At 29.4% G+C, this 230,686-nt stretch carries 212 protein-coding genes, 3 tRNA genes, 3 rRNA genes, 4 pseudogenes and 3 CRISPR repeat arrays (2 of these 225 cut by a window edge); of the genes and pseudogenes, 115 read left to right on the top strand and 107 right to left on the bottom strand.

Annotated features, from left to right (window positions below):
- The 5 genes from rpoB to trpB form a co-directional block, all read right to left on the bottom strand.
- On the bottom strand, positions 1-1,776 hold the 5' portion of the coding sequence (gene rpoB, locus KMP69_RS07495) for a DNA-directed RNA polymerase subunit B (protein WP_394357596.1). 129 nt of this gene lie to the left of the window's left edge; the window shows 1,776 of its 1,905 coding nt (coding positions 1-1,776); the start codon lies at positions 1,774-1,776; its stop codon lies off the left edge, out of view.
- A 101-nt stretch (positions 1,777-1,877) separates the two neighbouring features.
- On the bottom strand, positions 1,878-3,374 hold the full coding sequence (locus tag KMP69_RS07490; RefSeq protein ID WP_214399838.1) for a DNA-directed RNA polymerase subunit B'': 1,497 nt from the start codon (positions 3,372-3,374) through the stop codon (positions 1,878-1,880).
- Between the two features lie 13 nt (positions 3,375-3,387).
- Positions 3,388-3,624 (bottom strand): DNA-directed RNA polymerase subunit H, encoded by a 237-nt coding sequence (locus KMP69_RS07485; RefSeq protein ID WP_214400802.1) that lies wholly within the window; start codon positions 3,622-3,624, stop codon positions 3,388-3,390.
- A 159-nt stretch (positions 3,625-3,783) separates the two neighbouring features.
- The gene (gene trpA / locus KMP69_RS07480) at positions 3,784-4,638 is read right to left on the bottom strand and encodes a tryptophan synthase subunit alpha (protein WP_214399837.1); all 855 of its coding nucleotides are present in this window, start codon (positions 4,636-4,638) and stop codon (positions 3,784-3,786) included.
- A 21-nt stretch (positions 4,639-4,659) separates the two neighbouring features.
- Positions 4,660-5,865: a tryptophan synthase subunit beta gene (gene trpB, locus KMP69_RS07475; protein WP_214399836.1), complete on the bottom strand. Its 1,206-nt coding sequence runs from the start codon at positions 5,863-5,865 to the stop codon at positions 4,660-4,662.
- A 520-nt stretch (positions 5,866-6,385) separates the two neighbouring features.
- Here trpB and KMP69_RS07470 point away from each other — a divergent pair.
- The 4 genes and pseudogenes from KMP69_RS07470 to KMP69_RS08170 form a co-directional block, all read left to right on the top strand.
- Positions 6,386-7,402 (top strand): H(2)-dependent methylenetetrahydromethanopterin dehydrogenase-related protein, encoded by a 1,017-nt coding sequence (locus KMP69_RS07470; RefSeq protein WP_214399835.1) that lies wholly within the window; start codon positions 6,386-6,388, stop codon positions 7,400-7,402.
- Positions 7,403-7,494: 92 nt separating this feature from the next.
- Positions 7,495-7,941, top strand: coding sequence for a V4R domain-containing protein (locus tag KMP69_RS07465; protein WP_214399834.1), 447 nt, complete (start codon positions 7,495-7,497; stop codon positions 7,939-7,941).
- 139 nt (positions 7,942-8,080) lie between these two features.
- Entirely contained in the window at positions 8,081-8,566 is a 486-nt protein-coding gene (locus KMP69_RS07460; protein ID WP_214399833.1) for a hypothetical protein, read from the top strand.
- 76 nt (positions 8,567-8,642) lie between these two features.
- Positions 8,643-8,906 (top strand): annotated as a pseudogene (locus KMP69_RS08170) (RNA-guided endonuclease TnpB family protein); the annotation flags it as partial.
- Positions 8,907-9,275: 369 nt separating this feature from the next.
- Here the strand turns inward: KMP69_RS08170 and cobN are convergent.
- The 9 genes and pseudogenes from cobN to KMP69_RS07415 all read right to left on the bottom strand — a co-directional run bounded on the left by cobN (position 9,276) and on the right by KMP69_RS07415 (position 19,048).
- A pseudogene (gene cobN, locus KMP69_RS07455) lies at positions 9,276-12,842 on the bottom strand (cobaltochelatase subunit CobN).
- A gap of 124 nt (positions 12,843-12,966) precedes the next feature.
- Positions 12,967-13,815, bottom strand: coding sequence for a shikimate kinase (locus KMP69_RS07450; RefSeq protein ID WP_214400801.1), 849 nt, complete (start codon positions 13,813-13,815; stop codon positions 12,967-12,969).
- Between the two features lie 10 nt (positions 13,816-13,825).
- Entirely contained in the window at positions 13,826-14,410 is a 585-nt protein-coding gene (gene ecnA / locus KMP69_RS07445) for a calcium-activated nuclease EcnA (RefSeq protein ID WP_214399832.1), read from the bottom strand.
- A gap of 18 nt (positions 14,411-14,428) precedes the next feature.
- Entirely contained in the window at positions 14,429-15,292 is an 864-nt protein-coding gene (gene aroE, locus KMP69_RS07440; protein WP_214399831.1) for a shikimate dehydrogenase, read from the bottom strand.
- A gap of 58 nt (positions 15,293-15,350) precedes the next feature.
- A complete protein-coding gene (locus KMP69_RS07435) occupies positions 15,351-15,932 on the bottom strand; it encodes a flavodoxin family protein (protein WP_214399830.1) in 582 nt (193 codons plus the stop codon).
- Between the two features lie 17 nt (positions 15,933-15,949).
- Entirely contained in the window at positions 15,950-16,396 is a 447-nt protein-coding gene (locus KMP69_RS07430) for an EVE domain-containing protein (protein ID WP_214399829.1), read from the bottom strand.
- Between the two features lie 14 nt (positions 16,397-16,410).
- Positions 16,411-17,493, bottom strand: a complete 1,083-nt coding sequence (locus KMP69_RS07425; RefSeq protein WP_214399828.1) for an EVE domain-containing protein — start codon at positions 17,491-17,493, stop codon at positions 16,411-16,413.
- A complete protein-coding gene (locus KMP69_RS07420) occupies positions 17,490-18,545 on the bottom strand; it encodes a DNA methyltransferase (protein ID WP_214399827.1) in 1,056 nt (351 codons plus the stop codon). Before KMP69_RS07420 ends, KMP69_RS07425 begins: the two co-directional genes overlap by 4 nt.
- Positions 18,546-18,643: 98 nt before the next feature.
- Positions 18,644-19,048 (bottom strand): secondary thiamine-phosphate synthase enzyme YjbQ, encoded by a 405-nt coding sequence (locus KMP69_RS07415; RefSeq protein ID WP_214399826.1) that lies wholly within the window; start codon positions 19,046-19,048, stop codon positions 18,644-18,646.
- A gap of 246 nt (positions 19,049-19,294) precedes the next feature.
- On the opposite strand from KMP69_RS07415, the gene KMP69_RS07410 reads away from it, so the two are divergent.
- The 6 genes from KMP69_RS07410 (at position 19,295) to KMP69_RS07385 (ending at position 26,760) form a co-directional block, all read left to right on the top strand.
- The gene (locus KMP69_RS07410; RefSeq protein WP_214399825.1) at positions 19,295-20,491 is read left to right on the top strand and encodes a tripartite tricarboxylate transporter permease; all 1,197 of its coding nucleotides are present in this window, start codon (positions 19,295-19,297) and stop codon (positions 20,489-20,491) included.
- A 23-nt stretch (positions 20,492-20,514) separates the two neighbouring features.
- Positions 20,515-22,068, top strand: a complete 1,554-nt coding sequence (serS, locus tag KMP69_RS07405) for a serine--tRNA ligase (RefSeq protein WP_214399824.1) — start codon at positions 20,515-20,517, stop codon at positions 22,066-22,068.
- 187 nt (positions 22,069-22,255) lie between these two features.
- The gene (locus KMP69_RS07400) at positions 22,256-23,470 is read left to right on the top strand and encodes an RNA-guided endonuclease InsQ/TnpB family protein (protein ID WP_214399823.1); all 1,215 of its coding nucleotides are present in this window, start codon (positions 22,256-22,258) and stop codon (positions 23,468-23,470) included.
- A gap of 105 nt (positions 23,471-23,575) precedes the next feature.
- A complete protein-coding gene (locus KMP69_RS07395; RefSeq protein WP_214399822.1) occupies positions 23,576-24,640 on the top strand; it encodes an ATP-binding protein in 1,065 nt (354 codons plus the stop codon).
- An 8-nt stretch (positions 24,641-24,648) separates the two neighbouring features.
- Positions 24,649-26,076 carry an anthranilate synthase component I gene (gene trpE / locus KMP69_RS07390; protein ID WP_214399821.1) on the top strand — a complete coding sequence of 476 codons (1,428 nt, stop codon included), beginning with the start codon at positions 24,649-24,651 and terminating at the stop codon, positions 26,074-26,076.
- A 24-nt stretch (positions 26,077-26,100) separates the two neighbouring features.
- The gene (locus KMP69_RS07385; RefSeq protein WP_214399820.1) at positions 26,101-26,760 is read left to right on the top strand and encodes a thymidylate synthase; all 660 of its coding nucleotides are present in this window, start codon (positions 26,101-26,103) and stop codon (positions 26,758-26,760) included.
- Here the strand turns inward: KMP69_RS07385 and KMP69_RS07380 are convergent.
- From KMP69_RS07380 to KMP69_RS07365, 4 genes are all read right to left on the bottom strand, one after another.
- Positions 26,757-27,629 (bottom strand): Mrp/NBP35 family ATP-binding protein, encoded by an 873-nt coding sequence (locus KMP69_RS07380; protein WP_214399819.1) that lies wholly within the window; start codon positions 27,627-27,629, stop codon positions 26,757-26,759. The genes KMP69_RS07385 and KMP69_RS07380 overlap by 4 nt on opposite strands.
- A gap of 183 nt (positions 27,630-27,812) precedes the next feature.
- Positions 27,813-28,226: a pyridoxamine 5'-phosphate oxidase family protein gene (locus KMP69_RS07375; RefSeq protein WP_214399818.1), complete on the bottom strand. Its 414-nt coding sequence runs from the start codon at positions 28,224-28,226 to the stop codon at positions 27,813-27,815.
- 28 nt (positions 28,227-28,254) lie between these two features.
- Entirely contained in the window at positions 28,255-28,635 is a 381-nt protein-coding gene (locus KMP69_RS07370; protein ID WP_214399817.1) for a nascent polypeptide-associated complex protein, read from the bottom strand.
- A gap of 54 nt (positions 28,636-28,689) precedes the next feature.
- Positions 28,690-29,529, bottom strand: a complete 840-nt coding sequence (locus KMP69_RS07365) for a UbiA family prenyltransferase (RefSeq protein ID WP_214399816.1) — start codon at positions 29,527-29,529, stop codon at positions 28,690-28,692.
- A gap of 103 nt (positions 29,530-29,632) precedes the next feature.
- On the opposite strand from KMP69_RS07365, the gene KMP69_RS07360 reads away from it, so the two are divergent.
- The 4 genes from KMP69_RS07360 (at position 29,633) to KMP69_RS07345 (ending at position 33,854) form a co-directional block, all read left to right on the top strand.
- Positions 29,633-30,094: an FKBP-type peptidyl-prolyl cis-trans isomerase gene (locus KMP69_RS07360; RefSeq protein ID WP_214400800.1), complete on the top strand. Its 462-nt coding sequence runs from the start codon at positions 29,633-29,635 to the stop codon at positions 30,092-30,094.
- Positions 30,095-30,288: 194 nt separating this feature from the next.
- Positions 30,289-32,064: an acetolactate synthase large subunit gene (locus KMP69_RS07355; protein WP_214399815.1), complete on the top strand. Its 1,776-nt coding sequence runs from the start codon at positions 30,289-30,291 to the stop codon at positions 32,062-32,064.
- A 31-nt stretch (positions 32,065-32,095) separates the two neighbouring features.
- Positions 32,096-33,196, top strand: coding sequence for a 2-oxoacid:acceptor oxidoreductase subunit alpha (locus KMP69_RS07350; RefSeq protein WP_214399814.1), 1,101 nt, complete (start codon positions 32,096-32,098; stop codon positions 33,194-33,196).
- Between the two features lie 31 nt (positions 33,197-33,227).
- Positions 33,228-33,854 carry a hypothetical protein gene (locus tag KMP69_RS07345; RefSeq protein WP_214399813.1) on the top strand — a complete coding sequence of 209 codons (627 nt, stop codon included), beginning with the start codon at positions 33,228-33,230 and terminating at the stop codon, positions 33,852-33,854.
- Here KMP69_RS07345 and KMP69_RS07340 read toward each other — a convergent pair.
- The 3 genes from KMP69_RS07340 to KMP69_RS07330 form a co-directional block, all read right to left on the bottom strand.
- A complete protein-coding gene (locus tag KMP69_RS07340) occupies positions 33,851-34,033 on the bottom strand; it encodes a hypothetical protein (RefSeq protein ID WP_214399812.1) in 183 nt (60 codons plus the stop codon). The two genes, KMP69_RS07345 and KMP69_RS07340, sit on opposite strands and share 4 nt — an antisense overlap.
- Before the next feature lie 22 nt (positions 34,034-34,055).
- On the bottom strand, positions 34,056-34,235 hold the full coding sequence (locus tag KMP69_RS07335; protein ID WP_214399811.1) for a hypothetical protein: 180 nt from the start codon (positions 34,233-34,235) through the stop codon (positions 34,056-34,058).
- Between the two features lie 189 nt (positions 34,236-34,424).
- Positions 34,425-34,916, bottom strand: a complete 492-nt coding sequence (locus KMP69_RS07330) for an acylphosphatase (RefSeq protein WP_214399810.1) — start codon at positions 34,914-34,916, stop codon at positions 34,425-34,427.
- Positions 34,917-35,186: 270 nt separating this feature from the next.
- On the opposite strand from KMP69_RS07330, the gene KMP69_RS07325 reads away from it, so the two are divergent.
- From KMP69_RS07325 to KMP69_RS07295, 7 genes are all read left to right on the top strand, one after another.
- Positions 35,187-36,731 carry a radical SAM protein gene (locus tag KMP69_RS07325; RefSeq protein ID WP_214399809.1) on the top strand — a complete coding sequence of 515 codons (1,545 nt, stop codon included), beginning with the start codon at positions 35,187-35,189 and terminating at the stop codon, positions 36,729-36,731.
- A gap of 88 nt (positions 36,732-36,819) precedes the next feature.
- Positions 36,820-38,298: a 2-isopropylmalate synthase gene (locus KMP69_RS07320; protein WP_214399808.1), complete on the top strand. Its 1,479-nt coding sequence runs from the start codon at positions 36,820-36,822 to the stop codon at positions 38,296-38,298.
- A 347-nt stretch (positions 38,299-38,645) separates the two neighbouring features.
- Positions 38,646-40,502, top strand: coding sequence for a hypothetical protein (locus KMP69_RS07315; protein ID WP_214399807.1), 1,857 nt, complete (start codon positions 38,646-38,648; stop codon positions 40,500-40,502).
- A gap of 139 nt (positions 40,503-40,641) precedes the next feature.
- Entirely contained in the window at positions 40,642-41,367 is a 726-nt protein-coding gene (locus KMP69_RS07310; RefSeq protein ID WP_214399806.1) for a dolichyl-diphosphooligosaccharide--protein glycosyltransferase subunit 1, read from the top strand.
- A 44-nt stretch (positions 41,368-41,411) separates the two neighbouring features.
- Positions 41,412-46,043 carry a choice-of-anchor U domain-containing protein gene (locus KMP69_RS07305; RefSeq protein ID WP_214399805.1) on the top strand — a complete coding sequence of 1,544 codons (4,632 nt, stop codon included), beginning with the start codon at positions 41,412-41,414 and terminating at the stop codon, positions 46,041-46,043.
- A 64-nt stretch (positions 46,044-46,107) separates the two neighbouring features.
- Complete coding sequence (locus tag KMP69_RS07300; RefSeq protein WP_214399804.1) at positions 46,108-47,574, top strand: hypothetical protein; 1,467 nt, start codon at positions 46,108-46,110, stop codon at positions 47,572-47,574.
- Positions 47,574-47,822, top strand: coding sequence for a hypothetical protein (locus KMP69_RS07295; protein WP_214399803.1), 249 nt, complete (start codon positions 47,574-47,576; stop codon positions 47,820-47,822). The genes KMP69_RS07300 and KMP69_RS07295 overlap by 1 nt, the downstream gene beginning before the upstream one ends.
- A 17-nt stretch (positions 47,823-47,839) precedes the next feature.
- Here KMP69_RS07295 and KMP69_RS07290 read toward each other — a convergent pair whose 3' ends face one another.
- Positions 47,840-48,433, bottom strand: coding sequence for an AAA family ATPase (locus KMP69_RS07290; protein ID WP_214399802.1), 594 nt, complete (start codon positions 48,431-48,433; stop codon positions 47,840-47,842).
- A gap of 34 nt (positions 48,434-48,467) precedes the next feature.
- Entirely contained in the window at positions 48,468-48,668 is a 201-nt protein-coding gene (locus KMP69_RS07285; protein WP_214399801.1) for a class III signal peptide-containing protein, read from the bottom strand.
- Positions 48,669-48,788: 120 nt separating this feature from the next.
- Here KMP69_RS07285 and KMP69_RS07280 point away from each other — a divergent pair, with 120 nt between their 5' ends.
- The 4 genes from KMP69_RS07280 to KMP69_RS07265 all read left to right on the top strand — a co-directional run bounded on the left by KMP69_RS07280 (position 48,789) and on the right by KMP69_RS07265 (position 54,301).
- A complete protein-coding gene (locus tag KMP69_RS07280; protein WP_214399800.1) occupies positions 48,789-51,224 on the top strand; it encodes a DEAD/DEAH box helicase in 2,436 nt (811 codons plus the stop codon).
- A gap of 12 nt (positions 51,225-51,236) precedes the next feature.
- Entirely contained in the window at positions 51,237-52,286 is a 1,050-nt protein-coding gene (locus tag KMP69_RS07275) for a potassium channel family protein (RefSeq protein ID WP_214399799.1), read from the top strand.
- Positions 52,279-53,049: an NAD+ synthase gene (locus KMP69_RS07270; protein WP_214399798.1), complete on the top strand. Its 771-nt coding sequence runs from the start codon at positions 52,279-52,281 to the stop codon at positions 53,047-53,049. The genes KMP69_RS07275 and KMP69_RS07270 overlap by 8 nt, the downstream gene beginning before the upstream one ends.
- 127 nt (positions 53,050-53,176) lie before the next feature.
- On the top strand, positions 53,177-54,301 hold the full coding sequence (locus tag KMP69_RS07265; RefSeq protein ID WP_214399797.1) for an ATP-binding protein: 1,125 nt from the start codon (positions 53,177-53,179) through the stop codon (positions 54,299-54,301).
- A gap of 9 nt (positions 54,302-54,310) precedes the next feature.
- Here KMP69_RS07265 and KMP69_RS07260 read toward each other — a convergent pair whose 3' ends face one another.
- Positions 54,311-54,613, bottom strand: a complete 303-nt coding sequence (locus tag KMP69_RS07260; protein WP_214399796.1) for an FUN14 domain-containing protein — start codon at positions 54,611-54,613, stop codon at positions 54,311-54,313.
- A gap of 76 nt (positions 54,614-54,689) precedes the next feature.
- Between KMP69_RS07260 and KMP69_RS07255 the strand changes: the two genes are divergently transcribed.
- From KMP69_RS07255 to KMP69_RS07240, 5 genes and pseudogenes are all read left to right on the top strand, one after another.
- Entirely contained in the window at positions 54,690-56,126 is a 1,437-nt protein-coding gene (locus KMP69_RS07255; protein WP_214399795.1) for a phosphoadenosine phosphosulfate reductase domain-containing protein, read from the top strand.
- Positions 56,127-57,239: a DUF2117 family protein gene (locus KMP69_RS07250; RefSeq protein WP_214399794.1), complete on the top strand. Its 1,113-nt coding sequence runs from the start codon at positions 56,127-56,129 to the stop codon at positions 57,237-57,239. It begins immediately after the preceding gene.
- Positions 57,240-57,245: 6 nt separating this feature from the next.
- Positions 57,246-57,685, top strand: a pseudogene (locus KMP69_RS08165) (RNA-guided endonuclease TnpB family protein); the annotation flags it as partial.
- Between the two features lie 543 nt (positions 57,686-58,228).
- A complete protein-coding gene (locus KMP69_RS07245; RefSeq protein ID WP_214399793.1) occupies positions 58,229-58,873 on the top strand; it encodes a metallophosphoesterase in 645 nt (214 codons plus the stop codon).
- A gap of 127 nt (positions 58,874-59,000) precedes the next feature.
- Entirely contained in the window at positions 59,001-59,891 is an 891-nt protein-coding gene (locus tag KMP69_RS07240) for a selenium metabolism-associated LysR family transcriptional regulator (protein ID WP_214399792.1), read from the top strand.
- A gap of 106 nt (positions 59,892-59,997) precedes the next feature.
- On the opposite strand, the gene hisE is transcribed toward KMP69_RS07240, so the two are convergent.
- The 3 genes from hisE to KMP69_RS07225 all read right to left on the bottom strand — a co-directional run bounded on the left by hisE (position 59,998) and on the right by KMP69_RS07225 (position 61,266).
- A complete protein-coding gene (hisE, locus tag KMP69_RS07235) occupies positions 59,998-60,288 on the bottom strand; it encodes a phosphoribosyl-ATP diphosphatase (protein ID WP_214399791.1) in 291 nt (96 codons plus the stop codon).
- A 16-nt stretch (positions 60,289-60,304) separates the two neighbouring features.
- Positions 60,305-60,721 (bottom strand): 6,7-dimethyl-8-ribityllumazine synthase, encoded by a 417-nt coding sequence (ribH, locus tag KMP69_RS07230; protein WP_214399790.1) that lies wholly within the window; start codon positions 60,719-60,721, stop codon positions 60,305-60,307.
- A 74-nt stretch (positions 60,722-60,795) separates the two neighbouring features.
- Positions 60,796-61,266 carry a gamma carbonic anhydrase family protein gene (locus KMP69_RS07225; protein ID WP_214399789.1) on the bottom strand — a complete coding sequence of 157 codons (471 nt, stop codon included), beginning with the start codon at positions 61,264-61,266 and terminating at the stop codon, positions 60,796-60,798.
- Between the two features lie 88 nt (positions 61,267-61,354).
- Here KMP69_RS07225 and KMP69_RS07220 point away from each other — a divergent pair, with 88 nt between their 5' ends.
- Positions 61,355-62,545: a chloride channel protein gene (locus KMP69_RS07220; RefSeq protein WP_250543598.1), complete on the top strand. Its 1,191-nt coding sequence runs from the start codon at positions 61,355-61,357 to the stop codon at positions 62,543-62,545.
- A gap of 29 nt (positions 62,546-62,574) precedes the next feature.
- Here KMP69_RS07220 and KMP69_RS07215 read toward each other — a convergent pair whose 3' ends face one another.
- The 3 genes from KMP69_RS07215 to KMP69_RS07205 are packed head-to-tail and all read right to left on the bottom strand — an operon-like array spanning position 62,575 to position 63,771.
- The gene (locus KMP69_RS07215; RefSeq protein WP_214399788.1) at positions 62,575-62,766 is read right to left on the bottom strand and encodes a hypothetical protein; all 192 of its coding nucleotides are present in this window, start codon (positions 62,764-62,766) and stop codon (positions 62,575-62,577) included.
- A 13-nt stretch (positions 62,767-62,779) separates the two neighbouring features.
- On the bottom strand, positions 62,780-63,037 hold the full coding sequence (locus KMP69_RS07210) for an MJ0307 family thioredoxin (protein WP_214399787.1): 258 nt from the start codon (positions 63,035-63,037) through the stop codon (positions 62,780-62,782).
- Positions 63,038-63,069: 32 nt separating this feature from the next.
- Positions 63,070-63,771 carry a DUF169 domain-containing protein gene (locus KMP69_RS07205; protein WP_214399786.1) on the bottom strand — a complete coding sequence of 234 codons (702 nt, stop codon included), beginning with the start codon at positions 63,769-63,771 and terminating at the stop codon, positions 63,070-63,072.
- Between the two features lie 201 nt (positions 63,772-63,972).
- Here KMP69_RS07205 and trm14 point away from each other — a divergent pair, with 201 nt between their 5' ends.
- The 3 genes from trm14 to KMP69_RS07190 are packed head-to-tail and all read left to right on the top strand — an operon-like array spanning position 63,973 to position 66,770.
- The gene (gene trm14, locus KMP69_RS07200) at positions 63,973-65,118 is read left to right on the top strand and encodes a tRNA (guanine(6)-N2)-methyltransferase (protein WP_214399785.1); all 1,146 of its coding nucleotides are present in this window, start codon (positions 63,973-63,975) and stop codon (positions 65,116-65,118) included.
- Positions 65,119-65,149: 31 nt separating this feature from the next.
- Positions 65,150-65,953, top strand: a complete 804-nt coding sequence (locus KMP69_RS07195; protein ID WP_214399784.1) for a DUF63 family protein — start codon at positions 65,150-65,152, stop codon at positions 65,951-65,953.
- A gap of 16 nt (positions 65,954-65,969) precedes the next feature.
- Positions 65,970-66,770 (top strand): sulfite exporter TauE/SafE family protein, encoded by an 801-nt coding sequence (locus KMP69_RS07190; RefSeq protein WP_250543597.1) that lies wholly within the window; start codon positions 65,970-65,972, stop codon positions 66,768-66,770.
- On the opposite strand, the gene hypB is transcribed toward KMP69_RS07190, so the two are convergent.
- Positions 66,757-67,437: a hydrogenase nickel incorporation protein HypB gene (gene hypB / locus KMP69_RS07185; protein WP_214399783.1), complete on the bottom strand. Its 681-nt coding sequence runs from the start codon at positions 67,435-67,437 to the stop codon at positions 66,757-66,759. The genes KMP69_RS07190 and hypB overlap by 14 nt on opposite strands.
- Here hypB and KMP69_RS07180 point away from each other — a divergent pair.
- Positions 67,432-67,572, top strand: coding sequence for a hypothetical protein (locus KMP69_RS07180; protein ID WP_214399782.1), 141 nt, complete (start codon positions 67,432-67,434; stop codon positions 67,570-67,572). The two genes, hypB and KMP69_RS07180, sit on opposite strands and share 6 nt — an antisense overlap.
- 84 nt (positions 67,573-67,656) lie before the next feature.
- On the opposite strand, the gene KMP69_RS07175 is transcribed toward KMP69_RS07180, so the two are convergent.
- The 15 genes from KMP69_RS07175 to topA form a co-directional block, all read right to left on the bottom strand.
- Positions 67,657-68,124, bottom strand: a complete 468-nt coding sequence (locus KMP69_RS07175; RefSeq protein ID WP_214399781.1) for a UPF0179 family protein — start codon at positions 68,122-68,124, stop codon at positions 67,657-67,659.
- Between the two features lie 15 nt (positions 68,125-68,139).
- A complete protein-coding gene (locus tag KMP69_RS07170) occupies positions 68,140-69,489 on the bottom strand; it encodes a P-loop domain-containing protein (protein WP_214399780.1) in 1,350 nt (449 codons plus the stop codon).
- Between the two features lie 180 nt (positions 69,490-69,669).
- Entirely contained in the window at positions 69,670-70,794 is a 1,125-nt protein-coding gene (locus KMP69_RS07165; protein WP_214399779.1) for a hypothetical protein, read from the bottom strand.
- 300 nt (positions 70,795-71,094) lie between these two features.
- A complete protein-coding gene (locus tag KMP69_RS07160) occupies positions 71,095-72,126 on the bottom strand; it encodes a hypothetical protein (protein ID WP_214399778.1) in 1,032 nt (343 codons plus the stop codon).
- Positions 72,127-72,242: 116 nt separating this feature from the next.
- Positions 72,243-73,121: an MBL fold metallo-hydrolase gene (locus KMP69_RS07155; RefSeq protein WP_214399777.1), complete on the bottom strand. Its 879-nt coding sequence runs from the start codon at positions 73,119-73,121 to the stop codon at positions 72,243-72,245.
- A 36-nt stretch (positions 73,122-73,157) separates the two neighbouring features.
- Complete coding sequence (locus KMP69_RS07150) at positions 73,158-78,026, bottom strand: DNA-directed DNA polymerase II large subunit (protein ID WP_214399776.1); 4,869 nt, start codon at positions 78,024-78,026, stop codon at positions 73,158-73,160.
- 199 nt (positions 78,027-78,225) lie between these two features.
- Positions 78,226-79,683, bottom strand: a complete 1,458-nt coding sequence (locus tag KMP69_RS07145) for a methanogenesis marker 14 protein (RefSeq protein WP_214399775.1) — start codon at positions 79,681-79,683, stop codon at positions 78,226-78,228.
- 70 nt (positions 79,684-79,753) lie between these two features.
- Complete coding sequence (locus KMP69_RS07140; RefSeq protein WP_214399774.1) at positions 79,754-80,875, bottom strand: NAD(P)-binding protein; 1,122 nt, start codon at positions 80,873-80,875, stop codon at positions 79,754-79,756.
- A gap of 17 nt (positions 80,876-80,892) precedes the next feature.
- Positions 80,893-82,032 (bottom strand): bifunctional 5,6,7,8-tetrahydromethanopterin hydro-lyase/3-hexulose-6-phosphate synthase, encoded by a 1,140-nt coding sequence (locus KMP69_RS07135; RefSeq protein ID WP_214399773.1) that lies wholly within the window; start codon positions 82,030-82,032, stop codon positions 80,893-80,895.
- A gap of 83 nt (positions 82,033-82,115) precedes the next feature.
- Complete coding sequence (locus KMP69_RS07130; RefSeq protein ID WP_214399772.1) at positions 82,116-82,889, bottom strand: dihydroorotate dehydrogenase electron transfer subunit; 774 nt, start codon at positions 82,887-82,889, stop codon at positions 82,116-82,118.
- Between the two features lie 102 nt (positions 82,890-82,991).
- A complete protein-coding gene (locus tag KMP69_RS07125; protein WP_214399771.1) occupies positions 82,992-83,618 on the bottom strand; it encodes a fumarylacetoacetate hydrolase family protein in 627 nt (208 codons plus the stop codon).
- Between the two features lie 21 nt (positions 83,619-83,639).
- The gene (hpt, locus tag KMP69_RS07120; protein WP_214399770.1) at positions 83,640-84,197 is read right to left on the bottom strand and encodes a hypoxanthine/guanine phosphoribosyltransferase; all 558 of its coding nucleotides are present in this window, start codon (positions 84,195-84,197) and stop codon (positions 83,640-83,642) included.
- Between the two features lie 15 nt (positions 84,198-84,212).
- Positions 84,213-84,812, bottom strand: coding sequence for a PCI domain-containing protein (locus KMP69_RS07115; RefSeq protein ID WP_214399769.1), 600 nt, complete (start codon positions 84,810-84,812; stop codon positions 84,213-84,215).
- Positions 84,813-84,831: 19 nt separating this feature from the next.
- Positions 84,832-85,992, bottom strand: a complete 1,161-nt coding sequence (locus KMP69_RS07110) for a class I SAM-dependent rRNA methyltransferase (RefSeq protein ID WP_214399768.1) — start codon at positions 85,990-85,992, stop codon at positions 84,832-84,834.
- A complete protein-coding gene (gene topA / locus KMP69_RS07105) occupies positions 85,989-88,457 on the bottom strand; it encodes a DNA topoisomerase I (protein WP_214399767.1) in 2,469 nt (822 codons plus the stop codon). The genes KMP69_RS07110 and topA overlap by 4 nt, the downstream gene beginning before the upstream one ends.
- Positions 88,458-88,979: 522 nt before the next feature.
- Positions 88,980-89,807: direct repeats of the CRISPR family, unit length 32 nt; unit sequence ATTTCCATCCCCTTAGGGGTCTGATTTTAGAC.
- A gap of 148 nt (positions 89,808-89,955) precedes the next feature.
- Positions 89,956-90,414: direct repeats of the CRISPR family, unit length 32 nt; unit sequence ATTTCCATCCCCTTAGGGGTCTGATTTTAGAC.
- 453 nt (positions 90,415-90,867) lie between these two features.
- Here topA and asnB point away from each other — a divergent pair.
- The 4 genes from asnB to KMP69_RS07085 are packed head-to-tail and all read left to right on the top strand — an operon-like array spanning position 90,868 to position 96,141.
- The gene (gene asnB, locus KMP69_RS07100) at positions 90,868-92,418 is read left to right on the top strand and encodes an asparagine synthase (glutamine-hydrolyzing) (protein ID WP_214399766.1); all 1,551 of its coding nucleotides are present in this window, start codon (positions 90,868-90,870) and stop codon (positions 92,416-92,418) included.
- A gap of 22 nt (positions 92,419-92,440) precedes the next feature.
- Positions 92,441-93,328, top strand: a complete 888-nt coding sequence (locus KMP69_RS07095) for an MraY family glycosyltransferase (RefSeq protein WP_214399765.1) — start codon at positions 92,441-92,443, stop codon at positions 93,326-93,328.
- Between the two features lie 25 nt (positions 93,329-93,353).
- Positions 93,354-94,688, top strand: a complete 1,335-nt coding sequence (cca, locus tag KMP69_RS07090) for a CCA tRNA nucleotidyltransferase (protein WP_214399764.1) — start codon at positions 93,354-93,356, stop codon at positions 94,686-94,688.
- Positions 94,681-96,141 (top strand): DUF530 family protein, encoded by a 1,461-nt coding sequence (locus tag KMP69_RS07085; RefSeq protein ID WP_214399763.1) that lies wholly within the window; start codon positions 94,681-94,683, stop codon positions 96,139-96,141. The genes cca and KMP69_RS07085 overlap by 8 nt, the downstream gene beginning before the upstream one ends.
- Here the strand turns inward: KMP69_RS07085 and pyrE are convergent.
- The 6 genes from pyrE to KMP69_RS07055 all read right to left on the bottom strand — a co-directional run bounded on the left by pyrE (position 96,124) and on the right by KMP69_RS07055 (position 100,456).
- Positions 96,124-96,654: an orotate phosphoribosyltransferase gene (pyrE, locus tag KMP69_RS07080; RefSeq protein ID WP_214399762.1), complete on the bottom strand. Its 531-nt coding sequence runs from the start codon at positions 96,652-96,654 to the stop codon at positions 96,124-96,126. The genes KMP69_RS07085 and pyrE overlap by 18 nt on opposite strands.
- A gap of 65 nt (positions 96,655-96,719) precedes the next feature.
- The gene (gene purS, locus KMP69_RS07075) at positions 96,720-96,968 is read right to left on the bottom strand and encodes a phosphoribosylformylglycinamidine synthase subunit PurS (protein ID WP_214399761.1); all 249 of its coding nucleotides are present in this window, start codon (positions 96,966-96,968) and stop codon (positions 96,720-96,722) included.
- 23 nt (positions 96,969-96,991) lie between these two features.
- Positions 96,992-97,717, bottom strand: coding sequence for a phosphoribosylaminoimidazolesuccinocarboxamide synthase (gene purC / locus KMP69_RS07070; RefSeq protein WP_214399760.1), 726 nt, complete (start codon positions 97,715-97,717; stop codon positions 96,992-96,994).
- Positions 97,718-97,844: 127 nt separating this feature from the next.
- Positions 97,845-98,900: a selenide, water dikinase SelD gene (gene selD, locus KMP69_RS07065; RefSeq protein ID WP_214399759.1), complete on the bottom strand. Its 1,056-nt coding sequence runs from the start codon at positions 98,898-98,900 to the stop codon at positions 97,845-97,847.
- Positions 98,901-99,087: 187 nt separating this feature from the next.
- Positions 99,088-100,014, bottom strand: a complete 927-nt coding sequence (mmp11, locus tag KMP69_RS07060) for a methanogenesis marker protein 11 (RefSeq protein WP_214399758.1) — start codon at positions 100,012-100,014, stop codon at positions 99,088-99,090.
- Between the two features lie 16 nt (positions 100,015-100,030).
- Positions 100,031-100,456: a CBS domain-containing protein gene (locus KMP69_RS07055; RefSeq protein ID WP_214399757.1), complete on the bottom strand. Its 426-nt coding sequence runs from the start codon at positions 100,454-100,456 to the stop codon at positions 100,031-100,033.
- A 387-nt stretch (positions 100,457-100,843) separates the two neighbouring features.
- Between KMP69_RS07055 and KMP69_RS07050 the strand changes: the two genes are divergently transcribed.
- The gene (locus KMP69_RS07050; RefSeq protein ID WP_214399756.1) at positions 100,844-101,734 is read left to right on the top strand and encodes a hypothetical protein; all 891 of its coding nucleotides are present in this window, start codon (positions 100,844-100,846) and stop codon (positions 101,732-101,734) included.
- Here the strand turns inward: KMP69_RS07050 and KMP69_RS07045 are convergent, their stop codons facing one another.
- The 6 genes from KMP69_RS07045 to KMP69_RS07020 all read right to left on the bottom strand — a co-directional run bounded on the left by KMP69_RS07045 (position 101,735) and on the right by KMP69_RS07020 (position 107,980).
- The gene (locus tag KMP69_RS07045; RefSeq protein ID WP_214399755.1) at positions 101,735-102,505 is read right to left on the bottom strand and encodes a ParA family protein; all 771 of its coding nucleotides are present in this window, start codon (positions 102,503-102,505) and stop codon (positions 101,735-101,737) included.
- Between the two features lie 14 nt (positions 102,506-102,519).
- Positions 102,520-102,840, bottom strand: a complete 321-nt coding sequence (locus KMP69_RS07040) for a winged helix-turn-helix transcriptional regulator (protein WP_214399754.1) — start codon at positions 102,838-102,840, stop codon at positions 102,520-102,522.
- A 292-nt stretch (positions 102,841-103,132) separates the two neighbouring features.
- Positions 103,133-103,867, bottom strand: coding sequence for a Nif3-like dinuclear metal center hexameric protein (locus KMP69_RS07035; protein ID WP_214399753.1), 735 nt, complete (start codon positions 103,865-103,867; stop codon positions 103,133-103,135).
- Between the two features lie 67 nt (positions 103,868-103,934).
- On the bottom strand, positions 103,935-105,035 hold the full coding sequence (locus tag KMP69_RS07030) for a class I SAM-dependent methyltransferase (RefSeq protein WP_214399752.1): 1,101 nt from the start codon (positions 105,033-105,035) through the stop codon (positions 103,935-103,937).
- 3 nt (positions 105,036-105,038) lie between these two features.
- Entirely contained in the window at positions 105,039-105,374 is a 336-nt protein-coding gene (locus tag KMP69_RS07025; RefSeq protein ID WP_214399751.1) for a helix-turn-helix domain-containing protein, read from the bottom strand.
- Positions 105,375-105,415: 41 nt separating this feature from the next.
- On the bottom strand, positions 105,416-107,980 hold the full coding sequence (locus KMP69_RS07020; protein WP_214399750.1) for a hypothetical protein: 2,565 nt from the start codon (positions 107,978-107,980) through the stop codon (positions 105,416-105,418).
- Positions 107,981-108,170: 190 nt separating this feature from the next.
- On the opposite strand from KMP69_RS07020, the gene flaK reads away from it, so the two are divergent.
- A complete protein-coding gene (gene flaK, locus KMP69_RS07015) occupies positions 108,171-108,878 on the top strand; it encodes a preflagellin peptidase FlaK (protein WP_214399749.1) in 708 nt (235 codons plus the stop codon).
- A gap of 13 nt (positions 108,879-108,891) precedes the next feature.
- On the opposite strand, the gene flaJ is transcribed toward flaK, so the two are convergent.
- The 12 genes from flaJ to KMP69_RS06955 all read right to left on the bottom strand — a co-directional run bounded on the left by flaJ (position 108,892) and on the right by KMP69_RS06955 (position 118,803).
- Complete coding sequence (gene flaJ / locus KMP69_RS07010) at positions 108,892-110,571, bottom strand: archaellar assembly protein FlaJ (protein ID WP_214399748.1); 1,680 nt, start codon at positions 110,569-110,571, stop codon at positions 108,892-108,894.
- Between the two features lie 10 nt (positions 110,572-110,581).
- Positions 110,582-112,225 (bottom strand): type II/IV secretion system ATPase subunit, encoded by a 1,644-nt coding sequence (locus KMP69_RS07005; protein ID WP_214399747.1) that lies wholly within the window; start codon positions 112,223-112,225, stop codon positions 110,582-110,584.
- A 34-nt stretch (positions 112,226-112,259) separates the two neighbouring features.
- Positions 112,260-112,952 carry an ATPase domain-containing protein gene (locus tag KMP69_RS07000; protein ID WP_214399746.1) on the bottom strand — a complete coding sequence of 231 codons (693 nt, stop codon included), beginning with the start codon at positions 112,950-112,952 and terminating at the stop codon, positions 112,260-112,262.
- Positions 112,953-112,971: 19 nt separating this feature from the next.
- Complete coding sequence (locus tag KMP69_RS06995; protein WP_214399745.1) at positions 112,972-113,427, bottom strand: flagellar protein G; 456 nt, start codon at positions 113,425-113,427, stop codon at positions 112,972-112,974.
- A gap of 87 nt (positions 113,428-113,514) precedes the next feature.
- On the bottom strand, positions 113,515-113,703 hold the full coding sequence (locus KMP69_RS08160; protein ID WP_250543596.1) for a hypothetical protein: 189 nt from the start codon (positions 113,701-113,703) through the stop codon (positions 113,515-113,517).
- A gap of 214 nt (positions 113,704-113,917) precedes the next feature.
- A complete protein-coding gene (locus KMP69_RS06985; RefSeq protein ID WP_214399742.1) occupies positions 113,918-114,319 on the bottom strand; it encodes a FlaD/FlaE family flagellar protein in 402 nt (133 codons plus the stop codon).
- 18 nt (positions 114,320-114,337) lie between these two features.
- Positions 114,338-115,324: a FlaD/FlaE family flagellar protein gene (locus KMP69_RS06980; protein WP_214399740.1), complete on the bottom strand. Its 987-nt coding sequence runs from the start codon at positions 115,322-115,324 to the stop codon at positions 114,338-114,340.
- Positions 115,302-115,739, bottom strand: coding sequence for a flagella accessory protein C (locus KMP69_RS06975; protein ID WP_250543595.1), 438 nt, complete (start codon positions 115,737-115,739; stop codon positions 115,302-115,304). The genes KMP69_RS06980 and KMP69_RS06975 overlap by 23 nt, the downstream gene beginning before the upstream one ends.
- Positions 115,740-115,922: 183 nt before the next feature.
- Positions 115,923-116,609 (bottom strand): flagellin, encoded by a 687-nt coding sequence (locus KMP69_RS06970; RefSeq protein WP_214399739.1) that lies wholly within the window; start codon positions 116,607-116,609, stop codon positions 115,923-115,925.
- A gap of 75 nt (positions 116,610-116,684) precedes the next feature.
- Positions 116,685-117,341 carry a flagellin gene (locus KMP69_RS06965; RefSeq protein ID WP_214399738.1) on the bottom strand — a complete coding sequence of 219 codons (657 nt, stop codon included), beginning with the start codon at positions 117,339-117,341 and terminating at the stop codon, positions 116,685-116,687.
- A gap of 75 nt (positions 117,342-117,416) precedes the next feature.
- Positions 117,417-118,136 carry a flagellin gene (locus KMP69_RS06960; protein ID WP_214399737.1) on the bottom strand — a complete coding sequence of 240 codons (720 nt, stop codon included), beginning with the start codon at positions 118,134-118,136 and terminating at the stop codon, positions 117,417-117,419.
- Positions 118,137-118,164: 28 nt separating this feature from the next.
- Positions 118,165-118,803, bottom strand: a complete 639-nt coding sequence (locus tag KMP69_RS06955; protein ID WP_214399735.1) for a flagellin — start codon at positions 118,801-118,803, stop codon at positions 118,165-118,167.
- A gap of 235 nt (positions 118,804-119,038) precedes the next feature.
- Here KMP69_RS06955 and KMP69_RS06950 point away from each other — a divergent pair, with 235 nt between their 5' ends.
- The 8 genes from KMP69_RS06950 (at position 119,039) to KMP69_RS06920 (ending at position 129,847) form a co-directional block, all read left to right on the top strand.
- Complete coding sequence (locus KMP69_RS06950) at positions 119,039-119,899, top strand: radical SAM protein (protein WP_214399733.1); 861 nt, start codon at positions 119,039-119,041, stop codon at positions 119,897-119,899.
- Positions 119,886-120,242, top strand: coding sequence for an Sjogren's syndrome/scleroderma autoantigen 1 family protein (locus tag KMP69_RS06945; protein ID WP_214399731.1), 357 nt, complete (start codon positions 119,886-119,888; stop codon positions 120,240-120,242). Before KMP69_RS06950 ends, KMP69_RS06945 begins: the two co-directional genes overlap by 14 nt.
- A 14-nt stretch (positions 120,243-120,256) precedes the next feature.
- Complete coding sequence (locus KMP69_RS06940; protein WP_214399729.1) at positions 120,257-120,880, top strand: MBL fold metallo-hydrolase; 624 nt, start codon at positions 120,257-120,259, stop codon at positions 120,878-120,880.
- Positions 120,881-120,893: 13 nt separating this feature from the next.
- Positions 120,894-121,550, top strand: a complete 657-nt coding sequence (gene cofC / locus KMP69_RS06935) for a 2-phospho-L-lactate guanylyltransferase (protein WP_214399725.1) — start codon at positions 120,894-120,896, stop codon at positions 121,548-121,550.
- 1 nt (position 121,551) lies between these two features.
- Positions 121,552-123,417 carry a molybdopterin biosynthesis protein gene (locus KMP69_RS06930; protein ID WP_214399723.1) on the top strand — a complete coding sequence of 622 codons (1,866 nt, stop codon included), beginning with the start codon at positions 121,552-121,554 and terminating at the stop codon, positions 123,415-123,417.
- A gap of 99 nt (positions 123,418-123,516) precedes the next feature.
- Positions 123,517-128,472: a DNA polymerase domain-containing protein gene (locus tag KMP69_RS06925; RefSeq protein WP_394357595.1), complete on the top strand. Its 4,956-nt coding sequence runs from the start codon at positions 123,517-123,519 to the stop codon at positions 128,470-128,472.
- A gap of 104 nt (positions 128,473-128,576) precedes the next feature.
- Positions 128,577-128,768 (top strand): hypothetical protein, encoded by a 192-nt coding sequence (locus tag KMP69_RS08155; protein WP_250543594.1) that lies wholly within the window; start codon positions 128,577-128,579, stop codon positions 128,766-128,768.
- Positions 128,753-129,847: an ATP-binding protein gene (locus KMP69_RS06920; RefSeq protein WP_250543654.1), complete on the top strand. Its 1,095-nt coding sequence runs from the start codon at positions 128,753-128,755 to the stop codon at positions 129,845-129,847. Before KMP69_RS08155 ends, KMP69_RS06920 begins: the two co-directional genes overlap by 16 nt.
- Positions 129,848-129,921: 74 nt before the next feature.
- Here KMP69_RS06920 and KMP69_RS06915 read toward each other — a convergent pair whose 3' ends face one another.
- Both KMP69_RS06915 and trm5b read right to left on the bottom strand, forming a co-directional pair.
- Positions 129,922-131,433, bottom strand: a complete 1,512-nt coding sequence (locus KMP69_RS06915; protein WP_214399722.1) for a replication factor C large subunit — start codon at positions 131,431-131,433, stop codon at positions 129,922-129,924.
- 23 nt (positions 131,434-131,456) lie between these two features.
- Positions 131,457-132,470 (bottom strand): tRNA (guanine(37)-N1)-methyltransferase Trm5b, encoded by a 1,014-nt coding sequence (trm5b, locus tag KMP69_RS06910; RefSeq protein ID WP_214399721.1) that lies wholly within the window; start codon positions 132,468-132,470, stop codon positions 131,457-131,459.
- Between the two features lie 133 nt (positions 132,471-132,603).
- Between trm5b and KMP69_RS06905 the strand changes: the two genes are divergently transcribed.
- The 3 genes from KMP69_RS06905 to KMP69_RS06895 are packed head-to-tail and all read left to right on the top strand — an operon-like array spanning position 132,604 to position 134,183.
- Positions 132,604-133,110 (top strand): type II toxin-antitoxin system VapC family toxin, encoded by a 507-nt coding sequence (locus tag KMP69_RS06905; protein WP_214399719.1) that lies wholly within the window; start codon positions 132,604-132,606, stop codon positions 133,108-133,110.
- 8 nt (positions 133,111-133,118) lie between these two features.
- A complete protein-coding gene (locus KMP69_RS06900; RefSeq protein ID WP_214399718.1) occupies positions 133,119-133,493 on the top strand; it encodes a hypothetical protein in 375 nt (124 codons plus the stop codon).
- Positions 133,494-133,499: 6 nt separating this feature from the next.
- Positions 133,500-134,183 (top strand): TrmJ/YjtD family RNA methyltransferase, encoded by a 684-nt coding sequence (locus KMP69_RS06895; RefSeq protein WP_214399717.1) that lies wholly within the window; start codon positions 133,500-133,502, stop codon positions 134,181-134,183.
- On the opposite strand, the gene ttuA is transcribed toward KMP69_RS06895, so the two are convergent.
- A complete protein-coding gene (gene ttuA / locus KMP69_RS06890) occupies positions 134,184-135,092 on the bottom strand; it encodes a tRNA-5-methyluridine(54) 2-sulfurtransferase (protein ID WP_214399715.1) in 909 nt (302 codons plus the stop codon).
- 181 nt (positions 135,093-135,273) lie between these two features.
- Here ttuA and KMP69_RS06885 point away from each other — a divergent pair, with 181 nt between their 5' ends.
- The 4 genes from KMP69_RS06885 (at position 135,274) to KMP69_RS06870 (ending at position 139,602) form a co-directional block, all read left to right on the top strand.
- The gene (locus tag KMP69_RS06885; RefSeq protein WP_214399714.1) at positions 135,274-136,569 is read left to right on the top strand and encodes a pyridoxal phosphate-dependent aminotransferase; all 1,296 of its coding nucleotides are present in this window, start codon (positions 135,274-135,276) and stop codon (positions 136,567-136,569) included.
- A gap of 151 nt (positions 136,570-136,720) precedes the next feature.
- Positions 136,721-137,992 (top strand): ornithine cyclodeaminase, encoded by a 1,272-nt coding sequence (locus KMP69_RS06880; protein WP_214399713.1) that lies wholly within the window; start codon positions 136,721-136,723, stop codon positions 137,990-137,992.
- Positions 137,989-138,648 carry a DUF2100 domain-containing protein gene (locus KMP69_RS06875; protein ID WP_214399712.1) on the top strand — a complete coding sequence of 220 codons (660 nt, stop codon included), beginning with the start codon at positions 137,989-137,991 and terminating at the stop codon, positions 138,646-138,648. Before KMP69_RS06880 ends, KMP69_RS06875 begins: the two co-directional genes overlap by 4 nt.
- Positions 138,649-138,663: 15 nt before the next feature.
- The gene (locus KMP69_RS06870; protein ID WP_214399710.1) at positions 138,664-139,602 is read left to right on the top strand and encodes a 2-phosphoglycerate kinase; all 939 of its coding nucleotides are present in this window, start codon (positions 138,664-138,666) and stop codon (positions 139,600-139,602) included.
- Here KMP69_RS06870 and KMP69_RS06865 read toward each other — a convergent pair whose 3' ends face one another.
- Complete coding sequence (locus tag KMP69_RS06865) at positions 139,603-139,992, bottom strand: toprim domain-containing protein (RefSeq protein WP_214399709.1); 390 nt, start codon at positions 139,990-139,992, stop codon at positions 139,603-139,605.
- Between the two features lie 12 nt (positions 139,993-140,004).
- A complete protein-coding gene (locus KMP69_RS06860; RefSeq protein ID WP_214399708.1) occupies positions 140,005-142,083 on the bottom strand; it encodes a hypothetical protein in 2,079 nt (692 codons plus the stop codon).
- 111 nt (positions 142,084-142,194) lie between these two features.
- On the opposite strand from KMP69_RS06860, the gene KMP69_RS06855 reads away from it, so the two are divergent.
- The 4 genes from KMP69_RS06855 (at position 142,195) to KMP69_RS06840 (ending at position 146,824) form a co-directional block, all read left to right on the top strand.
- Entirely contained in the window at positions 142,195-143,283 is a 1,089-nt protein-coding gene (locus KMP69_RS06855; protein WP_214399706.1) for a mechanosensitive ion channel family protein, read from the top strand.
- A gap of 97 nt (positions 143,284-143,380) precedes the next feature.
- Positions 143,381-145,396, top strand: coding sequence for a ribosome rescue protein RqcH (rqcH, locus tag KMP69_RS06850; RefSeq protein WP_214399705.1), 2,016 nt, complete (start codon positions 143,381-143,383; stop codon positions 145,394-145,396).
- 82 nt (positions 145,397-145,478) lie between these two features.
- On the top strand, positions 145,479-146,135 hold the full coding sequence (locus tag KMP69_RS06845) for a selenouridine synthase SelU-like subunit (RefSeq protein WP_214399704.1): 657 nt from the start codon (positions 145,479-145,481) through the stop codon (positions 146,133-146,135).
- Positions 146,136-146,143: 8 nt separating this feature from the next.
- Positions 146,144-146,824, top strand: coding sequence for a selenouridine synthase SelU-like subunit (locus KMP69_RS06840; RefSeq protein WP_214399703.1), 681 nt, complete (start codon positions 146,144-146,146; stop codon positions 146,822-146,824).
- Positions 146,825-146,841: 17 nt separating this feature from the next.
- On the opposite strand, the gene pth2 is transcribed toward KMP69_RS06840, so the two are convergent.
- Positions 146,842-147,189: an aminoacyl-tRNA hydrolase gene (pth2, locus tag KMP69_RS06835; RefSeq protein ID WP_214399702.1), complete on the bottom strand. Its 348-nt coding sequence runs from the start codon at positions 147,187-147,189 to the stop codon at positions 146,842-146,844.
- A 304-nt stretch (positions 147,190-147,493) separates the two neighbouring features.
- Between pth2 and KMP69_RS06830 the strand changes: the two genes are divergently transcribed.
- The 9 genes from KMP69_RS06830 to KMP69_RS06790 all read left to right on the top strand — a co-directional run bounded on the left by KMP69_RS06830 (position 147,494) and on the right by KMP69_RS06790 (position 152,158).
- The gene (locus KMP69_RS06830; protein ID WP_214399700.1) at positions 147,494-148,201 is read left to right on the top strand and encodes a ribosome assembly factor SBDS; all 708 of its coding nucleotides are present in this window, start codon (positions 147,494-147,496) and stop codon (positions 148,199-148,201) included.
- Positions 148,202-148,218: 17 nt separating this feature from the next.
- Entirely contained in the window at positions 148,219-148,497 is a 279-nt protein-coding gene (gene rpl37A, locus KMP69_RS06825; RefSeq protein ID WP_214399699.1) for a 50S ribosomal protein L37Ae, read from the top strand.
- Positions 148,498-148,564: 67 nt separating this feature from the next.
- Complete coding sequence (locus KMP69_RS06820; protein WP_015791919.1) at positions 148,565-148,705, top strand: DNA-directed RNA polymerase subunit P; 141 nt, start codon at positions 148,565-148,567, stop codon at positions 148,703-148,705.
- 1 nt (position 148,706) lies between these two features.
- Positions 148,707-149,222 carry an rRNA maturation protein gene (locus tag KMP69_RS06815; RefSeq protein ID WP_214399697.1) on the top strand — a complete coding sequence of 172 codons (516 nt, stop codon included), beginning with the start codon at positions 148,707-148,709 and terminating at the stop codon, positions 149,220-149,222.
- Between the two features lie 12 nt (positions 149,223-149,234).
- Positions 149,235-149,477: a KEOPS complex subunit Pcc1 gene (locus KMP69_RS06810; RefSeq protein WP_214399696.1), complete on the top strand. Its 243-nt coding sequence runs from the start codon at positions 149,235-149,237 to the stop codon at positions 149,475-149,477.
- A 30-nt stretch (positions 149,478-149,507) separates the two neighbouring features.
- On the top strand, positions 149,508-149,738 hold the full coding sequence (gene rpl18a, locus KMP69_RS06805; RefSeq protein ID WP_214399695.1) for a 50S ribosomal protein L18Ae: 231 nt from the start codon (positions 149,508-149,510) through the stop codon (positions 149,736-149,738).
- A gap of 73 nt (positions 149,739-149,811) precedes the next feature.
- Complete coding sequence (locus KMP69_RS06800; protein ID WP_214399694.1) at positions 149,812-150,240, top strand: DUF2666 domain-containing protein; 429 nt, start codon at positions 149,812-149,814, stop codon at positions 150,238-150,240.
- A gap of 83 nt (positions 150,241-150,323) precedes the next feature.
- Entirely contained in the window at positions 150,324-151,373 is a 1,050-nt protein-coding gene (locus tag KMP69_RS06795; protein WP_214399693.1) for a radical SAM protein, read from the top strand.
- Positions 151,370-152,158, top strand: coding sequence for a sulfide-dependent adenosine diphosphate thiazole synthase (locus tag KMP69_RS06790; RefSeq protein ID WP_214399692.1), 789 nt, complete (start codon positions 151,370-151,372; stop codon positions 152,156-152,158). Before KMP69_RS06795 ends, KMP69_RS06790 begins: the two co-directional genes overlap by 4 nt.
- A 3-nt stretch (positions 152,159-152,161) precedes the next feature.
- Here KMP69_RS06790 and KMP69_RS06785 read toward each other — a convergent pair whose 3' ends face one another.
- Both KMP69_RS06785 and KMP69_RS06780 read right to left on the bottom strand, forming a co-directional pair.
- Positions 152,162-152,947, bottom strand: a complete 786-nt coding sequence (locus KMP69_RS06785; RefSeq protein ID WP_214399690.1) for a hypothetical protein — start codon at positions 152,945-152,947, stop codon at positions 152,162-152,164.
- Positions 152,948-153,100: 153 nt separating this feature from the next.
- Entirely contained in the window at positions 153,101-154,291 is a 1,191-nt protein-coding gene (locus KMP69_RS06780) for a COG1361 S-layer family protein (RefSeq protein ID WP_214399689.1), read from the bottom strand.
- Positions 154,292-154,387: 96 nt separating this feature from the next.
- Between KMP69_RS06780 and KMP69_RS06775 the strand changes: the two genes are divergently transcribed.
- Genes KMP69_RS06775 through pyk form a run of 3 tightly spaced genes read left to right on the top strand, consistent with a single transcriptional unit; the run spans position 154,388 to position 157,622 of the window.
- Positions 154,388-155,575 carry an ABC transporter permease gene (locus tag KMP69_RS06775; protein ID WP_214399687.1) on the top strand — a complete coding sequence of 396 codons (1,188 nt, stop codon included), beginning with the start codon at positions 154,388-154,390 and terminating at the stop codon, positions 155,573-155,575.
- On the top strand, positions 155,575-156,249 hold the full coding sequence (locus KMP69_RS06770) for an ABC transporter ATP-binding protein (RefSeq protein ID WP_214399686.1): 675 nt from the start codon (positions 155,575-155,577) through the stop codon (positions 156,247-156,249). Before KMP69_RS06775 ends, KMP69_RS06770 begins: the two co-directional genes overlap by 1 nt.
- Positions 156,250-156,308: 59 nt before the next feature.
- Positions 156,309-157,622: a pyruvate kinase gene (pyk, locus tag KMP69_RS06765; RefSeq protein WP_250543653.1), complete on the top strand. Its 1,314-nt coding sequence runs from the start codon at positions 156,309-156,311 to the stop codon at positions 157,620-157,622.
- A 6-nt stretch (positions 157,623-157,628) separates the two neighbouring features.
- Here pyk and KMP69_RS06760 read toward each other — a convergent pair whose 3' ends face one another.
- Together KMP69_RS06760 and KMP69_RS06755 are read right to left on the bottom strand one after the other, a co-directional pair.
- Positions 157,629-158,393, bottom strand: coding sequence for a bifunctional fructose-bisphosphatase/inositol-phosphate phosphatase (locus tag KMP69_RS06760; RefSeq protein ID WP_214400793.1), 765 nt, complete (start codon positions 158,391-158,393; stop codon positions 157,629-157,631).
- A 104-nt stretch (positions 158,394-158,497) separates the two neighbouring features.
- The gene (locus KMP69_RS06755) at positions 158,498-158,794 is read right to left on the bottom strand and encodes a SemiSWEET transporter (RefSeq protein ID WP_214400792.1); all 297 of its coding nucleotides are present in this window, start codon (positions 158,792-158,794) and stop codon (positions 158,498-158,500) included.
- 62 nt (positions 158,795-158,856) lie between these two features.
- On the opposite strand from KMP69_RS06755, the gene KMP69_RS06750 reads away from it, so the two are divergent.
- Together KMP69_RS06750 and recJ are read left to right on the top strand one after the other, a co-directional pair.
- Entirely contained in the window at positions 158,857-160,041 is a 1,185-nt protein-coding gene (locus tag KMP69_RS06750) for a preprotein translocase subunit SecD (RefSeq protein ID WP_214399684.1), read from the top strand.
- Positions 160,042-160,120: 79 nt separating this feature from the next.
- Positions 160,121-161,527, top strand: coding sequence for a single-stranded-DNA-specific exonuclease RecJ (recJ, locus tag KMP69_RS06745; RefSeq protein ID WP_214399683.1), 1,407 nt, complete (start codon positions 160,121-160,123; stop codon positions 161,525-161,527).
- Positions 161,528-161,539: 12 nt separating this feature from the next.
- Here the strand turns inward: recJ and KMP69_RS06740 are convergent, their stop codons facing one another.
- Positions 161,540-162,139 carry a class I SAM-dependent methyltransferase gene (locus KMP69_RS06740; RefSeq protein ID WP_214399682.1) on the bottom strand — a complete coding sequence of 200 codons (600 nt, stop codon included), beginning with the start codon at positions 162,137-162,139 and terminating at the stop codon, positions 161,540-161,542.
- Between the two features lie 171 nt (positions 162,140-162,310).
- On the opposite strand from KMP69_RS06740, the gene argF reads away from it, so the two are divergent.
- A complete protein-coding gene (gene argF / locus KMP69_RS06735; protein ID WP_214399681.1) occupies positions 162,311-163,225 on the top strand; it encodes an ornithine carbamoyltransferase in 915 nt (304 codons plus the stop codon).
- Positions 163,226-163,766: 541 nt separating this feature from the next.
- Positions 163,767-164,568: direct repeats of the CRISPR family, unit length 32 nt; unit sequence GTCTAAAATCAGACCCCTAAGGGGATGGAAAT.
- Positions 164,569-164,985: 417 nt separating this feature from the next.
- Positions 164,986-165,276 carry a metal-sulfur cluster assembly factor gene (locus KMP69_RS06730; RefSeq protein WP_214399680.1) on the top strand — a complete coding sequence of 97 codons (291 nt, stop codon included), beginning with the start codon at positions 164,986-164,988 and terminating at the stop codon, positions 165,274-165,276.
- Positions 165,277-165,972: 696 nt separating this feature from the next.
- On the opposite strand, the pseudogene KMP69_RS08240 reads toward KMP69_RS06730, so the two are convergent.
- Both KMP69_RS08240 and KMP69_RS06725 read right to left on the bottom strand, forming a co-directional pair.
- Positions 165,973-166,059 (bottom strand): annotated as a pseudogene (locus KMP69_RS08240) (hypothetical protein); the annotation flags it as partial.
- Positions 166,060-166,165: 106 nt separating this feature from the next.
- Positions 166,166-166,277: transfer RNA gene (locus KMP69_RS06725), tRNA-Met, on the bottom strand.
- Positions 166,278-166,377: 100 nt separating this feature from the next.
- Here KMP69_RS06725 and KMP69_RS06720 point away from each other — a divergent pair.
- From KMP69_RS06720 to KMP69_RS06710, 3 genes are all read left to right on the top strand, one after another.
- A tRNA-Leu gene (locus KMP69_RS06720) sits at positions 166,378-166,465 on the top strand.
- Positions 166,466-166,625: 160 nt separating this feature from the next.
- Positions 166,626-167,927: a radical SAM protein gene (locus KMP69_RS06715; RefSeq protein ID WP_214399679.1), complete on the top strand. Its 1,302-nt coding sequence runs from the start codon at positions 166,626-166,628 to the stop codon at positions 167,925-167,927.
- Between the two features lie 32 nt (positions 167,928-167,959).
- Positions 167,960-169,900 (top strand): IGHMBP2 family helicase, encoded by a 1,941-nt coding sequence (locus KMP69_RS06710; RefSeq protein WP_214399678.1) that lies wholly within the window; start codon positions 167,960-167,962, stop codon positions 169,898-169,900.
- A gap of 4 nt (positions 169,901-169,904) precedes the next feature.
- On the opposite strand, the gene KMP69_RS06705 is transcribed toward KMP69_RS06710, so the two are convergent.
- From KMP69_RS06705 to KMP69_RS06695, 3 genes are all read right to left on the bottom strand, one after another.
- Positions 169,905-171,209, bottom strand: a complete 1,305-nt coding sequence (locus tag KMP69_RS06705) for an IS200/IS605 family accessory protein TnpB-related protein (protein WP_214399677.1) — start codon at positions 171,207-171,209, stop codon at positions 169,905-169,907.
- 196 nt (positions 171,210-171,405) lie between these two features.
- Positions 171,406-171,750 (bottom strand): DUF473 family protein, encoded by a 345-nt coding sequence (locus tag KMP69_RS06700; protein ID WP_214399676.1) that lies wholly within the window; start codon positions 171,748-171,750, stop codon positions 171,406-171,408.
- Between the two features lie 294 nt (positions 171,751-172,044).
- Positions 172,045-172,746: a proteasome assembly chaperone family protein gene (locus KMP69_RS06695; protein ID WP_214399675.1), complete on the bottom strand. Its 702-nt coding sequence runs from the start codon at positions 172,744-172,746 to the stop codon at positions 172,045-172,047.
- A gap of 109 nt (positions 172,747-172,855) precedes the next feature.
- Here KMP69_RS06695 and KMP69_RS06690 point away from each other — a divergent pair, with 109 nt between their 5' ends.
- Both KMP69_RS06690 and KMP69_RS06685 read left to right on the top strand, forming a co-directional pair.
- Entirely contained in the window at positions 172,856-174,439 is a 1,584-nt protein-coding gene (locus KMP69_RS06690; protein WP_214399674.1) for a dihydropteroate synthase-like protein, read from the top strand.
- Positions 174,440-174,527: 88 nt separating this feature from the next.
- Positions 174,528-175,247, top strand: coding sequence for a biotin--[acetyl-CoA-carboxylase] ligase (locus KMP69_RS06685; protein ID WP_214399673.1), 720 nt, complete (start codon positions 174,528-174,530; stop codon positions 175,245-175,247).
- An 11-nt stretch (positions 175,248-175,258) separates the two neighbouring features.
- Here KMP69_RS06685 and KMP69_RS06680 read toward each other — a convergent pair whose 3' ends face one another.
- Together KMP69_RS06680 and guaB are read right to left on the bottom strand one after the other, a co-directional pair.
- Positions 175,259-175,546 carry a TIGR00304 family membrane protein gene (locus KMP69_RS06680; RefSeq protein WP_214399672.1) on the bottom strand — a complete coding sequence of 96 codons (288 nt, stop codon included), beginning with the start codon at positions 175,544-175,546 and terminating at the stop codon, positions 175,259-175,261.
- A gap of 86 nt (positions 175,547-175,632) precedes the next feature.
- Complete coding sequence (guaB, locus tag KMP69_RS06675; RefSeq protein ID WP_214399671.1) at positions 175,633-177,120, bottom strand: IMP dehydrogenase; 1,488 nt, start codon at positions 177,118-177,120, stop codon at positions 175,633-175,635.
- Positions 177,121-177,379: 259 nt separating this feature from the next.
- Between guaB and KMP69_RS06670 the strand changes: the two genes are divergently transcribed.
- Together KMP69_RS06670 and KMP69_RS06665 are read left to right on the top strand one after the other, a co-directional pair.
- Entirely contained in the window at positions 177,380-178,165 is a 786-nt protein-coding gene (locus KMP69_RS06670; protein WP_250543593.1) for a CheF family chemotaxis protein, read from the top strand.
- Position 178,166: 1 nt separating this feature from the next.
- Complete coding sequence (locus KMP69_RS06665; RefSeq protein WP_250543652.1) at positions 178,167-179,600, top strand: TrkH family potassium uptake protein; 1,434 nt, start codon at positions 178,167-178,169, stop codon at positions 179,598-179,600.
- Positions 179,601-179,652: 52 nt separating this feature from the next.
- On the opposite strand, the gene KMP69_RS06660 is transcribed toward KMP69_RS06665, so the two are convergent.
- From KMP69_RS06660 to mfnA, 3 genes are all read right to left on the bottom strand, one after another.
- A complete protein-coding gene (locus KMP69_RS06660; protein WP_214399669.1) occupies positions 179,653-180,333 on the bottom strand; it encodes a translation initiation factor IF-6 in 681 nt (226 codons plus the stop codon).
- Positions 180,334-180,363: 30 nt separating this feature from the next.
- Positions 180,364-180,615 (bottom strand): 50S ribosomal protein L31e, encoded by a 252-nt coding sequence (locus KMP69_RS06655; protein ID WP_214400790.1) that lies wholly within the window; start codon positions 180,613-180,615, stop codon positions 180,364-180,366.
- 164 nt (positions 180,616-180,779) lie between these two features.
- Positions 180,780-181,961, bottom strand: a complete 1,182-nt coding sequence (gene mfnA, locus KMP69_RS06650; protein WP_214399668.1) for a tyrosine decarboxylase MfnA — start codon at positions 181,959-181,961, stop codon at positions 180,780-180,782.
- A gap of 194 nt (positions 181,962-182,155) precedes the next feature.
- On the opposite strand from mfnA, the gene KMP69_RS06645 reads away from it, so the two are divergent.
- The 5 genes from KMP69_RS06645 to KMP69_RS06625 all read left to right on the top strand — a co-directional run bounded on the left by KMP69_RS06645 (position 182,156) and on the right by KMP69_RS06625 (position 186,313).
- On the top strand, positions 182,156-182,674 hold the full coding sequence (locus KMP69_RS06645; RefSeq protein WP_250543592.1) for a CBS domain-containing protein: 519 nt from the start codon (positions 182,156-182,158) through the stop codon (positions 182,672-182,674).
- Positions 182,675-182,886: 212 nt separating this feature from the next.
- Positions 182,887-184,143, top strand: coding sequence for an LL-diaminopimelate aminotransferase (locus KMP69_RS06640; RefSeq protein ID WP_214399667.1), 1,257 nt, complete (start codon positions 182,887-182,889; stop codon positions 184,141-184,143).
- Between the two features lie 78 nt (positions 184,144-184,221).
- A complete protein-coding gene (locus KMP69_RS06635; RefSeq protein ID WP_214399666.1) occupies positions 184,222-184,551 on the top strand; it encodes a DUF4870 domain-containing protein in 330 nt (109 codons plus the stop codon).
- Positions 184,552-184,569: 18 nt separating this feature from the next.
- Positions 184,570-185,577, top strand: a complete 1,008-nt coding sequence (gene bioB / locus KMP69_RS06630) for a biotin synthase BioB (protein WP_214399665.1) — start codon at positions 184,570-184,572, stop codon at positions 185,575-185,577.
- Position 185,578: 1 nt separating this feature from the next.
- Entirely contained in the window at positions 185,579-186,313 is a 735-nt protein-coding gene (locus KMP69_RS06625; protein WP_214399664.1) for a UPF0280 family protein, read from the top strand.
- Between the two features lie 3 nt (positions 186,314-186,316).
- Here the strand turns inward: KMP69_RS06625 and KMP69_RS06620 are convergent, their stop codons facing one another.
- Positions 186,317-186,667, bottom strand: coding sequence for a hypothetical protein (locus KMP69_RS06620; RefSeq protein ID WP_214399663.1), 351 nt, complete (start codon positions 186,665-186,667; stop codon positions 186,317-186,319).
- Positions 186,668-186,774: 107 nt separating this feature from the next.
- Between KMP69_RS06620 and ahcY the strand changes: the two genes are divergently transcribed.
- Positions 186,775-188,022, top strand: a complete 1,248-nt coding sequence (gene ahcY / locus KMP69_RS06615; RefSeq protein ID WP_214399662.1) for an adenosylhomocysteinase — start codon at positions 186,775-186,777, stop codon at positions 188,020-188,022.
- A 1-nt stretch (position 188,023) separates the two neighbouring features.
- On the opposite strand, the gene tpiA is transcribed toward ahcY, so the two are convergent.
- Entirely contained in the window at positions 188,024-188,683 is a 660-nt protein-coding gene (gene tpiA / locus KMP69_RS06610) for a triose-phosphate isomerase (protein ID WP_214399661.1), read from the bottom strand.
- Positions 188,684-188,708: 25 nt separating this feature from the next.
- Between tpiA and KMP69_RS06605 the strand changes: the two genes are divergently transcribed.
- Genes KMP69_RS06605 through hisA form a run of 3 tightly spaced genes read left to right on the top strand, consistent with a single transcriptional unit; the run spans position 188,709 to position 190,433 of the window.
- A complete protein-coding gene (locus KMP69_RS06605) occupies positions 188,709-189,206 on the top strand; it encodes a methylated-DNA--[protein]-cysteine S-methyltransferase (RefSeq protein ID WP_214399660.1) in 498 nt (165 codons plus the stop codon).
- A gap of 18 nt (positions 189,207-189,224) precedes the next feature.
- Positions 189,225-189,695 carry a ribosomal protein S18-alanine N-acetyltransferase gene (rimI, locus tag KMP69_RS06600; protein ID WP_214399659.1) on the top strand — a complete coding sequence of 157 codons (471 nt, stop codon included), beginning with the start codon at positions 189,225-189,227 and terminating at the stop codon, positions 189,693-189,695.
- A 6-nt stretch (positions 189,696-189,701) separates the two neighbouring features.
- Positions 189,702-190,433 (top strand): 1-(5-phosphoribosyl)-5-[(5-phosphoribosylamino)methylideneamino]imidazole-4-carboxamide isomerase, encoded by a 732-nt coding sequence (hisA, locus tag KMP69_RS06595; protein WP_214399658.1) that lies wholly within the window; start codon positions 189,702-189,704, stop codon positions 190,431-190,433.
- A gap of 7 nt (positions 190,434-190,440) precedes the next feature.
- On the opposite strand, the gene guaA is transcribed toward hisA, so the two are convergent.
- From guaA to KMP69_RS06580, 3 genes are all read right to left on the bottom strand, one after another.
- Positions 190,441-191,373, bottom strand: coding sequence for a glutamine-hydrolyzing GMP synthase (gene guaA, locus KMP69_RS06590; protein ID WP_214399657.1), 933 nt, complete (start codon positions 191,371-191,373; stop codon positions 190,441-190,443).
- A gap of 13 nt (positions 191,374-191,386) precedes the next feature.
- Positions 191,387-191,761, bottom strand: a complete 375-nt coding sequence (locus tag KMP69_RS06585; RefSeq protein ID WP_214399656.1) for a UPF0058 family protein — start codon at positions 191,759-191,761, stop codon at positions 191,387-191,389.
- A gap of 101 nt (positions 191,762-191,862) precedes the next feature.
- On the bottom strand, positions 191,863-193,200 hold the full coding sequence (locus KMP69_RS06580; RefSeq protein ID WP_214399655.1) for a phosphomannomutase/phosphoglucomutase: 1,338 nt from the start codon (positions 193,198-193,200) through the stop codon (positions 191,863-191,865).
- A 125-nt stretch (positions 193,201-193,325) separates the two neighbouring features.
- Here KMP69_RS06580 and KMP69_RS06575 point away from each other — a divergent pair, with 125 nt between their 5' ends.
- Positions 193,326-194,147, top strand: a complete 822-nt coding sequence (locus KMP69_RS06575; RefSeq protein WP_214399654.1) for a 2-amino-3,7-dideoxy-D-threo-hept-6-ulosonate synthase — start codon at positions 193,326-193,328, stop codon at positions 194,145-194,147.
- A gap of 85 nt (positions 194,148-194,232) precedes the next feature.
- Complete coding sequence (gene amrB, locus KMP69_RS06570) at positions 194,233-195,096, top strand: AmmeMemoRadiSam system protein B (protein ID WP_214399653.1); 864 nt, start codon at positions 194,233-194,235, stop codon at positions 195,094-195,096.
- A gap of 402 nt (positions 195,097-195,498) precedes the next feature.
- Here amrB and KMP69_RS06565 read toward each other — a convergent pair whose 3' ends face one another.
- Positions 195,499-196,677 carry a TIGR00375 family protein gene (locus KMP69_RS06565; RefSeq protein WP_214399652.1) on the bottom strand — a complete coding sequence of 393 codons (1,179 nt, stop codon included), beginning with the start codon at positions 196,675-196,677 and terminating at the stop codon, positions 195,499-195,501.
- A gap of 88 nt (positions 196,678-196,765) precedes the next feature.
- Here KMP69_RS06565 and KMP69_RS06560 point away from each other — a divergent pair, with 88 nt between their 5' ends.
- The 13 genes from KMP69_RS06560 to KMP69_RS06500 all read left to right on the top strand — a co-directional run bounded on the left by KMP69_RS06560 (position 196,766) and on the right by KMP69_RS06500 (position 207,805).
- Positions 196,766-198,133 carry a tRNA pseudouridine(54/55) synthase Pus10 gene (locus tag KMP69_RS06560; protein WP_214399651.1) on the top strand — a complete coding sequence of 456 codons (1,368 nt, stop codon included), beginning with the start codon at positions 196,766-196,768 and terminating at the stop codon, positions 198,131-198,133.
- Positions 198,117-198,413 (top strand): 50S ribosomal protein L21e, encoded by a 297-nt coding sequence (locus tag KMP69_RS06555; protein WP_214399650.1) that lies wholly within the window; start codon positions 198,117-198,119, stop codon positions 198,411-198,413. The genes KMP69_RS06560 and KMP69_RS06555 overlap by 17 nt, the downstream gene beginning before the upstream one ends.
- Before the next feature lie 127 nt (positions 198,414-198,540).
- Positions 198,541-198,864: an RNA polymerase Rpb4 family protein gene (locus tag KMP69_RS06550; RefSeq protein WP_214399649.1), complete on the top strand. Its 324-nt coding sequence runs from the start codon at positions 198,541-198,543 to the stop codon at positions 198,862-198,864.
- A 51-nt stretch (positions 198,865-198,915) separates the two neighbouring features.
- Positions 198,916-199,557 (top strand): DUF655 domain-containing protein, encoded by a 642-nt coding sequence (locus KMP69_RS06545; RefSeq protein WP_214399648.1) that lies wholly within the window; start codon positions 198,916-198,918, stop codon positions 199,555-199,557.
- Positions 199,558-200,183: 626 nt separating this feature from the next.
- Positions 200,184-201,536: an adenylosuccinate lyase gene (purB, locus tag KMP69_RS06540; RefSeq protein WP_214399647.1), complete on the top strand. Its 1,353-nt coding sequence runs from the start codon at positions 200,184-200,186 to the stop codon at positions 201,534-201,536.
- A 67-nt stretch (positions 201,537-201,603) separates the two neighbouring features.
- Complete coding sequence (locus tag KMP69_RS06535) at positions 201,604-202,236, top strand: cobalt-precorrin-8 methylmutase (protein WP_214400788.1); 633 nt, start codon at positions 201,604-201,606, stop codon at positions 202,234-202,236.
- A gap of 14 nt (positions 202,237-202,250) precedes the next feature.
- On the top strand, positions 202,251-203,372 hold the full coding sequence (thiI, locus tag KMP69_RS06530; RefSeq protein WP_214399646.1) for a tRNA uracil 4-sulfurtransferase ThiI: 1,122 nt from the start codon (positions 202,251-202,253) through the stop codon (positions 203,370-203,372).
- 158 nt (positions 203,373-203,530) lie between these two features.
- On the top strand, positions 203,531-203,734 hold the full coding sequence (locus KMP69_RS06525) for a histone family protein (RefSeq protein ID WP_214399645.1): 204 nt from the start codon (positions 203,531-203,533) through the stop codon (positions 203,732-203,734).
- A gap of 131 nt (positions 203,735-203,865) precedes the next feature.
- Entirely contained in the window at positions 203,866-204,357 is a 492-nt protein-coding gene (locus tag KMP69_RS06520; RefSeq protein WP_214399644.1) for a MogA/MoaB family molybdenum cofactor biosynthesis protein, read from the top strand.
- A gap of 2 nt (positions 204,358-204,359) precedes the next feature.
- Positions 204,360-205,130, top strand: coding sequence for a D-aminoacyl-tRNA deacylase (locus KMP69_RS06515; protein WP_214399643.1), 771 nt, complete (start codon positions 204,360-204,362; stop codon positions 205,128-205,130).
- Positions 205,131-205,146: 16 nt separating this feature from the next.
- Entirely contained in the window at positions 205,147-205,929 is a 783-nt protein-coding gene (larB, locus tag KMP69_RS06510) for a nickel pincer cofactor biosynthesis protein LarB (RefSeq protein ID WP_214399642.1), read from the top strand.
- A 51-nt stretch (positions 205,930-205,980) separates the two neighbouring features.
- Positions 205,981-207,132: a DUF2226 domain-containing protein gene (locus tag KMP69_RS06505; RefSeq protein WP_214399641.1), complete on the top strand. Its 1,152-nt coding sequence runs from the start codon at positions 205,981-205,983 to the stop codon at positions 207,130-207,132.
- A gap of 136 nt (positions 207,133-207,268) precedes the next feature.
- Complete coding sequence (locus KMP69_RS06500) at positions 207,269-207,805, top strand: roadblock/LC7 domain-containing protein (RefSeq protein ID WP_250543591.1); 537 nt, start codon at positions 207,269-207,271, stop codon at positions 207,803-207,805.
- A gap of 4 nt (positions 207,806-207,809) precedes the next feature.
- Here the strand turns inward: KMP69_RS06500 and KMP69_RS06495 are convergent, their stop codons facing one another.
- Positions 207,810-209,078 (bottom strand): MBL fold metallo-hydrolase, encoded by a 1,269-nt coding sequence (locus KMP69_RS06495; RefSeq protein WP_214399639.1) that lies wholly within the window; start codon positions 209,076-209,078, stop codon positions 207,810-207,812.
- 208 nt (positions 209,079-209,286) lie between these two features.
- On the opposite strand from KMP69_RS06495, the gene ilvN reads away from it, so the two are divergent.
- The 3 genes from ilvN (at position 209,287) to KMP69_RS06480 (ending at position 212,954) form a co-directional block, all read left to right on the top strand.
- Complete coding sequence (gene ilvN / locus KMP69_RS06490; RefSeq protein WP_214399638.1) at positions 209,287-209,793, top strand: acetolactate synthase small subunit; 507 nt, start codon at positions 209,287-209,289, stop codon at positions 209,791-209,793.
- Between the two features lie 72 nt (positions 209,794-209,865).
- Positions 209,866-211,278 (top strand): Asp-tRNA(Asn)/Glu-tRNA(Gln) amidotransferase subunit GatB, encoded by a 1,413-nt coding sequence (gatB, locus tag KMP69_RS06485; RefSeq protein ID WP_214399637.1) that lies wholly within the window; start codon positions 209,866-209,868, stop codon positions 211,276-211,278.
- A 56-nt stretch (positions 211,279-211,334) separates the two neighbouring features.
- A complete protein-coding gene (locus KMP69_RS06480; RefSeq protein ID WP_214399636.1) occupies positions 211,335-212,954 on the top strand; it encodes a DUF128 domain-containing protein in 1,620 nt (539 codons plus the stop codon).
- Here KMP69_RS06480 and KMP69_RS06475 read toward each other — a convergent pair.
- Both KMP69_RS06475 and KMP69_RS06470 read right to left on the bottom strand, forming a co-directional pair.
- On the bottom strand, positions 212,939-214,072 hold the full coding sequence (locus KMP69_RS06475) for a TIGR03576 family pyridoxal phosphate-dependent enzyme (RefSeq protein WP_214399635.1): 1,134 nt from the start codon (positions 214,070-214,072) through the stop codon (positions 212,939-212,941). The genes KMP69_RS06480 and KMP69_RS06475 overlap by 16 nt on opposite strands.
- 43 nt (positions 214,073-214,115) lie before the next feature.
- Positions 214,116-214,421: a DUF2098 domain-containing protein gene (locus KMP69_RS06470; protein WP_214399634.1), complete on the bottom strand. Its 306-nt coding sequence runs from the start codon at positions 214,419-214,421 to the stop codon at positions 214,116-214,118.
- 242 nt (positions 214,422-214,663) lie between these two features.
- Here KMP69_RS06470 and KMP69_RS06465 point away from each other — a divergent pair.
- The 4 genes from KMP69_RS06465 (at position 214,664) to rrf (ending at position 219,577) form a co-directional block, all read left to right on the top strand.
- Positions 214,664-216,144 (top strand): 16S ribosomal RNA (locus tag KMP69_RS06465).
- A gap of 70 nt (positions 216,145-216,214) precedes the next feature.
- Positions 216,215-216,287 (top strand) — tRNA-Ala (locus KMP69_RS06460).
- Positions 216,288-216,389: 102 nt separating this feature from the next.
- A 23S ribosomal RNA gene (locus tag KMP69_RS06455) occupies positions 216,390-219,392 on the top strand.
- 70 nt (positions 219,393-219,462) lie between these two features.
- Positions 219,463-219,577: ribosomal RNA gene (rrf, locus tag KMP69_RS06450) — 5S ribosomal RNA — on the top strand.
- The 16S, 23S and 5S rRNA genes sit together here with 1 tRNA gene alongside, the layout of an rRNA operon.
- Positions 219,578-219,658: 81 nt before the next feature.
- Here rrf and cdhC read toward each other — a convergent pair.
- The 4 genes from cdhC to cdhA all read right to left on the bottom strand — a co-directional run bounded on the left by cdhC (position 219,659) and on the right by cdhA (position 224,355).
- A complete protein-coding gene (cdhC, locus tag KMP69_RS06445; RefSeq protein ID WP_214399633.1) occupies positions 219,659-221,080 on the bottom strand; it encodes a CO dehydrogenase/CO-methylating acetyl-CoA synthase complex subunit beta in 1,422 nt (473 codons plus the stop codon).
- 20 nt (positions 221,081-221,100) lie between these two features.
- Positions 221,101-221,556: a 4Fe-4S dicluster domain-containing protein gene (locus tag KMP69_RS06440; protein WP_214399632.1), complete on the bottom strand. Its 456-nt coding sequence runs from the start codon at positions 221,554-221,556 to the stop codon at positions 221,101-221,103.
- Position 221,557: 1 nt separating this feature from the next.
- Positions 221,558-221,998, bottom strand: a complete 441-nt coding sequence (cdhB, locus tag KMP69_RS06435) for a CO dehydrogenase/acetyl-CoA synthase complex subunit epsilon (RefSeq protein ID WP_214399631.1) — start codon at positions 221,996-221,998, stop codon at positions 221,558-221,560.
- 68 nt (positions 221,999-222,066) lie between these two features.
- Positions 222,067-224,355 (bottom strand): CO dehydrogenase/acetyl-CoA synthase complex subunit alpha, encoded by a 2,289-nt coding sequence (gene cdhA, locus KMP69_RS06430; RefSeq protein ID WP_394357605.1) that lies wholly within the window; start codon positions 224,353-224,355, stop codon positions 222,067-222,069.
- A gap of 729 nt (positions 224,356-225,084) precedes the next feature.
- Here cdhA and KMP69_RS06425 point away from each other — a divergent pair.
- Positions 225,085-226,032 carry a nucleoside recognition domain-containing protein gene (locus KMP69_RS06425; RefSeq protein ID WP_214399630.1) on the top strand — a complete coding sequence of 316 codons (948 nt, stop codon included), beginning with the start codon at positions 225,085-225,087 and terminating at the stop codon, positions 226,030-226,032.
- 876 nt (positions 226,033-226,908) lie between these two features.
- Here the strand turns inward: KMP69_RS06425 and KMP69_RS06420 are convergent.
- The 3 genes from KMP69_RS06420 to proS all read right to left on the bottom strand — a co-directional run.
- Positions 226,909-228,813, bottom strand: coding sequence for a beta-CASP ribonuclease aCPSF1 (locus KMP69_RS06420; protein WP_214399629.1), 1,905 nt, complete (start codon positions 228,811-228,813; stop codon positions 226,909-226,911).
- A 285-nt stretch (positions 228,814-229,098) separates the two neighbouring features.
- Positions 229,099-229,773 (bottom strand): archaeal proteasome endopeptidase complex subunit beta, encoded by a 675-nt coding sequence (psmB, locus tag KMP69_RS06415; RefSeq protein WP_214399628.1) that lies wholly within the window; start codon positions 229,771-229,773, stop codon positions 229,099-229,101.
- A 170-nt stretch (positions 229,774-229,943) separates the two neighbouring features.
- Positions 229,944-230,686, bottom strand: partial view of a proline--tRNA ligase gene (proS, locus tag KMP69_RS06410; RefSeq protein WP_214399627.1) — the 3' portion only. Its footprint extends 625 nt past the window's final position; the window shows 743 of its 1,368 coding nt (coding positions 626-1,368); its start codon lies off the right edge, out of view; the stop codon is at positions 229,944-229,946.

Raw genomic sequence — 230,686 nt, 5'->3', positions numbered from 1 at the left:
TGCATAAGGAATTCTAACAAATGGAATTTTCTTAGAGTGATATAGATCTTCAATTTCACCACATATTGGACAGTATTTTATTCCTCTTCTATAGTCCAATATTGCAAAATCTCCACATTTTGAACATACACAAACATCGTAAGGATCTGATTCATCCATAAGTCTCTCTTTAAGTAACATAGCAGTTCCATGCCCTATTAAAACATCTCTTTCCATCTCTCCAAATCTTAAACCTCCCTCTCTTGCTCTACCTTCTGTTGGCTGTCTTGTTAATACTTGAACAGGTCCTCTACTTCTTGCGTGTATTTTTCCAGCTACTAAGTGGTGTAATTTTTGATAGTATGCTATTCCAATGTAAATTTCTACTTCAAATTTTTTTCCAGTTTTTCCATCATACATTACTTCTCTCCCATGATTTTTAAATCCTAAAGCCTCTAAAGCCTTTCTTAAATCCCACTCTTCCTCTCCACTGAATATTGTACCATCTATCCTTCTTCCCTCTAAAGCCCCTACTTTACCTCCAAGCATCTCTAATAACTGCCCAACAGTCATTCTTGAAGGAATTGCGTGCGGATTAATTATAATGTCTGGAACTATCCCACTTTCTGTAAATGGTAAATCTTCCTGTGGAACTGTCAAACCCATAACTCCTTTCTGTCCATGTCTTGAAGCAAACTTATCTCCAAGTTCAGGAATTCTTAAATCTCTAACTTTAACTTTAACAAGTCTATTTCCTTCTTTAGTTTCAGTTAATATTACTTTATCAACATAACCCTCTTCTCCATGTCTTACAACTACTGAAGAATCTCTTCTCTGTGGTTTTACTTGAATGGAAATTTCATGCTCTTCTAAGAATCTTGGTGGTGAAGTTTTTCCAACAATTACTTCTCCACTTTTTACATGAGATTCTACAGCGGCAATACCATCCTCTTCTAAGTTTTTATAAGCTTCCTCTGATCTGTAACCTCTAACATTTGAGTCAGGAATTTCGATTTTATCCATCTGCCCTCCTGGATACCTCCTTTCACATGCATCATAAGTTCTGAAAAATGTACTTCTTCCTAACCCTCTGTCAATCGCTGACTTATTAAATACTATAGCATCCTCCATGTTGTATCCTTCGTAACTCATAATAGCTACAACGAAATTTTGCCCTGCTGGTCTTTTGTCAAATCCTAAAATCTCCTGATGTTTTGTTCTAACAATTGGCACCTGTGGATAGTGAAGATAATGCCCTCTTGTATCTAATCTCCATTTTATATTACTCATTGGAATACCTAATGACTGCTTACCCATTGCTGCAGCCATTGTAATTCTTGGAGCGGCATTATGCTCAGGATATGGAGCAACTCCTGCCCCAATTCCCAATATTGTCAGAGGATCGATCTCTAAGTGAGTGTGTTTTTCAGTTAATTCATCTTCAGACATTGCTATATATGCATTTTCTTCTTCTTCAGCATCTAAATATTCAATAACTCCTTCTTTAACCAAATCTGAAAATGTAATTTCTCCTTTTCTTAATTTTTCAATATGTTCCTTTGTTAATTTTGGTTTTCCATTTTCTACAACTATTAGAGGTCTTACAATTCTTCCAGCATCCGTGTTTATATAGATATCATTATTTTCTTCATAATAAACAACAGTAGTATATTGTGGAACTAACCCCTTTCTTCGAGCCTCTCTAATACTATTAACCAACTCTTCTGGCTTGTCAGTAGTTCCTACCAACTTTCCATTAACATAAATATTAACATCTCTGGAAGCCAAGTTTTTCACCTAAGTTATATTATTATTTGCTTAAATTTTAATTCTAAGTAATAACTCCAAATTTAATAAAATATTTGAATGGAAAAATTAAAGAGATAAAAAGAACTGATTTATTCACTGTATTGACACTTAATTCCGAAGGATTTTAACAGTTCTATAATTTTGCTGTCATCTTCTTCTCTTGTTACTTTACACATTATAGCAAAGTTTTTAACTAAACCACAGTTTGGCCCTTCTGGAGTTTCTGATGGACAAATTTTACCCCAGTGAGTTCCATGTAATTCCCTTGCCTCAAAGTGAGGTTGTGATCTTGACAGTGGAGAGACAATTCTTCTTAATTGAGAATTTGTTGCTAAGTAACTTGTCCTATCTAAGAGTTGGCTAACCCCAGTTTTTCCTCCAACCCAGGTTCCAGTAGCCATGGCATGGACAATTCTTTCAGTTAATATATCACTTCTTACAGCAGCTTGAATTGAAGGCTTCTTGTTTCTCAATGTTTGTCTCTCTAATTGATACTTTATATCCTTAACAAGTTGATTAAAGGCATATCTAAACAGATCTTCCATTAAATCTCCTGCTAACTTTGCTCTTTTATATGCATAATGGTCTTTATCATCCTCTACTCTATATCCAAAGTATAATTCTAAAGCTGATCTTGCCATAATTCCTAAGAATCTAATTTTCTTTGGAAAATCTTCCTTGGAAACTCCTAAATGAGGGAGTAAATAATTACATAAAACAGTTTCTGCTCTTTTTAATCTATACTCTTTTAACTGTCCAGGAGCAACCTTTTTTCCAATAAACTCTAAAGCATCTTTAGAGGTATTTATATTATACTCTTCTCTAATTTCTTGAATATTTAGAACGAGTTCCATGAAAAATCTTTCATCACCAACTGCCTCAATAATATCCCTATCAGACTCTGCTCCTAATGCTTTCATCAATATAACTAATGGTATCTGCCCTGGCAAACCTGGAAATGTAGCGTATAATAAACCATCTGGATGTCTCTCGACAGTACATAATGCCCTAAAACCATGTCTTGTTGAGAAAACTTTAGCAACATCAATAAGTTTTCCACTTTTCTCTGATTTTTCACATAATATTCTATTTGGAATTAAATCTTCCTGAGTAATTAAAACTTTTTCAGTACCGTTAATAATAAAGTATCCAAAAGGGTCCTCTGGATCTTCTCCTAACTCTATAAGCTCCTCTCGAGATTTTCCATATAAATGACATATTTTAGATCCAAGCATTACTGGAAGTTCTCCAATATAAACCTCAACAGTCTCTTCCTCTTTCTCATTTTCTCCTTCTCCAATAATTGGAGTCATTTCTAAGTATAGTGGAACTGAGTATGTCAAATCTCTAGTCCTGGCTTCCATTGGGGTTGTAGGTCTTATAGAACCATCTGCCTCTTTAATTACTGGTTTTCCAATCCTAATTTTACCTAATTTAACCTTATACCCTCCAGGAATTTCAGTTTCTATATAACCAACTTCATTAATAATCTTTTGTAATCTATTTTCTACAAAATCGTTATAGGATTCTATTTGATGCTCAATTAAACTATGTTCTTTAAAATAGGCATCTACTAATTCTCTCATAATTGCCACCTATTTAAACAATCCTTTTAATAACCAATCTATATGCTATAGAGACCCCAGCAGTAGGACTTTTTCTAATTATTCTAACTACATCTCCTTCTTTAGCACCAATTTCTTGAATAACAGGATCGTCCTCATAAATTTTAGGTAATTGTTGAATTTTAATATTATATCTCTTTAAAATCTCTTCAACTTCTTCTTTTGGAACTATTTCATGCTTTGGAACTAATACATGCTCTGTTACTCTCAAGGTCATTCCTCCCTTAAAGTTTTATATATGAAATCTATAAAAGTAATTAATAATAGAATAAAATAGCGACTTAATAAAATAATTATGATGCATCTTTGAAAATATTCCCTTCTAATATTTATTTTTTACTTTCATTAGAAAATGCAGATATTTTTTTACTTAAATATTTTTAATAACTGTTTTTTCCTTTGCTTTAGATTTTATTTTAGTTCCCTTCTTTAAATGTTTAACGAACTCTTCTAACTCTTTTAAAAATTCATTCTCATCCTTAATTTTTCCATTTTCATCCACATACTTCTCTACAATTTTAACGATCGCACTTCCAACAATTGCTCCATCAGCTATTTTACAGATCTCTTCAACATGCTCTCTCTTTGAAATACCAAATCCTACACAAACTGGAATTTTTGAATACTTTTTAACTCTTTTAATTAATTCTTTAGTTTCTTCAGATATTTTTTCTCTTGCTCCAGTAGTTCCAGTTACTGAAACAACATATACAAATCCACTGCACTTCTCTAAGATTTTCTTTAATCTATCATCTGGAGTTGTTGGTGCAACCAAAAATATTAAATCAACCTCATACTTTTTACAGTAATTGTATAAGCTATCTGCCTCTTCAATAGGTAAATCTGGCACTATAATTCCTGAAATTTCAGATTCTTTACATCTTTTAACAAAATTTTCCTCACCCATTTTAAATATAATGTTATAGTAAGTTAAAAATACCTTTGGAACATTTGGAAACTTCTCATTCAATTTTTTAGCTAATTCAAATGCTTTTAAAGGATTCATCCCACTGTTTAAAGCTCTAACATCTGCTTTTTGTATTGTAATTCCATCTGCAACAGGATCAGAAAATGGTATTCCTATCTCAACAATATCTGCATGCTTACATATAACACTTAAAGCCTTTTCTGAAATCTCTAAGTTTGGATCTCCTCCAACATAAAACGCTATAAATGCTTTCTCTCCTTTATTTTTTAATTCCTCAAATTTCTCTGATATTTTCATAATATTTCCCTCAAAAATTTTTTAGATTTCTTTACCTAATGCCTTAGCAACTGTTTGAACATCTTTATCTCCTCTACCAGATAAGTTTATAACCATAATATCATCTTTATCCAATTTATCTGCCAACTTCATAGCATATGCCAATGCATGAGAACTCTCTAATGCTGGTAAAATTCCCTCTAATCTACAAAGTATTTGAAATGCCTCCAATGCTTCATCATCTGTTACATACACTGGTTTAATTCTACCTTCATCTTTTAAAAATGAAAGTTCTGGACCAACTCCTGGATAATCTAAACCAGCAGAAATACTATAACTTTCTTCTATCTGCCCAAACTCATCCTCTTTAACATAAATCTTAGAGCCATGCAAAACTCCTACTTCTCCAGCACACAATGAAGCTCCATGCATTCCTGTCTCAATCCCCTTACCTCCAGCCTCAACAGCATATAACTCAATATCATCATCTAAAAATTCATAAAATGCTCCTATGGCATTACTTCCTCCTCCAACACAGGCAACAATAACATCTGGAAGTCTTCCCTCTTTCTTTAATATTTGTTCTTTAATCTCTTTTCCAATAACTCTCTGAAACTCTCTAACCATCATTGGATATGGATGAGGACCTAAGGCTGAGCCAAGTAAATAATAGGTTGTTCTAACATTTGTAGTCCAATCTCTCAATGCCTCATTTACGGCATCTTTTAATGTTTGAGAACCTCCAAATACCGGAATTACTTTTGCTCCCATTAGTTCCATTCTAAAAACATTTAACTTTTGCCTTTCCACATCTTTAGCTCCCATATATATAACACATTCTAATCCAAGTTTAGCACATGCCGCCGCTGTAGCAACTCCATGCTGTCCAGCACCAGTTTCAGCGATAACCCTCTTTTTACCCATTTTTTTAGCCAATAATGCTTGACCTAATGCATTGTTTATTTTATGTGCTCCTAAATGAGCTAAATCCTCTCTCTTTAAATAAACTTTACAGCCAAGCTCTTCACTAAATCTTTCAGCATAATATAATGGAGTAGGTCTTCCCACATAGTCCCTCAATAAAGCATAATACTCCTCTCTAAAGTTTCCTTCATTGTTTATCCAAAATCTTTTAAATGCTTTTTCTAATTCAGTTATAGCTGGAACTAATGTTTCTGGAACGAATTTACCACCATAGATTCCAAATTTTCCATTTTCATCTGGATATATGTCTTTATATTTCTTCAAGATTGTCACCTCGGAAATTACATAAATCTTAATAGCTATAAAAATAAAGCGGGTTTAAACTTTAACGTTAAACTTAACATATATTTACTTTTTTATTTAGGTTTGCTTAGTAAAGTGTAAGAAAATCAATGAGTATATTTCAACAACCAATATATAGCAAAAATTGATTTTTATTGTATTTTTGATACATCTATTTCTTTAAAATTCATTGCTTAATAAATTCTATATTTATATTCAATGTAATAATTAATATTTTTAATATATAATTTTAAAAATTTAATAGGTATTTATTAATTTTTAAAATATAGCTATCAAAATTTACAATAAGATTTATATAATATTTTAATAATATACTTTTAGAATTTTGAAAATAAAATTTTTTACCATATACCCAAATATCTATATAATTTTTTACAAAATATAGCAAAATTTATATATTAGTTTAGTTTAGTAAAGTTTAAATTAAAAATTATTTAATTTAATTAAGTAATTTAATTAAGAATGTTGGGAGGGAAATTAAATGAAAATATCAATCTACGGGGCAGGAAATCAAAAACTCTATTTAGAAATATTAAATGTTTTAGAAAAATTTGGTGGAGAACCTCCCTATGGTGGAGCAAGAATGGCTATAGAGTTTGCTGAAGCTGGGCATGATGTTATCTTAGCGGAACCAAATAAAGATGTAATGAGTGAAGATTTATGGAAGACTGTTGAAGATGCAGGAGTTAGAGTTGTTAGTGATGATATAGAAGCAGCTAAGCATGGAGAAGTCCATATTTTATTTACACCGTTTGGAAAAATAACAATAAACATTGCAAAGAAGATTATTGAACATGTCCCTGAAAATGCTGTTATTTGTAATACTTGTACTCTCCCAACTCCTGTTTTATATAGAACATTGGAAGGAATTTTAAGATTAAAGAGAAAAGATGTAGGAATTTCATCAATGCACCCAACAGGAGTTCCAGGAACTCCAGGACAGAAATATTATACAATTGCTGGAAAAGCTTTGGAAGGTAGAGAGTATGCAACAGAAGAGCAAATAAATAAATTAGTTGAATTAGTTGAGAGTATAGGAAAAATCCCTTATGTAGCTCCTGCAGATGTAGTTCCAGCAGTCGCAGATATGGGCGCTTTAGTTACTGCAATTACCTTAGTTGGTGTTTTAGACTATTATAGAGTTGGAAAAACAATAATAAATGCTCCAAAGGATATGATAGAAAAGCAAATATTGGTTTCTCTTCAAACTATTGCCTCAATTATTGAAACTTCAGGAATTGAAGGTTTGATGAAGGTTTTAGATAAAGATGCTCTAATTACATCTGCAAAAAATATGCTAATTGATGAAAAGCAGGAAGATTTAAAGTTAGCTTTGAAGATTATCGAAGAGTTTGATAAATCAACTATTGGAGAGAAAGATGTTAATCAAACATATTTAGTAGCTCCTCAAGCTTTAATAAAAGAAGCCACATCATTAGTTGGAAAGAATGTAGTTGAGGGAATGATTAGAAGAAGCTCAAATAAGTTATTTGAATAGAATTTTAAATATCTATGAACAATGAACAATTTTATTATATTTATTTTTACAAAAACAAAAAATATAATGAATAAATGAATTGGGGGTATATTGTGTCTCTAAAATTTTCAATAGATGTACTTTCAAAATCCAATAGAAATTCCTTAGGTAGAGACATAGATATTACGGTTTTTAGATTAATGAGGTTTATGGACTTAGAGAGGTATTTAGGTAGAGGGGCTCATGGAGTAATTTATGATTGTGGAAAAGAACTGGGAGAAAGTTTGAATCCTTCAACTATTGATGATGTAGTAAATTTTTGTGAAAAATATAAAATTGGAAAAGTTGAAATTATAAATAAAAGTCCTTTACAAATTAGAGTTTATGAGTGTATCTCTTGCTCTGGACTTCCAGAAGTTGGAGAACCATTATGTTGGTTTGAAGGAGGATTTATTGCAGGATGTTTAGAAAAAATATTAAACAAAAAGGTTAGAGCAAAAGAAACACATTGTGCAGGTTTAGGCGATGATTTTTGTCAATTTGAGATAAAAGTTTTATAAAATTATTTTCTAATTAAAGAAAATTTTAATAATTTTATAGTAAATTTTAAATATTGGTTATTAAACATAACTTTTTTACATATAGTTAAATTCTCAAAATTTAGTAGTTTGTTTTTTTAAAATTAATGGGTGGATAGTTATGACAATAAACTCATATAAGAAACTTATGGAGAATAGAAATTTACATCCACTTCATATAATATTAACATCATTTTTGGGAGAATTAGCTAACTTAAGATTATTAAATCAAGGAACAACAAATATTATTGGTTCAAATGTTGGAAAAAAGGTTGGACAATGTGTTATAGATTTAGGATATAAGATTCCAAATAATGATGAAGAACTTATAAAGTTTTTCATTGATATCTTCCAAATATGTGATGAAGTCTTTATAAAAAGTGAAAATAATACTATAACTATTGGTATTAAAATAGATAAATGTAAATACTGTCCAAAACAGATTGGAGAAGCAGAAATACCTGGAAGTGCATGCCCAATACCATCATTAATATCAAGTTTCTTAGAAAAAGTTAAAAATAAAAAGTATAAAATAAAATTTTGGAATAATACCAATCAACTAATAAAAAAAGAGGATGGTCATTGTTGGTTTATTATTTTTTGTTAAATCTGCTTAAGGTTATTTACTCCTATTTTGCCGTTTGAAACTGTTTAACTAAATATAGAAATATATAAGGAGTTATATTATCTGGAATAATATCCAATGGAAAGAAAAAGTAGTTAAACATCGGTATAAAGTTTTATAAATACTACTCTACCGTTCGGTTAATTCCAGAAATCCCTAAAGATAGAGAATTTAAAAGGGAGTTAAGAAGATTATTAAACGGTTGGAATTATGCTCTCCATTATGTCGATGCGACTATTAAAGTCGCTTATTCAACAATAGATAGTAGGAATCGAATTATTTAAAAAGTAAAAGAAAAAGAACTAAGCCGATATTTAAAAGATCCGTTCCCCATTTCCATAGCATATCATATAACAACTTAATTATACAAACCGATCTAAGGAAATGGGTTATCCTCAGCCCATAGCTTCATCGGGAATACCAATCTCTCTGCCATAGGTTCATTGGACTTTGGGCTGAACGGATACAGCCCCTAAAATCTTTTTATCAAAGGTATAACAACCTCGAAGGCAGAGCCATCTTATCGGTTAGTTAGTAATATAATTAAATTAAGTATTGTGGTGCGTTACAGAAATTAAGAAACTGTTTCGAACCCTTATTAAATTAAAAAATGATAACGCTCAGATGTCCCAGGTGTCATCATCAATCAGTGAAGTCAGCATTCATCATCGCGTTTAATTTTATTTATATTTTATTTTTGTATATAAAATATATGGTGTTTCCAAGAAGTATCTATGGTAATAATTCCACCTTGATACTCGCCATAATCGTCATTATAAGATTCTTCAATATTTCCTTCTATAGCCAAATAAATTTTTTTAAGTTCATTAATATTTTCTCTCTTAGTTTTCCATAAACCTCTTTGATAAGCCTCAAACAATCTTCTTGAAATCTCTTCTAATGCATATATATTATGTTTTTCAAAAAACTTTCTATTTTTCTCATCTTTTACAAATGTGTTAAATATCTCATCAAATACCCAACTATCTACTTCCTTAGTTGTAGCACTCCAACCATAAACTCTTCCTATTCTTTAGCAATGTCTCCAGCCCCTTTGTATCCATGCTTTTTCATCCCTTCAATCCACTTTGGATTTAGTAACTTTGTTAAAATAACTCTCTCAAGTTCTTCTTTTAAAGTTCTTATAGCAACATTTTTTGAATTTCTTGTATCTCCATAATACGCCTTAATTTTTTTATTCCTCAAAACTCTTGCAGCGTTAGTTAAACCTCCATGAGTTCCAAAGTAGCAACAACATCCAAGTAAGTCATATTCATCAGTAACAACTTTATTAAATGTTAAATCAACTGTTTTTAATAAACTTTCAAAAATTTCTGTAGATTTTTTACCATACACATTCTTTCCATAGGCATAAGAATTCCAATGCACAAATACATCCTTTAAATCCTCAACATCTTCCCAAGCACTTGCATATACAGCATATTTAACTCCATTTCCATAAGTTCCTGGAGATGAGCAAAAAATTCTAAATGTTGCCTCTCTAAAAGATAACTTGTTATTTAATCCTTCAATGACATGTTTCTTTACAAAATTCATATTTAGCGGTTCATCTAACTTAGCTACTCTCATTATTGCTTCATCAATAAGTTCTATACAATTTGGAAACATATCTCTTATTATTCCACTAACTCTTATAGTAACATCAATCCTTGGTCTTTTTAATTCTTCTAAGGGGATTATTTCTAAATCAACAACTTTTCCTCCTTTATAAACTGGTTTAACTCCTAATAAATGTAATATCATTCCCATACATTCTCCATCTGCCCACATTATGTCAGAAGCCATCCAATATAAAGCAATATTTTCAGGATATTTTCCTTCATCCTCTAAATATCTTTCAATTAATTTTTCAGCTAATAAAATCCCAACTCTATAGGCAGATTTTGTAGGAACTCTATATGGATCCAATGTGTAAAAATTCCTTCCTGTTGGTAGTATATCATAGTTACCTCTTGAAATTAATCCAGAAGCTCCAGGCTCTATATATCCTGCGTCAATTCCTCTTAGTAAGGATTTTATTTCGTCAGTTTTCTCAATTCTTTCATTTATCTCTTTAATTATTCCCTCCAATTTTTTATTTTCAATACTTTTTCCATTTAATACATTTTCAATTTTTTTCTTTAAATCTTTCTCTTTATATTCATATTCCAATATACTTTTTATGAATTCCACTCTTCTATCTCCTTCAGGTAGTTCTCCAAAGATGTGCATTCCATCATTGCATTTTGAGTTCTTTATCATTTCTAAAGTATCTCTTATTTCATCAAACAATTCTTTAAAGTTTTCATGAATTTTTCCTTCTTTTTCTATTTTTTTAATTTTTTCTTTTATTTTTACTAAGTTAGTTTTTTTCACTTCTTCAATAATTAAATGTTCTAATTGATGTTTTCTTGAAGTATCCATTTCCTTTAAATATTCCTCTATGTAGCTGTTTAAAGTTTCTAACTCTTCACTAAAGGCATCTACCATAACTGTTTGTAAATGATCTACAATAGTAGCATAACTTCTTCTTTTTGCTATAGCCCCTTCTGGTGGATTATCTGAATTATAAATATAAAGGTGAGGAATATCCCCTATACAGATATCTGGGAAACATTCGTTAGATAAACCTACATTTTTTCCTGGTAGAAATTCTAATGTTCCATGAGTTCCTACGTGGATTATAATATCTCCAATGTCATTAAAGTATTTGTATGTAGCAATGTATTGGTGAGTTGGTGGGCAATATGGGTCGTGCAAAATTTTACAAACTCTACCATCACACCTTGCCCCTGCACAACCTCTCTTTGGTTGGACACAAACATAGACATTTCCAAACTTTAAGCCAGTTATAACTATCTTGTTTTTGCCATCCACTTTGTATATCATTCCTGCTGGAATATCTTTTCCATTTAAATCTCCCCAAGTCTCTAAAATCTTGTTTTTCACATTTTTAGGGAGTTTATTAAAGTCTTCATAATATTCTTCTTCATCCATTAAATATAAGTATCCTCCTTTTGAGATAATTTCCTCAACAGTAGTCCATCTAAACTCTGAAATTGCCTTCTTTTGTAAGATTAATTTAGATAAATCCTCTCCACTTTCAGGGATATTTTCTACATTATATCCTTCTTCTTTTAATTTTTTCATTATATTCACAACACTTTGAAGACTGTCCAAATGTGCGGCACTTCCTATTGTTGCCTCTACGGAGGCACAGGCATTGTTATGTAAAACAAATATAACTTTTCGATCTTTTTTAGGTTTATATTTCAATTTAATCCATCTTTTTATTCTCTTAACAACTTTTTCTATTCTTTCTTCAATTCCAAATTTTTTTTTCACAACCATTTTCATTTTCTGTAGTTCCAATTATAATTGGTTCTATAACTCCTTCAAATTCTGGTAATGCAACAGTCCAACCAATATCTGCAGATAATCCTTGACTGTCATTTTTCCAATCCTCATAGCTTTTATAGTAACTCATTATTGGATGAAATACTGGAATATCTAATTTTTTAAGTATATCAACTCCAGAGATTTTATTTAAATTTCCTCCATCTTTTACAGTTCCCAATGGAAATGATAATAAGTTAATTAACGCATCTATTAAAGGTTTATCATCCTTAAAGAAGTATTTTAAAATGCTCTCTCCCCCACCTAAGGCATTTAACTCTTCACACTTAGCCCCATAAGAAAATACTGGAATTACATTAAATTCCTCTTCTAATTTATCTAAAAGTTTGTTAATTGCATCCATATCGTCATTAACTAAGTAATGTCTTGAAAATAAAACTCCTACTGTATATTTTTTATCAAAATTAACATCATCTAAAAATTCATCTAATTCTTCATAGATTTTTCCTTTATAGTAAATTCCTTGGAATGGTTTCTTTATAACCTCTTTATCTTCGCCCATCAAATATAAAATCATGTTTTTAAAATTATCAATTCCTCCATAAGTTGTAAATAGATAACACTTAGCAGATTTTTCAGAATTCCAAAAACTTGGATCTTGTGAAACAATTATAATGTTTTCGTTGAATATCTTTATCTTCTCTAAATCAATATCATCTGATGATGTTTTATATATAAAAACTAAATCAGAGTTTTTAACATCTTCTAAAAAGCTATTATCGATTGGATTTCTATTAGAATATATTTTATATTCAACATTATAACCCTCTTTTTTTAACTCATCAAGAGCTTTTTTTAAGATTGAGCAATAAGATCCCCACATATAGAATGTGATTTTCATAATACCACCATAATAATAAGAGTTTATAATCACTACTATAGTGTTAATTTTTTATAGATTTTATTACTATTTATAATTTATCATTAAAAATCATGATAGATCTTATTAAAATAAAAAATAGAACTTAGTAAATAGAAGCCCCATCATTGTTTGGTTTTGTTAAAATAACCTTTCCATACTTGTTTAATGTTTCTTTTACTCTATTCAGATTTTCATCTTCAACTATAGCTATATAACTCGGCCCAGTTCCAGATAAGCCAGATGTTAATGCCCCTGCTTCTAAGGCGTCTATTGCTATTTTTGTAGGAAAGTTTAACGCTGAAGCATATAAAATTCCATTTAAAAATAATGCCTTAAAGTAATTTCCATTCATAGCCTCTTTAAAGGCTATTTCAACATAATCTTTAATTAGTTTCATCCTATTGACATCCACATTCTTTTCAAAGTTTGGAATTAAAACTACAACATTTAAATCTTCTGTCATCTTATCTCTTTTTAATATCTCTCTCTTTAAATTGTCAGTTATAGTTATTCCTCCATAGTATGAGGCAGTAGCATCATCATAAGCCCCAGTAACAGTTAATTTTTCATCAAAACTTGATTTTATTCCTAAGTTTATTATTAACTCATCATCAATCTTTTCTCCCAATGCATCAAATGTCGCTAAAACAACAGCGTTAGATGTGGCTGAACTACTACTCAAACCTGATTTTATTGGAATTTCTGTCTTTGTCTCTACATATGCTGAATAATTTAAACCAAAATAGTCCAATGTATTTTTTACACATCTTATTATTAAGTTTGGCTTAATGTTGGGATTATCTAAAACCTTTCCTTCAATTTTATTTTTACCATCGTCTATTAACTTAACTCTTGCATAAACCTTTAAATTTAAACCAAAAGCTGAACCTTTGCCCGTTGCTATTGCATTTATTATTGTCCCAGAAGCTAATGCATATGCTCTTCCTTCCATAAATCTCTCCTCAGTTGTTACTCCAATTCCATAAGCCAACTCTATTTATCTTTGCATCCCTCTCAATTTTTAAAAATTCTTTTTCTAATTCAAACTTACTTATATAAACTCTCGCATAGCCGTATTTTAAAAGTTCTTCATTAAAGTTAATATAATTACTACCATTTTTTATAAAAATATATGCCAAGTATCTTCCATACTTATCCTTTTTTGGAGCCTCATTATCAAAAACTACAATAACAGTTTTATTATCTAACATTTTCTTTGCAAAATCTGTTGCTTTATAGCCCCAAATTTTTAAGTATGTTGTATTAGATATAGGAGTTCCATTCAATAAAAAATATTCATATGGATTATTCTTTTTATGTGTCTCTGGAGTATCAACTCCCAATAATCTTATTTTATACAATCTTCCATTGGACTCTACATAAACAGTATCTCCATCAACTACTTTAACAACCTTTCCATAAAAATGTTCATGGCTATTTATAAAATCCTCAATGCTATTATAACTATTATGATGACTGAAACATCCAGAAACTATAACAAAAAATATTAAAAATGGGATTAAAAAAGGGTATAATTTGGATTTCATAATATTCTACCAACTAATTTATAATTTATTTTTATTTCCAAAAAGAGTGTTAATTATTGCATTTTTCATAACATCTATATTGGGCTCAATTCCTGTCCATATTTTAAATGCAACAGCTCCTTGATAAATTAACATTCCTAAACCATTTATTGTTTTAGCCCCAACTTTCTTAGCTTCTTTTAATAGAGTAGTTTCTAAGGGATTGTAAATTAAGTCCATAACTACCATATCTGGCTTTATCTGATCAGCTTTAATTAGGGGTTCAACATCAACATTTGGATACATCCCTACTGGAGTGGCGTTAATTATAATATCAACATCACTAAAGTCATTATTTAAACTACTAAATTTAACTTCCTCACCAAATTTTTTATTTAATTTCTCAGCAATCTCTTTTGCCAATTTTTCTGCCTTTTCTACCGTTCTATTTGCTATTATTATATTATTATCTTTTGCTAATTCAAATGCCACAGCCCTTGCCGCCCCTCCTGCTCCTAATATTAATATTGTCTTATCTTTAACTTTACCAATTTCTTCCTCTAAAGATAATCTTGCTCCAATGCCATCAGTATTATATCCAACTGCCTTATTATTCTCTATTTTTATTGTATTAACCGCCCCAATTAATTTAGCACTTTCATCTAATTCATCTAAATATTTAATAATTTCGACCTTATGAGGTATAGTTACATTAAATCCAACAATTCCTAAAGCCTTAGCCCCATCTATTACATACTTTAATTTTTCTGGAAGAACATCAAATGCCAAATATACATAGTTCAATCCTTTATCTTTAAATGCGGCATTATGCATTATTGGAGAAAAAGAATGTTCTACTGGATGTCCTATTAATCCAACAACTTTGGTTTTTGCATCTATCATAAATATCACTTAATATTTTTGTAAAATAAAAAGAATAATTATAGAAATTTTAAAATATCTATTTTTTGATTAACTTAATGACCTCTGCTACTTTTTTACCTAAGTTTCTTGCAGTTTCTAATCCTATTTCATCTTTTTCACAATCTCCAGGGCTTTTTCCTACTCCTGTCCCTCCATAATGTGCTGTTGGGTCATTATCTCCAACGACAATCATTGAGTGAATTAAGAAGAAATTATGGATTTGTTGAATTGTTGTTTCTTGCCCTCCATTTCTACTTGCTCCTACAGCAATAGCTCCTCCAACTTTATTTCTTAATTGAAAACCAATTCTTAAAGGTCTTGACCTATCCATTAACATTTTTAATTGAGCAGAAACTCCCCCAAAATAAACTGGTGAGCCGAGAATAATTCCATCAGCCTCTTTCATCTTTTCTAAGATTGGTTCAATGTCATCAATTATTTGACAATATCCTGTCTCCTTACAAATGTTACAACCCAAACATGGATTTAATTCCTTTCCAGCCAATGATATAAACTCTGTTTCAATTCCTTCCTCAGCAATAGCATTTAAAGATTCTCTAACTAATAAACTTGTATTTCCGTCAGGTCTTGGACTTCCACTAATTCCTATAACTTTCATATTTTCACCTTATATTGTTATTTTTTTAGTTTTTTATTTAAAATTAAATTATAGTCCTCCTCAGGAATTTGCCTCATAGCCTTACCCATTAAATGCCCACTCCATTTCTTTTTATTAGTAATGAACTTTAACTTTGGAATTAATTCTTTAAAATTAATTGGTGGCTCAAAAATCTTAATTTCTTTTAATTTAACTCTATATGGAAATTTCTCATTAGGATTTCTTGGAGTTGGTTTAAAAATTTTTGTAGAATCTTTATAAACCTCTGAAACTACTTCATAAATGCCTCTAATGTATGGAGGTTTATAATCTTTACCACTCCTCTGAATCTCATAAATAATTAACTTATCTCCAACTTTTACCTTATTTATTGTATTTTTATGCCTCTCTGCTACCCCCCATATCTTTTTCTCCTTTATTACCTTCCAGTTATCTTCATTCGTTATACATAGCCAGTATGCCATAATTTCTCCCTATTTTAAAGTATTTTTTCAATATTATTATTAAAATCCATCACCCAAATTTCAGGTTCATAAGATATTTTGTTTAAATCTTTAATTTCAGATAATACATCTTTTGGGAAATTCTCTGGATTAGATAATATATTATTAGTTTTATCTAATATTAAAAGTATTGGTTTAGTATTATAACTCTTAGCATTTCTTAAATGTCCTCCTATATCATCTCTTGCCCATTTTATATAATACTCTAATTGCTTTGGTGCTCTTTTTATATCATCTAAGTTGTTATTCTTAACATATTTTAACTCAATTATTCTATATAAAATATCATCACAATCTGCCTTTTCAATAGTTAAAATATCTATTTTTTGCATTCCTGCACCCGCAAAAACTTCGTTACCTATCCAAGCTATATTTTTTCCAAATATTTCCGGATAATACTTATTATTCTCTATCTTCAATTCCTGCATAATATATGCTTGAAAAGCTGTTTCACTATTAATATCTCTTTTATTAAAGTTTAACCTAAAACTCTCTCCATGATTATAATATTTTTTATCTCCACATATTATTCTAAAGTTTTGATTATCAAAATCATATCCATCCTTACAGGTTATTATATTTCCATTATTTTCATCTTTAATCATATTTAACAATCTCTCAACTTCCCAAGGAAATAACATTGTATTTCCTCTTTTTCCTTTCATTTTTCTGTAAATAAGCATCCATAACAGTTCCCTTGAATATATTGGTAATTTATCTAATGCAATAAATTCCAAAACTCCCTCAGAATAAACTTTATATGGCTCAATATCTTTTCTATATATTAATTTTTTTGGTAAATTTGGTTTTTTTGCATCTTCCCCTTTTAAATGATAAACCTTATTATCCTTAGATTTAAAGATACCAAAAAATCTCCCTTTTTTATTTTCACTCCCCTCAATATAAAAAAATATATAATCTCCCTCTTTAACTCTAAGCATGTCTGCTAACAATGAAATATTACTATCTCTATCTCCCGCTCCTGTCCCAACAAATTGATATTTCAAATGAATAGGAAGAGTATTCTCATTAACTACAAATACATGTCCTCTAATCATTTTTCCACCTTTTGAAAAATAAATATGTATTCATGTTTAAATACATAAAATCCTCCAACTAATGCCCTATATCGCCAAAGTTCTTTTTGATTCCTTTTCCCTTTCGTCTCTTCAAAGTTTTTAACGACTATACTCTTTAACTTATATCCTCTTTTTAACACTGCATCCATGCAATAAAATCCTAAAGGTATCCACGCTCCATTTGAATATTTATCTCCAATAACCAACACTAAAAATCTACCATCATCTAATATATTGTAAGTATTATCAACAACTTCTTCAAACATCTTTAAAAAGTCTTTAACAGTTTTAGCATTTGACAAATCTCTTTCATCATCACTAAACTTAATAATATCATGATATGGAGGATGCATAATCAATAATTGGCAGGATTTAAAGCCAAATTTTTTTAATATTTCTTCAAAATCTATTTCTCTACTATCTCCAACAACTACTTCTGTAATTACATTGTATGGATTCGCCTCCTTATTTATTAATTCCTTAGCTTTTTCTGCCACTTCTTTATTTAATTCTATCCCAATCCCATGCCTTCCTAATCTTCTACACTCTATTAGCGTTGTTCCACTCCCTAAAAAAGTATCTACAACTAAATCGTATTTCTTTGTATATCTAAGCATCATTTGTCTTGGAATTTGTGGAATAAAATTCCCATGATACCATGCTTTATGAACTCCTGAATTATCTCTTCTATCTATAATCCACAAACTATCCGTTATTATTTCCGTATATTCTTCCCATCTGTTTAAGTTAATCTCATTTATTCCAGTTGTTTTTATTTCTGTTAGCCCTTTTATTATCTTTTTTAAATAATGTTTTACCCTCTCAACTGATTTTGATTTTTCTGCATGTGTAATATTTTTTATAAGCCACTCTCTACTAACTTCATAAACCCCATTTTTAAAAAATTCTTCAGAATTCGTTAATTTGTATTTTATCTCCTTAATTCTATTTTTTAATATGTTTATATTATTTTCTTTAAGTAAATTATCAATTTCTGAAATAAAATTTTCATTTAGTTTAATAATATTCATAAATTTCACCATATAAATTTTAAAAAGATTTTATATCATTTTAAATTTGTAAAATTAAGAAAAATTAAGAAGAATAATTATTTTTTATTGTTTATTATTTATTTACTATTTTCAATTATCTTTACATAAAATTTTCTCAATCTTGGTCCGTCAAATTCAGCAAAAAATATTCCCTGCCAAGTGCCAAGTAAAGGTTTTCCATCTTTAATAATAACAGTTTGAGAACATCCAATTAAAGAGCTTTTTATATGTGCATCTGAATTACCTTCTAAGTGTGTAAAATTCCAATTTTTAGGAATAAGATGAGAGAGAAAGTTTATTATATCATGCTTCACTGATGGGTCGGCATTTTCATTTATAGTTATTCCAGCAGTTGTGTGTGGAACATAAATAACTGCTATCCCATCTTTAACCTTTGATTCAGATACTGCTGAAACTATTTGAGGAGTTATATCTACCAACTCTTCCCTTTTATTTGTTTTTATTTGGAATTTAAATAACATTCTCTCACCAAGTTTTATACTTTTAAAGTTTTATACATTTTTTAACCAACAATTTTAAATATTTATTGTGATTTTGAATATTAAATTTGAATAGTTATAAAAACAACATTGGGGGAAGGTTAGGGATATCAAACATAGAATACCAATTTTACTATTGATTTTGTATATTATTCTTGGAGTATTTATACTCAAGACTAAGAATACCACGAAGAGATAGAAATAATATAAAATAATATAAGTGAAACAATGTTAAATCTTCCATATTTAATTTTAGGAGTACTATGTGGAATTATTACAGGATTATTTCCAGGGATTCATCCAAATAACATTGCAATTTTATCATCCTTACTTATTCCATATTTTGGTGTTAATAACTATATTCCATTTTTAATTGGTTTAGTTATTACACACTATTTCATGAACTTTATACCATCTGCATTTTTAGGAGTTCCTGATGATGAGACAGCAGTTTCAGTTTTACCAATGCATAGATTGACATTATCAGGAAATGGATATGAAGGAGTTATATTGGCAGGATTTGGTAGTTATTTGGGAGTAATTTTTTCAATTATTATATGTTTATTTTTAATTTTATTAAATTTTGATGTTTTATCCTTTTATTCTTCAATAAAATTCTTTATTCCAATTATGTTAATCATCTTTGTTATTTATCAAATATTAACAGCTAAATCTATATGGGAAATCTTAGTTATATTTTTATCAGGCATTTTTGGAATTGCAGTTTTATATTGCAGTCCAGCATATTACATAACTCTAAATGCAATATTTACAGGAATGTTTGGGATTCCATTACTTATAAACAATTTAAGATTAAAAAAATGCAACATTAAAAGTCAAATAATAACTTTTCCAGAATTTAAACTTAAATATTTAAAATCATCATTTTTTGCATCAACTGTTGGATTTTTTAGAATATTTCTGCCAGGAGTTAGCGGAGCACAGATAAACTATATTTTAAGTAAAATTTTAAAGGAAGAAAAAGATTTAAAAAACTTTATTGTATCTCAGGGAAGTATTATATTGGCAAATGAGGCTTTTTCCTTACTGGCTATAACCTTTATAGGAATAGGAAGGAGTGGTGTAGCGAGGATTATCCAACAGATAAAGCCAGATGTTGATATAAACCTATTGTTATTTTCTATTTTAATTAGTTCTACGATGGCGTTGATTATCTTAGTGATTTTATCAAAATATGTCCTTATCTTTATCAAAAAGGTTAGTTTAAAATATCTATCATTATTTTTTATTGTATTTTGTTCATTAATTATTGTCGTTGGAAGCTATAACCTTTATTTATTCTATCACATTATTATATATATAACAGCAATATGCATAGGATTAATAACATTTAATAGTAAATCAAAACCCTCGTATATGATGAATGTTTTAATATTCCCCACAGTATTATATTTCCTTCATTAAGTAATAAATAGGGTGATTAGATTATGAAACTTACATTTAATTTAAAGGGAAAATTAATTTTTAGTAAAGAGTTGGATGAAGAGGCAAAAAAAGCAGTGGAAGAGATTTTAAAAAATGCTGACCAAATATTTTTAAAAGGAGTTCCTAAGGGAAAAGAGGATGAGGCGTCAAAAATTATAAACTATGAATTTGAGGGGAATACTTTAAAGTTAAATATTGTCTCTGGAAGATATACAAGGGCACACGAGGGATTAATTAGGTTAAAAAAACCTATTGCAGAAAAATTAGGAAGAAACTTTAAAATTGGAGTTAGAAAAATTGAAATAGATAATTATGTAATAACAATAGAGACAGAAAATGATATGTCTAAAAAATTAGAGGGAGTTAAAGTTCCAGAGTGTGAGGCAAAGGTTGAAGGGAATAAAATTATATTGACATTTAAAAATATTGGAGAGAGTGAATTAAAGAGAAATATTATTGACAGAGCAATAAAATTTGTAAAATCTGAGTTGGAAAAGGAGGAGGATTTAACATTTAAAGTTTGTAAAATACCACCGGGAACTATAGTTAAAGAATACAAAGCAAAGAGAAAAATAACTTTTGATAAAGATCCAACAGAAGTTGCTGAAAAATTAGGTTGGGTTAAAAAATTCCCTGGAAGAGGTCAGTGGTTTTATACTCCACCAATAACAGCATTGTTTAGGGCATTTGAAGATTTAATAGTCAATGAAATTGTGAAAAAAATAGGATTTGAAGAATGTCTATTCCCTAAATTAATTCCTTTGGAAATTATGTATAAGATGAGATACTTAGAAGGATTACCAGAGGGAATGTATTATGTTTGTCCTCCAAAGAGAGAACCAGAGCTTTTCAACGAATTTGTAAATGAGATGATAATTAAAAAGGAAATTCCAAAAGAAAAATTAAAATCACTACTTAGAGACCCAGGCTATGTTTTAGCCCCTGCTCAGTGTGAGCCATTTTATCAATTCTTTGAGGGAGAGATTATAGATGTAGATAAGCCAATAATGTTCTTTGATAGAAGTGGATGGACATATAGATGGGAAGGAGGAGGAGCAAAGGGATTAGATAGGGTTAATGAATTTTTAAGGATAGAATGTGTTTGGATTGGAAGTCCTGAATTTGTTGAGGAAATTAGAGACAAAACATTGAGATATGCTGAGAAATTGGCAGAAAAACTTGATTTAGAGTATTGGACTGAGGTTGGAGATGACCCATTTTACTTAGAAGGTAGAAAAAAGGAAGAGAGAGGAATTGAATTCCCAGATGTGCCAAAGTATGAGATGAGATTACTCTTACCTCATATAAAAGATGAGAGAAAAGGAGTAGCTGTAACATCAGCAAATGTTCATGGAACGCACTTCGTTGAAGGATTTAGGATTAAAGATTATAAGGGGAGGAAGGTTTGGACAGGTTGTACTGGATATGGAATAACAAGGTGGGTTGTTGGTTATATAGCTCAATATGGGTTTGATTTTGATGATTGGCATCCAATAATAAAGAAAAAGATAAAAAAATTGCCTAAAGTTCCACAATTAATAACTTGGCCAAAGTAAGATGAATAAACTTTTTTACCATAAATTGGTGCTAAGAAAGCACCGCCCTTTAGGGCGGTGATGACTTAGGGAAGGTGAGTGGGGACTTATTTTATGTATATTGTATATAAGATTGTCCTATATAATATTATTATGGAATTAAATCTCCACCAAAGAAATACACCACATCATACGGACTGCTAAAAAGGTGTCTAAGTTGGAAGTAACGAGAGTTTTAACGATAAATCTAACGAGAAAATTAACTGACGAACAATGGATTATCTTAAACCATTTAACTTATTCCTCATCAAAATTATGGAATGTAGCTAACTATCAAGTTATGCAAGGCAATATAAAGATTAATGAATTAGAAAAGAAACTAAAAACTAACTTTTGGTATAAAAACCTTCATTCACAGTCAGCACAAGCAGTTTTGCAGAAATTAAAAATCGCATGGCTAAACTACTTTAAACAACATACGAAGAGACCAAGATTCCAACCTAAAAATGGACATTATCCAGTGAAATGGAAAAAAGATGGATTTAAAATTATCGGTAATAAGTTAAGATTGTCCTTATCAAAGCAAACAAGACAGTATCTCAAAGAAAAGCATGGCATCGAGTCCAAGTTCCTATGGGTAGAGTTATCGAAAACTCTACCGCTTGATGCCATGCAGGTTAAAGAGGTTGAGATAGTTCCTCACGATATTTATGGGCAGAGGTTTTATGTTCTACATTTGATTTATAAAAAGGAAGTTAATCCAAAGAAACCTAAGGAAGAAAAAGTAATGGGAATAGATTTAGGAGTGAAGAACTTAGCAACCACAGTGATACAAGGAGAAAAACAACCACTAATATTCGATGGAAAAATTTTGTTGTCTAAATTAAGGTGGTTTGCTAAAGAGATAGCGAGAGTTAAATCTCAAATTGCAGAACAAGGTTTAAAGACTTGCAAGCGATTATCGAAGTTAGCGGTGAAGGAAAGGAATTATGTTAATGACTATATCCATAAGATTAGCAGATGGATTGTAAATTTAGCGAAAGAAAAGGGAGTTTCAAAGATTGTTATAGGAAATTTAACTAATAATTTTTCAAATATAGACATAGGTAGAAAAAATAACGAAAAATTTCATAAAATTCCGTTCAGAAAACTAATACATAGAATAACTTATAAATCTGAAGAAGAAGGAATTTCAGTGGAATTGGTGGATGAAAGTTATACATCTCAAAAATGCAGTGTTTGTGGAGTAATAAAGAAATCAAATAGGAAATACAGAGGTTTATATGTTTGTTCTGAGTGTGGAGCTGTTATTAATGCTGATGTTAATGGTGCAAGAAATATCTTATTCAGCGTAGTCCCGAATCCCGAATGGGGATTAAACGAAATCCTTGCGGATTTCGTAGCCCTCGCTTCGCTACGGTAAGGATAGTGGGCTTGGCAACCCATGGAGGGTGAGGGTTTTTAAACCTCTGCTCTCCTAAAGAGACCTCTGCTTTAGGCGGAGAGCCGTCATTATATAGGTGAAACTATGAGATTTTTCGATAGAGAAAAAGAACTCAACTATCTAAAAACCTACTGTCAATTAGAGCCGAATTCCATATTATTCGTTTATGGACCAAAATCATCAGGTAAAACTAGAGTAATGCTCAAAGTTATAGAAGAACTAAACAAAAAGGATGATATAGTATTTTTCTATTATGACTTAAGAAGGTATGCCACTCCTACAAAGGAAGAGTTTTTAAAAATATTTTTTGAAAAAGGAGATAAGAAATATCTTTTAAATAAATTTGAAATTGACTTAAAAATATTTAAGTTTGGTATAGAAGAGAATTTTGACTTTAATAATTTATCTTTAAATGATGTTTTTGACAAAATCTATGAAAGTATTGAAGCAGTTATAAAAGAGGGTAAAAAACCTGTTTTAATTATTGATGAATTACAGAAGTTGAAAAATATCTATTTTAACACTGAAAATCAAAGATTTTCAGCGTCTCCTTTGCTTCGCTTCGGAGATGGAGGAAAGTCCCTACTAAATGAGCTATTCAATTTATTTGTTCATTTAACAAAAGTTAGGCATTTATGTCATGTTATCTGCCTAACTTCTGATACTTTATTTATTGAAGAGATTTATAAGAACTCTACATTAGAAAACGCTGCAAAATATTATCTAATCGATTGGCTAAATAAAAAAAATATTAAGAAGATTTTAAAAGAAGAAGGCTTTAGTGAAGAAGAGATTAATTATGCATCTAAATTTATATCTTTACCTTATGAAATAGTTGATTTAATCGAAAACAAAAAATTGGGCTTGTCAGTTGAAGAAACAATAAATCAGTGGATTAATATAGATGTGGATAAGATAAAATATTTAATAGATACTTCCGATTTAAATGAAGAAGAGATTTATAGTGTTCTTTCTAAGTTTAAGGATAAAATAAAAATTAACTATAAAACAGATGTAAAAAAAGATGAAATGAAATATATAAAATTTTTAATTGAGAATGAGATTTTGTTTTATGATGTTATTAATGGGATAATTAAGCCGACATCAATAAAAAAATGGTATGCCATAAAAGAAATTTTAAAGAAGTAGGTGATTTAATGATAATTAAAAAAATAAAAATGGATATTTCACCATTGGATGTTTATGAACAAATTAGTGGAGAGAATACTTTTTTATTAGAATCTGCCGAAGGAGTTCCAAAGGTTGCGAGATATTCTATATTAGGAAAAACCGAAGGAAAAGTAATATTCAAAAAAAATAAGTTAAAGGTTGAGAGTTTTACAGAATTTGGTGACAAGGTTAAAGATTTAGAGGGAAAATATGAATGTCCATTATACGCTTTAAGAGTTGTTAGAAATGAGTGTCTTAAATATTTAGATATTGGCAATATTGAGCCAGTACCAAGATTTAAGGGAGGTTTGGTAGGATATCTAAGTTATGATATTATTAGATACTGGATTGATTTATCTAATATTAATCCAAAGCCAATTAATGATTTAAAATTCCCAGATGCAGAGTTTTTTATTGTTAAAGACTTTATTTCATTTGATTTAAAAGAGAAAGTAATTAATTTAATAGCAGAAGATGAAGAAAGAATTAAAGAACTTGAAAAAATCGTGGAGAATGCAAAAATTAATAATGATAAGAAAAAAAAAGAAAAAATTATAGAAAATAAAGAATTAAAAATAAAATCTAATATGAGTAAGGAGGAATTTATTGAGGCAGTTAAAAAAGCTAAAGAATATATTTTTGCAGGAGATATATTCCAGGTAGTTTTATCAAGAAGGATTGAAATTGATTTAAATGATTTAAATCACCTAAAAATTTACAAAAAAGTTAGAGAAATTAACCCCTCTCCATATATGTATTATTTGGACTTTGGAGATAGAAAAATTATTGGCTCCTCACCAGAAATTTTAGTAAGAACTGATATGGTAAATGGAAAGAGGTTAGTTGTAACAAGACCTATAGCGGGAACTATCGGAAGAGGAAAAACTGAAGAAGAAGACAAAAAATTAGAAGAACAATTATTGAATGATGAAAAAGAGAGAGCTGAACACGTTATGCTTGTAGATTTAGCAAGGAATGATATTGGAAAGATATCAAAATTTGGAACAGTTAAAGTTACTGATTTTATGGTAATAGAAAAATACTCTCATGTTCAGCATATAGTAAGTAATGTTGTTGGAGAGTTGAAAGATAACTATGACTCTTTCTTAGCTGTAAAGGCTACTTTCCCAGCGGGAACTTTAAGTGGAGCTCCAAAAGTTAGGGCTATGGAAATCATTGAAGAGTTGGAAAAAACTTATAGAGGCCCTTATGGAGGAGGAGTTGGATACTTTGGTTGGGATGACTTGATGGATATGGCGATAACAATAAGAACCTTTGTAATCTCAAAAAATAATGGATATATACAAGTAGGTTGTGGAGTTGTAGCAGATTCTATTCCAGAAAAAGAATGGGAAGAAACTGAAAAGAAAGGAATGGCCAATGTTAAAACAATCGAGAACTTAATTAAAGGATAAAACACATATTGGAGAGGGCTAAAAATGTATATTAAAAAACCTTCAGTTGCCTTAGCATACGAATGTTTAGTTAAAGAAATATTAAAAAATGGGAAAGTAATAATAACGGAGGATGGGCAGAGATGCAAGGAGATATTAAATGTTTTAGTTGAAATAACCAATCCAAAATTAAAAACAATAAGTAGTAAATATCCATTTGGAAAAAAGGCAATCGAAAGTTATACTAAACAGTTATTATACGGTTCTGAAAGTGAAGGAGAATTCGTTTATAACTATTACGAGAGGATTAGAGAATATCCAAGTTACGATAAAAAATTAAAAAATGACCAAATTGACTATGTTATAAAAAAACTTAATAGTAATCCAACATCAAGAAGATGCGTTATATCCTTATGGAATCCATTTATTGACCAAAAAGTTAAAGATGTTCCTTGCTTAAACCATATCACTTTCACTAAAAGAGAAAATAATCTATATATGACCGTGGTTTTTAGAAGTAATGATATATTATTAGCCTTTCACTCAAATGCTTTAGGATTAATAAAATTAGGGGAACTTGTTGCTGAAAAAACTAATTCAGAATTGAAAAGATATACCCATTTTATAGTTAATGCCCACATCTACATAGATAGAGATAAAACTGAGATTGAAAAATACTTTCCAGAATGTTTGAAATATATTTAATCTTTTTTACCTTCAACTTTTTCAACAATTCTTTCAACAATCTTTTTAAACTCCTCACTTGCCTTACAGTCAAGTAGAACCATAGGAATTCCTTTATCACTCGCCTCTCTTGCTTTAATGTCTATGGGAATTCTACCTAAAAATTCAACTCCAAACTCTTTAGCCGCTTTTTCTCCTCCACCCTTACCAAATATATCAACAACTTTATTACAGTAAGGACAGACAAATCCACTCATATTTTCTATAACTCCAATAATTGGTATATTTAACATCTTAGCCATAGTTATTGATTTTTTTACATCTAACAATGCTACTTCTTCTGGGGTGGTAACAATTATAGCTCCATCAATATCTGGAATTGATTGCATAATTGTTAATTGCTCATCTCCAGTCCCTGGAGGAGTATCAATTAATAAGTAATCAAGTTCTCCCCAAACAACATCTGCTAAAAACTGTCTAATAGCCCCACTAACTTTTGGACCTCTCCAAATAACTGGAGTTTTATCATCTGGAAGTAGATAACCAATTGACATCGTCTTTATTCCATCTTTGGTGGTTATTGGAAATATCCCTGCTGGACCAGCCATTGGCTGAACATTTTCAACTCCAAGCATCTTTGGGATATTTGGTCCGTGAATATCAGCATCTAATATCCCAACCTTTTTGCCCATTAAGTTTAATGCCGCCGCCAAATTAACAGTTACAGTAGATTTTCCAACTCCTCCCTTACCACTTAAAATAACTATTTTATGCTTTATTTTTTTCATATTTTCTCTAATTTTTGCATCTTGTTGAGCAAGGAGTTTTTTTGTATCTGGGCAAGAATCTTTTAACTGGCATGATTCACATTTTCCTTCACATTCTACCATATTATCACCAATTTTTCTCAATTGTGTAAAAATAAATCTACGGATAATTTAATGGTTAAGTGATTATCTATAGTCCATTTATTTATACCTTATGTTATAGATTGAGTTACAATATAAAAAGTAATTTAAAGTAAAAATAATCTAAAAATAGTAATCTTAAAAATTAAAATAAAAAATTGAATTTTACTCATCCTTTGCTATTAACTTACCAGCATCTGGTCCAGATTTTAAATTATATATTTCAGTTATTTTTATAACTACTGCTCCTTTTGGTTTTAATTCAGGTTTTAATGCTTTATCTACTTCTTCAGCGATTTTTAAATATTCTCCCTCAGTGTAATACTCAGCCTTTCCCTTATATTGATATGGAACATCTTTACAGTTTGCAGTTGTTAAGGCAACATTAGGATTTTTTAAGATATTTTTCAGAGTTTTGTTCATATAGTTATCTGCGATTAATACAATCCCCTTCTCAGCATCTAAAACCTTTACCGCCCTCATTGCTGAAATATTAGGAATTCCATCCTTTGAACTTGTAGCTAAAAATACTATTTCATTCTCTAAGGATTTTACCATATCTTCACTTAGTTTTACCATAATATCACCCAATTTAATTTTTTAATATTTAATTTTTCTCTTTCTCTTCTTCTAACTTTAATATTGCCTCGGCAATGTCTCCATTACATTCTTCCAATGCCTTTTTAGCCAATTCTTTTGAAACGTTGCATTGATTAGCAACTAATTCTATATCCTCCTCAGTAATTTCTATCTTTACTTCTTCCTCCTCTTTTTCTTTCTTAACTTTTTTTGGCTTTCCAGTAATTGAGTATGTTTTAACCCCTAAAATATCCATAACCTGAACCTTTGGCTCATCAAAAACCCACTCTTCATCATCAAATACAAATATAACTTTTTTTGGGTTTAAATCTTCTGTCTCCATTCCAAAATCTTTCATCATTTTTTGCATTTTTTTTAACATTCTCGGATTTACTCTTCCTGGAAACATTTTTTCACCAGACTTCTTAATCTTACTAATTTACTAATCTTAATCAATAATCATTTATAATCTTATTGCTCCCACTATAAATGACAGTAGAACTATGTTCATTATAATTTTTAAAAATTTTGAAATCTTTGCAGAGTTATCTTTATTAGGATTTTTTAGTAATAAGAAAATTGAAAGTATTAATAAAATATCACACATAGTTATTAAAATTAGGTAATATATTCCAAAAATTTTAAATATATAAGGTAGAGGACTTAAAATAACAGATAATAGTATCAACAAAGAGGCAAAGTATAAAGATTTTTTACCATACTTTATTGGTAAAGATATAACTCCCTCTTTTTTATCTCCTTCCATATCTTCAAAATCTTTAATAATCTCTCTACCCCAAATTGCAAACATAGAGCATAAGAACAAAATAATGACTGGAATTATGTTTTTTCCTGCAACTCCACCAAATAAAAATACTGAGCCAGTTAAATAACCTACAATAAAGTTTCCAATTAACTTATATCTTTTATATTTTTTTGCATACAGATATAAAAAAGTGGCATTAATTAAGGCAATAATTAACGCATAGATATTTATAAATACAGATAAGATTAAACCAACAATTAATAAAACGAATGAAAATGTTTTTGCCTCTTTTAATTTAACTCTTCCAGATGGCAAAGGGCGAGAAGGTTTATTTATCTTATCAATTTCTATGTCAAATATATCGTTTATTACATTTCCATAAGCACAAATAAGAAATACAACTAAGAATACTAAAATTGATATTTTCAAATCTATAAAACAATTGGATGAGATTAAATAACCAATAAATCCTCCAATACCAGCAGTTATGCAATTCTTAACTCTCATTAACTCAAAATAATCTTTTAATTTTTTCATAAACATCCCTTTTTTATAAATTCTTAAATGTTAAAATATACTTACAAAAACTATTTATATAACCTTTACAAGAAGTTATAGAAAGGTTAAGGAGTTGATTATCTTGATTAAAAAAGGAGATTATGTAAAAGTTGACTACATTTTAATCGTAGATGGGAAAGTAATTGATACATCAATTGAAGATGTAGCAAAAGAAAATGGAATATACTCACCAGAAAGAGAATACGAACCTATAGGTTTTATAGTTGGCGAAGGAAATTTAATTGAAGGTTTTGAAGAGGCAGTTTTAAATATGAAAGAGGGTGAAGAAAAAACTGTTACAATTCCTCCTGAAAAAGGTTATGGATTTAGAGATGAGAGATTAATCCAAGAAATTCCTAAGGAGATGTTTGACACTGCTGATTTTGAGCCAGAAGAAGGAATGTTAATTTTAGCAAATGGAGTTCCTGCAAAGATAATAAAAGTTACTGACGATACAGTTGTCTTGGATTTCAATCATGAACTGGCTGGGAAAGAATTAACATTTACAATAAAAGTGTGTGAAGTAAATCCAAGTGAAGAATAGATTTTTTATTTTTAATTAAATCTTATCATTAAAATTTAAAAATTTCTTTTTTATTTCAGTTTATAAATTATTTTTGGTATTTTTTTGTAGTTTAATCTATATTTAATTTTTTAAATTTTGCATCTATAAAATTTATATAGGATTTCAATTTTATCATTTTTAATAATTTGATTGACTCAATTTTTGGTGATTATATGAAAGGTTCAGAAGCAATTATAAAAGCATTGGAAGCAGAAGGTGTTAAGATTATATTTGGTTATCCAGGAGGAGCAATGTTACCTTTTTACGATGCACTATATGATAGTAACTTAGTTCATATATTAACAAGGCATGAACAGGCTGCAGCACATGCAGCGGATGGATTTGCAAGAGCGAGCGGAGAGCCAGGAGTTTGTGTTTCTACATCTGGACCAGGGGCTACTAACTTAGTTACTGGAATAGCTACAGCTTATGCAGATTCTTCTCCAGTTATTGCTTTAACAGGTCAGGTTCCAACCAAATTAATAGGTAATGATGCATTTCAAGAAATTGACGCTCTTGGCTTATTTATGCCTATAACAAAACATAATTTCCAAATAAAAAAGACAGAAGAAATTCCTGAAATTTTTAGATCAGCCTTTGAAATTGCTACAACTGGGAGGCCTGGACCAGTTCATATAGACATTCCTAAGGATATTCAAGATGGAGAAATTGATATTGAAAAATATCCAATTCCCGCAAAGGTTGATTTACCAGGATATAAACCAAAAACTGTTGGGCATCCCTTACAGATAAAAAAAGCGGCAAAGTTAATAGCAGAGGCAGAAAAACCCGTAATATTAGCAGGAGGAGGAGTTATAATTAGTGGGGCATCAGAAGAGTTAATTAGATTATCTGAGTTTGTTAAAATTCCAGTTTGTACAACTTTAATGGGTAAAGGTAGTTTTCCAGAAGATCATCCTCTATCCTTGGGAATGGTTGGAATGCATGGAACTAAGGCAGCGAATTATGCAGTTACAGAATGTGATGTCTTAATAGCAATTGGATGTAGATTTTCCGATAGAGTTACTGGAGATGTCAGACACTTTGCCCCAGAGGCTAAAATAATACATATAGATATAGATCCTGCTGAAATTGGGAAGAATGTTAGGGCAGATATTCCAATAGTAGGAGATGCTAAAAATGTATTAAGAGATTTATTAATAGTATTAACAACTTTAGAGATAAAGAGTAAAGAGAATTGGTTAGAGAGAATTTTTGAATTAAAAAAGATGTCTATTCCTATGATGGACTTTGATGATAAGCCAATAAAGCCACAGAGATTTGTTAAAGATTTAATGGAAGTTTTACAGGAGATAGATCCAAAATTAAAAAATACTATTGTTACTACTGATGTAGGACAAAATCAAATGTGGATGGCTCATTTCTTTAAAACAAAAATGCCAAGAAGTTTCTTAGCCTCTGGTGGTTTGGGAACTATGGGCTTTGGATTTCCTGCGGCAATTGGGGCTAAAGTAGCTAAACCTTATGCTAATGTTATCTCTATTACTGGAGATGGCGGCTTCTTAATGAATTCACAAGAGTTGGCTACTATTAAAGAATATGACATTCCAGTAGTTATTTGCATATTTGACAATAGAACATTGGGAATGGTCTATCAATGGCAGAATTTATACTATGGACAGAGACAGAGTGAGGTACATTTAGGAGAGAGTCCTGATTTTGTTAAGTTGGCTGAGAGTTATGGAATTAAAGCAGATAGAATTACAAGTCCAGATGAGATTAAAGAAAAATTAAAAGAGGCTATATTGAGCAATGATCCATATCTCTTAGATGTTGTTATAGATCCTGCTGAGGCTTTACCAATGGTTCCTCCTGGAGGAAAATTAACAAATATAGTCCAACCAATTAGAGTGGAGCCAAAGATTAAAAGAGCTGCATTTGAAGAGATTAAAAAAATAAGAGAAATCGCTACAATTAGAGAGTATTAGAATATAATTATAATTTTTGGAGGGATATACAATGAAAGTAGATTTTATTCAGGGTAATCATGCATGTGCATTAGGTGCTATAAAGGCAGGGTGTAGATTTTTTGCTGGCTATCCTATAACACCATCTACTGAGATAGCAGAGATAATGGCAAGAGAGTTGCCAAAAGTTGGGGGCTATTATGTTCAAATGGAGGATGAACTTGGAAGTATTGCAGCAGTTATCGGAGCAAGTTGGGGTGGTTTAAAGGCAATGACTGCCACTTCTGGACCAGGATTTAGTTTAATGCAGGAAAATATTGGATTTGGATACATGACAGAAACGCCTTGTGTTATAGTTAATATTCAAAGAGGAGGGCCTTCTACAGGACAGCCAACAATGGCAAGTCAAGGAGATATGATGCAGTGTAGATGGGGTAGTCATGGAGATTATGAAGTTATTGCATTAGCCCCAAGCTCAGTTCAAGAAATGTATGATTTCACTATAATTGCCTTTAACTATGCTGAAAAATATAGAATTCCTGTATTTGTTATGGCGGATGAAATTGTTGGACACATGAGAGAAAAAGTTGTATTACACGATAATATGGAAATAATAAATAGAGAAAAACCTAAAGAAAAACCTTTAAAGATAGTATATCCTTTTGATAAATTAATACCAGAAATGCCAGTATTTGGAGAAGGATATAATGTTCATATAACTGGATTAACTCACGATGAGAGAGGTTACCCAGATGTTTCTCCAGAAACTCATGATAAATTGGTTAGAAGGTTAGTAAATAAAATAAGAAAAAATAAGGATGATATAATTAAATGGGAAGGAAATAATTTAGATGCTGAAATAATGTTTGTTTGTTATGGAACCCCTTCAAGAACTGTAAAACATACTGTAAATAAATTAAGAAATGAAGGAGTTGATGTAGGATATATAAGGTTGATAACTGTCTATCCATTCCCAGATGAGTTGTTGAAAAAGTTAAAGGCAGAGAAGGTTATAGTTCCAGAGATGAACTTAGGGCAGATATATTATGAAGTTGAAAGAGTTTGTAAAAAGGCAGATGACGTAATTTTAGTTGATAAAATTGGTGGAGAGTTGCATAGACCAGAAGAATTAGAAAAGGTAGTTTTTGAGTAACTTTTACTATTTATTATTTTGGGTGAAATTTATGAAAAAAATATTTATATTTTTGTTTTTAGTTTTAATTTTATTATGTTGCGGATGTTTAAATAATGAGAATAATACTACTATAATTACAAATAATAGTCAGTTTGCGATTAACAATAGTAATGGAGCTAATATCTCACACAATAATAATATAACAGTTATAAAATTGAAGGAAAATAATATATCTAATATGAAATCAAATATAAGCGAAAATATTACTAATAACTTCACCCAAATAAAAAAATACAACTTTTCAAAAAATATCGATATTGACAAAATGTTTTTAAATTTAAATTATACTGAAGAATGGAAATATGAGGGATTAATTATTAAAAAATATTGTAATGATGGTTTAAATGTTACCTTTGAAGTTAGTTTAACTCCAATTGATTTCTCTAATGCATATATTTTCAATGATGTAAAAAAATATTTACAAAAAGATATTTATGGATACTACTATTACTATGAATTTATTCCGAAAAATAAAGATTTACCAGTTAGTTACTGCTACTATAGAAAAGTAGGTAATTACTATTTAATAATGCAAACAAATAAAGTAAATAACAAAGTTAATGAACTCTGGACTAATTGGAGTAAGTATGTGTTTAGTTTGTTTGAAGTGAATTAAACTTCTTTAAATACTAAATTTAAAACTCCACCATATTTTTTTGCTTCTTTTCCAAATTTTATCATCTCATCACAAAACTCCCCATGACTCATTTTATTTATTTTATCCTCTACTTTTTTAATCCACATTGGTAGTTCATTATAATTAACATATTTTGTTTTCTTTTTTCTATATTTCATTAACTTCACCAAAATTAATATATTAAATTCCTAACGCTTCTCTTAATCCTCCTTTTTTTAATTTTTTACATATTTCCTCAAATAATTCATCTAACTCTTCCTCACTTAAGTTTTCTATTCTTCTTTTTGCTTTAATAAGCCATTTTGGTTTTTTATATTCATCATCTTTTTTACTAGTTTTTTTTGGTTTTAACTTTGGCATAACTTTCACCCATTAGTTTATATATTATTATATTTATAATTATATATTATATAGAGTATGAAGTGGCTAATTCTTCGAGATTTCGTATATTATCTAAAAGAATTTTGAAGATACTTTTGCTGGTTCCTATATAGCTCTTATGATTTTTTATGAAAAATGTAAAAAATTAATACAAATATTGGACAAGTATTATTTTTGTGCATTACTATTATTTCTAAGAATTTCCTTTATTTCATATAATATCTCCGTCTGTTTGTCCATCTTCGTGCTTAAATTATCCAACTTATCAACAATAATCATCAAAATCTTTTTATGTTCCTCTAATTCATCAAATATAAACTTAATATACTTCACTCCCTCATCCAACTTTTTATTTAGCTCTATTAAATCATCTGCCGATATTCTATTAATGCCCTCTGGAAATTCAATGTATGTATTTAGTTCCCTCTCTTCAATCTTCTCTATCTTTATAAGTTTATCTACATCTTCAAGTTCCTTAATAAATTCTTTGAATAGTTTTTTCTTCCTTTCTGAATCAAAGTTTGCTAATATCCTAACTGTCCCATCCTTATGGTTATATATTATGCCATTGATACCTAATATCCTACCTAAATTTTCTATCCTATCCCTAAATCCTACATGTTGAACTTTCCCATAAATGATTATCTCATAAGTTTCCATAAAAATCCCAAAACTTTTATTTTTAACATTATATCTATAATAAGGTATTTTGTATTAGATATACCTCCTAAATGCATGTTTATTTTATTTTGCACACAACTATATTTTATAACAACATTATAATATTATTTAAAACTTACTACATATACTTTATTTGGTGTTCCTAAAACTAAGAAAACTTAATTAATAACCTCAAATAAAATATACCCCTCAGAGCTCATACGGCTCATCACAAAATCAGCAAAGCCAATCCTCATCATCGGGGTTATTATGATAGAGAGAGCGTTAATTTTAGATGGATATACAGATGAGCCAGCAGGTTTGGGAGTTCCCCCATATATTGGACTATATCCAAGATATGCCTATGGTGTCTTAGATAAATACAATGTTGATGTAGATTATATAACTATTGATAAATTTAGAGAAATTAGAAATAATTTTGATTTAAATAATTATGACTCAATAATATGCATTTGTGGTTTTCACACGCCGGGGAAGTATTTAAATGCTAATCCTGCTACTTTAAAAGAGTTTGTTTCCATATTATATAAATATGACGGAATAAAAATTTTAGGCGGACCAGCGGCAACAAAATATGGTTCCTCTATGATTGGTGGAAAGATAGTTGATGAGAAAAAATACAAAGAATTTTTTGATGTAGTTGCAGAGGGTGACTTAGAGGCAGTTTTAAAGGAATTATTAGAGAACAAAAGTATAGAAAATATTGATTTTAATGCCCATAGAAGTTATGAAGAGTTGAGAGAGTATGCCATTAGAGGAGCAAAAGTTGTTAAAAAACATCCAAATTATCCTTATATAATTGCAGAGATTGAAACATATAGAGGATGTTCAAGGGCATTAACAGGAGGATGTTCTTTCTGTACAGAGCCAAGAAGGTTTGGACTTCCAAAATTTAGAGATGAAAAATCTATAATAGAAGAGATTAAGGCATTATACAATGAAGGAATAAGATATTTTAGAATTGGAAGACAGCCATGTATTTATTCCTATAAAGCAATTGATTCTGAAAAGGAAGAGGTTCCAAAACCTAATGTTGAAGCAATTGAAAAGTTGTTTAAAGGAATATGGAATGTTTCAAATCCTAAGGTTTTACACATAGATAATGCAAACCCTGTAGTAATAGCAAGACATGAAGAGGAAAGTAGAGAGATTACAAAAATTTTGGTTAAATATTGCACATCTGGAAATGTTGCCGCTTTTGGAGTTGAAAGTTTTGATGAAAAAGTAATTAAAGCAAATAATTTATTAACTACACCAGAAGATGTTTTAAAGGCCGTAGAAATTTTAAATGAAATTGGAGGAAAAAGAGGAGAGACAGGATTACCTTATTTACTACCAGGAATAAATTTACTGTTTGGCTTAAAAGGAGAGAGTAAAAGAACATTTTCTATAAATTTTGAATACTTAAAAGAGATATATGATAGAGGATTTATGATTAGAAGAATAAATATAAGGCAAGTAGTTCCATTTTTTGGGACTGATATAAGTTTAAAAGATGTAAAAAAGGCAGAGAAAAGAAAAAAACTATTTTTATGGTTTAAAGAAAAAATTAGAGAGGAGATAGATAATAAAATGCTTAAAAGAGTTGTGCCAAAAGGAACAATTTTAAAGGATGTATTTGTAGAATTAAAAGATAAAGAAAATTTATATTTTGGAAGACAGTTTGGAAGTTATCCTATTTTAGTAGGAATTAAAGACAAAAATCTTAAAATAGGACAATTTGTTGATATAGAAGTTGTGGATTATGGAAAAAGATCTATTACTGGGAAAGTAATTAGAACAAAAACTAATTAACATTATTTTATTTTCATCCTAAACTCTTAAATATCCCAATAATTAATATGTGTCTATAATTTGTCTATCATTTTTATGAGGGATTACTATGAAGAAAGTGAGAATTTTTGATACAACACTTAGAGATGGAGAACAAACTCCAGGAGTTTCTTTAACTCCAAACGACAAGTTAGAAATAGCAAAAAAATTGGATGAACTTAGAGTAGATGTTATAGAGGCAGGTTCTGCAATAACATCAAAAGGAGAAAGAGAGGCAATAAAATTAATAACAAAAGAGGGTTTAGATGCTGAAATATGTTCATTTGTTAGAGCTTTGCCAGTAGATATAGACGCCGCCTTAGAGTGTGATGTGGATAGCGTTCATTTAGTAGTTCCTACATCTCCAATCCATATGAAATATAAGTTAAGAAAGACAGAAGATGAGGTTTTAGAATCTGCTTTAAAGGCAGTTGAATATGCTAAGGATCACGGATTAATAGTAGAATTATCTGCAGAAGATGCTACAAGGAGTGATATTAATTTTTTAATAAAGTTATTTAATGAAGGTGAAAAGGTAGGGGCGGATAGAGTTTGTGTTTGCGACACTGTAGGAGTTCTAACTCCCCAAAAAAGCCAAGAATTATTTAAAAAAATAACTGAAAATGTTAATTTGCCAGTATCCGTTCATTGCCACAATGACTTTGGAATGGCTACTGCAAATACATGCTCTGCTATCTTAGGAGGAGCAATTCAATGCCATGTAACGGTTAATGGAATTGGAGAAAGAGCAGGAAATGCCTCATTGGAAGAGGTTGTAACTGCCTTGAAAGTATTATATGGATATAAGACAAATGTAAGAATGGAAAAGTTGTATGACGTTTCAAGAGTAGTTTCAAGATTGATGAAAATTCCTGTTCCTCCAAACAAGGCAATTGTTGGAGATAATGCATTTGCTCATGAGGCGGGAATACACGTTGATGGTTTAATAAAAAATACTGAAACTTATGAACCTATAAAACCAGAAATGGTTGGAAATAGAAGAAGAATTATATTAGGAAAGCATTCTGGTAGAAAGGCTTTAAAGTATAAGCTTGACTTAATGGGCATAAAGGTTAATGAAGAGCAGTTAAATCAAATATACAATAAAATCAAAGAATTGGGAGATTTAGGTAAATATATCTCAGATGCTGATTTATTAGCTATAATTAGAGAAGTTTTAGGTAAGGATATAGAAGAAAAAGTTAAATTAGATGAATTAACAGTTGTTTCTGGTAATAAGATAACTCCAATTGCCTCAGTTAAACTTCATCATATAGGAGAGGATATATTCTTAATTGAAACTGCCTATGGAGTAGGTCCAGTAGATGCGGCAATAAATGCAATAAAAAAGGCTATAAGTGGAGTAGCAGATATTAAGTTGGAAGAGTATAGAGTTGAGGCAATTGGTGGAGGAACAGATGCGTTAGTAGAGGTTATAGTTAAGTTAAGAAAAGGTTCTGAAATTGTAGAAGTTAGAAAATCAGATGTAGATATTATTAGGGCATCTGTAAATGCTGTTATGGAAGGAATTAATATGCTATTAAGTTAAAATTTAATAGGAGTTTGCAGGATATAGTAATAAGATTTTAAAGCTAACGGCTCCTAAAAGTTGATTATTCCTTAATGAAGTATAAAATTTATATTTAAACTATATTATTTATTATTTTAATTTTAGATATTAATAATTTTAATATCAATAATGTTTATATATTATGGTGTTATTATTTTTGAGCTGTTTAGTATAAAGCCTGTATTTTTTAACATTTTTGAAAACTAATAGTGTCTAAAGATTGTTCTATAAAGTATATATAAAGTATATATCTGCTCATCTATATCTTATACGGGAATATATTTAAACTATGTTTTAAATTTGTATAGCTATCTGGAGGGAGAATTATGAAAAGAAGCATATTTTTGCTAATATTGGTAGGGCTAGTTTCTCTAACGGCCGTATTTGGATGGGGAAATAACGGACCTTTATTTGTTACATATCATGAAAAATATAATATTACTGCAAATACTACTGGAGAAGGGGTTATAAATATAAAAAATATTAGCATAACTGGATATCTTGTAATTAACAATACAGGAGATACTGCAAATGATACTCTCTTGGATGTTTGGATTGCAATAAATGTATCAAATAATGAATCTGGCTTAGAACCTATCAACCCATATAATATAAATTACTCTATCTATAATAAAGCTCCTTCATATACTGGCTTACCCAGTAATTTAACATATATACACATACCAACATTACCAAATAATACCTATTTAGAATTTAAAATCAACATTAATGAATCTAAAGTTGGAGTTCCATTGATAATTAATGAAAATTATGATGCAATAAAAATCCCTGCAAGAAAATGTGTTAATTGGACTGTTACTTTAAATATAAGTAGAAATATCTCTGCATTACCAAATACAAATACGATAGTTTATGTTAATATAACAAAATATTTAAGTAATATTTCAAAGTATTATGGAGATAGTTGTTGGAATTTCTTAAATATAACAAACGCTATACCTTCTCAGGGTGTTGTTGTTTTATGGAATGGACCATACTTCACAGGAAATACTAATGATTCTTTAAATTGGACAGGAATTATATTAAACTCTACTCAGAATGCAACTATAAATATTACAATACAGGGAAACTATACATATGCTAATAGAACAGATATTCTTGCACAATATGGATTTGCAGTTATATTCTTTCAATATAGCGGAACTAAATCTGGAACAGGAGTTTGTGGTGTTTACGCATCTGGATTAATTAGTATTAGTGCATTCAAAGAGGGGCCTATTAAAAATATAACTTCTGGAGAATATAATATATGGTATGAACAAGGTAATATATCAAATAAAGCTACAAAATATTACTTTAATATTACTAATTTAACAATCTGGGCAGCTAATATAAGTGCTCTTGACTTAGCAAGCTATAACATAAATCCATTCAATATAATCTCAGGATCAGAACATTCTCTTAGTTCAATATTACTTAGTCCAAGAGAAAGTTGGAATACTACTAAATATGAATTCATATTTGATGATGTCCCAGTAGTTTGGGCTAACTGTTCATTTAGAGTTGTCAATAGTAATATAACAGTATTAAATGAAAGTGATAATGAATATTCTCCAGAGTTTGGAAGTTCATATATAATAGTTGAAAAAATCTATGTCATTGGATCATATTTACTTAAAGTAACTAAACATGTAATTCCTAAAGGAAACGGAACGTATGAAGTATATATAGTAGTTGAAAACATTGGTTCTCAAAAAACTCCCGATTATGTCTATGTCTATGACATGATTCCATATAACTTTACTATATCAGATATTTGGGTCAACCAATCAAGTATGTTAGCACAACACTACAACAATAATCCATCTATAAATTATACTGGATTTACAGCTGTATCAGCTGGAATATATAATGTAAGTTATTATTGGGCATTACATTCACTCTATCCAAGTGCTAATGGAGATGGTTATTGGAATGCCTCAGAAATACAAAACAATCAAACAGTAGTAATTCACTATACATTAAATGGAACAGGAAAGTTTTCTCCAAGTGATGTATTCATCGTTGGTATTGACCCTAGAAACTCTCTACTACCTACAACATCACCAAAAATAACTGCGGTAAGTGGAGTTATTGAAAACAACTATGAGCCGTTATTAGCTTTATTAACAACAATAGTTGGATTAGGAACAATAATAAGATTGAAAAAATATGCTTTCTAAGTATCTCTCTTTTAAACTTTTAAATTTTAATTAAACATGATAATTATGTTTTTAATTTTAAACCTTTAATTTTATTAACTAAATTTTTATATGTCTAATTTAAATAATAAATATAAAAAATAAAAAATAATGGGAGAAAATGAAGAAGGCTATATTATTTTTTATATTTTTAGTTTTAATGTTGCCTGTATTTGCTGATGTGGAAGAAATTACAAACTATAAAATGATAGTAGATCTAACTAAAAACCCAACACATATAACAAATGTAATAACAATAAAAAATATTGCTAAATATCCAATAGTTCCTGGTATTGGGGAATTAAGATTGCAAAAAGAAGAATCAAAAAAGATATTTATAATTCCCATCCCATCTAAAAATGAAAAAAAACCTGTAGAGATTGAAAATTTAAAAGGATATTATATAATTGGAAATCAAAAATATCCAATGGATGTCAATGTAAGTTATAAGGGTACATATACAGTTATAGAATATCAGATATGGAGACCAATAGAAAGTGGAAAAAATGTTACCTTAGTTATTGAATATGATGCTAATATAGTTAATAATGGAATTTTATTCAAAACTATTTCAATTCCAGTCGGATGTGATTTAAATATAAAAAAATTTAATATAATTTTTAAGTCACCTTATCATTTAACATATTTAGAGCCAAATGGAAAAAATTTTCAAATACCAAAAGATAAATTATTTATAATTAAAGCAGAATTTTCCATTCTACCATTGCCAAGATTACCAACTTATGGATATATATTATTCTGGCTTACAATTTTAATGATCTTTGTAATATTGATGGTATATATTGAACTACGTTTGAAAAATAAAAAAAGAATGGAAAATAAATAAATTATTTTTAATTATAGAAATTGTTTTATAAATAAGGGATTATTATGAGGAACATCCTAATACTTATATTTATTATTTTATTGTGTTCAAATATTAATGTAGGAGTATCATTAAATAACATTACTACACTTAATATATCAAACTCAACTATTGAAAATTTTTCAAATATTAGTAAATTCTCAACTAATTTTAGTGACTTAAATAATATAACTAAAAATCTTAAAGAAATTGATACAAAGATAAATAATACAATAAATATCTCAAAAAATATAACAAAGAATGAAAATAAGAAATATATCCATTATTTAATTGTTTTAGTAAAAGGATATAAAGTTATTGTAAAAACCAATGGAATGCCTTATGGATTTGCTAATAATATCTCCCTAAAATTTGTTAAAATAAATAATGGAACTTATATAATTTCACCAATTATTTTAAATGTTCCAATTAAAATCTATGCAAAATTTAGTAATGAAACACTAAATAAAACAATTATTTTAAATTATACAAAAATAGAAAATCACTATTTAAATGTCTCGTTTAATAACTTTAAATTAATTGTTAAAACAAATGGAAAACTATTTGCTAAATATAAGGATTTAGATGTAAATGTTGAATTTAAAAAAATAAAGAAAAATACTTATATTATTTACCCTTTGTTATTAAATACAACACTAATTGTTTATTCAAAATTTGATAATGAAACATTAAATAAGACAATATTTCTAAATTATTCTGAAAACAATAGTTTAAATAATTTAAATATGTCAATAATCTTAAAAAAAGTCTATTTCCCATCAGAAAAAATAATTATAAAAACTAATTTTAAACCAAATAAAGCATACATTATAACTCCAAATAATAAGACTATAAATTTAAAAATTCATAAAAAAGGAAAATATTACTATCTATCAGCAAAGCTTAATAAAAATGTTATATTAGGAAATTATTCTGTTTTAATTAATGGAATTAAAAAAACATTTATCGTAGATTACTACAAAATTAATGCTAAATTTAATAATAGTTGTATATTTGGTAATGTAAGTTATTATTATGTTATGCCAAAGATTGTTGAATATAAGATTATACCATTAAATATAAGTAAAAATGTTACGGTTGAGAACGGAAGTTTTTGCATACCTATAAATCTTACAGAGGGAAATTATACTGTAATTTTGAAATGTGGAAATGCTATTACTAAAATAATGATTAAAATTAAAAACCTATCATTAAAGGTTCCAAAATTTGCATTTGTAGGTAATAAAATTAGAATATTTGCAAATTTCAAACCAAAAAATGCTAAACTAATTACATCATATAAAAACATAACTTTAAACTTTTCAAAATTTAACAAAGAAGAATATGTTTCAACTTTTAAAGCCAATAATACAGGAGTTTATAAAATTATTGTAGATAATATAATGAAAGAAGTTTATGTTGATAATTATAGTATAAATGTATCTTTAAATGGTTCTAAAATTGTTGGTAATATAAGTTGGAAATATATTCCTCCAAAATACATTAATTATACAATTATTCCTCAAAATATTACTAAATCTATAAAAATAAATAATAGCAATTTTATTATTAAATTTCCAAAAAACACCGAAAAAGTAATAATATATTGTGGAAATGTTAATAAAACTATCCTGATAAAATCTATAAAACAGTTGGAGAATATTTCAGATTCTAAAACTATTATAATTCCTTATGAAAATAAAACTTATAAAATAAATATTTCAATCAACAAAGGTAAATTTAAAGAGTTAAAATTTATAGAAGGAAGAATATTATTAATAATAAATAACCTATCAGTTGGAGATTCTGTTAATTTAACAGTTAAATTACCTTTTAAAATTCCAGAAGGAATGTATATCTATTATTGGAAAAAAATAAACAATAAAACTGTATTAATAAATTACACCATAGGAAAAGATAGAAGAACTATAATATTTAAATTAAAAGATGGTGGGGAATTAGATGAAGATAGAAGAAAAAATGGAATAATAATTGATCCATTTAAATTTTATATTCCAAAGTATAATGTAAAAACTGAATTTAAGAATAATAAAACAGGAATTTTATATGTTAAAGATTTAGAAGGAAATGAATTGTATAATATAACAGTAACTACAAATAAAGGAAAATTGGATTATCTAAAATTTGTTAATAAAAATAATATACCAGTTAAAATTAATATTAATTTGCCACTTAATTTAATTAAGTTTAAAATATCAAATATTTCCAAGGGAGAAAAAGTCAATGTTTCTATTGTATATCAATACTCTAATATATCTTCTATAACCAACAGCAATATAAGAAGATCTAATCTTTCCTATTTAGATAATTTTACAATAAATACAAGTTTATTAAAATTAGTATATTACAAGTTCAATCCAAATAATCTATTGTGGAAAAAATATCCTGCAATAATAAAAATTTATAGAAATAAAATTGTAGTTAATTTAACATTAGAAGATGGAAAATTTGGAGACGATGACAATAAAACAAATGCTATTATAGAAGATGATGGGGGTGTTGGATGGGTAGGATATTATAATGTATGGGATGTAGCAATAGGTAGTAATGTTCATCAGCAAGTACATACTTATTGGCTTTATGTACCTAAGGGGATTAATAATTTTAGTTTTGGAGTTTATGATGGAGACGGTTTTATTGTAAATATTTATTATCCAAATGGGACATTATATACAACATTAAATGAATCTGCAAATAATAATTGGAACTACACTTTAATATATACAAATGGCTCTTTTGGATTTTGGAAAATTGTTATTAATAATACTTTGTCACCAGTTTCTGCCTATAATATTTATAGTCTAAATATTAGTGGTAGTAACAGTTTAGACCTTAAAGTAAATACAACTTATGTTATAAATGGAACTACATATTATGGCACTCCTAATGCAACATTGTTGAGTTATGGAAGTACAGTAACTTCTAGTTATCATGATTTCTATGTTTATGCAACATCTGACTTTAATATAGCAATATTTGATCCGGATAACTTAAACGGATCTATAAATTTCTTTGGTATTATTACATTACCTATAACTCAAAATAGATTAAAAGTTAGTGTTTATTACCCTAATGGTACATTATATTATTCATTTTATCCATATGATAATACTTTATCATTATTTAATGAAAATGACAATCCAATATGGATTATTCAAAATATATCTATTCATGGGCAAACTGGATGGTGGAGAATAGAACTAACACAAGAACAAGATTATGATGACGATGGTCTTGGAAATAATCAAATAATTCTTGCTACTAATCTATCAGGTGGATTGTGGTTTAAGATACCAATACCTCCATCATCAGCAGATTCAGGAACGGCAACAATATGTAGGAATTATCAAACTAATATGGTTCATAGATACTATGTAATAGTACCTTATGGAACATCAAACTTTACTGTTGGTATTTATGATGGAGATGGATTAATTGTCAATGTATCTTATCCAAATGGAACATGGTATGGTTCATATATAGCACCAAATAATGCTCAAGCTGGAGAACCTCCAAATTACTTTTTGATTAATACAAGTAATGTGTATGGTTGGTGGATTGTAGATATTTTTGAAAGCAGTTGGTCTAGTACTAATGGTAACTATTACTCTCTATTAACTATAAATTCTCCTGTTTTGAAATTAAACAAAACTTATCTTATAAATGGATCTACTTACTATGGTACTCCTGATGCAATGATTGTTGGTGATGATACAACTAATTTAGGAAATAAAACATGGTATATCTCAACACCAAAAGGACTTTCTTCATTTAATCTATCTATATATGATGGAGATGGAGCAATAAATGTTTCTATATATTTACCAAATGGAACAAAATATAAAGAATTTACAGCATATGGAAATGAAAGTTGGTATAATTATATAGTCAATGTTACTAACCCTAATCAGAATTATGGTGTTTGGAAAATTTTTGTTCATGAAATAAGAAATTATGATGATTATATAACTGGAGGGAATGTTTATAGAATAGCTACAACAACAAAAACAGGAATTCTCTCAGGTAATCCACGATATAATTTATCAATAGTTAATGTTTCTACTAAAACTTTGGTTAATATATCAGAAACATTTAATATGACAGTATATGTTAAAAATACAGGAACTATGGATTTATCAAATGTATCTGTAAATATAACACTTCCAATTGGTTGGAGTGGAGAAACATATAAAGTTATTCCATATTTATTACCAAATCAAACAGTTGCTATAAACTTTACATTAACATCTCCTGTGATTCCAGGTAATTATACACTTATTGTAAATACGACAAATGATTATGTACATTGGAATTTTAATGATTATAAAAATATTACAATAACTGTAATATCACCTATTAAAAATATGAACATAACTTCAAGTATTTCTATGTTACCTCAGGGATACTTTATTTCTGTTAAAAGTTTTATAAATGCTACAGATGTTTATGTTTTTTGGTATAAACCAAATAATATAGGGGTAATAAATATTTCTGGAAACTTTGATTTAAATGGAACTTATAATAATGTTTATTGGTTTGAATTTAATACAATAAATGCAAACGAAACAAAAAACATTACAATAACAACAAACATTACAACAATTGAAGGACTTATTATAGGTGTAGATCCAAAATAAAAATGTCTAAAAATTGTTCTATAAAGATTAAATACTTTAAATAACAAAAGTAAATTAGGGGAATATGAAATTAGTATATTTGATAGTAGCATTGTTTGTATTGCTTTCTTTAATCTATGGAGAAATATACGAGTATAGAGAAGTTGTATTTTATCCAAATGGTTCTCAAAATGTAGATATCTCTAAATTATATATAAACTATGAAAATCCAGAGTCTTTTAACATTTATATATATTATGGGAATATTTCTATTTATATTCCTTATCCAAAAAACATAACCATTAACCTCCCCCCTAAAAAATTTAATTTATCTATAACTATTTCTGCAAATAAGATTAGCGAAAGAGAATGGGAAGTATATTATAAAATAATCAATAATTACTCTTATGATATATTATTTAATGTTTCATTTCCAGATGGATTTAACATTAAAAACATTTCAGTATTAGTTCCTGCTCATTCCTACAAAATAATAACTTTATCAAAAATTGATAGTTCTCCAACTTTATATTTTGGGGAACATAACATAAGTTTTGAAGTTCCTGGAAAAGTGAAAATAAGATATTCCTTACCAATACCATTCTCAATAATAAAGTCAAATAGAATTTTAAGTAATGGTTCAATAGAATGGATAGCAATATATACAATAAAAAACGATAAATCAGTATCATTAAATGTAAATGTTAGTTATTGGGCCAAAGTAAATAATAGAAAAATAAATTTTGGAAATTATACTTATATATTAAATCCAAATGAAAATATAAGTGAATCATTTAATATCATATCAGATGAGGTTCCTATTTTTTACCTAAAGCTTTACGCTTGGAGAGATATAGATGAAAATATAACAATAAAGCCTGTACTTAAAGTAGGAAACTCATACATTATTGGACTGGCAAAAGTAGAAGGCATAAATTTTACTACATCATTTTCAAAAAAAATGAATATAAATAAAATACCAACAAAAAAGAAAAATACTCGAGAAAAAATTAGAGTTATCAACAAAGAAAAAATAAAAAGTAGGTCTTTGAAATATAATTTGAAACAAAAAACTTCTAATACAAAAACTACTTCAGAAAATAAAAAAATGGAGATAATGAAATTTCCTTTAGTAATTGTAATTGACAAAAAAAAAGTAAAAGATGCTATTATTGTCACGACAACTACAGCCTCTACATTAATGATAATATTTATTCCTCCCCTATTTAGAAGAACACCAGATATAGCTGATAATGGGATTTTTACCATTGAAGATCTTGAAAAATTACATACCACAGTGTATGTTCCAGAAGGTTGTGAATTGGGAAATTTTTTACCTGGAGGAATTGTTATTGTTGAACTCAACGAGGTCGAAAAAGACCTTGCAAGAGATTTACATGAAATTTACAATATTCCCCTAAATTCTGCAAAAGCTATTGTACTAGGTATTAAATATGGGGGTAGAGTTTTTTTAAGTGATGTAAAATCTCAGGAGATAGCATTAAAGATAGGTCTTGAAGTATATCCTTTTTTTAACAAGAAGGTGAAATAATGGCTGAGAATGATAAAAAATTGTTAGAAATGTTAAAAAAAATTAAAAATATGAGAAAAAAAAGATTAATTATTGGTTCATTTTTAATATCAACATCTATTGTGTTATCACAAATTTCAGTTTATATATTTGTTGGAATATTTGATATAAATATATATATTGGTTTATTATTATTGTTTATTTCGTTAGTTTTTTTAGCAGTAGGGATATATTTGATTATTTATATGCCTCCAATTGTTATTGAGTGATATTATAAAAGTCAATATTATTTTAGGATTTCAAAAATAAAATTATATTTTTTATATTTTTCAATATTGCTTAAAATCTCTTTTAAAATATTATCCAATTGATTTATACAATCTTCAAAACTACTCTCATTTATAACAACAAAATCAGATAAGGCAATGGCATGCCCAATACTAAACCCCAATTCCCTTAAATCTCTCTCTACAAACACTTCCCAACTTGTTGAATCATCCTCTCTACCTCTATTTACCAATCTTTTAAATCGTGTTAAAGGAGAAGAATGAATTGCTATTAAAACTAATGGATAATGTTTTCTAAAATAATTAACTTCATATAAACTTCTAATACCTTCAACTATAATAATATCTTTGTCTTTTAAATTATTTTCAATGTATTTTAAACACACTACAGCAATAGCCTCATTTCCATATTCTTTCCTTAAATTTATAGCAGTATTTCCAACATTTTCAGGAGTTAGTTCTAAACCTCTTTTTTTTGTCTCATATCTGACAACATCCCCCATAGACACAACTGGCAAGTTGTATTTTTTTGCCACTTCATATATTGCACTTTTTCCAGCTCCGGGCATTCCAGTAATCCCTATTAGTAACATATCTTTCCCTTAATAAGGTTGTTATTTATTTTAATTATGAAACTGTACTTAAAGCATCTTTAGCCGCATTAGATGTGGCATTAATAGTAGCCATATCAGCCTTTCGTACATCAATAGCAGAAGATATTAGATAATATGAAACAATTAAAGCTGAAACTATAACAACCATAACTAATAAAGAAAATTCTAAAGAAATTTGTCCTCTGTTTGATTTTATAATTTTTATAATTTTCATAGTATTCCCCCTAAACTGTTGATATTATAATATATAAAAGCTAATGCTAATAATTTTTATTATCTTCAATTATTCTTTATTACTGTTTTTATTTTTATAAATTTTTAATGGTGATTTATTATGATTATTATTAGAAAACCAAAAAAGAAAAAAGATGAAATTGAAATAGTTAAAGTTAATGGTAAGATAGAAGACGGAGTAGAGATTAAAGATAATCAAAAAATATTTGCAAACTATAAGAAGATTGGTAACAAATACAAACTATACAGATGTAGATTAGGAGATAAGTTAATTCAGCCATCTAAGGTTATAGAACTGCTAAAAAGAGAGGATATATTTATATTAAAAGGAAATGAAGAGATTGGAGAACTCTTAAAATCTTACAATTTAAAGTTTGATTATATAAAATTATGTCCATTTTGTTTATTAAAAAACATTTACAAGAGATTAACAAGAAATAATAGATGCAAATATGGAAATTTAGAAATATGTATTGATTGTGGAGTTAGAGAGATTAGAGAGGAAGTTAAAATTAATGAAGAGTTTATAGAAAAGTTTTTAAGAAGATTTAAAGATGTTGATAAAGTTTTATCTTTACTAAGAATAAGAAATCCACTCAATAATCCAGAATTAACAAGATATGACATAATAACTTGTAGCAAAGAGGACAAAATTAGAAATTATAAGATAGATGAATTGAATATACCTGAAGAACTTAGAAAAATAATTAAAGATAGAGGAATTTATGAACTTTTGCCCGTCCAAACATTGGCTGTTAAAGGAGGTTTATTAAAAGGAGAGGATTTATTAATTGTCTCAGCAACTTCTTCGGGAAAAACGCTAATTGGAGAATTGGCTGGAATTAAAAATTTGATAGAGAAGGGAAAAAAGTTTCTATTTTTAGTCCCATTAGTTGCATTGGCTAATCAAAAATATTTAGAATTTAAAGAAAGATATGAAAAATTAGGATTTAAAGTAAGTTTAAGAGTAGGTTTGGGAAGAATTGGAAAAAAGTCAGATGATATTGAAACATCGTTAGATGCAGAGATTATTGTAGGAACTTATGAAGGTATAGATTATTTAATTAGAACTAAAAAATTAAAAGATGTAGGGACTGTTGTAATTGATGAGATTCATTCTTTGAATATGGAGGAGAGAGGAGCGAGATTAGATGGATTAATTGGTAGATTAAGATTTTTATTTAAAGATGCTCAAAAGATATATTTATCTGCAACAATTGGAAATCCTAAGGAGTTATCTAAACAATTAAATGCTAAATTAGTTTTATACAATGGAAGGCCAGTTCCATTAGAGAGGCACATAATTTTCTGTAAAAATGAGTTTGCTAAATTAAATATAATTAGAGATATAGTTAAAAGAGAGTGGCAAACAATCTCAAAGTTTGGTTATAGGGGACAGTGTTTAATCTTCACATACTCAAGAAAAAGGGCTGAATATATAGCAAAATCTTTAAAATCTAAGGGGATTAAGGCTGAATTTTATCATGGAGGTATGGAGTATTTAAGAAGGAGAAAAGTTGAAGAAGATTTTGCTAATCAAAAAATTCAATGTGTGGTTACAACTGCCGCTTTATCAGCGGGTGTTGATTTTCCTGCTTCAACAGTTATATTGGAAAGTTTGGCTATGGGGGCTGAGTGGTTAAATCCAGCAGAGTTTCAGCAGATGTGTGGAAGGGCTGGGAGAAAGGGTATGCACGAAATTGGAAAGGTTTATCTTTTAGTGGAGATTGGGAAAAAGTATCACATGAAAATGGAGAATACTGAGGATGAAGTGGCATTTAAATTATTAAATGCAGTTCCTGAAGATGTAAAAGTTGAATATAGCGAAGATGAAGAGGAAGAGCAAATATTAGCCACAATTTCTGCGGGAATTGAAAATATAAAAGATATTGATAGAGTACCATATCTTGGAAGGGTTTTTCAATTGAATAAAATTTTGAATAGTTTAGAGAGTTATTCTATGATAAAAATATACAAGGATAAAGTAAAACTAACAAATTATGGAAAATCTGTTGCTATTTCATTTTTATATCCAAAAATAGCAGAAAAAATTAAAGAAGGAGTTTTAGAAAATAAGCCAATACTTGAATTAATAACAGAAATAATGCCTTTTGAAAATGTCTATATATCAAATAATTTAAAGGTAAAACTTTCAAAAATTTTAAATATAAATATTCCTTCGAGATTCTTTGACGCTTTGGAAGTAATAAGAGAAAATTTGCAAAAAATTGAAAAGATTGGAGATAAAAAATTAAAGGATGATTTAATTTCAATAATTGTTGAATTTGAGGGAGTAAATGTTGAAGAAAAGATTTTGGAATTAATTGTTAATTTAAGATTAAGCAAAAAAACGCCTGGACAAATTTCTAAGACACTATATATGGATTATAAGATTCAAACATACTCTGGAGATATTTATTACTATTTAGAGCAACTTTTAAATCTATTGGATGCCATAGAAAGAATTGCTAATATATTTAATAAAAAGTATGCTGAAAATGTCCATAAATTAAAGGAAAGGATAGAAAATCCTTAAAAATGTGAAAGTATGGAAGCATCAAAAAAGATAATAGTTGTAGTTATACTTTCAATTGCATTAATTTTAACTTATGCATATTTAATAAGTGTTATTGAATCAGTTGACTATTTTACAGCTTTATATTTCAGTATTATTACAATAACTACAACAGGTTATGGGGATTTCACTCCAAAAACATTTTGGGGTAGGTTATTGACTGTAATTTACTTATGTGTTGGCGTTGGAATAGTAATGTATCTATTTAGTTTGATAGCAGAATTTATAGTTGAAGGGAAGTTTGGTGAGTTTATGAAAATGAAAAAGATGATGCATAAAATTAAAACATTAAAAGATCATTATATAATTTGTGGATATGGAAGATTAGGAAAAGTTATAGGAGAGAAATTTATTCAAGAAGATATTCCATTTATTGTAATTGACATTAATGAAAATGTTTTAAAAGAAGAATATGAAAAGCATCCTGATAAGTTTTTATATATAGTAGGAGATGCTAAAAAAGATGAGATATTAAAAAAGGCAAGAATTGATAAGGCTAAGGGATTAATTGCCACACTACCAACAGATGCTGACAATGTTTTTATTACACTAACTGCAAGAGAATTAAATCCAAATATTTTAATAACTGCAAAGGCGGATGAAAAAGAGGCTATAAAAAAATTAAAAATAGCAGGGGCTAATAGAGTAGTATCTCCTTATTTAATTGGCGGTTTAAGAATGGCAGAAGTCTCTGTTAGACCTGGAATTTTAGACTTCCTAAGCACATTTATTAAAGTTGCTAAAAATGAGTATAAAGAAGATATTGATTTAAAAAAATATGTCATTGAAGAAGATTCTAAATTAGCATATAAAACATTAAAAGAGTCAAATATAAGAGCTATAACTGGAGCTACAATTTTAGGAATAAAGAGAGGAAATAAACTTTATATAAATCCATATCCAGAATTTATTTTAAAACCTGGAGATATAATATATGCGTTTGGAACTGAGGAGAATTTAAAGTATTTAGAGAGTATTATAAAAAAGAAAAAAAATTCTTTTAAGGGTGATAACAATGAATAATATTAATGACGTTATTGAGAAAATAACAAATTTTATTAGAGAAAAGGTTAAAGAAGCTAATGCTAACGGTGTAGTTATTGGACTAAGTGGGGGAATTGATTCTACAGTTACCGCCTATCTATGTGTTAAAGCCCTTGGAAGTGATAAAGTTTTAGGTATAATAATGCCAGAGAAAAATACAAATCCTAAAGATGTAGAACATGCGAAAATGATTGCTGAAAAGTTAAATATAAAATACATTATTTCAGAGATAACAGATATTTTAAAGGCATTTGGTGCTGGAGGTTATGTTCCAACAAAAGAATTTGATAAAATAGCTGATGGAAATTTAAAGGCAAGAATTAGAATGTGTATTCTTTATTATTTTGCAAACAAATATAATCTATTAGTTGCAGGAACATCTAATAAGTCAGAGATTTATGTAGGATATGGAACTAAATATGGAGATATTGCTTGTGATATAAGACCCATTGGAAATTTATTTAAAACAGAGGTTAGAGAACTTGCTAAGTATCTTGGAGTTCCAAAAGAGATTATTGAAAAACCCCCATCAGCAGGACTTTGGGAGGGGCAAACTGATGAGGGAGAGCTTGGAATTAAATATGAAACTTTGGATAAAATATTGAAATTGTATGAAGAAGGAAAAAATCCAGAAGAAATTTCTAAAGAGCTAAATATTCCAATAGATGATGTTGAACATGTATTTGATTTAATTAAAAAGAGTGAGCATAAAAGAACTCTTCCTCCAACACCAGAAATTTAATTAAAATATGAAGAAAAAACTAAAGAATTAAATTAAAAGAAAAAACAGGAACTGTAAGAACAACATAATCTTAATTAGTTTTTGAACCTAATTAATTTCTTTTTCAATTAAATTTTAAGGTGTTATTATGAAATTCTTCAATAGAGAGAAGGAGATTAATAAAATCTTATCCATTTTAGAAGGAGAGCCAAATTTTATTTATTTTATATTTGGACCTATAAATAGTGGGAAATCAACAGTGATTAGAGAGATTATAACAAATAGATTGGATAAAAATAAGTATATACTATTTTTTATAGATTTTAGAGCAAGGAATGTTGTAAATGTTGATAATTTTATTGAATGCCTATTTGAAGTGGATGAAAAATCTAATATTGATGATTTTAGGGAGTATGCTAAATCATTATCTGATTTGTTAGTTAAAGGTTCTGAAGAGGTTAGTAAATTCTATTTGGGTATGTCGATAAAAATCCCTAAACCATTTTTTGATAAAATTTTCAATAAAAAAGATAAATCTGGAGATGTATATCAATATATTGAATATTTATTTGCTAAATTAAATGAAAAGGGTAAAAAGCCAATATTAATATTCGATGAATTGCAGATGATTAAAGAAATAACATTAAATGGAAATAGATTACTATTGTGGAGTTTGTTTCAATTTTTAGTAGCTTTAACTAAAGTCCAACATCTCTGTCATGTCTTTTGTATCTCTTCAGATAGTTTGTTTATTGAGTATGTTTATAATGCTGGGGAGTTAGAAGGTAGAGCTAAATATATTTTAGTGGATGATTTTGATAAGGAAACGGCTTTAAAGTTTATGGATTTTTTAGCAAAAAATATTTTAAATAAAAAACTCTCAAATGAAGAAAAAGAGAAAATATATTATTATGTTGGTGGGAAGCCTTTGGACATTTATAGTGTAATTGATGAGATGAGGTATAATAAATTAGATGAGATATTAAATTTTATGCTTAAGGATGAGATTTCGAAGTTGGAGATGTTTTTAGATATTTTAGATTATATTGAGCCAAAAATAGAAATAAGAAATAAAGTCATAGAGGTTAAAAAAGAGGATATAATTAATGCATTAAAAATGTTTAAAAATAAATATGAAATCTCAAAAAGAGAAATTCCACTTCCAGTGTATATGTATTTAGTTAAAAAGAATATATTATTCTTAAATTCAATTGAAGGAACTTTAAAGCCTCAAAGTTATTTAGTTTGGAATGCAATAAAAAGAGTTTTATAAACAATAAAATTAACCTTTTTTAAATCCTAACCCAAAGCCAATTAAAAATGAAGTTCCAAATGAAAGGGAGTGTATTAAACCAACAAGTTTATTTCCAAAAACTATTAAAGAACTTTCAAAGTTTCCAATTAATGCTAAAAAAGCATCTTTATTGATACTTATAACTCCTATTTTTGCTAAGTAAAGTAAGCTTAATATATAGATACCTATTAAAAACGCTACTATTTTTATCGCCTTTTTTGCAGCCCATCCTACAACAAAACCAATAATAAATCCTCCTCCAATGTCAGGAATAAATTGTGTAATGTCCATAACTACTCACCTTTTTAATAATTATTTGGTTATTATTAATTTAAGTATAAAAAAGTTTCTTTTAAGTGTGATACTTATGAAAACATACATTGGAAAGATTCACGTGAAGTGGTGTAATAATTGTAATATTCCTTTATTAGGTAGAATCTGCGAAGTTTGTGGTTCTGAGGCTAAAGAAGTAAAATTAACACCTCCAGGAGATCCAAGATTAGGATTTCAGTATGATATTGATTTTATAAACAAAGTCATTGAGGAAGAATTTGGTGCAAAAAATGTATTAAATGGAAAAATAATTTTATTAAATAAACTGCCCGGAAATGAAGAGGCATATGAAGTTATAGTTGATGGAGAAGTTAAATATATCTTATACTTTGATGAAAATAAAGAAAAATGGAAAATTAAATTAAAATTAAGTGGAGCGAGAGATTTAATGGAAAAGGGAGCATATAAAAAAATAGTCAAAATAAAAAACGATATAGTTGATATTTTAAAAAATAGAAAAGGTTCTATTTTAAAGCCCGGAATCGTTGAATTTACTAATGATATTGAAGAAAAAGATGATGTTATTATATTAGATGAAAATAACAGAGTAGTTGGTGTAGGTTTATCTGTAGTTTCTTCTGAAAAAATTAAAGAGATGGAAAAAGGCAAAGTTGTTAAGGTTCGATTTTTTATTAAATCTGATAATGAAAATGAAAATTATAAACCTAAAAAGATTTATAACAACTTAGAGGAGGCTTTTAACATAATGGTTAAGGCTAATAAAGGAGTTATTGAATCCTATGAAAAAAATGCCATTGGATTTATAAAAAATACCTATAAAAAATTAAAAAAGCCAGTTATGGTAGCGTTTTCTGGCGGAAAGGACAGTTTAGCAACATTAATTTTAACTTTAAAAGCATTAGGAAAAAATATTGATGTTGTGTTTATAGATACTGGCTTAGAGTTTGAGGAAACTTTAAAAAATGTTGAAGATGTAGAAAAATATTATAATATTAAAATTATAAGATTAAAAGGCGAAGATTTTTGGGAGAAAGTTAGAGAATACGGAATTCCTTCAAGAGATAATAGATGGTGTTCTAAAATTTGTAAATTGGAACCTTTAAAAAAATTTATTGAAGAAAATTATAAAGATGATGTTTTAGCATTTGTTGGAATTAGAAAGTATGAAAGTTTTAGTAGAGCAAAAAAAAGAATGATTTATAGAAATACTTACATTAAAAAACAGATAAATGCTTTACCAATATATCATTGGAGTTCTTTACACGTTTGGATATATTTATTAAAGGAGAAAGCTCCTTACAATAAACTGTATGAAAAAGGCTTCGACAGAATCGGATGTTTTATATGTCCAGCTATGGAAATGGGTGAAATGGATAAAATTAAAAAAGAATTTCCAGAGTTATGGGTAAAATGGGAAAATATCTTAAAGGAATTCGCTAAAAAGAATAATTTAGGAGAAGAATGGATAAAAAAAGGTTTATGGAGATGGAAGTATAAGATGGTGAATTAAATGAAAATAGGGGTTGTTGTTCATGGTCCAGAGATTGTTGATAGCGGCTACGCATTAAAAATTATAAATTTATTAAAGAAATTTGGAGAAGTTAAGGCTAAGTTAGGAGGAACAATGGGAAGAGTAGCAGTTATAGATAATGAATTGGAAGATATTATAGACATTTCTGAAAAATTAATGCCCTCTCAATCTTTAAAGAAGTTATCTGACAGTGATATTTTAATATTAATGAACTATGGAAAGTCAAAGATTACTGGACATACTTTTGGAAAGATTGTAGTTGAAAGAGCAAATATAGATAAACCAATTATTCAAATTGAAAGACCTGGAGAAAAAGATGGAACAATAATAATTTGGAACGATAATGGCTCAAAAATTGTAAAAGATATTGCTAACTATCTATCAAAAGAATTAAATTTGAGAATTGAAAGATGCATAAGTAACGGCTTAGAGATTTGGGAAAATGAGAAGAGAGTTTATAGAAAAGTTCATGGTGTAGATGTTGGAGAATCGATATTAGTTAATGGTGTCGTTATAGGAAAGGCAAATAGTAATGAAGTTATTTTAGTTTCTGAGAATGGAAAAATTGTTGATATTATTGGAGGAGAATTAAAAAAAGAAGGAATAAATAAATTAAAAAATATTGATTTAAAAAAGGCTGTAATAAAAACTGGAATTTTAAGGAGGCATCCTACAAAACCAAAAATTGTTAATAAAGATATAAATGAAGGATATGTTATTTTTGTTAATCACTCGGGAGAAGATGTCTTAGAGATGATTAAAGATAAGGATGTTATATGTGCTATAACAATAGGAGATGATACTACAACAGTATGTGGAGATATATTATCAAGATTTGGAATAAAAATTTTGGGAATTACAGATGGAGATAGAGATGAGATATTAAAAAATCCAACAATATTAAATGGCTCTGTAATATTTTTAATAAAAAATATGAGAGATGATGATGCTGGAAGAATTTTAAAGGATAATATAGATTTAAATAAAAAATATAGTTATGGAGAGATTTTAAACACTGTTGAAAGTATATTTAAAAATAATAATGTTAAGTATGAGAAATATTGCCATTTGAAGCTGTTTAATTTTTCATAGACAAGTATATCTTATAAGATTAGCCATAACTATCAACTTAAGTCCTTTTTAACCGAATGCAGAGAAAAACTAAACGAATGCATAGACATTAATTTGGAATAATATCGAATGGACTAAAAAAAGATAAACCAAAACTACCGAAATCTAATGAATTCAAAAGAAATTTAAGAAACAAACTGCTAAAGAATTGGAATTATGTCTCTCATTATATCGATGGTATTATTAAAACCTCCTATTCTATCCTAAATAGTTGGAAATCGAATTATAAAAATGGTTATAGAACAAAAACAAAACCGATAGTTAAAAGGTTATTTGTTAGAGTTAAAACAACATTAATAAAATACGATAAAGACAAAAGAGAGATAAGAATAATGATAAAACCAAGAAAAGAATACCTAATTTTAAACATTAAAGATAAATGGTTTTTTGATAAAGTTAAAGAATTACCAAAGATATTATGGGTGGCTCGGGGGTTATCTCGGAGTGAAGCGACGAGAACTTAAAAACCATAAGGGTTTTATGTCCATGACAGGGGCAGAGATTTCCATTCGGAAATTGATGACGCCCAATCCCAACGTGGTCTATAAAGTCGATTATAATGAAAAATATCTAACTAAATTTTATAATTGTTTATAATCGCCCATATATTACTACATCGGGAGAATCCCAAGGCCGTTTCTCATTTTCATAGCATTTAATAACTTAATTTATATAAAATCCGATAGATATGAAAATGGGTTGTTTTCATCCCATAGCTTCATCGGGAATACCAATCTTTCTGTTATAGGTTCATTGACTTGGGTAGAAAGGAAACATCTCCTTAAATGAAATTTATAAGCATTTATATTAACCTCGAAGGCAGAGCCCTCTCGTCGGTTAATTAACTAAAGATATTTATATATTGTGGTGTTACAAAAATTAAGAAACTGTTTCGGGCCTTCATAAAATAATCAATTAATTTCAAGTATATAAAACTCACGGTGAGATTTGTGAAAATCGTGGGAATTACAGATTTACATGGTAGATTTCCCCCAATAATTAAAGAATTTAAGGATTTTGCAGATGTTTTAATAGTCTCTGGAGATATTACTCACTTTGGAAGAAATATTGAGATTATAGAAAAGTTGTCTGAGTTATCAGACCATATGGATGTTTTTTGCATTCCAGGGAATTGTGACACTAAAGAAGTTATAGATGAATTAAACAATTACGGACTAAACATAGATGGGAAAGTAAAAAAAGTTGAAAATATAAATTTTGTTGGTTTAGGTGGAAGTAATAAAACTCCTTTTAATACACCAAATGAATATACTGAGGAAGAACTATACTGTAAACTTTTAAATTTAGTAAGAAATCTAAAAAATGTATTTTTAATAACTCATGTCCCTCCTTATAACACTATGGCTGATATTATTGATTTAAATAATGATATTCATGTTGGAAGTAAATCTATAAGGAAAATAATTGAAGAGTTTAATGATAATATTATATTCTGTGCATGTGGTCATATACACGAGAGTAGGTGTATTGACAAAATAGGAAAAACAATTATTGTAAATCCTTCTCCCAAGAGTTATTTTATTTATGACACAAAAAAGAACATTGTAGTTTTAGAGGATTTTTCAGGATATTAATATATATTAATATATAAGCAATTGATAGTTTTATGTTTTTCAATTTATGACAATACATTAACTTTATATATATCTATTATTAGTTATCTTAATAGGAATTACAAAATACAAAACATAGGTGAATAATATGGATCCAAAAATAAGTTATTTTCAAACATTTATAGTGGCAAGTAAAACAAAAAGTTTTTCTAAGGCAGCTAAACGATTAGGAATTACGCAGGGTACTGTAAGTAATCATATATCAGCACTAGAGAAATTTTTTGATGCTCAACTATTTTTAAGAACACCAGAAGGTGTAGATTTAACTCCGGAAGGAAAAATTTTATATGAAAGAGCTGAGAGAATTTTAGATTTGTTAAATGAATCTAAAATGCTTATGAGAGCAATACATGAAAATCCCGAGGGGATTATTAGAATTTATGCTTCTACAACTCCTGGAGAACATATACTCCCTTCAATAATTAAAGAATACAAAAATTCATACAAAAATGTAGATTTTGAAATGACTATATCTGACTCTGAGAGATGTTTCAAAGCGTTAGATGAAGGATTGGCTGACATAGCAGCAGTAGGCTACTTAAAAAACAAAAATTATGAATATACGATTATTGGTAAAGATAGATTAGTTTTAATTGTTCCTCCTAATCATCCACTTGCTAAAAAAGGAGTTGCTAAATTAGAGGATATTTTAAAAGAGGATTACATAGATAGAGAAGTAGGTTCAGGTACAAGAGAGGCGTTTATAAAAGCATTAAATGAAAAAGGTTATTCAATAATGGATTTAAATGTAGTAATGAGAGTAGGTAGTCATTCAGCAGTAATTACAGCAGTATCTGAGGGATATGGAGTTAGTATAGTTTCTGAAATTCCAGCAAAAAAGGCAGAAGATGCTGGTTTAGTTAAAATAGTTCCTGTAGAAGATTTGGACATTGTAAGATACCTATATTTAGTTAAAAGTAGAAGACCTAAAAACCCAAGTGCAGTTAAGTCATTCTGGGAGTTTGTTACAAATATATAAGTTTATACTGTCTTGATTATTAAGTAAAAATAATATAAGAATGTAAGAGTTAATAAAAGAAAGTAAAAGAAAGATTTTTAAAATATAATTTGTTTTTTATTTCTTTTTATTTTCTTCTTCTTTCAAATTCTTGTAATAATTCTTTAAACTCTATATTTTTGTATGCTAACAAAACCATTGTATGAAATATTAAATCTGCCGCCTCATAAATGATTTCATCTTTTTTGTCATCTTTAGCGGCTAAAATTAACTCCGTAGATTCTTCTCCAATTTTTTCACATATTTTATTTATGGCTGATTTTTTTTCATCATCAGTTGTTAATTTAGCCACATAAGAATTTTCTGGCTTTTCCTCTATTCTTTTTTTAATAATTTCATAAACTTCTTCTAAAATCATAAATATCCCAAAAATTTTATTTTTCTAAGACTTTTAATCTCTTAACCATTTTAACAGCCGCCTCTACAGCCCTTTTACCATAATCTACTCTCTCCTGTGCCTGTAATCTTGTCATTCCTGGCCCTGAAATTCCAAGAGTTACTGGTTTATCATATTGTAGTGCTAAATCTGCTATTTTTCTTGCAGCGTTATGGACAACAATTTCATCATGCTCTGTTTCTCCTTCAATAACGCATCCAATTGTCACAACAGCATCGACATCGTCTTTTTCTAACAATTTTTTTACAGCTAAAGGCATATCAAAAACTCCTGGAACTATAATTTTATATTTTACAGTAGCCCCTAAAAATTCAGCGTGTTCTTCGGCAACTTTTTCCATCATATAGGTTATGTCTCTATTAAATTCGGCAATAACAAATCCTAAATTTACCACAAATACCACCCTACAATTTATTTTTATTTAAAATTTTAAATACCTATTATTTATTATTTATGCTCTATGGTTATTTATTTAAGATTTTTAGATAGTTCAACATACCTTAAAGCATTTTCCTTTATACTTTTAATTTCCTCGTCTGTTAAGGTTCTAACCACTCTACCAGGGACTCCTAAAACTAAACTGTTTGGTGGAATCTCCTTATTTTGAGTAACTAATGCATTGGCCCCAATTATACAATTTTCTCCAATTTTCGCTCCATTTAATATTGTAGCATTCATTCCAACTAAGACATTATTCTCTATAATACAGCCATGAACTACTGCTCCATGCCCTATTGAAACATAATCTCCAATTCTTACTGGATATCCTTTAGAGCAATGAATTACACAACAATCTTGAACATTGGAATAATTACCAATTATTATTTTTTCTAAATCTCCTCTAATTACAGCGTTGTACCAAACTGAAGAATACTCTCCAATGGTTACATCTCCAACGATTACAGCAGTTTTTGCTATTTTTGCTGTCTTTGAAATCATAATTTCACCAGAAACTTTAAAATAAATTTTCAAAAAATATTAAATATTATATTATATAGTAGTAATTATTTTATTATGGAGGAATATTATGATTATGAATATTGTTAGTAAAAAAATAAATAGATTAATAAAAATGTTAAAATGGATAAGTATTGCCTCACTAATTGGAATTGTTGGAGGATTAAGTTCTATTATTTTATCAATTATTATAGAACACTTCCCAGAAAAAAATAATATTTTATTAATTCCAATAGTATTTTTTATTTGTGGATTATTTGTAGATTACATTTATGAATTGAAAGGTTCTGGGATAGATAGAGTTTTAAAGGCGTTAAATAACAATATTCCATTAACTTGGATTAAAGGACTTTTAAAAGTTTTATTGGCTGGGATAGTTATAGCAGTTGGAGGTAGTGCTGGGAAAGAAGGACCTTGTGTTCAATCAAGTGCATCCTTTGCTGATGAGCTATATAGATTATTGAAGTTAAGAAATAGAGAGTTAGTTATAATTACCGGAATTGCAGGAGGATTAAGTGGGGCATTTGCCGCTCCTTTAGGAACTGCAATATTAGCATGTGAGATTATTGAGCACGAAAACTTTAGCTATATTAACATTTTACCCCCAATTATTGCAAGTGTCGTAGGTTATATTATTTATTATCTCAGCACTGGAAAAAGACATTTATTTAATGTTTATTTTATCTATACTTTACATCCAATGGACTTTATTTGGTTTATAATTGGGGCGTTTTTTTGTTCTTTTATTGCATATCTTTACATAAAAACATATAGAAAAATATCTTCAACCTTTGATACTATTAAACTACCCTACTGTATTAAAACATTGATTGGTGGAATTATAGTGGCAGTAATTGGCTACTTTATTCCAGAAATTTTTGGTTTAGGTTTAGATCTTATAAAAGATTTATTTTTTATAAAATATTCTTTGATATTATTGGTTTTAATACTTATTGGAAAGATATTTGCAACATCTTTCACAGTAGGTTCTGGAGTTCCTGGAGGTTTGATATTTCCATCTATGTGTATTGGAGCGATTTCTGGAGCAATATTTGGTAGTATTATTGGAGCTAATCCCGTCCCATATATAGTTTTAGGAATAGCTACATCATTATCTGCCTCAACTAATGCTCCTTTGGGAGGAGCTGTTTTATGTACAGAGATTTTTGGCTTTGATTTTGCAGTTCCATCATCGATAGGGGCAGTTATAGGGTATCAAACAACGAAGTTTGATACAATATTTAAATATATAAGATTTTAAATTAATTTTAGAATAAAAAATAAATAATATTATTGAATTAAATATTCACATCTATGTTTAAGGATTTCGCAGTTTGGTATAATTACTTCATCAATATCATATTCTTCTTTTAGCATTTTTATCATTGTTACTATATCTTTTCCTCTACAAACCTCACATTTTATGGAAAGTTCATCATTGTTAGAAATATTTTCATCCTTACACACAATTCTTAACTTCATAGTTTTTCACTTTTTATAATCTTTTCTTAATTGCTTCAACTAATGCCTCTTTTGTTGGAGCCCCCACAAATTCAACTTCTCCATTAATTACAATTGTAGGAACAGCCATTATCCCATATTCCATAGCCTTTTGTGGATTTTCCATAACATTTATATATTCTACTTCAACAGCATCTGGCATTTCACTTGCAACTTCTTCAACAACTCTCTTAGCCGCTGGACAATGAGGACACATAGGTGATGTAAAGAGTTCAATTTTTACTTTTGACATATATTATCCCTCCAAATTTAAAATAAATTTATTTAATGACCACAAGTCCATACTTGTCTAAAGTGTTCAATTGCTTCAACAATGTCTTTTAATTTTTCTGGTGGGAAGGCAACAACAACTTCCTCTGGCTTAATTCCAGCATACTTTCTTGAACCGTTACATCCTAAGGTCATATTTGGTGCTTTTCTTGTATAAACTGCCGCTACACCGTCAGCACACAATGACTGGATTCCTGAGAAATCTGCTTGGAACCTTCCTCCTTTATGGTAGAGCATTGCCTGAACCAATCTTAATGCATATAATGGCTCTCCAATGAATATTATTGAATCTGGAACAAAGTCAGTTTCATCTAAAGGAGCATATATTGAGGCATATATCTCTTCTTCAACTTTTGGAATTGCATCAACTGTTTTTTTAGCGGCTTCCTCATCTTTGAAGTTTCCTAACTTAACATACAATTTTCCTGTTGCTAAAGGTTCTGGTGGATTTTTAAAAATACCTATAGCATAAGCCCCTCCCTTACATAAATGTTTATCAACTGTTGCATATAATTTCTTTCTCTCTAATCTTGCAAGTTGAATCATTTCACAGTGTCTTTTTTCTTCTGGTAATTCCTCATATCCTTCAGGTATTTCTTCTTTTGATTTTGCCAATTTTACAGCAACAAATGGTTTATCTAACATCATTAATTCCATTAACTTTTTCCCATATTCTCTGATTTCATTTACATCCATTGTCTCACCTGTGAATAGTTGTGTATAATTCACGCACTATATTTTATCACTTATAAGTATATATATTTTTCGATTTGTATTCAGTACTAATGTACCTAAATAAGTAATCAAAAATATACTCTCGTAAAATGTTAAGTTGGTAAAATTTGATATAAATATGTCTACCTGTTATCTATAATAAAACTGTAACGAGGAATTTTTATGGATTTCTATGTTACATTATCTCCGGGATTGGAAAAAATATCTAAGAGAGAGATTGAAGAATTTGGAGGAAAAATTAGAGAAGTTAGAGAAGGAAAGGGTAGAATATTTTTCAATGGAGATCTATATTTAATTCCTAAGATTAACTATTTTTCAAGGACTATAAAAAGGTTAAATATTTTATTGCATAAAGAAAAAATTCCAAATATCTCATTAGAAGATGTCTATGACAGAGTTTATAACATTGATTGGACTGATTATATTAAAGAATCTCAAAGTTTCGCCATTAGACCGTTAAGAATTGGAGAGCATAATTTTACATCAATAGACATTGGAAGAGTTGCGGGAGAGGCGTTAATAAAATCATATCAAAAAGATAAAAATGTGAGATTAAAAGTAAATTTAGATTATCCAGATGTTATTGTTAGAGTGGAAGTTGTATTTGATGAGTTAATAGTTGGAATTGATACAACAGGAGATACAGCGTTAGATAAAAGAGGTTATAGAGTTTTTAATCATCCAGCACATATAGATTCAACTATAGCCTCATCTTTAATTTATTTAAGTGATTGGAAGGATGATGAGATATTATTAGACCCTATGTGTGGTAGTGGGACAATTCCAATTGAAGGGGCATTAATAAAAAGAAATATCCCACCCGGCAAATTTAGAGAAAAGAAATATGGATTTATATTTGTGAATATGTTTGGAGAAGATCTTTTAAATGAAGTAAAAAAGGAAGTTGTTGAAAAAGAAAATTATTATAATATAATTGGTTTAGATAAAAACCAAAAATATTTAGAGGGAGCAAAAGAAAACGCTAAAAGTGCAGGAGTTTTAGACACTATAAAGTTTGTCTGTGGAGATGCTACTAAGTTGCAGGATTTATTTGATAGTGTTGATGTTATTATAGTAAATCCACCCTACGGCATAAGGATGGGTAGTAAAAGAATGGTTAAAAAACTATATAATGAATTTTTAATGTCAGCAAAGAATATTATGCATGGAAATTCAAGGCTTATTGTTATAACAGGAGAGGATAGATTATTCAAAGAGGCAGTAATAAAAAGTAACTTAGAGATTAAAGAGGAGTTTAATATTATGTTTGGTGGTCTAATGACAAAAGTATTCTATTTAACATTATAACATTACATAATAAAAATTTTTGAGGGACAAAATGATAGAGGAAATAAAAAATTTTATTTACAAATATTATATTTATCCAGCAGAATATGGAACTGGCTATAACATAATTCAGGAAATAACCTATGGAACTATTTTAGCATTGGCATTGTATTTATTTTATAGAGCTTTGAGAAAGTTAAATGTAAATATAGATGAAAAGTTTGCAATTCCAGGAATTGTATTTGCTGTATTGATAGCATTGATGAGAGCTTTAGTTGATTGCGGATATATTGAAAGAAGTTTTTTAACAATAACACCAGGAATTATTTTTTTAGTTGGAGGATTATTTATAGTAACTATTTTAACCACGAGGATTATTTTCAAAGATAATTATTATAAGATTTCAGCAATAGTTGGGTTAATTCCTTTATTATATTTTATTTTCATATTTTTACAACATCTTAAACATTTTGAAGTAATTTTATATATTATAATTTTAGTAGGATTTTTTTATTATTTAATTAAATATTTAGATAAAATATTAAAATTAAATATTTTTCAATCAAAAATTGACAGTTATGTAATAATAGGGCAGTTAATTGATGCATCAGCCACAACAATAGGAATTGGACTTTATGGTTACTGGGAACAACATCCAATACCAAGATTTTTAATGGAACACTTTGGAGTTTATGCCTTTATTCCTTTTAAACTTTTGGTAGTTTTAGTAATTTTATATATTTTAAATAAAGAAGTTGATGACATAAATATAAGGAATATTATAAAACTTTGTATAATGGCTCTTGGATTAGCCCCAGGACTTAGAGATTTATTTAGAATGGCTATGGGTGTTTAAAATTGAGATGATAATTATGATGGATATATTTTTATTTATACCTTTGTTTATAATTTTAGGCTTTATAATTGGGATTTTAGCAAGTTTGTGTGGTTTAGGGGGAGGTTTTTTAGTTGCTCCAATTTTAGTAATAGTTTTTAATTATTTAGGAATCCCTAATGGTATAAAATTTGCTATAGGGACATCTCTATTTGTTGTTTTTATAAATTCAATAGTATCATTTATTAGACATATGAAACATTATGAAAATTTTAATATCGAGTGGAAATCTATAATTGCATTAGGAATTACAGGATTAGTTTTTTCAAAACTTAGTAGTTTTTTAGTTGTTAATTATATCAACACTTACATCCTAAAAAAACTCTTTGGAATTTTTTTAATAATAATTGGTGTATATTTAATAAAATCAAAAGAAAATAGAGATCATTACAAATTTTATAATGGAAGTATTGTCCATTTTATTGTTTGTGGGGTTATTGCTGGTTCATTGGCAGGTTTATTTGGTATCGGCGGAGGTATAACCATTATTCCAATAATGTCTTTATTTAAATATCCAATTAAAAGAGTAATAAAAATTACAATAAGTGTAGTCCCTTTAATTTCAATTGGTGGAATAATTACATACTTAACGGCAAACACTCAAAATTATATTTATAATGTTGGCTATGTGTCAATACCAATAGCATTAATTACAGTAGCTCCAATAATATACTCCTCAAAATTAGGATTACATATTCATCAAAAAATTTCTCCAAGATATTTAAGAATAATTCTTGGCATCATATTGGGAGGAGTAGGATTAGTTATGATTTATTAGATTCTTTAATTTCTTTAATACTCTTTTCAATAAACTCTAAAACTTTATCAAATCCTTCCATAGTTTTTAGACTTAATAAAATAACTTCTGCGTCTGGATTAATTCTTTTAGCATCATTTTCCATCTTTTTTAAATCTACCCCAACAGCATCTGCCAAATCAATCTTATTGATTATTATTAAATCAGCAGTTTTCATAATTCCCGGATGTTTCTCTATTGTATCGTCTCCCTCAGTTGTTGAAACAATTACAATTCTTTTGTGAGTTCCTAAATCGAAATCTGCTGGACAGATTAAGTTTCCTACATTTTCAATAAACAATAAATCTATATTCTCTAAATTTAAATCCTCTAATGCATGCCCTACTAAGTGAGCATCTAAGTGGCACTCTTTACCAGTATTTAATGGAACTACCTCAACTCCATGCTTTTTCATTCTATCAGCGTCAAATTTTGCTATAACATCTCCTGCAATACATGCAATTCTATATTTATCCTTTAAATTTTCAATTAATTTTTCAATTAATAATGTTTTTCCACTACCTATTGCCCCCATAAAGTCAAAGGCAACAACATTATGTTTATTTAAAAGTTTTCTATTTTTGTCTGCTAATCTTTTATTTGCCTTTAATATATCCTTTGCAATATCTAAAACTCCAACAATATGCATATTTTACCACCACCTTACCATAAATTGTTGCTAAGGAACTCTGCTTTATATTTAGAATTAATTGATTATTTTATAGTATTCCCAATGGAAACTATGGAAGATAACCTATTTTCATGCTATGAAAATGAGAAATGATAGTAAGTGTCCTCTATGGGAATCTTCGTCCCTTTAGGGCGGAGAGGATTTCAGAGTGTTATTTAATCAAAAGTATAAAAAATTTTATAATTTATTTTCTTTGTTTTCAATTAATTCAATTACAACCTTTTTTAATGACTTTCCATTAGGACAGTTGATTTTTTCATTTATAACATTTTTTATTTTGAATTTTTCTCCCTCTTTTATGAATTCTGGTTTGCAAAAATTATAATACTCACAGTCAAAATTATCGCAATTTATTGGTTCGTAGTTTAAAATAACTCCTTCAATAGCTTTTTTTGATTCTACCATAATTGTTAAATCTGCCAAAACTACTTCAACCACCTTAACACCATCTTCATGAACTGGGCAAGGATGATTTGCTGACCTAACAGAAATTATTTTATATACTCTTCCTACTTCTAAGTTTCCATGGCATAATCTTTTAAATTTGCAGTTGTTACATTCTTCAATCATTCCTAAGTATATAAATTCCTTCCCAGTTTTTGCTAACCTACTGCCTATTAGTGTTATCTTACGCTCTTTGTCCATAATTATCCCAATTTACTATTTTTTAAGTTTTTTTAAGTTAAAGATTTTAGAGGCTAACTCTAAATAAAATTTTCCTAACTCCTCTCTAAAGTAATCTAAATCAAGATAATGAACTTTATGATTTTCTAAATAAATTGCTCTATCTCCCAAGGCTGTTAATAAATCTAAGGAACTCGTAACAATTATAAATGAACTATCTCCTAACTTTTCTCTATTTTCCATAATTATTTCAGACAAAGATTCAACTCCCTCAAACCACTTACTTAAAACTCCACTAACAAGGAGATTTACAGCAGAGTTATCCTCATCAATCAAAATAAGCTTAGTTTTATTTTTTATTGCTCTCTGTATTTGATAAGCCATATACATTGAACCAGAGGCAGTTCCATAAACTGATTTTGGACTTCCTTTAAGTCCTGGTGGCAATTTTTGAAAAAATAAACTTATATCCTGTCCACTCATTTCCATACTTCCAGTAGATGCCTTAGATAGACTTTTAGTAGTAATTATATATTCTCTCCCATCTCCAATTAAGTGGTCGTCCATTCCACTCTCAATTGCCTGTAATAGGGTAGTTTTTCCTTGAGCATTTCTACCAGTAATTATAAATATTTCTTTCTTTTTAATCCCTAAACCTTTAACTCTTTTTCCATATTTTAACTCTATTTCTATTGGCTCTAATTCTTCAGGACATTCGAAGGGAATATTTACTTCCTTAGGACCAGCAATTCTGTAATGCTTCCTAACCTCAGTGTATTTTCTTGCAGGCTTTGAGTTGTTGCCAATAAAACACACTAAATTAAGATTATCTAAGAGGTCTCTAAGATATTTTTGATTTATTATATTTTTTGCTTCTTCTATTAATAAATTAATTGGAATGTTTTTAATAAATTCATTTAGTTCGATACATAAATCATTTATTTGATTAGCGATAGATTTAGCATCTTTTTCTTTAAAAATCATTCTTAAAAGTAAATATATTTTATCTTTTTCAATGTAATTGTAGTTATCAACTCTCCACAAATCATAGCCCAAATTTAAGTCGCAATTAACTACTGTAAGTGGCTCATACAACGCTTTATATATTCTACCAAAATATCCTGCCAATGGCAAAAATCTCTTTTTTTTAATAATTTCTTGTTTTATTTCTTCAATAACCCTCTGTGTAGCCCCTTCTATCCCATCTCTATATTCAGAAAGTTTTAAAAAATTATCATTTTTAAAAATAAAAGGTAAAACAACCTTTATATTACCATCTGGCTGTCTTACAGCATAATATACTCTATTTTTATTACTTTTAGTTAAAAGAGATAAATTTAAAAATTCATTTTCTTTTAAATGAGATATAATTTCATCTATAAGCATATTTACTCCCAAAGGTTTTTTCTTTAAAAATGGTGCGTCTCAGTTAGTGCCGATTTCTTCATTCCAAAAAGGTTAGTGGGGGTAACTTTCATCATCGACGCTTTTTGTAATTTTTATTTTGTAATATACATCAGAGTACTTAGAAGACAAAAAAGATAAAAAACTTAAATAGTTATTATCTTAACCTCCTACAATATAATCAATTGATACTTCAGTATATGTTTTATAGTTTCCAAAATCAATATGCACTGATACCATCTTGTTTCCAATATATCCTCCGGCATCTATACTACTTTCATCACTATATATATTAGGAAACATTTTTCTTAATTTTTCTAAATACCATTGTTTGACTTTGTCATTTGAGTCGGGGGCTAAATAAACTGCCTTTATTTCAGTTGAAGTTTGACCCTGAATAGTCATGGTAGTATTGTGATATTCAATCATCACTGCACCAGGATACCTTGGTAATGGTTCATTGCCCCTTGCTAAATCTTGATTCGGTATGCTTCTTTTTGTATAATAAATAGTTATCTCAGTGTAGTCTATACCTTCACAAGGTGCCGCAATTGATACAGTTACTTCATCATCATCCTTTTCAAAGACCATTTCAACGGAATCTGAGCTTCCGCTTTGATAAGTTATATTCCAACCTTTAGATGTTAATGTCTTTTTAAACCAATTAACTACTTTATCGTAGTCATCCTTTGTACCATAAGTTATGTCATAATATATTGGGAAATTACCATCCTTTGATTTTGTATAGGATAACATTACTGATCCTGGATATCTTTGTAATGGCTCTTCACCACTTATCATATCGTGATTTGGTAGTGTATTTTTGTTATTTTCTTCAGATACAGCTGTCTTTCCTACAAAATAAACTGTTTTTCCCTCATGCTCAAACGCCATAACACCAATAATGGTATTTCCTTTTTTAAGTGTTAATGAGGCAATAGTTGACCCTTCAACATTTACAGTACCTTGACTGACAGTATAACCTGGAAACTTAGATTTGTACCAATTTATAATATCTGTAGGAGAGGCACCTTCTACAACATATGAATGGAACTCTGAAAACTGATGAGAATATCCAGTCATTGTAGCCCACATATTATATTGATTATTTTCATGAGAACCTGGATAAATTGGCAATTCTGTTGATTCTTCAGAAGGACTTAGAGATGTTTGATAAGAAGAACCTGATTCTGAAGTTTCCTGTTTTTCTGCACATCCACTCAGTATAACACCAACACCCAGAACAACGAATAATATTAGCATTTTAATAATTTTTGTATTTATCATACTAAATCACCTTCATCAATTCTTTAGAATAACCTAACATCATTTTAGATTTCTGAATTTAAAATAATATTTAAAATAATAAATATACTGCTATGAATAATATTATTTCACAATCTATATTATAGTCATATACTTCATAGTATTACCTCCTTAATTATTAATATTGAAATTTATTGAAATTATATGATTATTAAAATAATGTCTTTTTAATAACCAGTATTATTTATATTATGGATATTTAATTATAAAGAATAATAATATTAAAAATATTAATAACCACATATAAAAATAAAAATTCGTTTAAAAAACTAAAACAATATTTAAATTCTCATAGGAAATTACAATTTCCTGATTAACCTCCGTAATTTTATTTTCAAAGTATAGTTTATTAACATAATGTTTTGATAATTTTATGTTGATTATTACAATTGGCTTTCCAGTTGAATAAAATATCAATTTTCCAGAAGTTTTTTTCAAAACAATCTCATAATATTTTCCATTAGTGTAATAGCCATAATATTCTGGATAGTAGCCTAAGAAATCTTTTGAAATTATTAGGTTTCCATTGGCTTTCTGTTCTATTGTATAGTTTTCTGGATGTTTAACATCATAATATTTTGATAAAACATTAAATAGTTCATCAGTTTCATTTTCAAAAATAAATAATCCATATTTCTCTTTAATCTTTTCAATCTCTTTTGATATATTATTTTTATATTCAATTACAGCCATTTTATATTCTTCATCATAGCCAACCTTTTGCGGAACTAAAATTATAACATAATTTAAAGTCCAGTTAGGTTCCACATTATATTCTAATTCGTAAGTATTATTTCCAATTTTTGAAATATTTGCCTTTATCAATTTTCCATAAGGATAAACTGGGGGATTTTTAAATAGGCAATACATTGGAAATATCGTATATGCCTTTGGTTCAAGAGGAATATCTATAACTTCAATTATACCATTACTTAGATTAATCATATCTTTGTTCCAATTTACTTTTGAAAATTTGTAATTTTTAGGAGCATATTCTTTAACAGTAGTTGGAAGTAATCTATAATCGACAATTATAATTTCAGTATTATTCAGAATCTCTTCTGGAATTTCTCCAAGCATTGGTGATTTTTTACTGAAATTGTATGGATTATATATTATATAGGAGATTAAACAGCCATTGTTATCTAAATGTTGATACTCAACCTTAAAGTGCGTATATGAAATTGCAGGAACTCCTCTATCCACTGGAATTAGTTGAATTACTAAAATAAAAGTTAATGCCATTAAAATAAATAGAGTAATAAAAAATAATATTTTGTTATTAATTTTCATATTTTCACAATTTTTATTTATTTTAATAAAATAATTTAATTATTTGATAATCCAACCTTTTATATATTTTGGTTTAAGTCAATAATAAAAAAATAAAAAACTCTGAATTAATTAATCTATCCAAATAACTCCTCTATTGTTTTACCTTTCTTAATATCTTTCCTATAGGCTTCCAATAACAAATTTTTCTGTCCTAAAAATTCAGCAACGGTCTTAAAGTCAATATTTATTCTTTCTCTAAACTTTTTATCTCTTAATAAATGGTGGTCAATTATTATTTCAGCTCCAGTATTTTCAACTATATATTTTAAGTTTTCATTGGTTTTCTCCAAGTTTTTCTTTCCATATCTATGCATCATATAGGTTGGTGGCCCTCCAATGTATATTAAATTTGGCTTCTCATTTACAATGTAATCTCTAACATCATCTGAAAGTATTCCTTGAGTGTCTGATGTATGCATAAATTTAAAATCCTTCTCTTTAACTGTAGTTATTAAAACATAACCTAATTTATCATTTTTTCCGTGAGGAAATGGAGGAGAGAATTTTATCTCTGTATTTCCAAATTTAAATGTTTTATTGTCAGCATATTCAATTTTTTTTGCAATATCTTTAACATTATCTAAGAATTTTTTTGCTCTATCCATTTGACTTTTATTTATATATTCAGTTGGATGCTTTATTAACAAAATCTTATCTTTATATATGTCTTTGGCGTAATCTTTTGACTCTAAGTATATATCGTCAAAAAATGGAGTATAATGGTCGTAATGATAATGAGATATTGTTATAATGTCTGATTTTTTTGCATAATCATTGATCTTTTTTCTTAATTCTTTTAATATTTTAAATTCAATATCGTTAGGTTCTAAACCAGATCTTTTTGGAGCTATGGCTACCCCTGGATCTATTAATATACCCACATCATTTGTTTTAACATAGGTAGCCATAGACCTTACTCCTAAACTTTCAGATGCTAATGGTAAAATTTTCATAACAATCACCAAAAATAAATTTAATAAATTTAAAATTTAGCTAATTTTGAAGAATTCACTTAACTTAACTTGCTTACTCTTCTCATTCTCAAATATTGAATTTATTCCCTCCCTAATTATTTTTAATCTTTGTTTTATATAATTATTTACATTGTATTCATTAGCCATCTTCTCAGCAACATCCATATACTTCTCAACAGCCCCTTTTGATACTGTTAATATTAAATTAGAGCCGCATTTTGGACATTTTCCTCTTAAAGGAACTCTTCTAAACTTAGCTCCACACTTACATCTAACTGCCTGCCTTGAAAATGCTCTTAAATTACCGATTAAGTCGGGAATAAAGTGAGATTGAATAACTTTTTCAGCGACATCTCTCTCATCTGTGGCTCTAATTTTCTTAGCCACTGCCAGTTGAGCGGTAGTTTTATCGAGCATAGTATTTAAGGTTTTGTAAGCACAAACTTTTGGACCTAAATCAATTCTACTCGTTTCATGAGTATATCCTATCCCTTCATACTGCTCTACCTTACCTAACCTATCTTCAACAGTTTCTATTAACTCTTTAACTTCTTTTGGAGAGGGCATATCTAAAGTTTTTTCGTAAAATTCTAATGGATATCTCCAAACTGTATCCATATTATGAACTTCTCCATCTACCTCCTTAGGATCTAATATTGTAGTTAAAACCAATGGAGCGTCCATCTGTCCTCCTCTTTTATCTGGTAAAAATATCTTGGAGAAGTTCAAAAACGCATCCATAAGCAAAAATAAAGAATCTTCATCGCCGTCACAATTATGTATTTGAATATTTTGATTTATAATTATGGTGTGATACTTTTTAGCATTTACTGAATAGACATAGTTATCTTCACTCTTTATTATATCAACTTTTTTAACTTTTGACAACAATCCAAAGGATTCTATACATTTTTTATTTACATAGTTTCTATTTTCGTGATAGTTATAAATATTCTGTTTTCTTTCTAAGGAGAAACCTATTTCCTCAAAAAATCTCTTTGCCTGCTCTCCATAATAATCTAACCTATAAACAACAGATTTTGGAACTTCTTTTCCTTTATTTTCATAGTATTTCTTCACTACACTCCCTTCTCTACTATTAGCGTTTTCATCAACGCCCCAACTTGCATATAAGTTAAATTTAGAAATCATCAATGTATCTATATCCATTAACAATTTTTTATTTGCACTATACACTGCAACCAATGGTCTTGTTTTTATTGTCGTTCCATCTCCTGCAAAGTATGTTGATAACATAAGTTTAACTTTCTCCTTTGGCAGTTTAAATATAAAACTTGGAACTCTCTTTGACTTTGCCTTTTTTCCAATCTTTAGAACTCTTGTAAAGAATAGATAAACAACTCTTGATGATAATGTTAATTTTCCTTCTTTTTCATTTTCATAGATTTTAACGTCTCCAAACGCTTCTCTTATTGATTTTTTAATATCTTCCCTTATTTCTTTCTCTGAATTTGAGAAATTTAATTGATAAACACTTTCTGATTCCCTTGCGTAACCTTCAGAAAGATAGTAGCCAATAACCTTTAATAATGGCTCAATTTTAACAATTCTTTTAATATTTACTTTATCTCTCCTAACGGCAATATAACAATCTTTTGGAACATCATCTAAACTTAAATTTGATTTTTCAAGGATTTCTAACAATAAATTTAGTGGTATAGTATTATGTCTTAAATAATCATTTAACTTCAACTCTCTAATTAATTTTTTATCAATATTTTCTTTAATCCAATTACTAATTCCCCTAACTCTCAAAATATTCCATAAATCTTTAAACTCCTCTTTTGAAAATTCTTTCAATAAATCAATTTCCTCTATATCTTCCTCTTCAAACTCAATCTTTGGAATTAGTATTAAATCCCCTTCTTTAACATCCATAGCCAATTTTTTTATAAACTTATTGTTTTCATAAACCAATACTGGGTGGTTGTGAGTTGTTATAAATTCTCTACCACCATCTAATGTTATTTTTATAAGATGGTTTGGAGAAGGCATTTTTAAAACTTCCTCAATATCTGTTAAAACAACTTTTTTATTTTCTACATCAAATGAATAAACTTTAATATTTCTCTTTGGCTTCTTTCTAACATATGCCCCATTTTCAAAAATCTCCTCATTTTCATCAAACAACTCATAAAGTTCTTTAATTGTTATTCTTTCAACATATCCATCTATATTTACTAAAATTTCAGTATCTGGTGGGAAGCAGTTTCTTCTCTTTGCTGCGTGGAAGTATGGATGAGCATAACCGACATTTGCCTTACAATATCCAATAATTCTCCCAACCATTCCAGCAGATGTGTGGGGAGCCAAACCAATAACTAAATGTCCGATTAAGTCATCTTTATTTTTTATATTGTAAAATCTTCCAACTTTATAGAATTTTTCTAATAAATCATCAATAAAGTTTGCTACTTTAATAAAATATTCTGCACAACTTTCTGGAATTATAACATCCTGTGGCTTTAACTCTACTATCTGTTCTCCATCAACTAACTCATTTCCATATATATCTTTATCATATCCTAACTCTCTCAACTTTTCAACGCTAACATTTATTTCATTTGGCTTAAAGTGAGTTATAGGGACATCAGTACAGTCAAATCTTGCAGTTCCATCTTTGAATACATAAACTCCATTTATAGCCCTTAATATTGCCTTTTCTAATGGTTCTACAATTTTTTTCTTTGATGTCATCCCCTTAATACATTTAACATCTCCTGGCTTATTTATTCCCAATCTTTTTAATGCGATATACCAATAATCTTTTAAAGGAGCAGTAATTTTACCAAACTTGTTTAACTCCACACTATTTCCACAGTATGGACAAACTCTATATAGTGATATTTTTCCACAGTTTGGACATATTCCATAAGAAACTTCAATTTCATCTGTGTTATTTTCATCAACTGCCTTGTTTATTAATCTAACCTGCCCTCCAGCATTACCTATTGGGAACAATCCATTAACTGGAGGCTTCATCTTTCTTGGAGCCGCTTTTTCTGGTCTTCCCATTCTCGCTCCAACATAAACATAGGTATTTCTTCTAACTTCAAAGGGGGCTAATAAATTAATTAGATGCATACTATTTTTTGCAGTTTTTAAAATTTCATCTATATTTTCAACTAAATCTTTTTTATTTTCAACATCAAATCCTAAGGAGTAAAGTAATGGATAATACTCTTCAATAATTACCTTTTTGTTTCTCACTAAGTGGCAACAGCCAATTAGCTCTAAAACTCTCTTAGCTTTTTTATCTTCCTCTGTCTTTAAATCAACAATCCAAACCTTTTTATTCTCAAAATAATCTTCATATCCCTTTAACAACCAATTTCTCAATAATATAATTTCTTCTTTGGAAACATCGTGCCAATGGTATGTAAATCTTGGATGTAGTGGAGTTTTTGTTTTTAAAGCAAATTTTACAGCCTTTTCAGGATTTGGATTTTCTATAAATTTTTTATCATAATCTATATTCTTAGATATTAAAATCTGTTCATACCACTCCTCACACCAACAACTTGGAAGTAGAGGATGATTATTCTCTAAGAAATCTCCATAATTTACTAAAACATCTCCTAAAAATAAGATTTCTTCAACTTTATCTCTAACCTCTATAGCTTTCTCTATTGTATCAACTCTAATAACATCTCCATTTTTTAACTTTACAATTGGGGGCTCAATGCTATCAACTGGAACTACGCATGTAGCCTTTCCGGGTCTTTCTGTCTTTAACTGAGTACCAACAGCCATAAATTCATTTACTAAATACATCAATGCTGGATGAAATCCTTGAGTAGCAAAGCCCGTATTCCTACTTCTACCATATCTTAATCTAAACCCACCAATCTTTGAAGGATGAGCAAATACTGGTCTTCCAGCAATAACTTCACTTATAAACTTTTTATTAGCCTCTATTTTAATATCTCTCCAATATCCTTCCATTTCAATATCTTCCTCTCCATCTATACTTTCCTCCTCATCATCTTTTTTATCTTCTTCCTCACTTTCTTCTTTTTTACTTACCAACTCTTTAAGCCAATCCCATCCTTCTATTCCCAATTTCTCAACATGCCTCAAAATTTTTGGAGCTTTTAACAAAACCCCTTCAACTAAAACTAATAAAGCCCCTCCCCTGAGTTGATTTGTCTCAACTCTTGGTAAATCTCTATGTCCAGAAACTTCAACGTCATCAGTAGCCTCTCCAGTAATCTCAATTGGTATATTTCTTATTGCAGTTCTAATCTCATCAGCCGTTGGAGTATATTGGAAACTACCTACTTCTGATTGATACAATTCAACCTCTTCAACATATCTCTCAATCTCATCCTCAGTTGGCTTATATCTATCCAACTCTAAAGCCTTTCTAACGAAATCTCCAACCAATACTGACAATGCCTGAGCTGTCCCTCCAGCACTTCTTATAGGTCCTGCATAATAGATGGCTAAATATTCAGTTCCATCTGGATTTTTTTTGATTTTTACATCTGCAATTCCCTCCAATGGAGCGGCAACAATACCCTCTGTTAATACTGCTAGTGCAGTTCTAACAGCCTGCTCAGCCTTTTTTTCTCTATCAAAATCTCCAAATTTACCTTCTACAATTTCCTTGGCAATTTCTAATGCCGCCGGTTCTTTACCTAACTCTGAAACTAACTCTCTAATTCTCTCAGCAACTCCCTTAGGCCCAACCAATCCTTCAACTCTGTCAGCCATATCTGACGCTAAAGGGATTTCAACGTCATCAACTGGGTCAAGTCCTTTTTTTCTACACTCCTCAGCAATTTTATAGCATCTTTCAACTTCCTTAATAATATTCTCAAAATATTTTCTCATTTTCTCAGAGCATGCAACATGAACCATAGTCATCACATAAAAATATTGTTAAACTTAAATAAATTAATTATTGAGTAATTTGATAATCACAATACTGATTATAGAATGTTGGTTTTGGTATAAAAAATAGTAGTTGTGATATTGTAATAAAAATTAACCAAATATTACATAAAAAATAACAAATATCTTAATGTAATTATTATAAATATTATTTTACTTATTAAGCCTAATCTCTTATCATTCCCCTCTCTTTTTGCCATTTTCTTCTTAAACCTAATATACAACCTCCTCCTCTAACTCCTCCTAATGGAACAGAAGGAGTTCCTAAACAGTTCATACATCTTGCCATAACACTTGCCCCTAATGCTAAACCATCTTCAACGAATACAACATTCTCCTCTACACTATCCCAAATTTCTAAGGTTTTGAGTTTTTCAATAATTAACTCTGGTTTTTTTCCAGTAATTCCTGCTCTTCCTGTAATTCCTATTGCTGATTTTTCGCTAATTAATTCTTTTTTATAAGCCAATTCTACCAATCTCCTAACAACTTCACTCATAACATAATCTAAGCAACACATTAATGTAGGAATATTACTTTTTTCTACCAACTCTCTACCTAACTCTTCTAACTTAATTAAATCACTTCCATTTTTACCGACATCACATCCAATAAGTGTAGTTCCTGCCTTTTCTGCAGATTTTGGGTCTACTGGGACAGTTCCAAATCTATCAACATCCTTTGGAACCTCCTTAATAATAATATATTTATGAATCTCTTCTGCATACTCTCTTGCCAACTCCTCATTTGCTTTACCTTTTACATTTGCTAAATCTAATGCCGCCCCTGTTTTTTCATCAATTTTTCCAGAACCTCTTGCAATTGCATCCGCTATAGCTCCCGCCAATCCACACAGATTGCCAATAACTTTTGCATATGGTAAAGTATCGTTAGTAATTCTACCTGCCAATGTCGTTCCAAAGTCAATACTCATACAAGGATTTCTAAAATCTACATTAGTCCATTTACATCCAACTTTTATTCCTGCTGTTACTAATTCTCCCTCCATTTCGTTTGCTACAACTTCTTTTCCTGTTGGTGGAAGAACTCCAGTAACTGCCCCATCGAAGATAATTTTATCTAAGAAGGAGTATTTGTCAAAGGGTTTTGGGATTTGATCTTTAGTCATTGCTGGAGTCATCTTTGCTGGAGGTATTCCAGCTTTCATACAACCTTGGGCTAAAGCTATAATCATCTCTCCGACTTCTTCAGGAGAAGCAAATCCTGCAGTAACTCCAGTACTTCTTACTACAAAGTGTAAGTCATTAACAGTCAAACCTGCCTCTTCCAAACTTTTTAATAAAACCTCTTTAACCATATCTGCAACAGCTTCCCTTGTTAATTTAACTCCCCACAATGTTTCTCCAAAAACTTCTTCTCCTTTTTTTGGTTTTCTAACATCTCTTGTCATTTTTACATACTTACTAATTATATAAGTTTTTCCAGTATCCATATTTGTGGCTGTAATAATAGATTTAGTTGTTGTATTCCCCAGTTCTACTGATGCCACTATGTAGTATGGATTTCTCTTTAATTCAATTAAATCAACACTTTGTGACTTTGCATAGGCAATTTTTGTCTTCTCCTTTTTAAACATTTTTGAAATTATATCAAAAATTCCCATTTTATAACCCCCTATTTATGGGATGATTCTATCTAATTAAATTTTCATTTTTGAATTTTTTATATTTTTCTTATAATAACATTTCTCTGGCAAATTTTTTAGATAACGCTATTATTGAAACAATTGGTGGAACTCCTAAGGATTCTTTAAATAAAGAGGCATCGCAAACATATAGATTTTCTTTAATTTCAAAATCATCAACAACTAAACTTAAACTACCCCCTGGATGAGAACCTCTTGGAATAGTTGTGTAAATATCCTCATCAACACCTAACTTGTATAAATATTTTGTTGCTTCACTTACACCCTTTGCAAGTGTTTTAAAATCCTCCTTAGTTATCTCTTTAACTGTATTTTTATCTAAAACTTCTCCACAGTTTTCATCTTTAATTTTTATCATAATTCCTACAATATCCTTCTCTTCCACATCCTTATAATCTTTTTTTATTTCATTATAGAGGAGTTTTGAGTAATGTGTTGATAGTATAAAATTTTTGTATTTTTTATAAACGAGCATAGAAACATCTTTATTTAAATAACTATCTTTTAAAATTCCTCCAACTGTTACAAAAATATCTACAAAAAGATTTTTTCCTATATTTTCATCATCAATCAATTTTTTTAAAATTCTTGGGCTGTTTATTCCACCAGCAGAGATTATTATATTTTTTGTTTTAATTTTTTTTCCATTTTCATCTAAAATTTCATAGTATCCGCAATATTCTATATCCTTTATATTAAAGTTTGTAAATATATCAGCATTTGAATCTTTTAAATAATTTAATGGAGTCCATTTTGCTTTACACAACTTTCTTGCACATTCTCCACATTTATTACATTTATCAAAGTCAATAAATTTCTCCATCTTTTTAAACCCTAATTCAATAAATTTTTTATCAATTTCATTTAAAAAACGATCTTCTGGACATTTAATATTTAATTCCTCCCAAATTTCTTTATATATGTCTTTTTTTATTTTGTATCCTTTAATATCAATTTTCATCGCATTGCCTAAGGAATATACTGCACTTCCTCCCAATCCGTAAACATAATTAATTTCAACATTTTTCCCTTCCAAAACATATTTTGGATTACTTCCTTTTTCTAATACAGATACTTTATACTTTTCACTTAATTCATTAGCTATTGTAGAACCAGCCACTCCCGAGCCTATAATTGCAAAATCATACATAAATATCCCAACAAAAACTAATATTCAATATCCTCATCCTCATCAAAATAAAGCCTATAAGTGTCTATATCATAGCCCATCTTATTTATAAACATTCTAATAACTCTTCCAGGGTCTCCTGATTTTGTAATTGCTCTACCAACAATTAATATTTGATATTCTTTCAATAGCTCTTCAATATTCTCTATCCCAACTCCTCCAGCAATTGCCAATAAACAATTACCTTCAAACTTCCACTCTTTTTTAATTCCAAAAGTCTCTTCATCAATACCTCTATGTAAAATAACAACATCTGGCTTTAATTTTAAAGAATCGTATAATTTTTGAGGGTTAGAGACATTTAACATATCTAAATAACTTATTAAACCACATTTTTGGCATTCATGAATAGCTTTAATTATTGTTGATTTTGGTGCTAATCCACTTATTGCTACAGCATTAGCAGTTGCTTCAAAAGCCAATCTAACCTCAACCCTTCCAGTATCTAATGTTTTTAAGTCAGCAACAATAAAACCATCAAAATACTCTCTCATTATCTCAATAACTTCTAAACCAAATTTTTTAATTAATGGAGTTCCCGCCTCTAAGATAATGTGGTCGCTCTTTGGAATATTGTGTAATAAAAATTCTAAGTTTTCCATTGTTGGAACATCCAAAGCAATTTGTAGATATGGAGGATACTCTAATCTAACATCTCTAAACCCAACTAATGGATGCAAAGCCCTATACTTCTCTTTCTTTACCTTTTCTTTTGATGGATATTCATTTAAAGCTCTGTTTATAGCTAACTTTGTTGAAGCATAAAAGTATTGGAAAAGCTTTCTTTTTGTTAAATTTGTTATTGGAAGCTCTGGGACATTAATAGAAACAACAATTTTTAAATCCTCATCTAAATCTAAATCAGCAACTGCTTTAGCAACTGCATACTGAATAACTCCTTGAAATAGCTCATCTTGTATATTGCTCTCAATATTATGCCTTGGAACTACCAAGGTTAATGGCTTAACTATTAAATTAGGTCTTAAGTTTGCAAAAACACAGTTACCTCTTGTTAAAGCATTGGTAAATATATTATCTATATCTTTACCTTTTCCAATAGATACATTAACTATTGCTTTAATCTCATTCCCTAAAACTGCCTCGCCAAACTTTATCATACTGATCACAGCATAAAATTTTTTTACAAATAATTAAAAACAAAGTATGAATAACCAAATAAATGTTGGAAATTAAGTGAATATTAAATCTTAATAACCTTCCCAGAGGACTCTCTTTTATATTTCCCAAATTCTCTAATAAATCTCAGCTTATCTCCCCAAAATACTGGTCCATCCTTACATACACAAAGCCCCTCATCATCTACACAACACTGCCCACAGATGCCAATACCACACTTCATATATCTCTCCATTGAAACTTGAACTGGAATATTATGTTCATTGGCAATATCAACAACCTTCTTCATCATTATTTCTGGCCCGCAAGTAATAATTAAATCAAATTTCTCTTCTTTAAGAACTTCTTTCATTTTTTCAGTTGTAAAGCCTTTAAATCCAAAACTACCATCATCTGTACATATTTCCAATCTTCCCGCTTTTTTAAATCTATCTAAAAATAACAATTCATCTTTACTTCTTGCTCCCAATATAGTTGTTATTTCAATCCCTTGCTTTGAAAATTCTTCAACTGCTGTTATAATTGGTGCAGCTCCAATACCTCCAGCAACAGCCAAGATTTTATCTCCCAACGGCTCAAAATATGTTCCATAAGGCCCTCTAACTCCTATTATATCTCCTTCTTTTAATTCATGCATTTTTTTAGTAAATTCTCCAACTCTCGCAACGCTAAAACTGTTTTTGGAAGAGAAACCAAATGGTTTCTCATCAACTCCTGGTAGCCAAAGCATTGCAAACTGTCCTGGCTTAAAATCAAAATCTCTATCTATTACAAATGTTTTTACTGTAGGACTTTCTTTTATGATCTTTTTTATTCTACAAATAATTGGCTTTTCCATATAAATATCACCATTAAAATCTTAAAAACTATAAATTTAGATAATTTCTTTTTAAAAATAGGTAAGTTAAACATTTTATTAAATTTACCTTTTGCACACTCACTATTCTTCGTCTTTAACATAATTTCTTAAAATTCCTATATTTTCAATTTCACATTCTACAACATCTCCTGCTTTTAACTCTCCAACTCCGGGAGGAGTACCAGTTGAAATAATATCTCCAGGATACAGTGTCATTATTGATGAAACAAATTCTACCAATTCATAGACATCAAAAATCATATTTTTAGTGTTAGATTTTTGTTTAACTTCATTATTAACTCTACACTCAATATTTAGGTTCATTGGATCTATGTCTTTAACTATTCTTGGACCTATTGGACAAAATGTATCAAATGACTTAGCCCTCGTCCATTGCCCATCTTTCTGCTGTAAATCTCTTGCTGTTACATCATTTAAAATTGTGTATCCCATTATGTAATCCTCAGCTTCTGATTTTTTAACATTTTTACATTTTTTTCCTATAACAATTGCTAATTCAACTTCATAATCAACTCTTTTGGAAATTTTTGGTCTTATAATATAATCTTCGTTGTAAATTATAGATGATGTGGGTTTTAAAAATATTATTGGATATTCAGGAATTTCCATATTTAACTCCTTAGCGTGGTCTATATAGTTCAAACCAACGCATACAATCTTTGTAGGGTTTATACTTCTTATGTCCATTTGACCACCAACATTAACATTTTATTTATCTAAAATTACAACTTTTCCATCTACAACATCAATTTTAACTAATGTTTTAATTTTATAGCCAGTTTTTTCTTCAACTTCTTTTTTACCATTTCCTCTTTCTATAACACATATTATATCCTTTATCTCAGCCCCTGCTTTTTTTAATGCCTCAATTATAGCAATCATCGTTCCTCCCGTAGAGATAACATCATCTACAATTACTACTTTATCTCCTTTATTTATTCCATTTAAATATAATTGCCCTTTACTATAACCAGTAGTTTGAAAAACAGGAATTTCTCCAGGTAATTTGTATTCTCTCTTTCTCATAATTACATAGGGTATATCAGTATATAAGGAGAGAATAGTTGCCAAAGGTATTCCCATAGCCTCGGCAGTTACTATTTTATCAACATCCTCAAAGTTTCCAATTTTGATTATTCTTATTGCTACTTCTCTCAATAACTTTGGCTCTACAATTGGAACCCCATCAGTTATTGGGTGAATAAAATAATGATAATTTCCTCTTTTTACAATAGGACAGGATTTTAAAGTTTCTTCTAATAGCAATTTTCCACCTCCAAATTACTGTATTTTATAAACTCCAGGTATGGGCTCAAGGATGTCTCCAGATTCTATTAATTCAGATAAATACTTTTCTAACTCTTCCTCTGAGAGTCTAACCATACCAGAGAGTTCTTCAAATGTAATTTCTCCAAATTTTTCAATAATGGATAATATTTTTTCTTTTATAACTTCTGGATCTAAATTTTCAATTTCTATATCTTCTTCAAATTCTTCCTCTTCAGTTTCCTCATCTGCCAATTCAGCATTTTCTAATAAATATTTTCTTGTCTTTTTTATTTCTAAATCTCTAAGTTTTACCCATTTTTCATCTCTAACTCTAATAATTTCAGCCATTAAATATTTATCTCCATTGAATGTTCTTGGTCTTCCAATTACATCAACAATATCTCCCTCTTTGATATAAACTGGTTTATCTTCAAAATACTTAACATTTACTCCATCAACATAAAAAGATAAAATTTCTCCAACATTTATATTTTCCACTTTTCCTAAAATTCTTACTCTTCTAACCTTTCTACCCTCTATAATTAAAGAATTTTCAACAACTTCATTTTTTAAGAATTCTTCTGGATAAATTTTATAGGCAACATATCTCATATTTTCACCAAAAATAAAATTAAATTTTTTCTAAACTTAAAAATAGACACTTTAAGTATTCTGTTCCCTTAGAAGTTATTGGATGATCTGGACTTTGTGAGCCATATTTAATGATTTTGGCCCATTTTTTTGCTTTTAGACATGCATCTATAACTAACGCTTTAAATGCATCTGGCTCTAATGGTTGAGAGCAAGAACAAGTTACTAACAATCTATCAGCCAATTTAGCTCCAAATCTATTTAACATATGATAGCCCCTAATAGCATCCTTCAAAGATTTTTTTGATTGAGCAAATGCAGGAGGGTCTAAAATTACTATATCAAATTTCTCTCCATCCTCTATAAACTCTTCCATAACTTTAAATGCATTTCCTTCTATAAATTCATATCTATCTTTTGGAATATTATTTAATTCCATATTTTCCTCCGCTACTTTTAACGCCTTTTTAGATAAATCTACTCCTACAACCTCTGCCCCTTTAATAGCACAATGAACAGAAAATCCACCAGTATAGCAACAGACATCTAAAACTCTATCTCCTTCTTTTATAAATTTCTCTATAGCCAATCTATTCTCTCTTTGGTCTAAGAAAAAGCCTGTTTTTTGTCCATCAAAGGTAACTTTAAATTTTGCATCCCCTTCTTTAATAATTGTCTCTGTTTTCTTTCCAACTAATATACCCTCAACCTCTGGCAATCCTGCTCTTTTCCTATTTCTTCCAGAACTTTTTTCATAAATACTATCTATCCCTAAATCTAAAAGTGTCTCTACAATTACATCTTTCATTTTTTCAATACCGTAGTTGAATATTTGAACTGTTGCAATATCATTATATTTGTCAATAACCAAACCATTTAACCAATCTGATTGAGTATAAACCATCCTATAAGTGTCTTTAAATCCTAAAAAATTTACTCTATATTCATTAGCCTTAATTATTTTCTCTCTTATGTAGTTTTCATCCAAATTTTCTTTTTTTAGTGTCATTATTCTAACTTCTCTTGGATTTTTAAAACCTCTTCCTAAAAATTTCCCTCTCTTTGAATATATATCAACTACCTCTCCAATTTCTATTTTATCAAAATCTTCTTTATTTAAGATATTCTCTCTTGGAATTATTAAATTTCCTTTTTCTATTGCTGAATAACCTCCAAAATCAACATACAATTTCGGAATCATGTTTTATCCACCTTTTTATTTAATTTTTCTGTATATTTACACTTTGGATAATTTGAACATCCTAAAAACTTTCCATACTTTCCTTCTCTAATTATTAACTCTCCTCCACATTTAGGACATTTCTTTATAACCTCTTTATTTATTGATTCAGTATATTTGCACTTAGGATAATTGGAACAGCCGTAAAATTCTCCATATCTACCTTTCTTTAAAATTAAATCTCCACCACACATAGGGCATTTTCCAACAACTTTTTTACTTTCATTTTTATTTTTTTCTGTGTTTGAGGAATTATTAGAATCTAACTTTTTTATAAGGAACATTCCTACATCTTTTTCTTTCTTTTTAAATTCTTCTAAAATTTTTCTTAATTTTTGTTCTGCCTCATCCAAAACTTCATCTTTTTTAATCTTTCTAAACTGTATTTTTTCTAACTTCTCTTCTAAATCTCTCGTCATTTTTTCGTCAATAATTTCTGGACAGAACTTTTTTAAAGTTTCAACGACTGAAATTCCCAAGTCAGTTACTTTTAATGAGCCATCATCAATAACATACCCTCTTTTTATTAATTTCTCAACGATTTCCGCCCTCGTTGCCTTAGTTCCTAACTTTCTTTTCTCCAATTCCTTAATTATACTTGCAACAGTGTATCTTTTAGGTGGTTGAGTTTCTTTTTTAGTTATAGTTATTTTTTGAATAGGTATTAAATCTCCCTTATTTAACTTTGGCAACTCACACTCATCAAATTTTGGGAAGTAATAAATTTCATGCCAACCTTCTTTTAATGTTCTTGAACCAGATAGTTTAAAAATCTCTCCATTTATGTTAATTTTTATATTTAAATATTCCCTCTCTGCATTATCCCAAAAGGCACTTAATGTTCTTCTTGCAATTAAATCGTAAATCTTTTTTTCTTTTTCTGATAATTCTTCATCTTTTGGAATATCTACAACATGTATTGCAGGATGAGCAGGATCCTCTTTTTTACCTTCAACTGGCTTTAAATCTCCCTTAGTTAAAATCTCTTTAACCCATTTTCCATAAATTGGATGATTCTTTAAAGTATTTAAAATATTCTCTAAATAGTTTTTATCCTTTGGTAATTTTTGGGAAGATGTCCTTGGGTATGAGCAGTTATGCACAACTACACCATTGGCTATAAAGTTGTGGTATTTCTCAACTGTTAAATCATAAACCTCTCCTTCATAATCAATTTCTTCAATTTTTTTAATTTTTTGGATATAAACCTCTCCATAATTAAGTGTTACTACTTGTTCATTTTCTTTCAACTCTCCAGAAGGAACAAATATTAACTTATCCCTATAGACCAAAATTGGATGCTCTTTTGTTGCAATAAGTTCAGTTCCATCATTTAAGGTAATTTTTATTAGTTTCTCTTTTACTGTTCTTTTTAAAAGTTTATATTTTGATTTTGTTAATTTCAAATCTTTATTTAAACATAAAATATTTCCTTCATCGTCTAAATCCTTAATTTTCTTAACTCCATCAGGTAATAAAATTAATGTGTCTGGATGCAAACATAAACCTTTTTCATACAAACTTTGGGCAATTTCTTGGGTTTCCTTTGGAGAAAACTTAAAATAGTTGTATGCCTCTCTCTGTAAAGTTCCTAAGTCAAAGGGAGGGAGTGGCTTTATCTTTCTCACAGTTCTTTTTATCTCTACAACTTTCCCAAACTTTTCATTTTTTACTTTTTCATAAACATTTTTAGCCTCTTTTTCATCCCAAAATTTCTCTTTTTCATGTATTGCCTTTAAATTATCCTTTAATAATGCCTCAATAACCCAGTATGGCTTTGGAACAAATTTTTTAATTTCCAACTCTCTCTCAGTTAAAAAAGCTAATGCTGGTCCTTGAACTCTACCAACACTCATTGTTTTCCATCTATTTACTGCCTTAATAGCATTCATCAACGCTCTTGATAAGTTTATTCCATAATACCAATCTATGATATGCCTACTTTCACCAGCATCTACCAAACCATAATCTATTTCATCAGGATTTTCAAACGCTTTTATAATTTCATTTTTTGTTAATGAGGAAAATCTCATTCTCTTAGCTTTTGTTTTACTGCAACAGTATTTCAATGCGTGATAACCTATTAATTCTCCCTCAATGTCCCAATCTGTTGCTATATATATTTCATCTGCCTCCTTAGAAAGTTTTTTTAATGCCTTTATATAGTTATCAACATATTTTTTTCCTTTTTCAGCACTTGCTGGTTCCCATTTTACATCAAAAACAGGATAATGTCCAAATTTAGTATTGTTTTTTTCAACCAGCGTAAATAAATGCCCGACAGCACTTGCAACAATAATTTTTTTCCCATTCCTCTCCAATTCGTAGTATGGAACATTATAGATAGTTTTTTTCTTAGGTTTTCCCAAAGCATTGGCTATTTTTTTAGCAACACTTGGCTTTTCACAAATAATTAAAATACACATAGTTTCACAAAATATTATTTTAAATTAGTATGGAAAAACTATATTATATTAATTTACTTTTCTTTATGCATACACATTTTTAAAATTTATTCATAATAATAAATACCAAATCTTGGAATTTTTTAGGAAAGATGATAATAAATCATAAAAAAATTAAATTTTTCTTATTATATATTAAAATTCTATAAATAAACAGTGTAACTACCACAATTTAGAATTATTATAATAATTTTTTGATATTTTTATTATTTTATAATAAAGATTTTAGAATTTACCGAGAGTCGTTATTACTTTTAAAATATATGTGAATATAGAAATCTATGAATTTTTATGATACTGAAATAAAATTAAAAATTTAAATATTCCCATCCCATAGGGGGCTCTGCCCCCTATTGGGATACCTGGGATGCATTGCTTCGCTAACGCTCAGTAATGCCTCTTAAATTAAAATCATTTTCCCCTTAGAGGTCTGATTTTAAACTCAGATGTAGAGTTATTTTTAATAGATGACAATTATAGAAAGTTTCCATCCCCTTAGGGGTCTGATTTTAGACAATAAAAGTATAGAATTCGGCAATCTGCCACTCACAAACCTTTCCATCCCCTTAGGGGTCTGATTTTAGACGACAAGTTCCCTCTACAACTTCCATCTTTCCTTTATGCGTATTTCCATCCCCTTAGGGGTCTGATTTTAGACATTCACGATAAAGTAGATGCAGACGAGATTTACGACAGCATTTCCATCCCCTTAGGGGTCTGATTTTAGACGAGATTAAGAGAAAACTTGAAGATGTGGCATTACAATTAAATTTCCATCCCCTTAGGGGTCTGATTTTAGACTAAGATATAGACTTTAACTTCATTAATATGAACACAATTCTCATTTCCATCCCCTTAGGGGTCTGATTTTAGACCAACGAAATAGTTAGTTTATTTAAAAAAATCTATGTTCATATATTTCCATCCCCTTAGGGGTCTGATTTTAGACAAAACATGCTTTGTTCATGTATTGGGAAAAATTAAAAATTTCCATCCCCTTAGGGGTCTGATTTTAGACCCGCCGATATATAAGGAATATTTGAAGGATATTATAGGATTTCCATCCCCTTAGGGGTCTGATTTTAGACGATAATATGGGATATGCTCAGGATGTTTTAAGTGCTGTTAAATTTCCATCCCCTTAGGGGTCTGATTTTAGACTTTAATAAATATGCTTATGCAATTAGCAAAAGCTGAAAAATATTTCCATCCCCTTAGGGGTCTGATTTTAGACAAATGTATATGTAGCAATATATAAAGGAGATAAGATGGTGTATGAATTTCCATCCCCTTAGGGGTCTGATTTTAAACCCATAGGGGGATACCCCCTATTGGTATACCCCCGATGCATTGCTTCCCTTAGGAAGCAATGCCTCTTAAATTAAAATCATTTTCCCCCTTAGGGGTCTGATTTTAGACTCATAGGATTTGATAACAAAGATTTCCGAAAGAGAATATACATTTCCATCCCCTTAGGGGTCTGATTTTAGACCTAATGACCCAACGGCATTAACACAGATTTTCTTAATATTTCCATCCCCTTAGGGGTCTGATTTTAGACTATCACCTTTAAATTCTTCTTAATAAATCTATAATTTTTTCCATCCCCTTAGGGGTCTGATTTTAGACGCAATTGATTTATCAAGCTAAAAATAATATTGATAATGTTTTTTCCATCCCCTTAGGGGTCTGATTTTAGACGTAAAATATGATAATAGCGATTTTTAGAGGTGAAAAGATTTTCCATCCCCTTAGGGGTCTGATTTTAGACTGGAAAAAAACAAGAACATGGCACGTTAAGGACTTAGATATTTTCCATCCCCTTAGGGGTCTGATTTTAGACTTAGACGAATCAATATTATCTGAAAAGGAGCTCATTGCTGCAATTTTCCATCCCCTTAGGGGTCTGATTTTAGACAGGGCATAATTTTTTGAGATTAAGGACTAAAATTACTTTATTATGCTTCTTTGTTGGGGGGTTATAGTTTGGAGGGTCAGTAACCCTTGTTATTTATATACCTCCGAACTTATATATAAACTTTTCTATTTTTATTTATTACTTTAAAAATTCTTTAAATTTTTATTATTAACCTAATTATCGGGGAAAATTAGAGATAAAAATAAACTACTAAATTCTCTTAAAAATCCCAATAATTTAATAAACTTAATTATTCAAATTAATCAAAATAGAAGACCCTCCGAAATTTAATAAAATCTTTTAAAATTTAAAAATATTAAATTAAAATCCTCTAAATTAAAAAATAAAAATTTTTAGCGAGAGAAGATATACTAAAAACATAAAATTTAAATATCCTAACCCCTGTATATACTCTTAACTACAAATAACTTTTTAAATTAAAATGTGAGGAATATGTGCTCGATAAGTGGGATAATTATTAAAGAACAACCAATCCCTGTAAAATATGCAATAGATATGATGAAGATTTTGAAACATAGGGGTAGGGATAGTTCTGGAATGTTAATTGATGATAACATTATTTACTTTAAAGATTTTAAGGATGTTGAAAACTTAAATGTAGACATTAAAAACATCACTATAGGGCATAACAGATTGGCAATTGTAGGAAAATATGGAAACCAGCCAATTCCTAATGAGGATGAAAATATATGGTTAGTTTGTAATGGAGAAATTTATAACTATATTGAATTAATGGAATATTTAAAGGAAAATCATGAGTTTAAAACAGATACTGATAATGAGGTTATAATTCATCTATATGAAGAAGATAAATTGGAGGAATTGGATGGAGATTATGCATTTGCAATTTATGATAAATTAAAAAATATTCTATTGTTGGCGAGAGATCCTTTTGGAGTTAAGCCATTATTTTATGTTGATACTAAAAAATATTTCGCATTTGCTTCTGAAAGAAAAGCATTATGGCATTTGTTGATAAATATCGATAACTGCAAGAAAGATTTAGATATATTAAATAGCAAAATTAAGACATTGAAACCAAACTCTCAACTAATCTATTACTTAGATAACCACAGAATAGAGATTATAGAAAATTTCAAAGATGACTTTAAAAATCTAAATAATAATTATAAAACAAATTTATGTTATGAAGAGGCAAAAAAATACTTAGAAAAGGCATTAAAAAATGCTGTCTTAAAGAGAGTTAGAGACCTATATAGAGTGGGAGTTATATGCTCTGGAGGAGTTGATAGTTCTTTAATTGCAAAATTAGCATCTTTATATTGTAAAGAAGTTATTTTATATGCAGTAGGAACAGAAAATAGCGAAGATTTAATTTATGCTGAAAAATTAAGTAAAGAGTTAAATTTACCTCTAAGAAAGAAGATAATCTCTGAAAATGAATATGAAGAATATGTTTTTAAAGTATGTAGAGCAATTGACGAAGTTGATTTAATGAAAATAGGTGTGGGAATTCCAATTTATGTTGCCTCTGAACTTGCCAATAAAGATGGCTTAAAAGTTGTTCTATCTGGACAAGGGGCTGATGAACTATTTGGTGGCTATGCAAGACACGAAAGAGTTTATAAAGAAAAAGGAGAGGAAGAATTTAAAAAAATGTTAATAAATGATCTTACCAATATATACAAGGTAAATTTAGAGAGAGATGACCATTGCACAATGGCTAATGGTGTAGAGTTGAGAGTTCCATTTTTAGATGAAGATGTTGTTAAAGTGACATTATCTCTACCTACAAATTATTTAATTTCAGACCTTAGAAAAAGAATTCTAAGAGATGTAGCCTCAAAATATCTTCCAGATTATATAGCATATAGACCAAAAAAAGCGGCTCAATATGGTAGTGGTGGAGAAAAAATAATATATAAGGTGGCTAAAAAATATGGCTTCTCAAAGAAAAAAATTAATGAATTTTTAAAGTTATTAAAGAACAGAGTTATTGAAGATTTTATTAAAAACATTTAATTAAAGTTTTCTGAGGGATATAATGGTTGTTATTTTAATTATATTATCATTTTTATTTTCAGTTGTATTATGTTATTTCCTAATGAAAAAGATGATTAATTATAAATTTGGCTACGATTTACACAAAAGTAAAAAAGTAAAAGTTCCAGAAATGGGAGGTTTAGCCCCATTATTTTCTAATGTTTTATTTATATCATTTATAAATGCAATTTTTACTTTACCAATAATTGCCTCTGGAATAATAGGAGTGATTGATGATATAGCCAAACTCTCTCCAAAAGAAAAATTGATATTGTTGTTTATAACGGGTTTAATCATTGGAACATTATTTTACAAATATTCATATATTGATTTATTCGGAATTTTTTTAATTGCCATAGGAATTACCATATATTCAAATTTAACAAATATGCTGGCTGGATTTAATGGATTAGAAATAGGGATAGGAATAATAGTAACAATTTCAATGAGTATAATTTTATTTTTAAACAATCATATAACTGGCTCTATACTATCTTTAATCTTTGCCTCTTCATACTTTGGATTGTTAATATTTAATAAATATCCAGCAAAAATATTTCCTGGAGATGTAGGAACCTTACCAATAGGAGCATTTTTATCAGTTTTAGCAGTTTTATATAAAGAATACATCCCCTTTTTAATTATAACCTTACCCTATATCATAGATGCCTCTTTAAAATATATTAGTGCTGGAGTTATGAGTAGAGATGAGCATAAACCAACAACTCTAAAAGAGGATGGAAAACTATATTATTTAGGAGGTTATTTATCACTACCAAGATTAATTTTAAAGTTTAAACCTATGAAAGAGTATCAATTAGTTTTAATATTGTGGATTATAGGAATATTTTTTGGAATTTTGGGGATAATAACATCATTATATATTTAAATCCATAATGAAAATAGTGATTAGTATGGAAATGGAAGATAATAAATTAAAAAATATAGAAAACATTTTAAAAGAAGTTTTAAAAAATATAAAGCCATCTAAGGAAGAGATGGAAAGATTACAAAAAATGGCTAATACTATTATTAAAGAAATATGGAATATAGTTAAAGAAAATAACTATCCAGTTTTGGATGTCTTATTAGTTGGTTCTTCAGCAAGGAATACAAATTTAAAAGACGATTATGATATTGATATTTTTATACTATTTGATAAAAAAGTTTCAGAAGATGAATTGGAATCTATAGGCTTAGATATAGGAGTAAAAGTTATAGAGAAATTAAATGGTTTTTATGAAATAAACTATGCCTCTCACCCTTATGTTAAAGGTAAAGTTGATAGATATGATGTAGATATCGTCCCATGCTATAAAATAAACTTTGGAGAGAAGATAATTTCTGCTGTTGATAGAACCCCATTACATCACAAATTCTTAAAAGATAGATTAAATGAAAAATTATGCGATGAAGTTAGATTATTAAAGGCATTTTTAAAAAGTTTAGGACTATATGGCTCTGATGTTAAGACAAAAGGATTTTCTGGTTATCTATGTGAATTATTAATTTTACATTATAAATCATTTATAAATTTATTAAAGGATGTCCAAAATTGGAAATTAAAAAAAATTATAATATTAGATGATATTTTTAAACTTTATGAGAATGTTGATATAAAAAATTTAAAAAAGTTTGATAATTCCCTTGTAGTTTATGACCCAGTAGATTTAAATAGAAATGTTGCTTCACCATTAAGCAAGGAAAATTACTGTAAATTTATATTTTATTCTCAAAGATTTTTAAAAAATCCATCTATTGAGTTCTTTAAGGATTATAAAGAAAAAATAAATAAAATTTTAGAAGATAGAGAGCATGGATATAGATTGGTATTAAAAATTCCAAGAAAAGATGTTGTTGATGATATAATATATCCACAGATGGAAAAACTTCAAAAAAGTATAAATAAAATTATTGCTAAAAATGAGTTCGTAATTTTGGAAAGTAAGTGCTTTGCAGATGATAATTATTGCTATCTATATTGGGAATTTTTAGTATATAAATTACCAAAGGTTGCATTGAGGGAAGGGCCAGAAATATTTAAAAAGGAGAGAGTTGAAAAGTTTTTAAAAAAGTATGAAAAAGTATTTATTAAGAATTGTAAATTATTTGCATACACCGAGAGAAAGTATTGTCATATTATTGATTTATTTAAAGATATTGTTAATGGAAATTTACAGAACATATCAATTCCAAAGTATGTAGATCCTAAGAAGGGAGAAATTGAAGAGTTGAGCAATTATGGATAATGCCAGTAACTTAATAAAAAGTGCTAATGAATTTTTGGACTCTTTAAGTGAACTTAATAACAAATTAAAAGAAGTAGTCATTAAGATAAAAAACAAAAATATTGATGAAATTGAATTAAATAATATAATATCTACATTAGAAGAGAATTTAAAAACTTTACAGAATTTAAAATCAAAGATGGAATTTTTAGAATTTGATTATCCATATAAAAATGTTGGAAAATTAAGAGGTAGTTATGATAGTGAAGGGTTACAGGAAATAGCAAATTATAGCTCATATCTAAGAAGAATTGCCAGTGAAAAAAAAGGAATTTTAGAGAGAGTTAAACATGCATTAGTTGCACATAAAATTGCATTAGGTCATTTAAGTGAAGATATTGGTAACATTAATCTACCCCCAAGTCTACCATTAGATGGGTCCTATAAAAAAATAATGTCTGAATTTCCCCCTTATTTAATAAATACTTACAAAGAGTTTTTAGATATATTAGAGCCGAAAGGCAGGGGTATTTTAACATCTTATACAGTCTCTTTTATAGTAATTGACAAAGGTAAAAGAGAATTTAAAAGAATAAAAGTTGAAGACAAAAATTATGAGAAGTACATTAAAGAAAAATATGGAAATGTTATAATTACTTCAATTAAGAGAAATTATTCAAAAAATAAAATTATTGACGATCAATATGTAAGAAGAGTTTTGGCTATTGGATATTTAAATACATATAAAGATGAGATTGAAAAAACCATTGAGGAAAAACTTAATAGATTACTTAGCAAAGAGGATAAAAAATATCTCAAAAAATATTTAGAATTAACTTCAACATTTAAAGCGGAAGAGGATGTAAGTGGTGGAATTCTTGACATAAGATGCGTAGAGGAAAAAAAGTTAAAAGAACTTGAACTTAAAGAAATGCTTGAAAAAGAAGGATTATACAAAAATGGAGAGCCAATAGACTCATTAAAAGAAGCAATTAAACTTAAAAATGAATTATCTAAGAAAATATCTTTTGATATTTTAATAAAAAGATTTTCAGAGGATGTCTTTAAATTTTACTTATATAAAACTCCTGATGAAAGAGCAAGGAGTAATTTATTTCCATCTATTATGATAACTCCACAGAAAGGATTTTTAACTTGGATGAAAGTTGAAGGAGTTGATTGTGTAAATGTCTTAGATTTAAAATTTAAATTAGAAGAGGAATTACCAAAATATCAGATTCCTTTAAAAAATGTTGGTGGAGTTGCCTTATATTTAATTCACGATTGGGATGTTGTGGAGAGATTTAACTTTGATAAAAAGGAGATTGAAGATTTACTCAAAAAAATTGCCTTAATTGAGCCATTAAAAGAAATATTAATCAGTAAAAATGTGGATATAAAGAAATTAGAAAAGTTTGGTAAAGTCAAAAAAGAGAAAACTAAAAAGTTTTTAAGTTTATTGGGAGGCTTGTAATTCTTTTACAGTAACTAATGGGATTAGTTCAACATTCGCTTTTTGTAAATTTTCTTTAGCCCCTTCTAATCTATCTACAACAACAAAAACTTTTTTAACAACACCTCCATATTTTCTAATTTCTTTAACTGCTTTTAAAACACTGTTTCCAGTAGTTGTTACATCCTCAACTACTATAACATTATCCCCTTCTTTTAATTCTCCCTCTATTTTATTTTTAGTTCCGTAATCTTTTGGTTTTTTTCTAATAATTAATAGTGGTTTTTGCCCTAAAATAGAAACTGCCGTGGCTATTGGAACAGAGCCCAACTCAATACCAGCAACTTTCACATTTTCATCTTTAATATTTTCAGCAATAATTTCTCCTATTAACTTTAAAATCTCTGGGTTTGTTGTAGCCTTTTTTATGTCAATGTAGTAATTACTTTTTTTACCAGAGGATAAAATAAAATCTCCAAATTTTACACATCCAACATCTTTGAGTAACTTTATTAACTTTAATTTTTTATCCACGAGTATCACCTAAGTAAAAAATTAGAAATTATAAAAATAATAAATAAGATTAAAAATTTAGAATTTTATAGTTTCTTAATCTCTATTTCATAGTCGTGAATAACAGGATTCGCCAATAATTTTTTACACATTTCCTCGACTTTTTCTTTAACTTTTTCCTCATCTTCCTCATCAATTATAATGTCTATCATTTTGTATGTTTGAACTTCCTTGACATTATCATATCCTAAAAAGTTTAAAGCTCTCTTTATAGTCATTCCTTCTGGGTTTAAAACTCCTTTTTTTAATTTTATTGTAACTGTGGCTTTATACATAAAAGTTCCCTCTCATATTTTATTTATTGTAATATCTTTTCAGCAACTATTTTATACTTAGCAATAACATCTCCCAAGTCTTTTCTAAATACATCTTTATCTAAGACATCTCTTGTATTTTTATCCCACAATCTCATAGTATCAGGGCTAATTTCGTCAGCAACTACTAATTTTCCATTCTTTGTTCTTCCTATCTCTATTTTAAAATCAACTAATATTATTCCTCTCTCATCAAAGAATTTTTTTAACACATCATTAACCTTTAACGCTATTTCTCTCATCTTGTTAAGTTCCTCTCTCGTTGCTAATCCTAAGGCAACTGCAATATCATCATTTAGCATAGGGTCTCCATATTTGTCATTTTTGTAGTCAAACTGGATAATTGGGAATGGTAATTCTTTACCTTCTTCAAAAGGATATCTCCTACATAAACTTCCTGCCGCTATATTCCTAACTATAACCTCTATTGGAATTATCTCTACCTTCTTAGCCACCATATACCTTGGTTCTATATATTTAATATAATGTGTCTCCACTCCATTTTCATTTAAAATTTCAAATAACTTTGATGAAATTAAAGCGTTTAAATGCCCTTTCCCTTCTTTTACATCATGTTTAGCCCCATTCCCTGCTGTAATATCATCTCTAAATTCAATTAAAACTTTATCCTCATCTATTTCATATATTGACTTTGCCTTCCCACTGTACATTGGCTCTTTTTTTAATATTTCATTTAAGTTTATCTCCATATTTTCACCTTATATCTTTATGAAATTAAAAGAAAAAATTTTTATTTAAAGATTTTCGATGTGCCTCCCTAAGGAAGGGTTCGGCACATCGACCAAAGACATTTTTAAATAACTGCCCAGCACCGAGTTATACTTCAATAACTTTAACATCCTTTGATAAAACTGCCTTACCTTCTCCTTTCTTTAACACTCTACCAACTTCAAATGAATAACATTTATATTTTTCCAATTCATCAATTAAGTCATCTTTATATTCTTTTTTTGCTGATATTAATAAACCTCCAGCAGTTTCTGCTCCATAACCTTCCAATAATGCGTGGCCAAACATTTTACTTAATTCAGGTGTTTTTCTTATGCATGGTAAAGTAGTAATTTCAATTAAAACATTGCTATTTTTAGCCATTTCATTTGAATGTCCCAATATTCCAAATCCTGTAATGTCTGTTAATGCATTACCTATTTTATCTCCAACTCTTTCTTCTGCTTTTCTTAAAGCTAACAATCCATATCTGTTTGATGTTGTCATTATCTCTATTGCTCTATTAACAATATAATTTTTTTCCTCAGTAGTTATATTTAATAGATTTTCAAACTCTTCTGGAATTCTATTTAGAGCCATCGCTGTTTGAGTTCCCAAGGGTTTTGTTAGTATTAAAACATCTCCCTCTTTTGCTCCTCCTTTTGTTAATACTTCCTCCTCTCTACCAACACCAGTAACTGCTCCTCCAATTAAGGGCCATGGATTTAGTATTGTATGCCCTCCAACTATTGAAGTTTTATTCTCTCTACAAAAATCTTGGAAGCCCTTTAACATTTCTCTAACTATTGGTATTGGCAATTTTTCTGGAATTCCTACTATTGCCAAAACTCCTATAATATCTAAAAGTCCCATAGCATATATATCGCTTGTAGAATTGGATGCCGCTATCTTTCCCTGTATATATGGATCATCAACTATTGGCGTAAAGACATCAACTGTTTTTGCTATAACTAAACCATTTCTTTTAATTATTGATGCATCATCTCCTAAGCCAACTAAAATATTTTTATCGCTTAAATCCTCATCAGTAACTATGCCTTTTACTAAATACTCTAACTCGGTGCTGGGCAGTTTGCAAGCTCATCCGTGTAATTTAACCAATTCAGTTAATTTTATTTTATTTTTTTCATTCTTTTTATCCATAATTATCACCATTTATATAATATTCTTAATAAATAGGTAATAATCAATAACTTTAAAAAACTATAAAATACTACCAATTAGAATTTCTAATAATTATTTATAATTATTAAAATAATCATTAAGGTGGTATAATGAATTCAGATGTAAGATGTAATTAGAATTTATAAAAAATTAAAATTAATATTACTTATATTATAGTTTTCTTCATTTCAATATCTTCGCATAATTTAGGAGCTAAGTTGTGATGTTCAGCCAAACCTAACGCTGCCACAGCCCCAATAATTCCTCCTTCGCCAGTAACTGGAATTATTTTTATATTGTTTCTTAAGGCGATAGATTTTGCTTCTTCTAATGTAACCATTTTCTTTTTTGCCTTCATAGTAAATAATTTCATACTTTTTGATGGAAATAGTCCATAATATACAGCCATTGCAGTATTATCTGATAAACTTCTCTCTTTTAACAATTTTTTAACAAATTTATCAATTTTATATTTGTATTCTGGATAAACAGCAAAACTTAAAGCAATTGAAACGCAATTTTGAGTTTTGTTAGGATTTCCCGGATATAGTTGGACAATTGTATGATCTAAGTAATAACCTAACTTATGTTTCTCTACTTCTAAACCAATTTCGTGAGCCAAAACCCAAGTGGCTCCTTTCTCTTTTGTGTCTGTATCATCTATACCAATAATAACCTTCTCCATTTTTGGAGTTACCACTTCAGCCCTTCCTACTTTTGAACCGCCACCCTTCTCTAAGATATTTACTTCAATGACATTTTCAGCCCCTTTTCTTAATTCAGTCCCTACTCCTCCTCCAGCTAATCCAGCATAGACGATATGAACTTTATCATTTTCAATATAAACTTCTTCAATTCCAGCGGCAGATAATGAAGGAACTAAATTTAATTTTTCTTTACCAATTTTAGTTACAAAATGATGTTTATTTCCATTTCTCCACGCTGATAAAATTAATGGAGAAGTTCTCTTATATTGATATATAACCCACTCACTGCCATTAGGACAAGGATGTTCCTCAACTATTTCAACAAAATTTAGAGCATCATCAACCATAGCTATAACTTTTTTATAATGAATATCATGATGGTGCATAAAATCACCTAAATATTTATTTATCTCTAATAATATATCTTGATATTGCCCTAATTATGTCTCCATCTGAAATTATTCCAACTAACTTGTTATTATCATCAACAACGGGTAGTTGATTAATAATTTCTGTATTTCCAGTAATGTCCATTTTTTTAATAGCCTCTAATATACTTGCATTTTTATCTATGGTAACCACATCTTTAGTCATTACATCCTCAATTTTAGTTTCTAATGTGTATCTATCCCTTATTAAATTGTATCCAATGTCAGTTGTTGTAACGATTCCTATAACTTTATTTTCGTCATTAACTACAGGCAAGGAGCTAATTTTATATTTTAACATTTTTTCAAATGCCTCTATAACACCTTCATCTTTTTTTGCTGTTATAACATTTTTTGTCATTATATCCTTTACTTTTATATCTTTTAGGGCATCAACCATTTATAACACCTATTGAAATTTTATTGGATTAATTTTTTATATTAAAATTTATATTATATTAATTATGATCATAAATAAAATGCTCATTAATAATTTAATATGAATTTTAATAATTTAATATGAATTTTAATAATTTAATATGAATTTTAATAATTTAATATGAATTTTAATAATTTAATATGAATTTTAATAATTTAATATGAATTTTAATAATTTAATATGAATTTTAATAATTTAATATGAATTTTAATAATTTAATATGAATTTTAATAATTTAATATGAATTTTAATAATTTAATATGAATTTTAATAATTTAATATGAATTTTAATAATTTAATATGAATTTTAATATTCGGTTTAATGGATAATATGTGTTATGTGGTAATATGAACTTATTCAAATACATTAGAAAAGATAAAAAAACCTTATTATTGCTTTTTAGTGGCATAGTTACATTTATATTTATATTTATTCCATTTCTCAGATTTGAAATGGTAGGAGTTCCGCACAAAATAAATGCATATCCAAGTATTTCCGCATTATGTGGTCTTGTGTTAGGTCCTATATATGGAGCTCTTGCGATAGGAGTATCTACATTAATTTATTTCTTTATAAAACCAAAAGCGTTTTATTTTGGATTATATTCAATAATACCTCCAGTATTAGCAACAATATCAGCAGGAGCACTATCAGAAGGTAAATGGAAGTATTCTATATTAATATTCATTGTGGGGTTATTAATATTTTATTCAACAAATGTTGGTAGAGTTGCATTTTATCATCCTATTTTAACAATTTTTGCTTTACTTCTTGTTGTTATTTGTAGAGATAAAATAAGCAAATTATTATTCAACAAAGATTTTAAAAAAACCATAATTGGAGCTTTAATATTATCATTTACATCAGTTATGGTTGATCATCTTTATGGCTCTATTTTGGGAATACTGTATTTACATCTAAATGCAGAGGATTACATTATATCTATTCCCGAATATATAAAAGAAAGAATAGTTATGACAATCGTGGGAGCTATATTTGTAATTCTTGTATTAGAAATTAGTAAATGTTTCTTAAAAAATGCTACAAAATTAAAAGAAGAATTATTAAGAAAATACATTGATGAAGAAGTAAAATTAGGTCGTAAATTTAATGTAGATGAGAAATTACTAAAAAAGTATAATTTAAAAATACCCTCTGAAGAAGAGCAAAAAGAAATTTTAATGAATATTGTAGATATTATGGTATTAAAAAATAACAAAAAAACTAAAAAAGATTAATTATAACAAAGTGCTTTCTTTTATTTTTTCAAGAACCTTAGGAATGTTTCTTTTCTTTGCTTCTTTTAGTTTTTCTAATACATTAACGATTTTATTAATTTCAGAGTTGAATTTTTTATCTGAATGTTTTAAATAGACAATTTCTTTTTTTGCGTAGGATTGTTCTACTACAGAACTTTTGTGAATGATAGAGATACACTCCAAACCTAATATTTTCTTAACATCGTTAACAACTGTTTCTGGCAACTCATCAGCTTTGTTTATTATAAATCCTACTGGCTCACTTTCTAAATAATTTTTTCCAATTACTATAGTATTTATAGCCCCCTGCAAACTTGGACCAAATGCAGTATAATCCAAAATTGGAACAAAGTAGTTAGAAAACCCTAACGCTAAGTATGTCTCAATACCACTTGATGTTGTTGGGGCATCTATAAATATATAGTCGTAATCTTTTAACTCATCAAATTTTTTTAGCACATCTATGTCAAATTTTAAGTAATCAGTAAGTGACTTACCAATTGACAATAATTCAAGATTTTCAATTGATGTTTTAACTATGGCATCTTTTATTGAACCTCCACTTTCTATTACATCCAACAAAAATACCTCTGATTTTATATTTAAAAGATGAGATAAGGATTTTGATCCTATATCTCCATCAATAAGTAAGACTTTCTTATTTTTTATTGCTAATGCTGCTGCAACATTTGCTGTAATGATTGTTTTTCCTACACCACCCTTTGCAACAGAAAATGTAACTATTTTCATACATTATTCACCCATTATCTTTCTTTATCTCCAAGCATTCCAATTATAATTTTTGGGATTTTTGCTTCTTCCCACTTGGCTTCCCATTTTAAAATATTCTCAATAATTTCTAAAGATTCTTCTCCTTTTTTAGTCAGATAATATTTATTTCCGATTTTTTGTATTAAATTTTCGTTCTCTAATTCACTTAATCTTTCAGCAAGAGTTCTTGTACTAACACTACAGCCATCCCTATCCATAGCTTCCTTTATGTTAGTAAAAGAATTAACCCCCTCTTTAATTTTATATAATATTTCTATTGTTCCCTTTTTACCAAGAACTTGAAATATTGGCATAGTATCACACTTAAAGTTTATCATACTACAAAAATATGTAAAAATTATATAATATAATATAAAATTAAATGTTGAAATAATATATAAAACTTTAGTTAATAATTACTTTTTAATAAGATTTTGTAAATAGCCTATTAAACTTTGAATTTCTGAGAAATTTTTATCCCGATGTCTATTTTCAATAGGTTATTTTTTTAGATGGGTTTAGTGTATAATACCATAAAACCAGAAGGAAATTTCCTTCCGTAATATTAATTTAAATGGTAGATAGTTTTAGAACATATTAATATATTTAAAAATCTAAACTGACTATTTCTACATCTAAATTTGAAGATAAATATTCCATAAATTTCTTTAATCCATAAACTTCTGTTGAGTAGTGCGTAGCATCAACAACAACTAAACCAAGCTCTTCAGCTAAAATTTTTGAATGGTGAGTTAAATCTCCAGAAAGATATACATCTGCCTTTTCAGAAACATATTTTATAGAGGATTGAGATAAACCATATCCTGATAAAACAGCTAATTTAAAGTTATCCCCAACTTCTTTACTCTTAACAACAATAGGATTTTTATGAATATATTTTTTAGTTATATCCAAAAATTCTTCAAATGTTTCTCTAAATAGTCCAACTCTCCCAAGTCCATTATCATATAAAGGCTCAACATTCTCCAAATTATAAACTTCAGCTAAAGCATCATTCAACCCATTTTTGCAGATATCTAAGTTTGTATGGGCAGAATATAAAATTATGTCATTTTCCATTAATATTTTTAGTTTTTTGTAAATAATGCCTGTAAAATTTCTTATTGGGTCTTTTAATAATGGATGATGAGTAAATAAAAAATCTATTTTCTCTTTTTCAGCTTTTTTAATAACTGACAATGATGGGTCTAAGGCTATGCCCATTTTTTTTACTTCTTTATCTAAGTCATCCCCAACCTGCAATCCTACATTGTCTCCTTCAATAGCTAACTCCTTTGGTGCAAAGCTTTCAATAAATTCTATAATTTCCTTAGCTTTCATAATATTACCACTTTAAGTATTATCATTTATAATTTTATATAAATTTAAAATATATAATGAATCTTTATTATATCTTTTCAATGACTAAAATTCCATTACCTAATCTTTTAATTTTAAAATCAAATCCTAATAAATTAAGAACATTAGTGATATCTTCTTCTGAATAATATCTTCTAAATCTACAATTTAGTCTATTATAAAATTCAAATATCTCTTTATAAGTACAGTTTTCTTTACTGTTTTTCGGAATAAAATCTTCTGAAATAAATATTTTTCCACCCCTATGAATAGAATTCATCATATTTAATAAAAATTGTTTTAACAATGAAGCATATTTTAACGTATGTGTGCATATAACATAATCATATTTCTCTTTAGGAATTATTTTAGTAAAATCTATATTTTTAAAATCGTAACAGTCATAATATAATTTTTTTACCCTACATTCTGCAATTTGTAATAAACCTTTTGATATATCCACACCCATATAGAATCCTTTAGGATAAATAATATCTATAAAGTATTTTGGAGATCTTGAACCACACCCTACATCTAGTATATAGTCATCCACTTCAATTTTTAAATACTCATTTGCAATTTCTCTAAACAATGAATAATATGGACTGCTTAATATCATATCCCATATGTCAGGATCTTTTTTGAAATTTATAGAGATCTTTGGGTGGGTATAGCTAATTAAAGCATACCTTGATATATAAGTTATAAAGTTATATTTCATTATGTAATCACTAATAATTTTGTTAAACTTTGGCATTTTTATATTTACTTCATAATCTTCGTTTATTTTAATTTTATTGTCATCATACTTTAAAATTCCAATGTTTAATGATGTTTTTATGTAGTCAATAACAAACTGAGTATTTGGATATTTAACTAACGAAGGAATCTCATCAATTTTTGGAGAATATTTTGAGATAATTGAAAAGATTCCAAATTCTACTCCCTGCTTTATAAAGGTAGTAAGTAATTCATAACCTAAGTATTCTATGGTGCTATCTATCATTTCAATTTTCTTTTTTAGTTTAATTTCAGATGGTACTATATTATTTATAACTTCACAAATAATTTCATCTACTTTTTTTGTATCTTTATCTATGTTAAACCTTCCTTCAACAATCTCTTCGATATTCAAAGAATCAAATCTCATATACTACCACCTTAAAGTATCTATAAAATCACTATCTTGATCCATTAATATATCAACAATTTTTTTTCCATAATCTGTTAGCTTATATAATTTCATTCCCCCCACTTCAACGCATTCTACTAATCCTAATTCAATTAGGGAAAAATTACCATTATACCTTCCATTTAAACCTTTTAAACATCCAAGAACATTACTGGGGTCAGATCTTACTCTTCTTGAAATTTCTGATAAGTAAATGCCATTAGGATATATTTTATATAGTAGATATAATATTTTTTTTCTTAATTTACTTTTATTAAGTGATCTAATGATCATTGGATCGATAAATACTAAGCACATAATATTACCCCTCCCCACAAAATTAATTTTTATTTTATTAATTATCTAAAAATTCCAATAATTGTAGAAACTATTCCCTCTAAAAACTCAGAAAAGTTACTTAATATGTTTTTATGTTCTGAGGTTTTTTTAGTCCTATTTATAGCATTTTTTCTTGAAATTTCAGTAGAATTTCCTTTTGTATTTATAATATCTGATTTATTTTTAGATGTGATATTATATTGTTCTTTAAGGTTATTATGATGTCCGTTAAGTATATTTTTATTATTTGTAAGAGATACTGATTTTTGTAAAATTATTGGAACTTTTTTATTATTGTATAATGCAAAGTCATCAATTTTTATGTATAATGTTACATTGTATCTTCCAAATTTTAGAGTTTTAGTATCTATAGGTATTTTCAAACTCTTTTCAGATTTTGGATAGATTTCTTCCTGATAGGTTGGACTTTTATAATATATTTTTGAATTATTTTCAATAACTGCCCAATACTGTATTGTTAAATTTACTGGAAACTTGTCATTTCTAATTTTTGCAATCAATATACTATCATTATACGATATATTTTCAATATTCACTGGAGAAATAACTTCTGTAACTACATGTGTCCCTGTTGCTACTTTATTACCTAAGAGATCAATAGCTGAATATCTCCCAATTTCATAGTAGTTTGATATTGGAACAGGATGTATTCCATAACCTTCAGTATATGTAATATCAACATTTTCTAAGGATTTTGGAATAATATGCGCTATAGTATATCCTTCAAATCCCTCATCAAAAAATATTGGAAATGATATTTCAGTAGTAGATAATTTTTTTAAAGTAACTGTTTTGCAATTACTTTTTGCTTTAATAGTTCCATTTTCATCAATAACTTCTACCCAAACATCGCACACAATATCTTTATTTAATTTATTTCTAAGTTCAACTACACATGTGTTGTTAAAGCCTGCAATAGGTTTATTTATGTAAATTCCTCCATTTTTGTTTATTGTATTTATTTTTCCCAATAGTAAAGTGTTATTATAATATACTCTAATTATATCTATTGGTAGCACTGCACAAAAGTGTGCCAAAGATGTGGAATCCTTAGCTCCCCCATCAACAGAAACAGTAATCTTTAAATCCCCATTAATTTCCCTATAAAATATTATTGGAACATTTATTTTTTTAGTTGTATGAGGATATATGCTAAAGTTTATTGTTTTAGTATAATTTGCTACACCTTTAGGAAAATTATCATCTATAGTAATTTTACCATATAATGTTTTATTATAGATATTTTTTAGTATTATTGTCATATTGTATTTTTTTCCTACTAAAACGTCTCCTCCAATATTTGTATCAGTATTTATATTGTCATCTTTAGGTAAAATAACGTTTTCAATAATTACAGGAGCTACAGGTATTGGATTTATATTAACAGAATAATTTTTCTCAAAAATAAGTTTATCAGCATCTATAGGATATATCTTTACTTCTATATTTTTTGTCCCTTTAGTGGTATATATTGGAATATATAGAATATTATCTTTGGTTTTATTAAGCTTTATATTTTTTACAATTATATTACCATAATTTATGAACAATCTTGCTAAAATATCTTTGTTATATTTGTTTTCTACAGTAATTTTTAAAATAGATAAAATTGGATCTCCTTCAACATAATACCTTGGAATTACATCATTATTTTTTTGTTGTAAATATTTATCTGATAATATTTTGTATATTTCATCATCTAAAATACCTGCAGAATCGTAAAACTCTTTAACGATATTTGAAGTATTTTCATCAATCTTTCTGTAAAGTTCTACATTTTTTATAATAATTGGCAAATTAAAGTATTTTACATTAGTTTTATATTCATAAAATATTACATTATTACTCCTTTTTTCAGATAGTTCTTCAATTCCATCTATAGTATGTGTAACATTCATAATTTCTACATTAGTTTCAATAGTAAATTTATCTTTATTAAGAACTATTTTAGGTACTTTAAAGGAAATTTTTACTTCTTTTCTATATGGGATATATACAGTTTTAGTGTCATTTATTCCATCGTAAAGTATTTTATTTCCATCTTTTAAATTTATCCAGACTTTGGCAATGTAATCACTTTGAGCAATAGGATTGCTTTTTAAAATTACATTAAACCAATTACTATAACAAACTTCAGAATTATCTTCTTTATAAGAATCCTCGCAAGTTACATTCTTAACATCTACTGGAAAATAAGATTTAACTCTGACTGTCGTAGAAGAGATAGTTTTTCCATTTTCAATTAACTTTATATTGACATTGTGTTCTTTATCATCATATACAGGAACTCTGACTTCTACGATTTTTTCTATATGACTATTAGGTGGTAAAGTAATCAATCCAGATTTCCATATATGTCCATTACAATCTGCTTCGACGATTACATTATGGGCATAATCATCTCTATTTACGATTCCTAAATATATAACCTGTTCACTAATGTCTATATGAATTATAGGAGAATTTGGAGTATCGTAGAGAGACCATATTTTATAAACTTTAACATCTGCAAATATTGTAGGTAATATTAATAGTAACAAAAATATTAATATAATCTTTTTCATACTAATCCCCTAAGATTTTAATTATAATTAAAGTAATTTATTACAATTTTGTTATATAATCTTTATTAATGTAAATTATATAAATTAGTTATCCTAAATTAATTTCTACAATTATCGAAATTATAATACTACAAATAAAAATTATATTATAACAATAATTCAATAAATAAAAATTTATTAGAGGGGTATAATGCTAAATTATATTGTAGGAGTTGTTGGATTGTTAATCGCCTCAATTCAGGATATAAAAAGTAGAGAAATTAGTGATTATATCTGGATAATAATGGCTATTTTTGGGTTCTTATATAGTATTTATTTAACAATAATAGCACATAATCTACTGTTTATTTGTCAATCAGCTATTGGATTTTTAGTTTGTTTCTTTTTAGGTTATTTTATGTTCTTATTAGGAGCAGGAGGAGGTGATGGAAAATTGTTTATGGGTATTGGGGCGTTAATACCTAAGTATTCTATGCCAATATATTCTTCATTAGGTTTACTTTTAAATTACAATCCTTATATTCCTTCATTTCCAATAATGGTATTTATTAATGCGTTATTTTTATCTATAATTATCCCAATTGTTATATTTATAAAAAATATAATTAGAGGTTATAAACCAAGAACAAAAAAAGAAATTATATGTATGTTTATTGGAGAAAAAATGAAGGTTTCTGATGCTATAAAAAAAGAAAGGATAGTTCTGGGTAATCAAGAAAATTTAAAATTATTACCAAGCGTAGAAGAGAGTTATGATATTTCAAAATATGATAAAAATGAGGAAGTTTGGGTAACTCCATCTATTCCATTTGTTGTACCTATTTTTTTATCATATCTACTAACACCAATAATAGGAGATAAAATTATAGAAATTTTTCTTTCTATTTTAAATTTATAAAAATTATTTATTTTTAGTAAATCGGAACGGAAGCTCCTAATACCTGTGAAACTAACAGTTTTGTTACATATGCAACTATAGCACATATCCATAGAATAATAACGAAGTGTAACAATGCTGCATACTTATGACCACCATCTAATATTTTGATCAAAATTCCTGAAATTGCAGAATAAACTATAAGTGTCCCAAATATTATATATTCAAGGAGCCCTGAACTTTGGATAGGTATTACATGTAAAATTTGGACGACCGTTTCTGGTATGCTTAATGAAGAGTATATTTCATTAATCATCTTAGCTACACCTAATGAGGCAAATAATGCTAAAGCTAAACCACCACCAAGACCATAAATTATTCCAATAAATTGTTGAACTGTTTGATACTTAGATTTTCTCAACTGAACAATCTTTCTAAAATTGTTACTTATTATATTGGCTGCTATTTTTGGATCTCCTCCAAAGTATATACACCTTGAAAATATATCTGAAAATAGTTGTATTAAGTAGCTACAAGATTCATAGCCAAAAAATCTCCAAGATTTATTAGAGTCTATATTTAAAGCTAATCTTTTATATAGTCTTTTAATGTTTTCTGTAAGAGGTCCAAAATCGTGATTTGATAAATACTCTAAGGATTCTACCATTCCTCCTCCTTTAGCACTTACTGAATCTCCTAAAGACCTTAAAAAATCTGGAAATACAAATTCCTTTCTTTTAACTTTGTTTTCTTCTTTTGATGTAATAATTCCTACTATGGCTAATGGTGTAAATCCTAAAGCTATTAATATCATATAGGGTATTCTACAAAATGGTGATAACCCAATTATAAATTTAGTCCATATTAAAAATGATAACAAAATTATAGTGAGAATTATAGATATAATTAACCATTTTTTAAGCTTTTTATCAGTATCTGTAGGTTTTTCTCCAGTATGCCACAATCTGTCAAATATTATGCTGTTTTTTATGATAATAAGAATAAGTAACTCAATTCCAAAAAATGTAAATAAGGAAATAGTAGCCATAAAAACAAAATCATAAGGTAGCAAGAATGGAACTAATATGGAGAAAGCTAAAAAAAACGCTACAGATGTCATTGCACTAACATAGAGTTCTTTATACATATCAAGAGAATATAACCATCTTTTATAGAATGCTGCATAATCATCCATAACTATATCTTGCTCCTTTATTAAAAATTCTTTAAGCTCTTCACCACTATCTAAAGCATACGCTAATCTATCTAAGAAATCTGCAAATTCACTACTTGGAGTTCTCTGAGATAAAAATCTACAAGCTTCTGCTAATGATCTTCCCCACTTGTCAGTTAATACATACAGTTTATTAGATTCTTTTGCTAATTCTCCAAGTTCTTCTGTCTCTTCTGAAAGTATTTTTAATAGATCTTTTCTATTCAAGTCTGTTATAGATAAAGTACCAAATTTTGTTATGAAAATATGTAATCTTTCATTTATTTTATTTTTTTGAGAATCTAAAACAATGTAAGGATATATAATTGCACTTGAAAGTATTATAATTGGCAAAAGTAAATATAAATATAAGATAAAGCCTTTAAAAAATACAATTCCAATTATAGTTAAAACTATGGAAATAATGATAGCGGGCAGTAAAATTTTTAATAAATAATCTTTGGGCTTAAGCCCAATTCTTGGTAATAAATCGAATACCACAATAACCACCTCAGATTGGGAATGGAAGCCCTTCTAAACCTTTCTCGTAAAATGCCCAGATAATATCTCTAACTTGATAATAATCAAAAATTTCTCTTGCAATCATCTCCTCTAAGATCCTTGCTCTTAATTCTAACTCATTATATATGTCTCTTGGATCTTCATAACCTGCAGCCTTGGCAATCTTTTCTTCTAATATGTAACTATTGTTTTTACCTGTAAATATGTGCCTATCTTTATCAGGTTCCCATTGAAATACAGCTCTTGTAATTACACCATCTACCTCTTTATAGTATCCTTCAATCTCTTCAATTGTAACTACTCTTCTCAAGACTTTACCTCTCTGATAAACTGCCAACTGGAACAGTGCAACGTTTAAGTTGTCCATAAATGTTAGTGGAACATTAATTGGATCTCCATTTAATCTTTGTATCATCTTTCTAACATTAGCAGCGTGAAATGTTGATAATACTGGGTGTCCTGTTTGCATAGCTTGAAATGCAACTGCTGCTTCAACACTCCTAATTTCCCCAACAATGATATAATTGGGCCTTGATCTTAATGCAGCTCTTAACAGATCAAACAATGTAACTCTACTTTCTTCAGGTCCTCTTTCTCTTGTAATTAGCTGTTGCCATACAGGATGAGGTGGTTTAACTTCTGGAGTATCTTCACATGAAAATATTTTTGAATCAGGTTTTATAAATGGTAATATTGCATTTAATGTTGTTGTTTTTCCAGATGCAGTTTCTCCACAGATAAATATACTCATACCATACTCTAAACATAACCATAAATATGCGGCAATTTCTGTAGAAAATGTTCCCCAACTAATAAGTTGTGTTACACTAATTGGAACATCTGTAAATTTCCTAATTGTAAATGATGGCCCCTTTGGAGAAACATCTGTGGAGTAAACAATATTAATTCTTGAACCGTCTGGTAAAGCACCATCAACTATTGGATGAGCATCTGATACAGGCCTTCCCATTCGTTCTCCTATATTCTTTAAATAATCAGCAAGCTCTACTTCATCTTCCCATGTTATATTGGTAGGCAGCATTCCGAAAATTTTATGAACAACATGACAATTTTTTGGACCAATAACGTGAATATCCTCTAAGTATGGATCTCTTGCAATAGGTTCTAAGTTTCCTAAACCTATTAAATCTCTTTTTAAGATGTAAAGATATTTTTCTCTTTCTTCTTTAGTGATTCTTATCTTGTTGTCTGCAAATTTAAAAATTCTCCTAAGAAATCCTCCTTCATTAAAGTTTTCTGTAACCTTTGTTGAAGCATCAAACAATCTTACTAAAACTTCTTCAAATTCCTCTACACTTTTAGGAGTTTTTTCGTATGGGGCTAATTCTAAGATTCTATTTAAAATCATTTTATACTTTAATTTTTCTTCAGGAGTTTCTAATTTTGGCTCAATAACAATATATTTCGTTTTAGTTTCAGGAGTTCCAAATATATGTATAAATATAGGGTCACCAATTGGATATATAATATTAGGATATTTTAGTTCTTTTAACTCTCTTGATAGGGACACCATAAAATCAGGAATTTTCATATAGATTCTCTTAAAGTTTTCGATATATTTTCGTAAATGTGGATTTCTGTTCATGGCTTCTCTTAACTCAGCTTCACTCATTTTTATCACCAAAACTTGAAAATATATATAACTATTATGCAACGGATGCTATTTCAACAGCTATTCCTATCTTAGGTTCTACTCTAAACACTATATTCTTTTGATAAGGTCCAGGAGCCATATTATATTTTAATATTTTAGCTACATTTTTTAAACTTCCAGCAAAAGAAAATAATTCAGTTTTTATTAACATTGTAGATGATGTTCTTATTATAGTTAAAATTGATTCAGGTAATTCTTTTGGATTTATTGTGCAAATTATTATTTTCTTTAAAGCTGTAATTCTCTTAAAAAAAGCCATTAAATCGTTAACATTTACTTCACTGGCATCGTTTGCTATTAATGCTGAGAGAGAATCAAATATAATGACATCTTTTTCATAAAAAGCTCTTGTTTCCATAACTTTTTTTAAAAAACCATCCTTTTTTTTATTATCAGCAATCAAGGGATAAACAGGAATATACAACAATGCACCTGATAACAATTTTTTGTTAATATTGTAATTTAAAGATGACATTTGCTTTATAAATTCTAAGGTTGTAAGTTGTGTAGAAACATATGTTACTAAACATCTATTTTGTAAAAAACCATATGCAAGTCTTTGACATAACACAGATTTTCCTGTACTTTCTTCTCCTTCAATTATTATTAAACTACCATATGGAATACCACCCCCAATTCTTTTTTCTAAATCGTCTCTACTTAAATCAATTCTTGCGAGTTTCATAATTCCACCGCAAAATAATTTAAGAGATATAACCTTTAATAATTCTTGATATTCCTGTATATGATATTATTTTTATCCTATGATAACCAGTTTCATTGTAATTTACTATGATCTCTCCAACATCTCCGGGATATAACACATTACTTCCAGGAGTTGTTAATTGCTCTGTATCATTAATAGTTACAATATTTCCATCAATAACTACAGTAAATGAGTCATTTGTAAATAGTATAGGATCTTTACCCGTATTTTTAATATACAAATATGTAATTCCACTTTCTGAATTTCTAATAATTTTACCAGGGTCATTTATAATTTCAAAATCTTGGGATAATTTCGTTGACAGTTCATCTCCTTTTTTGTCAATTCCTATAGAAATTTTATAGGTGGATGTTGTTAAGATTCCAGTAACAAATGCAGCAATTAATAATACTGCAACAAACATAATAATTTCAGATAATGCACTAGATGCCAACTAAATCACCTTATAGTTCAAATAAATTTGAAATTTTAAATATAACGATTAATTATTTAATTATAAATAATTTTAAATGAGTTAATCTCATTGTAAGTAAAAGTACTTCTTTCCATTGTCAGATACTATGCATATTCTTTTAGGAGAGTACCAATTTACAATAATAGTAATATTATCTAACGGCTCAAGATATTTTTTTGAATTTAAGTATGATATATTTATTTTGGGTACTACTAATCCATCAAAAATTATTGTAAATTTTTGCGGTTCAACCACTACAGACCCATTATTATAGATTGTTATATTTGTTTGATATCCTGAACTTACTACTTTTGTTATTATTAATTTCTCGTTTAGTTTGTCTTGTATATGGGAATAATAAATATTATACGATTCATAAATCCTTTCATAATGATTATCTATTGTAGTATAGAGGTACATTCCACATATAAGCAATGCAATAATCATTATTGTAGTACCTACAACTGAACTAAATCCCATAGAACTGTTCAGCCCCCTTTTTAATTTTTCTTAGTTCCCATTCAATTTTATCCAATAACTCTATAGATATTTGTTTTCCATTTAGCCTTTCAATAAATAACAATGATACAATATGGTCTGTTATATTTAGTTTTCCAGATCTGTCAATTACATTTTCTTCATCAACTTTAATTCCCTTTAAAAATTTTAACAATTTAGATAATGCTTTTTCTCCTAACCATCCTATCATATAGTAGAATTCTAACACATCAGGAACATTTTCAGTACCTATTCTTTCACATAAGTATTCTAACCACTTTAATGCCAAAATAATTGCAATAGAATCCTCTTCTGGAATATCTTCTAACTTAGTAGGTTTGTGTACTTCTAATATTGAAGCCATTGAATCCATAATATTTCACCTCATTATTTATATTAATTGTAATCCCTCAGCCCATTTTTTTATTCTTCTAATTTCTATTTCTAACATTTCAAGGACTTCTGAATTTACAGGTCTACCAGCAAGCTTTTCAATGTATAATAGTGACATAATATGATCACTTGGCGATAATTTATCTTTAGGTTTTATATTTTCTGTATTTATTATTATTTTCATATTTTTAGCAAATCTCAAAAGTTTTAATATAACTTTATCAGATATCCATCCAATCTCATTATAATAATCTAAAATATCTGGTAAATTAGTAATTCCACACTTGCTTATTAAAAATTCTAACCATTTAAAAACTAATGTTGTTGAGACAGCATCTTCAGGAATATCATTTAATCTATAATATTTTTCTTTTTCAACAGTGGCTTGCATATAAACACCCTCTTCAGGAATTTCTAATGGTTTTTGCTCTTTTTCTTTAATATCTTCTTTAAATATCCCCTCAACTTTTTTAATATCCTCTTTTTTACTTTCTAATATTTCTTTTTTAGTTTCGTCAATTTTTTCTGTAATTTCTTTTTTTACAGGTTTTTTTATTACTTCAATTTTATCAATCTCTTCTTTAATTTCCCAATTCTCTTTAGGTTTTTCAATCGTAATTAAATCAGACTTTTTAGAAGTGTTTTCAATTTTTTCTGAAACTTTAGTTGAAAATACTCGGGTGGTGAGTTTCATTATTGTATCAAGTTTCTGCTCAAGAGTTTGAAGTTTTTTATTTAGCTCTTCAGATTTATCTACTCTTCCTTTAGATAGGACCTCTCTAATTCTTTCAACGATTTTTTCTAACTGCCTTTTAGTAACTCTTTTTCCCCTTAGATTATTCTTTATTAATATTACAACAAAGGAAGGTAATGGTGGTTTAAGATTGTTTAAATATTCTTCAATTTCGTCTTCTGTGAGAAAATCCTCGTCAGAAAATACAGGGTTTGATGAATGAGATGTTTCATTCATTGTTTTTTGTATCATGGGTATCCTCTCCGGACATTGCCTTTATAATATCTTCTTCTAATACCTCTTCAATAATTTTATCTAGATCTATATTTAGTTGAGTTAAATATAAGGAACCTAATATTACCAAATCATTAGTTAATTCATCAATCGTTTTCTTTAATCGTTTATACTCAGATTCTAATCTTTCAAGTTTTTCTAAACTTGTAGCTGTTATCTTTGAAACACCGATAAATGGATTAATTTGATTAGATACTACTTCATAAAGAGCCATTATATCTTGTAAGCTTTCATTAATTTTATCAAGCTCTACTCTTATGTTTTCATTTTCTTTTCTCAAATTATTTATTGAAGATTCAAATTTTGGAAGTTTAGATTCTATATCATTAAGTTTTGCTATTAAATTTTCAACAGTTTCTCCTAACTCTTTCAAATTTCTCTCAAGTTCATCAATCTTATCATCGTTTAATTCTTCAAGAGATTCTTCTTCAAGAGTTTTAACAGACTCATCGTGTTTTTTTTTAATTTAAGGTTAGATAATTTATTTTTTATGGGAGCATAAAGATTTTTTAGACCCATAAATGTCACCTTTTTATAAATATGATTGCCTATATAACTATTGTAGCTCTACAACATTTTCATTAAATGATGATGGTGCTATAAATTCAATAATTCCTGAAGCTCCGTATTCTGGGATAACTTCCCCAGAAACTTTTTCTCTTGGATGTATTGGCATTTCAATAGCTGATAAGTTAATAGCTATTACTACTTTATCTCCAAAGTTCATTGTAGGATGTAATGTGTCATTTAAAGAACCATCGCCATCTTGTAATACTATAATTCCAAATGTTACATTATTGTTAGATTGAGCACCTGATAACGAGCTCCAGAAATTTTTTAAATTTGAATTATCTGATCCAAATAAATCTTTAGTCCCATTATTTGCACAGTCAGCTAATACTCCTGAATATATTAAAGAAACTTTTTTATGTCCATTAGATAAGGTAACTATTGTTGAGGACAAATCAATTTCATCTCCAATATTGGGGGTTACTAATATTGCCAAACACCCAATGTCACTTTTATTTGGAGCATATCCTTCAACTTTTAATACCTGAACTCCACTTGCAACCTGTTTCGTACTCTCCTCCCCCACTCTTGATGCTTTTTGTTGTAGATTACCTGCAGTATTTATAATGACTGCTGCTGCTATTGCAGCAACTAATACTAAAGCAATAAAAACAATAAGAGTTCCTATACCAATCGCTCCTCTTTTTTTATTTATGAACTTTAGTAATAACATAGTATATTCACCTCAAAATCCATAACACTAAATAAATATTTATAAAAATTTATAAAAAATTAAAAATTTAAAAAGTTACTGAAGTTCTATAACTGTCTGTGTACTTAAGTAGCTAGCAGGGGTTGTGAATTCAATAACAGCAGGAGCTCCAAACTCTGGAACGACTGATCCAGTAACTTTTGTTCTAGGTTCTAATCCTAATCCATTAGCTGTTGCATTTACTGTTAATGCGACAATATCTCCTTTGTTTATTACAGGGGTATCATTTTGGCATGAACCATCAGCATCTTGAATCACTATTATTCCAAACTGACCCTCACTAACATTCCATGCAGATAATGATATATTTGAAACATCTCCTCCTGATGTTATATCACTGAATTTTCTAGTATCGTTATATCTTAATATAGATTTTTTCTTACCATTTGTTAGCATAACTGTTACCTGCTTTAAGTCAATTGGAGCACTTCCCGCATTTGGTGAGATAAGGATCGCAAGATTTGTTATGTTATTATTATTATGAATACCTACTACTTGAAGTGTCTGTAAACCACTGGCGACCTGTTCAGTACTTTCTCTACCGGTAGCCATAGCTTTTTGTTGGAGGAATCCACTTGTATTGATTAAGACAGCTGCTGCTACAGCGGCAACTAATACCATTGCTATGAAGATTATTAAGGTTCCTATACCTATTGCCCCCCTCTTACCCTTTATAAACTCATATACTTTCATCCCTTATCACCTACATATGTTGATTGGGAAATTATTGATAATTAAAAATAATTTTAATTAAGTTAAGTTAAGAATTTATTGTAATTCAATAACATACTGAGAACTTAAGTAGCTAGCAGGGGTTGTGAATTCAATAACAGCAGGAGCTCCAAACTCTGGAACGACTGATCCAGTAACTTTTGTTCTTACAGGTAATCCTAAGTGTATACCATCAATACCTGTATTTACTGTTAATGCGACAATATCTCCTTTGTTTATTACAGGAGTGTCCTTTTGGCATGAACCATCAGCATCTTGAATCACTATTATTCCAAAATTATTTGCTGGTAAATATTTTACTCCTCCAGTACCATTGTTATATGCCCATGCATCAGATGTTTCTGTAGTGGCAGTTTCTATATCGTTATAGTTAAAGATATTAGTTGTCCCATTAGTATCGTCTTCGTAATATGTATTATTGTAGGATAAAACAACCTTTTTAGTTCCATTATTTAACATAACCTTTACCTGCTTTAAGTCAATTGGAGTACTTCCCGCATTTGGTGAGATAAAGATTGCTAATTGCTTAATTTTAGAACCATCATGATAGCCTTTTACTTCAATTATTTTCAAACCACTGGCGACCTGTTCAGTACTTTCCTTACCGGTAGCCATAGCTTTTTGTTGGAGGAATCCGCTTGTATTGATTAAGACAGCTGCTGCTACAGCGGCAACTAATACCATTGCTATGAAGATTATTAAGGTTCCTATACCTATTGCCCCCTTCTTACCCTTTATAAACTCATATACTTTCATCCCTTATCACCTAAAATATCATTAAGATTTATTGTAATTCAAATACCTCATCGGTATATGCTGCAGGGGTTGTGAATTCAATAACAGCAGGAGCTCCAAACTCTGGAACGACTTTTCCAGTAACTTCCTCTCTTGTAGGAATTTCTCCCCCAAATACTGCAGATACATTCACTAGTAGTACAGCAATGTCCCCTTTATTAATAACCCCACTTTCTAAGGACTTATCAGCATCTTGAATAATTCCTACAACAAATGAGCTATTATCTGCACTATTCCAATCATTAACATTAAATATATCTCCAGAACCTTCGGTTTCTGATGTAACTTTTGAAAAGTTAAGTACAGCTGATTTACCATCATATGTTAAGAATATCTTTACCTGCTTTAAGTCAATTGGAGCACTTCCCGCATTTGGAGTAATATATATTGCAATTCTATCTAAGCCATTGCTATTTTTATGTCCAGTTACACCTGTACACATTAAACCACTGGCGACCTGTTCAGTACTTTCCTTACCGGTAGCCATAGCTTTTTGTTGGAGGAATCCGCTTGTATTGATTAAGACAGCTGCTGCTACAGCGGCAACTAATACCATTGCTATGAAGATTATTAAGGTTCCTATACCTATTGCCCCCCTCTTACCCTTTATAAACTCATATACTTTCATCCCTTATCACCTAAAATATTTAATTATACTAAACTTTGAAAATAACCCCTTTACAACGCCCCCACACGATCCTCGGCTCATTTTAAATTTGTATTATTAGGCAAATATATTTTTTTTGTGTATTCGTTTTTATTTGTATTTATGTAGGTATTTTGTGCGTATAGGCAGTTGTCGAAATAATTTTAAACTAATAACAAAAAATTATTATAAAAAATTTTTACAAATAGGGGATATAATGAAGTATTTGATATTGAAAGTAACGAATAGATGTAATTTAAAATGTATTTACTGCTATGCTAACAATAAAAATAATAAAGATATGGATTTTAAAACAGCCAAAAACGCTATAAACTATTTAACAAATTTAGATAATCAACTAAAAATACAATTTACTGGCGGAGAGCCCCTATTAAATTTTAATTTAATTGAAAAAGTTGTTGAGTATTGTAATAACAAATACAATGACTTTAAAATTGAATATGCAATTCAAACCAATGGAACTTTAATTACTGAAGAAATGGCAGAAAAAATCAAGGAACTTAATATAAAAGTTGGAGTTAGTATTGATGGATTGGAGATAAATGATATTTTGAGACCTTATAAAGATGGAAAATCATCAACCTTAGACACATTGAGAGGAATGTATATTTTAAAATCTTATAATGTTCCTTTTGGAATAACAACAGTTGTTACAAATAAAAATTTACCATATTTGGAGGATTTTGTTAAATACCTAATTGCATTTGGCGTAAAAAGTATAAGTTTTGATGTATTAAAGGTAACAAAAAAAGAGCATTTAAAGTTAATGCCAAATTTTGAGGAATTTAACAACATACTAAATAAATTAAAAAGTTATCCAATCTATATAAAAAATTTACAAAAAAGAGATAAAAATAAATATTGCTATTTAAACTCTGGAGATTTGCTATTTGTTAATGAATATGGAGATGTTTATTTATGCCCTACATTGGAAGGGTTTAAATGTTTAGGAAATATAAATAAAGATAATATAGAATTACCTAAGGTAAAAAGTAATCAATGTTTTGCAAGAGAATTTTTAATGAAACTATTTGGTGAGAGTTATGGAAGAGGATGAATTTATAAAAATCTTATCAAATGAATTATTGAAAGGTAGTAAAATGCTCTCAAAACATTGTCAAAAATGTGGCTATCCTCTATTTGAAAAGAATGGAAAAATATACTGCCCTGTATGTGAAAGAATTAAAGAGGAAGAGATAAAAACTAAGGATAAAGAAAAAGAATTAACTACTCAAAAAGATAAAGAGGATAAAAAAGTAGATGTAAATATTGAAGAAATAATAAAGGAAAAAATTAATTACTTGGGAGAGAGATTAAAAAATGAAAATGAAATTAATAGAATTAAAGAAATCGGAGAAGCATTATATATTTTAATTAAAATCTTTAAGAAAATTAAATAATTAGCGGTGGGAATGTGATTTTAAAACTTAATGGATATGGATACAGTTCAAACTCTTACTTAATAAAAACTAAAAATAAAAATATTCTTATCGATCCGGGGATTGAAGAAAATTTTAGCATATTAATGGATGAATTAAAAAGATATGGCATAAAAGATATTGACTTAATTATAAATACTCACTGTCATTATGACCATACATCTGCAAATTACTTAGTTGAGGAATATTTTAACTGTCCAACAGTGATAGAGGATAAAGAAGTTAAACATTTAAAAAGTGGAGATAAAGTTACAGCTTCATCTTTATTTGGAAGAGACCTTAAACCTCCAAGAGAAATAATTCCACTATCTGAAATTGAGGAAGAATTAAAAAAATATGATTTGGAAGTTATAAGAACTCCAGGACATACTTATGGCTCAATCTCAATAATATATAAAGATAGTTTAATAACTGGAGATACTATTTTTTCTTATGGTATAGGAAGATGGGATTTACCTACTGGAAATATTATAGAGTTGAGGAATTCTATAAATAAGTTGGAAAGAATAGCATATGAGAAAAATATAGATAAGATATATCCCGGGCATGGTGATGTAGGGGATAGAATGGCTTTTAGTTATGCTAAGTTATTTTTGTAAGGGTGAGATAATAATGAAAGTTATAATTCCAATATCTCCAATAAACTCTTTAAAAACCAGACTATCAGAATTTTTAAATGACGAAGAGAGAAAAAACTTATTATTTAATATGCTCAAAGATATTAAAAGAGCCTTAGAAGGTTTAGACATAGTAGTTGTTAGTAAGGATGAGGAAATCCTAAATTTTGCTAAAAATGAGTTAAACGCCCAAATGATAAAAGAAAAATATAAAGGATTAAATAATGCAATAAAGCAGGCATTTGAAGAAATAGACGATGAGGAAGTTATTATTATTCCCGCAGATGTTCCTTTAATTAATAAAAAGCATATTGAAGATATATTAAATCTATCTAAACATTATGACTTAATTATTGCCCCATCAAGAGGAGGAGGAACTAATTTGTTATATTTAAAATCGAAGAATTTGATTGAAATGAAATATGAGGGTTTTAGCTTTTTAAAACACTTAGAAGAGGCAAAAAAGAGAAATTTAAAATACTATATTTATGACTCTTTTTTAATTTCAGTTGATATTAATACTCCAGAAGATTTGGGGGAGATATTTATACACGGAGATTCCTCTTTTACAAAAAAATATTTAGAGAGTTTAGGGATTACTGTGGAGCCAAAGCATTCATCTGCTGGTAGATTTATAATAAGGAGGGAGTAAAATGAGAAGATATTTAAAATTACATAGTATTGATGAAGCAAAATTTATAGTAAATAATTATATAGATAAATTAAAAAATGAGATTGAAGAGGTTGATTTATTTAACGCCATTGGTAGAGTTTTGGCTGAAGATGTATTTTCTGATGTTGATATTCCACCTTACGATAGAGCAAAGATGGATGGATATGCAGTTAAGGCAGAAGACACTTATGAGGCAGATGAAAATAATCCAATAGAATTGAAAATAATTGACTCATTAAAGGCAGGAGAAATTAAAGATATAGAAATAAAAAATGGAGAATGTGTAGAAATAGCAACTGGGGCAGTAATTCCAAAGGGTTCTAATGCAGTTGTAATGGTTGAATACACTGAAAAAAAAGATAACAAAGTTTTAATATACAAGGCAGTCCCTCCTATGGAAAATATTCAATTCACTGGCTCAGATATAATGACTGGTGAATTAGTTTTAAGAAAAAACACTAAATTGACTCCAAGAGATATAGGAGTTTTAGCGGCAATTGGTAGAAACAAAGTTAAAGTTTATAAAAAATTAAAATTTGGAATTATCTCAACTGGCAACGAACTTATAAGTCCAGGAGAGCCATTAAAATTTGGAAAAATTTACGATATCAATACATATACATTGGCATCATATATAAAAAATCTCGGATATGATTTTGAATTTTTTGGAATATCTAAGGATGATGTAGAAGATTTAAAAGAAAAAATTAAAAAGGCATTAAAAAAATGCGACATAATTTTATTGAGTGGGGGAACTTCAGCGGGAGTCGGAGACTTAACAGAAACTGCTATTAAAGAATTAGGTGGAGAGATTTTAATTCATGGAATAAAGATAAAGCCGGGAAAGCCAACAATAATTGGAAAAATTGATAATAAATTAATTGTCGGATTGCCAGGATATCCTACATCATGCTTAACAATATTTGATGTTCTCTTTGGTGACAAAAAAAATGTTGTAAAGGCGAAGTTTCCTTTAAGATACATATCTGCTAAGGGTAGAGTTGAATACTTACCAGTTATTTTGGTTAAGCATAAAAATGGATATTCAGCATATCCAATAACTAAGGGTAGTGGAGCAATAACATCTCTATCAGAGGCGGATGGATACATTGTTGTAGAGGAGAATAAAGAAATCTTAGAGAATGAAGAAGTTAATGTATATTTATTTGGAGATGTTAAAGTTGGACTAAATATTATTGGTAGTCACTGTATAGGAATTGACTTAATTTTAAAAGAAACTAATTTAATGGCAAAGACAATAAATGTTGGTTCCTTAGGAGGATTGTTGGCAATAAAAAGAGGAGAGTCAGATATTTCAGGAATCCATTTATTGGATGAGAAAACCAACGAATATAATATTCCATTCTTAGAGAGATACAATGTAAAAGATGCAGTTTTGGTTAGAGGGTATATTAGAGAGCAGGGTTTTATGTTTAGGAAAGAATTCAACTTTAAAACTATTGAGGACATATTGAAAAATATATATAATTTGGAGTTTATAAATAGAAATAAAGGTTCTGGGACGAGAATATTGTTTGATAAGTTTTTAAAAGAAAATAAAATTAATCCAAAAGAGATTAAAGGATACAACATAGAGGCAAAGACACATTCAGCAGTTGCTACAGCAGTGGCAATGAAAAAGGCAGATATTGGTTTAGGGATAAAGACAGTTGCAGAACAGTATGGATTAGGATTTATAAAGTTAGCAGATGAGCATTATGATTTTTTAATTAGAAAGGAAAGGTTTAATGATGAAGATGTAAAGAAATTTATTGAAGGTTTAAAAAAAGTTAAATTGCCATTTGAAAAGCCAGAAAATTGTGGAGAGGTTATATGGGAAAATTAAATGGTTCATAGTTTTGAGTATTAAACATATTTAATGAAGATAAAAATAATTCCCCTATTGTTTAAATTTTACTTAAAAATATACAAAGTGGGGATGGTTATGGAAAAAATAGATGCATTAATAGACAATACATACAAAACTGTTGATGATAAAGCCATAATCTACCTTTATTTCACTAATTCTATATTAAAGGATAGAGATTTTAAACCATACTTTTATGTTGAATTGAATAAAGATAAGATAGATTATGAGGATATTGAAACTATAAAAGATTTCCTTTTAAAAAATGATTTATTAAAATTTGTTGAAGATTTTAAAGTAGTTAAAAAAAAGATATTCAAAAAAGAAAAAGAAGTTATAAAAATTATTGCCACTCATCCACAAAAAGTTCCGAAACTTAGAAAAGTTAAAGATTGTGAAATTGTTAAAGAAATTTACGAGCATGATATTCCTTTTGCTAAGAGATATTTAATTGATAAAGATATTATTCCTATGACATATTGGAATTTTGAAAATAATAAACCAGTAAGTAGAGAGATCCCTAAATTAAAAGCAGTAGCTTTTGATATTGAAGTTTATAATAGAGACACTGAGCCAGATCCAGAGAGAGATCCTATATTAATGGCAAGTTTTTGGGATGAAAATGGAGGAAAAGTTATTACCTATAAAGAATTTGACCATCCAAATATTGAAGTTGTTGAAAATGAAAAAATGTTAATTAAAAAAATAATTGAAACATTAAAAAAATATGACATTATCTACACTTACAACGGAGATAACTTTGATTTCCCTTACTTAAAAGAGAGGGCTAAATTATACAACATAAAAATTGAGTTGGGAAAGGAAAATGAAGAAATAAAGATAAAAAGAGGAGGAATGGAATATAGAAGTTATATTCCTGGAAGAGTTCATATTGATTTATATCCAATTTCAAGAAGATTGCTAAAATTAACAAAATACACATTGGAAGATGTCGTCTATAATCTATTTGGAATTAAGAAGTTGAAGATTTCACACAAAGATATTGCAAATTATTGGATAAATAACGATAAAACATTAATTGAATATTCCTTACAGGATGCTAAATACACATACAAAGTAGGAAATTATTTCTTCCCCTTGGAAGTGATGTTTTCAAGAATAGTTAATCAAACACCATTTGAGATTACAAGAATGACTTCTGGGCAGATGGTTGAATACTTATTAATGAAAAATGCATTTAAAGAGAATATGATAGTTCCAAATAAGCCAGATGATGAAGAATATAGAAGGCGTTTATTAACTACATACGAAGGAGGTTATGTCAAAGAACCAGAAAAGGGAATATTTGAGGATATAATATCAATGGACTTCAGAAGTTTGTATCCTTCTATAATAATTTCCTATAATATAAGCCCTGATACATTGGACTGTGAATGTTGCAAAGATGAAAGTGAAAAAATATTAGGACATTGGTTCTGTAAAAAAAGAGAGGGTTTAATTCCAAAAACTTTGAGGAATTTAATTGAGAGAAGAATAAATATTAAGAAAAAAATGAAACAACTAAATAAAGAAGATGAGGAATATAAATTACTAAATTATGAGCAACAATCTTTAAAGATTTTGGCTAATAGTATCTTACCAGATGAATATTTAACTATTATAGAAAATGATGAGAAATGTAAAGTTGTAAAGATTGGAGAATATATAGATAAACTTATCAAAAGATATAGAAGGAAAATTAAAGTCCGTGGAAATAGTAGAATCCTAAATTTGTCAAATATAAAATCCATTACCTTAAAAACATTCTCCTTTAATATAGAGAGTAAAGAAAGTTCTATAAACAAGGTTAAAGCGTTAATAAGACATAAATATTCTGGGAAGGCATATAAAATAAGGTTGAGGTCTGGAAGAACGATAAAAATAACTGAAGGTCATAGTTTATTTAAATATGAAAATGGAAGAATTGTATGCGTTAAAGGTAACGAAATAAAGGTTGGAGATTTAATTGTGGTTCCAAAAAAATTAATATCTGCCAATAAAGAGATATATATAAACATCCCAAAAGGATTAGTTGATGCTGATGAGGAAGAGATTAAAAACATTCACATATGGAAATACAAAGATAAAGAGTTTTTCATTAAATTAATAAAAACTATTGAAAGTATAGAAAATAAAGAGTTTGATAAAGTATATACTGACAGTTTAAAATATTTAAACGAACTTAATTTAATTACATATAAAACATATAAAAAATATTCAAAGATTGACAAAATCACCATCAAAATCTTAGATAAAAAGAAATTTGCCATTTATAAAAAGTATGTTGAGACATTTTTAAAATATGGGAATTTTAGAAAAAAATATGTAATAATTCCTTATTTAAAAATAAAGGATTTCATATTAAACTTACCAGACAAAGAATTTGAAGATTGTGAAATTGGAGCATACTCTGAAAAGTTAGATGCACTTTTAAAGTTAGATGAAAAGTTGGCAAAGTTCTTAGGAGTTTTCATCCCAAGGGGGGTATTATCCAAGATTATACAAGATGACTACATTATTTACGAAGTGGCAGTTTATAAATCAATTCCTGAGCATCAAGAGAAGGTTTTAGAGATATTTAGGGAAGTTTTTGGTTCTGGTAGTATCTCTAAGGATAAAGTGAGGATGGAAAAAAAGATAGTTTATCTATTGTTAAAGTATATCTTTAAATTTGGGGATAAAGGAAAAGATACTAAAAAACGCATTCCAGAAGAGTTATTTTTGGCTAAAGAAAGTGTTATAAGAAGTTTTATAGAGGGCTTCATTATAGCAAAGAAAAACAAATTTAAAGAGCCATTAACATTTATGGCTAAGGATGAAGAATATCTATATCAGTTAATGTTGTTGTTCAACTTAGTGGGAATTCCTACAAGATTCACACCAGTTAAAAATAAAGGTTATAGATTAACTGTAATCCCTCCAAATACACGCAACTATCTATTTGATAAAGATTTAATGCTCGATAAAGTTAAAAGTATTGAAGAGTTTGAATATAACGGCTATGTTTATGATTTAAGTGTAAAAGAAAATGAGAACTTTTTAGTTAATAATATATATGCTCACAACAGTCATTATGGTTATTTAGCATATCCAAGAGCAAGATTTTACAGTAAGGAATGTGCAGAAATTGTTACATACTTAGGTAGGAAGTATATACAGCAAACAATAGAAGAGGCAGAAAAATTTGGATTTAAAGTAATCTATGCGGACAGTGTTTCTGGAGATTCGGAAATAATAATTAGAGAGAAAGGAGAAATAAAATTTACAAAAATTAAAGAGTTATTCAAGAATGTTGAATATAAACTTGGAGATAAAGAATATTGCACTTTACAAGATGTTGAGGCACTAACATTAGATGATAATGGTAGATTAGTATGGAAAAAAGTTCCATATATCATGAGACATTTAGCAAGAAAAAAGATGTATAGAGTATGGATTACAAATAGTTGGTATATAGATGTTACCGAAGACCATTCACTAATTGGCTACTTAAATACAAAATCTATAAAAAAATTGAAAAAAATTGGAGAAAGGTTTATAGAAATTAAACCACGAGAAATCGGAAAAACTGTTAAGTCTTTAATAACTCTAAATGGGGCTTTAATAAAAGATAATGATTGTGCTATAGATATAGGAGTTAAGTTTTGGGAGTTAATTGGATTGTTGATAGGAGACGGTAGTTGGGGAGGTAATACAAATAGTGCAAAATATTACTTACATTTGTCAGCAGGAGTTGATAAGGAGGAAATAGTTAATAAAATATTAGAACCTCTTAAAAAGGCAGGAGTTATTAAATATTACTATGTAAATAGAAAGGGAGATATTAAAATTTTGAGCAAGAAGTTAGTAAAGTTTATGAGAGTATTTAAAGATGAGAGTGGTAGAAAGATAATTCCAAAGTTTTTATACAAATTAAGAAGAAGATATATTGAAGCGTTTTTAAGAGGTCTTTTCAGTGCAGAGGGTAGTATAATAATAAAAAGAGGAAATCCGGATGTTAGGCTAACGAACATTAATGAGGAACTGTTAAAAAGTATAAGAGAACTTCTATGGCTTGTAGGAATTTCACACTCCATATTTAAAGATAGTGGGACATATTTAATGCATATATTCATTAAAAATAAGTGGTTATTCGCTAAAAGAATAGGTTTTTTAATTGAAAGAAAGCAAAAAAAGCTTATGAATCATTTAAAACCAAACAGCAAATATAAATCAACTTTCTTTGGTCTTGATTTTGATTTAGTTAGAGTTATAAAAGTAGAAGAAATTGACTACAATGACTATGTTTATGATATTGAAGTTGAGGAAACACATAGATTCTTTGCGAATGGAATTTTAGTTCATAATACTGACGGCTTCTATGCAATTTGGAAAGAAAAAATTAGCAAAGATGAGGTAATAAAAAAAGCATTAGAATTTGTTGAATACATAAATTCAAAACTGCCTGGAACTATGGAGTTAGAGTTTGAAGGATACTTTAAAAGAGGTATCTTCGTTACTAAAAAGAAATACGCCCTAATTGATGAGAATGGGAAAATTACAATTAAAGGTCTTGAATATATTAGAAGAGATTGGTCTAACATAGCAAAGATTACTCAAAAAAAGGTTTTAGAGGCATTATTAGTTGAAGGTAACATAGAAAAAGCTAAAAAAATAATTCAAGAAGTTATTAAAGATTTAAGAGAAGGAAAAATAAAAAAAGAAGATTTAATAATTTATACTCAACTAACAAAAGACCCTAAGGAGTATAAAACCACAGCCCCACATGTTGAAATTGCTAAGAAATTGATGAGAGAAGGGAAGAGAATTAAAGTCGGAGACATTATTGGCTATATAATAGTTAAAGGAACTAAATCTATAAGTGAGAGAGCAAAGCTTCCAGAAGAAGTAGATATTGATGATGTAGATGTAAATTATTATATAGATAACCAAATTTTACCTCCAGTTTTGAGAATTATGGAGGCTGTAGGAGTTTCAAAAAATGAGTTAAAGAAAGAAGGAGCTCAATTAACTTTAGATAAGTTTTTTAAATAAGATGTTTGGTTTTAAACAGTTCGGTAGGTAATCATAAACATTAAATATCTTTCCCTATATATAGGGAAATAATTATATAATATTTCCCTATAAATAGGGAAAGAATGGATGAAAGAGACATCATAAAAGCGATTATTAAAGAATACCAACAAAGAGAAATGCATCTGATTCCAAGAGATATAAAATTACCTAAAACTAATAAAGTAATATCTATTATTGGAATTAGAAGGTCTGGAAAACATCATTACTTTTTGATTTATTTAAAAAAACAGAAAAATCCATATTCTTCCCATTAGATGATGATAGAATTTTTCCACCAACTATCAAAACTCTCCAAGAAATTGTAAAAGTGGGTAAAGAAATGTATCCAAATGAGAAGATAACTTTCTTTTTTGATGAAATACAAGAAGTTGAAAATTGGGAAATTGTTATAAAAAGATTAGTTGAGAGGGAGGGACATAATGTTTATTTAACTGGTTCATCTTCTAAATTATTATCAAAGGAAATTGCTACACAATTAAGAGGTAGAAGTTTAAGCGTGGAGTTATTTCCTTTATCATTTAAGGAATATTTAAGATTTAAGGGCTTTGAGTTTGATGAAATATTGACTGAGCAAGAGAAGGTGTTAATTTTAAAGTATTTGGATGATTATTTAACTTATGGGAGTTTTCCAGAGGTTGTTATGGAAGAAGAAAATAGAGAAGAAATTCTGAGGGAGTATTTAAGGACAATCATATTTAGGGATATTGTGGAGAGACATAAAATAAAAAATATCCAAATATTGAAACTTTTTATTAAATTTTTAATCAACTATCATACAAAAAAGGTCTCTATAAATAAGTTAGTTAATTATTTCAAATCAATAGGAATAAAAGTCAGTAAAAATACGTTATATGAGTATTTAGAGTATCTCAATGATTGTTATTTTGTTTTTCCATTAAAAAAGTTCTCTTACAGTTTGAAGGAGATAAATCAAAGTTTATCTAAACCATATATTATTGATAATGGATTTATTAGAATTTTTGACATTAAACATTCGATGGATAAGGGAAAGTATTTGGAAAATGCTGTTTTCGTTGAACTGAGAAGGAGAGGTTTTGTCGAAAATGAAAACATATTTTATTACGAAGACACAATAGGAGAGGTTGATTTTTTAATTAAAGAGAATGACGAAATAAAATGTCTAATAAATGTTTGTTATGATTTAAACTTTGATAATTATGATAGAGAAGTTAAAAAATTTGTTAAAATTGGAAAAAAGTTAAATTGTAATAACTTAATTTTAATAACTTTTGATTATGAAGATGTTATTAAAGAAGATATTAAAGTTAAAATTATTCCATTTTGGAAATGGTGTCTGTTAAATAACTTATAATTTAAAGTTTGCAATTTATTAAATATTTAAATAATATACTATAAAAAATATATTTGCAAAACTCCTAAATAAATTTATTTGAAGAAAGCATCTAACGTTAGTTGTTTTCCTTTTTCTTCTTTTTTCTTAGTTTTCTTTTTCTCTTTTTTAGTTTCTTTTTCTTCTTCAACTTTTGGTTTTTCATCTATTTTTTCTTTAGTTTCTTCTTTAATGTCTTTCTCTACTTCTTTTATCTCTTCTTTTTCTTTAACTTCCTTAGGTTGTATAATTAGCTGCTCTTCTTTTTTCTTTTCTTTCTCTAATTTCTCTTTCTCTTTTTTCTTTTTTCTTTCTAATTTTTTCTTTTCTTTCAATATTTTTAATATTTCAGACGCTAATTTATCTCCTACTAAAACTTTTAACTCATCCTCCTTTATTTCAAAGTAATCAACTAAATCAGCTGCTACAGATGGATTTTCTTTAGATAAAATTTTGAGCATTTGCAAATCAAATCTCGCCCTCTTTGATGAAGTATGTGTTTTTTCTCCAATTTTCTTTAATATTTTATTTAATATCTCCCTCTCTGCCTTTGTTTGTGTCAATAGCCTAAAAATCTTTGGATAACTGTATGGTGTCCATTTTCTATATTTCTCATCTTTTGATAGGGCAACTCCTGCAGTCATTAATGTCGTTGCATACTTCCAAAAGCCGTAGTTTTGTCTTCTCATCACTCTACCTAAATATCTATCCGCCTTAGATAAATATTCAAAAGCCCTCTCCACCTCTTCTAACTTTTCATACTCTTTTGGAATATTTTCAGCTATCCATTCAATTATAACATCTGGTGATTCATCTACATTCATCAATGCAGTTGTAGCTATCCCATAGTGAGTAGTTTTTAAAATAATCCTCAAAGCATCAAATATATTTGCCTCTCTTTTCCTATCTGGAAGTTTTTGGGCAGCTTCGTAACTTAAATCTCCAGACAAAGCTAAAGCCTCTAAGTCATTTATTGCACTTCTCAAATCTCCAGCTGAATGTTGGGCAATCATTTTTAATGTCTTATCATCCACATCAAGCCCCTCTTTTTCAGCTATCTTTTTTAGAACTTTATAGACAGACGTTTTATTTAACGGGTTTAATTGGATTATCTCAACATAAGGTAGAAGATTTCTTATTGATGTGGCATAGGCATCATTAGCAGTTAAAATTATTGGATTCTTTGCCTTCTTTATAATCTTTATTAGCTCAGAAACTCCTCCAGCATCCTCTTTTCCTGAAATACCATCAACTTCATCCAATATAATTAAAAATTTCTTCCCAAAGATTGAAGATGAAGTAGCCGCATGCCCTACAATTTTTTTTATTACTGAACCACTCCTTTTATCACTCGCGTTCAATTCAATAACTTCAAATCCATAATCATTTGCCAAAGCATAAGCTAAAGTTGTTTTTCCACATCCTGGAGGTCCTACCAACAAAATTGGTTTTGGTTTTTCTCCTTTTAAATAACTTTCAATCCAACCTTTTAATTTTTCTTTGACTTTTTCATTTCCAACAACTTCTTTTAATGATTTTGGTCTATACTTTTCCACCCAACTTAACATAAACTATCCCTAAACTTTATTTTTTAATTTTTAAGAATTTTAAAGTCTAAAGCTAAAACATACTCTCTTGGAGCATAACTTTTGACAATTCTCTTTTCTAATACTTTACAATCACATTTTTTTTCAAATAACTTTATTGCCTCGTCAAAATCAGAGCCAATTGTATAGTAATGTATAACTCCTCCCTCATTTACTATTTCTAATGCTTTATCTATAAATTTATGGGAGTATTTTGGCAAATTCATTATAACTCTATTTCCCATAACATCAACATCTTTAGCATCGCTCAATATAGGTATTATTTTATGCTCCAATTTATTTAACTTTATATTTCTTTTTAAAAGTTCTATGGCATCTGGATTTATATCTATGGCATAGATTTTTTTAGCGTTTCTGCATGCAATTGAGAATGGTCCAACTCCAGCAAACATATCAACAACCACATCATCTAAAGAAACTTTTTTCATTATTCTTGCCCTCTCCCCTCCTAATCTTGGAGAGAAATAAACCTTCGCAATATCAACCCATAAGCGATAGCCATTTTCTTTATGTAGTGTTAGAGTTCTATTCTCTCCTGCTAAATGCTCCAACTCTCTAACTCTAAACTCTCCCTTAACTTCACTTTTTCTTCTAAAAACTCCTTTACATGGAATTAATTTATATGCAATTTCTCCAATCTCCTTTCTCGTTTTTTCATCAATTTCATCAGATATTTGTAAAATTACTAAATCACCAATAACATCATAAGATAAAGCAATTAATCCCTCATCAATCTCTTTTCTAAATCTTTTTGATATAACTTCTCTAAAACTTGGTTTTCTTTTAATCTCTTTTTTCTTTATATCTTTTTCAACTATTTCAATATTTGGAATCAAATCTTTTAAATTAATATTCTTTAAATTCTCTTCATTTAATGGAATGTATAAAAAATCTCCCTCCTTTACTATTTTGTAATTTTTATTTAACAATTTGTTTTCTAACAATAATCTTCTGGTTTTTTCTCCTTCTTTGGCATAGACCTTTGCACATAAAACCAATTTCTCACCGTTTTTTAATGTATAATTTATTTTTTATTTATAAATTTAATAATTATATAATGCAATAGCTGAGTTTTATATATAGATTATAGCTTAAGTGTGTATTATTTTATGCTATTTAGAATGTGGAACCATGAAAGTTAAAGTATTAGATGCCTCAGCAATAATTCACGGATATAATCCAGTTATAGAAGAAGGAGAGCATTATATAACTCCAGAAGTTTTGGAAGAAGTCGAGTCAATGAAGGTTATTGTTGACCAAAGTTTAAATTTAGGAAAACTAAAAATAAAAATTCCAAGTAAAGAATATATAAAGATAGTTGAAGATACTGTTAAAAAGACAGGAGATAATTTATCTAAAGAAGATATTAGCATTTTAGCGTTGGCGTTGGAGTTAAAGGGAATATTATATACTGACGATTACGGAATTCAAAATGTGGCAAAAAAATTAAATATTGATGTTAGAGGAATAATTTACGAACCAACAAATAAAAATTTTGTTTGGAGAAAGGTTTGTGAAGGTTGTAAAAAAATGTATCCCATAGATTTTGATGAAGATGTCTGTGAGATTTGTGGAAGTCCATTAAAAAGAAAAATGGTAAAATCAAGATTATCAAAGAATAAAAAAAGGAAAAAATAGGATAAATTATGAAAGAGTTAAGGGCTAAAACAAAAGAAGAACTAATTGAGAAAATTAAAAACTGTGAAAATGTAGATGAAATTTATATTAATTTAGAGTTAGATAGAGATGTAGCAATAGCATTGTTAGAGAATTGCGAGCCTAAAAAGATATATTTACCAAAGTCAAAGTATAAAAGGTCTTCTAAGAAAATTATAAAGGCATTGGAAGGAGTAGATGTTGAAGTAATTCCTATAGCTCCAAAGACTGGAAGACCTACAAATGTAGATAAAATTATTAAAAAGTATTTAGATAAAAAGCCAGAAGAAATTGCGAAAATTACTGGGTTAAATTTAAAGACAGTAGAATATCACTATTATAAATTAAAAAAGTCAATGAAGTGATATATAATGATTTCAGTTATTTTAGTAAATCCTAAATACAGTGGAAATGTTGGTAGTATTGCAAGGGTTATGATGAATTTTGATTTTGAAGATCTTAGAATAGTTGGAAATAGAAATATTATAAATGATGAGGCATATATGATGGCTGTTCATGCAAAAGAAATATTGGACAATGCTAAATTTTATGAAAGTTTTGACGATGCAATAAAAGATTTAGATTTTGTTATTGCTACTTCAGGAGCAAGAGGAGGTGATAGAAATTTAAAAAGGGTTCCTATAACTCCAAAAGAATTGGCAGATAAAATTTTAGAAATTAAAGGAAATATAGGAATTGTTTTTGGTAGAGAAGATGACGGATTAAGAAATGAAGAAATTGATAAATGTGACTTATTAGTTTCTATTCCTACATCTGAAAAATATCCAATAATGAATTTATCTCACGCTGTGGCAGTTATTTTATATGAAATTTATACAAAAAAAGTTGAAAATAGATTTTTAGATATAAAAATGAGGGAGGCTTCAAAAGAAGATAAGGAATTGTTAATAAAAAAGTTTAATGAATTTATAGATAAAAATGAAAAAATTCCTGAGCATAAAAAAGAACTTTGTAAAATTATTTTTAAGAGGTTAGTTAATAGAGCTTTTATAAGTGGAAAAGAGGCATGGACATTAATGAGTGCTTTTAAATAATTATTTGCTGTTACTTTTATTTTTATTTTTATACAATTTCCACACTCTGCAAAACGAGCAAATTCTTCCAGCAGAAGTCATTCCGCAAATTTCACACTCTCTAAATTCAAAATTTTCATCTTCTTCGCATTTAAAAATACGCCTATTTTTCATATAGCCAGCTAAAAATTGATACTTTATATTAGGTCTTAATTTTTCTAATTCATTGAAGTATTCTCTATGCTTTAAAGTTATTGCCTTTTCTGCAAATCTACATTTAACTGTTGTAAATGGAATATTTTCTGCCTCAGCATACTTTAAAATTAAATCCTCTTCTATCTCAAAAAATATTTTAACTTTTTTTAAAAACTTATCGTGAGCTGGAAGAACTGGCTCGTGCTTAGCTAAGTATCTAATGTTCCAATTTAAAATATTATTTAAAATAAATGATACTTCATCATCTAAATTATGTCCTGTAACTATAACATCAAATCCATGTTCATAACCAAATTTATTCATTAAATATCTTTTAGTTATCCCACATATTGAACATTTTTTTCCTCTTATATCTTCTAAAGTTTTTCCAGTAATATCTTTTAAATTAATTATATGTAAAGGAACATTTAACTTTTTTGCCAACTCCTCAACGGCCTTTAGAGAACTTTCAGAAAATCCTTTAATTCCTAAATTTATATGAAATAATTCAATGTTATATCCTAATTTTTTTAAAACCCATGCAGCAGCATGTCCATCCTTTCCACCAGAGACAGATACTAAAATTTTTTCATCTTTGTTTAGCATATTATATTTTTTTATGGACTTTTCAACCTTATTTTCAAAATATTCAATAAAATGCTCTTTACATAAGTGAATTTTTGGAGATTTTAATTTTACATAACTTTCCTTATTGCAAAATTTACATTTAGTCATATTTTCACCACAATCATTAAATTCTTAAATCTTTATTTTATTTTAAACAGTTATTTATATTAATTTGACTCTATAAAAAAGGAGTTCTATTTTAAGGATAAAGTTTATATATCAAAACTATAAATTGGAGAATCATCCAATAATTTACAAAAAATAGAGTTCCATTTTATGAGATGAAACTATGAGAAATCCAATAATAGATGTAGGAGCTAAGGAGTTAAGTTATGAAATTAGAGAGATTGTAGATATAGCAAAAAAAATAGAAAAGTTTGGAATAAATATAACTTGGGAAAATATTGGAGATCCAGTAGCAAAGGGAGAAAAAATTCCAGATTGGATTAAAGATATTATAGTTGAAATTGTTAAAAATGATGAATCTTATGCATACTGTCCTACTAAGGGGTTATTAGAAACACGAGAATTTTTAGCAGAGCAGACAAATAAAAAAGGAGGAGTTCAAATTACAGCAGAGGATATTATATTTTTTAATGGATTAGGTGATGCTATAGCAAAGATTTATAGTTTATTGAAGAGGCAGGTTAGAGTTATAAACCCATCTCCATCATATTCAACACATTCCTCAGCTGAAGGTTCACATGCAGGTTCTCCACCAGTAACTTACTTTTTAGACCCTTACAACTATTGGTATCCAGACATTGACGATTTAGAAAAGAGAATTAAGTATAATCCAGCAGTTAGTGGAATTTTGATAATAAATCCTGATAACCCAACAGGAGCAGTATATCCAAAAAAAATTTTAGATAATATAGTTGATTTAGCAAATGAATATGATTTATTTATTATTTGCGATGAAATATACTGTAATTTAGTTTATAATGGAAAAAAATATTATTCATTATGTGAAATTATAGACGATGTTTGTGGAATATCTTTAAAAGGAATATCTAAGGAAATTCCTTGGCCTGGAGCGAGATGTGGATGGATTGAAATTTACAACGCCGACAAAGATGAGGAATTTAAAAAATATGTTGATAGTATTTATAGATCCAAATTAATAGAAGTTTGTTCTACCACATTACCACAAATGGCTATTCCAAAAATTATGGGTCATAAAAATTATAAAAAATACATAAATGAGAGAAATAAGTTTTATGAGAAGAGATCAAATACTGCATATAAAAAATTAAAAGACATTGATGGAATTATAGCAAATAAGGCAAATGGAGCATTTTATATGTCTATAGTGTTCGAAGATAAGTATTTAAATGGAAACAACTCAATAAAAATAAAAAATGAAAAATTGAAAGAATTTATAGATTCCTATACAAAAAATGTAAATATTGATAAAAAATTTGTATATTATTTATTAGCATCTACTGGAATCTGTGTAGTTCCTCTAACATCTTTCTGCTCACAACTTAACGGATTTAGAGTAACTTTATTAGAAAAGGACGATAATAAATTTAACTGGATATTTGATACTCTATCAGAAAAAATAGAGGAATTTTTATTATAATTAATTTTATTAGTTATTAGTTTATTTTTATATTAATTTTTGTTATATAATAATTTAAATATTTGGATTTAACTATAAAAACAGATGGTTAAAATATTAGTTTGACAATAATTACTTTTTATTAATTTAAAAATAACAAGAGGGATTTATTATGTTTATGAGAGAAATTGAATTAAAGGGACATATTATTGATAGTTTAATTTTACCTAAAGTTTTTGATAAAATCTTAGAAATGGGCGGAGATTACAAAGTTTTAGAATTTGAAATTGGTAAGAGAAAGACTGATCCAAGTTATGCAAAAATATTGGTTATTGGTAAGGACGAAAAACATGTAGATGAAATTTTAAGCGAATTAAAGGATTTAGGGGCTGAGATTCCTGAAATTGAAGAAGTTGAGTTACAACCTGCTGAAAAGGATATGGTTTTACCAGAGGGATTTTATTCAACAACCAATCACAAAACCTTTATTAGATTTAGAGGAAAGTGGATAGAGGTAGAGAATCAAAAAATGGATGGAGCTATTGTAGTTTATCCTGACGAAATGAGAGCAGAAGTAAAAACAATTAGAAATATTAAAAAAGGAGATTTAGTTGTTGTTGGCCATAAAGGAGTTAGAGTAATTCCACCAGAAAAGCCAAGAGAATCTGGCGGATTATTTGAATTTATGAAATCAGAGGCTTCCTCAGAAAAGCCAAAAGAGACAATAATTAGGAGGATAGCAAAAGAAATGTATGAAATTAGAGAAAAGTATAGAAAGACAGGAAAAGGAGGAATTGTTGTAGTTGGAGGACCAGCAATTATACACACAGGTGCAGGATGGGCATTAGCTAAATTAATAAGAATGGGTTATGTTCAGGCACTGTTTGCTGGAAATGCCTTAGCAACTCATGATATAGAGAGTGTTTTGTATGGAACTTCCTTAGGAGTAGATTTAAAAACTGGAAAGAGTGTTCCAGGAGGGCATAGTCATCATTTAAGGGCTATAAATGTTATAATGAGGGCAGGAAGTATAAAAGATGCTGTTGAGCAGGGTATTTTAAATAGGGGGGTTATGTACGAATGTATAAAAAATAATGTTCCCTATGTATTGGCAGGTAGTATTAGAGATGACGGTCCCTTACCAGATGTAATTACAGATGTTGTTAAGGCACAAGAAAAAATGAGAGAACTATTAAAAGGAAAGGATATGGTTTTAATGCTCTCTACGATGTTACACTCAATAGCTACAGGGAACCTATTACCTTCATGGGTTAAAACTATCTGCGTTGATATAAATCCAGCAGTAGTTACAAAATTGATGGATAGAGGAACTTCTCAGGCATTAGGAATAGTTACAGATATTGGTGTCTTTTTACCAATGTTAGTTGAAGAGTTGGAAAAATTAGAGAAAGAAAAAGAAGATAAAGATAAGGGGAGACAATGAGAGATAAATACTCAAAAGAATTAATAAGAAAGGGGATATGTACAATATCAAAACTAAAAAAAGTTAAGATAGAGGAAAAGCCAGACAAAATAAATATTGATAGGCATTCAAAAATCTCTTACAAAGATGCAAAGCCTGGAAAAATAAATGTTGAAGAGTTTAAAAAGGCAATTTATCAACTATTGGAGGCAGATGATTTTTTATATAAAAAAGCTCCGAAGCATGAATTGAATGAAGATGAGGCTAAAGAATTTTGTAAATTAATTATAAAATGCCAAGAACATCTTAATAGAGTTTTATCTAACTTTGGGTTTGAGTTAGAGGAGAAAGAGATTAGTGAAGATGCCTTATATATTGTCTCAAATAAAAAACTATTCAAAAAATTAAAAAATAAAAATCCTAATTTAAAGGTTGTTTGCACTGAGGGAATGTTAGATATAGAGGATATGAGGAAGATAGGGATTCCAGAAAATGCGTTAGAAGGATTAAAGAAAAAAATTGAAATTACTAAGAAAAATATTGAGAGATTTATTAAAAATTACAATATAAATAAAGTTTATGTAGTAGTTAATGATGAAAAAGACGAATTATTATATTTAAGGGCTAAAAAACTTTACAATGCTGAAAAAATAGAGGCTGATGAAATTTTAGACTAAAATTTTGGTGGAATGATGGATTTGCAAAATGATATAGTTGTTAGAGGAAAATCCTATGAAATGCCATTTTCAAAGGGTATCCTTGCAAGGTCTTTAATGGCGGCAGGTTTAAAACCAAGTATTGCATATAGAATAGCATGGGACATATATGAAATGCTTAAAAAAGAGAATATTAAAGTTATTGATAAGGCAGAACTTAGAAGAAGAGTTTATTACTATTTAATATCAAAAAATTATGATGAAGTTGCTAAAAAATATTTACTTTGGAGAATGGTTTTAGGTAGAAGACCAATAGTTATTTTAATAGGCGGAGCTAGTGGTGTAGGTACTTCTACAATTGCATTTGAAATAGCATCAAGGTTAGGAATATCGAGTGTAATAGGGACAGATTCAATAAGAGAGGTTATGAGAAAAGTAATTTCAAGAGATTTAATACCAACACTTTACGAGTCAAGTTATACAGCTTGGAAAGTTTTAAAAGATAATTATGAAGAAGATAACAAAACTAAATATATAAAAGGTTTTGAGAGACATTCTGAAGCTGTATTAACTGGTGTTGAGGGAGTTATAAATAGATGCTTACTCGAAGGGCAGAGTGTAATTATTGAAGGGACTCACTTAGTTCCAACACTTTTAAAAGATAATTATTTAGAAAATCCTCATATTATTTTTATTATGCTAACAATCTATGATGAGAAATTACACAAAATGAGATTTTATGCAAGAGGTAGAGTATCAAGCAGACCTACTGAAAGATATTTAAGATATTTTAAAATTATAAGGATAATAAACGAATATATGGTTGAAACTGCAAAAAAGAAAGGAGTACCAGTAATTGAGAATATAAAAATCAGTGAAACAGTTGATAAATGCCTAAACATCATAACTGAAAGATTAAAAAATATGATTGAATTAGAGGGTTTAAGTGAAGAGGATATGTTAGAGAGTGTATAATTAAAACAGACTTCTTTTATTTACATAGGAGAATAGACTTTCAATATCTCTAATACCACTATTTGTATATATAAATATTTCTTGCCTAATTTTTGTATTTACCTTAATTCCTCTATATCTAAACTCTTCAATTATGGCTTTAGCTAACATTCTACCTCTTCTATCAAAGTCAGTTAATAAGATAACTTCCTTTATTCCCTTTCTTATAAGTTCATCAGCTATTAAATAAATAGGAGTTTTTGCTATTACAATGAATGTTCCCTCAACTCCCAACTTTTCTAAACTTTCAACATCTCTCTTTCCTTCTACAATTATTGGCTTTTCTTCTGCCTCTATCTTTAACTCTTCTATGACTTCCAACAACCTCTCAAAGTATTCGTCCCTTCTCATAACAATCTTTCTTTAAATTTTTATTATTGGTCTTAAAATTTTCCTTTCATTTTCAGTAGTAATGTTTTTTAAGATTTTTGTTATCAGTTTTTTGTCTTCATCATCTGATAATGTATATTGAGATGCTAATATATAAATATAATCCCTTAAAAGTTCTGGCATCTTTTCACTAACTTTTAGCATAATTTTTAAGCATATATTTCTTTTATCAGTATTTAGTAGATTCTTCAACTTATTAATTGTATGAGGATATTTAAATATAGCATTTGTTATAATGTTCATCATCAATTTATACTCTCTATTGTTGCATTTATTTTTTTCAATCTCATTTAAAATTATTGGGATAACGATTTCATTAGGATACTTTTCAAAAAATTCTAAAGCCATTAACCTTAACTTCTTAGAGTCATATAGCATCTCAGCAATTTTTGGGATTATTAACTTTATTTTTTCATCATTTAGCATATTGTTATCAATAAGTTTTTTTATTGCAGTTATAAATGCCAACTTTGAACTATAACCAACAGCCATATTTATTATTTCTCCAATTTTATCAATTCTATTTAATGAGGAATATATTATAATTTTATTAGCATTTAAAACATCTTTATTTTCTAATTCTACATTTTCAACAACTTTTAATATTTCCTCAGCTAATTCATCATTTATTTCATTACTATTGTTGGAAACAATTTCAGTTAAATAAACTATAAGTTCTCCATTATACATAACATCTCTTAAAAGTTCATAGATATTTATTAAATTTAAATTTTTAGAGCCAATATTTGCAATAGTTTTGTAAAATTCATAGCCGAGTTTTTCTGACAACCTTAAACTACTATAATGAATCTCATATTTTAAGCAAATCTCTGCCACGATTTCTTCAATTAAATCCATTGCTACTTTACATTTTTTTATTTCATTTTCTATCATTAACATATGCCTAAATCCGCCCATATACTTTTCTTCATCCAATGTAAGAATTAAATCTCTCAACCTACTATGCTCATTTATTAAAAATGGTAGGTAATCTCTCCTACTAAACTCTTTTAAAATCCTTAAAGAAGATATTTTTAAACTTAAATCCATTTTTTTAGCATATTTTAATGCCTTAGTTTCAATAAAATTCCTTAAATCTTCATCATTTTTGGCTATTTTTTTAAGTTCTTTTATAGATGCTGTTTTTGCCTTTCCATAACCATAATTTAAAAATTTGAAGAGTAATTCAACCTTATTTTTTGTATCGTTCATTAAAGATATTAATTTAACACCAATAAATTGCCTATCCTCATCTTTTCCATATAAAAACTCTCTTAAAAATTCTCTATTGTAAAAACTACTGGGAATCTTTATATTCTCTCTCAAAATTAAATTTAACGCCTTTTTTCCATCTGACTTTAAAAGAGACATTATATCTATTTTGTTATGATTAATTTCTATATTTAACTTATCAAATAGTTGTTTAAATTTATTATAGAGTTTTTTACTGTCATCCCCCAACAATAATATATTTAAATATTTTCTCAAAATATTTCTTTGGTTTTCATCCAATGAATCAACAATATTTAATAAAATATTTAAAGCAAATTCTTTTTCTTTTTTATTTTGGGAATAAAGTTTATTACATAATATTTTTAAAATCTCCTCTGAATTGTAATTTTTTAGTAAAACTTTAAAACTTTCTTCAACACTGTCAGTTTTTGTATATTTTAAAATAGATTTTAAAAACATACTCTGCCCAATATTTTCAATAAATAGATATATTATTCTGTCACTTAGTTGTTTATTGGATATTTCTAATAATGCTTCCTCTATGGTTTCTTTATTACTGTATTTTATTAAAATCTCCTCTGAAATTTTTGCTATCATTCTCTTATCGTTCAATCCTCTAAGAATATAATATAAGTATCTTTCAATTATTTCATTATTTAGTCGTTTTAAAATTAACAAACCTCTTCTAATGTCATCTTTGTTATTACTATTAAAAATTTCATCTAAATATGTTAAATAATATTTATCTTTATATATAAGATTTGCTAATTTATTATACTCTCCTCTTTTCAAATGCTTTAAAAATTCTTCTCTGTCCATAGTATCACAAAAATTTTAATTTAACAACTTTATCTATATACAGTAAGGTTCAAATACTAAATTATTGTAATTATCTTCGGAATGTTATAGGTACTATATTAGGTTGTAAATATGGTAATTCAGATAATAAATGATATAATAATACATAACTCTATTATAAACTATGTATTATGCTTTTTATCAATATTTTTTTCATTACTTATTGGAAGGTATATTGGAGCTTTAATTGAGAGAATTGCAGATAAACTTAGTAAGAAGAAAGTATTAGAATTAGATGAAATCGTTATAAGGGCTTTATCTTTACCAATAGCCATTGGTATTATTTTATCAGGATTATATTTAGGAATATCTTTCATCTATTTACCACCATCTATAAAGTTATATATTGATAGAGGAATTTTGGTTGCATTTATATTATGTGTTGTAATTTTCTTTGATAAATTTATCTCTGAATTAGTTGAAAGATACTTAGCAGATACTATTTCTAAAAAAACAATGATGGAAGTTGATGAGCAAGTTATAATATTAATAAAAAAATCCATTCGACTATTTATATGGTTCATTGGATTAATGCTTATTTTGAGTAATTTAGGATATGACATAAAGACACTCCTTGCCGGTTTAGGTATTGGAGGTTTAGCATTTGCACTGGCATCACAAAATTATGTCTCAAATTTAATTGCTGGATTGATAATATTAACTGATAAACCTTTTAAAATAGGGCATTGGATTAATTTTAGCGGTGGAATGGGAATTGTTGAAGATATTGGAATAAGAAGCACAAAAATTAGAGCTGTAGATAACTCTATTATCGTAGTTCCAAACTCTAAGTTAATAGATGATATAATCCAAACTACTCCATCAAAAAATAAATGGAAGGTTACAATGACTATTGGACTAACTTATAATACAACGGCGGATGAGATTATTAAAGCAAAGGAAATAATTAAAAAAATTTTATTGGAGCATCCAAATGTTGAAAATGAACCAATAACAGTTTATTTTAAAGAGTATGGTGATTGGAGTTTAAATATTCAAGTTGTTTATTATATTAAAAATACTAAATACAATGGTTATCAAAGATATATAGAGACAGTTGATGATATTAATTTAAAAATTAAAAGAGAATTTGAAAAGGAAGGTTTAGAATTTGCATTTCCAACATACACAGTTTATTTAAAAACTGAGAATGAAAATTAAAATATTCAAAAAATTATTTCCTTTGATTCATTTTATTTGAAACAAAGTCAATTTCAAGATTTTTTTATTTTCAAATAATTAAATCATTGGTGATATTATGAAAACTGAAATAACTAATGTAGATGTATGTTGTATTGTAAATGAATTACAAAGCCTAATTAATGGTAGATTAGATAAAGCATTTTTAATTGACAACGAGCAAAATAGAGAGTTAATATTAAAAATACACGCTCCAGAGGGTGGTAGTAGAGAAGTAGTTATAAGTGTTGGTAAATATAAATACATAACTTTAACTAACTATGAGAGAGAAAAACCAAAACTACCACCATCTTTTGCAATGCTGTTAAGAAAATATCTAAAAAATGCCAAAATAATTAAAATTGAGCAGGTAAATTTTGATAGAATTGTAATATTCCACTTTGAAGTTAAAGGAGAAGTTTATAAGTTAATTGCAGAGTTATTTGGAGAAGGGAATATTATTTTACTAAATAGTGAAGATGTTATTATATTGCCTTTAAGAATTGAGAGATGGAGCACGAGAAATATTGTTCCTAAGGAAAAATATAAATTTCCTCCACAAAAGCCATTAAATCCTTACAATTTAGATTTTTCTATTGCCTATGAAGTTTTTAAAGATTACTTTTTAGAGAATAAAGATGTTGAATGTGTTAGATTAATATCAAGAGTTTTTGGAATTGGAGGATTATATGCAGAGGAAATTTGTGAAAGGGCAGGAATTGATAAGAAAAAGAAAGATTTAAGTGAAGAAGAGATTAAAAAACTCTTTGAAACATCTAAAAATTTATTTAATGAAATTTTTAATAACAGAAAGCCACAAATTGTTTTAAAGGATGGAGAATATTTTGATGTAGTGCCAATTGATTTAAAAAAGTATCAAGATTTAGAGAAAAAATACTATAATAGTTTTTTAGAGGCAGTTGATGACTACTTTGCCAAATTTTTATTTAGTGTTGAAATTAAAAAAGAAAAATCAAAAATTGAGAGAGAAATTGAGAGACAGGAGAATATATTAAAGAGACAGTTAGAAACTTTAAATAAATATAAAGAAGAATCTGAAAAGAATCAAATTAAGGGGGATTTAATATATGCAAATTATCAAATTGTTGAAGAGTTATTAAATACTATAAGAAAGGCAAGAGAAAAAATGGACTGGGCAAGAATAAAGAAAATAATTAAAGAAAATAGAGATCATCCAATATTAGGTTTAATTGAAAATATAAATGAAAACTCTGGGGAGATAATTCTTAGATTAAAGTCAGAGGTTGATGATAAAGTTATAGAGGAGAGAGTTTCTTTAGATATAAGAAAGAATGCATTTGAAAATGCTGAGAGATATTATGAAAAATCTAAAAAACTTAGAAGTAAGATAGAGGGAATAGAGAAGGCAATTGAACTAACTAAGAAGAAGATAGAAGAACTTAAAAAGAAGAGTGATAAAGAACTAAAAGAAAAAGAAAGTTTAAAGATGAAGAAAAAAGTAAGAAAAGAAAGAAAATGGTATGAGAAGTTTAAATGGACAGTAATTAATGGATTTTTAGTAATTGCTGGAAAAGATGCTATAACAAATGAAATAATAATCAAAAAATATACAGATAAGGATGACATAGTATTCCACGCTGACATACAGGGGGCTCCATTCACTGTAATAAAAACAAACGGTAGAGAGGTTGATGAAGAGACATTGGAAGAAGTGGCTAAATTTTCAGTTTCGCATTCAAAGGCTTGGAAATTAGGATATGGTGCTATGGACACATATTGGGTTAAGCCAGAGCAAATATCAAAAACTGCTGAAAGTGGAGAGTATTTAAAAAGAGGGGCATTTGTTATTAGAGGTAAAAAGAATTATTTCAGGAATACTCCATTAGAATTAGGGATTGGAATTATTGAATATGATAATGATTTAAAAGTAACTACTGCCCCACCAAAAACATTGCAAAAAAGTTTTATTAAGTGGGTTTTATTAAAACCAGGAAATAAAGAGAAAGGAAAAGTAGTTAAAGAACTTAAAGAGATATTTAAAGATTATGATATAGATGATGAAGATATTTTAAGAGTTCTACCTCCAGGAGGTTGCGAGATAGTTAAAAAATAAATATTAAAAGCAATTTTTGTTATTTTTCTAAATTTTATCCTATGTTATTTTATCATATGTTAAATATATTTTTGGTGAAATTATGATTATCTTTGGATTGTTTGGAAAAACTGGCTGTGGAAAAACAGAAATTTTACAAGAATTGAAAAAACACCATCCTGTTATTGATATTGAGGAAATTGCAAGAACAAGAGGTAGTATTTTAGGCGATTTATATCACTTAAGTATGAGAAGCCAAGAAGAGTTTGATGAGCTCATAAATAAAGAGATTGAAAAAGCAAAACAAATTGGCTATGCAGTTGTTGAATACGAAGGTAGAAAGATAGGGGGAGAAAGAAAATTAAAGATTCCAGAGTTATTGGCAGATATTAATAATTACACTTACAAAATATTAATTGACTGCCCTTATGATTGCCAAATAAAAAGATTGGTGTCAATTTACAAACCAAAAAATGATGTAGAAAAAAAAATTTTAATAAACAAGTTTTTAATATTAAAGGATAGTTTTAAAAAGCCCGAAATGATTCAAAATATTGAAAAAATAATAGAACTTATAAAAAAAGATGAATATCTTGAAGCGGCAAAATTGATTGAGGAAAAGTTATATAGGGAGCATTATTTAAGAAATGTAAAAAAAATAAAGCCAGACTTAATTGTATATAATGAAGATGTAAAAAAATCAGCTAAGATTATAGACGAATTTATAAGAGAAAAACTAAAAGAACATAACATAATATAAGTGAAAATATGGACGAGGAGATTTTAGCGAGGTTAATAACTTTTACAGAGGATGTTGTTTTGTGTATAGTTTTGAATGACGGTAGAAAAATGATAACAAACGGTAAAAAAATATTGGCTGGAAAAATTGAAGGAGAATTGGCCTCATTTATACTAAAAGAATCTAAGGAGTTTTTAAAAGATAAAAAAGTAGGAGTAAAGCAATTTAAAGATTATAATATTTATTTTGAAAGGATAGACATAAATAAGTTTTTAAAAACTATTGGAAGTGAATTTGTTAAAAATGCAATAACCGTTAATGAACTTCTAAAATTAATGGAAAATAATGAAAATATAATTATAGTTGATGTTAGAAGTCCAAGAGAATATAAAAATGAGACGATTCCAGGAGCAATAAACATTCCATTATTTTTAGATGAAGAACATGCCTTAATAGGGAAAGTTTATAAAGAGGAAGGAAAAGATAGAGCAATAGATTTAGGCATTGAAATCTTTAAAAAAAGATTGATTAGAATCTTAAATGAAAGTAAGAAACTTGATAAAAATAAATTAATTGTTGTTTTTTGTGCGAGAGGAGGGATGAGAAGTCAGATAATGGCTTTAATTTTGCAACTATTAGGATTTAATGTAAAAAGATTAATAGGAGGATTTAAAGCATATAAACACGCAAAAGATAAAATTAAAAAATAATAACTAAAAATTAATATTTATAGAAGTTTTAAATGTCCTGTAATTTTATCAATTTTTTCATCTTTATCTGGTCCTATAGCAACTGCTGTTAAAGTTCCTGGCTTTAACTGTGTATGCCCTGCATCTCTAATTATTGAGCAAGGTAAATTTTCACTTTTCGCTTTATTGTAAATTTCTATAAGTTCCTTCTCTGAATTTACTTTTACCACAACCTTTTTTTGCCCTTCTCTTAACCACTCTTCAACAGCCTTTGGATTCTTTCTCTGTGCTTCTAAAAAAGCCTCTATTATTGCATGCCCTCCTTGTGCTACCATTTTACCCTTTCCCATTCCTAAGTCAGTTCTTATAACTACAACCATTTTCATAGTCCCACGATTATTAAAAATAATTCTTACATATTTACTTTAATTCATATTGATTGCTATTTAAAACATCGTATAACCTAATATATCCTGTAATCATCACATTTTAATGGGGATATGCATATTTTTATAATGTTTAAAGATTATAAAAATATTTTTAAAGTTATCATTGAAATAGTATATACTATTATCAAATGTTTAAAAGAATATTATGAATGTGAGGTTAAAAAAGATAATAATAATAAACAATAATATAATAATCTAAATATCTAATCCGAAACATTTATATAATGTTGAGAGGGATATTATGGTGTCCTTAGAAAAGGCAGTTATTGCAAGATATACATCACACGGTGAAAAATTCGAAATTTTAGTAGATCCTTACTTAGCCGCTAAACTTAAAGAAGGTCAAAATGTTGATATGGATGAACTTTTAGCCATAGATGTTATATTTAAAGATGCAAATAAGGGAGAAAAGGCTCCTGAAGAACTTTTATCAAAAGTCTTTGGAACTACTGATGTTAAAGAAATTGCAAAAAAAATTATATTAAAAGGTAATGTTCAATTAACTGCTAAACAAAGAGAAGAACTTAGAGAACAGAAAAAAAGGCAAATTATTACTATAATTAGTAGAAACACTATAAACCCACAAACTGACACTCCTCATCCTCCACATAGAATTGAAAAAGCTATGGAGGAATTGAAAATTAATATTGATATTTACAAAAGTGCTGAAGAGCAAGTTCCTGAAATTGTCAAAAAGCTTAAAAAACTTTTACCAATCAGGTTTGAAAAAAGAGATATTGCTGTTAAAATACCTCCTGAATATGCTTCTAAGGCATACAATGTATTGTATCAATTTGGAGCTGTTAAACAGGAAGAATGGCAACCAGATGGCTCTTTAATTGTATTGATTGAAATTCCAAGTGGTATTGAGGCAGAGTTTTACGCTCAACTAAACAAAATAACTAAAGGAAATGTTCAAACAAAAGTAGTTAAAAAATACAGTGAATAATAGAGAGGTGAAAAAATATGTTCAGTCACACTAAGAAGGTAGGACCTGCAGGAAGATTTGGACCAAGATATGGTTTAAAGATAAGAGTTAGAGTTAGAGATGTAGAAGTTAAAGCAAAAAAGAAATATAAGTGCCCAGTTTGTGGATTCCCAAAATTAAAGAGAGCCTCAACATCAATATGGGTTTGCGATAAATGTGGGGCTAAAATAGCTGGAGGGGCTTATACTCCAGAGACAGGAGCAGGTAAGGCAGTTATGAAGGCTATAAGAAGAATTGTTGATAGAAAAGAGGAATAAATTCCCTAAAATATTTTTATTTCTAATTATTTCTAAATTACAAATAATAATTTTTTCTGGGATGCGTATGGTAGAATATAAATGTTTAAACTGTAAAAAAATTATTAAATTTGAAGAGTTAGGTAACAGAGCAAGATGTCCATATTGTAGTTATAAAATATTAGTTAAACTTAGACCAAAAGTAGTTAAACATGTAAAGGCGAGGTAAAATGATAATTACAACTTCAAGAAAACCCTCTCAAAGAACAAGAAGCTTCGTTAGGGATTTAGAAAGAACTTTAAATCTACCATATATTCAGAGAGGGAAACTATCTTTGAAAGAATTATTTGAAATGGATAAACATATTTTGTTAATTGGGGAATTTAAAGCGAATCCTGGGACATTAGTAGTTTATGATGTTGAAAATAATAGAAGGCTATCAAGTTTTATTTCTGTTAAATTACAGAGAGAGATTTGTGGAGAAAAGATATACAATAACGATGGAATAAAAATAAGAGTTAGTAGGGAATTACAAAATAATGAAGATTTTAAAAAATATTATGAAATCTATAATGAATTTTTATTTCAACACTTAAATATTGATGAAGACAGTAACATAACATTAAAGTTAGAGAAAGATCCTAAATATTTGTTTGCCCTTCAATTCTACAAAGATAGAGTAAAAATAGGACCTTTAATTAGAGTAAAGTCTATTAAATTATTTGATAGACTCTATGATAAATAATTAGGGATTTTTATGAATTATTTTGAGTTAATATTAGAGTTTGATTCAGAGGAAGAGGCAGAAATTATTTATAAATCTATATTTTTAGAACATATATCTTCTCAAATAAAATCTAAGGCTACGATGGAAATAAATAAAAATGTTATAAAAATAAATGTTGAAGCAGAAGACATTTCTATATTAAAGGCATCTATCTATTCATATTTAAGATGGATTGGAGTAGCACAAAACATTTATAATATTTGTAAAGAATAAGAGTTGAATAAATATTTGGAGGTGGGTTATTTGGCTAAAATATATAGAATTACTGGAAAAATATTTTTAAAAAAAGGAGAGCCTATGATATTTAGAAAGGAGTATAGAGCTTTAAAACCAGAACATGCCTTAGAAATACTATACTCAGAATTTGGTGGAAGATACAAAGTTAAAAGATCAAGAATAAAGATTTTAAATATCGAAGAAATCAGTCCTGAGGATGTTACTGATCCTATATTAAAGAAACTAATTACTGCTTAAATCTTTTTTTATTTTTTTAATTATTTTTGCTTTTATTTTATCTCTATTTTAAAAGTTTTATTTTGGTGAGAGTGTGGATGATAAAATTGAATTTATAGCAAAACACAAAAATTGGTTTGTAGTAAAAAAAATAAAAATAGATGAAAATACTGAAAATATTGAAATAGCGAGATTATTAGCATCGATAGATGAGACTGTTTTAAACAAAATTGTTGAATATTTACCGTTTGATATTGACAAACTTTACAAAATAGCGGATGAAATCTTTCAAAAGAAAAAAGGGAGAATTACAGAGGAAGAGATAGCCCAAGTTTTAAAAAAATTAAAATCTCCTGCAACTACGAGAAAACTAAATGAAATTACAGAATCAAAAGAAGGTAAGGAGATACTTAAAGCTATATTAAACAACATAATATTAGAGAGATTAGGAATCCAAACAAGAGTTTCTCCAAAAGTTATTGAAAAATACATTGAAAATATGCAAACAGAAGGATTAAAATAATAAAATATTTGTTTTATTTTTTATTTTTAATATTTTTATTTTAGTTTTTTAGTTTTGTAAATAATAACTTTTGGGGGAAGTTTATGAATATTGATGAAATATTAGAAAATGTAAGAAAAGCGTTTAAATTAACTACTAAACATTTTGGAAATACTGTTACATTTGAAAGAGCTCTTTTTTTAGGATGGTATTGCGATTTAAAACATCCCTGCAAATTTTGCTATATGTCTACTCAGAAGGATAAAATAAAAGACCCAAAAAAAGCCAGAAGAAAGTTAGAGAGTATTTTAGCAGAGGCTATTTTAATGAAAAGAATTGGATGGAAATTAGAGTTTATATCTGGTGGTTATGGCTATAGCCCAAAGGAGATAAATGACATTGCTGAAATGGTGGCATATGTTCAAAAATGCAAGCAGTATTTAAATGTTGGTGTTGTTGATTTAAGCAGTATCAATTTAGATGTAATTGAAGGAGTTGTAGGGGCTGTTGAAACTGTTAGCAAAGATAGAGATTGGATTTGTTCAGGAAAACCATTGGATAAAATTAAAGATAATCTGTTAAAGGCAAAGGAATTGGGTTTAAAAACTGGGATAACTATAATATTGGGCTTAGGAGAAAAAGAGGAAGATATAGATAAATTATTAAACTTAATTGAAGAGTTGGACTTAGATAGAATTACATTCTATTCATTGAATCCTCAAAAAGGGACGATATTTGAAAATAAACCCTCAGTTACTACAATAGAATATATGAATTGGGTGTCTAATGTTAGATTAAACTTTCCTAAGATTAAAATTATTACGGGAGTTTGGGTTGATAAGATTCCAATGATTAGTCCGTTAATATTAAGTGGTTCCAATGTAATTACCAAGTTTCCAGTATTTTCTGTATTTGGAACAAAAAAAGCTCATTGGATAGAAAAAGAGATTTTATCAACTGGTAGAGAGCTAATAGGAACTTTTACAGATATTGAAGTTCTGAAAGGAGAAAAAGTTTTAGAAAAAACTCCCTACATAGAGGAAGAAATAAATATAAGTAAGGAAAATATTAGAAAGGTTGAAGAACTCAAAGATAAAATAGATGAAAAAATAAATAGTTACATTTCCAAAGTATTAAAAAAGGTGGTTCAATGAACAACTTAAAGGAGATAAAGTTAAATGCTGACGAAGTTAAAATAACAAGGGCTATTTTAAAGGCAAGTTTTGACATGTGGATGGATATAGTAGATGTAGATGTAGTCATAGTTGGAGCTGGTCCAAGTGGTTTAACCTGTGCGAGATACTTGGCTAAGGAAGGTTTTAAAGTAGTTGTCTTAGAGAGACATTTAGCTTTTGGTGGAGGAACCTGGGGAGGAGGAATGGGCTTTCCATACATTGTTGTTGAAGAGCCAGCAGATGAAATATTGAGAGAGATTGGAGTTAAATTAATAAAGATAGATGATTACTATGTTGCCGACTCCGTAGAAGTTCCAGGTAAATTGGCAGTTTCCGCAATAGATGCTGGTGCTAAAATATTAACTGGCATTGTTGTTGAAGATTTGATTATAAGAGAAAATGGAGTTGCAGGAGTTGTAATAAATTCTTATGCTATAGAAAAAGCTGGATTCCACATAGATCCATTATGTATAAAGAGTAAAGTTGTTGTTGATGCTACTGGACACGAGGCATCTGTTTTAAACACATTAATTAAAAAGAACAAATTAAATGCTGAAGTTTTTGGCGAAAAATCAATGTGGGCTGAAAAAGGGGAAAATGCTTTATTAAGAAATACAAGAGAAGTTTATCCAAATCTGTTTGTTTGTGGAATGGCGGCTAATGCCGCCTATGGTGGATATAGAATGGGACCAATCTTTGGGGGAATGTATTTATCTGGAAAACTCTGTGCTGAACTAATTACTGAAAAATTGAGAAAACAATAATATTTAATTTTTTATACTCTCTTTTAATAAAATTATTTCTTCCCTTAACTTATAATTTCCTACTTTTCTTGCAATTTTTAAAATAGAGTCTATCTCTTCATCGTAGCTCTTTAAAATTCCCTGTTCAATCCTATATATTTTCAAATTTATTAAAAAAAGTGCCTCATAATCAAAAGATGATTTAAATTCTTTTTTCTCTATAAACTCTTTAACCTTTTCTAAGATTCCAATAATTGCCACTCTCTTTTGTATAAATTCCTCAGTTAATTTCCTTCTTTTTCTTCCAGTTAGTAAAAGTTCTATTTCATTTTTTAACTCATAATCTCCAGCTCTAAATGCAATATTTAACAAACTTCTAACTTCTGAATTATAATCTAAGAAGATATTTTCATCGAGTCTTAATATTTTTAAATAAATCAAATTTAATAAATGAGTATCTTCATAAGACTTATAAGGTTTTTTTTCTATGTAGTTTTTTAAATACTCCAAAATTTCAATGAGTTTTTTTATTTTATTTTTTTGTGACTTTGTTAGTTTTTTCTTTTCGCCAAATAGCCATAAATTAATCTCTCTTTTTAAATCATAACTTCCAACTTTTTTAGCAATTTCTAAGATTTTATTACTTATTGGAATAATATCTTCATCTAAAACATTCCCTTTTTCAAGATAATCTAACATTAATCTTATAATTGCTTTTTCATCACTCCCTTCTTTTGCATACATATCTAAAATTTCTAAAATATAAATAAATTGTTCAATAACTTCTATTTTACTTTTATTCAATAGCATTGGAATCACATATTTTTATATTTTTTACACATCCTTATTATTAAATTTTTATCATAACAACCTTCCTTATTTAGAACAATAAAATTAAGGTAAAGGTATATATATCTTAGGATTTGTGATTCTTAGAAAAAATATAAGAAAAATATTTTAATTTTATAATTCTTCAAAACTTTCTCTTTTCCTTCTTTTTCTTAAATAATATATTATCAATAATATGCCAAAGATTATAAGAATTCCAATTATCCAATAATTATTCTCTTTAACTTCTTTATGCTCAAAATTTACAATGAATGTTTTTGAAACTGTATATTCATTTTGATAATCATCAAAATAATTTAAAAATACATTTAAAGGAACTGTTCCATTTACATCATATAAAGTATACACTAAAGTATCATAGTCATCTTCATCCAAATCTCCTACATATTTTGTGTAGTTTTTTCCATTTACATTTAATGTTAAAACACAGTGTCTCATTTTTGACATTCCTCTATTAGCAACACCAATAGTTACTTCATAGCTATCATCTTTAAAATCAACATCATCTAAATATATAAATGGCTGATTTTTATAGATTTTTTTAACAACCTTTATGTTTATTGGTGTTGAGAAATTGTAAAAGATTCCGTCATCACCTATCCAATTGATATTTGCGTATATTGTATAAATTCCATTCTCAATTTCAGGAACTGCATATATTGTTATAGGAATATCTCTTTCACACTTTGCCTTTAAAAATCCAATATAATAATTTCCACTTCCTAAAACATTTATTTTGTTATTTCCAAAAAAATTTATACTTACATATTTTGCATTTCCAGTTCCTTCATTTATTAATCTTATTGTTATTGTTTTTGATTTTGAAGGAGATATTGAATTATTATCTATTATGATTTGAAATTTTGCAATTCCATAAACTGGCAAATAATAAACTTTAGTGATATTATAATGAATTAATCTCTCATCATCACTACCTTTATTATAAATTTCGTCATAATTAACAGTAATATCAATCCTATAATTATCTGAAGGAGCATTTTCATTAACATGTAGTTTGAAATAAACAATATCACTTTCACCAGGATTTAAATGAGATATTTCTGCCTTTCCTATAGTAGGATGTATTTGTCTTAACTCAAATGGATAATGAGGTGAGATTTTAACAATTATATTTTTAACTTCATTATTATAATTATTGTTAGTTATTTTAATCCATAAATCTACATCATCTCCAGGATGTATTTTTAATGGCTCATATTGAGGTTTATCTATTTGAATGCAATTAATTGGAGATAATAAATAAATTAATCCAAATATTAGTATGAAGAAATATTTTAATTTCATTGAAAACACCTCATTTCTTAATAGTATATATTATTTTTATTATAACGTAGTAGTATATATTATTTTTAAAATGTGGTTTGTTTTAGGTGAAAAATTATGAAGACAGTTGATATTATATCCTTTGCTTGGAAAAATATGAAACAAAAAAGAACTCAAAGTTTATTAACAATAATAGGGATTGTTATTGGAGTAATGGCCATAGTGAGTTTAATTTCTTTAGGATATGGTGTTCAAAATTACATCCACGAGGAAATGATGAAAATGGGAGCAAATAAATTAACAATTCTCCCATTTAAGCAGTTTGGTGTTCCTCCAACGCACTATTTTAGTGATAAAGAAGTTAAGGCTATTAAAAACATTAAGGGAGTAAAAGAAGTTTTATATGGTTGGTATGGGGGAGTAGATATTGAATTTAATGGAGAGAAAAAATATGTTTCTTGTTATTATTCTAAACCTTCAACTTTAAAGGAAGTTTATTTGGATAGTGGATATGACCTTGAATCTGGAAGATGGTTAAGTGATAATGATAAATATAAGTGCATTATTGGTTATGGAACTGCCCATAATATGTTTGATAGGGAAATTAAAGTTGGAGATACGATAAAGATTAAAGAGAAAAAGTTTAAAGTCGTTGGAATATTGAAACAGATAGGTAATCAACAGGATGATGATAGTGTCATAATCCCTCTAAAAGTTGGAGAAGAACTTTTTGGTAATAAAGATAAGTATAACTTTATTATGGTTACTGTGAAAGAGGGAATAAATATAAATAAAGTCGCAGAAGATGTTAAAGAAGCATTAAAAAAATCTCTTGGAGATGAAGATTTCTCTGTTTTAACAGCAGAACAGTTGGCAGAGACAGTTGGAGGAATTTTGGGAGTTATTACTTTATTTGTTTCAGGAGTTGCTGGAATTTCATTACTTGTGGGGGCTGTTGGAATTTCAAATACAATGCACATGAGCATTTTAGAGAGAAGGAAGGATATTGGAATTTTAAAGGCATTGGGGGCAGAAACAGGAGATATATTAGCAATTTTTGTCGTTGAATCTGGATTTTTAGGACTATTTGGAGGAATCATTGGATTGATATTAGGGATTATTTTTGCAAAAATAGTTGAAGTTATAGCCCATAAGCAAGGTTATTTAATGGTTAATGCTTGGATTTCTTGGGAATTAATTATTGGGGTTTTAATATTCTCTTTTGTTGTTGGAGTTATTAGCGGATATTTCCCAGCAAGAAGTGGGGCAAAATTAAATCCAATTGAGACATTGAGGGGAGAATAATGGCATTAATAGAGGGTAGAAATATTTGGAAAATTTATGGGAGTGGAGAGGCAAAAACCTACGCGTTAAGAGGAATTGATATTTCCATTAACGAGGGAGAGTTTGTAGCAATAATGGGACCAAGTGGTTGTGGAAAATCCACACTTTTAAACATTTTAGGGCTTTTAGATGTGCCTACAAGGGGGGAGGTTTATATAAAAGGAAAAAAAACTACATTGATGAATGAGAATGAAAGAGCTATTTTTAGAAGGAAAATAAGTGGATTTATATTTCAACAGTTTCATTTAATAAAAACACTAACAGCCCTTGAAAATGTGGAATTGCCAATGATTCTTGATGAGAAAGATAAGAAGTATAGAAGAAAGAGGGCTAAAAAACTACTTGAAATGGTTGGATTGGCAGAGAGGATATATCATTATCCTAACCAGTTGAGTGGTGGGCAACAGCAGAGAGTGGCTATAGCAAGAGCTTTGGCAAACAATCCAAAGATAATTTTTGCTGATGAGCCAACTGGAAACCTGGACAGTAAAAGTGGAAAAATTGTTATGGATTTGCTAAAAGAACTAAATGAAAAAGGAATTACAATCATTATGGTAACTCACGACAAAGATTTGGCTAAATATGCATCAAGAATTATAAAAATGAAAGATGGGAAGATAGTATCTTATGAATAAAATAAACTTATGTGGTGAATAACTTGCAAAACTGTAGGAAAACTAAAATTTTAGTAACAATGGGTCCTTCTTTAGAAAGTAGATTAAATGAGGCAATAAATTTAATAGATGGAGTTAGATTTAATATGTCTCACTCTACAAAAGACTACTGTGAAAAGTTTTTGAATATATTGGAAAAAAATAACATCGCCAAAGTTATGGATTTGAAGGGAATAAAGATTAGAGTAAAAAAAGTCAGATTAAAAAATAAGATATTAAAAGAAAGGGATAAAATAGTTATTGGTAAAAATGGAGATATAGAGCTTAATTATAATATAAATACAATTGATGAAGGACACTTTATTCTAATAAACGATGGGAAAGTTAAATTGAAAGTAGAAAAAAATGAAAATGATAAGATAATTGCAGTTGTAATTGTTGGTGGAGAGATTAAGGAGGGAATGGGTGTAAATCTTCCAGATACAAAAATAGAATTGCCAATAATTGATAAACAAGATAGGGGGAATATAAAATTTGCTGTAGAAAAAGATTTTGAATATATCGCCTTATCATTTGTTAGAAATAAGGATGATGTTAAGGAGTTAAAGGATATTATAGAGGAATATAAAGGAGATTGTGAAGTAATATCAAAAATAGAAACTAAGGAAGGTTTAAAAAATGTTAAAGAGATAGGAAAAGTTAGTGATGGATTGATGGTAGCAAGAGGAGATTTAGGAGTTGAGGTTCCAATAGAAAGAATTCCAATAGAACAAAAAAACATTTTAAGAATTGCCAATAAATACGGAATTTTGTCAATAACTGCCACGCAGATATTGGATTCTATGATTCACAATCCATATCCTACGAGAGCTGAGGTTACAGACATTGCTAATGCCATATATGATGGAACTGACTGCTTAATGCTGTCTAATGAAACTACCATTGGAAAGTATCCAATAGAGGCTATAAAAGTTTTAAATAAAGTGGCAGAAGTTGCTGATAAACACTATGAAGAGTTTGGGGATAGAGTTTGCTTAGAAGTTAAAAGTGTTGATGAAGGTTTAGCATACGCTGTTTATGAACTCTATAAAAAGTTAAACTGTAAATTAATCATAACTCCCACATATTCTGGAAGATCTGCAAAGATTATATCAAAATTGAGGATAAATAGTAAAATAATAGCTCCAACGCCAAACTTAAAAACTATAAGAAAACTAAGATTAGTTTGGGGAGTAAATAGTTGTTTAATGGAAGAATTTAACGATATAGAAAACATAATAAATGCCTGTAGAGATATTGCAAAAAGAGAAATTAAGAGTGGGATTTATATAGTTACCTTAGGACATCCAATAGGTAAGAAGAAAACAAACACTGTGAAAGTTGAATATATCTAAAGTATTTTATTTTTGTAATGTTTCCAATATCATATTTAACATTTCCTTACTATTTGCTACAATAATATTTAATCTATCTGTTGCATTTAATTTAAATTTAAGTTCTTTTCCATTTTCGTCAGTTATTAATGCTCCTGCCTCCTTACATATTATATATGAGGAGGCAATATCAACTGCTCTAACTTTTGGTCTTATATCTAAAACAGCGTCTAAGGAACCTTTTGCCACATAACACATCTCTAAACCAAATGCCCCAAATATTCTAACTCTTTTAACTTTATCTCTTAATTTATTAATATCTGTTTTATTATTAGGATAGTAACTTATAGTTATGTCATTAGGGTTGAATTCTTTAACTTTAATTTTTTCTCCATTTAAATAACTTCCTTTTTTATAATATGCCTCATAAAAGCTTTTAGTTATAAATTCATATGTTAATCCATAGTAAGGTTTATTATTCTTATAAACCCCAAAACAAAAGGCAAAGAATGGAATTCCATTTATAAAATTAAATGAACCATCAACTGGGTCTATAACAACAGTCCATTCACTACCATTATCTATAATTCCAATTTCTTCACTAACAATATTTACATTCAAAGGTTTCAAAAACTTTAAGGCAATATCTTCACTTATTTTATCAAAAATTTCTGTATCATCACCACTCGGAGATTTTCCAACAACATAAGATTTCTCTTTTTTCCCAAAATACTTTAATATTGAACTCTCAATTTCCTTAGCAATATTTTTTCCAATTTCATCCCATTTCATAACTGACCATCTCATAATTTTTTTCTTTTTTTTAAGTTCATCTTTTATTTTTAAATAGGTTATAGGTATCTCAAGCATAGGACTTCGTCCTATTGCTATACCTGCTAACTAAGTTTTCTTTTCTTCAGAGTATCCTTTATTTTTAAATAAGTTATAGGTATCCAAAACATTAAAGATAAAATGTTAAATACTATTATTGGATAATCATTTCTTAATATTCCATACACTAACCAAAGAGATAATCCAGTAGTAAATGTTATTACAAATGTCAATGAGATGTTACTCATATCTTTCTCTTTCAAAGATTTTATTAGTTGAGGTAGAGAGGCAAAGGTCGTTAAAGTTCCAGCAATGTATCCAATAATTGAAATGTCAATAAGATTATCCATAATTATCACCATCATTTTATAAGCCGAATATAAATAAAAACTTACAGTTATATAGTTTAAGATAGGTGGAAATAATGGATATTAAAAAACTACTGAAAGATAGAAAAATACTACTATTAATATTATCTCTTACAATCTCAATATTTCTTATAGCATTTAACGGGCTACAGTTTGGAGTTGATTTAAGTGGTGGAACAGTTATTGTTTTAAAGTCAGATAGACCTATGAACGATCAAGAAATGCAATTAACTGTAAATATTATTAAACAAAGATTGGATGCTAATGGTCTGAGTAATGTTGTAGTGTATCCAAGAGGTAATGATGAAATAGTTGTTATAATACCTAAAAGTTCAGATACTGATAGAATAATTAAAATACTTAAACATCAAGGGGTTTTAATAGCAAAAATTGACAATGTAACAGTATATACTGGGAAAGATGTTAAAAATGTATATCCTCCAACTAAAGTTCCTACAGAATCTGGATGGGCTTATGGTGTGCAGTTTGAATTATCTTTGGATGCAGCTAAGAAATTTGCTGAAATTGCCAAAGGAAAGGCATATCACAAAGTATATATATACTTCGATGGAAAGTTAATCTCTGCACCAGTATTATCTCCAGGTTTAACTGATGGAAGACCACATCCTCAGCAGGTTATTACTCTTGGGCAATATCCTCCTACTAAGGAGGAAAAAGACGAAGCTATGGTTTTATATACAGCATTAAAATCTGGAGCCTTACCTGTAAAATTAAATGTTGAATATACTTATGTAGTTTCTCCAGAATTTGGTAAAGAGTTTTTAAAAGGAACATTTATTGCCTTATTATTGGCATTTGTTGCAGTTGGTATAATAGTTGGTATAAGATATAGACAGATAAAAATTGCCATTCCAATTTTAATAACATGTATCTCAGAGATAATTATTATATTAGGATTTGCATCTCTAATTAAGTGGAAATTAGATATTCCGTCAATTGCAGGTATTATTGCGGCTGTTGGTACCGGAGTAGATAACCAAATAGTTATAACAGATGAGACATTAAAAGGTAGAAAAATAAAAGCAAGTATCAAGAGGGCGTTCTTTATAATATTTGCCTCGGCGGCAACATCAATAGCAGCAATGCTTCCTTTATTCGTGCTTGGAGTAGGTATGTTAAAAGGTTTTGCTATAACAACAATTGCAGGAGTTTTAATTGGAATATTTATAACAAGACCTGCGTTTGCAAGAATTATTGAGGAGATGTTTAAAAAATTTTAGATTAAAATTTTAATCTCTTAACTCTTTTTTATTTATTTGAGATTTTAAAATTTACAGAAATTACTTTTTCAGTGATACTATGAAAGATTGGATTGAATTAAAGAAAGGAACTAAAGTATTAGAACAAAACAAAAACAACAAAATATTGATAATTACTCACATAGATACAGATGGACTTACATCAAGGGTTATTTTACAAAAACTATCTGAAAGATTGCAGTTAGATGCTGATTTTATGTTTTTAAAGCAAATAACATTAGAAACTATCGATACTATTCCATTTAAAGATTATGAGTTAGTAATTTTTGCTGATTTGGGAAGTGGACAGTTAAAAATGATTACTGAGAAAATTGAAGAGATAAATTACAAAAAAAATATTATAATATTAGACCATCACCAACCTGAAGAAGTTAAGATTCCTAAGAATATTATACATATAAATCCAATAACTATAGGAAAGAGTGGGGGAGAAATTTGCGGGGCGGGAGTTTCATATTTATTTGCAAAAACTATTAACAACAACTGGATTGATTTGGCTAAATATGCAGTTTTAGGGGCTGTTGGAGATATACAAAACATTGAAGGTAAATTAACTGGGTTAAATAAAATTATATTGGCAGATGCTATATTTGCTGGAGATATTAAAAAATATATGGATTTACAATTTTATGGTAGGCAAACTCGTCCTCTATTTGTTTCTATGAGATATTGGAGCGATATTAGGACTGATTTATTAAATAATGACTCAAGAGTTATCAAATACATTCACTATATAAATAAAAAATACGACATAAATATAGATCCAACGATAAGATTGGCTGAAATACCTTTTGAATACAAAAAAATTATTGGAAATGAACTTTTAATTAAATGTTTAAACTATGTTCCAAATCACTGGGCTCCATATGTTCCAAAAGTTATATTTGGAGAGGTTTATGAATTTAAATCTGAAGAATTTGGCTCTCCATTAAGAGACTTAGAGGAATTCTCAACATGCATAAATGCTTGCTCAAGATATGGTGATTATGAAACTGCCTTAAATGTCTTAATGGGAGATAGAGGAAAATATTATAGTAGAATGCTTTCAAATTTGAGAAAACATAGGAATAATTTAAGAGAGGCATTAGAACATGTAAAGAATGAAGTTGAAATAGTTAAAAAAGATAAATTTCAATACTTTGAAACTGATAAGATTATGCCAAATATTGTTGGAATTGTTGCTGGAATGAGCTATTCTATTGAAGAAGTAGATTGGATGAAGCCAATATTTGCTATAACAGAGGATGATAACGGCTATAAGGTCTCTGCAAGATGTCCAAGACTTTTATGTTTTGCAGATAATGTAAATTTAGCTAAAGCAATAAAATACGCTTCTGAAAAAGTTGACGGTAGTGGAGGAGGGCATAAATTTGCCTCTGGTGCATACATCCCCAATAACAAAAAAGAATTTATAAGATATATTGATATAGCTTTAAACAATTTATAAAATTATTATAAATTACTTTAAATTCTTTACAGATTTTAAAACTCTATAACCTCCTTTTATAGTAACTGTTTCAACATTTCCAAAGACTTCTTCCATAAATTTTGCTAATGATTTAGCTCCTTGTTTTGTCTGTATAACTACCCAAAGCTCTCCTCTATCCTTTAACATCTCCTTGCCTTCTTTAACAATTCTGTGAAGGACTTCCTTCCCAGCTCTTATTGGAGGGTTGGTTATAATTTTATCAAACTTACAGTTTTTAATATTTTCATATAAGTCACTGTAAATAACTTTTATATTGTGATTTTCTAAATTATTTAACTTTATATTTTCTTTAGCTAATTTTAAAGCCCTCCTATTTATATCTACCATCGTAACTGACTTTACTTCGTCAGCCAAAGATATTCCAATAACTCCATAACCACAACCCAAATCTAAGATATTATCATCTTTATTAACTTCCACATTTTCAATCAAAATTTTAGTTCCTTTATCTACCTTACTATGAGAAAAAACGCCAGAGTCAGTTTTAAATTTCAATTTTTTGCCTCTTAATATATCTTCAATAATTTTAATTTCTGATTTTGTAGTAGGGCATTCAGAAAAATAGTGCATTGTATCACCAAAATGTTTATAACTTTGTTTAAATTAAAATATTAATCTCCAATTATAAATAAAATTTAATAAAATTTAATCATAAAACATAAATTAAATAGTATAGTCTCAATGTTTAAGCACATTTATAATGTTTAGTTTGTTATGTAATATTTTATCTTAGGTGATATAATGCATCTTTTGGACTTAGATTGTTTGAGTAGGGAGGATGTATTGAAAATTATTGACTATGGAATATATTTTAAAAAAAATAGAAGAAAACACGAAAAAGTTTTAGATGGTAAGAGTGTGGCAATATTATTTGAAAAACCCTCAACAAGAACAAGAATGAGTTTTGATATTGCTGTTTATGAGTTAGGAGGTCATCCTTTAATAATGAATCAAAATGAGATACATTTAGGAAAGAAGGAGTCAATAAAAGATACAGCAAGGGTTATGAGTAGATATGTAGATGCAATTGTGGCAAGAGTTTATAGGCATAGAGATTTAGAGGAGATGGCTAAGTATTCGTCAGTTCCAGTAATAAATGCACTAAGTGATCTGGCTCATCCTTGTCAGATATTGGCTGATTTAATGACAATAAAAGAATATAAGGGAAAATTTAAAGGATTAAAAATTGCTTACTTAGGAGATGGAAATAATGTATGTAATTCTTTAATTTTAGGTTCTGCCTTAGTAGGAATGGATATATATGTGGGAACACCAAAAGGTTATGAGCCTAATGCCCAAGTAGTATTAAAGGCAAAAGAAATTATTGAAGAGTACGGAGAAGGTTCTTTAACTTTAACTAACGATCCAATAGATGCCGCAAAAGATGCTGATATACTATATACTGATGTTTGGGTAAGTATGGGTGATGAGAAAAATAAAGAGGAAGTTTTAAAAGTATTTCCTCCATTCCAAATAAATAATAAATTATTAGAGTATGCCAAAGATGATGTAATCGTTATGCACTGTCTTCCAGCAAATAGAGGACTTGAAATAACTGACGATGTAATTGATGGAGAACATTCAGTTGTCTATGATGAGGCAGAAAATAGATTACATGTTCAAAAAGGAGTATTTAAATTTATATTTAAAGCATAGAGGGATACCCTCTATTGCTCCATAGGGGGTTTCACCCCCTATGGTTCGGAATACCTCCGAATATTTGCATTTTTTGTTTAATTTTGGGTATCCTAATAGGGCGAAGCCCTATGGTTCGGGATACTCCCGATGCATTGCTTCCTAAAGGAAGCAATGTCCCTTTTTCATAATTTACCCTCTCTCGCTAAAAAATTTTATTTTTTAATTTAGAGGATTTTAATTTAATATTTTTAAATTTTATGGGATTTTATTAAATTTTGGAGGGTCGTCTATTTTGATTAATTTGAATAATTAAGTTTATTAAATTATTGAGATTTTTAGGAGATTTTGGTAATTTATTTTTATCTTCAATTTTCCCAGATAAATAAGTTAATAATAAAAATTTAAAGGATTTTTAAGCAAATAAATAAAAATAGAAAAGTTTATATATAAGTTCGGAGGTATATAAATAACAAGGGTTATTGACCCTTCGAACTATAACCCCCTAACAAAGAAGCATAATAAAGTAATTTTAGACCTTAATATCAAAAAATTATGCCCTGTCTAAAATCAGACCCCTAAGGGGATGGAAAGTATTTCCGAACTTTTTCGTTAAGATTATCTGTTGAAATTGTCTAAAATCAGACCCCTAAGGGGATGGAAAGACACTTTTCCAGTAACACCATCCACAAACAGTAACTGTCTAAAATCAGACCCCTAAGGGGATGGAAAGGTTGATGATATATTAGGTTATGCAATGGGAACTGATAGTCTAAAATCAGACCCCTAAGGGGATGGAAAGACATCAGAAAATGTTCTTTATTTATTACAAAACTGTCTAAAATCAGACCCCTAAGGGGATGGAAAGAAGTTCAATATACAAAAAAGAATTTGCATATAAAAAAACGTCTAAAATCAGACCCCTAAGGGGATGGAAAGCCGTCAGATACACCAATTTCTAAGATTTCATTTTTGTCTAAAATCAGACCCCTAAGGGGATGGAAAGAGTGCCATAAAATCTGAAAAAGCAAAGTCAATTAGTAAGTCTAAAATCAGACCCCTAAGGGGATGGAAAGACGTTTTCATGCAGTTTTATCGCCTCGATGTGAGTTTTTTTATCGTCTAAAATCAGACCCCTAAGGGGATGGAAAGAATTCAAGGTTATTATGGCTTATCTGAAAATATCGTGTCTAAAATCAGACCCCTAAGGGGATGGAAATTTCTATGTATCTTTTTTCATCTTCGTAAAATGACAACACGCAGTCTAAAATCAGACCCCTAAGGGGATGGAAATTTTCTTAAAAATACTTCTCCTTCTGTTCTGGTTTGAGCGTCTAAAATCAGACCCCTAAGGGGATGGAAATATTTAAATTTTTAATTTTATTTTTAGTATCATAAAAATCCATAGATTTCTACATTTACATATATTTTAAAAGTAATAACGACTTTCGGTAAATTCTAAAATTTTTGTTACAAAATAATAAAAATATCAAAAAATTATTATGATAATTCTAAATATTTATAGAATTTTAATATATAATAAGAAAAATTTAATTTTTTTATGATTTATTATCATCTTTCCTAAAAAATTCCAAGATTTGGTATTTATTATTATGAATAAATTTTAAATTATATAAAAAGGTATATAAAATGAGATAATACTTACATAATAGTTTAAAAGAAATCTTTATATTTTCCACAATATTTAAAACATTAAAACAACCCAAATAAAATATTTATAAGGGTATCCATAAATTAAAAATAAAAAATGAGGTGTAATTATGGTTACTAAAGAAGATGTTATAATGGCTCTAAAAACAGTTGCAGACCCACACATGGGAATAAGTATTGTAGATATGGGCTTAGTTAGAGATTTAGAAGTTGATGAAGAAGGAAATGTTAAATTTAAATTAATTCCAACTAATCCTGCCTGTATGAGTGTTATGGCAATGGCATTTCAAGCAAAAGATGCTGTTAAATCCTTAGAAGGAGTTAAAAATGTTGATGTTATAGTAGAAGGGCACATTATGGAAAAAGAGATTAATGAAATGTTAAAAGAAGATAAAAAGTAAATAAACTATTTTATTTTTATTAACTTTTTTAATATGCATATTAATAATATTAATTTTACTTTCTTGCTTTTATAAAGGGGTTGTTTGGATTTGGTACTAGAAAATTAGTAAAAAGTATTACTAATTTTTTCTGATTAAAATTTAGATTTTTTAGAGATTTTGATTGTTTGTTTTTATTTTATGTGTTTTAAGTTTGATTTTATTTTTAAAGATATAAAATAACTTTTAATTATTGAGATTTTTGTTTGTGGTTGTGTATTGTATTTATAAAATTATTGCACAACCTTTCTTACTCTTATAAATACTTTGATAATCAGGCAGTCAGAAAAATCGAGTGTTAAAAGAAAGATTTATATAGGAGTTTGAATATAGAATAAGCAATAGTTGGTAGTGTTTGAATCGTTAGTCCATTAAAACAAGGATGGAAACTTTGATTCCAATTATCATTTTCTTCATCTTCTATATGGGTTTGAATACTTAGTCCATTAAAATAAGGAATAACAAATAAAAAATAGAATACTCTGGGGGTATACCAATAGGGGGCTCTGCCCTCTATGGCCATAGGGCTATGCCCTATACCCTAAATTAAAAAAGCAGGCTTAATATGGGAGGTATACCAATAGGAGGGTGGAACCCTCCTATGGGTTTATTAAAACAAGGATGGAAACAAATACGAATGGGACCATAATGTAAAAATTATAAAACTCTTTTTATAGCATTCCATACTAAATAACTCTTCTGTGGCATTATAGTCTCTTCAATTGGATTTAAGAATAAGATATTTATTTAGAACTCCTTAATTTTTTTAGATATTTTAGTGTTTCTTCTTGTTTTATTGTTATATTCTAATACTCAAATTAACGAATATAATGATATAAAATAAAATAAATGGTGCCGAGGGAGGGATTCGAACCCTCGACCTCCCGGTTTCCCAGGACCCAGGCTTTATGCCTGGGATATCCGTATGAGCCGGGCGCTATAACCAGCTAAGCCACCTCGGCACATAAGATACCAATATAGCCAATATCCATAACTCATATATATATTTTTCGGCGTAAGGTTTATATATAAATGTTATAAAATAAAATTTCCTAATAGAGAGCGGGGGTCGCCAAGCCAGGTCAAAGGCGCCAGATTGAGGGTCTGGTCCCGTAGGGGTTCGCGGGTTCAAATCCCGTCCCCCGCACCATCTTTGTAATTTTAATTTTTTAGTTTGTTCTATTTTTTCAAAATTAAAATTTAAAAAGTTAATTGGGTTTTATTTTTTAGATAAAATTTTTTGTATTTTGTAGTTAAAATTTATAACATTATTTTCATTAATGTAAATATTTAAAATATTGTGTGAGATTATGGTAATTTTAGATCTATCAAAATATAGGATGATTACTGATGTTAAAAACATTGGAAATACTTTAATTTTAGAAATCAATAAAATTTATGAAGTTAAAGTTGATATTCCCTACAATGAGGTTGAAATTGAAAATTCAATAATAAAAATTAACGCCCATCCAAAAAGAGCAGAGAATATAAAAGTTGGAATTTTAAACTTAATCTCTTACAGTATTGCCAATAATTTGAAGAGTAAGATAACAAAAAGGAGAACTATATATATAAATGAGCCAATCCCTTTGATTGGGCATACTGCCTTTGGATTGATTGAGAGAGGAAGAAATATAATACAGGTTAGAGGACATTGTGGTTGTAATTTAAACTGCATATTTTGTTCTGTTGATGAAGGAGAGTTTTCAAAAACCAGAAAAAATGATTATTATGTAAATTTAGAGTATTTAATTGAAAATTATAAAAAAATAGTTGAATTTAAAGAAAATAAATTTATTGAGGCTCATTTAGATGGGCAGGGAGAACCTTCTTTATATTATCCCTTAGTCGATTTAGTTCAGGAGTTATCTGAGATTAACAAAAAAGGTAATGGAATAGTTTCAATGCAAAGTAATGGAACTACATTAACTTATAAATTAATAGATGAATTAGAAGAGGCAGGATTGCATAGAATAAACTTGTCTATAAATGCTTTAGATGAAAATATGGCAAAAATGCTCTCTGGTAGGAGAGATTATAAAATAGAAAAAATTTTAGACATTGCAGAGTATATAAAAAATTCTAAAATTCATTTATTAATTGCTCCTCTTTTGTTGCCAAACATAAACGATGAAGAATTTAAAAGAGTTATTGACTATGCTGTTGAATTAGACAAAAAAATTCCTCAAAATATTATAAATCCAATAACTGGAAAAAAAGACCCTATTTTAGGTTGCCAGTTATGTAGAGTTTATCAATTTGGTAGAAGACCAAAAAAAATGAAAGTTTGGGATTTTGAGAAGTTTTATAATTTGTTAAGAAAGTATGAGTTAGAATATGCAAAAAAGGGGATTAATGTAAAATTAATATTAACTCCAAAAGATTTTGGAACTCACAGAAGGAAAAGACTGCCATATCCTTTTAAAGTAGGAGAAGTTATTAAAGCTAATGTAGTTTTAGACGGAAGAATTAAAGGAGAAGTTTTGGGAGTATCTAAAGATAGAGTAATTCAAATAATTAATGTAAAAAATGAACAAAGTCTGATTGGGAGGAATGTTAAAGTGAGAATTTTGAGAAATAAAGACAATATAATTGTAGGTGAGTTAGTTTAAATCAATTTTGAATAATTTTTAATGGTGATATGATGAATTTAATAGATTTGTATGTAAAGAAGTTTATGAAGTTAATTGAAATTGAAAGGAAGTGTGAAATGGATTTTCATAAAAATGAGATAATTAGGTTAGGAAAAAAGAGAGAAAATGTAGGAAGGGCTATTTTAAATTTAAAAGGAAAATTCTTAGGAGAAAGTTTAGGTTGCACAATTGTAAGGTTTGGTAGAAAAAAAAGCTTTAAAACAGAAATATCTCCGGGAGATGTTGTCTTAATAAGTAAAGATAACCCTTTGGAGAGTGATTTATACGCTAATGTCATTTATGTAGGAAAAAACTTTATAGATGTTGCCTTTGATGTAGATGTTCCAAAGTGGGTTTATAAAGAAAGAGTTAGAATTGACTTATATGTCAATGACATTACATTTAAGAGAATGAAAGAGGCTTTGAGAGAATTTGCAAAAAAGAGAGATAAATTAGCATATATAATTTTAGGTATAGAACATCCAGAAAAACCTTTGAGAGAAGATATTGAATTAGAATTTTATGATAAAAGTTTAAATGAATCTCAAAAGTTGGCTGTTAAAAAAGCAGTTTTAAGTAAAGATTTATATTTAATACATGGCCCTCCGGGAACTGGAAAAACGAGAACTTTAACTGAGGTTATTGTTCAGGAGGTTAGATTTAATAAACATAAGGTTTTAGCTACTGCTGACTCAAACATTGCGGCAGATAACATTTTGGAATATTTAGTTAAAAAATATCCTGACTTAAAGGTTGTTAGAATAGGACATCCTACAAGAATTTCAAAAGATTTAATTCAACATTCATTACCTTACTTAATTGAAAATCACGAAAAATATCAAGAAATTTTATCTTTAAGAAAAAAAATCAAAGAAATTAAAGAAGATAGAGATAAATTTTTAAAACCATCTCCAAGATGGAGAAGGGGAATGAGTGATGAACAGATATTAAAAGTAGCTAAGAGAAGAAAAGATTATAGAGGAATTCCTAAAGAAAAAATTATCAGTATGGCAGAGTGGATTATAAGAAATAAAAAAATTAAAAAAATAATCAATAATTTAGAAGATATTACTGAAAAAATTGTAAATGAAATTTTAAGTGAGGCAGATGTTATTGTTGCAACAAACTCAATGGCTGGCTCAGAAATATTAAAAGGATGGGAGTTTGATGTTGTAGTTATTGATGAAGGAAGCCAAGCGATGGAGCCTTCCTGTTTAATACCAATAGTTAAAGGAAAAAAATTAATTATGGCTGGAGATCATAAACAGTTGCCACCAACAGTTTTAAGTGAGAATGATGAATTAAAAAAGACTTTATTTGAAAGATTAATAAAAAAATATCCTGAATTTTCATCTATATTGGAAATTCAATATAGGATGAATGAGAAAATTATGGAGTTTCCAAATAGAATGTTTTATGACAATAAATTAAAGGCAGATGAGAGCGTTAAAAACATTACATTATTGGATTTAGTCAAAGAGGAAGAAGTTGATGAGGAAGATAGAGATATTATAAATGAAATTCCAGTTCAGTTTATAAATGTTGATGGTTTAGAAAGGAGAGATAAGGAATCTCCTTCTTACTACAATATAGAAGAGGCAGAGAAGGTTTTAGAAGTTGTTAAAAAACTTTTGAAGTATAAAATTCCTACAAGTGTGATTACTCCCTACGATGCCCAAGTTAGATTTTTGAGAAAGTTGTTCGAAGAGAATAATTTAGATGTAGAAGTTAATACGGTAGATGGATTTCAAGGTAGGGAGAATGAGGCAATTGTTATATCATTTGTAAGAACAAAAAATTTTGGATTTTTAAAAGATTTGAGAAGGTTAAATGTGGCTATAACAAGAGCTAAGAGGAAATTGATTTTAATAGGTAATGAGAATTTGTTAAAAACTGATGAAGTTTATAATGAAATGATTAAGTGGGGGTCTTCCCGATGTAGAGAAAGATAGACAATTATAGACATTTTAAATATTTACCGTTGAGATTGACGGTATAGACTACATCGGGATTGGGCGTCATGAGTTTCACCTCCCCTCTGGGTTCATAGGGGAGCATATCATCAACCTCCGCCCCAGACACGGGAACCCCAACTCCGCCTTTCAATTTTTTAATTAATTTAATCCCTCTTTTAAAGATGTTAAAAGAGCCTACTAACTGTCTATTAAATGATTTTTTACAATTCGGACAATAAACGACCTGCCCCTCTTGGGACTCCATTTTACTCCCGCATACGGGACAGGTTTTTGATGTGTAGTGTGGATTTACATAGAGAACTAAACTTTTATATTCTAACTGTTTAGCAATACTCTTCCAACTCGTTCTATCTAATTCTCTATGAAATTTCGAATTTTTATCGTACATATTGAACTTATTTAGGTCTTCGAAGATAAAAATAGCACTATGGAATAAACGAGACAATTGAGTAGTTAATTTATTAATAAAATCTTTAACTCGATTTTTTCTTCTATTTAGGTATTTTTCCAATAGCTTCCCTATTCGTTTAGGAGATTTTTTATAAATAGATTTTAATCTATCGAGAATTGAATCATAAACCTCTTTAATTCTATGGAGTTCGGATAAATCAACTCTAATCCATCCTTCAATTGGATGATATATATCGAGAGATTTTAGATTGCTATCAACTCCGACAATTATTTCTCTATTCGAATGGTTTAAAGATTGTTTGAAAGCTATATAGGCAGAGTTCTCCTTCAAAATAATTTCTCCAATCTCCCAATCTTTAACCTTATCGAAAAACCATTCATCTTTAATGTTTAAAATTAAATATTCCTTTCTCGGTTTTATCGTTATTCTTATCTCTCCTTTGTTTTTATCGTATTTTATTAAAGTAGTTTTAACTCTAATGAAGGGTCTTTTAAATATTGGTTTAATTCTTTTTCTTAATCCCTTTAAATAATTCGATTTCCAACTATCTATTGTTGAATAAGCGACTTTAATAGCCGCATCGATATAATGGGAAGCATAATTCCAACCGTTTAATAATCTTCTCCTTAACTCCCTCTTAAAATCTTTATCTTTGGGAATTTCTGGGATTAACCGAACGGTAGAGTAGTATTTATAATTATTTCCGATTTTATACCGATGTTTAACTACTTTTTCTTTCCAATGGATATTGTTCCAGATAATATCAACTGCCTTTTGAGATAGATTTAAAAAATCGATTAGAAAATTATTTAAATCATAATTGTGATTTATCTTATATGCCAGAACGATTTGGTTGGGGATTTTATTCCTCATTTTATCACCGAAATTTTTATCTCTTTTTGTATTTTGTATAATGAATTATTTTGAAAGTATAAAAAGATTTCTTTTTTAACTGTCGATATAAGAGTATCTTTACCTATCAATGTCTATATATTTTTAAACAGTTTTAAACGGCTAAATCAATAGAAAATAGCTATAAAATGAAAATGAAATCCTAATTTCTAAAAATTTAAAATGTTCTAAATCTTATTTCAATGTATTCAGAATTGGTTATAGAACATTTTGCAAAGCCCAGCATTTCTACCTTTAATCTCCCAGCAATTACTTCCTTCTCTTCAAATCCAGTAATAATTTGAGGAATTATTGAAACTTCTAAAACCTTACATAATACTCCTTCGCTACCATTTCTTAAATCCTGTTTTAAAGTCGATGTTATAAAAATAAAATCTCCTTCTTTTAGATTTTTTAAAGTTTCTAAGTTATAGGCATTTATTATAGTGAATGTTTTTATGTGATTTTCTATTAACTCATTTATAGCACTCTCTTTAATTCCAAATATTCCATATACTCTCATAATTTCACCAAATAAGCCAATAGAAATATTATTTCTATCTTCCTTAGATATTTAATTTGAGAGGCATTATCGAGCGAAGCGAGATAATGCATCCCGGGTATCCGAACCATAGGACTTCGTCCTATTGGGATACCTAAATTTACACCTCTGCCAAAGGCAGAGGTGTTAGGGAGTATAGCAATAGAGGGTTTCCCTCTATGCGGCGTATAACAATAGGGCAGAGCCCTATGGAAATAAAAATACAAACTAATGGGGGAGTATCCCAATAGAGGGGGCTACGCCCCCTCTATGGGGCTAAATATACATTGGATATTCCTTTTTCTTAGACATCATCTTTAAATGTTGTTCAGCCAATTCTTTGAGTTTGTTTTCTATATTTTCTGCCTCTTTGATTAAACTTTCAACATTAACATTTAAATTAAACATTTTATTTAATACTTCTAATAAATTGGCTCCTCCTCTTGGATCTGGTCGAACTCCTACAGTTTCTGCCAAGAGTGCAATAGCGTCAAATCCGTTATCGTCACATTTTATTAATAAATTTCCACTAATTCCTCCTAAAACTCCAAAATTAAATATTTCAACATAATTTTTTAAATTTTCCAATAATTTCTCTTTGTTGGCTATTCCAAAAACTTTTTCTGATTTCCCAGCAATTAATCCACCAAGTGAAACGAATAACTTTGGCTTATTATCTGAAAAAGTTTTTACTATTAATTCAGCTAATCTATTAATACTGTTTGGTGGTATAATTACATCTGAAAAGAGTATAACTAAATTTTTATTTGCATAAGCCCTTACTGGTGGATAGGGAGTCCCATTTTCAATTGTAGTTATTGGAGGAATTCCCTCTATTTCAAAGTATCCAAAGTATTTTAATTTCAATTCTTTTATTATTTGGTAGGCGGCGATACTTCCAACTAATCCAGTTCCAGGAAATGCCTCTATTATTATTGGTTCATCAAAATCAATATCATTCTTTTTAATAAACTTCATACTTCCACCCAAAACAACAAATTTTTATTTATATTATGTTAGTCAAATCTTTATTTATAGCTTTGTAATTTAATATTTATAAATAATTTAGTTGTTTAATGGGGATATTATGAAAATCTTAATAATAACTGGAAAGTTGGCAGAAAAAAAAGTTAAAAATGCTGTAAAAAAATATGACTTTGTTGATGTTCATATCGCCAATATATCAGTAGCCGCTTTTTTAACTCCTAATTTAATAATTAAAGAAATCAAAAAATTAGAAGATAAATTAGGCAAAAAATTAAAAGATATTTACGATTTTGTTTTAGTTACTGGATTGATAAGGCACGATTTAAAGAAAGTTGAAGAGGAAACTGGAATAAAATGTTATAAATCTACAAGAGATGCCTCAGATCTTCCTTTACTTATAGAAAATTTAGATAAAATAAAACTTTCTACAAAGGATTATGCTGATTTACAACTTTTAGAGATTATTAAAAAGAAATGTGAGGAGGAGATAAAAAAAGCAGAAGAGCAAGAACTGGGAGAGGGAGATATAAAGATTGGCTCTTTAAAAGTTGGTGATAAATTCCCAATGAGAGTTTTGGGAGAAATAGTCCATGCTCCATGGCTAAATGAAAAAGAATTAGAGGAAAAAGTAATATATTACTTAGAAAGTGGGGCTGATATGATAGATTTAGGAATGGTCAGTAATGAAAATAATAAAGATAAAATTAAGGATATGTTAAAAATTGTTAGAGATATTACTGATAAGCCAGTTAGTGTAGATACATTAAACACTACTGAATTAATAGAGGCAATAAATTTGGGAGTAGATATGATTTTAAGTGTTGATGGAGGGAATTTAGATGAATTACTACCTTATTTAAAAGATTCTGATACTGCAGTAGTTGTTTTACCAACAAACTATAAAATAAACTATGTTCCAGAAACTATTGAGGGAAAAATTAAATCCTTAGAAGAGATTATAAAAAAATTAGTTTATGAGGGGATAGAAAAAATAGTTGCAGATCCTATTTTAGAGCCAATAAATAACTTTGGATGTAACTTTATAGAGAGTGTAATTGCCTGTAGAGAATTTAAAAAAAGGAATAAAATACCTTTATTTTTTGGTGTAGGAAATGTTACTGAACTTTTTGATGCTGATAGTAATGGAGTTAATGCATTATTAGCGGCAATAGCCTCTGAAATTAATGCTAATATATTATTTACTCCTGAGGCCAGTGCAAAATGTAAATTCTCTATAAAAGAGTTGAAGATAGCCTCAAAAATGATGTTTTTAGCTAAAAAGAGAAATTCATTACCTAAAGACTTAGGATTTAATTTAATAAATTATAAAGATAAAAGATTTGATGAGGAAGTTACGTTTAATAGATACAATGTTCCAATAATCAAAGCTGAGGAGGATAAAAAACAAATATTAGACGAAGGTAGTTTTAAAATAGAAATTGATAGAAAAAATAAAGAGATTGTAGCTATATATTTTAACAAAAGAAGAGAACCTACATTAATAATTAGAGGGAAGAAACCAAAGGAGATTTATGAAACTGCAATAAGGTTAAATTTAATAAAAAAGTTAGATCACGCCGCATATTTTGGGAGAGAATTAGCTAAGGCTGAAATTGCCTTAAAAATAGGTAAAAAATACAATCAAGATTTTGATCTATTTTATAATGAATTTTGGAATGAATAATAAATGAATACTTTAAAGGTTTTAAGACAGTTAGATTTATAAATTTGATTTTGAAAAAATAAAATTATAGAATAATTGAGGGAGAAATATGGAAATAATACATTTAAGTGAAGTAGATTCAACCAATGAATATGCTAAAAAATTAGTTGAAGAAAAAAAGAAAAATTTTGTTGTCTTGGCAGATAAACAAAGTTGTGGGAAAGGTAGATGGGGAAGAGTTTGGTACTCTGATGAGGGGGGCTTATATTTCTCAATAGTTATTGATCCTAAGGAATACAATCCAAAGGTCGTAAATTTGTTAGTTCCAATATGTATAGTTGAAACTTTAAAAAAATATGTTGATAAAGATATTGAAATAGGAATAAAATTTCCAAATGATATCGTTGTTAAAGTTAATAAAAATTATAAAAAGATTGGGGGAATATTAGTAGAACTCACTGATAAATATATGGTTATAGGCGTAGGAATAGATGTAAATAATCCAATAAGGAAGGAAATTAGGGAGATAGCAGTATCTTTAAAAGAAATTGTTGGAGGAGATGTTGATAGATTAAAAATATTTAGCGATTTCTTACAAACTTTTGAAAATTACTTAAAAAAACTTGCAAATAATGAGATAGATGAATATGAAATATTAAAGAAGTATAAAAAATATTCAATAACTCTTGGAAAATATGTAAAAATACTTCTGTCAAATAATAAAATAGTTTCTGGAAAGGTTTATGATATTGACTTTGATGGAATAATCATAGGAACTGAGAATGGCTTAGAAAAAATACCTTCTGGAATCTGTATTCAAGTAAGGTAAAATTTTTAGTTTTATTTTATTTTTATACCCAAAGTAAATAGAAATATCCAGACAATCATTAATATTGTTATTAATATAGAGAGTATTATTAACCCTGGAGAATTACCAAATACTATTGGTATTGGACCTATCATTATAATTCCAGAATATTCAACATTACTTTTTTCATTTTCATTATTATATTTTTCGTGATTCTGATTTTCTTGTATCTGAGAACTTGGTAGTATTAATCCCAAAGTAATAATAAAGAATCCGATAAACATTAAAATAATTCCTAAAAATATTAATGTTGGCTTCATAAGACTCCCCTTGAAAATAATTTTAGATTTAGATTAAAAAAATTAAGTTTTTATATATAAAAAGATTAATTAAAAGATTTAAAGATTTATTTTCCTAAAGGATAATTTGGAGCCTCGTTAGTAATAATAATGTTGTGTGGATGGCTTTCAACTTGCCCACTTGGTGTTATAATTACAAATTTTGCCTTTTCTTGCATTTCTTTTATGTTTTTAGCTCCACAGTAACCCATTGATGCCTTTAAGCCACCAACTAATTGGAATACTACTTCACTTACAGGTCCTTTATATGGAACTGCTCCTTCAACACCTTCTGGAACTAATTTTACATGCTTCATATGGCTCTTTGAAGATTGGAAGTATCTATCTGCTCCAGCTCCTACTCCACCAGTCATAGCCCCTAATGAACCCATTCCTCTATACTGCTTATACTTCCTTCCGTTAATAACCATTAATTGTCCAGGAGCTTCATCAGTTCCAGCAAGCAAAGAACCGAGCATAACTGCATCTGCTCCTACAGCTATTGCTTTGGCAATGTCTCCACTATATCTTATTCCCCCATCTGCAATTACTGGAACATTATATTCCTTAGCAACATCAGCTACATCAGCAACAGCAGTTAATTGAGGAACCCCTACACCAGCGACAACTCTTGTTGTGCAAATAGATCCAGGCCCTATACCAACTTTTAAAATGTCAGCCCCTGCTTTAATTAAATCTTCAGCCGCCTCCTTAGTAGCAATATTACCAACGATTAATTTTATATCAGTCCCTTTTAACATTTCTTTAAACTTTTTAACATTTTCAACAACTTTCATATTGTGAGCATGAGCACAGTCAATAGCAATAGCATCGACTTCTGCCTCTATTAATGCCTTGGCCCTCTCAAAATCATGAGGTCCACAAGCGGCGGCAACTAATAACCTACCTTTTTTGTCTCTTGCGGCATTAGGATATTTTTTTCTTTTTAATATATCTCTTAAAGTTATAATTCCTATCAATCTATTCTCTTCATCAACTATAGGTAATCTTTCAACTCTATTAGAATACATTAACTCTAAAGCCTCCTCTTCTGTAATATTTTCAGAACCGCAAACTACATCTTTTGTCATGACTTCTTTAACTTTTTTGTCTTTATCTTCAATTGCCTTAACATCTCTGTGTGTTATTATTCCAACTAATTTATCTTCATTATCAACAACTGGCAAACCGCTGATTGAATATATATCCATAATTTCAATAGCATCCTTAATAGTATCTTCTGGTGAAACTGTGATAACATCCTTAACAACGATTTCGTCAGCCTTTTTTACAGCATGAACTTGATGAACTTGTTCTTCAATTGACATATTTCTATGAATAACTCCTAAACCACCTAATCTCGCCAAAGCAATGGCCATCTCTTTTTCTGTTACTGTATCCATAGCAGCAGATAGTATAGGAATATTTAACTTTAAACCTGCTAAATCTGTAGAAACATCAGTGTCCTTTGGTTCTACCCATGAAGCATTTGGAACTAATAAAACATCATCAAATGTATATGCTATTTTAGCATTTAGTAATTTCTTTAAAAACAAACTCTCACCTTATCAACCTTTTTAACTATATTTAGAGAGGGATTATATATACTTTATTTTATGTGATTTTATAAACAATTGAGCCCTAACTCCTTATTACTAAATTAATACTAATTAATATTACATAAGGTAAATATATAAAATGTTAAATGATAATTCATCAATCATCAATAATCATAAGTAATATAATTTGAAATATTAATTTAAACAAACATTAACATTACTATAATAACTTTTTATAATGATTGTGGTGAATGATATGAATATAGAAGGTATAGAAGGCAAATCATCGGAAATTGCAAGATTCTCAGGTAAGGGAGTATTAATTACTCCCCAAACCTTAGAAAAACCAGTAATAAAATGGGACTTGTTAGAAATAATACTATATGAGGATAAAATTATATTTGAATTTTCGGATAACAAGTTTGAAGTAGGGATTGAAAATATTGAAGACATTGGTTATAAACTGCCAAAAAAGGTTATTGAAAGTGCTAAACAGTCTTTAGAAGATATCAAGTATCATTCTTCAATTGTTGTTAAATCGGATAAATTAGGGGATATAATAATAGGTTTTGCTCCAGAAACATCAATATATGGAAAAACTCCCATTATTAACTTTTTAAGAAGGTTGTTTTATTTATTATTAAATAACAAGGAAGTCAAGATAATTTATGATATTGAAGAAAATAAATATAAAGAATGGGAAGAAGGATATTTAAAATTTACTGAAGAGCGTATTAAGGAAGAGTTTATTGTAAAAATTAAATATAAGTTAGTAGTTAAAGTTCTGAAAGATAATAGAGCAATAATATATGACATATTCAGCAATATAAAAGATATTGAAATAGAAGAAAAAGAAGTTAATGGATATTTAAAACCCGTATTGGTAATAAAACAAGTAATACAACAAACTAAAAAAAGGAAATATGTGATTTCATATTTGTATGTTGAAGATAAAAAAGTAAGGTTATTTTTATTAAGATATTTAGTTTTGGTGTTAGAATATAAAGATGTGGGTATCTTGAAGTATATTAATAATGGGTGAAATGTTGGATATTTTAAATAAAAAAGATATTAAGGGGATATTAAATATATTGGGAGGGATTATTGCTGTTATAGGATTATTTACCTTGATTCCTTGTATTATTGCCTTTTATTACAATGAAAATACTATTTTTAATTTTTTAGTTCCAGGAATCTTTTTTACTATTTTTGGTTGCATATTAAAAAAAATTACAAAGCCAAGAAATTTAAAATTACATCACAGTATGATAGCATCTGCATTAGCCTGGTTAATAGCCTCTTTAATTGGGGCTATTCCTTTATATCTTTCTATACCATATTTCTCCTATGTAGATGCAGTTTATGAAAGTATGTCTGCTTGGACTACAACAGGAATGACATTAATTACTAATGTAGAAGTTTTGCCAAAATCAATTTTATTTTGGAGAAGTTTTCAGCAGTGGATTGGAGGGGTTGGAATTTTAGTTTTATCAGCCCTTGTTTTAGCAAGATCTGGAACTGTCGCTTATCTTTTATATTCCTCTGAGGCAAGGCAAGAAAGAATAATGCCAAGTGCTATAAGCACAATAAAAACTATTGTATGGATATATACATTATATACGATTTTAGGAATTTTCTTATTATATTTATCAGGCTTAAGTTTTTGGGAATCTATAAATTTAACGATGACTGGAATTAGTACTGGAGGAATGAGTATAAGCAATTACAGTTTTCCATACAACGATTTAGCAAAAATTGTTATGATATGTATAATGATGGTTGGAGGGGTTATATCATTTTCAATTCATCATAGGATATTAACTGGAAAGTATTTTAATGATATTCAGACTAAGTATGCTATAATTGTTATAACGATAATTTCAATAATAATTTCTATAAAAGACCATATATCTATAATCGACTCTTTATTTACAGTAGTTTCTGCTATGACTTCTACAGGATTTACTACTATCAATATTGCTAATTTATCAAATCTTTCTTTATTTTTAATTATATTTTTAATGTTTATAGGGGGAGGAGCAGGAACAACTACTGGAGGGGTTAAGATAATTAGATTTTTAGTTATATTAAAAGCAATGTATTATGAAATAAAAGAAGTTATATATCCAAAATCAGCAGTAATTTATGAACATCTTGATAATATTGAATTGGATTATAAAATAATTAGAGAAGCATTTGTAATATTCTTTTTATATGGAATAACCTCATTTTTTATAGCATTAACATTTATATTTTTAGGTTATGGTCCATACAAATCTATATTTGATGCAGTTTCTTTTGTTTCAAACATTGGAATGTGTTTAGGTGTTGTTACCTTAAAAACTCCTACAATTGGAAAAATCGCAGGAATTATAGGAATGTGGGTTGGTAGATTAGAATTTATACCAGTCCTTGTATTACTTGCATCATTATCATTAAAAATTCAGAAATTATCTAAAAAATGCAATAAAAAATAGAAAATATAAAATTAAATAAAAAATAATTATAGGCAAAATAAAAAAGAAAAGTTTAAATTAATCCCAAGGCATCTTCAATTATCAAAAGTTCAGGCCCAGTTGTGTCTCCTCCAACTATTGCTCCCTTAGAATTCGCAATTATACAAGCACCAACAGATGTAGTTCCTTTATTAGCTGTTCCTTTTCCTATGTATTCAACTTTAAATAAGTTTTTTAAAAATTCAAGTTCTTCATCTTCAACTAATGGATGAGTTAAACAACCTTTGTTAGTTACTACTGCATTACTTCCAACTGTTGGAAGATCAGCAATAGTTCCTACTTCAACTTCAACATTTAAAGCATCTTCAATGTCTTTTTTAAATTCTTTTAATTCTGGAGAAATTAATGCTCCATTATCATTAGTTAAAATTAAATTGCCTAAGGCAGTGTTTTTTGATTTTATAATTTTAATATCCAAATCTAAATCATTTTCTTTTAAAAAATTTTTTATAATATTTAATTCTTCATCATCTATAATTTTTGGTAATAATAGGCTATATTTATTTCCAACTGACAAAGAACCGAGTAAAGAACTACCTCCTATATTAACTTGGAGGCATTTAGTTTTTAAAACTTCAGAAACTTCTTTAACATCATTTTTATCAAGAAAAATTGGTAATAAGGTTATGTCTTCAGTAGTCATTGCCAATACTCCAATAGTTGAAATTCCTGAAAAGTATTTTCTTATTATCATAACTATCACTTTTTTTAATAAAAAATAAATTTACTCTGCAAGAGTTGCAATAACTACATTATCCTTTTTAACTGCTTTTACTCTAACTCTTGCTGGTGGTTTTTCAATACCTCTCTCCCAAATTTTCTCGTTTAATTCATTATCTATCTTAACAATTTCTGCCTTCATATGTCTCATTAAAAATCTTTTAATCTTCTTTATAGCTCTTGGAGCTCTCTTGTTTCTAACAGATTTGTTTATAACATCTCTCAATGGAATAGTATATATTCTTTCTTCCATAATCAACACCTCCAAAATAGTTAAAAAATAAACTACTTACCATAAGACATATTAAAATAGTATATTTAAAGATTACGGTATCATTGAAAGCAAAGTAGATTTAGAATTTTGATAACCTTAACTTAACTAAAAACCATATGCAAATCTTATATATTAAATTAAATTATTTACTTCCTCTTTACGCTTTTTAACATCTCAATAAAATTATCTATATGTTCTTTTTTGATGTGAGGCATTATAACAATTCTTAAAGCATTGACACAACTGCAAATTGAAACATATATTCCTTTCTCTCTAAGCTTTTTACAGGTTTCTATATAATCTTCATCTTCAATTGTAATAATATTCAATACTGGCTCAATTACTGGATTAAAACTATTTTCTTTTAATTTTTTATAAAAATACAATGTATTTTCCATACATTCGCTAACTATTTTCCTTTGCCCTTCTCTCCCTAAATATTTTAAAACAGCATAAGTGCAAGCCCCACCAAAACCCACCCTTGTTCCTAAAATAGTAGTTTGCTTAGTTTCTGTTAAGTAAGGGGCATTGACTTCTAAATATTTTCTATAATTGATATTTTTAAATAAGATTCCTCCACTTGGTATAGGACAGTGTCCCATTTTATGGGGGTCAATAGTTATTGAATCTACTCCCAAAGAAAAATCAAATTTATAATTAACACCTTTTTTCTTATATTTTGTCTCTAAAAAAGGAATTACCAATCCTCCAAAAGCGGCATCCACGTGAATATATATTTCATTATTTTTTGCTATCTTACTAAGTTCTTCTATATTATCTATAGTTCCAAATTCAGTAGTTCCAGCAATTCCAACTATTCCATCTACATCGTAATCTTCAACAGCATCCTTAACAAATTTTTCATCCACTGTATAATCTTTTTTAAGAGGAGCGTAAATATATTTAAGATCCATCATATCTCTTCCTTTTTCAAATGAAAAATGAGCAGTTACTGGAACAATTATTTTAGGATGTTCATTTTTTGTTAAACCTTTTCTTTTTTTCTCTCTCCATATATTTTTTATACACCTGAGTGCCATTAAATTAGCCTCTGTGCCTCCACTAACAATATGCCCATAGACATTTTTATTATTTAACAACTCTCCCAACAATTTTACTGCCTTCTCTTCCAACAGTTTAGTTCCTTTAAATAATCCGGGGTCTCCTAAATTAGTTTCTAAAAACATATCTACTATTTTTCTTGTAATTGGATGAACATTAGAACACATTGATCCAAATATTTTTCCATCCTCATACTTTAAATCCAGTTCTCTATATTTACTTAATTCTTCAAAAATTTCTTTTTCACTAACCCCTTTTTCTTGCATAACTCTCCCTTACACTAGCTTAGTTTATATACCCATTAATTAACAAAATTAATTAACAAACACAGATTTTTACACATTTGAGAATATACAATTCACTCTCCACACAAATATATATAATGATTGTAGATAAACATTATTAGTTAGTAAAATATTATTTTAAAATATAATTGATTGTAATTTTTGGTGGGTTTATTATGATAGATGTTCCTGTTGAAATAGCAATGTCAGAGCCACTATTTGTTAATGGTCAATTATCGGTATATAATGCAATGAAAAAAATGATAAATACTGGAAAAAAATATTGTATTGTTCTTGATGAAGAGAATAATTATATTGGGGTTGTTACTATATCCGATATTATTAAACATACTGTTTTAGAAAAAAAATCTCCAGAATCCACTAAGATTAAGGAAATTGCTACAGAAATTATCATAACTCTTTCACCAAATGCACCAATTGAAAAAGCATTAGACTTAATGAAAAAATATAAAGTATCAAAAATACCTATAACAAAAAATGGAAAAATCATTGGTATTATTACTGAGAATGAACTTATTGGTGTTTTACCTTACTTAATAGACCCTTTAAAAGAACTTGTAAATTTTTTAATTAATGAAATTAACAAAGAATTACAAAATTCAGAAAATAAAAATAAAACTGAAATTAATTATAGAAAGGAAATTACTACAGCTGTAAAAAGAAATAAAGTATGATTTTATTTATTTAGTCTACTTATTAAGAGATAAGAAAAGGAATTATGTACTACTTTTGGTTGTCTTTGATGTGTTTTTTAAAGTGTATCTTTAACGAAAGATTTATAAACTTCTTTAAACTCCTATTTTTTTAAAACTATTCAACATTTATGAAATATTAACTTTAATGACTATTAAATAAAAATATTAATAAAACATTACTTGGTGAGAATATGAATAGTTATATACAAAATTTATTTGCTGAAAGAATTGGAGGAAAAAAGTTTGGTAAGGAGGAAGTAATTTACAAGTTTGAAAAAATTAAAAGGGCTAAGCAAGAAGCAATGAGAAAACATCCAGATATGGAATTAATTGATATGGGTGTTGGAGAACCTGATGAAATGGCTGACCCAGAGGTTATAAGAGTTTTATGTGAAGAGGCTAAAAAATGGGAAAATAGAGGTTATGCAGATAACGGAATTCAAGAGTTAAAAGATGCTGTCCCTCCATATATGGAAAAGGTTTATGGAGTTAAAGATATTGACCCAGTAAATGAAGTTATACACTCAATAGGTTCAAAGCCAGCATTGGCATATATAACTTCAGCATTTATCAACCCAGGAGATATTTGTTTAATGACAGTTCCTGGCTATCCAGTTACAGCAACCCACACAAAGTGGTATGGAGGAGAAGTTTATAATCTTCCATTGTTAGAAAAAAATGATTTCTTGCCAGATTTGGATAGCATTCCAGAAGATATTAAGAAGAGAGCAAAGATATTATATTTAAATTATCCTAACAATCCTACTGGGGCTCAGGCAACAAAGAAATTTTATAAGGAAGTTGTAGATTTTGCATTTGAAAATGAAGTTATAGTTGTTCAAGATGCCGCTTATGGGGCATTAGTTTATGATGGAAAGCCTTTATCATTTTTATCAGTTAAAGATGCAAAAGAGGTTGGGGTTGAAATTCACAGTTTTTCAAAAGCGTTTAATATGACTGGGTGGAGATTAGCATTTTTAGTAGGTAACGAGTTAATTATTAAAGCATTTGCAACAGTTAAAGACAACTTTGACAGTGGGCAATTTATTCCAATACAAAAGGCAGGAATATACTGCTTACAACACCCAGAAATAACTGAAAGAGTTAGACAAAAATATGAGAGGAGATTAAGAAAGATGGTGAAGATATTAAGAGAAGTTGGCTTTAATGCAAGAATGCCGGGTGGAACATTCTACTTGTATGTCAAATCACCAATAAAGGCTAATGGAATAGAATTTAAAACAGCAGAAGATTTTTCGCAATATTTAATTAAAGAGAAGCTTATTTCAACCGTTCCTTGGGATGATGCAGGGCATTATTTAAGATTAGCTGCTTGCTTTGTGGCAAAAGATGAAAAAGGTAATCCTACAACAGAAGAGAAGTATGAAGATATAGTTTTAGAAGAATTTAAGAGAAGATTAGAGGATTTGGACTTAGAATTTGAATAATTTTGCAGATTTTTAACTTTTACTTTATTAAAATTTTATTGTTCATAAGTTTATTGTTTTACTGTTTTGGTGATAAATATGGCATTAGGATTAGATAGAAATATAGAAGGAGCTTTATCTTATTTATTATTTTGGATTAGCGGATTAATATTCCTGTTGTTAGAAAAAGAGGATGATTTTGTTAGATTTCACGCCATGCAGTCTTTTATAACCTTTTTATCATTAAGCATAATAAATATAATTATTTCTAAGATCCCAATTATTGGATGGATAATTTCAGCATTAATAAATATTGCTATAATAATCTTATGGATTGTTGGAATGTTTAAAGCATACAATGGAGAAAAATATAAATTTCCAATTTTTGGAGACATTGCAGAAAAATACTATAGAGAGTTTTTAAGATAAATTATTATAGGGAACAATATGGAAATCTTAGACTATTTAGAAAAATCATTAAAAAATAGAATAAGTTTTGAAGACGCTTTATACCTTTATAACAATTTTAGTGTAATTGAGTTATTATATTTATCTTTTAAAATAAAAAGTAAAATAAACAATGATATTAAACTTTGTTCAATAATGAATGCTAAAAGTGGAAAGTGCTCAGAAGATTGTATTTTTTGCTCACAATCAATTCACAATAAATGTAAAATTCCAATATATCCCTTAAAATCAAAAAGAGAAATCCTACAATGCGCTAAAAAAATTGAAATTGAGAATAACAAAATTGAAAGTAAATATAGAAATAAAAAGTTAAAAATTGAGAGATTCAGCATAGTTGTTAGTGGTAAAAAAATTAATGATGATGAATTTACAGAAATTGTTGAATCTATTGAACTAATAAAAGAAGAAACCAGCCTAAAAGTGTGTTGTTCCTTAGGATTGTTGGATAAAGAAAAATTAAAAGAATTAAAAAAGTTAGATGTTAGAATTCACAACAACTTAGAGACATCAAAAAATTACTTTAAAAATATATGTTCTACTCATTCTTATGAAGATAAGGTTAAAGTTATTAAAGAGGCGAAAAAAATAGGATTGGAAGTTTGCAGTGGCGGAATACTTGGATTAGGAGAGAGTTTATATGATAGAATAAGTTTAGCCTTTGAACTTAAAGAGTTAAATGTAGATAGTGTCCCAATAAACATTCTTCATCCTATTGAAGGCACTAAGGTTTATGAAAAAATAAAAAGTGGAGTTATAAAGGTAATAAGTATTCCAGAAATTTTAAAGTCAATAGCAATTTTTAAGATAATTATGCCATACACTGAAATAAGGCTTGCGGGTGGAAGAATATATAATTTAAAAGATTATCAATCCTATGCCTTAATGGCTTTAGATGGCTTAATGGTTGGAAACTACTTAACAACAAAAGGAAGAAACTTAGAAGATGACTTAAATATGATTTTAAATTTTTATAATTTGGAGGAGTAATATGTGGTTCAAAAAAAGAATTATTATTAAAGAGACAAACATTCTTTTAAAGGTTGATGATATTAAATATTTCAAAATAGCTGAAGATATTATAATGGAAAATAGATTAGAATTAGAAAGATATATATTAAAAAATAATCTCTTTTTAACATCATACACTCCAATTTATGTGGAAGATGATGCTCCAGAAATTGTAAAGTTAATGGCTATGGCTGGATTAATAGCAAATGTTGGCCCAATGGCAAGCGTTGCTGGGGCAATATCTGAGATGGTTGTTAAAAATATAAATGCTAAAAATATTATCGCTGAAAATGGTGGAGATATTTGTTTAAGAAGTAAAAAAGATATTGTAGTTGGGTTATATGCTGGAAATTCTAAAATTACTGGAAAAGTTGGATTTAAATTAAAAAAAGAGAAAATTAAAAATATTTATGGTGTTTGTACTTCATCAGCAACCGTAGGGCATTCCATAAGTTTTGGTGAGGCTGATGCTGTAACTGTTTTTGCCAAAAGTTCTGCCATAGCGGATGCCGCGGCAACAGCAATATGTAACGCTTCAAGAGGTAGAAATGAGGAGGAAATGATATTTAACGCTTTAGAAAAGGCAGATGAAATTGACAAAATAGATGGTGTTTTTGTTGTTATTAAAGATAAAGTAGGGATTAAAGGAAAAATTCCAGAGTTGGTTAAGACAGATAAAAAAGTAACTTTGGGAGAGTTGTTTGATATCTATTAAAATTTAAAAAATATCTTCACCAAAGTCATCAAATGCATCCTCAACATAATCTCCTGCATTTTCAATTGACTCCTCTATATTTTCAATAACATCCCCATCCAACATATCTTCAACAGCATCAGCGATTAACTCCCCAGCAACAACACCTCCAGCAACAGCTGCTGCTGTTCCTAATAAATTACTTCCGGAACTACTTCCATTACCTCCTCTATAAATTATGGGACTACTCCTAACAGTTGGGACATTTTGATTACCTTGAACATATACTACTTTTTCTTTTTTTCTACCGAATAGTATATATCCTATTAATATACCTACACCTATTAAGATTATAATTCCAATTAGACCACTCATTTTTTCACCAAAAGTATATTATTCAAGGTAATAATGTTATCCATTTACATATAAAGGTTTTGTAATTAATAGTTTGAATAAAAAACAAAATTAGAATGGTGAAATCAATGTATGAAGTTAGAGACATAAATCTTTGGAAAGATGGAGAGAAAAAAATTCAATGGGCTAAAAGGCATATGCCTGTTTTAGGTTTAATTAGAGAAAGATTTAAAGAAGAGAAGCCATTTGAAGGAATAACAATAGGTATGGCTTTGCATTTAGAGGCAAAAACTGCTGTTTTGGCAGAGACATTAATGGAGGGCGGGGCAGAAATTGCTATAACTGGATGTAATCCATTATCTACACAAGATGATGTAGCAGCAGCATGTGCTAAGAAAGGCATGCACGTGTATGCTTGGAGAGGAGAAACAGTTGAGGAATATTATAGAAATTTAAATAAAGTTTTAGACCATAAGCCTGACATTGTTATAGACGATGGTTGTGATTTAATATTTTTGTTGCATACAAAGAGAACTGAGCTCTTAGACAATATAATGGGAGGTTGTGAAGAAACAACTACTGGAATCATTAGATTGAAGGCAATGGAAAAAGAAGGGGCGTTAAAATTTCCAGTTATGGATGTAAATGATGCTTATACAAAACATCTATTTGACAATAGATACGGAACTGGGCAGAGTGCCTTAGATGGTATTTTAAGAGCTACAAATTTGTTAATATCTGGAAAAACTGTTGTTGTAGCTGGATATGGATGGTGTGGTAGAGGAGTAGCAATGAGAGCTAAAGGTTTGGGGGCAGAGGTTGTAGTTACTGAGGTAAATCCAATAAGAGCGTTAGAGGCGAGAATGGATGGATTTAGAGTTATGAAAATGGATGATGCAGCAAAAATAGGAGATATATTTATAACTACAACTGGATGTAAAGATGTTATCAGAAAGGAGCATATATTGAAAATGAAGGATGGGGCAATTTTGGCAAATGCTGGACACTTTGATAATGAAATTAACAAACAACACTTAAAAGAGTTGGCAAAGTCAATAAAAGAAGTAAGAAACTGCGTAACTGAGTATGATTTAGGAGATAAAAAAATATATCTCCTCGGAGAGGGTAGGTTAGTTAATTTAGCCTGTGCAGATGGACATCCCTGTGAAGTTATGGATATGAGTTTTGCAAATCAGGCTTTGGCGGCAGAGTATATTTTAAAAAATCATGAAAAATTAGAGCCAAAGGTTTATAACATTCCTTACGAGCAGGACTTAATGATAGCAAAATTAAAGTTAAAATCTATGGGAATAGAAATTGATGAACTAACTGAGGAGCAAAAAAGGTATTTAGAAGATTGGAGAGAAGGAACTTAATTTAAATATACTTTATCAGCTCTCTTATTGCCTCTTCTACATTTTTTGCCTTAACAACACCAGATGCCAATAAAACTCCCTCTGCCCCTAAATCAATTGCCGCTTTAACATCCTCTCCTTTTGATATTCCCGCCCCACATAAAACTTTAATATCTTTGTTTATTTCTTTAACTGCCTTAACAGTTCCTTCAACTATTTCTGGATTTGCCTTTGAAACTGGAATTCCAGTTCCTATAAGTTCTGGTGGCTCAACAGCAATATAGTCAGGATTTAAAGTAGCAACAGCCTTAGATGTGTTTATGTTATTTGTACAAACAACTGTTTCCAATCCGAGAGTTTTACATCTATTTATAATTGCCTCAATATCTGCCAATAACATCCTCTTTTCTGAGTGATTTATTAAAGTTCCTTTACATCCACAATCTTTAATAGCCTCAGGTAATATATGCCCAGTATGACTTCCTGGAGTTATATTATCTATATGTTGAGCATAAACAGGAATTGATGTATTCTCTATAATATATCTCAAATCTACAAATTGAGGAGCTACTCCTATTGTGATTCCACTCTCTTCACTAACTTTTTCAGCAGCCTTTGCTATTTCTAAACCTTTACTACCAATACTTTCCTTGTATGTTTTGTAGTTTATTATTATTAACATTCATTTCACCATTAAGGGGATATTTATGAAATATTATATAGTTCATATTGAAGATTATTTCATTGGGATGATATTTAAAGGTAATCAATTGGTTAGGAATACTATTCCTTTGAGAAAAGAGGAAATATTTAAATTTTTTAATGGAAAGATTATAGAAAATCCAGAAGGCAAATATTTAAAAACTGCTGAAATTTTATTAAAACTATACTTTGGAGAAATGGATGATAAAGAAGCGAGAAATATAATAAATTACAAATTGGAAGTTCCAGAATTTACTAAAAAAGTCTTGGAGATTGTTAAGAATATTGAATTTGGAGAAACTATTTGTTATGGAGACATTGCCAAAAAACTAAATACATCTCCAAGAGCTGTAGGAATATCTTTAAAAAGAAATCCTTTACCTTTAATAATACCTTGCCACAGAGTTGTTGCTAAAAATTCTTTAGGAGGATATTCTTATGGAGTAGAAAAGAAAAAATTTATATTAGAACGAGAACGATTAAAGAAAATGAGAAAAAATTAAATTAATTTTAGTGGGAATATGATAATTAGAAAATTTACGACCAAAGATTTAGAAGATGTTGAAGAAATAGAAAGAGAATCTTTTAAAAATCCATATCCTACTGAATTAGTTTTAGGATTATGGGCTATGTATCCAAACTGTTTTTATGTTGCCGAAATTAATGGAAAAGTTGTTGGCTATATATTAGGAAGTATGGATTGGGGTAATGGGCATATCGTTTCTCTTGCTGTAAAAAAAGAGTTTAGGGGCAAAGGAATAGGTAAGAGTTTATTAAAAACTTTGGAAGATTACTATTTTAATGTGGCAAACTGTAATTATATTGTCTTAGAGGTTAGAGTTTCCAACATTATCGCAAGAAAATTTTATTATAAAATGGGTTATAAAGATAGAAGATTACTTCCAAAATATTATGAAGATGGAGAAGATGCCATATTGATGATAAAAAAGAAACCAAATGCTAAAGGAGTGTTAATAATCTCATTATGGTGATTTAAAATGATAGTAATTCCAGCAGTTGATTTAAAAGACAAAAAATGCGTTCAATTAATTCAAGGGGATCCAAATAAAAAGCATTTAGAAATTAATAATCCTGTGGAAGTTGCAAAAAAGTTTGTTAATGAAGGGGCTGAGTATTTGCATATTATAGATTTAGATGCCGCATTAGGAAGTGGGAATAATAGAGACATTATTAAGGAGATTGTAAAATCTGTCAATGTCCCCGTAGAAGTTGGAGGGGGTATAAGGAGTTTAGAAGTTGCTAAAGAATTAATAAATATGGGAGTTGATAGAATTATATTAGGAACTAAGGCAATTTTAGAGCCAGATTTTGTAGATATTTTAACTAATGAGATTGGTAGAGATAAAATTGTTTTGGCAGTTGAATGTAAAAATGGTAAAGTGGCAGTTAAAGGTTGGAAAGAGACAATAGATAAAACTCCAATTCAAGTTATTAAAGAATTTGAAGATAAAGTAGGATATATTTTATTTACAAATGTTGATGTTGAAGGATTATTGAAGGGAATTAATATAGATATAGTTAAAGATTTAGTTGAAAATACAGATATTCCAATTATTTATTCTGGTGGGGTTACAACATTAAAAGATATTGAGATTTTAAAAGATATTGGAGTTTATGGAGTAGTTATAGGCTCTGCTCTTTATAAGGGATATATTAATTTAAAAGAGGTAATAAAGTTATTAGAATTAGAAATTGAACGTAAATTATAACATATAATTATTCAAATTCAATAGTTGCTGGAGGTTTGTCAGTTATATCAAATACAACTCTTGCTACATTTGGAATTTCAGAAGTTATCCTTTTACTAATTCTCTTTAATAAATCAAAAGGTAGTTCAGGGACGTGGGCTGTCATAGCATCTAAAGATTTAACCATCCTTAAAGCAACAATCCAATTGTATTCCCTAACATCTCCTTTAACTCCAGTAGCCTTACAATCTAAAACTACAGCAAAATATTGCCATAAATCTTTATCTAAATTAGCTTTTTTAACTTCTTCTTCAACTATTGCATTAGCCTCTCTACATATTTCTAACTTTTCCTCAGTAACTTCTCCTAAAACTCTTACAGCCAATCCTGGCCCAGGGAATGGTTGTCTATATACAATACTATCTGGCAAACCAAGTTCTTTTGCTAACAATCTAACTTCATCTTTATATAACTCTCTTAATGGCTCTACAACCTCTAAAACCATTCCATGAGGTAAAGCTACATTATGATGACTCTTTATATTTCCTTTAGTTTCAATCCAATCTGGAGCAATAGTTCCCTGAACTAAAACCTCTGCCTTAATTTTTTCAGCAATTTCTTCAAAAACTTCAATGAATAATTTTCCAATAATTTTTCTTTTTTCTTCTGGGTCTGTAACTCCTTTTAAAGCATTTAAAAATCTATCTTTCGCATCAACAACTATTAAATTTAATCCTAACTTATCTCTAAATGTTTTTTCAACTTCTTCCCTCTCTCCCTTTCTCATTAAGCCAGTGTCTACAAATACAGCGGTTAGATTCTCACCAATAGCCTTATGAGTTAATACAGCCGCTACTGAACTATCAACTCCACCACTTAAAGCAATTATAGCTTTTCTATTTCCAATCTGTTTTTTTATATCTTCAACTGACTCTTCGATAAATTTCTGCGGATTGAACATAATATATTCACCTTTATTCTTTTATTTTTTCTTCATTCTCCTTTTCTATTTTAACATCATCATTTTCTAAGGCACCAATCTTTTTTAATATATCTTCTTTTTTACAAATAATTAAGTGTTTAATAGCATTCTCTTTAAGTTTCTTTGACAAATTTTCTGGCACATTATCTAAATTATTAGCTAAAAATTTAGCTACATAGGCAGATAATAGCAATATTGCCGCCTTTTGCTCATTTTTAAGTCTATGAATATGATGCGGTCTAATATCTAACATTTCATACAATTTAAGTAATTCATCACAATCTTTATTTAAATTATTATCTTCACTAATTTCTTTTACAACATAAACAAAAAATTGATGTAGTTTCATTAACTGTTCTTTGTCCATATTATCACTGATAAAAATAAAATGCAAATGCAATTTTATAGAAAATTTATAATTGAACTTTTACTTTTTAAAGATAATTTTTAATAAATTTAAATAAATTATTACAATAGTTCTCTATTAAATTTCTCAATAAGGTTTTTAATTTCTTCTACCCTCTCCTTCATTATATTTTCATTGTCAGCCTCTAAGTTTAGTCTTAGTAAAGGTTCTGTATTAGATGGTCTTAAATTAAACCAGAAATCTTTACAATAAACTGAAATTCCATCCAATTCTTCAATTTTGCAATTTTTAAAGTGTTCTTTTATTTTTTCCATTATATATTTTTGGTCTCTTACTTTAAAGTTTATTTCACCACTATGCGAATATTGATTATATACTTTATTTAATTCAGATAATTTTTTATTTTCTTCTTCCATAGCCTTTAAAATATAGTTTAAAGCTAATAAAGGACTTTCAAAATATCCAATTTCTTTAAAGTAGAAATGATTACTCAACTCTCCAGCAAATTCTGCATCTATTTCGTGCATTAACTTTTTAATAAAGTAATGCCCTACCCTACTCTTTATTGGTATGCCACCATACATTTTAATAATTTCTGGAACTATTTTGGAGCATCTTAAATCATAGACAATCTTAGATTTTGGCTTTTCTTTTAAAATTTCTTTTGCTATTATTGCAGTTAAAATATCCCCTCTTAATACATCTCCATTTTCATCAACAATTCCTAATCTATCCCCATCTCCATCAAAAATTAATCCTAAATCACAGTTATTTTCTTTAACAGCCTTTATTATATCTTTTAAACATTCCATCTTTAAAGTGTCTGGCTGATGACTTGGAAAATTCCCATCTGGATAGTCATTTATAAAAATAGCATTTTCAAATAATTCTGATAATATTTCTTTTTCAGCAATTGTTGTAGAGCCATTTGCAAAATCAACTGCTATTTTTATATCTGATGAACTACACCTATTTAAAAAAAACTTTTTATAATCTTTTATAATATCTACTCTAAAATCTTCCAAATTTAGATTTTCTGCTTCTAATTTTATCTTATCATTTAACTCATACTCTTTAAATATTGGCTTAATTTCCTCAATTGGAGATATTGGAATAGCGTTTTTATCACACATCTTAAATCCAGTATATTCTGGTGGATTGTGAGAGGCTGTCAATATTACTCCTAAATCATATTTATCCTTAGTTCCAAAATACATTAATGGTGTAGATATTGTTCCAGCATAATACACATTTGAATGTTCCTTTAAACCTACAATAAAGTAAGGTAGTAGTTTTTTAGAACCAATCCTTACATCGTTTCCAACTAATATATTTTTATCTTCATATTTATTTCCTAAGCATTTTCCTAAGGAGTATGCAAATTTTTCATCTAAATCTTTACCATAAACTCCTCTGATATCATACGCCTTAAATACCATCTAATCACCATAAACATAAATTTTAAATATTAATGAGCAACATTTTTCTATGGGTATAACTACTTTTATTTTAATAATATATTAATATATAGGTTAAAACAAAAAACTACTAAAAATGTGATAATATGGAATTATTTGCAGATATTAAAAATCTTGGAAAACTTGTAAGGTTGGAAAGGATTTTCAACAAAAATAGTGAAAGAACAGTAATAGTTCCAATGGATCACGGAGTGTCAAATGGTCCAATTAAGGGATTAATAGATATGAAGAAAACTGTAAATGATGTAGCTGAAGGAGGAGCTAATGCAGTTCTATTACATAAAGGAATTGTTAGACATGGTCATAGAGGCTATGGCAAAGATATTGGATTAATTATTCACCTATCAGCTGGAACTTCAATATCTCCAAATCCATTAAAGAAAGTTATTGTTACAACAGTTGAAGAAGCTATTAGAATGGGAGCAGATGCTGTTTCAGTTCATGTAAATGTAGGTTCAGATGAAGACTGGGAAGCATACAGAGATTTGGGAATGATAGCAGAGACATGTGAATACTGGGGAATGCCTCTAATTGCTATGATGTACCCAAGAGGAAAACATATTAAAAATGAGAGAGATCCTGAATTAGTTGCTCATGCAGCAAGATTAGGGGCGGAGTTAGGAGCAGATATAATTAAAACAAGTTATACAGGAGATATCGATTCATTTAGAAATGTAGTTAAGGGATGTCCAGCTCCAGTAGTAGTTGCAGGAGGTCCAAAAACTAATACTGATGAAGAATTTTTACAAATGATAAAAGATGCCATAGATGCAGGAGCTGTAGGAGTTGCTGTTGGAAGGAATATATTCCAACACGATGATGTCGTAGGGATAACGAGGGCTGTTTGTAAGATTGTCCATGAAAATGCTGATGTTGAAGAGGCTTTAAAAGAGATTAAGAGGAAATAATATTTTTTTAATAATTATCTTTTTATATTTTTTATATTAATATATTAATAAAGATTTTTACTTTCTAAAATATTGGGGGATAAGTATGGTTAATATAAGATATCCCGCAGTTGCTGGTATGTTTTATCCATCTCATCCTGATGAACTTATTGAATTAATTGAACAGTGCTATTTGCATAAGTTTGGACCAAAATCTATGCCAGTTCATGGAAGTTATAAAAAACCTATTGGAATACTTTGTCCTCACGCAGGATATATATACTCTGGTCCAGTAATGGCACATTCATATTATGAACTATCAAAAAGAGTAGACAACCTTGAAAATATTACCGCTGTTATTTTAGGACCTAATCATACTGGTTTAGGTTCAGGAGTTAGTGTAATGGATGGGATTTGGAAAACTCCTTTGGGAGATGTAAAATGTGACGAGGAATTTGTTGAAGAGCTTTGGAGAAAATGTGAAATTGTTGATTTAGATGAAACTGCTCATTTGAATGAGCATTCTATTGAGGTTCAATTGCCATTTTTAAAGCACTTGGAATTGTTAAACATTGCTAAGTTTAAAATAGTTCCAATATGTATGATGTTTCAAGATTATGAAACAGCAGTTGAGGTTGGATATTTTATAGCTAAGATTGCCAAAGAGTTAAATAGAAGAGTTATAATAATTGCCTCTTCAGATCTAAGCCATTATGAACCGCAAGAAATAGCTTCAAAAAAGGATGCTATAGTAATTAAACACATATTGGAAATGAATGAAAAAGACCTATATGAAGATGTTATAAACTATAATATATCAATGTGTGGATATGGACCAGTAATAGCAATGTTAAGAGCTATGAAAATTTTAGGAGCCACAAAATCAGAGTTATTATGTTATTATACTTCTGGGGATATTACTGGAGACTATTCCTCAGTTGTAGGTTATGCATCAGCAATAGTTGAATAAATGTTTATTCTATCCGTTTCTTATTTTCATAGCATTAATAAAATAAATTAATAATAATTTAATTTATGGTAAACTGATAGCTATAGTCTAAAATCAGACCCCAAAGGGAAAAATGATTTTAATTTAAGAGGCATTGCTGAGCGTTAGCGAAGTAATGCATCCCGGGTATCCCAATAGGGCGGAGCCCTATGGGTTTAAAATCAGACCCCAATGGGGAAATAATATTAAATTAAGAGGCATTATCGAGCAAAGCGAGATAATGCATTGGGGATTTGTTCTCTTAATTTTATTTCAGTATCATAAAAATCCATAGATTTCTATATTTACATATATTTTAAAAGTAATAACGACTCTCGGTAAATTCTAAAATTTTTGTTACAAAATAATAAAAAATTTTTAACTCTATTTTAGCCATCTATCTAATGTTATCTCCTCCTTATACCAATTAATTTTTTGTGGTTTGAATGATATTTTACCATATTCTCCACCGCCACCTGGATAGATATATATTCTTCCCTCTCTAAACCTCTTTATAGTTTCAGCCACTTTTGGGTTAATTTTAGATAATTCCTCAATATTTGCATTTATCAATACTTCTATCTCATTACCATATTTTTTAATAAATTCTTCCCATAAACTTTGAACAGTTTTTGTAAATATTCCTTTGTTGAGAGTCAAACTTACAATCTCTGCCAATGGAATTATTCTATAATATGGAGGTCTAAATTTAGGATGTTCTATTTTTCCATCACTTAACTCTTCAACCCTACTTAAAACTCCTTTCTTTATACATCCTCCACATTTTGGGCATTTCCAATGGTATTTTTTAGCATCCTCCAACTTAAACCTTGTATGGCATTTAGAACAGGCAGTTAAATGATACTTTCCTAATTTTGGGTCTAATCCATAATTTGCTAAAATTTTGTTGTGAGTTATAGCTTTCTTTATTTCTTCAAAGTTATCTTCAACTCCACCTATATAATCAACCTCTATTTGATTAAATTCTCTACCCAATCTGTGTGGATGATAGGAATGAGCATCTGAATTTGACAAAAATGGCAAATCTCTAAGTTCAGGAACCATATCTGCCATATCAGTATCTGCCGATAAACCGAGTTCAACAAAATCTGGTTTTTTTTCATAACACTCATATATTGAATTAAATGACTTATAAACTGATGTCCACGGCGTAAAAGAATGTGCAGGTCCTATCAAACCACCAATTTCTTTAACAATCTCTAATAACTCTTTTCCGCCAATATTTACTTTAGGTCTACCTTCTGTGTCAATATTCTTAGAGAATTTTTTTAAACTTTCTCTAAGTTCTTCTGCCTTACTTATTGAAGGTAGTAAAATGAGATGATGAACTCTATCTTTATCTTCAATTTCAGTTGTTAAAATTAGTTCTCTGTCTTTATACTCTTTTATCTCCTTTAAATACTCTGGATGTGTGCAATCACCAGTTCCAATAATGTTTAATCCTTTCAACTTTCCATACTTTAATATATTCTCTATATTCATATCTTTTGATGTTCCTCCAGAAAATCTTGAATGTATGTGTAAATCCACATTAGCAATCATATTATCACCTTAAATAATATAATTTAAATTTTTATAAAATTAGAATTTAATAAATCAACACAACTATAAAACTACATAGGGCGAGATTATGGAAATTATAAATTATGAAATATTAAAAAAGTATCCACTCTGTGATAGATGTTTTGGAAGATTATATGCTAAGTTGTTACATGCAACAAACATTGAGAGAGGTAGAGCTTTAAAATTATACAAGGCCTTAGAACTTGAAGCAAAAATAAAGAAAGCTAAGGAGGAAGGAATTGACTATAAAGAAGAGTTAGAATTATTAAAAGTTTTAGTAAGAAGTGGTTTTAATAAAATAAGGTTGAAAGAAGTTTTAGATGAAAATATAGAAAAGGAAAACTGCCCTTGGTGTAGGAATATATTTGATAAACAAAAAATTGATAGGTTATTAAATAAAACTATTGAACTTTTGAAAGATTACGATTTTGATACTTTTTTAATTGGAACTCACATTCCTAATGAAATTAAAGAACTTGAAAAAGAGATTGAAACAGAGTTTATGGAAAGTATAAAACAAGAATTTGGTAGAGAGTTTGGTAAATTATTGGCGGTTAAATTAAACAAAATGCCAAATAAGGAGTATCCAGACATAGTTGTTCATATAAATCCATATACTGAAGAGATTTATTTGCAGGTTAATCCATTATTTATAAAAGGTAGATACAGGAAATTAGTTAGAGGGATTCCACAAACAAGATGGCCGTGTAGAAAGTGTAGAGGAAAAGGTTGCGAAGTTTGTAATTACACAGGGAAGAAATATCCAATATCTGTGGAGGAAATCGTTGCAAAACCATTCTTAGAGGCAACAAAAGGAACCGATGCAAAATTTCATGGTGCAGGAAGAGAAGATATAGATGTTAGGATGCTTGGAGATGGGCGACCTTTTGTCTTAGAAATTAAAGAACCAAAAATAAGAAAAATTGATTTAAATAAAATTGCTGAAGAGGTTAATAAAGATGGAAGAGTTGAGATTTTAAATTTAGAATTTGGTAAAAGAGAGGATAAAGTTTTAATAAAAAATACTCCTCATAAAAAGACATATAGAGCATTAGTTGAATGTTCTGAAAAAATAAATGAGGAAGAATTAAAACTCCTTGAAAAAGAACTTGAAAATAGAACCATATATCAAAAAACTCCTAAAAGGGTTTTGCATAGAAGGGCTGATTTGGTAAGAATCCGTAAGGTATATAAAGTTAAAGTTAATAAAGTAGATGACAATCATTTTGAGATGATTATATATTGCGATGGTGGATTATATATTAAGGAATTAATTAGTGGAGATGATGGAAGAACAAATCCATCAGTCTCATCTATATTAAATAAACAATGTATTTGTAAAGAGTTGGATGTTTTAAAAGTTCATGATGATGAAAACAATGAAAAAATTAATATAAATAATATAGAGGGTGGAAACAATGGTAGAAATGAGTGAAGGATTTAGAAGAAAAACAAGAAAGAAGTTATCAAAACATCCAAGAGAAAGAGGTTTATATCCAATAACAAGAGCTTTAAAGGAGTATAAGGAGGGAGATTATGTCCATATTGTTATAGATCCATCAGTCCATAAAGGAATGCCTCACCCAAGATTCCACGGAAGAACAGGAATTGTTGTTGGAAAACAAGGTAGAGCGTTTATTGTAAAAGTTAGAGATGGAGGAAAATACAAACATATAATTGCCTATCCACAGCACTTAAGACCAGCAACCGCATAAATTTTAAAAATTTAAACAAATTATTTTTGATTTTTTAATAGTAATATCTTTACATTTTTATATTTTTAGTTGTCGTCGTTTTGTTTTTGTAATTTATTATATTGATATTTTAAAAAAGAGGGAGAGAATGATTGGTAAAAAAATTTTAAGAGAGAGATATGTAACGATCTCTGAGGCATTAGAAATTATGAATGAAAGGGCACAAATTGGAGAACTGTCTTATGAACAAGGATGTGCATTAGATTATTTACAAAAATTTACTAAGTTAGATAAAGAGGCCGCAAAAAAATTAGTTGAAGAATTAAAATCATTAGGAGTAGATGAAAAGACAGCAGTGAAAATAGCAGATATTTTACCTGAAGATATAGATGATTTGAAGGCAATATACTACAAAAGAGACCTTCCAGAAAATGCTGAAGAAATTCTAAACACTGTTAAAAAATACCTTTAATTTTTTTATTGCAAATTTTAATTCATAGATTTAAATAAAGGGTGAAATTTTATGGTTAGAGGACAATATAAAAAAGAAATGAGATTTCCTAAAAAAAACAAGCCACAAAAATTTGAAAACTATGCATGGGTTTTAGATTATCTACCTTATGGTTATCCAGATAAACCTGACGAGCCTATTGTTCAAGGACTTGGCGAATATCAATTTTTATTAATGGAGATGATTCCAAAGCCTGATGTTGATATTCAATTGGGTGAAAGAGTCTATATTGGTAGAGGAAAAAGAGACAAAATAGACCATGTAAGAAGAATGATAAAATATGATCATTTAACACCAACTGCTAAGGCAGAACTATTATATGTTATTATGGAAGCTGTAAAGATGCAGGAACCAAGATTTATAAGATTTTTAAATGAATGCCCGCCAATTACTACAAAATTACATACATTGGAGCTATTACCTGAAATTAAGACAAAATACATGTGGAAAATAATTGAAGAGAGAGAAGCAAAAAAATTTGAAAGTTTTGAAGATTTTAAGGAAAGAGTGGGTAAAGACCCTATAAGAATTATAGCTAAAAGAATAGAAAAAGAACTGTCAGATGATAAAAAAGATAAATATTACTTATTTGTAAAGTGGAAAAAGGGAATAATATTGGATGAAAAAAATATGGCATATTATTTAAAAGAATGATGTCTTCCAGCCTAAAGTGGAGGTTTTTTAGAAGAGCGAAGAAATAATCCTCACTTCCCATGGGTTGCCAAACCCTCTATTCCTGTCCATCTCAGGATTCGAGACTACGCTAAGATACATTCCATAATTTTGATGAGGAATAAGTTAAATGGTTTAAGATAATCCATTGTTCGTCAGTTAATTTTCTCGTTAGATTTATCGTTAAAACTCTCGTTACTCCCAACTTAGACACCTTTCTGGCTGTCTATAGATGGTAGAATTTCTTTGGTGGAGATTTCAACTCCATAATAATATTATATAGGACTATATCCATAAAATAAGTCTCTATCCTCCTCCCCTATCTCCTTGCTTCGCATGGAGATTAATGAAATCTGAAAGTTTTCATCTGAATTCATTAAAGCAGAGTTCCTTAGCATCAATTTATAGTAAAATAACATATTATATGTTTATTGGTGGTTTACATTCCTTTTTCCTATTTGTTTCATTCTAAACAGTCTAATTTTACACCTATGGGAGACTCTACCTCTATGGTTATTTAACCAAAGAGAAAATAAAAACTAAAAAATATTAATGGAATATACCAATTGAAGAATTCTCTGTGGAATAAAACAATTGTTGGTGAAAAAATGGCAGTACATCCAATTGATTATAGATATGGTACTCCAGAAATGAGAAGAATTTGGGAAGAAGAAAACAAATTAGAAAAAATGTTAAAAGTTGAAGCAGCATTAGCAAAGGCTCAAGCAGAACTTGGTTTAATTCCAAAAGAAGCGGCAGAGGAAATAAATAGAAAGGCATCTACAAAATATGTAAAGTTAGAAAGAGTTAAAGAAATTGAAAAAGAAACAAAGCACGATGTTGTAGCGATAATTAGAGCATTGGCAGAGGTTTGCGAAGGAAATGCTGGAGAGTATATACACTTTGGAGCTACATCAAATGATATTGTAGATACTGCCAATTCTTTACTAATAAAAGAGTCTATAGAAATTATAGAAAAAAAATTAAAGGAGTTAAGAGATATTTTACTAAATAAGGCAGAAGAGCATAAATATACAGTCTGCGTTGGTAGAACTCATGGACAGCATGCAATTCCAACAACTTATGGTATGAGATTTGCTTTATGGGCTGCTGAGATTGACAGACACTTAGAGAGGTTAAATGAGGCTAAGAAAAGAATATGCGTTTCTATGATAACTGGGGCAGTAGGAACAATGGCTGCAATGGGAGATAAAGGTTTAGAAGTCCATAAGAGAGTTGCAGAAATCTTGGGCCTAGAGCCAGTTTTAATTTCAAATCAGGTTATACAGAGAGATAGACATGCTGAATTTGTATTTTTATTAGCTTTAATTGCTCAAACTTTAAATAAAATTGGAGTTACAGTTAGAAACATGCAAAGAACTGAGATAGGAGAATTAGAGGAAGAATTTGACCCAACAAAGCAGACAGGTTCATCGACAATGCCACATAAAAGAAACCCCATAACTTTTGAACAAATTTGTGGTTTATCAAGGGTTATAAAATCCTTATGTATTGCAGAAATGGACAATATTCCTTTATGGGAAGAGAGAGATTTAACAAATTCATCATCTGAAAGATGCATATTTGCAGAGGTTTGCGTTTTGACAGATCACACTTTAACATTAGCAATTAAAGGAATTAAAAAACTAAAAGTTAATATAAAAAATGTTGAGAAAAACTTGGAATTAACAAAAGGGCTAATAATGGCTGAGAGAATAATGATTGAGTTAGCTAAAAGAGGAATGGGAAGGCAGACAGCTCATGAAGTCGTTAGAAGATGTGCGATGAAGGCGTATGAAGAAGATAGACATTTAAAAGAGGTATTATTAGAGGATGAGGATGTTATGAAGTATTTAACAAAAGAAGAAATAGAAAAATTGATGGATCCAAAAACATATATTGGATTGGCTCCAGAAATTGTAGATAACGTTATAAAAACTTTAAGAAATAAAGAATATTAAATAAATTTTTCCATTATTTTATTTTCAATCTATTTTTTACTTTTTAATGGTGGTTATTGTGGATTTTATGGGGGCAATATCAAAAGATGGCTTAAACATTGCTAATAAATCAAGAGAAATCGTTAGAAAAAAAATAAAAGAAGTTTTAGGAGATAAAATAAATCAATTTAATGAGAAAGAATTAGGAATTATTGAGAGGGTAGTTCATGCTACTGCAGATCCAGAATACGCAAAACTTTTAGTTTTTAAAAATAATCCAATAGAGAGTGGAATTAAAGCAATAAAAAACAAAACTCCAATAGTTACTGATGTGAATATGATTAAAGTTGGAATAAGGTATGATAATGTTCATTGCTATATAGATCATCCAAAAGTTTATGATGTTGCTAAAAAAGAAGGAATTACAAGGGCTATGGCATCAATGAGGTTTGCCAAAGATTTAATAGATGGAGGAATTGTTGTTATAGGAAATTCTCCAACTGCACTATTTGAAGTAATAAGATTAATTAAAGAGGAAAATATAAAGCCAAAATTAGTTATTGGCGTTCCTGTTGGTTTTGTCCAAGCGTCAGAATCTAAGGAAAATCTTAGGAAGTTAGATATTCCAAATATAACAACTATAGGCCCAAAAGGAGGAACTCCTGTGGCAGTTTCTATAATAAATGGAATAATTGCATACGCAAAAGATGAGAGGGCTTAATTTTAGGTGAAATTATGGAAATCTTAGTTAGATATGGGGAGATTGGATTAAAATCTGAAGTTATAAGAAAAAATTTAATAGAAATTTTAAGAAAAAACATTATAAAATTATTTAGAAAGTATGAAATTGATGTAGATGTTAAAATACTGCATTGGAGATTGTTAGTTAAAGTAAATACAAAAGGTAAGGAGGAATTAGCAATAAAATTATTAAAAAAAGTTCCGGGCATTGTTTCATATAGCCCTGTTTATGTGTGTCCTTTAAACATTAACGAAATTGTTAATTATGCAGTTCAAATAATAAGGAAGAAATTAAAAGAGATTAATAAAGAAAAAATAACCTTTGCTGTTAAAACTAAGAGAAGTAACAAAAGTTTTCCATACACATCTCCAGAAGTTAATAGAATAGTTGGAGAGGCAATAGTCGAAAAACTTGGATTGGAAGTAGATCTAACTAATCCAGACATTGTTTTAGGAATTGAGATTTTAAAAGATAATGCCTATTTATTTACAGAAAAGTATGAAGGATTTGGAGGATTGCCAGTAGGTAGTCAAGGAAAAGTTTTATGTTTAATCTCTGATGGTATAGACAGTCCAGTAGCGGCATTTATGATGATTAGAAGAGGTTGTAATGTAGTATTATTACACTTGAAGATGAATGAAGAATCTTTAAACAAAGTTAGAAAAATTGTCGAGGTTTTAAGTGATTACGACACTCAATTAGAATTTGTTGTCTATGACTACAAAAAAGACATTGAAGATATAGTAGAAAAGTTAAAGAGCATTAAAAAGGAAAACTATACATGCATATTTTGTAAAAGAAAGATGTTAAAAATTGCAGAAAAGTATGCTAAATACTTAGGTTGCAATGCTATAGTTACTGGAGATAATTTAGGACAAGTAGCTTCACAAACATTAAAAAACCTTAAAGTTATTGATGATGTAATAAATTATTTAACTTTGAGACCTTTAATTGGTTTTGATAAAGATGATATTGTAAAAATTGCCAAAGATATTGAAACTTATGATATATCAACTGAAAAAGAAATAAAATGTCCTTATCTCCCAAAGCATCCAAAAACTATTGCTAAAATAGAAGAAATTAAAAAAATTAAAGAGAAGGTTAAACTTATATAAACATATCTAAATTCTTAAAGAATTAGATTATTTAAACAATTTGTAAAATCACTAAAGAAGTATTATAATGTCATCCCTTTTCCAATAGTCACCATAAACCGAAAATTTTAAATACTGCAAATTTAATAAAAACTCTTATAAAATTTTGAGGTGATATAATGGGAGAGTTACCAGTAGCACCATTTGAAAGAATATTGAAGAAGGCAGGAGCAGAGAGAGTAAGTAGAGCTGCTGCAGAATACTTGGCAGAGGCTGTTGAAGAAATTGCTTTAGAAATCGCAAGAGAGGCAGTTGATTTAGCTAAGCATGCTAAGAGAAAAACCGTTAAAGTCGAAGATATTAAATTGGCATTAAAAAAATAAGAAAATAATTTTTGTTTTTTAATATTTTATTTCTTTTTAATTTTTTCTTATTATTTATTATGTTTTTGCTATATTTTTATGCTCCATTATATTTGTATATTTGCATAATTTATTAGTAGTATGGTGAAACTATGCATAAAAGAATTGAAAATATAAAATATGCTGTAGTTACAGTAAGTGATAGTAGATATAATAATTTAATTATGGGCAAAGATGTAAGTGATGTATCTGGAAATTTATTAAAAAAAGAGTTAAACGCTGAAATATACACTATAATCCCAGACAATAAAAATATGATTAAGGGAATAATTGAACATATTACTGAATCGTTTGATGTAGATTGTATCGTTTTAACTGGTGGAACAGGAATAGCGAAGAGAGATGTTACTGTTGATGCTCTAAAAGAAATTATAGAAAAAGAAATTGATGGCTTTAAAATTTTATTTCAAAAGTTAAGTTATGAAGAAGTAGGATTTTCATCTATGCTATCAAGGGCGATGGCTGGAATTTATAAAGGAAAAATTATATATGCACTTCCTGGTTCAGTAAATGCCTGTAAAACTGCATTAAAAATAATAAAAGAAGAAACTGGGCATATATTGGGACATATAAGAGAGGGATAACTATGAAATTTTTATTAATATCTTCAAATAAAGATTTGGCAAGTAAAAACATAGCCAGTCATTTAAAAGAGTATTTTGATATTTTTGAAACTGATAAAGAGTTGTTGGAATTAAAAAGTTCAGATTTGGAGGATGCTGATTACTACATATTTTTATCAAAGCATAGAAGTAAAGCAAATCAGCCATCTCTAACAGTCCATACTCCAGGAAATTTAACAGAAAATAATGATTTTGGTGGAAATCCTAAAGAAGTTTGTCCATGTGATGCTATTTTAAACACACTTTTATTGAAAAATATTTACAAAAACTACAATATATATTATGAAAATAATAAAATCTCTAAATTTGATGTCTCTTTTGAAGTAGTCCATCACTCACCAACTGATTTAAATGCCCCAACAGTATTTGTTGAAATAGGTAGTAGTGAAAAAGAATGGGTTTTAAAGGAGGCTGGGGAAATTATAGCCAAGTCAGTTTTAGAAACTATTGAGATGATAAAAAATAGAGATTATGAAGATAGATTAAAAGTCATAGGATTTGGTGGAGGACATTATGCTCCTAAATTTACAAAACTTGCCTTAGAGTATGATAAATATTACTTCGGCTACTTGATTCCAAAGTATGCATCAGTTTCCGAAGATGTCTTAAATCAACTTGTTAATAAAATGGAAGTAGATAAGGTTCTTATAGATTGGAAAGGTTGTAGAGGAGAAGATAAAAAAAGATATATGGAATTCTTTAAAAATAAAGGAATAGATGTTGAAAGAGTTTAATTTTGAGGGATTTAACATGGGTTTAGATTTAAGACAGCTACTTTTAGATTTTAAAAATGGTAAAATAAGTTTGGAAGATGTTGAAAAACAAATAAAACTTAACTATTTTGAAGAAATTGAAAACTCATTAAAGCTAGATGTTAATAGGAAGTATAGAACAGGAGTTCCAGAGGTTGTTTATGGAAAAGGCAAAGAAATTAATGAAATAATAGGGGCAGTATTAAAACTTGCTGAAAAAAATGGGATTGCATTAGCAACAAAAATAGATAATATAGAAAAACTTAGTGACGAAATTAGGAAATATGATTTAAAAAACTATCACATAAAGATTAATAAAAAGGCTAAAACATTAATAATAAAAGATAAAAACTATACTATAAAAAAAATAGGTAAGGTTGGAGTAATAACCGCTGGAACTTCTGATATTCCTATAGCTGAAGAAGCTAAAGAAACCTTAGAAGTAATGGGAGTTGAGGTAATAATATCTTATGATGTAGGCATTGCTGGAATTCATAGATTATTTCCAACATTAAAAAGAATGATTAATAATGAAGTTTGCTGTATTATAGTTGTTGCTGGAATGGAAGGGGCTCTTCCCTCTATAGTATCTTCTTTAGTAGATATTCCAGTTATTGGAGTTCCTACATCAACATCTTATGGAATAAAAATTACTCCTCTATTAACTATGCTTCACACGTGCTCTCCAGGGTTGGCAGTTGTTAATATAGACAATGGTTTTGGAGCAGGAGTTTTTGCAGGTTTAATTGCTAAAATTATTTATGAAAAATCTATAATATAAGGTTTGTTATAATTATTAATTATATATAGTAACTTTAAATAGAGGGAAATCATGATAAAAATAGTAGAAGGTGAATATATAAAAACACTAACTGATGGAAATTTAGAAGATCTTGTAAAAGAGTTGGATAGAGGATATATTCTTGTTATGCTAAAAGAAAATAATAAGTTACATGAAGGTTACATTTTTGTAGAAGACGGAGAAATAATTGGTTATTACTATACTGATAATCTTATGGAGGAAGTTTTTGGAACTGAAGGAAAAGTTAAAGTTTTAGAACTTTTAAATAAAGAAAATAAAGTTATTGAAATTTATAAATATAATAAAGATAAATTAAATTTAATGAAGTGGTTATGTCCAGAAATATTTGTAAAAAAAGATGACAAAAATAAAAAAGAAAAAAGTGATCATAAGGAAGAAAAATATATACAAACAAAAATAACTATACCATTGGGTAACTTTATTGCAGCAAATGTTAGAGATTTTGAAAAATATTTGGAAGAAAATAAATATATTCTTATATATGTATACAGGAAAGTTAATAATAATTTTGAAACTGGATATGTAATATACTATGGAAATAAACCATTAGCTGCTGCGTATGAATCTAAAAATGGCGTTTTATTTGGTAAAGAAGCTTGCTATAAAATAGGATCATTATTAAATGATGAAAATTCAGTAATTGAAGTTTATGAATATGATGAGAAAAAAGTAAATGTCCTATTAGAAGAGTATCCAAATATGAAAATTGATAATGAATTAAAAGAAGATGTTATCGAAGAAAAAACTGATAATGTGGAGTCAATATCATTAAGCTATGAAGAGAATGTAGATATATCTAGAGAAGAATTACTAAAAAAATTGGGAATATCTGAGCCAGATGACAGCTGGATTGAAGCAGTAATTGAAGATTTAATAAAACCTAATAATGAAGAGCTACAAGAATTAAAAGAAATAATTGAAAAAGAAATGATTGAAAAAATTAAAAATATTGATGGAGTTGAAGATATTAAACCTGAGATAAATCTCAAATGGGAAAATGGAAGATACTTAATATATGGCGATATTAATGTGAAAAGAAAGAAAATTTTAGGAATTATTAAAAAAAATGTAGATCCTTCCCTAATTAAATTTGAAATTGATAATGTTATTAAGAAACATTTAGCAAAATATACATCTAGGATATCAATTAACATTGAGTAATTATATTTATATATAATCATTGATATAATTTTAATATGTTATAAATTTATATATAATTGTTTATAATCAATAATAAAAACAAATATTAAGAGGTCTGAATATGGAGGGTATGATAATATTTTTACTTCTTTTTATAGTGGGAGTACTTAAAGGAGTAGGAATTTATATGTATAGAGAGCGTGAAAAAAGAAAAACATATAAACTTATTGAAATGGAAATTATTGAAAATCTTAAAGAATTAAAAACTTATATGGATACAGAAAATAAAGAATTCTCTAAAGAGTTTGATTTAGTAGAAATTGCTTTAACATATGATGTAGGGGATATTATTGTTGTTAATAACGAGGGATTAATTATTGCTTCTACATTAAAAGATGCTGAAAATGCAGGAGCAGTATGTCTTGGAATATTCGAATATGTCAAAAAATTTTACAACGATATTAGAAAAATAATATTACAAAGAAAAGATAAATATATCTATATATATCCTATAAAACTATGTGGTGAGATGATATACATTATAATAGAGTCAAAAGTTATGCTTGAAATAGTTGATGAAAAAGAAATCCTTAAAAAAACATGTAATGTACTTAAAAAATATTTCTCAGATTTTAAAACAATAGACTATCCAGAAAAGGAATCTTATAGTGAAAATATGTTAATAACAAGTTAAATATTCAAATAGGTAAAATAGTTCCTTTGACAGGGACATATGTAGGAATCTTTAAAGTTTTCCAAATAGTCATAGCAAACGATAATGACTGATACCTTTCTCCATGCATAACTATAGCCTTTTCTGGCTTAGGAATCTTTTTTATGTATCTTACTAATGAGTTGTAGTCACCATGGGCAGAGAATTCTATTTTAACTACATTCCCTCTTACAGGGATTTTATTTTTAAATGGCTGAATTTCTTTAACGCCTTCTTCTAAAGCTCTACCTAATGTCCCTTCAGCCTGATAGCCAGTCAATATAATCTTATTTTTTGGGTCTTTTAATAATTTTAAATATTTTAATATTGGCCCACCCTGAACCATTCCTGATGTGGAAACAATTATGCATGGCTCATTTTTATTAAATACTAATTTTTCATCTGCTTTTTTTACATCTCCAAATGGGTTAATTCCAGATTCAATCATATTTTTTACTTTTGGATTTAACCAATTTACATAGCTTAAATAAACAGATGTTGCGTGAATTAAAGAACCATCTGTATATATAGGAACATTTTTTAACTTTCCGCTTCTCATATAGTTGTTTATTATTAAAAGTATCTCTTGAGCCCTTCCAATGGCAAACACTGGAATAATAACTTTTCCACCATTTTCTATAGTTTCTGAGATTTCTTCAATTAACTGCTTTTCTAAAGTTTTTCTTGATGGCTTTATATCCAATGGAGAGCCATAAGTTGACTCTATAATTAAAACATCTATCTCATCAATGTCAGTATCTGCTGGTAGTAAAGTTCTTGAAGGACCCTCATTAATATCTCCAGTATATAGAATTTTTTTTCCATCGACTTCTAAGTATATTGACGCACTACCTAATATATGTCCTGCATTGTAAAATTTAAATTTTATATTTTCACTTATCTTTTTTTCTTCATAATAGTTTAATGTCTCAATACTTTCCATAGCATACTGAATATCTTCCTCTTTAAATGATTTAGTTAAATTTAATGTATCTTTCCATGTGAGGTACATTAAATCTGCCGTTGGATGTGTGCAATAAATTTTTTTAAATTTGTAAAAAGGAATAGCTCCACAGTGGTCAAGATGCGCATGAGAAACTATAACTGCATCTATATTTTTGTCATCTATTTGTGGAATGCTGTTATTATCTGGAGACATTCCGCAATCTAACAATATTCTTCTTTCTTGTGTTTCTATCTCTACACAACTCATTCCTATCTGTTGGCAACCTCCATGAAACTTTAATAAAACCATATTCACCATCCCAAAAAATTATATATAACTAATTGTAAGTAATTTTAAATTACACCCAATAACTGTAAAAAGAAAAAGGATTAAAATAGCCCTACATCCTAATCACTAAGATAAATAAAACAGGACATAATCTATTAATCTTAAATCTATTTTTGAATATTTAAATTTTACTGTTATTAATCGTAAATAAAAACATTTGGTGGATATAATGGAACATAGGCATGTTATTTCCGCATTAGTTTTAAATAAGCCTGGGGTATTACAAAGAATTTCAGGGTTATTTACAAGGAGAGGGTTTAATATTTCAAGTATTTCTGTTGGAACTACTGAAAATCCTCAGATTTCAAGAGTAACTATTGTAGTTAATGGTGATGATAAAATATTAGAGCAGGTTGTTAAACAACTTAATAAGTTAATTGATGTTATTAAGGTTAGTGAGTTGGAAGAGAAAAAATCTGTTCAGAGAGAGTTATGTCTAATAAAAATATATGCACCAACAGAAAGTGCCAAATCCCAAATTATTCAATATACAAGTATATTTAGAGGAAATATTGTTGATTTAAGTCCAGAATCTATGATTGTTGAGATAACTGGTAGTGAAGATAAGATAAATGCATTTATAGAATTAGTTAGACCCTTGGGTATTAAAGAAATGGCAAGAACTGGTTTAACAGCATTGGCAAGAGGTCCTAAAGTCTTAAAACCTAAAAGTTAATTAATTAAGTTAGATCTAATTTAAATTACAACTTAAACATAATAATATTTAATTATTTCGTTTGGTGAAAAAATGGATGACGATGTAAAAATGAAATGTGGGTTAGAAATACACGTTCAAATTGATACAAAGTCAAAGTTATTTTGTAACTGTTCAACAAATTATTTAGATGCTGAGCCAAACACCAACATTTGTCCAGTTTGTGTTGGATTACCTGGGGCTAAACCACTACCTCCAAACAAAAGGGCAATTGAAATTGCCATAATGGTTGCAAAGATGCTTGGATGTGAGATAGTAACTGATAGAGATATTTACTTCCAGAGAAAGCATTATGACTACCCTGACTTACCTTCTGGGTATCAGAGAACATCTACACCTATAGGGGTAAATGGAGAATTTATGGGTATTAGAATATCTGAGGTTCATTTAGAAGAGGATCCAGGGCAGTATAATCCAAGTTTTGGAATTGTTGATTATAATAGAAGTGGGACTCCTTTAATAGAAATAGTTACAGAGCCAGATATAAAGAGTCCAGAAGAGGCAAGAGAGTTTTTAAAGCAATTAATGACTTTGTTTAGATACCTTGGATGCTTAAGAGGAGAAGGGACAATGAGGGCTGATGTTAATATTTCAATTGAATACATGGGCGTTCAAGGAAATAGAGTTGAAGTTAAAAACATTAACTCAATTAAAGGAGTATATAAGGTTTTAAAATATGAAATAATTAGACAAAAAAATATTATTAAGAGAGGGGGAGTTGTTAAGAGAGAAACAAGGGCTTTCTTAGAAAGTCAGATGATAACTAAGGCAATGAGGAGTAAAGAAACGGCTGAGGATTACAGATATATCCCAGATCCTGATATTCAGCCAATAGTTATTTCTGAAGAGTGGGTTAAAAAAATAGAGGAAGAGATGCCAGAAACCCCATTAGCTAAGAAGAAGAGATTTATTGAAGAATATGGTATAGATGAGGAAGATGCTAAGGTACTAGTTTCTGACTTAGATATGGCTGAGATGTTTGAGGAAGTTGTTAAATCTTTGGGTGTTGATAAAGAAAATGTTGATTTAGCAGTTACTTGGATTAGAAATGAGTTGAAAAGAAGTTTGCAGTATCACAAAGTAGATTTATACGAAAGTGGAGTTAAGGCAGAGCATATAGTTGAGTTAATAAAGTTAATTAAAGATGGAACTATTTCTCAAAAGATAGCTAAGGAAATCGTCGATTTATTGGTTATCAATAGAGGAAAAAAGACACCTAAGCAAATAGTTGAAGAACTTGGATTAACTGTGATTAAAGATGAAGATGCCTTAATAAAAGCAGTTGAAGAGGCTATTAAAAATAATCCTCAAGCAGTTAATGACTACTTAAGTGGAAAAAAAGAGGCCCTAAACTTCTTAATGGGGCAGGTTATGAGATTAACAAGAGGTAGAGCAGATCCAAAAAAAGTTATTGAGTTGTTAAAAGAAAGGTTAGATAAGTTATAGTTAATTTTATTTAATTTTCACTTTTTAACTTTTATTTTATATACTTTGGTGATATAATGGCAGATCTTGATAGAAAACTAATTGAAATTTTAGATATTTTATCCAAATCAAAAGAGCCTGTAGGAGCTAAAATTATAGCCAAAGAACTTAATAAAAGAGGATATAAAATAGGGGAGAGGGCAGTTAGGTATCATTTAAAATTATTAGATAGTATGAAATTAACAAAAAAAGTAGGCTATGCTGGTAGAGTTATAACAGAGAAAGGATTAGAAGAATTGGAAAAGGCAAATATACTTTATAGATTGGGTAGTATTTACTCAAATATATTAGAAAAGATGATCTCTGCAAATTATAGATTTGGATATGTTGTAGTGAATAGATTCCATGTATATGCTGATTTTAATGATGTTTTGAATATAATAAAAAGTGTTTATGAATCTGGACTATCTGTTGGGGATAGAGTAGGTATTATGGATAGAGAGAAATATGCTGAAATTACTACTCTATGTTCTTTAAATTTTGACAATATTCTATTACAAAATGGAATATTTCCACTTCACGAGTGTGGTGGAATTGTTAAGTATGAAGATGGAAAGCCAGTTGAGTTTAAAGAGGTTATAAAATATGTTTCCACATCAGTAGATCCTTTAAGTGTCTTTATTGAAACGAAAAAAACAGATGTTATGGGTATTATAGAAAATGGAGAAGGTTATCTACCAGCAAATTTTAGAGTATTTGGAGTTGAATTCTTAGAGAGATTTAAAAGTATCTTAGAAAAGGATGAGTTAAAGTGTGTAATTAGTTATGGAACTGACAATGTTTTAGGATTAGATGTTGGAGATGATAAGGTTGGAGTTGCTTTAATTGGTGGTTTAACTCCAATAGCTCCTTTTGTTGAAAATAACTACTATGTAGAACTATATCCAATGTCTTCAACTGTTAGGTTAGAATCTCTCCACAAATTTAAGAAGATTCCAAGAGAAATAGTAAATAAAAAGTCAAATGTTAGAATAAAGACAGTAGTTTCTAAAATGTTCAATGCAATGGCTAAGGTTTCTTATGATGTAGATGAGAAAGATGGAGATGTTATAGTTAATACATCATATATTGATAAAAAGTATCTTGATGAAGCGTTAGATTTATTAAAGGAGGGTTATAAAAAGGGCTTGGGAATCTCTGACAGATTGGGAATAGTTGAAGAAAAAGATAAAGTAAAGATTCAAACGATATGTGCAGTAACCTTAGATGGTATATTTTTAAGATATTCAATTCCTGTAATTCCAAGATATGGAGGAATTTTAGAGATTGTTGAAGATAAAAAGAGATTTATTGATATAATTGGGTATGATGGTTCATCATTAGATCCACATGAAGTTTTCTTTAACAGAGTTGATTGTGAAACCATATTTTTAGCAGGTTTTAGAGAAGTTCATAGAGTAGCGAGAGATAAATTAGAGATTGTTTTAGATAAATTAAAATGGAATGGTATTGATGCTGTGGGAGAACCAAATAATGAGCTTTATGGAATCAATGTAAATAAAGATATGTGTGGTATAGTAACAATTGGAGGAATAAATCCATTAGTTTTATTGAAAGAGAATGAAATACCTATGACTTTAAAAGCTATGGATGAAGTTGTTAGATATTCTCAACTCATAAGTTATAAGGATTTATAAAAAGAAGATTTTATTGAATCCACTATTGCGTTTATTATATATTCATCACTAACTCTTTCAGCATCTTTTGATGTTAAATCAATCCTTATACTCTTACTAGCTCCTGGCATTCCTGCTACGGTAATGGTTATAATTCTATACTTCTCCAATAAGTTAAATCCAATTTCTACAAGTTTTTTAATATTTATATTATCATCTTTATGCACTCTTTTTATTACAAATCCTGTTGGAGTTTTTTCGCATATAATTTCAATATTTTTGTCAATTTTTTTAAGTTCTTCATTTAATGCTAAAATTTTAGATAAATCAAATTTCTTACTTCTCTCAAATGCTTTTTTTAATCTTTCTAAATTAAAGCTTTTTAAAGCTCTATATATTCCTGCCATTAATGGGGGTTGAGCCTCTAAACCAAATTTTGTTCCTTCAATATATATCTTATCTACTAAATCTTTTCTCCCTGCCAATAATCCTCCTCTTGGACCCTCCATAAGTTTATCTGTGCTTGTTACTACTAAATCTGCTCCCAATTTTAATGCAGGAGGTTGATTATATAGTAATCTAACTCTTGCTCCTGAAGCATCATCAACGAACACTATTGCCCCTTTATCTTTAGAAATATTAACAACTTTTTTAAAATCTTCAATATCTATAACTTTTAAATCCATAGTAGAGCCTGTAATAATAACTAAGCAATCTTTGTCTATTTTATTTATAATATCATCAACATTAGATGATTCATAATACTCAGCATTAATAAGTTTGCAACTTCTCTCTATTGAAGGATGTCCGGGAAGTTCTGGCAGATAATGAACAACTTTTTTAGGTTTTAATGCTAATATTGTTGCTAAAATTGCAGAGGATGTTCTATTAAAAGCAACACATTTGTCCTCTTTTTTATCTCCACCTAAGTGTTGTAATCCATATTTATTAACTTTTTCAGAGAAATAAGAAGAACCAATATAAGTATTTAACAAGTTTATATCTTCTTTCTCTATTAAAAAACCACCAGATAACCCACTTAAATCATATAACGCCTCCCTACCTTCCTTTTTTAAGATATCTAAAATAATTTTTCTTGCTCTTTCTATTCTTGAAAGTTCTTCAAAATCTGTAAGCATTTTAACTCACCATAAAAAATAATAAAAAGTCAGTTTTATGTTTTTATCCTGCACCACATGCATCTCCAAAATCCATATCACTTAATTTTTCAGTTTCTAATTCTTCTTTTTCAATTTCTTTCACAACATCTTCAATATCTTCTTTTCTTTCAGTAATTTTATATTTTTCAATAACTCTTAATAAATGAGGTCTATACATTAAGTTATTATCTAACAAAACCCAAATATTTCCTTCTTCATCTTTTCTTATATCTACAACTCTTCCTTTAGTTCCTGTATTTACATATACGACATAATCTCCAACCTTAATATTTATATTATCTTTACTAATTGCCTCAATTTCTGACATATTTACCACCACTAAATTTTGTTATTGTATATTTAGTTATCTATAATATAGTCTTTTTCCCTAATTGTTTTGAACCTAAAAACGATACATATGACGATGTTAGGGTATTAGGTGCGATAGGAGATGCGTCCCCGATCTGGGAGGGTCGGGGCTGAGGCAAGCCCACGACTGGGGTGGTGAAACCCCACAGCAACCAGCCGCAAGAAAGGTTTATCCTTTCTTGCGACCGTACTCCTAACTTAATTCCGGTTGATCCTGCCGGAGGCCACTGCTATCGGGGTCCGACTAAGCCATGCGAGTCATGGGGCTCCCTTCGGGGAGCACCGGCGCACGGCTCAGTAACACGTGGCTAACCTACCCTCGGGTGGGGGATAACCTCGGGAAACTGAGGCTAATCCCCCATAGGGGAGGAGGTCTGGAATGATCCCTCCCCGAAAGGCCTTGCGGCCGCCCGAGGATGGGGCTGCGGCGGATTAGGTAGTTGGTGGGGTAACGGCCCACCAAGCCTACGATCCGTACGGGCCCTGAGAGGGGGAGCCCGGAGATGGACACTGAGACACGGGTCCAGGCCCTACGGGGCGCAGCAGGCGCGAAACCTCCGCAATGCGCGAAAGCGCGACGGGGGGACCCCGAGTGCCCACGCTCCGCGTGGGCTTTTCCGGAGTGTAAACAGCTCCGGGAATAAGGGCTGGGCAAGACCGGTGCCAGCAGCCGCGGTAATACCGGCGGCCCGAGTGGTGGCCACTGTTATTGGGCCTAAAGCGTCCGTAGCCGGCCCGGTAAGTCTCTGCTTAAATCCTGCGGCTCAACCGCAGGGCTGGCAGAGATACTGCCGGGCTTGGGACCGGGAGAGGCCGGGGGTACCCCAGGGGTAGCGGTGAAATGCGTTGATCCCTGGGGGACCACCTGTGGCGAAGGCGCCCGGCTGGAACGGGTCCGACGGTGAGGGACGAAGGCCGGGGGAGCAAACCGGATTAGATACCCGGGTAGTCCCGGCTGTAAACTCTGCGGACTAGGTGTCGCGTCGGCTTCGGGCCGGCGCGGTGCCGAAGGGAAGCCGTTAAGTCCGCCGCCTGGGGAGTACGGTCGCAAGACTGAAACTTAAAGGAATTGGCGGGGGAGCACTACAACGGGTGGAGCCTGCGGTTTAATTGGATTCAACGCCGGGCATCTTACCAGGGGCGACGGCAGGATGAAGGCCAGGTTGACGACCTTGCCAGACGCGCCGAGAGGTGGTGCATGGCCGTCGTCAGCTCGTACCGTGAGGCGTCCTGTTAAGTCAGGTAACGAGCGAGACCCGTGCCCCATGTTGCTATCCCCTCCTCCGGGAGGGGGGCACTCATGGGGGACCGCCGGCGAAAAGCCGGAGGAAGGTGCGGGCAACGACAGGTCCGCATGCCCCGAATCCCCTGGGCTACACGCGGGCTACAATGGCCGGGACAATGGGATGCGACCCCGAAAGGGGGAGCAAATCCCCTAAACCCGGTCGTAGTCCGGATCGAGGGCTGTAACTCGCCCTCGTGAAGCCGGAATCCGTAGTAATCGCGCCTCACCATGGCGCGGTGAATGCGTCCCTGCTCCTTGCACACACCGCCCGTCACGCCACCCGAGTTGGGCCCAAGTGAGGCCCTGTCCGAAAGGGCAGGGTCGAACTTGGGTCCAGCGAGGGGGGCGAAGTCGTAACAAGGTAGCCGTAGGGGAACCTGCGGCTGGATCACCTCCTGAGAAATCATCTCGCTGGTTGCTGTGGGGCGCTAAATCCCCAGTCGTGGGCTTGCCTCATAAGAATAAGTGGGCCCGTAGCTCAGCTGGGAGAGCGCCGGCCTTGCAAGCCGGAGGCCGTGGGTTCAAATCCCACCGGGTCCACTTTTTTATGTGCAGCCTGCAACCTTAAAAGGTTGTAGGTGAAGGGCCCGAAAAACATGAGGGCCATGCATAGGCTCCCACATCCTGGTGAAATCCGAATACTCCGCCGGGCCGTAAGCCCACCTGGTGGATGGCTCGGCTCGGGGCGCCGAAGAAGGGCGTGGCAAGCTGCGATAAGCCCGGGGGAGGCGCAAGCAGCCGTGGAACCCGGGATCCCCGAATGGGACTTCCTGCCCCATTTGGGGCGCTCCCGTTAGGGAGCGGGAACGCGGGGAAAAGAAACATCCGAGTACCCGCAGGAAAAGAAACCAATAGGGATGCCGGGAGTAGGGGCGACCGAAACCGGCACAGGGCAAACCGAATCCCTGCCCGTAAGGGCGGGGAGATGTGGAGTTGCAGGGTCCCCAGTATAGACCCATACTGGGAAGCCGAAGTCCCCTGGAATGGGGCGCCATAGAGGGTGAAAGCCCCGTAGGCGTAACCAGTATGGGTCTTGGGGTGTCCCTGAGTACCGCGCGTTGGATATCGCGCGGGAAGCTGGGAGACATTAGGCTTCCAACCCTAAATACGTCCCGAGACCGATAGCGAACTAGTACCGTGAGGGAAAGCTGAAAAGCACCCCTTGCGGGGGGTGAAAAGAGCCTGAAACCAGGTGGGCACGGAATGGCACGGCCCGAAAGGTAACCACCCCGAAGGAAACTCCCGTGAGGGAGGAGTACGAGGGGTGGCATGCCGGGGTCGTGCCGTCCGTTTCGAAAAACGGGCCGGGGAGTGTACGGGTGTGGCGAGCCTAAGGGGATCAACCCCGAAGGCGTAGGGAAACCGACAAGCCCGCAGCCCTTATGGGCGAGGGGCGGGGTCTTAAGGGCCTGGAGTCACACCCGTACGACCCGAAACCGGGCGATCTAGGCCGGGGCAGGGTGAAGCCCCTCATCAGAGGGGTGGAGGCCCGCAGGGGTGTTACCGTGCAAAGTGCTCCTATGACCCCGGTCTAGGGGTGAAAAGCCAATCGAGCCCGGAGATAGCTGGTTCCCCCCGAAATAACCCGCAGGTTAGCCGGGGGTTAGGTAGATGGCGGGGTAGAGCCACGGATAGGGTGTTTAGGGGGCGAGAGCCCTCGGCACCCTGTCCAACTCCGAACCCGTCATCGCCGTAGCCCCCGAGTGAGGGCATACGGGTAAGCCGTATGTCCGAGAGGGGAACAACCCGGACCCGGGTTAAGGCCCCTAAGTGCCGGCTAAGTGTAAATGAGAAGGGAGTCCCTGGCCTAAGACAGCGGGGAGGTTGGCTTAGAAGCAGCCATCCTTTAAAGAGTGCGTAACAGCTCACCCGTCGAGGTCAGGGGCCCCGAAGATAACGGGGGCTAAGCCGGCCGCCGAGACCCGGGGGCGCCGAAAGGCGATCCGGTAGGGGGGCGTCCTGCGGGGGTAGAAGCTCGGCCGTGAGGTCGAGTGGACCCCGTGGGAACGAGAATCCCGGCAGTAGTAACAGCAAAGTGGGGTGAGAATCCCCACCGCCGAAGGGGCAAGGTTTTCACAGCAACGGTCGTCAGCTGTGAGTTAGCCGGTCCTAACCCCCGGGGTAATTCCCTTGGGGGGAAAGGGAAGCGGGTTAATATTCCCGCGCCACCGGGGTACGTGCGGCAACGCAAGGCCAGCTCCTGACGCTTCGGGGTAGGCCGACCACCCCTGTCGGGGTGGCCAAGCGCATAAGCCCGGGGAGTGCCGTAATGGCGAGAACCGGGCGAAAGCGTGATGGGCCCTCCGTTAGGAGGGTTCGGCTGAGCCCTGGAGCCCGTGAAAAGGGAGCTGGCAAGGATCCCCGGTGACCGTACCCAGAACCGACACAGGTGCCCCTAGGCGAATATCCTAAGGCGTGTCGGGGGAATCCGGCCCAGGGAAGTCGGCAAATTGGCCCCGTAACTTCGGGAGAAGGGGTGCCTGCGGTCTTCTCTAAATGAGGGGACCGCAGGTCGCAGTGACCAGGGGGGTCCGACTGTTTAATAAAAACACAGGTCTTGGCTAGCCCGTAAGGGTGAGTACCAAGGCCGACGCCTGCCCAGTGCCGGTACGTGAAACCCGGGTACAACCGGGCGAAGCGCCGGTAAACGGCGGGGGTAACTATAACCCTCTTAAGGTAGCGAAATTCCTTGTCGGGTAAGTTCCGACCTGCATGAATGGCGTAACGAGACCCCCACTGTCCCGGGCCGGAACCCGGTGAACCTACCATTCCGGTGCAAAGGCCGGAGACCCCCAGCGGGAAGCGAAGACCCCGTGGAGCTTTACTGCAGCCTGTCGTTGGGGCATGGCCGTGGGTGCACAGCGTAGGTGGGAGCCGTCGAAGCCACCCCTCCGGGGGTGGTGGAGGCGACCATGGGACACCACCCACCCATGGCCATGTCCCTAACCCCGTGAAGGGGGACACCGGCAGGTGGGCAGTTTGGCTGGGGCGGCACCCCCCTGAAAAGGCATCAGGGGGGCCCAAAGGTCGGCTCAGGCGGGTCAGAACTCCGCCGTGGAGTGCAAGGGCAAAAGCCGGCCTGACTTGGTCGGTAACAGAGGCCGACCAAGAGGCGAAAGCCGGGCCTAGCGAACCCCTGTGCCTCACCGATGGGGGCCAGGGATAACAGAAAAGCTACCCCGGGGATAACAGAGTTGTCGCGGGCAAGAGCCCATATCGACCCCGCGGCTTGCTACATCGATGTCGGTTCTTCCCATCCTGGGCCTGCAGCAGGGCCCAAGGGTGGGGCTGTTCGCCCATTAAAGGGGATCGTGAGCTGGGTTTAGACCGTCGTGAGACAGGTTGGTTGCTATCTGCTGGGGGTGTTGGCCGCCTGAGGGGAAGGTGGCTCTAGTACGAGAGGAACGAGCCGCCGGCGCCTCTGGTTTACCGGTTGTCCGACAGGGCATTGCCGGGCAGCTACGCGCCAAGGGATAAGGGCTGAAGGCATCTAAGCCCGAAACCCTCCCCGAAAATAGGCGGCCAGTCCCTTTGGGGACGAGGGCACCCGTAGAAGACGGGGTAGATAGGCCGGGGGTGTAAGCGCCGAGGGCTCTGCCCGAGGCGTTCAGCCCGCCGGTACTAAGAGCCCGAGGGCTCGGCGGGGTATTCGGACACTAAATGGATGTGGGGGTCTATGCATGGCCTAAAAAAAGGCACTATTTATTGAGGGAGGTACGGCGGTCATAGCGGGGGGGATACACCCGAACCCATACCGAACTCGGAAGTTAAGCCCCCCAGCGATGCCCCGAGTACTGCCATCTGGTGGGAAAGGGGCGACGCCGCCGGCCTCCCATCTTTTATTATACTACTATTTATTGATTAATTTGAATTAATAAATATAAAGGGAGTAAAAAAAAGAAAAAGAGTGTTTATTTATTTTTTTTCTTGTTAAAATCTTCCTTAGTAATAACAATTTTCTCTGCCTTAATTACAGCATTATATAACACTATCTTTATCCCTGGTGGTAGTCCTGCAAAAGTTCCTGGTAAGGTCATAGTAGGAATTCCTATACTTTCAACTTCTTTATTCTCTTCTGTCTCTTCTGTTTCAGAAATTTCAGTAACTTCTTGTTCTTCTACTTTGGTTTCAGTAACTTCTATTCTTTTTATACATGGATGTTCTTTCTCTTTTAAGAATTTAATTAATTCATCAGTATTAGAAACATTTTCTTCGGTAGCAATTTTATCATATAAATTTTTTGGTATGGCCTCTTTTACTCTTTCCTTTAACTCTTTTGGTAGCCATACAATTCTCTCCCATCCCTCATCTCCTTGCAAAAACTTTGGAGACATCATGTAAGCAATAGAAACTCCTAAAAATCCAGGAACCTGTTTACCTCCACTACATTGTCCTGCAAGAGATGAGAATGGAATGCCCACTGGGGTTTCTCCCTTGAATCCCCTATGGACTACTCCAAATCCATCAACTTCAGGGATGTAGAATACAACAGCTTCAAAACAACCACAGGATGTGCAAGGATTAACTAAGGCACTATGTAGAGATACTTCCTCAATAGCTCCTTGTGATTTCTCCCTAACAACTTCATTTACTCCTGAATAAATCCCCAATTTTTCATCTATTAACTCTCCCTTAGGAACTTCAAATATTGGTCCGTTAGGATCTATCTTCGCCGCTGCCCTTGCGTCTAAATAATTAATTCCTCCACATAAAGCAGGCCTATCAGGGGTTATAATACAAACATGAGTTGGGGCGAAACTCTGACACATTACACAGCCATAAAATACATCTACATCCTCATCTCTTATAGATTTTGTTTTTTCATCTCTTTTTTTATAAATTTCTCTGGCTTTTTCTAACTCTTCCTTAACTTTCTCGGCATCTGTTATTAATATTACATCACATTTTTCTATAAATGGAAACTCTGCCTTAAACAATCTTTGAATAACATATCCTATATGTTTTAATCTTAAACCTTTATTAAATGAATCTTTATTAACTCTAATCCAAATCTGGTCTCTTTGGTTTAGGTGCATAACTCCTTCTATGTAGTTTATAAATTCATGAACCCTTCTTTCTAAAACTCCCTCTAAATCCTCCTCTAAATTACTTCCACTAACTTTAACAATTATTGCAAAAGGATATCTACCTTTCTCTTCCATCTCATCCAAATCTTTTCCAACAACTTCTACTTTATCTTCTGCATTTTCTACAACTTTAACCAATTCAAAACCATAACTCTTTGGTCCTGCTAATTCAACATACATATCTGGGCTTCTAACTCTTTCCCCTTCGTTCATCGGACCTACGGATACTGGAATATCATCAAACATAATTTCACCCATTTTATTTTTTAAATCTCATTTTCTTCTTTTTTTCTTAAAACTTCAAATATTTTTTTTCTTTTTTCATCTTTTAACATGTCAAGTGTTTCGTCTGATACTAATATTAAAGCGTTATCTTTACAAACCTCTATACAGGCAGGAGTTATCCTATCAACATCTAAACAAAGTGTGCATTTGTGAGCCACCTTATTTTTTATAAATATTGCTCCAATAGGACATGCAATTGCACACATTCCACAGGCAATACATTTTTCTTTATTTACTATTGGAATATTTTCTTTAAGATAAATAGCATCTACTGGACAAATTTCCATACATGGGGCTTTTTCACACTGCATACAGAATAAAGGGACTCCATTAACTTTTCTTATTCTACTTTCTCCATGAATTTCTTTACATTTATTAATACAATCATAACATTTTGTGCATATTTCAGGATTTAAAACAATTATTTTGGGATTCATCTTATCCCTCTAACAGTTTTTTCAAATAATCTATATATTCATCATTACTAAGATTTGGAAAGGAATACAAAGTATTTGGTTGATAATATTTGTCTATGGAAACTGTTACTACATTTGAAAACTGTTTTAGATGAGTTACTGCTTGAGCCAAATAGTAGTAAGTTATCCCAGTAAATAATGCCAAGTCATAATTGCTATTTGCTAAAAATTTCATTATAGCCATTAAATTCATCTCTTCAGGAGTTTTAATTACTTTTAAATTATATTTCTCAATAAATTTATCAATAAGTTCCATTTCATCTTTGCTGAGATTTTCTCCTAAGATTAGAATAGGTTTTTTAGATCTCTTAATCATCATTTTTACAAGAGTTGGAGTAGTTATCTCAGCATGAGCCACATTACTTCCAGCAGTTGGAATGTAAGGAACAAACCTTTCATCCATTATCTCACCAATAGAAAAAATTTATTTTTATTATTTTATTATATTTTTATTAAAAATTATTAAAAAATTTAAAGTATTGTTGGATTTTTAGGATATTTCTCAAATGGTTTCCATCCTTTTTCTTCTAAATAATTCATTATTTTGTCTTTCATCATAAATGGAATGTCTTTTTCAGTTCTGACAAATTTCTCTAAGTCAGGAGGCATTCTTCCAAAGTATTTCTCGTAGAGATCTACATAATGATAAATCTTATTAGCCCTACCTTTTGGAGTATCATTAGGTCTCATACACAACTTTGGAATCATACAGATACATTCTTTGTAATTTTCAGCAGTTACAATTAAATGCTCTGGAACTGGATCTATTTCCATGATTTCTCCAGTGGTTTTATCTTTAACTTTAAACTTCTCTCCATTGCTTAGATACAGCCTCCTATATTTAGCCCCATGTGGTCCTACAATTACAGGAATTCCCCATCTATTAACTCCAGTAGCTATTGCCGCAGCCTTTTGACTCATAGCACCCCAAGCTACTCCAACAGCTCCAACCTTGTTTAATATATAGTCGGCAATCTCAGCATAGTTTCCTCTTAATGGAACCTTAGCAAATATGTTGGCTATTTTTATAGCCGCTCCAGTAATGTGACAGTTTGATAGACAGGAACCACAATTTACTAATCCTCCAGCCCTAAACTCTCCTGGATATTTTTCATATAATGTCTTTCCATCCTTATCTTTCCACATTCCTATAGCCATTGCCGCACATCCTGTTGCTACAACTATATACTTTCTCTCCAAGAATTCCTTAGCCATTAAAGCAACTTCCTCCTCTCCATTTGGATGATTTGAACAACCAACAAATGCTACAACTCCAGGAATATCTCCAAATACAATTGGAGCTCCAACACTTCTAATTTCTACATCTTTAATTGGTCCTCTACCAGCCCTTATTTTGAATTTTAAATCTTTGTAATAAGCCTCTCCAACCTTTGTAGTCATACTAACTATTGGTAAGTTTCTTTGACAGATAGTTTCACATCTACCACAGCCATAACATTTTTTATATAAATCAATGAATCCTTCAAAATTTCCTTGTTTTGCTAAAATCATAGATTCTTTAACTTTAAATGCATTGGGACAGTTTCTATTACACCAACCACACTCAGTGCATTGTTTTGCCAACTCTATAACTTCATTTAAGTCTGGCAATGATTTCCTATCTTTTCTTTCTTTAGCAACAATTTTAGCTACTTCAACTGCCACTTTACCAACTTTTTCTTCATCCAATATTAAACCAGCCCTATTTCTTATCAGATAACTAATAATTTCATCTTCGCTTAAATGGGATATATCCTCTAAACCTAAGCACATTTTTTCGTTTGTTGCTATCAACACAGCTCCAGTTTTTAAAACCTCCTCTAATATATCTGTTCTAATACACTGTTCATCTATTACAACAACATCTGCAACACCACATCTTACAAACATTAATTGCCTTGATAATGGTCCAACAATTTTTGGCTTTTCAGAAACTCTTGTTATATCTATGGCTGTACAACAAATTCCACAAACTTCTATTTCATCCTCTAAATTATTCTCTTCCAAATATTCCAATATGTAACTTCCAGGGACTACATTATGTCCAATACACAAAATCACTGGCTTACTTTTATCAATACATCCAAAACCTAACTCAACTAAAGGAGCATCTCCATCTCCTTTTGGCATGTTGTATGCTACTATTTGAGCAATATCTCCTGCCTCTCTTGCTAAGTCATCAATCATTCCTGCATGTAATGCTTTACTCTCAAAATCTAAATAATCTCCTTCCTGTCCAGTATGTGCTGCTGATAAGAGATGAGTTATTTGCTCTTCACAATAATCTAAAATTTTTTCTAAATCTCCTAAGGTCTTTGGTTTGATCCCAGTTACTGTTCTTGCTATTGGGGCCTCAACTTCTATTTCATTACCTAAGTTTATTGGATAATCTCTTCCTAATGTTTCAATTAGATGATGAACTAAATGCCTACTATGTCCAGTATGACACGCTGCTCCAATACAACAAGCTATTAAAACGATCCTTCCCTGCTGAGCCTTTATATTTAAACCACAAGCTCCCTTTTTTCCTTTACTTAAATCACACTTTCCAAAGGTACAGAGACAACATAAGTCACAAATTGGCATATAGAATGGAGGATATCTCTCCAATAATTTAAAATCCCAATGTCTTAATGTAGGAATTTTTGGCATTGGTGTAGGTCCCATTGGCTCCCAATCATCATCTTCCTCAATATTTTCCCCAAATTTTATAGTTCCAGAGATTTTAACATTTTTTAACTTTAATAATTGGGATGTCATTGATTTTATATCCCCTTCAAATCTCACAATATCACCATAACTCATACTCAAATTTATCATTATTAATCATTAACAATTTTGTTGGTATTTAATTTTATACGTTTCATATAAATACCTTGTTATGAAAAATTTTTATAAAGTATTACTCAACTGTTTTTTGAAAAATTAAATAAATTAATTACGCATATTCGCAATTTAAATAATAAAATTTTACAAATTTCGTAATATTAATTTATATATTTAAGTATATAATTAAAAATAATTTAAAAAAATAATTCTTAGAGACTGTTGTAGGGTTCGAAACATTTTCTTAATTTCTGTAACACTCCACAATATGCCATATTGGACTTGGAAGTCATTAACTCTATGTCCCTCTGGATTCATTGAGAGTATATCATTGATCTCCGCTCATGTTGAGGTTTTTATTATCTTCCCACTGGTTAAATTTGATAATAACTATTAGGGACTTCATTTCACTCCCGCATCTGAGTCAAGTATAATCTCTATTTCTTATACATACTTATATCTAAATCTTTAGATAATGAAAATCTATTAATGTCTATATTTGTCTATGAAAAATTAAACAGTTTCAAACGGCTACATTTACTATTTTAGATACTAAATAAATTTTTTAAGCGAGAATAATAAATTTAATAGTAAGTTTAATAAATAATAATAAACAAGTGAAAATGGATAATTTAAGTTTATCTAAATATTACGGTGGTTATTATGTATTTCAATTTCACACTGTTATTTGAGTGCATTGAAACCTCTCTATTTTATACAATAAAAATATCTATTATCGTATTATTAACGATGTTTATTGTAAATTATATTATGAATATTGGAACAATGAAAAAGCTAAGTGACTATTTATTTCCATTTTTAAAGAGGCTAAAAATAAATCCTCTCTCAATCTCCTCAATATTGGCGTGTTTTTTTAGTCCTACAGTTGGCTATTCTATCTTAGCAGAAGGTTTAAAAGAGAATAAAATAAATGAAAAAGAGCTTATAGGAACCTCTTTAGCTAACTCATTTCCGTCAGTTTTATCACATATATTTACTTTTTTTATTCCCGTAGTTATTCCAATATTAGGTTGGACTGGAGTATTGTTTATTTTAATTAGATTAGGAGTGGCATTTATAAAAACAATAATTGGATTTTTGTATCTCTTTTCAATATCAAAAAATGATTTTTATGAACCTCCAAAAATAAATAAACTAAATAAAAAAGAGAATTTTAAAAAATCACTGATAAAAACATTAAAATTCTCTAAGAGATTTATACCAACAATGTTTTTTATGATGACTTTGGTTTTATATCTATACAAAGTTGGTTTCTTTAACTATATTGAAAAATTAATTCAGCCAATAATAAGTGTGTTAAATTTAAATCCGAATGTTGGAATATTAGCATTAACTGAAGTCTTAAATGTTCAAGCCGCAATAGTTATGGCTGGAAGTTTTTTAAATGAAAATATTTTAAGTTCAAAAGAAGTTCTAATTGGATTAATTATTGGAAATGTATTAACATTCTCCACAAGATATGTAAAACACTCTTTGCCACTACATGTTTCATTGTTTGGAGCCAAGTTAGGAACTAAAATAGTTATGATCAATGCTATAATTACCCTAATTTTGGATATTTTTATAATATTTGGATTACTATTAGTGTGAAAAATGAAAACAATAAAAAATAAATGTTGAAGAAAGAAAAACATACATAAAAGAATATATAAAAATTTCCATCCCCTTAGGGGTCTGATTTTACACCCATAGGGCTCCGCCCTATTGGGATACCCGGGATGCATTGCCTCGCAATGCTCGGCAATGCCTCTTAAATTAAAATCATTTTTCCCTTTGGGGTCTGATTTTAAACAGTTAAAACGGGTAGTAAAGAGGAAATGATTTTTATGGAAAGTTATTTCCATCCCCTTAGGGGTCTGATTTTAGACCATCTAAGAAGTTTAGTTTGGTTTGCTTAGGTTGTGGTTTATTTCCATCCCCTTAGGGGTCTGATTTTAGACTTAGACGAATCAATATTATCTGAAAAGGAGCTCATTGCTGCAATTTTCCATCCCCTTAGGGGTCTGATTTTAGACAGGGCATAATTTTTTGAGATTAAGGACTAAAATTACTTTATTATGCTTCTTTGTTGGGGGGTTATAGTTTGGAGGGTCAGTAACCCTTGTTATTTATATACCTCCGAACTTATATATAAACTTTTCTATTTTTATTTATTTCCCTAAAAATTCTTAAAATTTTTTATATCAATTTATTCATCGGGGAAAATTAGAGATAAAAATAAACTACTAAAATATCAAAAAAATCCCAATAATTTAATAAACTTAATTATTCAAATTAATCAAAATAGAAGATCCTCCGAAAGTGGATAAAATCCCCTAAAATTTAAAAATATTAAATTAAAATCCTCTAAATTAAAAAATAACAATTTTTAGCGAGAGAAAAGATATTATGAAAAAGAGGCATTGCCGAGCATTGCGAGGCAATGCATCCCGGGTATCCCAATAGGGCGGAGCCCTATGGCTATGGTTATTTAACCCTTATTACATCTAAATTCATTGGAACATAGGTTTGTTTTTTAAATAATCTTCTCACAGTATCTGCAAAGTCTAAACACTTACTTTCTTCTCCATGAACCATAATAACCTTTTCTGGAGATGGTTTTACTTTTCTAATGTATTTAATTAACTGCTTCCTATCACAATGACCAGAAAATCCTTCGATAGTATAAACTTGTAAATTTATTGGAATTGATTTTGTTTTTCCATTTCTTGTAACTATCGGAATTTCCTTCCAACCTCTCTGAACCTTTCTACCTAAAGTTCCCTCAGCTTGATAACCTACAAATATTATTGCATTTTTCTCGTCAGGAGCTAAGTTTTTTAGATATTCAACACTTGGTCCTCCTGTTAGCATCCCAGAAGTGGCTAATATTATACAAGGTTCGTCGCTATCAATAACTCTCCTTCTTTCATTAGTACTTCCTACTTTTTTAAAAACTTCTGATAAGAATGGGTTATCCCCCTCGTGGAATATTTTTTGTCTCATCTCTTTTGATAAATATTCAGGATATGCTGTATGTATAGCAGTTGCCTCCCAAATCATTCCATCTAAGTATACAGGAGCATTGAATATCCCTTGATTGTATCCTTCCTCTAAAACTAACATCAATTCCTGAGCTCTCCCTACACCAAAAACAGGAATTAAAACCTTTCCTCCTCTATCTGTTACTTCACTAACAACTTTTAACAACTCTCTTTCAGCAACTTCCCTCTCTGGAAGAACATCATCATATGCCCCATAAGTAGATTCTATAATTAATGTCTCTAATCTTGGAAATTGACAAACTGCTGGCTCTAATAATCTTGAAGTCTCAAACTTAATATCTCCAGTATATGCTAAATTATACAATCCTTCCCCAAAATGCAAATGAGCTATGGCTGAACCTAAAACATGCCCTGCATTATGTAAAGTTAGTTTTATTGTAGGGCTGATATCAGTTGTAACACCATAATCAATAGGAATCGTATGCTTAACGCATGTTTTTATGTCCTTAGATGTATATGGAACTTCTTTTCCTTCTTTTTTAGCTATTTCTAAATAATCTTTTTGTAATAAAGTCATTAAATCTCTTGTGGGCCTTGTACAATATACAGGACCGTCATAACCATATCTAAATAATCCTGGAACAAAGCCACAATGGTCTAAATGGGCATGAGTAACTATAACAGCGTCTAAATCTTCAATTGAAAATTCTGGAGCATCAAAATAAGGAAATGCTTTATCTTCGCACGCAACATTAATTCCACAATCAATTAATACTCTCGTATCTGGTGTTTGAACATACAGGCAAGATCTTCCAACTTCCCTTGCACCTCCTAAAAAAGAAACTCTTATCCAGTAGTCTCCTCTAACAATGACATCTCTATGTATCCTTCTTCCAATTCTTCTTAAAATTCCTTTAATTTCATCCCTTTCTCTATATAAAGTTGCTCTAATCGCTTTAATTGTTTCAGATTGTATTGGTGGAGTTCTTACGGGTTTAGGAGCCCATCTTATTGCTTTTTTAATCATTTCTAATGTTTTTCCTTCTTTACCTATAACTAATCCAGGTTTTTTTGATTCTATTATAACCTCCCCAGTATTTGCATCAAAAACAAAGTTTGTTATTTCTGCCTCTTCAGGCACTATCTCTAATATTTTCTTTTTAGCAATTTCTGGCTCCACTAAAACAGAAGGATCTGGTCTAATAGAAATTCTTTTTCTTAAATCCTTAGCGAGATTTTTTATAATTTCATTCGTAAAGATTTCTGGATTTTTTACATAAACAACTACTTCAGGACCTTCAAATTGAACATCGACTATTTTTGCCTCTTTTGGAGATTTTTTTATTATTTCTTTCTTTATATTTTCTAAAATTTCCTCTGCTGGCAAAATAATCCTCCTCCTAAAATTTTAAAATTTTTAAATTTAATAACGACGACAGATCAATAACAAAAAATGATATAAGTTAAAGGATTAAACCAGTAAGAGTTAAAAATTCTTATTTTAATTCTTATTTTAACAAAATATTTGTTTTAAAGCCATACAATAAAAATTTTAAAGAAATTTAATTTTCATAAATATTACAAAAAATTTAAAAATTTGAATATATAAAAATAGTTTAATTTAAAATTTAATTTTTGAGTATTTTTTTAATTTTTATTTATTTAATCTCTCTTATTTACTTTTCTTTCTACTTCTTTTTGTAGATTTTTTCTTAGATTTTGTTTGTATGTTTGTTAAAATTTTTTCAACTTCGTCATCTTCCAATATATTTACTCCCTCTTTCGTTATTACAGCTAATGATATTCCATTACCTGAATAGGTATCTCTCTCCATAGCTGATTTAAGGGATTTTACTGCTAATTTTAATCCATCTTCAACAGACATATCTTTCTCGTATCCTGCCTCTAAAACCCCATAAGCTATTGGAGAACCTGAACCTGTGGCAATAAAATTAGTTTCTTCATTCATACCACCTAATGGATCCAATGAAAATAATTTAGGTCCTTGTAACAAGTCATAGCCACCAATAATTATTTGAGTTAAAAAAGGGAAGTATCTGCTTGAGTGTAAGATATTACTTAACAAGGTAGCACAAGCTAATGGAGAAATATATTTGCCTGTTCTCATTTTGTATAATCTGGCTTCAGCCGATAACATTCTAACTATTGCCTGTGCATCTCCAACGCTACCAGCAATTGTTATTGCAATATAATCATCTATTTTATATAATTTTTTAGCATTCTTATCTGCCACTAAATTACCTAAAGATGCTCTTTTATCAGTTGCCAATATTACAGCATCGTCACAAATTAAACCAACAGTAGTCGTTCCTTTCAGAGCTTCCATTTTTTCACCTTAATTTTATAATCTAAGTATTCCTATCTTAAGATTTAAATAATTTATGATATACATAGGATTAATGGATATTAAATTCCATTAAATTCACAATTGTTATAAAGAAACCTATTAGTTAAAATATTTTTATATAAAATATTTTTTATAGATGTAAAAATAGATTAATAAGTTTTAGCTATTGCAATATACTTATTTCCTTTATATTCAGTTTCTCCTAAAATAGTTGCTTCCACCTTTTCTTCAAGTTTTTCATTATAAATTTCTTCATTAAATGGGATTAATATTATTCCCTTTCTTTGAGAAAGTATTTCTTTAATTTTATCAGTATCTAAATTATCTATAACCGTTATAAAGTCTTCAAATTTTTTCCAAGCTATATTTTTAATGTTTTCCATAATATTATTTAAAGTTTTTTCTATAACATCTTCTAATTGTGACTCATCTACTTGAAACTTCTCCATAGTATCTCTTCTAAATAGAGTTATTTTTTTATTTTCAATATCTTTTGGTCCTATTTCAATTCTCAAAGGCACTCCCTTTATTTCCCAATCATTAAACTTTCTTCCAGGTCTTATATCTCTGTCATCAATATAAACTCTATACTTATCTTTTAATCTTTCATAAATCTCTTTTGCCTTATTTAAAACTAAATCTTCCTGTCCTTTAAAGATTAATGGGACTATAACTATTTGTATTGGTGCTACAATTGGGGGCAGAATTAATCCTTTTTCATCTCCGTGTATTGCTATAATTGAGGCAATAACTCTATCTGAAATACCATAGCAGGTTTGATAAGCATAATCCTTATCTCCTGTTGGAGTTTCAAATATAATTTCAAAAGTCCTTGAAAAATTCTGCCCTAAATTATGAACTGTTGCTATTTGCATCGCTCTACCGTCTGGGA

This window comes from Methanocaldococcus lauensis (genome assembly GCF_902827225.1).
GTDB classification, from domain to species: Archaea; AGJL01; Methanococci; order Methanococcales; family Methanocaldococcaceae; genus Methanocaldococcus; species Methanocaldococcus lauensis.
The sequence above is the reverse complement of the archived record's forward strand: the minus strand, read 5'-3'. Positions and strand labels throughout refer to the sequence as shown.

Coding starts and splice junctions, on each gene's coding strand:
- KMP69_RS07490 (WP_214399838.1), bottom strand. CDS start 3,374: ATGAGAGAATTAGTAGATGCCTATTTTAAAGAACATAGTTTAATTGAG.
- trpA (WP_214399837.1), bottom strand. CDS start 4,638: ATGAAAATATCAGAGAAATTTGAGGAATTAAAAAATAAAGGAGAGAAA.
- KMP69_RS07470 (WP_214399835.1), top strand. CDS start 6,386: ATGAAAATATCAATCTACGGGGCAGGAAATCAAAAACTCTATTTAGAA.
- KMP69_RS07460 (WP_214399833.1), top strand. CDS start 8,081: ATGACAATAAACTCATATAAGAAACTTATGGAGAATAGAAATTTACAT.
- KMP69_RS07450 (WP_214400801.1), bottom strand. CDS start 13,815: ATGGAAGGAAGAGCATATGCATTAGCTTCTGGGACAATAATAAATGCA.
- ecnA (WP_214399832.1), bottom strand. CDS start 14,410: ATGAAATCCAAATTATACCCTTTTTTAATCCCATTTTTAATATTTTTT.
- aroE (WP_214399831.1), bottom strand. CDS start 15,292: ATGATAGATGCAAAAACCAAAGTTGTTGGATTAATAGGACATCCAGTA.
- KMP69_RS07435 (WP_214399830.1), bottom strand. CDS start 15,932: ATGAAAGTTATAGGAATTAGTGGAAGTCCAAGACCTGACGGAAATACA.
- KMP69_RS07430 (WP_214399829.1), bottom strand. CDS start 16,396: ATGGCATACTGGCTATGTATAACGAATGAAGATAACTGGAAGGTAATA.
- KMP69_RS07425 (WP_214399828.1), bottom strand. CDS start 17,493: ATGATTAGAGGACATGTATTTGTAGTTAATGAGAATACTCTTCCTATT.
- KMP69_RS07420 (WP_214399827.1), bottom strand. CDS start 18,545: ATGAATATTATTAAACTAAATGAAAATTTTATTTCAGAAATTGATAAT.
- KMP69_RS07415 (WP_214399826.1), bottom strand. CDS start 19,048: ATGTTATTTAAATTCCAAATAAAAACAAATAAAAGGGAAGAGTTGGTA.
- KMP69_RS07410 (WP_214399825.1), top strand. CDS start 19,295: ATGTTAAATCTTCCATATTTAATTTTAGGAGTACTATGTGGAATTATT.
- serS (WP_214399824.1), top strand. CDS start 20,515: ATGAAACTTACATTTAATTTAAAGGGAAAATTAATTTTTAGTAAAGAG.
- KMP69_RS07395 (WP_214399822.1), top strand. CDS start 23,576: ATGAGATTTTTCGATAGAGAAAAAGAACTCAACTATCTAAAAACCTAC.
- trpE (WP_214399821.1), top strand. CDS start 24,649: ATGATAATTAAAAAAATAAAAATGGATATTTCACCATTGGATGTTTAT.
- KMP69_RS07385 (WP_214399820.1), top strand. CDS start 26,101: ATGTATATTAAAAAACCTTCAGTTGCCTTAGCATACGAATGTTTAGTT.
- KMP69_RS07380 (WP_214399819.1), bottom strand. CDS start 27,629: ATGGTAGAATGTGAAGGAAAATGTGAATCATGCCAGTTAAAAGATTCT.
- KMP69_RS07375 (WP_214399818.1), bottom strand. CDS start 28,226: ATGGTAAAACTAAGTGAAGATATGGTAAAATCCTTAGAGAATGAAATA.
- KMP69_RS07370 (WP_214399817.1), bottom strand. CDS start 28,635: ATGTTTCCAGGAAGAGTAAATCCGAGAATGTTAAAAAAAATGCAAAAA.
- KMP69_RS07365 (WP_214399816.1), bottom strand. CDS start 29,529: ATGAAAAAATTAAAAGATTATTTTGAGTTAATGAGAGTTAAGAATTGC.
- KMP69_RS07355 (WP_214399815.1), top strand. CDS start 30,289: ATGAAAGGTTCAGAAGCAATTATAAAAGCATTGGAAGCAGAAGGTGTT.
- KMP69_RS07350 (WP_214399814.1), top strand. CDS start 32,096: ATGAAAGTAGATTTTATTCAGGGTAATCATGCATGTGCATTAGGTGCT.
- KMP69_RS07345 (WP_214399813.1), top strand. CDS start 33,228: ATGAAAAAAATATTTATATTTTTGTTTTTAGTTTTAATTTTATTATGT.
- KMP69_RS07340 (WP_214399812.1), bottom strand. CDS start 34,033: ATGAAATATAGAAAAAAGAAAACAAAATATGTTAATTATAATGAACTA.
- KMP69_RS07335 (WP_214399811.1), bottom strand. CDS start 34,235: ATGCCAAAGTTAAAACCAAAAAAAACTAGTAAAAAAGATGATGAATAT.
- KMP69_RS07330 (WP_214399810.1), bottom strand. CDS start 34,916: ATGGAAACTTATGAGATAATCATTTATGGGAAAGTTCAACATGTAGGA.
- KMP69_RS07325 (WP_214399809.1), top strand. CDS start 35,187: ATGATAGAGAGAGCGTTAATTTTAGATGGATATACAGATGAGCCAGCA.
- KMP69_RS07320 (WP_214399808.1), top strand. CDS start 36,820: ATGAAGAAAGTGAGAATTTTTGATACAACACTTAGAGATGGAGAACAA.
- KMP69_RS07315 (WP_214399807.1), top strand. CDS start 38,646: ATGAAAAGAAGCATATTTTTGCTAATATTGGTAGGGCTAGTTTCTCTA.
- KMP69_RS07310 (WP_214399806.1), top strand. CDS start 40,642: ATGAAGAAGGCTATATTATTTTTTATATTTTTAGTTTTAATGTTGCCT.
- KMP69_RS07305 (WP_214399805.1), top strand. CDS start 41,412: ATGAGGAACATCCTAATACTTATATTTATTATTTTATTGTGTTCAAAT.
- KMP69_RS07300 (WP_214399804.1), top strand. CDS start 46,108: ATGAAATTAGTATATTTGATAGTAGCATTGTTTGTATTGCTTTCTTTA.
- KMP69_RS07295 (WP_214399803.1), top strand. CDS start 47,574: ATGGCTGAGAATGATAAAAAATTGTTAGAAATGTTAAAAAAAATTAAA.
- KMP69_RS07290 (WP_214399802.1), bottom strand. CDS start 48,433: ATGTTACTAATAGGGATTACTGGAATGCCCGGAGCTGGAAAAAGTGCA.
- KMP69_RS07285 (WP_214399801.1), bottom strand. CDS start 48,668: ATGAAAATTATAAAAATTATAAAATCAAACAGAGGACAAATTTCTTTA.
- KMP69_RS07280 (WP_214399800.1), top strand. CDS start 48,789: ATGATTATTATTAGAAAACCAAAAAAGAAAAAAGATGAAATTGAAATA.
- KMP69_RS07275 (WP_214399799.1), top strand. CDS start 51,237: ATGGAAGCATCAAAAAAGATAATAGTTGTAGTTATACTTTCAATTGCA.
- KMP69_RS07270 (WP_214399798.1), top strand. CDS start 52,279: ATGAATAATATTAATGACGTTATTGAGAAAATAACAAATTTTATTAGA.
- KMP69_RS07265 (WP_214399797.1), top strand. CDS start 53,177: ATGAAATTCTTCAATAGAGAGAAGGAGATTAATAAAATCTTATCCATT.
- KMP69_RS07260 (WP_214399796.1), bottom strand. CDS start 54,613: ATGGACATTACACAATTTATTCCTGACATTGGAGGAGGATTTATTATT.
- KMP69_RS07255 (WP_214399795.1), top strand. CDS start 54,690: ATGAAAACATACATTGGAAAGATTCACGTGAAGTGGTGTAATAATTGT.
- KMP69_RS07250 (WP_214399794.1), top strand. CDS start 56,127: ATGAAAATAGGGGTTGTTGTTCATGGTCCAGAGATTGTTGATAGCGGC.
- KMP69_RS07240 (WP_214399792.1), top strand. CDS start 59,001: ATGGATCCAAAAATAAGTTATTTTCAAACATTTATAGTGGCAAGTAAA.
- hisE (WP_214399791.1), bottom strand. CDS start 60,288: ATGATTTTAGAAGAAGTTTATGAAATTATTAAAAAAAGAATAGAGGAA.
- KMP69_RS07225 (WP_214399789.1), bottom strand. CDS start 61,266: ATGATTTCAAAGACAGCAAAAATAGCAAAAACTGCTGTAATCGTTGGA.
- KMP69_RS07220 (WP_250543598.1), top strand. CDS start 61,355: ATGATTATGAATATTGTTAGTAAAAAAATAAATAGATTAATAAAAATG.
- KMP69_RS07215 (WP_214399788.1), bottom strand. CDS start 62,766: ATGAAGTTAAGAATTGTGTGTAAGGATGAAAATATTTCTAACAATGAT.
- KMP69_RS07210 (WP_214399787.1), bottom strand. CDS start 63,037: ATGTCAAAAGTAAAAATTGAACTCTTTACATCACCTATGTGTCCTCAT.
- KMP69_RS07205 (WP_214399786.1), bottom strand. CDS start 63,771: ATGGATGTAAATGAAATCAGAGAATATGGGAAAAAGTTAATGGAATTA.
- trm14 (WP_214399785.1), top strand. CDS start 63,973: ATGGATTTCTATGTTACATTATCTCCGGGATTGGAAAAAATATCTAAG.
- KMP69_RS07195 (WP_214399784.1), top strand. CDS start 65,150: ATGATAGAGGAAATAAAAAATTTTATTTACAAATATTATATTTATCCA.
- KMP69_RS07190 (WP_250543597.1), top strand. CDS start 65,970: ATGATGGATATATTTTTATTTATACCTTTGTTTATAATTTTAGGCTTT.
- KMP69_RS07180 (WP_214399782.1), top strand. CDS start 67,432: ATGCATATTTTACCACCACCTTACCATAAATTGTTGCTAAGGAACTCT.
- hypB (WP_214399783.1), bottom strand. CDS start 67,437: ATGCATATTGTTGGAGTTTTAGATATTGCAAAGGATATATTAAAGGCA.
- KMP69_RS07175 (WP_214399781.1), bottom strand. CDS start 68,124: ATGGACAAAGAGCGTAAGATAACACTAATAGGCAGTAGGTTAGCAAAA.
- KMP69_RS07170 (WP_214399780.1), bottom strand. CDS start 69,489: ATGCTTATAGATGAAATTATATCTCATTTAAAAGAAAATGAATTTTTA.
- KMP69_RS07165 (WP_214399779.1), bottom strand. CDS start 70,794: ATGATAAATACAAAAATTATTAAAATGCTAATATTATTCGTTGTTCTG.
- KMP69_RS07160 (WP_214399778.1), bottom strand. CDS start 72,126: ATGAAAATTAATAACAAAATATTATTTTTTATTACTCTATTTATTTTA.
- KMP69_RS07155 (WP_214399777.1), bottom strand. CDS start 73,121: ATGAAAATTTTACCATTAGCATCTGAAAGTTTAGGAGTAAGGTCTATG.
- KMP69_RS07150 (WP_214399776.1), bottom strand. CDS start 78,026: ATGGTTCATGTTGCATGCTCTGAGAAAATGAGAAAATATTTTGAGAAT.
- KMP69_RS07145 (WP_214399775.1), bottom strand. CDS start 79,683: ATGGGAATTTTTGATATAATTTCAAAAATGTTTAAAAAGGAGAAGACA.
- KMP69_RS07140 (WP_214399774.1), bottom strand. CDS start 80,875: ATGTATGATTTTGCAATTATAGGCTCGGGAGTGGCTGGTTCTACAATA.
- KMP69_RS07135 (WP_214399773.1), bottom strand. CDS start 82,032: ATGATAAAGTTTGGCGAGGCAGTTTTAGGGAATGAGATTAAAGCAATA.
- KMP69_RS07130 (WP_214399772.1), bottom strand. CDS start 82,889: ATGGAAAAGCCAATTATTTGTAGAATAAAAAAGATCATAAAAGAAAGT.
- KMP69_RS07125 (WP_214399771.1), bottom strand. CDS start 83,618: ATGGACATAAGAAGTATAAACCCTACAAAGATTGTATGCGTTGGTTTG.
- KMP69_RS07115 (WP_214399769.1), bottom strand. CDS start 84,812: ATGAGATATGTTGCCTATAAAATTTATCCAGAAGAATTCTTAAAAAAT.
- KMP69_RS07110 (WP_214399768.1), bottom strand. CDS start 85,992: ATGATTCCGAAATTGTATGTTGATTTTGGAGGTTATTCAGCAATAGAA.
- topA (WP_214399767.1), bottom strand. CDS start 88,457: ATGTGTATTTTAATTATTTGTGAAAAGCCAAGTGTTGCTAAAAAAATA.
- asnB (WP_214399766.1), top strand. CDS start 90,868: ATGTGCTCGATAAGTGGGATAATTATTAAAGAACAACCAATCCCTGTA.
- KMP69_RS07095 (WP_214399765.1), top strand. CDS start 92,441: ATGGTTGTTATTTTAATTATATTATCATTTTTATTTTCAGTTGTATTA.
- cca (WP_214399764.1), top strand. CDS start 93,354: ATGGAAATGGAAGATAATAAATTAAAAAATATAGAAAACATTTTAAAA.
- KMP69_RS07085 (WP_214399763.1), top strand. CDS start 94,681: ATGGATAATGCCAGTAACTTAATAAAAAGTGCTAATGAATTTTTGGAC.
- purS (WP_214399761.1), bottom strand. CDS start 96,968: ATGTATAAAGCCACAGTTACAATAAAATTAAAAAAAGGAGTTTTAAAC.
- purC (WP_214399760.1), bottom strand. CDS start 97,717: ATGGAGATAAACTTAAATGAAATATTAAAAAAAGAGCCAATGTACAGT.
- mmp11 (WP_214399758.1), bottom strand. CDS start 100,014: ATGCACCATCATGATATTCATTATAAAAAAGTTATAGCTATGGTTGAT.
- KMP69_RS07055 (WP_214399757.1), bottom strand. CDS start 100,456: ATGGTTGATGCCCTAAAAGATATAAAAGTAAAGGATATAATGACAAAA.
- KMP69_RS07050 (WP_214399756.1), top strand. CDS start 100,844: ATGAACTTATTCAAATACATTAGAAAAGATAAAAAAACCTTATTATTG.
- KMP69_RS07045 (WP_214399755.1), bottom strand. CDS start 102,505: ATGAAAATAGTTACATTTTCTGTTGCAAAGGGTGGTGTAGGAAAAACA.
- KMP69_RS07040 (WP_214399754.1), bottom strand. CDS start 102,840: ATGCCAATATTTCAAGTTCTTGGTAAAAAGGGAACAATAGAAATATTA.
- KMP69_RS07035 (WP_214399753.1), bottom strand. CDS start 103,867: ATGAAAGCTAAGGAAATTATAGAATTTATTGAAAGCTTTGCACCAAAG.
- KMP69_RS07030 (WP_214399752.1), bottom strand. CDS start 105,035: ATGAGATTTGATTCTTTGAATATCGAAGAGATTGTTGAAGGAAGGTTT.
- KMP69_RS07025 (WP_214399751.1), bottom strand. CDS start 105,374: ATGTGCTTAGTATTTATCGATCCAATGATCATTAGATCACTTAATAAA.
- KMP69_RS07020 (WP_214399750.1), bottom strand. CDS start 107,980: ATGAAAAAGATTATATTAATATTTTTGTTACTATTAATATTACCTACA.
- flaK (WP_214399749.1), top strand. CDS start 108,171: ATGCTAAATTATATTGTAGGAGTTGTTGGATTGTTAATCGCCTCAATT.
- KMP69_RS07005 (WP_214399747.1), bottom strand. CDS start 112,225: ATGAGTGAAGCTGAGTTAAGAGAAGCCATGAACAGAAATCCACATTTA.
- KMP69_RS07000 (WP_214399746.1), bottom strand. CDS start 112,952: ATGAAACTCGCAAGAATTGATTTAAGTAGAGACGATTTAGAAAAAAGA.
- KMP69_RS06985 (WP_214399742.1), bottom strand. CDS start 114,319: ATGGATTCAATGGCTTCAATATTAGAAGTACACAAACCTACTAAGTTA.
- KMP69_RS06980 (WP_214399740.1), bottom strand. CDS start 115,324: ATGATACAAAAAACAATGAATGAAACATCTCATTCATCAAACCCTGTA.
- KMP69_RS06970 (WP_214399739.1), bottom strand. CDS start 116,609: ATGTTATTACTAAAGTTCATAAATAAAAAAAGAGGAGCGATTGGTATA.
- KMP69_RS06965 (WP_214399738.1), bottom strand. CDS start 117,341: ATGAAAGTATATGAGTTTATAAAGGGTAAGAGGGGGGCAATAGGTATA.
- KMP69_RS06960 (WP_214399737.1), bottom strand. CDS start 118,136: ATGAAAGTATATGAGTTTATAAAGGGTAAGAAGGGGGCAATAGGTATA.
- KMP69_RS06955 (WP_214399735.1), bottom strand. CDS start 118,803: ATGAAAGTATATGAGTTTATAAAGGGTAAGAGGGGGGCAATAGGTATA.
- KMP69_RS06950 (WP_214399733.1), top strand. CDS start 119,039: ATGAAGTATTTGATATTGAAAGTAACGAATAGATGTAATTTAAAATGT.
- KMP69_RS06945 (WP_214399731.1), top strand. CDS start 119,886: ATGGAAGAGGATGAATTTATAAAAATCTTATCAAATGAATTATTGAAA.
- cofC (WP_214399725.1), top strand. CDS start 120,894: ATGAAAGTTATAATTCCAATATCTCCAATAAACTCTTTAAAAACCAGA.
- KMP69_RS06930 (WP_214399723.1), top strand. CDS start 121,552: ATGAGAAGATATTTAAAATTACATAGTATTGATGAAGCAAAATTTATA.
- KMP69_RS06925 (WP_394357595.1), top strand. CDS start 123,517: ATGGAAAAAATAGATGCATTAATAGACAATACATACAAAACTGTTGAT.
- KMP69_RS08155 (WP_250543594.1), top strand. CDS start 128,577: ATGGATGAAAGAGACATCATAAAAGCGATTATTAAAGAATACCAACAA.
- KMP69_RS06915 (WP_214399722.1), bottom strand. CDS start 131,433: ATGTTAAGTTGGGTGGAAAAGTATAGACCAAAATCATTAAAAGAAGTT.
- KMP69_RS06905 (WP_214399719.1), top strand. CDS start 132,604: ATGAAAGTTAAAGTATTAGATGCCTCAGCAATAATTCACGGATATAAT.
- KMP69_RS06900 (WP_214399718.1), top strand. CDS start 133,119: ATGAAAGAGTTAAGGGCTAAAACAAAAGAAGAACTAATTGAGAAAATT.
- KMP69_RS06895 (WP_214399717.1), top strand. CDS start 133,500: ATGATTTCAGTTATTTTAGTAAATCCTAAATACAGTGGAAATGTTGGT.
- ttuA (WP_214399715.1), bottom strand. CDS start 135,092: ATGACTAAATGTAAATTTTGCAATAAGGAAAGTTATGTAAAATTAAAA.
- KMP69_RS06885 (WP_214399714.1), top strand. CDS start 135,274: ATGAGAAATCCAATAATAGATGTAGGAGCTAAGGAGTTAAGTTATGAA.
- KMP69_RS06880 (WP_214399713.1), top strand. CDS start 136,721: ATGTTTATGAGAGAAATTGAATTAAAGGGACATATTATTGATAGTTTA.
- KMP69_RS06875 (WP_214399712.1), top strand. CDS start 137,989: ATGAGAGATAAATACTCAAAAGAATTAATAAGAAAGGGGATATGTACA.
- KMP69_RS06870 (WP_214399710.1), top strand. CDS start 138,664: ATGGATTTGCAAAATGATATAGTTGTTAGAGGAAAATCCTATGAAATG.
- KMP69_RS06865 (WP_214399709.1), bottom strand. CDS start 139,992: ATGAGAAGGGACGAATACTTTGAGAGGTTGTTGGAAGTCATAGAAGAG.
- KMP69_RS06860 (WP_214399708.1), bottom strand. CDS start 142,083: ATGGACAGAGAAGAATTTTTAAAGCATTTGAAAAGAGGAGAGTATAAT.
- KMP69_RS06855 (WP_214399706.1), top strand. CDS start 142,195: ATGGTAATTCAGATAATAAATGATATAATAATACATAACTCTATTATA.
- rqcH (WP_214399705.1), top strand. CDS start 143,381: ATGAAAACTGAAATAACTAATGTAGATGTATGTTGTATTGTAAATGAA.
- KMP69_RS06845 (WP_214399704.1), top strand. CDS start 145,479: ATGATTATCTTTGGATTGTTTGGAAAAACTGGCTGTGGAAAAACAGAA.
- KMP69_RS06840 (WP_214399703.1), top strand. CDS start 146,144: ATGGACGAGGAGATTTTAGCGAGGTTAATAACTTTTACAGAGGATGTT.
- pth2 (WP_214399702.1), bottom strand. CDS start 147,189: ATGAAAATGGTTGTAGTTATAAGAACTGACTTAGGAATGGGAAAGGGT.
- KMP69_RS06830 (WP_214399700.1), top strand. CDS start 147,494: ATGGTGTCCTTAGAAAAGGCAGTTATTGCAAGATATACATCACACGGT.
- rpl37A (WP_214399699.1), top strand. CDS start 148,219: ATGTTCAGTCACACTAAGAAGGTAGGACCTGCAGGAAGATTTGGACCA.
- KMP69_RS06820 (WP_015791919.1), top strand. CDS start 148,565: ATGGTAGAATATAAATGTTTAAACTGTAAAAAAATTATTAAATTTGAA.
- KMP69_RS06815 (WP_214399697.1), top strand. CDS start 148,707: ATGATAATTACAACTTCAAGAAAACCCTCTCAAAGAACAAGAAGCTTC.
- KMP69_RS06810 (WP_214399696.1), top strand. CDS start 149,235: ATGAATTATTTTGAGTTAATATTAGAGTTTGATTCAGAGGAAGAGGCA.
- KMP69_RS06795 (WP_214399693.1), top strand. CDS start 150,324: ATGAATATTGATGAAATATTAGAAAATGTAAGAAAAGCGTTTAAATTA.
- KMP69_RS06790 (WP_214399692.1), top strand. CDS start 151,370: ATGAACAACTTAAAGGAGATAAAGTTAAATGCTGACGAAGTTAAAATA.
- KMP69_RS06785 (WP_214399690.1), bottom strand. CDS start 152,947: ATGCTATTGAATAAAAGTAAAATAGAAGTTATTGAACAATTTATTTAT.
- KMP69_RS06780 (WP_214399689.1), bottom strand. CDS start 154,291: ATGAAATTAAAATATTTCTTCATACTAATATTTGGATTAATTTATTTA.
- KMP69_RS06775 (WP_214399687.1), top strand. CDS start 154,388: ATGAAGACAGTTGATATTATATCCTTTGCTTGGAAAAATATGAAACAA.
- KMP69_RS06770 (WP_214399686.1), top strand. CDS start 155,575: ATGGCATTAATAGAGGGTAGAAATATTTGGAAAATTTATGGGAGTGGA.
- pyk (WP_250543653.1), top strand. CDS start 156,309: ATGGGTCCTTCTTTAGAAAGTAGATTAAATGAGGCAATAAATTTAATA.
- KMP69_RS06760 (WP_214400793.1), bottom strand. CDS start 158,393: ATGAAATGGGATGAAATTGGAAAAAATATTGCTAAGGAAATTGAGAGT.
- KMP69_RS06755 (WP_214400792.1), bottom strand. CDS start 158,794: ATGGTGATAATTATGGATAATCTTATTGACATTTCAATTATTGGATAC.
- KMP69_RS06750 (WP_214399684.1), top strand. CDS start 158,857: ATGGATATTAAAAAACTACTGAAAGATAGAAAAATACTACTATTAATA.
- recJ (WP_214399683.1), top strand. CDS start 160,121: ATGAAAGATTGGATTGAATTAAAGAAAGGAACTAAAGTATTAGAACAA.
- KMP69_RS06740 (WP_214399682.1), bottom strand. CDS start 162,139: ATGCACTATTTTTCTGAATGCCCTACTACAAAATCAGAAATTAAAATT.
- argF (WP_214399681.1), top strand. CDS start 162,311: ATGCATCTTTTGGACTTAGATTGTTTGAGTAGGGAGGATGTATTGAAA.
- KMP69_RS06730 (WP_214399680.1), top strand. CDS start 164,986: ATGGTTACTAAAGAAGATGTTATAATGGCTCTAAAAACAGTTGCAGAC.
- KMP69_RS06715 (WP_214399679.1), top strand. CDS start 166,626: ATGGTAATTTTAGATCTATCAAAATATAGGATGATTACTGATGTTAAA.
- KMP69_RS06710 (WP_214399678.1), top strand. CDS start 167,960: ATGAATTTAATAGATTTGTATGTAAAGAAGTTTATGAAGTTAATTGAA.
- KMP69_RS06705 (WP_214399677.1), bottom strand. CDS start 171,209: ATGAGGAATAAAATCCCCAACCAAATCGTTCTGGCATATAAGATAAAT.
- KMP69_RS06700 (WP_214399676.1), bottom strand. CDS start 171,750: ATGAGAGTATATGGAATATTTGGAATTAAAGAGAGTGCTATAAATGAG.
- KMP69_RS06695 (WP_214399675.1), bottom strand. CDS start 172,746: ATGAAGTTTATTAAAAAGAATGATATTGATTTTGATGAACCAATAATA.
- KMP69_RS06690 (WP_214399674.1), top strand. CDS start 172,856: ATGAAAATCTTAATAATAACTGGAAAGTTGGCAGAAAAAAAAGTTAAA.
- KMP69_RS06685 (WP_214399673.1), top strand. CDS start 174,528: ATGGAAATAATACATTTAAGTGAAGTAGATTCAACCAATGAATATGCT.
- KMP69_RS06680 (WP_214399672.1), bottom strand. CDS start 175,546: ATGAAGCCAACATTAATATTTTTAGGAATTATTTTAATGTTTATCGGA.
- KMP69_RS06670 (WP_250543593.1), top strand. CDS start 177,380: ATGAATATAGAAGGTATAGAAGGCAAATCATCGGAAATTGCAAGATTC.
- KMP69_RS06665 (WP_250543652.1), top strand. CDS start 178,167: ATGTTGGATATTTTAAATAAAAAAGATATTAAGGGGATATTAAATATA.
- KMP69_RS06660 (WP_214399669.1), bottom strand. CDS start 180,333: ATGATAATAAGAAAATACTTTTCAGGAATTTCAACTATTGGAGTATTG.
- mfnA (WP_214399668.1), bottom strand. CDS start 181,961: ATGCAAGAAAAAGGGGTTAGTGAAAAAGAAATTTTTGAAGAATTAAGT.
- KMP69_RS06645 (WP_250543592.1), top strand. CDS start 182,156: ATGATAGATGTTCCTGTTGAAATAGCAATGTCAGAGCCACTATTTGTT.
- KMP69_RS06640 (WP_214399667.1), top strand. CDS start 182,887: ATGAATAGTTATATACAAAATTTATTTGCTGAAAGAATTGGAGGAAAA.
- KMP69_RS06635 (WP_214399666.1), top strand. CDS start 184,222: ATGGCATTAGGATTAGATAGAAATATAGAAGGAGCTTTATCTTATTTA.
- bioB (WP_214399665.1), top strand. CDS start 184,570: ATGGAAATCTTAGACTATTTAGAAAAATCATTAAAAAATAGAATAAGT.
- KMP69_RS06625 (WP_214399664.1), top strand. CDS start 185,579: ATGTGGTTCAAAAAAAGAATTATTATTAAAGAGACAAACATTCTTTTA.
- KMP69_RS06620 (WP_214399663.1), bottom strand. CDS start 186,667: ATGAGTGGTCTAATTGGAATTATAATCTTAATAGGTGTAGGTATATTA.
- ahcY (WP_214399662.1), top strand. CDS start 186,775: ATGTATGAAGTTAGAGACATAAATCTTTGGAAAGATGGAGAGAAAAAA.
- tpiA (WP_214399661.1), bottom strand. CDS start 188,683: ATGTTAATAATAATAAACTACAAAACATACAAGGAAAGTATTGGTAGT.
- KMP69_RS06605 (WP_214399660.1), top strand. CDS start 188,709: ATGAAATATTATATAGTTCATATTGAAGATTATTTCATTGGGATGATA.
- rimI (WP_214399659.1), top strand. CDS start 189,225: ATGATAATTAGAAAATTTACGACCAAAGATTTAGAAGATGTTGAAGAA.
- hisA (WP_214399658.1), top strand. CDS start 189,702: ATGATAGTAATTCCAGCAGTTGATTTAAAAGACAAAAAATGCGTTCAA.
- guaA (WP_214399657.1), bottom strand. CDS start 191,373: ATGTTCAATCCGCAGAAATTTATCGAAGAGTCAGTTGAAGATATAAAA.
- KMP69_RS06585 (WP_214399656.1), bottom strand. CDS start 191,761: ATGGACAAAGAACAGTTAATGAAACTACATCAATTTTTTGTTTATGTT.
- KMP69_RS06580 (WP_214399655.1), bottom strand. CDS start 193,200: ATGGTATTTAAGGCGTATGATATCAGAGGAGTTTATGGTAAAGATTTA.
- KMP69_RS06575 (WP_214399654.1), top strand. CDS start 193,326: ATGGAATTATTTGCAGATATTAAAAATCTTGGAAAACTTGTAAGGTTG.
- amrB (WP_214399653.1), top strand. CDS start 194,233: ATGGTTAATATAAGATATCCCGCAGTTGCTGGTATGTTTTATCCATCT.
- KMP69_RS06565 (WP_214399652.1), bottom strand. CDS start 196,677: ATGATTGCTAATGTGGATTTACACATACATTCAAGATTTTCTGGAGGA.
- KMP69_RS06560 (WP_214399651.1), top strand. CDS start 196,766: ATGGAAATTATAAATTATGAAATATTAAAAAAGTATCCACTCTGTGAT.
- KMP69_RS06555 (WP_214399650.1), top strand. CDS start 198,117: ATGGTAGAAATGAGTGAAGGATTTAGAAGAAAAACAAGAAAGAAGTTA.
- KMP69_RS06550 (WP_214399649.1), top strand. CDS start 198,541: ATGATTGGTAAAAAAATTTTAAGAGAGAGATATGTAACGATCTCTGAG.
- KMP69_RS06545 (WP_214399648.1), top strand. CDS start 198,916: ATGGTTAGAGGACAATATAAAAAAGAAATGAGATTTCCTAAAAAAAAC.
- purB (WP_214399647.1), top strand. CDS start 200,184: ATGGCAGTACATCCAATTGATTATAGATATGGTACTCCAGAAATGAGA.
- KMP69_RS06535 (WP_214400788.1), top strand. CDS start 201,604: ATGGGGGCAATATCAAAAGATGGCTTAAACATTGCTAATAAATCAAGA.
- thiI (WP_214399646.1), top strand. CDS start 202,251: ATGGAAATCTTAGTTAGATATGGGGAGATTGGATTAAAATCTGAAGTT.
- KMP69_RS06525 (WP_214399645.1), top strand. CDS start 203,531: ATGGGAGAGTTACCAGTAGCACCATTTGAAAGAATATTGAAGAAGGCA.
- KMP69_RS06520 (WP_214399644.1), top strand. CDS start 203,866: ATGCATAAAAGAATTGAAAATATAAAATATGCTGTAGTTACAGTAAGT.
- KMP69_RS06515 (WP_214399643.1), top strand. CDS start 204,360: ATGAAATTTTTATTAATATCTTCAAATAAAGATTTGGCAAGTAAAAAC.
- larB (WP_214399642.1), top strand. CDS start 205,147: ATGGGTTTAGATTTAAGACAGCTACTTTTAGATTTTAAAAATGGTAAA.
- KMP69_RS06505 (WP_214399641.1), top strand. CDS start 205,981: ATGATAAAAATAGTAGAAGGTGAATATATAAAAACACTAACTGATGGA.
- KMP69_RS06495 (WP_214399639.1), bottom strand. CDS start 209,078: ATGGTTTTATTAAAGTTTCATGGAGGTTGCCAACAGATAGGAATGAGT.
- ilvN (WP_214399638.1), top strand. CDS start 209,287: ATGGAACATAGGCATGTTATTTCCGCATTAGTTTTAAATAAGCCTGGG.
- gatB (WP_214399637.1), top strand. CDS start 209,866: ATGGATGACGATGTAAAAATGAAATGTGGGTTAGAAATACACGTTCAA.
- KMP69_RS06480 (WP_214399636.1), top strand. CDS start 211,335: ATGGCAGATCTTGATAGAAAACTAATTGAAATTTTAGATATTTTATCC.
- KMP69_RS06475 (WP_214399635.1), bottom strand. CDS start 214,072: ATGCTTACAGATTTTGAAGAACTTTCAAGAATAGAAAGAGCAAGAAAA.
- KMP69_RS06470 (WP_214399634.1), bottom strand. CDS start 214,421: ATGTCAGAAATTGAGGCAATTAGTAAAGATAATATAAATATTAAGGTT.
- cdhC (WP_214399633.1), bottom strand. CDS start 221,080: ATGTTTGATGATATTCCAGTATCCGTAGGTCCGATGAACGAAGGGGAA.
- KMP69_RS06440 (WP_214399632.1), bottom strand. CDS start 221,556: ATGAATCCCAAAATAATTGTTTTAAATCCTGAAATATGCACAAAATGT.
- cdhB (WP_214399631.1), bottom strand. CDS start 221,998: ATGGATGAAAGGTTTGTTCCTTACATTCCAACTGCTGGAAGTAATGTG.
- cdhA (WP_394357605.1), bottom strand. CDS start 224,355: ATGACATCCCAATTATTAAAGTTAAAAAATGTTAAAATCTCTGGAACT.
- KMP69_RS06425 (WP_214399630.1), top strand. CDS start 225,085: ATGTATTTCAATTTCACACTGTTATTTGAGTGCATTGAAACCTCTCTA.
- psmB (WP_214399628.1), bottom strand. CDS start 229,773: ATGGAAGCTCTGAAAGGAACGACTACTGTTGGTTTAATTTGTGACGAT.